Origin of the sequence: Paenibacillus sepulcri (assembly GCF_042647105.1) — a bacterium.
Taxonomy (GTDB): domain Bacteria; phylum Bacillota; class Bacilli; order Paenibacillales; family Paenibacillaceae; genus Paenibacillus_Z; species Paenibacillus_Z sepulcri.
Genome location: NZ_JBHRUP010000001.1, coordinates 5,402,401 through 5,633,086 on the forward strand (window position 1 = coordinate 5,402,401; position 230,686 = coordinate 5,633,086).

The 230,686-nt window shown below is 50.0% G+C and carries 183 protein-coding genes, 4 pseudogenes and 8 riboswitches (2 of these 195 running past the window's edge); of the genes and pseudogenes, 140 read left to right on the top strand and 47 right to left on the bottom strand.

Annotated features, from left to right (window positions below; genetic code table 11):
• Both ACFOLF_RS23740 and ACFOLF_RS23745 read left to right on the top strand, forming a co-directional pair.
• Positions 1-1,208: the 3' portion of a beta-galactosidase gene (locus tag ACFOLF_RS23740; protein ID WP_210038874.1), read on the top strand. The gene continues 811 nt to the left of window position 1, outside the view; the window shows 1,208 of its 2,019 coding nt (coding positions 812-2,019); its start codon lies off the left edge, out of view; the stop codon is at positions 1,206-1,208.
• Positions 1,209-1,396: 188 nt separating this feature from the next.
• Positions 1,397-2,434 carry a zinc-binding alcohol dehydrogenase family protein gene (locus tag ACFOLF_RS23745; protein WP_210038947.1) on the top strand — a complete coding sequence of 346 codons (1,038 nt, stop codon included), beginning with the start codon at positions 1,397-1,399 and terminating at the stop codon, positions 2,432-2,434.
• 203 nt (positions 2,435-2,637) lie between these two features.
• Here the strand turns inward: ACFOLF_RS23745 and ACFOLF_RS23750 are convergent, their stop codons facing one another.
• The 4 genes from ACFOLF_RS23750 to ACFOLF_RS23765 form a co-directional block, all read right to left on the bottom strand.
• Positions 2,638-2,967 carry a hypothetical protein gene (locus ACFOLF_RS23750; protein ID WP_210038875.1) on the bottom strand — a complete coding sequence of 110 codons (330 nt, stop codon included), beginning with the start codon at positions 2,965-2,967 and terminating at the stop codon, positions 2,638-2,640.
• Between the two features lie 104 nt (positions 2,968-3,071).
• Positions 3,072-3,187: riboswitch (guanidine-I (ykkC/yxkD leader) on the bottom strand.
• 81 nt (positions 3,188-3,268) lie between these two features.
• Positions 3,269-3,430, bottom strand: a complete 162-nt coding sequence (locus ACFOLF_RS23755) for a hypothetical protein (protein ID WP_210038876.1) — start codon at positions 3,428-3,430, stop codon at positions 3,269-3,271.
• Positions 3,431-3,560: 130 nt separating this feature from the next.
• On the bottom strand, positions 3,561-4,340 hold the full coding sequence (locus tag ACFOLF_RS23760; RefSeq protein WP_210038877.1) for a pirin family protein: 780 nt from the start codon (positions 4,338-4,340) through the stop codon (positions 3,561-3,563).
• Positions 4,341-4,570: 230 nt separating this feature from the next.
• A complete protein-coding gene (locus ACFOLF_RS23765; protein WP_210038878.1) occupies positions 4,571-5,014 on the bottom strand; it encodes a MarR family winged helix-turn-helix transcriptional regulator in 444 nt (147 codons plus the stop codon).
• Positions 5,015-5,192: 178 nt separating this feature from the next.
• Positions 5,193-5,332: riboswitch (ZMP/ZTP riboswitch) on the top strand.
• Between the two features lie 82 nt (positions 5,333-5,414).
• Here ACFOLF_RS23765 and ACFOLF_RS23770 point away from each other — a divergent pair.
• The gene (locus ACFOLF_RS23770) at positions 5,415-6,281 is read left to right on the top strand and encodes a bifunctional 5,10-methylenetetrahydrofolate dehydrogenase/5,10-methenyltetrahydrofolate cyclohydrolase (protein ID WP_210038879.1); all 867 of its coding nucleotides are present in this window, start codon (positions 5,415-5,417) and stop codon (positions 6,279-6,281) included.
• On the top strand, positions 6,278-6,904 hold the full coding sequence (locus ACFOLF_RS23775) for a cyclodeaminase/cyclohydrolase family protein (protein WP_210038880.1): 627 nt from the start codon (positions 6,278-6,280) through the stop codon (positions 6,902-6,904). The genes ACFOLF_RS23770 and ACFOLF_RS23775 overlap by 4 nt, the downstream gene beginning before the upstream one ends.
• A gap of 215 nt (positions 6,905-7,119) precedes the next feature.
• Here ACFOLF_RS23775 and ACFOLF_RS23780 read toward each other — a convergent pair whose 3' ends face one another.
• From ACFOLF_RS23780 to ACFOLF_RS23795, 4 genes are all read right to left on the bottom strand, one after another.
• Positions 7,120-8,142 (bottom strand): ABC transporter ATP-binding protein, encoded by a 1,023-nt coding sequence (locus ACFOLF_RS23780; RefSeq protein ID WP_210038881.1) that lies wholly within the window; start codon positions 8,140-8,142, stop codon positions 7,120-7,122.
• 48 nt (positions 8,143-8,190) lie between these two features.
• Positions 8,191-8,982 (bottom strand): ABC transporter permease, encoded by a 792-nt coding sequence (locus ACFOLF_RS23785; RefSeq protein WP_210038882.1) that lies wholly within the window; start codon positions 8,980-8,982, stop codon positions 8,191-8,193.
• A complete protein-coding gene (locus ACFOLF_RS23790) occupies positions 8,979-9,755 on the bottom strand; it encodes an ABC transporter permease (RefSeq protein WP_210038883.1) in 777 nt (258 codons plus the stop codon). Before ACFOLF_RS23790 ends, ACFOLF_RS23785 begins: the two co-directional genes overlap by 4 nt.
• A 124-nt stretch (positions 9,756-9,879) precedes the next feature.
• Positions 9,880-10,734, bottom strand: a complete 855-nt coding sequence (locus ACFOLF_RS23795) for a helix-turn-helix domain-containing protein (protein ID WP_210038884.1) — start codon at positions 10,732-10,734, stop codon at positions 9,880-9,882.
• 162 nt (positions 10,735-10,896) lie between these two features.
• Between ACFOLF_RS23795 and ACFOLF_RS23800 the strand changes: the two genes are divergently transcribed.
• A complete protein-coding gene (locus ACFOLF_RS23800) occupies positions 10,897-11,634 on the top strand; it encodes a phytanoyl-CoA dioxygenase family protein (RefSeq protein WP_210038885.1) in 738 nt (245 codons plus the stop codon).
• Between the two features lie 139 nt (positions 11,635-11,773).
• Here the strand turns inward: ACFOLF_RS23800 and ACFOLF_RS23805 are convergent, their stop codons facing one another.
• A complete protein-coding gene (locus tag ACFOLF_RS23805) occupies positions 11,774-12,502 on the bottom strand; it encodes a hypothetical protein (RefSeq protein WP_379113531.1) in 729 nt (242 codons plus the stop codon).
• Positions 12,503-12,863: 361 nt separating this feature from the next.
• On the opposite strand from ACFOLF_RS23805, the gene coxB reads away from it, so the two are divergent.
• The 12 genes from coxB to ACFOLF_RS23865 all read left to right on the top strand — a co-directional run bounded on the left by coxB (position 12,864) and on the right by ACFOLF_RS23865 (position 26,209).
• A complete protein-coding gene (coxB, locus tag ACFOLF_RS23810; protein WP_210038886.1) occupies positions 12,864-13,904 on the top strand; it encodes a cytochrome c oxidase subunit II in 1,041 nt (346 codons plus the stop codon).
• A 67-nt stretch (positions 13,905-13,971) separates the two neighbouring features.
• Positions 13,972-15,780 (top strand): cytochrome c oxidase subunit I, encoded by a 1,809-nt coding sequence (ctaD, locus tag ACFOLF_RS23815; protein WP_379113552.1) that lies wholly within the window; start codon positions 13,972-13,974, stop codon positions 15,778-15,780.
• Positions 15,777-16,397: a cytochrome (ubi)quinol oxidase subunit III gene (locus ACFOLF_RS23820; RefSeq protein WP_210038888.1), complete on the top strand. Its 621-nt coding sequence runs from the start codon at positions 15,777-15,779 to the stop codon at positions 16,395-16,397. Before ctaD ends, ACFOLF_RS23820 begins: the two co-directional genes overlap by 4 nt.
• Positions 16,398-16,401: 4 nt before the next feature.
• Positions 16,402-16,719, top strand: a complete 318-nt coding sequence (locus tag ACFOLF_RS23825) for a cytochrome C oxidase subunit IV family protein (RefSeq protein ID WP_210038889.1) — start codon at positions 16,402-16,404, stop codon at positions 16,717-16,719.
• Between the two features lie 87 nt (positions 16,720-16,806).
• Positions 16,807-17,724, top strand: a complete 918-nt coding sequence (gene ctaG, locus ACFOLF_RS23830; RefSeq protein WP_210038890.1) for a cytochrome c oxidase assembly factor CtaG — start codon at positions 16,807-16,809, stop codon at positions 17,722-17,724.
• A 79-nt stretch (positions 17,725-17,803) separates the two neighbouring features.
• The gene (locus ACFOLF_RS23835) at positions 17,804-18,259 is read left to right on the top strand and encodes a DUF420 domain-containing protein (RefSeq protein WP_379113533.1); all 456 of its coding nucleotides are present in this window, start codon (positions 17,804-17,806) and stop codon (positions 18,257-18,259) included.
• A gap of 173 nt (positions 18,260-18,432) precedes the next feature.
• Entirely contained in the window at positions 18,433-21,468 is a 3,036-nt protein-coding gene (locus tag ACFOLF_RS23840; protein ID WP_210038892.1) for a PAS domain S-box protein, read from the top strand.
• A 370-nt stretch (positions 21,469-21,838) separates the two neighbouring features.
• Positions 21,839-22,564, top strand: a complete 726-nt coding sequence (locus tag ACFOLF_RS23845; RefSeq protein ID WP_210038893.1) for a hypothetical protein — start codon at positions 21,839-21,841, stop codon at positions 22,562-22,564.
• 39 nt (positions 22,565-22,603) lie between these two features.
• Entirely contained in the window at positions 22,604-23,008 is a 405-nt protein-coding gene (locus tag ACFOLF_RS23850) for a GntR family transcriptional regulator (RefSeq protein ID WP_210038894.1), read from the top strand.
• Positions 23,009-23,021: 13 nt separating this feature from the next.
• Positions 23,022-23,939, top strand: coding sequence for an ABC transporter ATP-binding protein (locus ACFOLF_RS23855; RefSeq protein WP_379113535.1), 918 nt, complete (start codon positions 23,022-23,024; stop codon positions 23,937-23,939).
• A gap of 40 nt (positions 23,940-23,979) precedes the next feature.
• The gene (locus ACFOLF_RS23860) at positions 23,980-24,882 is read left to right on the top strand and encodes an ABC transporter ATP-binding protein (RefSeq protein ID WP_210038896.1); all 903 of its coding nucleotides are present in this window, start codon (positions 23,980-23,982) and stop codon (positions 24,880-24,882) included.
• Positions 24,875-26,209, top strand: a complete 1,335-nt coding sequence (locus ACFOLF_RS23865) for an ABC transporter permease (RefSeq protein WP_210038897.1) — start codon at positions 24,875-24,877, stop codon at positions 26,207-26,209. Before ACFOLF_RS23860 ends, ACFOLF_RS23865 begins: the two co-directional genes overlap by 8 nt.
• A 143-nt stretch (positions 26,210-26,352) precedes the next feature.
• Here the strand turns inward: ACFOLF_RS23865 and ACFOLF_RS23870 are convergent, their stop codons facing one another.
• Positions 26,353-27,216, bottom strand: a complete 864-nt coding sequence (locus ACFOLF_RS23870) for an RCC1 domain-containing protein (protein ID WP_210038898.1) — start codon at positions 27,214-27,216, stop codon at positions 26,353-26,355.
• Between the two features lie 637 nt (positions 27,217-27,853).
• Between ACFOLF_RS23870 and ACFOLF_RS23875 the strand changes: the two genes are divergently transcribed.
• The 12 genes from ACFOLF_RS23875 to ACFOLF_RS23930 all read left to right on the top strand — a co-directional run bounded on the left by ACFOLF_RS23875 (position 27,854) and on the right by ACFOLF_RS23930 (position 40,605).
• On the top strand, positions 27,854-28,324 hold the full coding sequence (locus ACFOLF_RS23875) for a pentapeptide repeat-containing protein (protein WP_210038899.1): 471 nt from the start codon (positions 27,854-27,856) through the stop codon (positions 28,322-28,324).
• A 211-nt stretch (positions 28,325-28,535) separates the two neighbouring features.
• A complete protein-coding gene (locus ACFOLF_RS23880; protein WP_210038900.1) occupies positions 28,536-29,228 on the top strand; it encodes a response regulator transcription factor in 693 nt (230 codons plus the stop codon).
• Positions 29,206-31,437, top strand: coding sequence for a HAMP domain-containing sensor histidine kinase (locus tag ACFOLF_RS23885; RefSeq protein WP_210038901.1), 2,232 nt, complete (start codon positions 29,206-29,208; stop codon positions 31,435-31,437). Before ACFOLF_RS23880 ends, ACFOLF_RS23885 begins: the two co-directional genes overlap by 23 nt.
• Positions 31,438-31,798: 361 nt before the next feature.
• Positions 31,799-32,362 carry an RNA polymerase sigma factor gene (locus ACFOLF_RS23890; protein ID WP_379113538.1) on the top strand — a complete coding sequence of 188 codons (564 nt, stop codon included), beginning with the start codon at positions 31,799-31,801 and terminating at the stop codon, positions 32,360-32,362.
• Positions 32,352-33,758, top strand: a complete 1,407-nt coding sequence (lepB, locus tag ACFOLF_RS23895; RefSeq protein ID WP_210038902.1) for a signal peptidase I — start codon at positions 32,352-32,354, stop codon at positions 33,756-33,758. The genes ACFOLF_RS23890 and lepB overlap by 11 nt, the downstream gene beginning before the upstream one ends.
• Positions 33,755-36,184, top strand: coding sequence for a copper amine oxidase N-terminal domain-containing protein (locus tag ACFOLF_RS23900; protein WP_210038903.1), 2,430 nt, complete (start codon positions 33,755-33,757; stop codon positions 36,182-36,184). Before lepB ends, ACFOLF_RS23900 begins: the two co-directional genes overlap by 4 nt.
• 369 nt (positions 36,185-36,553) lie before the next feature.
• Positions 36,554-36,676 (top strand): hypothetical protein, encoded by a 123-nt coding sequence (locus tag ACFOLF_RS23905; protein WP_379113540.1) that lies wholly within the window; start codon positions 36,554-36,556, stop codon positions 36,674-36,676.
• A gap of 68 nt (positions 36,677-36,744) precedes the next feature.
• Positions 36,745-37,128, top strand: coding sequence for a hypothetical protein (locus ACFOLF_RS23910; RefSeq protein ID WP_210038904.1), 384 nt, complete (start codon positions 36,745-36,747; stop codon positions 37,126-37,128).
• 148 nt (positions 37,129-37,276) lie between these two features.
• Complete coding sequence (locus tag ACFOLF_RS23915; protein ID WP_210038905.1) at positions 37,277-37,714, top strand: NUDIX hydrolase; 438 nt, start codon at positions 37,277-37,279, stop codon at positions 37,712-37,714.
• A 289-nt stretch (positions 37,715-38,003) separates the two neighbouring features.
• On the top strand, positions 38,004-39,131 hold the full coding sequence (locus ACFOLF_RS23920) for a low temperature requirement protein A (protein ID WP_210038906.1): 1,128 nt from the start codon (positions 38,004-38,006) through the stop codon (positions 39,129-39,131).
• A 384-nt stretch (positions 39,132-39,515) separates the two neighbouring features.
• Entirely contained in the window at positions 39,516-39,929 is a 414-nt protein-coding gene (locus ACFOLF_RS23925) for an organic hydroperoxide resistance protein (RefSeq protein WP_210038907.1), read from the top strand.
• A gap of 250 nt (positions 39,930-40,179) precedes the next feature.
• Positions 40,180-40,605 (top strand): ester cyclase, encoded by a 426-nt coding sequence (locus ACFOLF_RS23930; RefSeq protein WP_210038908.1) that lies wholly within the window; start codon positions 40,180-40,182, stop codon positions 40,603-40,605.
• 472 nt (positions 40,606-41,077) lie between these two features.
• Here ACFOLF_RS23930 and ACFOLF_RS23935 read toward each other — a convergent pair whose 3' ends face one another.
• Complete coding sequence (locus tag ACFOLF_RS23935) at positions 41,078-41,635, bottom strand: TetR/AcrR family transcriptional regulator (RefSeq protein ID WP_210038909.1); 558 nt, start codon at positions 41,633-41,635, stop codon at positions 41,078-41,080.
• A gap of 316 nt (positions 41,636-41,951) precedes the next feature.
• On the opposite strand from ACFOLF_RS23935, the gene ACFOLF_RS23940 reads away from it, so the two are divergent.
• The 4 genes and pseudogenes from ACFOLF_RS23940 to ACFOLF_RS23955 all read left to right on the top strand — a co-directional run.
• Positions 41,952-42,959: an oxidoreductase gene (locus ACFOLF_RS23940; protein ID WP_210038910.1), complete on the top strand. Its 1,008-nt coding sequence runs from the start codon at positions 41,952-41,954 to the stop codon at positions 42,957-42,959.
• Between the two features lie 258 nt (positions 42,960-43,217).
• Positions 43,218-43,691 (top strand): cupin domain-containing protein, encoded by a 474-nt coding sequence (locus ACFOLF_RS23945; RefSeq protein ID WP_210038911.1) that lies wholly within the window; start codon positions 43,218-43,220, stop codon positions 43,689-43,691.
• A gap of 734 nt (positions 43,692-44,425) precedes the next feature.
• A complete protein-coding gene (locus ACFOLF_RS23950; protein WP_210038912.1) occupies positions 44,426-44,746 on the top strand; it encodes a Ku protein in 321 nt (106 codons plus the stop codon).
• Positions 44,721-44,936, top strand: a pseudogene (locus ACFOLF_RS23955) (Ku protein); the annotation flags it as partial. The gene ACFOLF_RS23950 and the pseudogene ACFOLF_RS23955, both read left to right, overlap by 26 nt.
• A gap of 221 nt (positions 44,937-45,157) precedes the next feature.
• On the opposite strand, the gene ACFOLF_RS23960 reads toward ACFOLF_RS23955, so the two are convergent.
• Positions 45,158-45,301 (bottom strand): hypothetical protein, encoded by a 144-nt coding sequence (locus tag ACFOLF_RS23960; protein WP_379113542.1) that lies wholly within the window; start codon positions 45,299-45,301, stop codon positions 45,158-45,160.
• A 549-nt stretch (positions 45,302-45,850) separates the two neighbouring features.
• Here ACFOLF_RS23960 and ACFOLF_RS23965 point away from each other — a divergent pair.
• On the top strand, positions 45,851-46,147 hold the full coding sequence (locus tag ACFOLF_RS23965) for an ArsR/SmtB family transcription factor (RefSeq protein WP_210038913.1): 297 nt from the start codon (positions 45,851-45,853) through the stop codon (positions 46,145-46,147).
• 475 nt (positions 46,148-46,622) lie between these two features.
• Here ACFOLF_RS23965 and ACFOLF_RS23970 read toward each other — a convergent pair whose 3' ends face one another.
• On the bottom strand, positions 46,623-46,937 hold the full coding sequence (locus ACFOLF_RS23970) for a metal-sulfur cluster assembly factor (RefSeq protein ID WP_210038914.1): 315 nt from the start codon (positions 46,935-46,937) through the stop codon (positions 46,623-46,625).
• 522 nt (positions 46,938-47,459) lie between these two features.
• Here ACFOLF_RS23970 and ACFOLF_RS23975 point away from each other — a divergent pair.
• Positions 47,460-47,894: pseudogene (locus ACFOLF_RS23975) on the top strand (L,D-transpeptidase); the annotation flags it as partial.
• A 16-nt stretch (positions 47,895-47,910) separates the two neighbouring features.
• Here the strand turns inward: ACFOLF_RS23975 and ACFOLF_RS23980 are convergent.
• A protein-coding gene (locus tag ACFOLF_RS23980; protein WP_379114518.1) for an IS3 family transposase occupies positions 47,911-49,061 on the bottom strand; the annotation gives its coding sequence in 2 pieces (ribosomal slippage) (positions 47,911-48,809 and positions 48,809-49,061; 1,152 coding nt in all).
• 66 nt (positions 49,062-49,127) lie between these two features.
• Between ACFOLF_RS23980 and ACFOLF_RS23985 the strand changes: the two are divergent.
• The 3 genes and pseudogenes from ACFOLF_RS23985 to ACFOLF_RS23995 form a co-directional block, all read left to right on the top strand.
• A pseudogene (locus ACFOLF_RS23985) lies at positions 49,128-49,421 on the top strand (peptidoglycan-binding domain-containing protein); the annotation flags it as partial.
• Between the two features lie 463 nt (positions 49,422-49,884).
• A complete protein-coding gene (locus ACFOLF_RS23990) occupies positions 49,885-50,466 on the top strand; it encodes a dienelactone hydrolase family protein (RefSeq protein WP_210047211.1) in 582 nt (193 codons plus the stop codon).
• Between the two features lie 238 nt (positions 50,467-50,704).
• On the top strand, positions 50,705-51,265 hold the full coding sequence (locus tag ACFOLF_RS23995) for an HAD-IA family hydrolase (RefSeq protein ID WP_210047212.1): 561 nt from the start codon (positions 50,705-50,707) through the stop codon (positions 51,263-51,265).
• A gap of 148 nt (positions 51,266-51,413) precedes the next feature.
• Here ACFOLF_RS23995 and ACFOLF_RS24000 read toward each other — a convergent pair whose 3' ends face one another.
• On the bottom strand, positions 51,414-52,637 hold the full coding sequence (locus ACFOLF_RS24000) for an IS110 family transposase (protein ID WP_379219529.1): 1,224 nt from the start codon (positions 52,635-52,637) through the stop codon (positions 51,414-51,416).
• Positions 52,638-52,879: 242 nt separating this feature from the next.
• Between ACFOLF_RS24000 and ACFOLF_RS24005 the strand changes: the two genes are divergently transcribed.
• The 3 genes from ACFOLF_RS24005 to ACFOLF_RS24015 all read left to right on the top strand — a co-directional run bounded on the left by ACFOLF_RS24005 (position 52,880) and on the right by ACFOLF_RS24015 (position 55,463).
• Positions 52,880-53,599: an HAD family hydrolase gene (locus tag ACFOLF_RS24005; protein WP_210044792.1), complete on the top strand. Its 720-nt coding sequence runs from the start codon at positions 52,880-52,882 to the stop codon at positions 53,597-53,599.
• Between the two features lie 171 nt (positions 53,600-53,770).
• Positions 53,771-54,502 carry a class I SAM-dependent methyltransferase gene (locus ACFOLF_RS24010; RefSeq protein ID WP_210044793.1) on the top strand — a complete coding sequence of 244 codons (732 nt, stop codon included), beginning with the start codon at positions 53,771-53,773 and terminating at the stop codon, positions 54,500-54,502.
• A 454-nt stretch (positions 54,503-54,956) separates the two neighbouring features.
• Positions 54,957-55,463 carry a GNAT family N-acetyltransferase gene (locus ACFOLF_RS24015; protein ID WP_210044794.1) on the top strand — a complete coding sequence of 169 codons (507 nt, stop codon included), beginning with the start codon at positions 54,957-54,959 and terminating at the stop codon, positions 55,461-55,463.
• Between the two features lie 169 nt (positions 55,464-55,632).
• Here the strand turns inward: ACFOLF_RS24015 and ACFOLF_RS24020 are convergent, their stop codons facing one another.
• Genes ACFOLF_RS24020 through ACFOLF_RS24030 form a run of 3 tightly spaced genes read right to left on the bottom strand, consistent with a single transcriptional unit; the run spans position 55,633 to position 59,281 of the window.
• The gene (locus ACFOLF_RS24020; RefSeq protein ID WP_210044795.1) at positions 55,633-56,724 is read right to left on the bottom strand and encodes a GerAB/ArcD/ProY family transporter; all 1,092 of its coding nucleotides are present in this window, start codon (positions 56,722-56,724) and stop codon (positions 55,633-55,635) included.
• Complete coding sequence (locus ACFOLF_RS24025; protein ID WP_210044796.1) at positions 56,724-57,782, bottom strand: Ger(x)C family spore germination protein; 1,059 nt, start codon at positions 57,780-57,782, stop codon at positions 56,724-56,726. The genes ACFOLF_RS24020 and ACFOLF_RS24025 overlap by 1 nt, the downstream gene beginning before the upstream one ends.
• 26 nt (positions 57,783-57,808) lie before the next feature.
• On the bottom strand, positions 57,809-59,281 hold the full coding sequence (locus ACFOLF_RS24030) for a spore germination protein (RefSeq protein WP_210044797.1): 1,473 nt from the start codon (positions 59,279-59,281) through the stop codon (positions 57,809-57,811).
• A gap of 212 nt (positions 59,282-59,493) precedes the next feature.
• Here ACFOLF_RS24030 and ACFOLF_RS24035 point away from each other — a divergent pair, with 212 nt between their 5' ends.
• The 3 genes from ACFOLF_RS24035 to ACFOLF_RS24045 all read left to right on the top strand — a co-directional run bounded on the left by ACFOLF_RS24035 (position 59,494) and on the right by ACFOLF_RS24045 (position 64,495).
• Positions 59,494-60,273 (top strand): alpha/beta fold hydrolase, encoded by a 780-nt coding sequence (locus ACFOLF_RS24035; RefSeq protein WP_210044798.1) that lies wholly within the window; start codon positions 59,494-59,496, stop codon positions 60,271-60,273.
• Between the two features lie 995 nt (positions 60,274-61,268).
• On the top strand, positions 61,269-63,338 hold the full coding sequence (locus tag ACFOLF_RS24040) for a serine hydrolase domain-containing protein (RefSeq protein ID WP_210044799.1): 2,070 nt from the start codon (positions 61,269-61,271) through the stop codon (positions 63,336-63,338).
• Between the two features lie 200 nt (positions 63,339-63,538).
• Positions 63,539-64,495, top strand: a complete 957-nt coding sequence (locus ACFOLF_RS24045; RefSeq protein WP_210044800.1) for a phytanoyl-CoA dioxygenase family protein — start codon at positions 63,539-63,541, stop codon at positions 64,493-64,495.
• Positions 64,496-64,813: 318 nt separating this feature from the next.
• Here the strand turns inward: ACFOLF_RS24045 and gcvPB are convergent, their stop codons facing one another.
• The 3 genes from gcvPB to gcvT are packed head-to-tail and all read right to left on the bottom strand — an operon-like array spanning position 64,814 to position 68,805.
• On the bottom strand, positions 64,814-66,277 hold the full coding sequence (gene gcvPB / locus ACFOLF_RS24050; protein WP_210044939.1) for an aminomethyl-transferring glycine dehydrogenase subunit GcvPB: 1,464 nt from the start codon (positions 66,275-66,277) through the stop codon (positions 64,814-64,816).
• Between the two features lie 50 nt (positions 66,278-66,327).
• Positions 66,328-67,686, bottom strand: coding sequence for an aminomethyl-transferring glycine dehydrogenase subunit GcvPA (gcvPA, locus tag ACFOLF_RS24055; protein ID WP_210044801.1), 1,359 nt, complete (start codon positions 67,684-67,686; stop codon positions 66,328-66,330).
• 6 nt (positions 67,687-67,692) lie between these two features.
• Positions 67,693-68,805 (bottom strand): glycine cleavage system aminomethyltransferase GcvT, encoded by a 1,113-nt coding sequence (gene gcvT / locus ACFOLF_RS24060; RefSeq protein WP_210044802.1) that lies wholly within the window; start codon positions 68,803-68,805, stop codon positions 67,693-67,695.
• 106 nt (positions 68,806-68,911) lie between these two features.
• Positions 68,912-69,014: riboswitch (glycine riboswitch) on the bottom strand.
• Between the two features lie 3 nt (positions 69,015-69,017).
• A riboswitch (glycine riboswitch) is annotated at positions 69,018-69,122 on the bottom strand.
• A gap of 135 nt (positions 69,123-69,257) precedes the next feature.
• A riboswitch (glycine riboswitch) is annotated at positions 69,258-69,376 on the top strand.
• Between the two features lie 296 nt (positions 69,377-69,672).
• Between gcvT and gcvH the strand changes: the two genes are divergently transcribed.
• The 4 genes from gcvH (at position 69,673) to ACFOLF_RS24080 (ending at position 74,167) form a co-directional block, all read left to right on the top strand.
• Positions 69,673-70,065: a glycine cleavage system protein GcvH gene (gene gcvH, locus ACFOLF_RS24065; RefSeq protein WP_210044803.1), complete on the top strand. Its 393-nt coding sequence runs from the start codon at positions 69,673-69,675 to the stop codon at positions 70,063-70,065.
• Between the two features lie 248 nt (positions 70,066-70,313).
• On the top strand, positions 70,314-71,339 hold the full coding sequence (locus ACFOLF_RS24070; RefSeq protein ID WP_210044804.1) for a dienelactone hydrolase family protein: 1,026 nt from the start codon (positions 70,314-70,316) through the stop codon (positions 71,337-71,339).
• 438 nt (positions 71,340-71,777) lie between these two features.
• Entirely contained in the window at positions 71,778-72,773 is a 996-nt protein-coding gene (locus ACFOLF_RS24075) for a copper amine oxidase N-terminal domain-containing protein (RefSeq protein WP_210044805.1), read from the top strand.
• A 380-nt stretch (positions 72,774-73,153) separates the two neighbouring features.
• Positions 73,154-74,167: an aldo/keto reductase gene (locus ACFOLF_RS24080; RefSeq protein WP_210044806.1), complete on the top strand. Its 1,014-nt coding sequence runs from the start codon at positions 73,154-73,156 to the stop codon at positions 74,165-74,167.
• A 110-nt stretch (positions 74,168-74,277) separates the two neighbouring features.
• Here ACFOLF_RS24080 and ACFOLF_RS24085 read toward each other — a convergent pair whose 3' ends face one another.
• The gene (locus ACFOLF_RS24085) at positions 74,278-75,390 is read right to left on the bottom strand and encodes an AbrB family transcriptional regulator (RefSeq protein WP_379114307.1); all 1,113 of its coding nucleotides are present in this window, start codon (positions 75,388-75,390) and stop codon (positions 74,278-74,280) included.
• A gap of 233 nt (positions 75,391-75,623) precedes the next feature.
• Here ACFOLF_RS24085 and ACFOLF_RS24090 point away from each other — a divergent pair, with 233 nt between their 5' ends.
• Positions 75,624-76,511 carry a TetR/AcrR family transcriptional regulator gene (locus tag ACFOLF_RS24090; RefSeq protein ID WP_210044807.1) on the top strand — a complete coding sequence of 296 codons (888 nt, stop codon included), beginning with the start codon at positions 75,624-75,626 and terminating at the stop codon, positions 76,509-76,511.
• Between the two features lie 54 nt (positions 76,512-76,565).
• Here ACFOLF_RS24090 and ACFOLF_RS24095 read toward each other — a convergent pair whose 3' ends face one another.
• A complete protein-coding gene (locus tag ACFOLF_RS24095) occupies positions 76,566-77,444 on the bottom strand; it encodes a helix-turn-helix transcriptional regulator (protein WP_210044808.1) in 879 nt (292 codons plus the stop codon).
• Between the two features lie 112 nt (positions 77,445-77,556).
• On the opposite strand from ACFOLF_RS24095, the gene ACFOLF_RS24100 reads away from it, so the two are divergent.
• The 7 genes from ACFOLF_RS24100 to ACFOLF_RS24130 all read left to right on the top strand — a co-directional run bounded on the left by ACFOLF_RS24100 (position 77,557) and on the right by ACFOLF_RS24130 (position 88,274).
• Entirely contained in the window at positions 77,557-78,687 is a 1,131-nt protein-coding gene (locus ACFOLF_RS24100) for a glycoside hydrolase family 88 protein (protein WP_210044809.1), read from the top strand.
• A 523-nt stretch (positions 78,688-79,210) separates the two neighbouring features.
• Positions 79,211-79,978, top strand: coding sequence for an ABC transporter permease (locus ACFOLF_RS24105; protein WP_210044810.1), 768 nt, complete (start codon positions 79,211-79,213; stop codon positions 79,976-79,978).
• Positions 79,979-80,005: 27 nt separating this feature from the next.
• On the top strand, positions 80,006-80,893 hold the full coding sequence (locus ACFOLF_RS24110; protein WP_210044811.1) for a carbohydrate ABC transporter permease: 888 nt from the start codon (positions 80,006-80,008) through the stop codon (positions 80,891-80,893).
• Between the two features lie 56 nt (positions 80,894-80,949).
• On the top strand, positions 80,950-82,578 hold the full coding sequence (locus tag ACFOLF_RS24115; protein ID WP_210044812.1) for an extracellular solute-binding protein: 1,629 nt from the start codon (positions 80,950-80,952) through the stop codon (positions 82,576-82,578).
• Between the two features lie 352 nt (positions 82,579-82,930).
• On the top strand, positions 82,931-86,026 hold the full coding sequence (locus ACFOLF_RS24120) for an alpha-mannosidase (RefSeq protein WP_210044813.1): 3,096 nt from the start codon (positions 82,931-82,933) through the stop codon (positions 86,024-86,026).
• A gap of 39 nt (positions 86,027-86,065) precedes the next feature.
• Positions 86,066-86,683 carry a hypothetical protein gene (locus ACFOLF_RS24125; protein WP_379219531.1) on the top strand — a complete coding sequence of 206 codons (618 nt, stop codon included), beginning with the start codon at positions 86,066-86,068 and terminating at the stop codon, positions 86,681-86,683.
• A gap of 19 nt (positions 86,684-86,702) precedes the next feature.
• On the top strand, positions 86,703-88,274 hold the full coding sequence (locus tag ACFOLF_RS24130) for a heparinase II/III domain-containing protein (protein WP_379219533.1): 1,572 nt from the start codon (positions 86,703-86,705) through the stop codon (positions 88,272-88,274).
• A 79-nt stretch (positions 88,275-88,353) separates the two neighbouring features.
• Here the strand turns inward: ACFOLF_RS24130 and ACFOLF_RS24135 are convergent, their stop codons facing one another.
• A complete protein-coding gene (locus ACFOLF_RS24135) occupies positions 88,354-89,937 on the bottom strand; it encodes a response regulator transcription factor (protein ID WP_379114303.1) in 1,584 nt (527 codons plus the stop codon).
• A gap of 37 nt (positions 89,938-89,974) precedes the next feature.
• A complete protein-coding gene (locus ACFOLF_RS24140) occupies positions 89,975-91,735 on the bottom strand; it encodes a sensor histidine kinase (RefSeq protein WP_379114301.1) in 1,761 nt (586 codons plus the stop codon).
• Between the two features lie 171 nt (positions 91,736-91,906).
• Here ACFOLF_RS24140 and ACFOLF_RS24145 point away from each other — a divergent pair, with 171 nt between their 5' ends.
• On the top strand, positions 91,907-92,218 hold the full coding sequence (locus tag ACFOLF_RS24145) for a DUF1806 family protein (RefSeq protein ID WP_210044941.1): 312 nt from the start codon (positions 91,907-91,909) through the stop codon (positions 92,216-92,218).
• Positions 92,215-92,931, top strand: a complete 717-nt coding sequence (locus tag ACFOLF_RS24150; protein WP_210044817.1) for a PIG-L family deacetylase — start codon at positions 92,215-92,217, stop codon at positions 92,929-92,931. The genes ACFOLF_RS24145 and ACFOLF_RS24150 overlap by 4 nt, the downstream gene beginning before the upstream one ends.
• Before the next feature lie 88 nt (positions 92,932-93,019).
• Here ACFOLF_RS24150 and ACFOLF_RS24155 read toward each other — a convergent pair whose 3' ends face one another.
• Positions 93,020-94,180 (bottom strand): acyl-CoA dehydrogenase family protein, encoded by a 1,161-nt coding sequence (locus tag ACFOLF_RS24155; protein ID WP_210044818.1) that lies wholly within the window; start codon positions 94,178-94,180, stop codon positions 93,020-93,022.
• Between the two features lie 317 nt (positions 94,181-94,497).
• Here ACFOLF_RS24155 and ACFOLF_RS24160 point away from each other — a divergent pair, with 317 nt between their 5' ends.
• The 3 genes from ACFOLF_RS24160 (at position 94,498) to ACFOLF_RS24170 (ending at position 100,030) form a co-directional block, all read left to right on the top strand.
• Entirely contained in the window at positions 94,498-95,505 is a 1,008-nt protein-coding gene (locus ACFOLF_RS24160) for a zinc-dependent alcohol dehydrogenase (RefSeq protein WP_210044819.1), read from the top strand.
• A 126-nt stretch (positions 95,506-95,631) separates the two neighbouring features.
• Positions 95,632-96,510, top strand: a complete 879-nt coding sequence (locus ACFOLF_RS24165) for an AraC family transcriptional regulator (protein WP_210044820.1) — start codon at positions 95,632-95,634, stop codon at positions 96,508-96,510.
• Positions 96,511-96,802: 292 nt separating this feature from the next.
• Positions 96,803-100,030 carry a CheR family methyltransferase gene (locus ACFOLF_RS24170; RefSeq protein ID WP_210044821.1) on the top strand — a complete coding sequence of 1,076 codons (3,228 nt, stop codon included), beginning with the start codon at positions 96,803-96,805 and terminating at the stop codon, positions 100,028-100,030.
• Positions 100,031-100,165: 135 nt separating this feature from the next.
• On the opposite strand, the gene ACFOLF_RS24175 is transcribed toward ACFOLF_RS24170, so the two are convergent.
• A complete protein-coding gene (locus tag ACFOLF_RS24175) occupies positions 100,166-101,053 on the bottom strand; it encodes a hypothetical protein (protein WP_210044822.1) in 888 nt (295 codons plus the stop codon).
• A 471-nt stretch (positions 101,054-101,524) separates the two neighbouring features.
• On the opposite strand from ACFOLF_RS24175, the gene ACFOLF_RS24180 reads away from it, so the two are divergent.
• The 7 genes from ACFOLF_RS24180 (at position 101,525) to ACFOLF_RS24210 (ending at position 110,125) form a co-directional block, all read left to right on the top strand.
• Positions 101,525-101,839, top strand: a complete 315-nt coding sequence (locus ACFOLF_RS24180) for an antibiotic biosynthesis monooxygenase family protein (RefSeq protein WP_379114299.1) — start codon at positions 101,525-101,527, stop codon at positions 101,837-101,839.
• 135 nt (positions 101,840-101,974) lie between these two features.
• Positions 101,975-102,424, top strand: a complete 450-nt coding sequence (locus tag ACFOLF_RS24185) for a hypothetical protein (RefSeq protein ID WP_210044824.1) — start codon at positions 101,975-101,977, stop codon at positions 102,422-102,424.
• 247 nt (positions 102,425-102,671) lie between these two features.
• Positions 102,672-103,580 (top strand): ABC transporter permease, encoded by a 909-nt coding sequence (locus tag ACFOLF_RS24190; RefSeq protein WP_379114297.1) that lies wholly within the window; start codon positions 102,672-102,674, stop codon positions 103,578-103,580.
• Complete coding sequence (locus tag ACFOLF_RS24195) at positions 103,581-104,453, top strand: carbohydrate ABC transporter permease (RefSeq protein ID WP_210044825.1); 873 nt, start codon at positions 103,581-103,583, stop codon at positions 104,451-104,453.
• A 38-nt stretch (positions 104,454-104,491) separates the two neighbouring features.
• Positions 104,492-106,015 carry an extracellular solute-binding protein gene (locus ACFOLF_RS24200; protein WP_379114295.1) on the top strand — a complete coding sequence of 508 codons (1,524 nt, stop codon included), beginning with the start codon at positions 104,492-104,494 and terminating at the stop codon, positions 106,013-106,015.
• A gap of 160 nt (positions 106,016-106,175) precedes the next feature.
• Positions 106,176-108,551, top strand: a complete 2,376-nt coding sequence (locus ACFOLF_RS24205; RefSeq protein WP_210044826.1) for a helix-turn-helix domain-containing protein — start codon at positions 106,176-106,178, stop codon at positions 108,549-108,551.
• A 29-nt stretch (positions 108,552-108,580) separates the two neighbouring features.
• The gene (locus tag ACFOLF_RS24210) at positions 108,581-110,125 is read left to right on the top strand and encodes a sulfatase (RefSeq protein WP_210044827.1); all 1,545 of its coding nucleotides are present in this window, start codon (positions 108,581-108,583) and stop codon (positions 110,123-110,125) included.
• A 141-nt stretch (positions 110,126-110,266) separates the two neighbouring features.
• Here ACFOLF_RS24210 and ACFOLF_RS24215 read toward each other — a convergent pair whose 3' ends face one another.
• Complete coding sequence (locus ACFOLF_RS24215; protein WP_210044828.1) at positions 110,267-111,469, bottom strand: ROK family protein; 1,203 nt, start codon at positions 111,467-111,469, stop codon at positions 110,267-110,269.
• Between the two features lie 289 nt (positions 111,470-111,758).
• On the opposite strand from ACFOLF_RS24215, the gene ACFOLF_RS24220 reads away from it, so the two are divergent.
• The 9 genes from ACFOLF_RS24220 (at position 111,759) to ACFOLF_RS24260 (ending at position 126,073) form a co-directional block, all read left to right on the top strand.
• Positions 111,759-112,394 (top strand): chromate transporter, encoded by a 636-nt coding sequence (locus ACFOLF_RS24220; protein WP_210044829.1) that lies wholly within the window; start codon positions 111,759-111,761, stop codon positions 112,392-112,394.
• Between the two features lie 33 nt (positions 112,395-112,427).
• Positions 112,428-112,958, top strand: coding sequence for a chromate transporter (locus ACFOLF_RS24225; RefSeq protein WP_210044830.1), 531 nt, complete (start codon positions 112,428-112,430; stop codon positions 112,956-112,958).
• A gap of 449 nt (positions 112,959-113,407) precedes the next feature.
• Positions 113,408-114,109, top strand: a complete 702-nt coding sequence (locus ACFOLF_RS24230) for an S-layer homology domain-containing protein (RefSeq protein WP_210044831.1) — start codon at positions 113,408-113,410, stop codon at positions 114,107-114,109.
• A gap of 89 nt (positions 114,110-114,198) precedes the next feature.
• Positions 114,199-117,138 carry a glycosyltransferase gene (locus tag ACFOLF_RS24235; protein WP_210044832.1) on the top strand — a complete coding sequence of 980 codons (2,940 nt, stop codon included), beginning with the start codon at positions 114,199-114,201 and terminating at the stop codon, positions 117,136-117,138.
• Between the two features lie 19 nt (positions 117,139-117,157).
• Complete coding sequence (locus ACFOLF_RS24240; RefSeq protein ID WP_210044833.1) at positions 117,158-118,042, top strand: hypothetical protein; 885 nt, start codon at positions 117,158-117,160, stop codon at positions 118,040-118,042.
• Complete coding sequence (locus tag ACFOLF_RS24245) at positions 118,017-120,758, top strand: glycosyltransferase (RefSeq protein WP_210044834.1); 2,742 nt, start codon at positions 118,017-118,019, stop codon at positions 120,756-120,758. Before ACFOLF_RS24240 ends, ACFOLF_RS24245 begins: the two co-directional genes overlap by 26 nt.
• Before the next feature lie 20 nt (positions 120,759-120,778).
• Complete coding sequence (locus ACFOLF_RS24250) at positions 120,779-123,445, top strand: sulfatase-like hydrolase/transferase (protein WP_210044835.1); 2,667 nt, start codon at positions 120,779-120,781, stop codon at positions 123,443-123,445.
• Positions 123,442-124,392, top strand: a complete 951-nt coding sequence (locus ACFOLF_RS24255) for an interleukin-like EMT inducer domain-containing protein (protein ID WP_210044836.1) — start codon at positions 123,442-123,444, stop codon at positions 124,390-124,392. The genes ACFOLF_RS24250 and ACFOLF_RS24255 overlap by 4 nt, the downstream gene beginning before the upstream one ends.
• A complete protein-coding gene (locus tag ACFOLF_RS24260) occupies positions 124,382-126,073 on the top strand; it encodes an interleukin-like EMT inducer domain-containing protein (protein ID WP_210044837.1) in 1,692 nt (563 codons plus the stop codon). The genes ACFOLF_RS24255 and ACFOLF_RS24260 overlap by 11 nt, the downstream gene beginning before the upstream one ends.
• Before the next feature lie 164 nt (positions 126,074-126,237).
• Here the strand turns inward: ACFOLF_RS24260 and ACFOLF_RS24265 are convergent, their stop codons facing one another.
• The 3 genes and pseudogenes from ACFOLF_RS24265 to ACFOLF_RS24275 form a co-directional block, all read right to left on the bottom strand.
• Positions 126,238-126,681, bottom strand: a complete 444-nt coding sequence (locus ACFOLF_RS24265) for a PAS domain S-box protein (protein WP_210044944.1) — start codon at positions 126,679-126,681, stop codon at positions 126,238-126,240.
• 264 nt (positions 126,682-126,945) lie between these two features.
• Positions 126,946-127,652, bottom strand: a pseudogene (locus ACFOLF_RS24270) (YitT family protein).
• Positions 127,653-127,763: 111 nt separating this feature from the next.
• Entirely contained in the window at positions 127,764-128,192 is a 429-nt protein-coding gene (locus tag ACFOLF_RS24275) for a hypothetical protein (RefSeq protein WP_210044838.1), read from the bottom strand.
• Between the two features lie 7 nt (positions 128,193-128,199).
• Positions 128,200-128,364, bottom strand: a riboswitch (cyclic di-AMP (ydaO/yuaA leader).
• Positions 128,365-128,762: 398 nt separating this feature from the next.
• Positions 128,763-128,960, top strand: a riboswitch (cyclic di-AMP (ydaO/yuaA leader).
• 92 nt (positions 128,961-129,052) lie between these two features.
• Positions 129,053-129,237, top strand: a riboswitch (cyclic di-AMP (ydaO/yuaA leader).
• A gap of 116 nt (positions 129,238-129,353) precedes the next feature.
• On the opposite strand from ACFOLF_RS24275, the gene ACFOLF_RS24280 reads away from it, so the two are divergent.
• The 20 genes from ACFOLF_RS24280 to ACFOLF_RS24375 all read left to right on the top strand — a co-directional run bounded on the left by ACFOLF_RS24280 (position 129,354) and on the right by ACFOLF_RS24375 (position 159,015).
• The gene (locus ACFOLF_RS24280) at positions 129,354-129,764 is read left to right on the top strand and encodes a hypothetical protein (RefSeq protein WP_210044839.1); all 411 of its coding nucleotides are present in this window, start codon (positions 129,354-129,356) and stop codon (positions 129,762-129,764) included.
• A gap of 120 nt (positions 129,765-129,884) precedes the next feature.
• A complete protein-coding gene (kdpF, locus tag ACFOLF_RS24285; RefSeq protein ID WP_379114309.1) occupies positions 129,885-129,962 on the top strand; it encodes a K(+)-transporting ATPase subunit F in 78 nt (25 codons plus the stop codon).
• Positions 129,963-130,002: 40 nt separating this feature from the next.
• Positions 130,003-131,682, top strand: coding sequence for a potassium-transporting ATPase subunit KdpA (kdpA, locus tag ACFOLF_RS24290; protein WP_210044841.1), 1,680 nt, complete (start codon positions 130,003-130,005; stop codon positions 131,680-131,682).
• Positions 131,683-131,703: 21 nt separating this feature from the next.
• Positions 131,704-133,737 (top strand): potassium-transporting ATPase subunit KdpB, encoded by a 2,034-nt coding sequence (gene kdpB / locus ACFOLF_RS24295; protein ID WP_210044842.1) that lies wholly within the window; start codon positions 131,704-131,706, stop codon positions 133,735-133,737.
• Positions 133,738-133,784: 47 nt separating this feature from the next.
• A complete protein-coding gene (gene kdpC, locus ACFOLF_RS24300) occupies positions 133,785-134,399 on the top strand; it encodes a potassium-transporting ATPase subunit KdpC (protein ID WP_210044843.1) in 615 nt (204 codons plus the stop codon).
• Positions 134,400-134,519: 120 nt separating this feature from the next.
• Positions 134,520-136,844 carry a histidine kinase gene (locus tag ACFOLF_RS24305; RefSeq protein WP_210044844.1) on the top strand — a complete coding sequence of 775 codons (2,325 nt, stop codon included), beginning with the start codon at positions 134,520-134,522 and terminating at the stop codon, positions 136,842-136,844.
• Positions 136,845-136,920: 76 nt separating this feature from the next.
• On the top strand, positions 136,921-137,871 hold the full coding sequence (gene corA / locus ACFOLF_RS24310; RefSeq protein WP_379114293.1) for a magnesium/cobalt transporter CorA: 951 nt from the start codon (positions 136,921-136,923) through the stop codon (positions 137,869-137,871).
• A 310-nt stretch (positions 137,872-138,181) separates the two neighbouring features.
• The gene (locus ACFOLF_RS24315) at positions 138,182-139,939 is read left to right on the top strand and encodes a sensor histidine kinase (protein WP_210044845.1); all 1,758 of its coding nucleotides are present in this window, start codon (positions 138,182-138,184) and stop codon (positions 139,937-139,939) included.
• On the top strand, positions 139,936-141,369 hold the full coding sequence (locus ACFOLF_RS24320; protein WP_210044846.1) for a helix-turn-helix domain-containing protein: 1,434 nt from the start codon (positions 139,936-139,938) through the stop codon (positions 141,367-141,369). Before ACFOLF_RS24315 ends, ACFOLF_RS24320 begins: the two co-directional genes overlap by 4 nt.
• Positions 141,370-141,547: 178 nt before the next feature.
• Complete coding sequence (locus ACFOLF_RS24325; protein ID WP_210044847.1) at positions 141,548-143,308, top strand: extracellular solute-binding protein; 1,761 nt, start codon at positions 141,548-141,550, stop codon at positions 143,306-143,308.
• 95 nt (positions 143,309-143,403) lie between these two features.
• Positions 143,404-144,303: an ABC transporter permease gene (locus tag ACFOLF_RS24330; RefSeq protein WP_210044848.1), complete on the top strand. Its 900-nt coding sequence runs from the start codon at positions 143,404-143,406 to the stop codon at positions 144,301-144,303.
• 17 nt (positions 144,304-144,320) lie between these two features.
• Entirely contained in the window at positions 144,321-145,208 is an 888-nt protein-coding gene (locus ACFOLF_RS24335; protein ID WP_210044849.1) for a carbohydrate ABC transporter permease, read from the top strand.
• Positions 145,209-145,460: 252 nt separating this feature from the next.
• On the top strand, positions 145,461-146,507 hold the full coding sequence (locus tag ACFOLF_RS24340) for a zinc-dependent alcohol dehydrogenase (RefSeq protein WP_210044850.1): 1,047 nt from the start codon (positions 145,461-145,463) through the stop codon (positions 146,505-146,507).
• Between the two features lie 540 nt (positions 146,508-147,047).
• Positions 147,048-148,757 carry a peptide ABC transporter substrate-binding protein gene (locus tag ACFOLF_RS24345; RefSeq protein WP_210044851.1) on the top strand — a complete coding sequence of 570 codons (1,710 nt, stop codon included), beginning with the start codon at positions 147,048-147,050 and terminating at the stop codon, positions 148,755-148,757.
• Between the two features lie 134 nt (positions 148,758-148,891).
• Positions 148,892-149,818: an ABC transporter permease gene (locus ACFOLF_RS24350; protein WP_210044852.1), complete on the top strand. Its 927-nt coding sequence runs from the start codon at positions 148,892-148,894 to the stop codon at positions 149,816-149,818.
• Between the two features lie 6 nt (positions 149,819-149,824).
• Positions 149,825-150,739 (top strand): ABC transporter permease, encoded by a 915-nt coding sequence (locus ACFOLF_RS24355; RefSeq protein WP_210044853.1) that lies wholly within the window; start codon positions 149,825-149,827, stop codon positions 150,737-150,739.
• A gap of 13 nt (positions 150,740-150,752) precedes the next feature.
• Positions 150,753-151,781 (top strand): ABC transporter ATP-binding protein, encoded by a 1,029-nt coding sequence (locus tag ACFOLF_RS24360; RefSeq protein ID WP_210044854.1) that lies wholly within the window; start codon positions 150,753-150,755, stop codon positions 151,779-151,781.
• Positions 151,774-152,730, top strand: coding sequence for an ABC transporter ATP-binding protein (locus ACFOLF_RS24365; RefSeq protein ID WP_210044855.1), 957 nt, complete (start codon positions 151,774-151,776; stop codon positions 152,728-152,730). The genes ACFOLF_RS24360 and ACFOLF_RS24365 overlap by 8 nt, the downstream gene beginning before the upstream one ends.
• 481 nt (positions 152,731-153,211) lie before the next feature.
• The gene (locus tag ACFOLF_RS24370) at positions 153,212-158,206 is read left to right on the top strand and encodes a CehA/McbA family metallohydrolase (protein WP_210044856.1); all 4,995 of its coding nucleotides are present in this window, start codon (positions 153,212-153,214) and stop codon (positions 158,204-158,206) included.
• Positions 158,207-158,301: 95 nt separating this feature from the next.
• Complete coding sequence (locus tag ACFOLF_RS24375; RefSeq protein ID WP_210044857.1) at positions 158,302-159,015, top strand: hypothetical protein; 714 nt, start codon at positions 158,302-158,304, stop codon at positions 159,013-159,015.
• An 88-nt stretch (positions 159,016-159,103) separates the two neighbouring features.
• Here ACFOLF_RS24375 and ACFOLF_RS24380 read toward each other — a convergent pair whose 3' ends face one another.
• On the bottom strand, positions 159,104-159,868 hold the full coding sequence (locus ACFOLF_RS24380; RefSeq protein WP_210044858.1) for an SDR family NAD(P)-dependent oxidoreductase: 765 nt from the start codon (positions 159,866-159,868) through the stop codon (positions 159,104-159,106).
• A gap of 361 nt (positions 159,869-160,229) precedes the next feature.
• Between ACFOLF_RS24380 and ACFOLF_RS24385 the strand changes: the two genes are divergently transcribed.
• The 8 genes from ACFOLF_RS24385 (at position 160,230) to ACFOLF_RS24420 (ending at position 170,092) form a co-directional block, all read left to right on the top strand.
• On the top strand, positions 160,230-161,045 hold the full coding sequence (locus tag ACFOLF_RS24385) for an ArsR/SmtB family transcription factor (RefSeq protein ID WP_379114291.1): 816 nt from the start codon (positions 160,230-160,232) through the stop codon (positions 161,043-161,045).
• A 350-nt stretch (positions 161,046-161,395) separates the two neighbouring features.
• A complete protein-coding gene (locus tag ACFOLF_RS24390; RefSeq protein WP_210044860.1) occupies positions 161,396-163,156 on the top strand; it encodes an ABC transporter substrate-binding protein in 1,761 nt (586 codons plus the stop codon).
• Positions 163,157-163,215: 59 nt separating this feature from the next.
• Entirely contained in the window at positions 163,216-164,169 is a 954-nt protein-coding gene (locus ACFOLF_RS24395; protein WP_210044861.1) for an ABC transporter permease, read from the top strand.
• Positions 164,170-164,185: 16 nt separating this feature from the next.
• The gene (gene opp4C / locus ACFOLF_RS24400; RefSeq protein WP_210044862.1) at positions 164,186-165,112 is read left to right on the top strand and encodes an oligopeptide ABC transporter permease; all 927 of its coding nucleotides are present in this window, start codon (positions 164,186-164,188) and stop codon (positions 165,110-165,112) included.
• A 12-nt stretch (positions 165,113-165,124) separates the two neighbouring features.
• Positions 165,125-166,108, top strand: coding sequence for an ABC transporter ATP-binding protein (locus ACFOLF_RS24405; RefSeq protein WP_210044863.1), 984 nt, complete (start codon positions 165,125-165,127; stop codon positions 166,106-166,108).
• On the top strand, positions 166,101-167,066 hold the full coding sequence (locus ACFOLF_RS24410) for an ABC transporter ATP-binding protein (protein WP_210044864.1): 966 nt from the start codon (positions 166,101-166,103) through the stop codon (positions 167,064-167,066). Before ACFOLF_RS24405 ends, ACFOLF_RS24410 begins: the two co-directional genes overlap by 8 nt.
• A 341-nt stretch (positions 167,067-167,407) precedes the next feature.
• Complete coding sequence (locus ACFOLF_RS24415) at positions 167,408-168,778, top strand: allantoinase (protein WP_210044865.1); 1,371 nt, start codon at positions 167,408-167,410, stop codon at positions 168,776-168,778.
• Between the two features lie 30 nt (positions 168,779-168,808).
• The gene (locus ACFOLF_RS24420) at positions 168,809-170,092 is read left to right on the top strand and encodes a M20 family metallo-hydrolase (protein ID WP_210044866.1); all 1,284 of its coding nucleotides are present in this window, start codon (positions 168,809-168,811) and stop codon (positions 170,090-170,092) included.
• A gap of 457 nt (positions 170,093-170,549) precedes the next feature.
• Here ACFOLF_RS24420 and ACFOLF_RS24425 read toward each other — a convergent pair whose 3' ends face one another.
• The gene (locus tag ACFOLF_RS24425; protein ID WP_210044867.1) at positions 170,550-171,491 is read right to left on the bottom strand and encodes a helix-turn-helix transcriptional regulator; all 942 of its coding nucleotides are present in this window, start codon (positions 171,489-171,491) and stop codon (positions 170,550-170,552) included.
• A gap of 112 nt (positions 171,492-171,603) precedes the next feature.
• On the opposite strand from ACFOLF_RS24425, the gene ACFOLF_RS24430 reads away from it, so the two are divergent.
• Positions 171,604-172,338, top strand: a complete 735-nt coding sequence (locus ACFOLF_RS24430; RefSeq protein WP_210044868.1) for an alpha/beta fold hydrolase — start codon at positions 171,604-171,606, stop codon at positions 172,336-172,338.
• Positions 172,339-172,753: 415 nt separating this feature from the next.
• Positions 172,754-173,479, top strand: a complete 726-nt coding sequence (locus tag ACFOLF_RS24435) for a BclA C-terminal domain-containing protein (protein ID WP_379114289.1) — start codon at positions 172,754-172,756, stop codon at positions 173,477-173,479.
• Positions 173,480-173,695: 216 nt separating this feature from the next.
• On the opposite strand, the gene ACFOLF_RS24440 is transcribed toward ACFOLF_RS24435, so the two are convergent.
• A complete protein-coding gene (locus ACFOLF_RS24440) occupies positions 173,696-174,727 on the bottom strand; it encodes a YheC/YheD family endospore coat-associated protein (protein WP_210044870.1) in 1,032 nt (343 codons plus the stop codon).
• 250 nt (positions 174,728-174,977) lie between these two features.
• Between ACFOLF_RS24440 and ACFOLF_RS24445 the strand changes: the two genes are divergently transcribed.
• Complete coding sequence (locus tag ACFOLF_RS24445) at positions 174,978-175,697, top strand: exosporium glycoprotein BclB-related protein (RefSeq protein ID WP_379114287.1); 720 nt, start codon at positions 174,978-174,980, stop codon at positions 175,695-175,697.
• A 173-nt stretch (positions 175,698-175,870) separates the two neighbouring features.
• Here the strand turns inward: ACFOLF_RS24445 and ACFOLF_RS24450 are convergent, their stop codons facing one another.
• The 3 genes from ACFOLF_RS24450 to ACFOLF_RS24460 are packed head-to-tail and all read right to left on the bottom strand — an operon-like array spanning position 175,871 to position 180,102.
• The gene (locus ACFOLF_RS24450) at positions 175,871-176,977 is read right to left on the bottom strand and encodes a glycoside hydrolase family 88 protein (protein WP_210044871.1); all 1,107 of its coding nucleotides are present in this window, start codon (positions 176,975-176,977) and stop codon (positions 175,871-175,873) included.
• Positions 176,978-177,028: 51 nt separating this feature from the next.
• Positions 177,029-178,816 carry a cache domain-containing sensor histidine kinase gene (locus ACFOLF_RS24455; protein ID WP_210044872.1) on the bottom strand — a complete coding sequence of 596 codons (1,788 nt, stop codon included), beginning with the start codon at positions 178,814-178,816 and terminating at the stop codon, positions 177,029-177,031.
• Positions 178,817-178,842: 26 nt separating this feature from the next.
• On the bottom strand, positions 178,843-180,102 hold the full coding sequence (locus ACFOLF_RS24460) for a response regulator (protein WP_210044873.1): 1,260 nt from the start codon (positions 180,100-180,102) through the stop codon (positions 178,843-178,845).
• 120 nt (positions 180,103-180,222) lie between these two features.
• Between ACFOLF_RS24460 and ACFOLF_RS24465 the strand changes: the two genes are divergently transcribed.
• The 7 genes from ACFOLF_RS24465 to ACFOLF_RS24495 all read left to right on the top strand — a co-directional run bounded on the left by ACFOLF_RS24465 (position 180,223) and on the right by ACFOLF_RS24495 (position 187,918).
• Positions 180,223-181,176, top strand: coding sequence for a carbohydrate ABC transporter permease (locus ACFOLF_RS24465; protein WP_210044874.1), 954 nt, complete (start codon positions 180,223-180,225; stop codon positions 181,174-181,176).
• A complete protein-coding gene (locus ACFOLF_RS24470) occupies positions 181,173-182,015 on the top strand; it encodes a carbohydrate ABC transporter permease (RefSeq protein WP_210044875.1) in 843 nt (280 codons plus the stop codon). Before ACFOLF_RS24465 ends, ACFOLF_RS24470 begins: the two co-directional genes overlap by 4 nt.
• A gap of 161 nt (positions 182,016-182,176) precedes the next feature.
• Positions 182,177-183,478: an ABC transporter substrate-binding protein gene (locus ACFOLF_RS24475; RefSeq protein ID WP_210044876.1), complete on the top strand. Its 1,302-nt coding sequence runs from the start codon at positions 182,177-182,179 to the stop codon at positions 183,476-183,478.
• Positions 183,479-183,489: 11 nt separating this feature from the next.
• Complete coding sequence (locus ACFOLF_RS24480; protein ID WP_379219536.1) at positions 183,490-184,320, top strand: sugar phosphate isomerase/epimerase family protein; 831 nt, start codon at positions 183,490-183,492, stop codon at positions 184,318-184,320.
• A gap of 32 nt (positions 184,321-184,352) precedes the next feature.
• Positions 184,353-185,537: a Gfo/Idh/MocA family protein gene (locus tag ACFOLF_RS24485; RefSeq protein WP_210044878.1), complete on the top strand. Its 1,185-nt coding sequence runs from the start codon at positions 184,353-184,355 to the stop codon at positions 185,535-185,537.
• Between the two features lie 519 nt (positions 185,538-186,056).
• A complete protein-coding gene (locus ACFOLF_RS24490; RefSeq protein ID WP_210044879.1) occupies positions 186,057-187,049 on the top strand; it encodes a Gfo/Idh/MocA family protein in 993 nt (330 codons plus the stop codon).
• A complete protein-coding gene (locus ACFOLF_RS24495; protein ID WP_210044880.1) occupies positions 187,049-187,918 on the top strand; it encodes a sugar phosphate isomerase/epimerase family protein in 870 nt (289 codons plus the stop codon). The genes ACFOLF_RS24490 and ACFOLF_RS24495 overlap by 1 nt, the downstream gene beginning before the upstream one ends.
• A 46-nt stretch (positions 187,919-187,964) precedes the next feature.
• Here the strand turns inward: ACFOLF_RS24495 and ACFOLF_RS24500 are convergent, their stop codons facing one another.
• Positions 187,965-188,609, bottom strand: coding sequence for a PadR family transcriptional regulator (locus ACFOLF_RS24500; protein WP_210044881.1), 645 nt, complete (start codon positions 188,607-188,609; stop codon positions 187,965-187,967).
• A gap of 5 nt (positions 188,610-188,614) precedes the next feature.
• Positions 188,615-190,192: an MDR family MFS transporter gene (locus tag ACFOLF_RS24505; RefSeq protein ID WP_210044882.1), complete on the bottom strand. Its 1,578-nt coding sequence runs from the start codon at positions 190,190-190,192 to the stop codon at positions 188,615-188,617.
• 317 nt (positions 190,193-190,509) lie between these two features.
• Between ACFOLF_RS24505 and ACFOLF_RS24510 the strand changes: the two genes are divergently transcribed.
• Positions 190,510-191,175 carry an HAD family hydrolase gene (locus ACFOLF_RS24510; protein WP_210044883.1) on the top strand — a complete coding sequence of 222 codons (666 nt, stop codon included), beginning with the start codon at positions 190,510-190,512 and terminating at the stop codon, positions 191,173-191,175.
• Positions 191,176-191,199: 24 nt separating this feature from the next.
• Here ACFOLF_RS24510 and ACFOLF_RS24515 read toward each other — a convergent pair whose 3' ends face one another.
• Entirely contained in the window at positions 191,200-191,628 is a 429-nt protein-coding gene (locus tag ACFOLF_RS24515; RefSeq protein ID WP_379219538.1) for a hypothetical protein, read from the bottom strand.
• Between the two features lie 21 nt (positions 191,629-191,649).
• Complete coding sequence (locus ACFOLF_RS24520; protein WP_210044885.1) at positions 191,650-192,420, bottom strand: helix-turn-helix domain-containing protein; 771 nt, start codon at positions 192,418-192,420, stop codon at positions 191,650-191,652.
• A 117-nt stretch (positions 192,421-192,537) separates the two neighbouring features.
• On the opposite strand from ACFOLF_RS24520, the gene ACFOLF_RS24525 reads away from it, so the two are divergent.
• From ACFOLF_RS24525 to ACFOLF_RS24575, 11 genes are all read left to right on the top strand, one after another.
• A complete protein-coding gene (locus ACFOLF_RS24525) occupies positions 192,538-193,419 on the top strand; it encodes an AraC family transcriptional regulator (RefSeq protein WP_210044886.1) in 882 nt (293 codons plus the stop codon).
• 110 nt (positions 193,420-193,529) lie between these two features.
• Positions 193,530-194,387 (top strand): phytanoyl-CoA dioxygenase family protein, encoded by an 858-nt coding sequence (locus tag ACFOLF_RS24530; RefSeq protein ID WP_210044887.1) that lies wholly within the window; start codon positions 193,530-193,532, stop codon positions 194,385-194,387.
• A gap of 294 nt (positions 194,388-194,681) precedes the next feature.
• Complete coding sequence (locus ACFOLF_RS24535) at positions 194,682-196,439, top strand: sensor histidine kinase (RefSeq protein WP_210044888.1); 1,758 nt, start codon at positions 194,682-194,684, stop codon at positions 196,437-196,439.
• Between the two features lie 31 nt (positions 196,440-196,470).
• A complete protein-coding gene (locus ACFOLF_RS24540; RefSeq protein WP_210044889.1) occupies positions 196,471-198,108 on the top strand; it encodes a response regulator in 1,638 nt (545 codons plus the stop codon).
• A gap of 130 nt (positions 198,109-198,238) precedes the next feature.
• Positions 198,239-199,723, top strand: a complete 1,485-nt coding sequence (locus tag ACFOLF_RS24545) for an ABC transporter substrate-binding protein (RefSeq protein ID WP_210044890.1) — start codon at positions 198,239-198,241, stop codon at positions 199,721-199,723.
• A gap of 33 nt (positions 199,724-199,756) precedes the next feature.
• Positions 199,757-200,665, top strand: coding sequence for a carbohydrate ABC transporter permease (locus ACFOLF_RS24550; RefSeq protein ID WP_210044891.1), 909 nt, complete (start codon positions 199,757-199,759; stop codon positions 200,663-200,665).
• A gap of 15 nt (positions 200,666-200,680) precedes the next feature.
• Positions 200,681-201,502 carry a carbohydrate ABC transporter permease gene (locus ACFOLF_RS24555; RefSeq protein WP_210044892.1) on the top strand — a complete coding sequence of 274 codons (822 nt, stop codon included), beginning with the start codon at positions 200,681-200,683 and terminating at the stop codon, positions 201,500-201,502.
• A gap of 18 nt (positions 201,503-201,520) precedes the next feature.
• Positions 201,521-202,582, top strand: coding sequence for a Gfo/Idh/MocA family protein (locus ACFOLF_RS24560; protein ID WP_210044893.1), 1,062 nt, complete (start codon positions 201,521-201,523; stop codon positions 202,580-202,582).
• A 260-nt stretch (positions 202,583-202,842) separates the two neighbouring features.
• On the top strand, positions 202,843-203,355 hold the full coding sequence (locus tag ACFOLF_RS24565) for a sugar phosphate isomerase/epimerase family protein (RefSeq protein WP_379114225.1): 513 nt from the start codon (positions 202,843-202,845) through the stop codon (positions 203,353-203,355).
• 10 nt (positions 203,356-203,365) lie between these two features.
• Positions 203,366-205,030, top strand: coding sequence for a hypothetical protein (locus tag ACFOLF_RS24570; protein ID WP_210044894.1), 1,665 nt, complete (start codon positions 203,366-203,368; stop codon positions 205,028-205,030).
• A gap of 208 nt (positions 205,031-205,238) precedes the next feature.
• Entirely contained in the window at positions 205,239-206,897 is a 1,659-nt protein-coding gene (locus ACFOLF_RS24575; protein ID WP_210044895.1) for an SGNH/GDSL hydrolase family protein, read from the top strand.
• Positions 206,898-207,032: 135 nt separating this feature from the next.
• On the opposite strand, the gene ACFOLF_RS24580 is transcribed toward ACFOLF_RS24575, so the two are convergent.
• Together ACFOLF_RS24580 and tlp are read right to left on the bottom strand one after the other, a co-directional pair.
• Positions 207,033-207,824 (bottom strand): hypothetical protein, encoded by a 792-nt coding sequence (locus ACFOLF_RS24580; RefSeq protein WP_210044896.1) that lies wholly within the window; start codon positions 207,822-207,824, stop codon positions 207,033-207,035.
• Positions 207,825-208,177: 353 nt separating this feature from the next.
• Positions 208,178-208,387 carry a small acid-soluble spore protein Tlp gene (gene tlp / locus ACFOLF_RS24585; protein ID WP_210044897.1) on the bottom strand — a complete coding sequence of 70 codons (210 nt, stop codon included), beginning with the start codon at positions 208,385-208,387 and terminating at the stop codon, positions 208,178-208,180.
• A gap of 204 nt (positions 208,388-208,591) precedes the next feature.
• Between tlp and ACFOLF_RS24590 the strand changes: the two genes are divergently transcribed.
• The 7 genes from ACFOLF_RS24590 to ACFOLF_RS24620 all read left to right on the top strand — a co-directional run bounded on the left by ACFOLF_RS24590 (position 208,592) and on the right by ACFOLF_RS24620 (position 218,498).
• On the top strand, positions 208,592-209,881 hold the full coding sequence (locus ACFOLF_RS24590; RefSeq protein ID WP_210044898.1) for a DEAD/DEAH box helicase: 1,290 nt from the start codon (positions 208,592-208,594) through the stop codon (positions 209,879-209,881).
• 204 nt (positions 209,882-210,085) lie between these two features.
• Positions 210,086-211,702 carry a response regulator gene (locus ACFOLF_RS24595; RefSeq protein ID WP_210044899.1) on the top strand — a complete coding sequence of 539 codons (1,617 nt, stop codon included), beginning with the start codon at positions 210,086-210,088 and terminating at the stop codon, positions 211,700-211,702.
• Positions 211,703-211,721: 19 nt separating this feature from the next.
• The gene (locus ACFOLF_RS24600; RefSeq protein WP_210044900.1) at positions 211,722-213,587 is read left to right on the top strand and encodes a sensor histidine kinase; all 1,866 of its coding nucleotides are present in this window, start codon (positions 211,722-211,724) and stop codon (positions 213,585-213,587) included.
• Between the two features lie 99 nt (positions 213,588-213,686).
• Positions 213,687-215,108 (top strand): ABC transporter substrate-binding protein, encoded by a 1,422-nt coding sequence (locus tag ACFOLF_RS24605; RefSeq protein ID WP_379114223.1) that lies wholly within the window; start codon positions 213,687-213,689, stop codon positions 215,106-215,108.
• 78 nt (positions 215,109-215,186) lie between these two features.
• Positions 215,187-216,089, top strand: a complete 903-nt coding sequence (locus ACFOLF_RS24610) for a carbohydrate ABC transporter permease (RefSeq protein WP_210044949.1) — start codon at positions 215,187-215,189, stop codon at positions 216,087-216,089.
• Between the two features lie 6 nt (positions 216,090-216,095).
• On the top strand, positions 216,096-216,929 hold the full coding sequence (locus tag ACFOLF_RS24615) for a carbohydrate ABC transporter permease (protein ID WP_210044901.1): 834 nt from the start codon (positions 216,096-216,098) through the stop codon (positions 216,927-216,929).
• A gap of 102 nt (positions 216,930-217,031) precedes the next feature.
• On the top strand, positions 217,032-218,498 hold the full coding sequence (locus ACFOLF_RS24620; protein WP_210044902.1) for an alpha-amylase: 1,467 nt from the start codon (positions 217,032-217,034) through the stop codon (positions 218,496-218,498).
• A 100-nt stretch (positions 218,499-218,598) separates the two neighbouring features.
• On the opposite strand, the gene ACFOLF_RS24625 is transcribed toward ACFOLF_RS24620, so the two are convergent.
• Entirely contained in the window at positions 218,599-218,994 is a 396-nt protein-coding gene (locus ACFOLF_RS24625) for a winged helix-turn-helix transcriptional regulator (protein ID WP_210044903.1), read from the bottom strand.
• A gap of 179 nt (positions 218,995-219,173) precedes the next feature.
• Here ACFOLF_RS24625 and ACFOLF_RS24630 point away from each other — a divergent pair, with 179 nt between their 5' ends.
• From ACFOLF_RS24630 to ACFOLF_RS24645, 4 genes are all read left to right on the top strand, one after another.
• Positions 219,174-219,947, top strand: a complete 774-nt coding sequence (locus ACFOLF_RS24630; RefSeq protein ID WP_210044904.1) for a DODA-type extradiol aromatic ring-opening family dioxygenase — start codon at positions 219,174-219,176, stop codon at positions 219,945-219,947.
• 237 nt (positions 219,948-220,184) lie between these two features.
• Positions 220,185-221,822 carry a response regulator gene (locus ACFOLF_RS24635; protein WP_210044905.1) on the top strand — a complete coding sequence of 546 codons (1,638 nt, stop codon included), beginning with the start codon at positions 220,185-220,187 and terminating at the stop codon, positions 221,820-221,822.
• Positions 221,815-223,614 (top strand): sensor histidine kinase, encoded by a 1,800-nt coding sequence (locus ACFOLF_RS24640; protein WP_210044906.1) that lies wholly within the window; start codon positions 221,815-221,817, stop codon positions 223,612-223,614. Before ACFOLF_RS24635 ends, ACFOLF_RS24640 begins: the two co-directional genes overlap by 8 nt.
• Positions 223,611-225,125, top strand: coding sequence for a DUF3502 domain-containing protein (locus ACFOLF_RS24645; RefSeq protein WP_210044907.1), 1,515 nt, complete (start codon positions 223,611-223,613; stop codon positions 225,123-225,125). Before ACFOLF_RS24640 ends, ACFOLF_RS24645 begins: the two co-directional genes overlap by 4 nt.
• A gap of 469 nt (positions 225,126-225,594) precedes the next feature.
• Here ACFOLF_RS24645 and ACFOLF_RS24650 read toward each other — a convergent pair whose 3' ends face one another.
• Positions 225,595-227,217 carry an MDR family MFS transporter gene (locus tag ACFOLF_RS24650; protein WP_210044908.1) on the bottom strand — a complete coding sequence of 541 codons (1,623 nt, stop codon included), beginning with the start codon at positions 227,215-227,217 and terminating at the stop codon, positions 225,595-225,597.
• Between the two features lie 8 nt (positions 227,218-227,225).
• Positions 227,226-227,669 (bottom strand): MarR family winged helix-turn-helix transcriptional regulator, encoded by a 444-nt coding sequence (locus tag ACFOLF_RS24655; protein ID WP_210044909.1) that lies wholly within the window; start codon positions 227,667-227,669, stop codon positions 227,226-227,228.
• A 329-nt stretch (positions 227,670-227,998) separates the two neighbouring features.
• Between ACFOLF_RS24655 and ACFOLF_RS24660 the strand changes: the two genes are divergently transcribed.
• Entirely contained in the window at positions 227,999-230,023 is a 2,025-nt protein-coding gene (locus ACFOLF_RS24660; protein ID WP_210044910.1) for a Na+/H+ antiporter, read from the top strand.
• A gap of 41 nt (positions 230,024-230,064) precedes the next feature.
• Positions 230,065-230,520 (top strand): MarR family winged helix-turn-helix transcriptional regulator, encoded by a 456-nt coding sequence (locus tag ACFOLF_RS24665; protein WP_210044911.1) that lies wholly within the window; start codon positions 230,065-230,067, stop codon positions 230,518-230,520.
• An 88-nt stretch (positions 230,521-230,608) separates the two neighbouring features.
• Here ACFOLF_RS24665 and ACFOLF_RS24670 read toward each other — a convergent pair whose 3' ends face one another.
• On the bottom strand, positions 230,609-230,686 hold the end of the coding sequence (locus ACFOLF_RS24670; RefSeq protein WP_379114221.1) for an ABC transporter ATP-binding protein. It continues 2,004 nt past the right edge of the window; the window shows 78 of its 2,082 coding nt (coding positions 2,005-2,082); its start codon lies beyond the right edge, outside the window; its stop codon occupies positions 230,609-230,611.

Genomic DNA, 230,686 nt, shown 5'->3' on the forward strand with positions numbered 1-230,686 from the left:
TCCTGGAGGAGCGCATCAAGCGCAGCTCGCCGGCGCATCTGGGAATGGCGCTTGATCTGATGAGGGGAACCAAGGAACAGTCGTTCTGGATTATGGAGCAGCTGGCAGGTCCGACAGGCACGGAAATTCTCGGCTCCACGCCCCGGCCCGGACAAATCCGGCTGTGGACCTACCAATCCATTGCGCATGGAGCGGATACAATCGTCTATTTCCGCTGGGATACGGCGCTTGTGGGCAGCGAGCAGTACTGGCACGGCATACTGCCCCACAGCCGGATTCCGGGGCGGCGCCACGCGGAGATCAAGCAGACGATTCAGGAGCTGGCCCCCCATATGGACGCGTTCAAGGGCGGTCTTCCGGGGTCCGAAGTGGGCATCGTGTTCAGCTACGATCAGGAATGGGCCATGCAGATTCAGCCCCATCATCCGGATTTGCACTACGTGAAGCATTTGTACAGCTATTATCAGGCATTCTTCGATAAGAATGTGCCGGTCAATCTGGTGTCCGACAAGGCGGATTTCTCCGCATACAAGGTGCTTATCGCCCCGCTGATGTTCCTATCCAATCCGGGGCTCAGCTGCAAGCTTCGCGAATATGCTGCAGCCGGCGGCCATCTGGTGCTTGATATCCGGGCTGGCGTGAAGGATTGGGACAATGCGGTTCATGCCGCGACGCTGCCCGGCGATTATGCGGAGCTCGCCGGTGTGAAGATTGAGGATTACGATTGCCTGCGTCAATTCGGCCAGGGCATACGCTGGATCGGAAACGGGGAAGTCACGGAGAGCGCCAATCTATGGTGTGATATCATCACGCTTGACGGAGCTGAGACGCTTGCCGAGTATACGGAGGAGTTCTATGCGAATACGCCGGCGATTACCCGAAATTCATATGGCGGCGGATTTGCCTATTATGTGGGTACACAGCTTGGTCCTCTGACGATGGAAACGCTCGTCGCAGAGCTGGTCCGGGCGTCGGGAATTCGCGGCATTGCCGAATCCGTGGATGGAGTGGAGATCACGCGGCGCAAAGGGGAAGCCGGTGAATATCTGTTCGTCCTGAATCATAACGCCTCAGCAGCGGAAATAGAAATCCCGGCTGGCTGGCAGGCTCTCGTGTGCGGCGCAGGACAGCTGCAGGATGGCGCATTGAAGCTCCCGGCCTACGGAGCTGCTTTGTTTCATTCCGATAGCATAGAAGAGACGGCATAATTCTATCATCAGGGCAGGGTTATCTCCCCTGGGGGCAGTCATTCAGGCTGCCCTCCAGGGAATAATCCTGTCCTTTTGCCTTGCTACGATTTGCTTTCACCTCGCACGAATGCGTATATTTACTATTTTGGATTGGAGCGGGTAAAATAAGATATGGAAGCAATCTTGGATTATAAGGAGTTGGCATGATGACAAACAAGGAAACAATGAAAGCGGTAGGTCTTTATAAATATTTGAATATTGAGCATCCAGACAGCCTGATCGATATGGAGCTTGAGAAGCCGGTTCCAACCGGGAGGGATATATTGGTCCGGGTTAAGGCCATTTCTGTCAATCCGGTCGATACCAAGGTGCGCGCTCCGAAAGACAAGACGGAAGACTCGCCAAAAATTCTGGGTTGGGACGTGGCGGGAGTCGTAGAGCAGACAGGGCCGGAATGTACGTTGTTCCAACCTGGCGACGAGGTCTATTATGCCGGCAGCATTACCCGGCCAGGCGGCAACAGCGAGTTTCATCTCGTCGATGAACGGATTGCCGGTTCCAAGCCGGCATCGCTGGATTTTGCCCAGGCGGCTGCGCTGCCCTTAACGGCGATCACGGCCTGGGAAGGGCTGTTTGACCGGATGGGGGTGTCCCGGAATAAGGACGCTAATGCAGGCAAGTCAATCCTTATTATCGGAGCTGCGGGGGGTGTGGGGTCCATCGCCGTGCAGCTGGCCAAATATGCGGGGCTGACGGTTATTGGAACAGCTTCACGTCCGGAATCGGCGGAATGGGTCAAGGAGCTTGGGGCTGATTATATCATCGATCATTTCCAGCCATTCACCGCCCAATTGAAGGACATCGGCTTGCCGGAGGCCGATTATATTTTCTGCTTGAACAGCACGGAGCAGCACTGGGAGAACATGGGCGAAGCGGTAGCGCCGCAGGGCAAAATTTGTTCTATTGTGGAGACGAAGGAGTCATTGAACCTGAATGTGCTTAAAAATAAAAGCGCAGCGTTCATGTGGGAATTCATGTTCACCCGTGCGATGTTCCAGACGGCGGATATGATTGAACAGCATAAGCTGCTGAACGAGTTGGCCCAGCTCATTGATGCCGGCATCATCCGCACAACCTTGACCGAAAGAATGGAACCGATTAATGCCGCCAACCTGAAAAAGGCCCATGCCACGATTGAAGCCGGCCGGACCGTTGGCAAGGTTGTTCTCGAGCATTTCCAATAGTCTTTGTTTCTTTAAAGGCAATAAAGGTTAAAATTCCATCAGACTTTGCTTATGCCCTGAAGGGAAGAAGCTTGGCTGTGGGTCCTAGGACTGCGACAGTCAAGCTTCTTCTTGAGCCTTTCCAGCTGTGCTTCTGAAGGCTGGATGACGGGGCGGTTAGTTTGCTGCAATGATTTTGCTTGCCGCATGCCGGCCAGCGCCGTTCAGATCTGCGGGCCAGCTTTGGAAAACTTGCGTTTGGCCCAGTCGTCCAGCTGCTTGATTTTCTTGCGCCCCAGCGTGGAGCCATAGAGAATCAGGAGCACAATAACGAAGGTAAAGAGGTCCAGCTTCTTTTCTACAATAAAATTCACAATGCCGAGCGTAACCTGAGGCAGCACGCCTGTGAGGACGGTCAGTATGGCTCCGATCCGGAACAGAGGCTTGGAGCCCAGCCGGTATCTGGCAAACACCATAAAGAAGGTGGATGCCCAGGCGAGCACCTCGAGCATAAGCAAGATAAACCACTTATTATCCAAAATAAAATTCATCATAAACCTCACTTTCTCTCCCGCAATCGTGGTGGAAGTCTCCCTTTAGTATGGAAAGAAATCACCTGAACAAAACAAAAAAGCCTGGAAATATCGATCATAACGATATCTCCCGGGCTTTTATCCCTCCGTGTCGTCACGCGTGCCGATGAACCGGCTTACGTGGGTTTCCCTCGGTCCAGTCCGGCTGAAACGAAGCTGCGGAACCCTAGAAACCTTACATATAAAGTTATATTGTTTTTAATATAAACGATCAGGACTGAAAAATCAACCTGGAATCTTCAGCCGGCATGCAGACTCTCCCTCAGGAGCGTCGGAACAGGTTTATGAATTTCATATTGCGGATCCCGAAGGAGAAGATAAGCAGGCTGATAAGAAACAGCTGAGTATGTTGGATTGACAAATAAATAACCGGAAGCAGCAAAACAACCAGTAAAGCCAGCCGCATGACATTCATATCATCCATCGTCCTCTCCAGCACTCATATGTTAGTTAATATAACATGTTAAAGGGCTTTAGTAAATCGGAGAGGAGATGGAAAGGATACATATAAGGCTATAGCCCTGATCTGATGACAGTTAATATTACTTCTATACTCAGCGTTTGGGGTGCAGCGGATAGTCTACGATCGTCGGAACCTCAATCAGAATGAGCCGCAGCGGCTCGGTGCCCTCACTTGCCGTTATGAGGACGTTCAGCTCCTCATCAGCACGCACTACGACATAATCCTTGTGCTGGAAGTCCGTGTTTTTTGCTGCATCCTCTGCATAGGACCAGCTGCCTCCGCCCCGAATCGCAAGCGCCGATAAAGTACGTTCGGCAGGGACCTGATGGCGGTAGGATTGTCCGGCCGGTACGGTAACATCCCACATCCGGGCATCGGCAACGATGGAGATGGGCGATCCTTCGCCGATGACGGTTTTTCTGATAACGCCGCCCGTCTCCACAATCGGAAAAGCCTCATGATCATACTGATTATAGGTTGGCGCGGCTTTGTAGGCCGTCTCCAGGCTTGGCTCGAACCAGATCTGGAAAGCTTCCATATCCGGGCCTACAAAACGTTCCTGGTGGCTGACGCCGGAGCCGGTCTGCATGATTTGGACGCCGCCGGGACCTACAGTGCTTTTGGTGCCCAGAGTATCGCCATGCTGGGCTTGGCCGTTGACTACATAGGTCATAATTTCAAAGGCTTGATGGGGATGCAGCGGAATGTGCCCGCCTTCGGCCGAATGCGCCCATGCCCAGTAGAACAAAGGGCCGAGTCTGCGCAGCACCGAGCCGTCCCCGGTAAAGCCGATTGGTTTCTGCTCTGTAATTTTGCCGCCGTCAAATGCGCCTCTGCCTTGTAATGTTGGACCGTATATTAAGGTTTGCATAGAAATGACCTCCATTAGTGGTTTTTATATAAATAGGGTATAGCCTCAATATGACAATTGAATCGTCTCAAAAAGCCGGTTATCATACCGCGTATCAGGCGGAAACAGTCTGCAACGGATTTTTAGACAAGTGACAAGCGGTGAACACGCTCATCCCCCTCGAATATCTGAAGACGGTTCCGCGTGCGCAGCCGCTCTTCTTCATTGAAGCTCTGAATGCAAGCAGCTAACTAGATGAAGCTTGCCTGGGCTGCAAGGCCCAGCTTCTTAAGCAGTTGAATGGCCTGTGTCTGCTCTTCAGCCGTGAGACCGGCTACCGCCTTCTGAATCGCCACGGTATGCTCTGGAAAAATCCGCTCAAGCAGCTCGGTCCCCTGCTCCGTAAGCTCTGCGAAAATTACTCTCCTGTCCGTAGGACATGCCTTGCGCCGCGCTAATCCTTTGGCCGTCAGCTTGTCGATGACGTAGGTTATATTGCCGCTTGTCATCAATATTTTCTCGCCAATCTGCTGCAGAGGCTGCTCTCCCTTATGATACAGCAGCTCCAGCACACCAAATTCAGTGGGGTTCAACCCGTATTTGCGAATATCCTGCTGTATATGCGCGCTAACCCATTGATTCGCCCGTGATAAAGTAACGAATAGCTGTAAAGAAGTATCCGGAGGTTGACTCACGCTGCTCACCTCAATTTCCTTTATATTAAATATCTTAATTTAAAGATAAATCAATTCGACGACGTTGTCAAGCGGCTGTATTCCGTTACAGGCGGGGGAATGCCAATATATCCTCCAGAGGACGTCAATAGCCGTTTCTTCTGGACCTTGTTTCTGCTATAATGACAGCATTGGAATAAGGGTCGCGTGCAACTGGCGCAGCGTGGATTAACCACGAGGAAGCAAGCGACTGAATGAGCGTATCCATGCTGACCTCCGCTATCAGTTAATTGGGGTGCAGCTGCCGCTCTGTCATAGCCGTACGCCTGGGCAAAGTATTTGAAGGAAGATGTGCTTAAGAGCACGGGTCCTTTCAGATGCTTTTTTTTGTTTACCTATTGCATGAGGGAGGCATTCGATCATGGCCAAGCTGTTGAAGGCAAAACCGCTCGCTGATGAGGCAGGCGGGCTCATCAAGACACAGGTTCAGGAATGGAAAGAAGTAGGGATTGCACCGGCAATTGCGGTCCTGATGGTAAATGGAGACCCGGCCTCGGCAGCCTATGCCAACGCCAAGGGGCGGCTTGCCGGGAAGCTGGGGATTGGCTTCGAGCTTCTGACTTTCGAGCAGAACGTCACGGAGGCTGAATTGCTCCGGGAGATTCAGCGGTTGAATGGGGATGACAGCATTCATGGCATTCTGATCGAGCTTCCGCTGCCAGCGGGATTGGATTCCAGCCGGCTTGCGGCTGCGCTGGATCCGCTGAAGGATATTGACGGTATTACCCCGGCCAATAAGCTTGCCTGCATGATGAATGAACCCGGTCTGCGGCCGGCTACCCCGCAGTCCTGCATCCGATTGATTGAGGCTGCGGGAATCCCGCTAAGCGGCAAGCATGTTGTCGTTGTCGGCAGGGGAGAGACGGTAGGCCGGCCTCTGATGCAAATGCTGCTGCACCTGAACGCAACTGTGACCGTGTGCCATTCCCGTACGGCTGATCTGGCTCGAATGATCAAGGCTGCGGACGTGCTGGTCACGGCTGCGGGCCGATTGAACCTGATTACCCCGGAGATGGTTCATACCGGGCTGACTCTCATTGACGCAGGCATCAATGTCAATCAAGATGGCAGTGGAATTGCCGGTGATGCCGCTCCGGAAACGGCCGATCATGTAGCGGCTTCTTCACCGGTCCCTGGGGGTGTGGGCACATTGACCACGACGATATTATTCGAGAATGTCCTGCATGCATTAAAGCTGCAGCAGGATGCGGGGAGGCTGCAGATATGAGCGATTCATGGAAGCAATCGATCCATGCTTTTTTGGAGAAAGCGGGCTCCGCTTCTCCTACTCCAGGAGGAGGAAGCGTGGCTGCCCTCGCCGCAGCGCTTGGCGCATCCATGGGCTCGATGGTCACCCGGCTGACGACAGGAAACAAGTATGAAGATGTGCAGGTGGATATGAGTTTCATCACCGGACAAATGGCAGGGGCTGTATCGGCATGCGAGGCGGTCATGCTGGAGGATATAGAGAGCTTCGGGGAATTTATGCGCGTTCTGGCTCTGCCAAGGACAACTGAAGAAGAGCGGGAGCTGCGCAAAAAGGCCCTCAGCGGAGCTGCTGTCCGCGCGGCCGAGGTGCCATTAGGCTTAATGGTGCTGTGCCATGAGCTGCTGCTGCTGCTGCATGATGCGGTTATGAAAGTGAACCGCAATGTCATCTCCGATTGGGGAATCGCCGCCCTGATGCTCGAAGCGGCGATCCAATCGGCTTGGCTCACAGTGGAAATTAATTTGAGCTCCATTCAAGATCTGGCTGCCGCAGCGCGCATTCGTGAACAGGGCGAAGCGTTTGAGCTTGCGGGTGCCAAGCTGAAGGCAGAGATCCTGACGGCAGTCAGATCCCGATTGTAAGCTGCTCCTTTTCATTTGAGACAAGATAAACTTAGGCCCATACTCCAAGTGGCGTACGGACTGGCCGATACAACTGATTGGCCAGCGCCAACTAGCTGGCTAATGCCAACGGACTGGCCAATACCAACTGACTCTGACGGGCTGCGCGCATGGAGTGGGGCGTTTGTAAATAAAGACCTGATTTATCCTGATCAGGTCTTTAACACAATCAGGTCTTAGTAGACCCGGTGAACGATTTCTTCAAAGTCGGGCTCCTCCATATGAACATCTTCGATCTCGCCCAGCTGCTCCAGCATCCGCAGCGCCTCCATGGCGCTGAGCTGATCGCGGTTGCACTCCACGGTAAGCGTATGACCGTCGCTGCCCGTAAGCCGCAGAGGCCAACGGCGGTCCTGCGGTTCCTCAGCGGCGCTTCCCGGCCAGTCGGCCGGATTAAACTGGCCGTCTATCAATGGAGAAGCCATGCTGAGATAGGTTACCCGAATGATGGTCGGCAAGCCGATCCTCCGCCTCAGCCCGTCGGTTGTCCCGTCAAATCCGAGACGGCCGTCATTGATCACAATGACGCGGCTGCACAGCTGTTCAATATCGTCCATATCATGAGTCGTGAGCAGGATCGTCTTGCCCAGCTCGCGGTTGATGGAATGCAAAAATTCACGGATGCTTCGTTTGGCGATCACATCAAGTCCAATGGTCGGTTCATCGAGAAACAGAATGTCCGGATCGTGGAGCAGCGCCGCCGCGATGTCGGCGCGCATTCTTTGTCCGAGTGACAGCTTGCGCACTGGCGTCTCCATGAACGGGGCAAGAGCCAGCAGTTCGCTCAGCTCGCCAAGGCGCCGCGATTTCACTTCATCGGGCACACCGTACATGGCGGCCAAAATGTCGAAGGAATCCCGCACCGGCAAGTCCCACCACAACTGTGTCCGTTGACCGAACAGCACGCCAAGTCTGCGCGCGACGGTGCGCCGCTCGCGGTGGGGGCTCATGCCGGCAATCCGCACTTCGCCCGCTGACGGATGAAGAATGCCGGATAGCATCTTGATCGTTGTTGATTTTCCCGCTCCGTTAGGCCCGATATACCCGACGAATTCCCCCTGATTAATCGTAAAGCTGATATCACGGACGGCTTCCTTTACCTTATAATCCCTTGAGAACATGGTGCGCAGCCCGCTGAACCGCCCCTCCTTGGGGACGGCTGATTTGAATTCCTTGGATAAGTGCTCGACCGTTATCATATGAGCGCTGGTCCTCCTATTTGAGAATATACGAATAGAGATGCTTGTTTAGCTGCCTGTACTCTGATAACGGGATAAACCGACCCGCCACATAAACAGTCCTGCGGCAAACACCAGTACAGCCGCCGCGAATGCGGACAACAGCAGCCAGACTCCGCCTTCCCCGCGCAGAATATACAATGAGGGGACATAATTGGCGAATGCGACCGGAATAACGCTGAGCAGCATGACCTCCATCCACTTGGGATAAATCGAAACCGGATACTGGACGGCTGTCCGCGCTGCGTCCTCCGTAATATTCTGCAGCTCTTCAATCCTCGTAATCCAGAAGCCGGCTGTAGCCGTAAGCAGTCCGATTCCGAATAATAGCAAAGCGCCTGAGAGGATAACCAGCAGCGTCAGCGGGATAGAGGCCCAGGAGATTTGCCCGGCGGCAAATAAAGCCTGCATGCTGACAGCAAGCACGGCGGCGCCTTGAATGATCTCCCCGATCCGGAAGGATACATTGAACGACATCAGTCCGAGCAGCACGGGGACCGGCCGCAGCAGCAGACTGTCCAGGTCGCCGCTGAGCAAATATTTTTCCAGATGATGCACATCAGAGGCTACCGTCCGGTATATCGCTTTGGACAGAGTCAGGATGGCATACAGATAGCCGGCTTCTGCCAGTGACCAGCCTTTAATATGGCCGAATTTCAGCAGAATAATAGCCAGCATGGCGAATTCCACGACATTGATCAGGGCAGCCATCAGGGAAGAGAACCAGAAATTGAATTTGTACTGCATTCGGCTGCGAAGGCTGGCGACTACCAGCAGATGGTACATGCGAAGCCATTTCATCCGCCCTGCACCTCCACTTTGCGCCGCATAGTCCGGGCAATCATCAGGCAGATGCCGGTGAGCCCTGCGCCCCAGCCAAGAGAGCCGAGCAGCGGGCCGGGACCGTCCATGCCCAGATAAATCCGGGTCGGCACATAATGCAGGAACGGGTAGAACGAAGCCCGGCTGATCAGCTCGAGCCAGCCCGGCAGCCACTCAATGGGAATGAGAAATCCGGACAGCAGCATACTGAAGGCATAATTGACCCAGTACAGCCAGCGTGATTCGGTCGTCCAGAGCGCCAGGGCTCCAATCAGGAAATTGATGCAGATGGAAATATAGGCGGCGAGCATCAAAGCGACAGCGGTCCAGATGAATGTAAGCAGGGATGAAGGGACATGAAGCGGAAGGACGAAGAGGTACAGCGTGTAAATCGGGAGAAACTTGTAGACAAACTGGTAGGCGATCTGCCCCCATTCCTTGCACATCAGCTGATAGAACAGGTGAACCGGACGCATGAGCTCAATGGCGATTTGACCGGTTCGGACGGATTGCTCCAGGCCCAGGCCGTTGTTCAGAAAAGCGGCGACCCACAAGCTGACCTGATTGAAGGCGACATAGCTGATCATGCCGCTCATTCCGTAGGCGCCAAGCGATTGGCTTACGCCAATGCCGGTCCAGATGGAAATGTAGATGAAGCCGAACAGGGCGCTGGCGATATTATGTACCATATGTGCGCCGCGGTACTGCAGATTCCGTAAGTATGTCTTACGGGCCAAAACGAGGAAAAGCAAAATAGCACCTCCATCATGATAAGCTGCGGCGAAGAGCCGGACTGCCTGGATGCAAAGGTGAAATGCTCGTAGAGAGAGCGAGAGACCATCATATCCTAAATGGTGGAGGAAATGCAATGTTTTTTTATTCAGCCATGGTACGGAAGCTCCTTGGAGCATCTCCAAACTTCCGTTTGAACATTTTCTCAAAATGGGTCAGCGTGTTGAAGCCGGAAATATAGCTGATCTCCGAGATCGGGAGGGAGGAGGACTGGATGAGCGATTTGGCAAAATTAAGCCTGAGGCTCTGCAAATATTGCTGAAAGGCAGTGCCGGTCGTTTTGCGGAAGCAATCGCTGAAATAATTGGGGGAAAGCCTTGCCTGTCTGGCGGCGGCTTCCAGAGAGAGCGGTTCGCGAAAATGATGGTGGATATACACGAGGCTATCCTGGATGCCGGCTGAATGGGCATGGGGCATTGGCTTCTGCTTCCTCTCCGCTTCCCCGGCTTCAGCCTCGCATGCGCGCAGCAATTCGATCAGTATGCGGTTCAGAGCGCTTCCCACCATGAGACGCCTGCCGGACAATTGACTGGCTGATTCCTTCATAATAAGGGAGAAGCATGCAATCAGATCCGGCGTCATGCTCTCTGTCATTACAGCAGAAAGTTCAACGGGATTATGAAACAGCAGCTCGCGCATCTGAGGCTCCATCCACTCATCGGAAAATATGAGATTGTAAATCTCAAGAGAGTTCCCTCGCGAAGGGCCGATTATATGAAAATCCGCCGGCGTCAGCAGGAAGAGATTGCCTCTTGCGATCGTCATCGGAACTCCGTTGACAATATTATAGCCTTCACCTGACACGACGAAGGAAATCTCATAAAACTCATGCCAATGAAGATCCACCTGTTCCTCAATATGCTGATGAAAGATACGGAAGGTCGAGGAGGAGAAATACTCGTCATTGGTCAGTCTTGTCGGCAGCGGGGGATAGACCATTTGTTTCCTTCATCTCCTTTCATTTAAGTAGATTATATAGGAATTCATCATCAATCTGAAGATATGCGTATTATATCTGAACATAAAAGGAGAATTCGCTGGCCGAAACATTATAAAATGAGGACAACAGGCAAGGAAACACCAACGAAGGAGGCATTTTTAATGCAATTGTCTACGCTTTCAAAGGAGCAGGTTGACTATTATCAGGAGAATGGCTATTTGCTCCACAATAAACAGCTTTTCAGCCCGGAAAAAATGCGTACTCTCACGGAAATCTTCGAGGAGCAGCTGGCCCAAAAAGGCAGCAAGCTGTCCGATGAGCTGGATACGCCGCATTTTCGCGATGAACGGCTGTTGGATTATCTGCTGAGCGATGAGGTGCTGGATCTGGTTGAGCCCATAATCGGGCCGAATATCGGACTCTGGTCGAGTCACTTTATATGTAAGGATCCTGTAGTTGGCCGCCCGACTCCCTGGCATGAGGATTCTACGTATTGGAAGGGACGTCTGAGCTCCTTCGATAAAATCATCACGGTCTGGCTTGCCATCGACCGCAGCTGGAAAGAGAATGGATGCATGCGCGTGATTCCCGGCACTCATCGGAACGGGTTCTCCGAGTACGAGGATATCGACGCGGCCAAGAATCTGTTTGCCACCCAAATCAAGAACGTTGACGAGTCTGAAGCCGTTTATTTCGAGCTGGAGCAAGGAGAATGCTCGCTGCATGATTCCCGTATCATTCATGGTGCAGAAGCGAACAAGAGCCCTTACCGACGCTGCGGCTACACAATGAGGTATTTCTCCACGGAAGCCAAGGTCGTGCCGGAGAAGAATCCCGGATTCAAGGTGTGGCTGGCCAGGGGCAAGAATATTGCGGGCAGCAAATTCGTGAACGAATAAACTGCCCGGGCCGGGTGTATCAGGCGGGGCAGCGTAATCTTATTGCATATATTATAGAAGAAATAAATTACAATCAGCATTTTATGCTTGCAGATCAAGACGGGGAAATGTGCGTCAGCGCATTCCTCAGTCTTGATCTTTATTTTGTTTGTGCGCGGCGGATCTGTACATCCAGCGGCTCGGGAACATCATCGCCGCCAACAAACTGATGCTTGACCAATTTATTGAAGGAGTCTGTCCAAGGGGTGAGAGGGTGTCCTGCCCATGCTTCCTGGGCATACTGGACAAGGTGGTTCACGAACTGCTGGTTGGCCGATATATGAACTTCCTGAACAGCAGGCGCCAGTCTGCGTATATGAACGGCAATGGTCTGCTTGAGCTCGCCTGAAATTTCATTATGATCATTGACGGACAACTGGGAATTATAAGGACCGACGATCCGCTGGTTGTTCCAGTACGGACTGCCGTTATCCGAATTATAAACGCCGGAGTTCGACCCGGTATTGTTCTGCTCCCGGGTGCCTCTGCCGCCGGTTTTACGGGTGTGGGTTGCCGTCCAGTCCAGCGTCATGCCTACATATGCGTTCTTGTCCGTCAGAAATACGAGCGCGGCAGCAACGCCGTTGATGTTGGACACTTCGGTCGAGAGCATGTTGCTGTACTCGAGCCACTGATTGTCATGCTGACCCGGCAAGCCGCTCATCGTCCCGTACATGCGGCTGCCGAGCATTTTCGGATCGTTCTTCTGCTTGGTGCCGTAATCGTAGGTGCTGTTCTCGGTTTGTCGTCTGTAATTGCAGCCGCTTGAGACGGTTAGAATGACGGCAATTGCGGTGAATGACATAAGAAGCTTGCGCAGCTTTTCCACGGTGGTTCGCCCCTTCCTTTAATCTGTTCTTAGCATGGGCGTCGAAACTTGAAATATGCATCACAATTTCATACATAAAGAACCATGGTTTAAGCAAACAATGAAGGATAGACATGGAGCTTCAAGAGGGTCATGGAGCAGGCTGTTGGCAAGCAAAAAAAGCGCTAAAATCGAGGTTTTTTCAGCTTTGAGAACAATTTGTGAACTCTCTTGGGAACATTGACAAATAGCACCTCCAACTTTATATTTAATAAAGTGATTAGATTGCGGAAGTTTGTCTATACACCTAGGAAAATCACGCAGCAGGCCGTATTTCCGCCATCCAAGGCTGCTGCGAAAAAGTCAAAAGTGGGGTTGATTGATGATGAATCGGTGGCACGTTCTAAAACGGCTTATGCCGCTTCTTGCGGGGATGGTATTGCTCCTGTCAGCATGCGGACGAGCTGACCTGTCGACTCTTAGACCGCAAGGACCGGTAGCCGAGGAACAATTCGGACTAATGAAGTTGACTATTATTATCATGGTAATTGTAGTCGTGGTCATCTTCGCAATTGCGTTCTATGTTATTATTCGCTTTCGCCGTCGTCCAGGCGACAAAATTCCGGTTCAGGTTGAAGGTAACCACAAGCTGGAAATTATTTGGACCGTTATTCCGATCATTCTTTTGATCATTCTCGGTGTTCCGACAATCAAGACGGTTTTTGGACTCGCACAGGATTATTCCAAAGATCCCAACGCGATTCAGATCAAGGTTACCTCTCATCAATACTGGTGGGAATTTGAATACCCGAAATACGGATTGAAGACGGCTCAGGAGCTTTTGATTCCTAATGATGCCGTTATCTCCATCGAAGCCAAGACGGCCGATGTGCTTCATTCCTTCTGGATTCCTTCACTTGCGGGTAAGATCGATACGAACCCGGGCGGCAACGTCAACAGAATGTATTTTGAAGCGCCGAAGACAGGCGTGTACTTAGGGAAATGCGCCGAGCTTTGCGGACCTTCCCACTCACTGATGGATTTCAAGGTTAAAGTAGTCGACCGCGCTTCTTTTGATCGCTGGGTTGCACAGATGAAAGAGCCTGTTGCGCTGCCTGCCGATCAGGCAACTGCGGATCTCATAACGAACCAGTGCTTGTCGTGTCATGCGATTGGCGCCAATGGCGGACAAACCTATCCGAACCTGACAGGAATCGGAAGCCGCGATGCGGTTGCGGGCATATTAGTCAACAGAGACGAGCCTAAATACAAGAATGAAGGATCGGTTGAGGATAACCTTAAGAAATGGATATCGGATCCTCAAGCCGTTAAGCCTGGATCACTAATGCCGAAAGTAGAGCTCAACGATCAACAGATTGATGCCATTGCCAAGTACTTGGCTGACTTGAAGCTTAATTATTAATACTCGCGGATTGAAGGAGGTACCAACTTTGGCTCACGCACATGCGGTTAAACGGTATAGCGGCTTAATGGATTGGCTGACAACCGTTGACCATAAGAAAATTGGCATTCTGTATTTGATTTCAGGTGGCTTCTTCTTCCTTGTTGGCGGTTTGGAAGCTATTATGATTCGGATTCAGTTATGGCAGCCGCAAAATGATTTTGTCAGCGCTGATACATATAACCAGCTGTTGACCATGCACGGTACAACTATGATTTTCCTCGCCGCGATGCCGATGATTTTCGCGATGATGAATGCGGTTATACCGCTGCAGATTGGCGCGCGCGACGTTGCCTTTCCTTTTGTAAACGCACTTGGATTTTGGACATTCTTCGCAGGCGGAGTGCTGCTGAATGTCAGCTGGTTCACAGGTGGAGCGCCGGACGCGGGCTGGACATCGTATGTACCGCTTGCAACCTCGACCTATAGTGCGGATCATGGCGTTGATTATTATGTCATCGGTTTGCAGATCGCCGGTATCGGAACGCTGATCGGCGGTATCAACTTCCTGGCGACGATTATTAATATGCGCGCTCCGGGCATGAGCTTCATGCGTATGCCGATGTTCACCTGGACCGCATTCATTACCTCGGCGCTCATTCTGTTCGCTTTCCCGGCACTGACAGTTGGTCTGGTGGCGCTGATGTTTGACCGCTTGTTCAGCGGTAATTTCTTCGAGGTCAATAATGGCGGTAACGCCGTTCTATGGGAGCATATCTTCTGGATCTTCGGACATCCTGAGGTATATATCCTCATCCTGCCGGCTTTCGGGGTTATATCCGAAGTCATCAGTACGTTCTCGCGCAAACGGCTGTTTGGATACAGCTCCATGGTTTTCGCAACGGTTCTGATCGGCTTCCTCGGCTTCATGGTTTGGGCGCATCACATGTTTACAACCGGTCTTGGACCAGTTGCCAACGCCTTGTTCTCAATCGCGACGATGCTGATCGCTGTACCTACCGGTATCAAAATCTTCAACTGGCTGTTCACGATGTGGGGCGGTTCCATCAAGTTTACAACAGCCAATTTGTTTGCCATCGGATTTGTGCCTACATTCGTAATGGGTGGAGTAACCGGCGTTATGCTGGCTGCCGCTCCGGCCGATTACCAGTACCATGACACCTATTTCGTTGTCGCTCACTTTCACTACGTTATTGTCGGCGGTTTGATCTTCGGTATTTTCTCAGGTCTTCATTACTGGTGGCCAAAAATGTTCGGCCGCATGCTGAATGAAAATCTCGGCCGCTTAACGTTCTGGACCTTCTTCATCGGCTTCCACTTGACGTTCTTCCTGCAGCATTTCCTTGGACTGATGGGGATGCCTCGTCGGGTCTGGACATATCTGGATGGCATGGGCTTCAATAATTTGAATATGATTAGTACAGTCGGAGCCATGTTGATGGGTCTTGGCACAATATTCTTCCTGGTCAATATCGTTGTCACAGCAATGAAACCGCGCAATGCCCTTGGCGATGCGTGGGAAGACGGCCGTACGCTGGAATGGTCGATTCCATCGCCTCCGCCGGAGTATAACTTCTTGCAGACGCCTCTTGTGCGCAGCTACGATCCTTTCTGGAAAGAAAAAATGGACGGCAATACCGGCATGACTCCGGCTGAACCGGTTGGACCGATTCATATGCCTTCACCATCTATTCTGCCGTTAATTATGTCGATCGGCTTGTTTATCGCAGGTCTTGGATTTATGTATCACCAAACGATTGTGGGTATCGTGGGCTTGGTTATCACGTTCGGCTGTATGTTCCTCCGCTCGGTCTTCGATGATCATGGCTTCCATATTGAACCGGAAGAACTGCATGACAAGGGGGTAAAAGCATGAGCGCACACTCGCATGTAGACGGAAAGCTGCCGCACGAGCCGGAGAAGGCAACTCTTGAGGGCCGCAATAAAGTGACCGGCTTCTGGCTCTTCCTAGGCGGGGAGACGGTCTTGTTCGGAACCTTGTTCTCCATGTTCCTGGCGCTTCGTCACCAGGTGGGAGACGGAAATCCGACATCGCAAGAGCTGTTCCAACTTCCGACGGTTGCCGCGGCAACCTTCATCCTGCTGGTGTCCAGTTTGACAAGCGTGTTCGCGATTCAAGCGATGCACACCAATAAAGTTAAAGCGATGATCAATTGGCTCATCATTACGATTGTTCTGGGTCTTGGCTTCCTTGGACTTGAGATTTATGAGTTTACCGAATATGTCCATGAAGGACATAAATTCTCAACGAGCGCGTTCAGTACATCGTTCTATACACTGGTAGGCTTTCACGGTGCTCACGTAGCTTTCGGGGTATTGTGGATCGGATTGCTTATCGCGCAAATTTTCAAAAAAGGGTTAACTGTTGTAACTGCGCCGAAGATTTATGTTGCTGGTATGTACTGGCATTTTATCGACGTCGTGTGGGTTTTCATCTTCACTGTCGTTTATCTGATGGGAAAGGTGGGCTAACCAAATGTCAAGCCAAGACACAACTGTTGAAGAGCATGGCAAACGCCATAAGCATGAAGGACCACAGAAGCATATCGTCGCTTTTATTTTCTCTATCCTGCTTACGGTAATTGCCTTCTCCATGGTAGCCGCCGGTGAAATAAACGGAACGTTTATTTATATCATGCTGGTGTTTATGGCCATTCTGCAAGTTATTATCCAAATGTCATTTTGGATGCACATGAAGGATCGCGGACATATTTTTCCGATAGTTGGTATTCTCATGGGAGTGTTCGTTGTGTTCACCATTGTTATCATGGCTGAGTATTGGGCATGGTGGTAGTACACGGATAAATTGAAAAGAGGGTGGTCCTTGCTGGCCCCCTCTTTTGTTGTAAATATGGGTAATGCTGGGAAGGGGGATCAAGGCATGCTAGGTTTGCAGTACTTCACCTTTGAAGAGCTATGGAGCCCAATCTTTTTCTTTTTTATTGCTGCGATTGTTATTCTGTATTTCTATATGGTGGGACCGTGGAAGCTGAAGCACGCGCCGCAGGAGCCGCCAGCGACTTGGCTCCAGAAAAGTTTATTTGTTTTCGGTGCTGTTTTGTATTATTTGGCACAAGGCGGGCCATTTGAGATGCTTGGACATATGATGTTTACATTTCACATGATGAATATGTCCATCTCTTATTTGATCGTTCCACCGCTGATTTTGCTGGCTGTACCTGGGTTTGTATGGCGGAAGATGTTTAGCGGGGCATTCTGGAAGAAGTTGAATCCGCTGATGCACCCGATTCTGTCATTGGTTCTGTTTAATATGCTGTTCTCGCTGTATCATGTTCCTCACGTGCATGATTTTGTCATGACGCATTATACGGTTCATCGTATCTATTACTTGGTTATGCTGCTGGCAGCCTTTATGATGTGGTGGCAAATTGTCTGCCCTGTTCCGGAGTGGAACCGTTTGACGGATCTGCGCAAAATGGCCTATGTATTTGCCAACGGGATCTTGCTCACGCCGGCTTGTGCACTGATTATCTTTGCCTCCACACCCTTGTATGCAACTTATAATGATCCTGAGGTATGGGCACAGGCAATGGGATACTGTGTATCCGGCGATCCTACCCGTCTGCTTACGATGTTCGACGGCCCTTCCTTCTTTAATCTGATGAAGCCCGTTGAAGATCAGCAGCTTGGCGGAATCGTGATGAAGCTGGTTCAGGAGCTGATGTACGGCAGTATTCTCGCTTATGTCTTTTTTCATTGGTATAAGAGAGAGCAAGGCGATACAGAGGATGAGCTGCCAAGAACAGGTAGCGCAGGCCCTGCAGGCGCAGGGGTTTAACCTGCAGGAACCGCAGCTTATGGCAGTGTAAATCGGTAATGGGTTTGAATTGAAAGAATTGGTGGGATGTTCCTTGTCAATGTATGATTTATTGCCTGCAATCAGCACGTCGTTCATCTTTATAAGCGGAATATTGGTAGCTATCGGTTGGCGTCTGGCGATTAAGCGAAGACTTGAGACGCATAAGAAAGTCATGATCGCGGGCTCCATAGCGGCGCTTCTCTTCTTTATTATTTATGTGTCCCGCACCATCTTCGTAGGAAATACGGAGTGGGGCGGACCGGATGATCTGAAGACCTATTATATGGTGTTCCTGTTTTTCCATATTACGCTTGCCACAGTAGCGGCTGTGTTTGGCATCACGACGCTTACGCTTGCTTTTCGAAACAGCTTCGTCAAGCATCGCAAAGTAGGCAGGATTACATCGGTGATCTGGCTTGTCACCGTTGTTACGGGTGTTATCGTTTATGTGCTGTTATATTTAATGTATCCGGGCGGTCATACCAAACCGGTGCTTGATGTTTTGTTTGGCTAACCCGTATTAACCGGGACAATGGAATTAGATTAGTTCAAAAAGAAAGAATCGGAGCCTGCTTCGGTTCTTTTTCTATTTTATGCGGATATACACTAGACCCGCCGCCTCATGTTTATGACTGCCTGTTTAATAGTATAATGAAGATATATCTAAAGAACCAAGGAGGGATCCGGATGACTCTACCTCCGTTAAACCAGGATCCGCATTTTGGGCATATTTATCACCATGCGATGAATGGTGTTGCCATATTAGCTGCAGAGGATTTAGCGGTGCTGTATGCCAACCCTGCTTATAGAGATTTGACAGGATTCTCCGAGAGCGAGCTGCTTCATAGAACGTTCCCTGAGCTGATTGAACGGATAAATGGTGAATCACCTCTCCCCGAGAAGGAGCTTGACCGTCTGCTGGCCTCAAGCGACGCCTTTTATGATACCGATCAGATCGTTCGGCATAAGCTGGGCTATGGCATCCGTACCCATCAACGATGGACGCGCTGCGCGGCAGAAAAAGATGTGGAGCAGCCGGCAAAATTGGTAGTTGAACTGTCTGCGAAAGTACCGGATGTGGCTCTTGAGGCGATGGTTCCATCGATGCCCGACTATCAGGACTTATACTCGTTGATCACTCGCAATGCACAGGATCTGATCTCGATCAGTACGCCGGATGGCGTCTTGATCTATCTTTCTCCATCCTCCTGGAGCCTGCTCGGCTACAAGCCGGAGGAGTTTGTCGGCAGAAAACGCATGGATTATTATCATCCGGAGGATGCCGCCCAGATGGAGCAGCCCGGCATGCTTTATTCCGATAAAGAGCGTTTTATCCGCAGGCTGCAGCATAGGGATGGGCGTTATTTGTGGTTTGAGATATGGTCGCATGTCGTAAGAGACAAGAATGGAATCCCGGAGAAAATCTTATCCGTCGGCAGAAATGTAACGGAACGGAAGAAGTATGAGGATAGGCTGACCAAAGCCAAGCGAATTGCCAATATGGGCAGCTGGGAATGGGATTTGATCAAAGGGGAGCTGTCATTCTCGGAGGAAACACGCCGTATTTTCGGCTATGCGTTCCAAGCGTTTTCCAGCAGTATTGAGGTTGTCTTGGAACGAATTCATCCTGATGACCGTCAGCAGGCGAGGAATGTCGTGGAGCAATCTCTTCTTGATGGGCTCCCGGCTGCTTATAAATGCCGGATTGTGCTTCCTGACGGGGGAATCAGGACGCTCCGCAACCAGTGGGAAACGGTAGTGATTAAAGACGGGAAGCCCCTGCAGATGATCGGCATGGTGCAGGATATAACCGGTCAGACCCGGATGGAGGATCGTCTGCGCGAAAGCGAGCGCAATTACCGCATTATTTCCGAGCATTCGCTGGACTTTATCTCGCGCCATGCCGTGGACGACGCCTTGACGATCCTGTACGCTTCACCGATCTGCTACCATATGCTGGGCTATGAGCAGAAGGAGATGATTGGTGCAAGCTATATCGATTATATTCATCCTGATGACAGAGTCCAGGTAAAGGCGGCTTTGGAAAACAATAAAAATGGGCGCTATCTAGAAACCTATGTATTCCGGTTCCGCAAGAAGGACGGGACATATGTCTGGTTTGAGACAAGCAGCCGATACACGTATGATGAAGATGATCAAATAAGTGAGCTCATTTCCATTTCCCGTAATATTACGGACCGTAAAATGTTCGAATCGAAGCTGAGCGAAAGCGAAAGCCGCTACAAATCGCTGTTCGATTATAATCCGTCGGGGATCAGTTCCTTTGATCTGGATTTTAAGTTTACTTCGCTTAATCCCAGTATGGAGAAGCTCACTGGCTACTCCAGACAGGAGCTGCTGGCGAAGCCGTTCAATGAGCTGTCACATCCGGATGATGCTGCGGAAACCGTCCGCCGCATAAAGCTTGTGATGCAGGGTCAGCCGCAGTCCTATGAAGCCCGAATGATCGGGAAGGACGGCCATGTACGGGATCTCAGCATTCATAATGTGCCGATCATGGTAAACGGACAGATCGTCGGTGTATATGGGATTGCATCGGATATTACGGAACGCAAGCAGTATATCAATCAAATCGAAAAGCTCAGCTATGAGCATGCGCTTATTCTGAATGCGGTATCTGAAGGGATTTTTGGCCTGGATATTACGGGCAGGCCGACCTTCATTAATCCGGCCGGAGCGCAGCTGCTGGGCTTCAGCTCCAGTGAATTGCTGGAATCGCTGGATCTGACCATGATTGAACAGTATGGCCCGCAGGGCTTGTCATCGGCGGATACCCCCATCTACCAGGCGATTCATAGCGGCCGTTCCCATCAGGAGAAGGAGGCTGTGCTGTGGAAGAAGGATGGTACCAGCTTTCTGGCGGAATATCAGGTGACTCCGCTCTTTGATAAGGGTGAACGCAAGGGGGCGGTCGTGGTATTCCGGGATATTACCGGCGAGAAGGAAATCCTCAAGGCCAAGGAGTCGGCGGAACGCGCGGACCGGGCCAAATCAGAATTTCTGTCGGTGATGAGCCATGAGCTGCGGACGCCGATGAACGGCATTATCGGCATGACGGATTTGCTGCTGCAAACCTCATTGGATGAAGAACAGCGCGGATATGCGGGAATTATCAGCCAGAGCAGCGAAGCGCTGCTTCTGATTCTCAATGATATACTCGATATCAGTAAAATCGAAGCCGGCAAAATGGTGCTGAACCGGGAGCCTTTTCCGATTCATGAGACCATGTCCAATCTATTGGATCTCTTTCTCCATCGCGCGGTGGAGAAAGAGATCCAGCTGACCTGTGAAATAGCGGATGACTTTCCGGCGATCATTGTCGGGGATCCCGTCAGGCTGCGCCAGGTGCTCGTTAATCTGGTGGGCAATGCGATCAAGTTTACCGATTCGGGAAGCATATCCCTGACGGTTGATGTGAAGAGCAGAGCTTTATCCCAAGGGATACTGCTGGAATTCAAGGTGACCGATACAGGGATCGGGATTCCGCTGAATAAACAGAATCAGCTTTTCCAGTCCTTCTCCCAGCTGCACACAGCTATTAACCGCAAATATGGGGGTACGGGACTGGGCCTGGCTATTTCTAAAAATTTGGTGGAACTGATGGGCGGCATAATCGGGGTCGAAAGTGCGGAGTCAGAGGGAGCTACGTTTTATTTTACAATCGCGGTTGGGCTTGTGGAGGATGAAGGAGAGCCTGTCTAGAGGTGAGCATACGCTGCAGAAACGAATATTGATACAAGAGTTAGATTAAGCCGGTCCGGTGAGGGCCGGTTTTTTTTTGACCTTATCGAATTTATAAGTTTCACGCTTGTACATTTCGAAAAACGTCTAAGGGGAAAAACGAACGGAGCAGCAAAAGGATGGCAACAGTCGTTTCTTCATGACCGTACAGAATTATTTACGAGTTTTGCTATTAGATGTGTAAAGCTTTGTGGGGAAACTAACTCTGCAGCGGCCGACGGAATGTATGAGCCTTGAAATTTTATACAAAACAGGGATTGACAGAACTGGCCCTCTGTCATTATACTGTGTATAAAGATATATACAGTATAATGAGTGAAGGAGGAAGAGCATGACCAGCTGGCGGGGAGCACTTGTTTTATTCCAGCATGAAATGCGCCGATCCTGGGTTGGATTAATTGTTTCGATTTTATTGTTTCTATATGTCAGCTTATTTACATTCCCCTTGCTGCCTGTTTATGAGGAACCGAATCCTGCCTTCTCGTTCGATGCGTGGCTGGGTGATTTCTTCTACCTGAGTCTGATTCCCTGCCTGGGTTTTCTGATGGGTCAACATTCCTTTAAATTTTGGAAGAGGGATTACCTGAAAGAAAAGATCGCCTATTGGCGGACGATGCCGATTCAGATGAGCTCGATTGTTATCTTTAGAATCATTCAGATGCTCGTGGTCTTTCTGATAGTAGGACTGGTATTCTTTGCTTCACAGTATCTTGTCTCCGGCGGGCTTCGTCAGGCGCTCAGCCTTAGTGAGTACTTGGGATTCTTGCTGATCTGGCTGGGATATGGACTTGTGGTCGCCTCAACCTATATTTATTTCGAAATGGCGATCGGCGGGAGGATTTATCTGATTGTATGCTTCCTCTATATATTTATCTATGCCTTCGCCGTCCTGCTGCTGTGGTTAAATCACTTCTCGGTTCTCGAATATACGCTGAATGCGGCCAGACAGCATAAGCTGCTGCTGACCATCTGCATGCCGGTTGCCGGCATCCTGTCCATCCTTGTCATCGGATGGCTGGTCAAGAAGCGGCTGGATGTCAGTAATCTGGCGCAATAAGCAGTTCAAGCTGAAGTAAGAATAAAGAAGGTGTGCAAGGTGTGGATTCCCATTCAAATTAATGAACAAAGCGCAGAGCCCTTGTACCACCAAATCGAAGTGCAGCTGCGGGCTTTGATTGTAAGCGGACAGTTGGCTGAAAATACGCTTCTGCCTTCCATTCGGGAGCTCGCTCAGCATCTCAAATGCAGTGTGATTACGATCCGCCGCGTGTATCAGGATCTGGAGAACGAGGGTATTCTGCGGACACGGCAGGGTACAGGAACATTTGTGGCCAAGGTGGAGGAAGAGCAGCGCGATCTGCAGCGCCGCAGTGCGGTGATGGAGGCCCTCGAAGCCGCAGTCGATGCGGGTCTGCGGGTGCAATGCTCGGATGAGGAGATGCTGGATATGCTGCGGGACATATTGAAGCGCAAGCGGCAGCCCGGCGGCACTGACGAATGAAAGGAGGTGAATCGTGTTGGAGCAATCGGTAATACGGTTTAAAAAGCTCGTTCAGAAGAGAAAGCATTTTGAGCTGGGACCTGTCAATCTGGATATTCCCAGAGGGTATGTAACCGCTATAGTGGGTCCCAATGGCTCGGGAAAAAGCTCGCTGCTGCGCCTGCTGCTGGATATTTCCAAACCGGATTCGGGGCAGATCGAGGTGCTTGGCGAGAGAGTCGGCTCCGGCAACGATCAGCTGCTGAAGGAGAGAATCGGTTATGTGCCGGAGCAAAGCAATGAGATCGACGATCATATGACAGCGGACCGGAAAGCGGAATTCATCCGGAAATGGTACCCGCAGTGGGATATTACCCTGTATCGCGAGCTGCTTCGCCGCTTCGATGTGGAGACGGACCTGAAGCTGGGCAAAATGTCCAAAGGGATGCGGCGGAAGTTCGATCTCGCCATCGCCATGGCGCATCAACCGCAGCTGCTGCTGCTGGATGAACCCTCATCCGGACTTGATCCCATTGCCTGGAAGACGATGATCGATGTCCTGCATCGATATATGGAGAGGGGAGAGCGGACGATTCTCATGGCTTCGCATATCGTTGATGAGGTCAGGCGGCTTGCAGACTATATCGTGTTCATGGTTCATGGGCGTATGCTTGGCCTATACGAGAAGGATACGCTGCTGGAATCCTGGTATGTGCTGTATCTGGATGGCGGCAGTCAGGAGCGTCATGGAGTCAACTGGAAGTCGGTCCCGGGCTTTTGCAGCATGGAGCATACCGGTGGAACCACCGTTAAGATTACGACAAGCGAAGCAAGGGAAGCGGAAGAGTGGTGTGCAGCACAGCAGGTGCATATTGTCGGAAGGCAGAAGCTGGAGCTGGATGATATTCTGGTTCTGCTGACGGAGAGAGAACGGCTGCGCATGCAGACTTGAGGCAGATCAACCCGAAATAGGAGAGGGGCTGGAAGGATCAATGAAAGCATTGAAAGTAAATCAGTTGATGAAGCAGTATGGGGACAAAACGGCGGTTAACGGGATCAATTTTGAAGTGGAGCAGGGGGAGATTTACGGTCTGCTGGGTGCCAATGGCGCCGGCAAAACGACAACGATGCGCATGGTGCTGGGACTTATCTACCCGGATGGAGGCAGCATCCACTACAGCGATAAGCCATACGATCTGGAGCAGCTGCGCAATCTGGGTTATTTGCCGGAGGAGCGCGGATTGTATCCCAAGGTAAGGGTCAATGATCAGATCATCTATCTGGCCCAGCTCCGCGGCATGTCCCGCAAGGATGCCGACCGCAATCTAAGAAGATGGCTGGACCGGTTCAGCGTACCGGAGTATTACGGCAAGAAGGTGGAGGAGCTCTCCAAAGGGAATCAGCAGAAAATCCAGTTCATTGCGGCGGTTATCCATGAGCCGAAGATTGTCATTATGGATGAAGCGTTCAGCGGCCTTGACCCTGTCAATGTGGAGCTGCTCAAGTCGACAGTCAAGGAGCTGCGCGATGCGGGCACCAGCATCCTGTTCTCTACACACCGGATGGAGCATGTCGAGGAGCTGTGCCGCAATATTACGATTTTGCATAAAGGCAATCAGGTGCTGCAGGGCAATTTGAAGAGCATCAAGAATCAATTCCCGCGCGAGCGCATTATTCTTTCGACAACCGGCGAGGTGTCGGGACTGGAAACGCTTGAAGGCGTACAGAAGGTGAATCGTCATGAATATGGTTATGAATTGCTGATATCGGGCGAAGCGGCAGGCAGACCGGTTCTGGAGCTGGCGATGGGGCAGACGGATGTCACGCGTTTTGAAGTCATGGAACCAACGCTTAACGAAATCTTTATAAAGACGGTAGGTGATAATCATGAGTAACGGATTCTGGACAGTTGTCGGATTTACGGTCAAGAACAAATTCAGAGGAAAAGCTTTTCTGATTACAACCGTTATTATTGCCATCATTCTTAGTGTGGTCATTAATCTTCCTTATCTCTTCGCCAAATTCAGCGGTGAGGACCAGCCGACGGCGGTTGGTTATCTGGACAGCACGCAGGATCAATTGAGCTCACAGATGTTTACCCCCGGCCATATCGCGGCGCAGCTGGGCGATTATTATAAAGCCCAGGAGAAGCCGGATATCGAAATGGTATCCATTCCCGATGCGGGGTCGGAAGAAGCCAATGAAAAAGCTCTCAAACAAGCGGTCGCCGATGGGAAGATTGACGGCTATCTCGAATTTGAACCAGGTGCAGAAGGCGCGTTCCCGAATGTCGTGTACAAGTCGGAAGCGCTGCTCGATACAAGCTCGACGCAATCGCTTCAGGTTGCGCTGCTGTCGATCAAGAATGATGCCATATTAAGCGGTGTGGGTCTAAGCGATGAGCTGAAGCAGGTGCTGCAGGCTCCGGTGGTCATCGATTCCGTCCAAATCTCCACATCCGAAGGCGCGGGCTCGGTGGGGCAGGGGAAAACGGCCTCGGAGCAAGCGATAGATATCGGTCTTGTCTATGTCATTATCTTCATGCTGTTCATGGCTATTATGATTACGGGGCAGATGATTGCAAGTGAAATAACCGCCGAGAAAAGCTCGCGTGTCATGGAGATTCTCATTACGAGCGTATCGCCGCTTAAGGGGATGTTCGGTAAAATATTCGGCATGTTCCTGGTCGGGATGACTCAAATCTCGGTATATGTTATCGTCATTGTTGTTAATATGACGCTGCCGCATAATCTGGAGACTCTGAAGGACATGAATATCTCGCTTAGTGAAATCGATCCGGTGCTTCTGGTCTATTCGATCCTTTTCTATCTGCTCGGTTACTTCCTGTTTGCTACCATGTTCGCGGCGGTTGGTTCCATCGTCAGCCGTACCGAGGATCTCGGGCAGGCGGTACTGCCGATTACGATGCTTTCACTGGCAGGCTTCTATATCTGCATATTCGGGGGATTGAACAACCCCAACACGATGCTGGTCAAAGTGACGTCGTTCATTCCGTTCTTCTCGCCTTATGTCATGGTCACCCGCCTGGGGCTGTCCGATCCGCCTGTATGGCAGCTCTGGATCTCGATCGCGGTGCTGATCGTGTCGATACTTATCGTCGGCTGGCTGGCTGCGAGGATTTACCGCGCCGGGGTTCTGATGTACGGCAAGCGTCCGAGCATTCGTGAGCTGCGGAAGGCTATGAGGGCGTACAAAGGATAAGGGATTGCGAGGATGTAATGTGAACTTCATGGTAAAATGACGCTGATTATATAGAATGATGCCGGTAATTATATATTAACAATGGCGGTCCAATGACGACAAATGCTTGTCGTTATTGGACTTTTTTTAATTAATATTGAAGACTATTTGCCGGGCAGTTGGATGCCGCGCCAGCCGCCTACATCGCATTGGCCATATTCATTATCACCTACAGCAACCACTGTGCCGTCCGATTTAAGACCGACGGAATGAGCGCAGCCCGCCGCAACCGCCACAATATCGCGCCAGCCGCTTACATTGCATTGGCCATGCTCATTCCAGCCCACAGCCGCCACCGTGCCGTCCGATTTAAGGCCGATGGTATGATAACTACCCGCCGCTATTGCCACAATACCGCGCCAGCCGCTTACATCGCATTGGTCACGCTTATTCCAACCCACAGCCGCCACTGTACCGTCCGATTTAAGCCCGACGGTATGAAGGTAACCCGCCGCTGCCGCCACTATGCCGCGCCAGCCGCTTACATTGCATTGGCCATATCGATTATTACCCACAGCCGCCACCGTGCCGTCCCATTTAAGCCCGATGGTATGCCAGTCACCCGCCGCTATCGCCACCATATCATGCCAGCCGCTTACATTGCATTGGCCTTCATTATTTCGACCCACAGCCACCACCGTGCCATCCGATTTCAGCCCGACGCTAAGACGCCAACCCGCGGCAACCGCTACAATATCGCGCCAGTCGTTTACATCGCATTGGTCATGCTTATTCCAACCCACAGCCGCCACCGTACTGTCAGATTTAAGACCGATTGTATGAGCATTACCCGTGTTCGTCGCCATATGAACATTACCAGCCGCGACCGCCGCCATATCGCGCCAGCCGCTTACATCACATTGGCCATATTTATTATCACCCACAGCCGTCACCGTGCCGTCAGATTTAAGCCCAACGGTATGACGACGACCCGCCGCTATGGTATCTTTAGGCCGCCTTTTCACCATGTCGTTCCTCCTCGTATTCTTTTCTTTCCATCCGCTCATATTTGATCATACAACATTCATGCAAGATTTCGTTTCATATTCCTTGAACCCTTGCGCAGAAACCCAATAGTTCGTTTAATATTGTTGTAAAAGTTTAAGGTTTAACTTAAAGGAAAGGTGATCAACAATGGAAATCAGTTATTTAAATTAATTCGTTTAACCCTGAGAAGGATAGGATAAATTTTACAATTGGGCTTAATTTAGCATGATAGGCACGAAAGGGAATAAATGGAAGGAGTTCATGGGCATAGTTATTATCGTTGCGTGTGTAGTAATCATTTTAGGCGTACTCAGAGTAATTTTTGATTGAACGAAAACCAGCCAACCTCGTTGGTACAAATAAGGCTCTTAATGTACAGCGAAGCAAACGCCGATTATCATGCTAACGGCCAGGGATATGGTAAGGGACCGGCCCTGGGACAAGGCACCAAAGTGACGTTGCGGTATATCAAGGGTTAAAGGGATTTCACTGCTTGACCATGCACACAGCCCTTCGCACTAACGGACAGATTAGTTAAGTGGATAATAAAGGAAAATGATAAACGCATGTTGAATATACAAATGCGGATCAATTTATAATCCGAAGGGGGATAGGAGAATGAGCTTGAAGGCGGAACCATTGAATTTGCAAAAAGCAGATATATCAGGGTCTAAGTGGCAGGAAGTCAGAGCTGAGGAGCTTGATATTGATAATGTCAGCCTGGCAAAGACGAAAGTTAATAACGTGAACATGAGTGAAATGTCTTTGAATGATGTTAATATGGGTGGAATTAAAATCTCGAACGCAAACATGTCGGGTTTAGGTATTCAGCATGCTAACTTTAGCCACGCTGTTATTGACCATGTCCATCTATTTGGAACGGAATTTCATAATGTGGTTCTTCCTATGGAGGGAGACGGAAACTTCAATCCTGAAGGAACATATAAACCAGTTCTTTTTCATAACTGTAACCTGTCTAATGGGCAATTAAGAAATTGTGATTTATCAAATGTTGAGATAACGGATTGCGACATTACTGGATTGAAAATAAACGGTATCTTGATTGCAGATTTAATCAAGAACAAATAGTATAGGTAGAAATTGTTCGGCTAACTGGGTAGCGCAGTCTGGGACAGATCATTCAATTAACCGCCTCGTGATGAGGCGGTTTTTCTTGTTGCATTCGGGGGCAAACCACAAAAATATTAAGAAGTTCTTCATAATTATCGTAAATGGATGTTAAGATTTTTCGTTTACTATTAAGATAATGAAAGATGGCTGCTGGAAAGTAGGGTGAAAAATGGATAATTATTTTGTGCTCGTTGTTGATGATGAAAAGGAAATACGGGACGTAATCGAAATTTATTTGAAGAATGAAGGCGTTACCGTGTTAAAAGCAAAGGATGGAATTGAAGCGTTAGAGATCATAAATGATCACCAAATTCATCTCATTATTATGGATATTATGATGCCCAGGCTTGACGGAATTGCCGCTACATCCCAAATTCGCGAGAAGAAAAACATTCCAATCCTTATTTTGAGCGCAAAAAGCGAGGATAGCGATAAAATATTAGGCCTCCATGTGGGTGCGGATGACTATGTCACAAAACCGTTCAATCCAATGGAGCTCGTTGCCCGCGTAAAATCCCAGTTGCGAAGGTATGTTGCTCTGGGTACTTATGAAGGCATTAAAAAAGTGATTGATCTTAAGGGGCTTACATTAGACAAATCTGCCAAAGAAGTATCGGTCCTCGGAGAACCGGTGAAGCTTACGCCTATAGAATATAAAATCGTTGAATTATTGATGACGAACGCCGGCCGGGTGTTCTCGATCAATGAAATCTATGAGCGGGTATGGAAGGAACCTGGCTATAACGCGGAAAATACGGTAGCCGTCCACATCAGAAAAATTCGCGAGAAAATAGAAATCAATCCGAAGAATCCAACTTATTTAAAGGTGGTATGGGGAATTGGTTATAAAATTGAAAAATAGATTAAGCTTTGGCTTCTGGGCTATTATGTTTACATTTGGCCTAAGCGGACTCTTAGTGGTATTTACTTTCGGCAGCAATTATGTTCATCGCGACTATTTTCACACGCCTGAATTTCGAAGCGAGCTCGATCTATTTGCTCAGTATTTAAACATGTTCGAGCTAAACAGCATTACTTTTGAGGAAGCGAAGCAATCCATAACGGTTTCTGAAGATGAAATCAATGATTATCGGAATGGATTGGGAAATATAACGAATCTAATTAACTCCCTCAAAGGCGATTATCAATTGCGGATTGATGAAGCATCATTAGGAGATAATCAAGAGGCTGTGGACATCTACATAGCAGAAAGAGATAAACAGATCGAAGATATAACCGAAATATTCAAAAGCAATGAATATGCCCGAGCAAAGGTTATAAACCAAAAAGAAGAGGAACTGAAAGAGTATTACAAGGAGAGAGAGCAATACCGTACGGATTTTTTAAGATACATAAATCAATTTCAATATTACTTTAAGAGCAGCCTTACCGATAAAGTCTATACAAATTCGAGTATTGTCGATGATGAATCGGTTACAGACAAGATGAACTCCAAAAACATGCTATTTATGACCAGCTATTCTATTCCAACAGAACAATCGATTTTTAATTCGAACCCAGTACATAATCAACTGGTAGAAAAATTTATTCCGTTCAAAGGGGAGTTTGCGGTAACTAGAGACTTATCCTCAACGAGCTCCGTTATGATCGATTACAATAGATACAATCAGGAAAAAATAACGTTATGGGTATATACTTTCGCAAGTTTAGCCGCTCTTATTCTATGTGTCGTCTTCGGAAAGAAGGCGATAGCTATTCCTTCAATAGTTGAAAGATGGACTACCTATTACAATAAGTTGCCAATTGATGTTCGGGCATTATTTATTATCCTAACAAGTGTTGGTACCGTATGTTTACTTTTTTTTATCAGAGATCAATTTATTTATGTATATGAGAATCCATTTGATTACGGCTGGAATATGTTTATCGGTATAACTTTTGCCTCGTTATTTTTGGTTATTACCATTATTCAGAGTAAAATTTTTGCAGTACATTTTAAGGATTGGCCCTATATAAAGAAAGAATGGGAAAAGGGTCTCTTGAATAAAGCGTGGCAGAGCGTAAAGTCGCTTTATAATCAGGCAAAACGCAGCCTAACAGATGCTTTTCTGAATAAGAGCACAGGCGCGCAGATGTTTATTTTATTGATGATCGTATTTGGTCTGGGTTTAGCGGGAATGATGATGGGCTTGCATCCTGGTTTTATTCTCTTATATGTCATACTGTTTGCAGTAATAGGTCTTCCAATTGTGTTGCTCTTGATTATCAGAATCGGGTATTTTAACCGGATCGTAATAAAGACGAATGAGCTGGCTGTAGGAAATCTGGGTCAGGATCTGCCGATATCAGGAAAATCTGTTCTGGCAACGCTCGCTGAAAATATCAATGTGTTAAAACAAGGAGTAAGAACGCTGCAGAACGAACAAGCAAAGAGCGAACGCCTTAAAACTGAACTGATTACAAATGTAAGCCATGACCTTCGGACACCGCTAACCTCCATCATTACGTATACCGAGCTATTAAAAAAGGAAGATCTATCAAGTGGGGATCGGATAGCCTACGTTGAGATTATTGACAGAAAATCAAAGCGGTTAAAGGTGCTGATTGATGATCTGTTTGAAGTTTCGAAAATGGCCAGCGGAAATGTTGAATTAACCAAGGAAAAGGTCGATCTCGCCCAGCTTTTACAACAGGCGCTAGCGGAATATGATAACATGATTAACGATTCCAGTCTTCGATTCCGGATTACGAACTCTGAAGAGCCGGTATATGCCTTTGTTGATGGACAAAAGCTATGGCGTGTCTTTGATAATTTAATTGGAAATGTCCTAAAATATTCACTGGAAAACTCACGCGTTTATATTACTGTACGAACGTTGAATAATCATGCGATTATTGCGTTTAAGAATGTATCAAAATATGAGATCAGCGAAAATATGGATGAGCTGTTTGAACGGTTCAAACGCGGAGATTCGTCACGTCATACAGAAGGCTCTGGCCTTGGGCTGGCCATAGCGAAATCAATCGTGGATCTTCATGAAGGCAATCTTGATATTGAAATTGATGGTGATTTATTTAAAGTACGTATTTCCCTACCTTTAGAGAAATAGTACGGTTAACGGGTACGATAGCAGCCATCCAACAAGATGGCCTTTTTTTATATAGAGATGTTTATAGACGGTGCTTTTCTTCTTCGCCCAGAACTTGCCGGTCACTGGGATTACGTCTTCTGTCTCGAAAGAGAATGAGGTTGTTCGCCACAGGGTCGCCAACATCAAAGATCCACTTAGCGGAATTTTGAAGAGATCAGCAGTTTGGCCTTCGCTCTCTCCGCATGTTTCCCCCATTGTCTCCGCAACGTATTCCCGCCGCGTTCTGCCGTTTTTCCTTTATACCCGGCATGATTCGGAAAATGGTAACTTTCATCGTCCTGCGCAGTCTATTAGGTAGAGGAAGAGGGAGGGGGACGTTTTGCCGGAAGACAGCGATACGCTGAAGTATGTGTCTTCGCTCTGCTCCGCCGATTTCCGGCGGGTGATGGAGGAATACGGAGACGATGTGTGGAGCTACGCCTACTTTTTGACCGGGAACAAGGATACCGCCGACGAGCTTGCTCAAGAGACGTTCGTTAAAGCATTCAGGCGGCTTGCCTCCTATCGCGGCGAAAGCTCGGTGAAAACGTGGCTGCTGGTTATCGCCCGAAACAGCTGGTATACGTGGCGCAGATCGGCCTTTATGCGCAAAATCGCGCTTGTCGGTCTGCAGCCCGCCGGCGGCAGGACGGAATCCGCGGAGGAGGCGTTCATGCGGAGCCTGATGACGGACGATATATGGAATACGGTGCTGCGTCTTCCCGTCAAATACCGCGAAGTGCTGGTGCTGCGGGCCCATTACGGGCTGTCGATGGAAGAGATCGGGCAAACGCTCGGGCTGTCCGTATCGGCCGTCAAGTCCAGATTGTACAAGGCAAGGCGGAAAATGTCGCAGCTGATGAAGAGCGGCGGCCATGAAGGGAGCGAGCGGTATGAGCATTGAGCCGGATTGGGAGAAAAGGCTGAAGGAAAAACCGTTTCGCAAGCCAATGTTTACGGCCGACATGTGGGAGCGGTGGGAAAACAGAGTCGCCTCGGAGCCGCAACGGTCGGAAAAACGCGTCCTCCACCGACCGGCCGTCGTTCTGGTCTTGCTGGCTGCTTTGCTTGCCGGTTCGTTGGCGGCGATTCGGTTCGAGCCGGGACTTCTGCGCTCCGCCGGGGAGAAAATCGCTGGACTGTTCGAATCGAGGGCTCCCGTAACGGATACAGTGACGCTAGAGGAGCTGCCGGCTGTTTCTTCGATCGGTGCGCTGCAGCTGGTCCATACGATTGCCAATGACGCGATGGCATGGAGCGCCCATTTCGGCTTCGGCGAGCCGGTTGTCGTCGATCGCGATTATTACAGGACCCGCTCCGAATCCTCCGACCGTCCGGTCGCTCGCGGCGATATCGTGTATTACGAGACGGCCGCGGAAGATGCGGAAACGGCGGCGCGGGAGCCTCATGATATCGCGCGGGTCATCGGTTTGCCGGGAGAAACGGTTCGCATCGCGAAAGGGCGAATCTACATTGACGGCCATCCGCTGGAAGCTTTCTACGGCACGGAGAACAGAGGCCGCGAAGACGTGAAGAGGCTTGCCGGGACGGATCAGGAGGTTAAGCTGGGGCCGGAGCAGTATTATTTGCTTGGAGACGTATGGTGGAGAAGCTACAACGACAGCCAACTGCGCGGGGCTTTTGCCATGGAGTCGATACTGGGCAAAGTGATTGGCTACTACAGCCCGCCGGACGTGCGGAATACCGACTGGACCGAGCTGTATCGGGAAGGAAGTCTGACGATAAAAGCGGCCCGTTCGGACAGCGGTATCTATCAGCGTTACTTGGTGGAATGGGGCGGCGAGAGCAAGGAGTTCTATTGGACGGGATCGACAGATCCGAGCTATCCTCCGGCAGTGACGATGAATGATCTGGATGGCGACGGGGAGGAGGAAGCGGCCGTTGCGCTTGTTATCGGCACCGGAACCGGGTCCGTGCAATCGGAGGTACACGCTCTCCGGCGGCATATGACCGAAATTCCAGTGGCCGATCCGGTGGCGGCGGCAAGAGTTGCGGCGCAAGCGGCGGAAATAAAACGGAGCAGTGACAGAGTGGATGTTAAACTGGATATCGGCGGAACGACCATTGAGAAGACGTACAACGCCGACGATGCCGGCTTGTGGTTCGACAAACTCGGAATCGGAGCGGTCGTCTACTATCGGATCGAGGATGGCCACCTCGTGTCCGACATGTCCGTATTTGCCTCTCCCGGTACCTATGTGGCGACGATTACAGCCGAGTACCGGATGAAAGACGGGGTGCTCGTTCCTTCTGCGTTCTCGGCGGGGGAAGGCGAATGACGGAGCGACGAAGGACTCCCGCGCTTCATTTTATAAATCCCAGATTTAGGGAATTTCGCAACCTTTCCCGTTTCGTATCGTCTAATGATTCGTTGAGTGCTCATTACGGACAGGGGGATGTATCCATGCTTCGCAAATCGCATCTGTTTTTCTTCCTCATCGGCATCGCCGTTGGGTTGATGGCGCTTATAGCGTCGGGGTTCCCGAAGTTCGTCTCGGCGGCCGCCGTCGAGACGAGCGGCTCCACCTCGGCGAAAGGTATCAAAGTGGTAATGAACGGCAAAGTCTTTCAGCCAAATTCTCCGCCTTTCATCGATGTGGGCACCGTCTACTTGCCTGTACGCGATATCGGGGGGCTGCTCGGAACTTCGGTGTCCTGGAACGCCTCGGCCAAGACTGTGGCGATGTATTACCCTGAGCTTACGGTCAAACTCGTTTACGGTGCGTCGAACGCGGCCGTGAACGGGAAGCCGGTCGCCTTGATCGCGCCGCTGCGCATCGTCGACGGGCGGATTTACGCCCCGCTCCGATTTTTCTCGGAAGCGACCGGTGCCGACGTTAAATGGGAGGCGTCGACCCGAACGGCAAACATCGCGCGCTCGGTTGATTTTGTCCGATCTTACGCGTCGGGTATTCTGTGGCTGAACCGGGAAACCGGCGACCTGTACTCGGCGAAGGACGACTCGTCCCCGGCTGTTGGCATCGGCCGGCTGGATGCGATGCTGCAGGGCGAGGTGACGCTGCACGGCGGTTGGGGTCAAGGCGGCAATACGGTTCTGACCGTCGTCGACCATTACGGGGAGCCCGCTGACCGATACGATGCGTACGGCATTCTCTTGCATGGCGGCCGCGTCGTCGCGCAGACGAAGGCGAGTTACGAGGGACGTTACGAATCGACCGCGACCGGCTTTCAAGTATACGATCCGGACGGCTGGATTCAGTATGCGGTGCTGACGGACGGCAAAATCGTCACGGTATACGATGACCAAGGGAAAGCGGTCAAGACGTACGATGTGCCGAAGCTTACTGGGGCGGACGATGTCTACTTCGTGCAGGGAATCGGCGACGATTATTTGGTCGTCCGGCCGAACCGGACCGGCCTGCTGACGCTGGTCGACCTGAAGGATGATTCCGTCGTCACGCTGGCGGATAAACTTCTGACCGGCAAGGATCTTGCAAACGCCCGCGGCGGCGAGACGCCTGCCCGCGGCGACGGGCTTCTTTATGCCGGCAACGATGAGAACGGCCAGTTGTATTTCTATTACGCAGATCCGGCCGAAAACGGAAACGGCGACTCGATGCGGTTGACCTACGAGCGGCCGTCTTACCAGGAAGAGCGGGACGCGCTGCCCAAACCGCGAACGTTAAGCGAAATGGCCGCCGGCTGCTCGGCGGATACCGTCGCAGCGGTCAATTTTCAGGAAGGCGATCAGCTTTATGTTCCGTACGTCGGCGCCGACAAGGAAGACCGGGACGGCATCGCCCTCGCCTGCGGCATCTTGAAGAAATTCGCGTCCAAGGGCGTCGAAGAAACGTTGCCGGCCTACTTTCTCGATCGGTTTTTCCATGGCATGTCCATCGACTTCAAGCAAGGCGACGGCGTTCAAATCTATGAAATCGGCGGGGGGAAGATGGCTATCGGTGCGGGCGAAGGCGGCAAAACCGTCGTGTTGAAGGACGACGACGCGGTCCGGGATTACGGGCGGCTGGAGGTGCTGCCGACGGAACTCGCCGTCACGCCCAATCCGGCGTATTTCGGAGAGAAGCTGCATTTCGAAGGGGATAACGGGGATTCGCAGGCATCCACCCCGTTCGTCGTCACCTGGCTGCCGATTCTGGATCATTACTCCAGCACGGATCCCGATCCCTCTCTCGTCATCTACACGGGAACGACGACGTTCGGCCGATACGATGTAACGTTCGCCATACCGGCTTACGGCAAGGCGGCGGACGGCACGTTGAAGCCGATTCGGCCGGGCAAAGGCGCAATCCGTATCCCGAGCCTGAACGGCGGGCCATTTTCCACAACCAACATCGACCTGCTTCCGGCGGGCAAGCCGTTCCTGTCGGTCGACGGCGTGCCGGCGGCCGATCCGTCGCTTGCGCCGATCACGGTATCGGGCCATGTGCTCGTCCCGGTGCGCGGCGTCGCGAAGCTGGCGGGCCAACCCGTCGTCTGGGACGCCGCAAGCGGAAGCGTGCTGATTCGCACGAAGCCGTCGGAAGCGGCGGCTGGGGGTGCGACCAAGGGCGCAGCGACGCTGTGGATCAACGGAAAGAAGGCGGCCGCCGATCTGCAGCCGGTCGTCCGCGGCGGAATCGCCTACATGCCGATCCGCGCGGTGACGGCCGCCTTCGGTCTGCCGGTCGTTTGGGACGGCGGCAGCCGGAGCGTCAACGTGACGACGACTAACGGGGAACGTTAGTTCAACACAAGTAGGGGGATGAACGGTATAGCTCTCGGGATCCCAGTCCCTACGGGCACGAACGTTCAATCCCCGGCTACTGCAATCTTACGACCATATAGAAATGAGGTCGACCAGTAAGTTCTGGTGACCTCATAATACGAACTGGCACGATAGCCTAATCATAGCAACGGCAATCTAGGACCTTTTTTCATGTCCAAGTCTGCTGCTGCTTTTTTTTATGCATATCTTGTTGTTTTATACCAGGGGGAGCCGGTGGTAGTCGACGATCATCTGTGACAGTTCGGTACACCACCGAAGCAGGCAAAGCTGAGCGATAAGCCAGCTCCATGGGCGAAGAGGGGGTCCACTGCGTGGTAGCCACCAGTTATGTACGGACCGGAAACAGTTACCGATACTGTCGGTGCAATCGATTACGATTCGGAGAAACCGATGCTTCGGCAGGAGGCCGCTGCGCTGCTCGCTAAAGACGTCTACTGGGGGTTGAGATAACAGGTGTTTAGTTAAGTGGTATAACTTGTTGTGATTTCATATAGATATCAACATAAGGAGGTGGGGATATGTACATATTGGTGTCAGCAATCGCATTCTCTACTTTAATCGGAATTGTAATTCTTTTTCAACTTGCATTAGCTGCAGGAATGCCTTGGGGAAGTTATGCAATGGGCGGGAAGTTTCCTGGAAAATATCCACCAGCAATGCGTTTCACCGCTTTATTTCAGGTCATCATGCTGGCATTACTAGCGTCAATCGTGCTAAGTAAGTCAGGCTTCATGTTTACTGACTGGTACCACTTTGCAAATGCGGCTATCTGGTTTGTTGTGATTTTTTCGGTGATTGCTACTGTATTGAACATTATTACGAGGAGCAAATGGGAAAGAAGAATTTGGACACCTGTATCTTTGTTGCTGCTTATTACAAGTATGACTGTAGCCTTCGGATAGGATAGTTGATTGTTCAACGATCTGGGCGCGATAGCACAATGTGAAGGGCTGCCGCGCGGCAGCCCTTCGCTACGCTAACTGGCAGGATAATAAAGTCATTAGACGAATATTTATATGGAAATTAATACGTCAAAGGGGTTAGGATTATATGAAAAGAGTACATGTTGCATATGTACTTCTCTACGATGAGATTGGCGAGAATATATTGATGGTAAAAAATAAAGGAGATAAAGCTTCATACTACACACTCCCTGGAGGAGCGGTGGAACAGGGCGAAACATTACAACAGGCTGCTATTCGGGAAGTTAAAGAAGAAACCGGATTAGACGTTGAATTAGATGGTATCTTAACAGTGAGTGAAGCGTTTTTTGAGGAAAGTGGACATCACGTTATCTTCTTTACTTTTAGAGGAAGGATAGTGGATGGGGAAATAAAAATTTTATTTCCAGAGGAAATTGAGGAAATTACTTGGCTGAAACCCCAAATAGCAGAAACGCACATGCATATCCCCAGTGAATTAAAGGGGGAGATTAAAGAATGGTCAGCCCCATATATCTTTAGGGGAACTGTTGTTCATAAATCTTAATATTTATTTCTTTGACTGACTGGGTTTTTGACACGCCAGAGGCTTTTATACAATTCGCGCAAGATTATTTCGAATTAACACCATCATTAGATATAATTACGAAAATTTATGATGGCGCCCCTATATCTGCAGAGATGATTAAAATGTTAAATCCTGATTGTGATGTAAAAGGATGTTCTTCATGAGTTAGAGTCATTAATGAAATAAAATGATTACGCTCCCTCGGTAAGATTCCTTTCTCAGCTTCAAGTATTCTCTCTCCACACATCCAAACCAAAGGAGCAAAACGATGAATAAAAACACATCGGGATATAAACAAAATAAAGCATCTGCCGAGAAGAAAGTGACCTGGCTGGAGCTATTTTATGATCTACTGTTTGTTGCAGCAGTTTCAAAAGCGAGTCATGTCCTGTTACATGTCGAATTGGGTTCAATTCCAATTGAATACTTAACCAAATTCTTCCTCATATTTGTTCCGATCTGGTGGGCGTGGGTCGGGCAATCTCTCTTTGTAAATCGATTTGGAAAAGATAACTTATCACACCGAATATTTCTGATTGTACAACTATTTTTTGTGTTAATAATGACAGCCAGTCTATCAGTTAATTTTGATCAATACTATGTTCCTTTCTTAATAGGCTATGTTGGTTTAAGAGCTATGACAGCCATTCAATATATGTCGGTACATAAAAAAGAAGAAGCACATAGAAAAATCACTGCCCGTTATTTGGGGAGCCGCTTTTGGATTGGATTGGTGATATCTTCCTGCTCCCTTTTTTTTGACTCGTGGATTCGTTATGTCGTTTTGTATGCAGGAATCACAGTAGACATTTTACTCCCATTAATCGGTCGAAAATACTTGGTGAAAAGCCCAATTAATACCCATCATTTATTAGAACGCTTCTCTCTATTTACACTCATTCTTCTTGGTGAATCAGTAATCAGTATACTTGCAGTATTGCAGTCCAGCTACTGGACTTGGCAATCTATTTTATTTGCGTCTCTCACTTTTTTATTAATTATTGCTATGTGGTGGCAATATTTTGACAATGTCGAAAAGAAAGTGAACAAGACAATAGAGACTGCCGGGCAAATCATCATTTATGGCCATTTGTTCATTTATTTATCCATGTGTATGATTGCAGCCTCGATCCAATTGTTATTTTTGGAGCAATTAAAGTATTCATTTATGTTAAGTTTTATTTTCGGATCTGTACTGCTTTACTTTTTTTCAACCACGTTGGTCTTCCATAAATACAGACATTTTCATCAAAGATTGGGGATATATCATTTAGCGTTATTATTGGGGCTACTTGGCGTTTTTTTTACGGTGGATTTGTTTTGCCTGATGCCAAATTATATGATCATTGGAGAATTGATGCTGTTCTTTGTTGTATATGCTAAATTAACGACTTGAAATCGAAACAGAGAAAAGGCAGATCCTCGGAGGGTCTGCCTTTTGATTCCGGCCGACCTGAGCAAATAATGTCTCGCGATTCAGGTCCCTGAATGACTGAATTGTATGGTTTAAGGCTTAAAGCCACATGCTGCCCCCTTTGTACTGTCTACTTGACGGGGTGCAGTTCAGACTTTATTTTTCTGGTCCAAGGCTGCGGCTGGTTTTATTTAAGAGGCCGTGAAACATTTTTAGTCGCTGATCCTGCATTCATCCATCAACGAACTGTTTTAAACTTTATTTTCACTGGACACCTGGAATGCGCCGCTTTATTTTATTTTGAAGAAGATATGGGTAACATGTAGGAATGCAACGTGATCGCAATTACAGGAGGAATTTAGAACAATGAAGGAGCTTTATTCGACAAGCGTCAAAGCGATTGGAGGCCGGGACGGCAGGCTGGAGTCAAGCGACGGCATGCTGATCCTTAATGTGGTACATCCGAAGGAGCTGGGAGGACCGGGAGGGGCAACCAATCCAGAGCAGTTGTTTGCGGGCGGATACGCGGCATGCTTCGAGAGCGCGCTCAATGTAGTGTGCCGGGAAAGGAAAATCAAACTGGACAGTACGGAAGTGACGGCGCACGTGACTCTTGGTAAAGATGAAGCAGACCATTTTAAGCTTGCAGTCAAGCTCGACATCGCCTTGGCTGGCGTGGAACGGGACGCGGCTCGGGAGCTCATCGAAGCGGCGCATGACGTGTGTCCGTACTCGAGGGCGACTCGCGGCAATATAGACGTCCAATTAAACGTGATGTAAAAAAATCCGCCATCAAACTGCTTAAAGCGCTGGGGTACAGCAGCTGTTTTAAACGGTTTGTTTGCGTTTTGATACCGCTGCTCTAAGGTTAGCTTGCAAACCAAGATCTCTGGACTAGTCCGCTACCGAAAGGAACTATAGACTAAAGGATACGATAGTTCAGCCGCTGACCAGCGTATTACGGTGGTTTTCTATATAAAGTAACGAGAGTTTAGTTAAACCAAATATATGCATGAGGTGATTATGACAGATGGCTTTATTCGGCAGTCACGGCGAAGAACTTCTCACGGAGTTCTGGGCCAAAGTCTACAACCTTCCGCAGGACCTCGATGCGATCGACCGTCTCTGCACCGATGACTTCATCCTCTCGAACCCAGATGGTGAAGTCGTGGGTCGCGCTGCTTTCAAGGAGTGGGCACGCAACTTCACCTCGAAGATCCGCGACATAAGGCTGAAGAGCCTCGACATGTTCAGCGGCGCCGACGGCACGCGCGTTGTTTCGCGCTGGGTAGTCACGGGGTACAACCAAGGTGTACTCGGTTCCCCGCCCGACGATCGCCCGATTCAGATCTCCGGCATCGCGGTATGGGAGGTTCGCGATGGTAAGCTCGCCCACAACTGGGTAGAGCGAAGCGCATATGAGCTCTCGCAGCAGCTCGCGAAGCCCGTGAAGTAGCAAGGCTGCGGACGCGGCCATATTGTAGGTTGTTCCGCTCACATTAGATAAATCAGCCGATGATATTGCGGAGGAATGGGTACAACGGTTCCGCAGCGAGCGGCATAGAAGCTCTTGAGTAACAATTGTAGTGCATCCCCGCCGCCCGACATTCGATCTTCAGCCTCGTCGTCAATCATCTCCGCAGCAGCGCTACGTTGGTCCGGTAAAGCTTTCCTGGGTCCCCGAAGGGTCGGTTCGTTCGTCGACTCTTCGATGGCCCGGGATAACCATTCCCTCCGCGTAAATAAAACCAAGAACAAAGGTCGCCCGCCAATACACCACACAGTCAATAGGTTACTTCAGTTTAGTGCATCTCTGGAGGTGCACACTTCAATTTGCTTAAATTATTTTATTGATTAAGGGAATAAAAAAGCGCAAAAAAGCCCCCCTATAGTTGGCTTTTCCGATAGCAGAGATGAACCATTCCTCTCTAAGAGGTAAGAATAATTAGGAGCAAGTCTTCAATCATTTGGCGAAGCTCCGACGAGTTTCTGGCGACAATTTTAAACCCGCGCAATGCGCTTGTTAAAAGATGCGCCAATTTCTCTGGAGAAAGGCTGTTTGGGCTGCCGGCGGATTTCGATCGCGATTCCAAAATAGAGGTCAGAACGACTTCAAGTTTATTGTAGCTCGCATCGAGTGCCTCCTGGGCGAATACGTAAGAGCTGTCGGTCATTTCTTTTACTTCCGGCGAGTTCAACGATTGATCGAAATTGTTTATAGACCACACTTCCAACGCATATAAAATTTTGTCTTCAGGCGTTTTCTTGGAAGAAAGTCCTTCCACTATTTCTTCAATGAGAGTGTCGCCATAATGTAGAATCGTTGCGTTAAAAACTTCCTCCTTGTTCTTGAAGTGCAAATAGAGACCCGCACGCGAAATACCGGCGGCCTCTGCTATTTCATTCATTGACACTCGCTTATAGCCATACTTGAAGAACACGTCCAACGCAACGGATAGAATATGCAGCTTCTTTTTGTCGTCCATGAATTTAATTATTATACACTTTACAAACTTTGTCTAGTCGTATAATATAGACGAATAGACAAATAACGTTTAATGTCTAAATTTCAAACAAGGGAGACCTGTTATGATGACAACAATCTAAAAACCTTACATTCGGGAACCACCGCCCAATTGGCACTTGCGGGGTCGCGACCTCCTAGGACTAGAAACGACGCGAGTTCTTTCCAACGCGGGAGCAATTGTTATAATCGCTATCCCGACATTAGGAAGGCACAAGTCAGCTATATAAAAATTCAAGTCATATTTTTCATAAAACATTCTAAAGGAGATCTTTTATATGACAACTAAGCAAACACCCATCAGCTCCGGCTTTGGAGCTTCCTCGACAGCCGAAGACGTTATCAAGGGTATCGATCTGTCCGGCAAAATTGCAATCGTCACCGGCGGCTATTCCGGACTCGGTCTTGAGACCGCGCGTGTGCTGCGTTCTGCTGGCGCCAAGGTCATAGTCCCGACGCGTGATCGCAACAAAGCCGCTGCCGCGCTTGCGGACATCGATGGCATCGAAATTGAAGTGATGGACTTACTGGACCCTGCCTCGATCGATGCCTTTGCAGAGAAGTTTCTTGCCTCCGGCCAGCCACTGCACATCCTGGTAAACAGCGCAGGCATTATGGCATCTCCCCTGACACGCGATTCGCGAGGATATGAATCGCAATTCGCGACGAACCATCTGGGCCATTTCCAGCTTGTAGCGCGGCTTTGGCCCGCGCTGCGCAAGGCGAACGGCGCACGGGTGGTCTCAGTTTCGTCCTGGGGGCATCACTTTTCCCCTGTCGTGTTCGATGATCCCAATTTCGAGCAACGCGAATATGACCGCTGGGGGGCCTACGGTCAGTCGAAGACGGCCAACATTCTTTTCTCGGTCGCGCTTGACAAGCGTGGCCAGGCCGACGGCGTGCGCTCCTTTTCCCTTCATCCGGGCAGCATCGTCGGCACCGGTCTCGAAAAACATCTTTCGAATGAGGATCTGCTCGCGGCGGGCGTCATCGACGAAAACGGACAGCCGGTTCTCGACCCGACGAAAAATCTCAAGACGGTTGGGCAAGGGGCTGCTACCAGCGTATGGTGTGCGACGAGCCCACAGCTTGACAATATGGGCGGCGTCTATTGCGAGAACTGCGATATCACCGCTCTGGGGCAGGACGCTGAGTCCGAATTTCAATTGGACAACAATTCGACATTAACGGACTCCGGCGTGATGCCATATGCGATCGATCCCAAGGCGGCCGATCGACTCTGGAGCCTTAGTGAACAGCTGATAGGTTTAACGTTTGCAATATAGAAGAAAAGTGCTAAGGAAGCAGAACGCCTTTACTCGCTGAAGGCTTTCTGCCGCCTTATATTCTCACGGTAAAAGTTCGTTTGACGTTTGAGTCCGATAAAAAGAAAGCGGATATGCAATCTTAAAATCCGAAGTTATATAACCAGTATAGGTGTCGTCTTGATCAGAATTAGAGAAGCTTATGAAAAAATTCGGAAGCCCATTAATAGATTATCTCGGTTGTAGAAAAAGACCGGATAGAGTAAAGGAGAATGAAAGATGGAACAGACAAATAAAGCCGTAACCGGAGCAGCCGTTACTTTCGCCAAGGATCTCGAATGGTTCGACACGATGCCGGGTGAACAAATGGCCATTCGCATCCACAGCCATCAAGTTGGAGGAGCGATAACCGTCGTCGAAGCGCGTGTACCGGCTTTGATTGGTCCCCCGAAGCATATTCATAAGGAACGGGAAGAGGTATTCGAGATTCTTGAAGGAACGTTCCGTTTCCAATGCGGAGAGGATGAATTTGAAGCTGCTCCAGGAACGAGCGTCGTGGTTCCCCGCGGCGTACCTCACGCGTGGGCTAACGTCGGATCCGAAATGGGACGTATCCTTTTCACCTTCGCACCTGGCGGGATTGACGATTTCTTCCCTGCAATCGGCCGACATTCACTCGAGGAAATTGGGCGACTGGCCGAGCAGAATGACACTCTGATTGTTGGGCCTCCAATGCTTCAGCAATCCCGTTAACATTTGGAACCTGACTATTGGACTTCATATAATTAATCAAACAAAGAGAAACGGGACAGCCAGAACTAACTAAATCTGCGCTGTCCCGTTATTTATTGTGAAGACTTCCGGATTGGAATAGAAATGTTTCATCTGCGTTACCATAAAATGTTTGCCTATTTCATACTGCCTTTTATCTTTCTGCTCGCCATGCTGCCGCAAAGATTGCTCCAAATGTATGCGATCATGGGACTTGTCGGAAAAATGCCATGACAAGACAAGTCAGTCCAGAGCCAGGCAATGAAGATATGGACGTTTCAGCGAGGATGAAGAGTTTAGAAATATGAAAGAACAAACTAAGGAATACGGGGCTTCTTGGACCCAGGATCTACGACAAGAAATAAGTCCTGGCTGCCTGGATATTGCAGGCGGGTTGAAGCCATTCGACCATCGAACTCTCGACAAAACCATGTCCCCGAGGTACGTTTTTTTGCCATTCAAATCAGTCTGTCGAGTTCGTTTTCCTAAAAAAGAATAATTGGTAATTCATGCGTACACAATACGGAAGGACATATGGTCCAACCAATGGAGGCGTTCATAAATGGCAATGAAAGTACGCTACAGCTTATCGGATATGACACTTAAAGTTAACGACAACATCGCCGTGTCATATACAGTGCATGGCGAGGAAAGAACGAGCGATCAGCCTCCGAACTAATGAAGGAAAGACGGAGAAAGTGAAAAGGAGCCATTTTATGCGTTCAATGTGGAAAGGCACGATCAGCTTTGGTTTGGTGAACATTCCAGTGAGTATGTATAAAGCAACGGAAGAACATAAGACTCATTTCCGAAGTTTACATGTAACTTGCCAGCAGCCTATCCAGTATCGAAAATGGTGTCCCGCATGCCAGCGCGAGATCGGGCAAGGCGAGATCATTCGAGGCTACGAGTATGCGCAAGGAAGCTTTGTCACATTGACCGAAGAGGAGATGGACAAGCTGCCGCTTCCCACGCTGAGGACCATCGGGATTCTTCACTTTACGAAGCAAGATAACATCGACCCGATCTCATTTTGAAAATGCTTATTATTTAGGGCCGGGAGAGTTCGGCGACAGAGCTTACAGGCTTCTGCATGCTGCCATGAACCAAACAGGAATGGTCGCTGTGGCCAAAATCGCCTTTCGAACCAGCGAGCATTTAGCCGTCCTTCGACTGCATCAGAACTGTCTCCTTCTCAACTTCATTTACTACCCCTCAGAAATATGGCCCGTGAGGGAAGTGCCGGGACTTCAAAGTGGAACGCCTTTTAACGAGTCCGAACTTCAAATGGCCGTACAATTAATTGACCAAATCAGCGCGGTTTTCCGAAACGACTACAGAAGTGACTATGAAGCTGCACTGCAAGAACTCCTAAATGCAAAGATACAAAACAGACCGGTCCAGCAACAACCGCAAATGACGCCGATTGTAGACCTCATGGAAGCACTTCAGCAAAGCCTCGCCGCAACGGGCCAGCCAGCTGCGGTGACTCCGGACAGATCTGCCTCCCCGGTCCAAACCTCTATGGCAACCGGGACATCGCCCGTGTCGGTGTCGGCAGATTTCATTAGCCCGGCAGGATCGCCTGCCACTATTTCGGCTCCAAGGACTAGACGGCGGAGGTAGCCGTAATCGCGTATTCAACTTGATGAGCGGAGGAGCTTTTTGGAGTGTGTACTATTAATAGGGATACATGTAACGTAACAAAAACATATCTCATTACAGGTCGCGGAAATCGCGGCCTTTTTATGTACGGGATCAAGTTCTTGGTCAAAATTGAATGACAAGAACTTTGTCTCATTCCCGACGTTATTTAACTTTTTGGTCTGAAAAATTTCGCTTGGACCGTCGACTCTGGTGACAGCGATGGTTCTTCTTGTCCGCATGCATTGCGACCGCTGAAGTTGACATCAAAGCGTCTGCGTTATTGGCGTATTTTGGAGCAAAGATTCGAGGTCAAAGAAGCCGCCGGCCAATCTGTTGGCATAAAAAAAGGGCTCATCATTGGCTAAGATGGAGTTTTTCAATTCGTATGTTCCGCAATTGAAGAAGACTTGACAGCATACAATATGATGAGTATATAATTATATAAAGATTGTATCATTACTGTACTGAACTTATTGTAAAAAGGAGAGGTGTCGATGACAGTCTTAAACGATCAACAATTTGCCAGAATTTCTCGAGCGCTTGCTGAACCAAGACGCTATGAAATGTTAAAAGAAATCAGTGCATCCAATGATCCGTTGCCCTGCAGTGTACTGCAAGAAACGCATAATGTAAGTCCTGCAACCATCTCTCATCATCTCAAAGAGCTTGAAATTGCAGGATTAATTCAGAACATCCGTGAAGGTAAATATATGAGTCTCGTGTTTCAGCCTGACATTTTACGTGCTTATTTAGATAAACTTTCGGAACTCTCCGGTAAAGAACTTTCGTAACCTTAGAAAGTTCTTTCTTATTCCCGCGAATTTTTTAATGAGTCCAAGGTCTTTTTTACTCCTTGCCATCGTTGTGCTGAGGCAAGATCCGCTTGAAGTATTTCAAAAACAGGTTTTCAGAATCATCCGCGGAATATCATCGCAATACCCTCCCATAGTTTAAATTCCAATGTATACGTCGAAAGGCTCTCATTTGCGTAGAATCTTGTGCATACACGGTTGCCGTAATGCAAATTAGTTGGCCGTAACTCCTTTTTGATAGAAAATAGCCACCGCCTAGGAAAACTCCAGTTCGACCGGAGGGTTCAACTTAGATGAGATGATTCTCAGTTTTTTGCATTACTTTACGGAACAGCGGCTTATTTGCCTTCTATAGATGCCCCACAAACACCAATCGCCCTCTATGGTCAAGTAGAGGGCGCTCCTTTGGATTCTGCACGTTGGCATCACAGGGCTAGCTCCAGTACAATTACAATCATAAATGAGTGGTGTGCGATCGGATTTCTTCCCGGGCATTGTCATTCATTCTTGCTGGAGTCCATTTTGGTTCCCATACAAGTAAAACCTCGACCTTGCTAACACCAGATACGGATGCCGCAGCTTCTTCTACTTCCTTTACGATTTCATCGGCTAGTGGACATTCAGGAATTGTAAGTGTCATTCTTATTCTCACTAACCCATTCTCTTCTAGAGTAATTCCATATACAAGTCCAAGATCGACGATATTAGCTCCTACCTCAGGATCGTGTACTTCCTCCAAAGCTGTCCAAATGGCACTTTCTTTATCCATAACGGAAGAGCATCTCCTTTCCTTCTGAACAAACCTGGCAAGGGGGAACCTCAAAGGTCAAGCCCGGCAAATATGAACTGACTGGTTTGGTGCTTAGAGTACATTCACGGCTTCCGCCGCCCAATCCGATTAATCCGAGAAAACTAAGCCAGCCCATATCTTTGTTGTTATCGGTTATGTCATAGAATGACCCGTTTCAAGTTTCTTATTCAACATCGGTGACCAGCTTTTTTCATGTTGAACTAGTCGATAACGGAACAGGCCAGGTCCACATGTATATGCTGCCGCGCAGCATAATATTTTAGAAGAAGGTGAGTAAATGATCCACCAGCAGCAAGCTTTAGCCGCTCACGAATCTCTTGACAAGGCTGTGTATGCCAAAGCTCCCTTCTATGCCCCTTTTTTCAGAATCCTACAGTCATCTGCATTATGTCCTTGTATTCAACTCCGCTCACATGGATGAAAATCAAGCAAAAGGATAAATTAGATACAACTTAATTTTTTGCAGGTGTGGTGATATAGATGAACCGAATAATCCTATTCCTTCCACTACGCATAGCTGCAATTGTGTTATTAAGTTGCAGCATGATTGGAAATACCGGAGATGCCCTTTCTGCAGATCCATCGCTACCGATAGTAAACGAACAAGGGATTTATTCGATCGAAGTATTTCCGTTAAAACATCAACTTGTTGTGAGCATGCAAGGACAGAAATTCAGGACATATTCCGTTGCTGTTGGAAATCCAACTACCCCAACCCCTGTTGGGGAATACCAGGTCATGTATAAAGGAAAGAACTGGGGAGCTTCGTATGGACCTCGTTGGCTGGGATTAAACGTCCCTTGGGGGTATTACGGCATACATGGCACGAACAAGCCCTATTCCATCGGACAACATCAAAGTCACGGTTGCATCCGTATGCACAACCGCGATGTCTGGACCTCTGTCAAGATAGTAGACACAGATTTTTTTCTTACGCTGCCTGACCGGGGTACATACGTTCGTAGTCAGAAGGCGTGTTATACCCTATCGTAGAATGGATACGTTGGTTGTTGTAAAAAACTTCGATGTATTCAAAGATACTCTTTTTCGCTTCTTCGCGCGTTTGGTATTTATTGAGATAAATCAGTTCTTTCTTTAGAACGCTGTGAAATGACTCGATGCAGGCGTTATCGTAACAGTTTCCCTTGCGACTCATGCTACCGGTCATTTCATATGTGTTGAGTTGCTTCTGGTAATCATGGGATGCGTACTGACTTCCGCGATCCGAGTGGTGCAACAATCCTGTACTTGGCTGTTGACGACCGTGGGCCTGTCTCAATGCCTGTAGTACAAGCTCTTTCGTCATCCGTTCACTCATGTGCCAGCCGACAATCTTACGTGAGTATAGATCGAGTACGCTCGCCAAATAAAGCCAACCCTCATCAGTGGGGATATATGTAATATCTGTAACCCACTTCTCATTCGGTTTACTTGCAGTAAACTCTTGGTTCATTACATTTTCTTGAACCGGTAGGGAGTGCTTAGAATTGGTTGTCGCTTTGTATTTCTTTACGGTCTTGGACCGTATTCCATTCTCCTTCATGATACGAGTAACGGTACGACGAGAGATTTTGACACCCTGTTGATGCAACCGTTCGGTGATTTTCGGGCTTCCATAAAGTTGCCTATTCTCATCGTATACTTCCTTGATTTGTTCCGTCCATTCCTTGTGCTGACGCTTACGTTCACTCTCAGGGCGCCCTAGCCATTTGTAATAGCCGCTACGAGAGACTTTCATTATGCAGCACATCTTCTCCAATCGGTACTCGGAGCGGTGTTCGTGGATGAACGTATATCTTACCGACGGTCTTTCGCAAAGAAGTGCATCGCCTTTTTTAAGATTTCGTTCTCCTCTTGAAGATCACGAATGTATTTTTGCATCTCTTTTATTCTCTGATCTTCTGGGACTAGGGCTTGTACAGCAACGATTTCCGGCTCACTGCCATACCTTTTCTCCCAGCCATATAATGTATTTGCATTAATCTTCAACTCGCGACCGATCTCTGCTACCGACTTCCCACTCTCCTTTATATATTTAACTGTTTGCTTCTTGTACGCTTCATCATACTTGATCTGTTTCATAGACACAGTGTCCTCCGCTCATCTATTTGAATCTAGTATAATCTGTGTCTACTACTCAGTCTAACTTCAGTTATTGAATTATTCGAGATGATTCCACTTGGAACAAAAGTAACCATTTACGGACATGTACTGGGAGACCCGGGTCATGAACCGAGGAAGCTTGCGGAGAATGACGTCGGCGGAGATGTCCAGTTAATTCAGTCCCGTTTGAAAAGTGCCGGATACTACAAAGGGATATGTAATGGAAAATTTCGCTCGGATACAGCCAGGGCCGTAAAAAGATTTCAACAAGACCACCATATGGCACAGGATGGCGTGGTGTCGATAAAGATTTATAATAAGCTCGGATTGCTAGAATAAGGGGAAAATCAAAGAATAGCGCCGCATGTCGGGATGTTGTTTTAGATAAATCAAGGTAGATAGTAAAGGGGAAGAAAGCGGATGGTTTGGTCAAGCTTCGAGGTAATTATAAAAAGACAACCAATCGTTGTAAAGGTTGTATCTGGGGAAGTTGGGACGGATATCGACAATATTGCCCAAAACGACGGAAGCCTGACTATCAATAATGATAACATGTACCTTACAAAGAGATGCTGCCCTGATCGAGGCCGCTGAAAAGGTCCTTATCATGAAAGAGGCACAACTTCCTCAAGCTTTTGAGAAAGTTGTGCCTCTTCTCTGTATAATAAAGGCAACAAATCAAGCCTTTTCGAATAGGTTGTCTTTGTTCAATTAGCGGGCAGGTTAACGACAATAAAAGGTCGAAATCTATGAAGAGTAAGAGGCGCAATTTCATAATAATCCACATGGGAGGAGAAAAGAAATGGCTGAGGTTCTTCTATTTCACCACGCAATGGGACTGACAAAGGGTATTCACACCTTCGCGGACGAGCTTAGAGGGGGTGGGCACACTGTACACGTGCCTGACCTTTTCGAGGGGCACTCGTTTACCACTATCGAGGACGGCATGGCCTATGTCAAGGAGATTGGGTTCGAAGAGATTATGGAGCGCGGTGCGCGTGTGGCCAGTGAGTTACCGCGTGAGATTGTCTATGCGGGGTTTTCACTCGGTGTATTGGCAGCCCAGAAGCTCGCCCAGACCCGTGAAGATGCCCGTGGCGCGTTATTCTTTTACTCCTGCGTTCCGACCTCTATGTTCGGCTCCCCCTGGCCAGCGGATCTGCCGGTACAAATTCACGGCATGGACGCTGATCCCTATTTCGTAGACGAGGGCGACATTGAGGCGGCACATGAGCTCGTGGCGTCAGCCAATCATGCCGAGCTCTTTTTGTACCCGGGCGATCAACACTACTTCGCCGACAGTAGTTTGTCGTCGTATGACGCTGAAGCGACGGCGCTGCTGTTGCAGCGTGTACTCGAATTCCTCCGGCAACTGGATAACTGAGCTGCTTGCGCACAGAAGGCGTTAGACCTTGGCCATTCCGGCACGAGGACGCGAGTTTCCGGTTTCCAGTTAGAGAAGGGAACAGACTCCTGCATACGGTTAGTCAGTTAAGCTAAACGGGGAACGCTAGTTCAATCGGACATGAAGGCAGCCACCCAGAACAGTCGGCCACCTTCATGTCAGCTAACGGGCAGGCTGGTTTAAACCCGATATATGTCTGGAAGAAAGGATCATCATTATGAATATACTATGGGATTTTGATGGAACATTGTTTGATACCTATCCAGCCTATTCAGACATATTTTACGAAGCATTGCGTGGTTCGGTTACCAGGCAAGAAATTTTATCACAATTAAAGGTTTCATTTAGTCATGCCGCAAGTCATTTTAATCTCTCAGACCAACAGGTGAAAGAAATGTTTATTATGGAATCAAGCCTTCATCCAAAGAAAACCCCGCCATTTCCAAATGTAGAGAATATCCTGAAATCCGCCAATGCAAATGTAATCATGACCCATAAACCACGATTAGAAGTAATGAATATATTGAACTATTACAATATGGCGGGATATTTTAAAGAACTAGTAGCAGGTGACGATGGGTTTTCAAGGAAGCCGGATCCCGAGTCCTATATATACTTACATAATAAATACAATATAGACCTGGTTATTGGAGACCGTGAAATAGATATTCTACCAGCTAAAACTCTTGGCATAAAGACATGTTCATTTCAAAATAAAACGGGTGGTGCTGATTTTTATTTAGAAAATTATGAAGATTATTTTCTTATAAACCTTTGATCTCATCAAGTAGAAATTGAAGATCGGCAGCTGCGCTACCCCGAAAATTACTCTTAGCATAAACCCAAAAATGGCAGCATGAAGCTAAGCCCAGCTTTGATGGTTTTTAAAAGCTGTGCTTCTTAGGAATGTATGAAACAATAGGAAGTTAAGAGGCCTCCGAATTAGAAAGAGCGACTTGAAAACCAAGATTCTCGAGCTTTCGTACGGCTTGTCTAACAATCGCATCTTGCTGTCGCTGTTCAAAGTAATGACTGCCTAAATCTTTGTAATCCTCTTTGCGCGCAAGGAGATGGTAAGCAATGATCATGATCGAGTGCGCAACAGCTACGGCTGCTCGGTGTCTCCCTTTTCGGGCGGCGATGCGCCGGTACTGGGCTCCCAGGTAGTTGTCAGATCTGCATACGGAGTGGGCGACTTCGATCAGTGCCGCTCGGAGATATTTGTTGCCTTTGCGAGTTTTCGAGGATTTACGTTTTCCGGCACTTTCATTTTGCCCTGGAACGAGGCCAGCCCACGAACAGAGATGAGCGGCAGATGGGAAGCGTGAAGCGACGTCAGTCCCAACTTCGGCTAAGATTTGTTCGGCGGTACGCCGGCCGATCCCTGGAATCGTATCCAGCCGTTCAATGTCTTGCTGAAAAGGGTCGAGCCGTTTGGCTACCTCCGTATCCAGTTCGAGAATCTGCTCATTCAAAAAATCGACGTGAGTGAGCATGGTTTTCAGCATGATCCGCTGGTGGGCACTCATGTTGCCGCGTAAGGCCAATTCCAACTCTTCCTTCTTTTTCTTCAGTGTTCGTCGCGCGAAAGCTGCCAGCTTTTCGGGATCTTCTTCTCCCTCGATCATGGCACCCATCCTATCGCGGCTGCTCACGCCCATCATGTCGGAGACAACAGCAGCGAGCTTCATATTGGCGCCTTCCAAGACCTTTTGGACCCGGTTATGTTCGCGGGAGCGTTCCTGAATGAGGCTGCGACGGTAACGGACTAATTCGCGAAGTTCGCGTTGGTTACGGTCAGGAATATAACTAGGCTTCAGCAGACCATGTCGCAGCAGATTGCAAATCCACTCCGCATCTTTCACGTCCGTCTTCCTGCCGGGGACTGCCTTGATGTGTTGGGCGTTAACGACGAGAAACGGAATCTCCTCGGCTTCAAGCAGGTTGACGACGGGTTTCCAGAAAACGCCGGTACTCTCCATGGCCACGTGTGTACAGCGATACTGCTTGATCCAGTCGATCAAGTCGAGCAGGAAAACCGTATGTGTACGAAACGTCTTAATCTCCTTTCCTTCGGGCGTCAAAACACAAGCAGTGATGGACTTCTTGTGAACATCCAAACCACAAGCGCGTTCGATCAGGACATCCATAACATTCACCTTTCTACGGCAATGAAAGTTGAGGACTGGTGCAACAACCAGAAAAGGATTACTCTACCCCGCGTGCTTCCCAAAAGGAGCGACATACCGTGGTGCACCGTGATCGTCGTAGTCAGACTAACGGATGGGTTCGTGACACCATAGCGTAACGACCTTCCTCACCAGCCGTAAATATAGTATAAAACGCCGCACCAAAATTTTCATTACTCTGTGGTGCCCCGAGAGGGGCATGGGTGGCTAACGGGCAGCATCCAAATAAAAAAGCGGTATGGGGTGATATTGTTATAAATAAAATTGATACAGTCATCTTTGACTTAGACCAAACATTGCTTGATAAAGACCAATCACTATTAAACTTTGCAGATTACCAATATGAACAGTTCTCTCTATTCAGATTTATTCCGGACAAACCGAAATTTATGGGAAAATTCTCGGAACTAAACAATATTATAATGCCTAAAGAGGAAGTTTATAAAAAGTTAATAGACATTTTTAATATCGAAAAGAGTCTGCACGCTGAATTGCTTGATGATTTGAATCATAATTTTCATGTGTACAGTGTTGGATTCCCTGGACTGCATGAGATGCTTGAAACATTAAAGGAGCGAGGATATAAATTAGGAATAATCACAAATGGAAGGGACTTTTACCAACGGAACAAAATTACCGCTTTAGGATTGTCAGATTATTTCACTGACATCATTACATCAGGTGCGGTCAATATTAAAAAACCTGACCTTGCAATATTTCAAATGGCCTTAAAAAACTTAAAGTCATCGAGTAAGCGCACAGTATTTATTGGGGATAGTCTCAAGGCTGATATCATTCCTGCTAAGGAGCTTGGGATGTTCACAATTCTAAAAGGCAAGGATTATTCTTTTACACAACCTGATGCAATTTGTGATAACTTAATGGAGATACCGGATATTATAAATCGTTTATCTGTATTGTGAATTGAACTAACGCAGCACGTTAGTGAGAAGCTTGCCGCGCGGCGGCTCCTTTTTCGTTTTGTTGAAGTAACGGGCAGGATAACGGCGAAGGCACCACGAAATATTGAAATTGGAAAATCCTAAGCTTCTAGATAACGGAGTAGAACTAACGAGAACCTAGGAGGTACAGTGATGGCCGATAAGATATTTGAAGAACCGAGGCTTGCAGATGTTTATGATTTGTTTGATTCGCCAGAACGTCCGGATCTTGACCTTTATGTTGCACTAACAGAAGAGTTCGATGCTCAATCAGTGATTGACTTTGGCTGTGGAACGGGGAACCTTGCCTGTCGCCTTGCAGCCCTTGGTAAGGAGGTTGTTGGAGTCGATCCAGCCCTTGCTTCGCTCAATATTGCAAGCTGTAAGGCGTATGCGGATCGAGTAAAATGGTTTCATGGAACAACGGAAATGCTTTCTGGATTGCAAGTGGATCTAATCACGATGACCGGCAACGTCGCCCAAGTCTTTGTAACTGACAAAGAGTGGATATCAACTCTCCGTGCTTGCCGAGAGGCTATACGACCAGGTGGACGGCTTGTCTTCGAGGTCCGGGACCCTGCAATGGAAGCATGGAAGAACTGGAATCGTGAGCAGTCCCATCAGGTGACTGAAGCACCTGAAATCGGAAGGGTCGAGACGTGGACTGATCTCGTTAGTGTGCAATTACCGCTAGTTACGTTCCGGCACACGTTCATTTTTCATAGTGACGGGACGGAACTGACCTCGGACTCGACACTGAGGTTCCGGAGTCAGTCCGAGATTATTGATTCTTTGGCTGCTGCGGACTTACCAGTCGAAGATATTCGAGATGCACCGGATCGTCCTGGGTTGGAATTCGTTTTCATCGCTCGATGCCCGGACTGAAATTTTGAACGCTTTGAACTAGTATGATAGGTTTAGCGGCTAGAGGTATCCGTTCTTATGGCCAAGTGAACGGGGGGTGTTTAACTAACAGATCACGATAGCGCGGCGAACCAGTCCTGTGAAGGGGCTGGTTTTTTCGAAACAATAGCTAACTGGGCACGTTAATGAGGAGCTAGCCACGCGGCAGCTCCTTTTTCGTTTATTGAAGTAAGGGCAGTTAACGTTAACGAAAAAATAAAACCGGCACAATTATGTGCCGGTTTAACCAATAATGCCAAATAAAGGATGATCCCTAAAAAAGCCATAGATACATACTAGTATATAAAAAAATTCAACATAAGTCTATTACTTTTTTTGCATAAATTGTATGTTAATTAAGCGACCGCGGCGCAAAAACGATAAGGGAGATTAAACATAGAGCCATATGACATTTTACCAGAGAAGGAGAAGCTGTATGATTACACTCAGAAAAATCACGCTGGAAAATCGACGTTCCATATTCAACCTGGAAGTCTCAGAAGATCAACGCCGCTTCGTTGCGTCCAATCTGTCAAGCGTGGCTTCGTGTTATGTCCTTGCAACCAATGGGGGACATCCATTTCCGTTTGCCATTTACGCGGATGAACAGCCGGTCGGTTTTGTTATGATTACTTATAGAATCACCGGGTATGAACGCCCGACAATCGCAGATGACAGCTATTGCATCCTGCGACTGATGATTGACAAGCAATACCAGAACAGGGGCTATGGTCGGGAAGCCATGAAAAAAATTTTGGAATTTATCCGCACCTTTCCGGCAGGGCCTGCGCATTACTGCTGGATTTCTTATAAGGCTGATAACGTGGCCGCCAAAAAGCTTTATGAAAGCTTTGGCTTCCGTGACAACGGCGAAATCTTCGAAGATGAGCTAATAACCGCATTGCGATTCTCCAATGCACCATTTGGAGTATGCACCCCATGAAAGCTAAATTGTATCCATTTCTAAGTTCTTAGGGCTCAACTAACGGGTACAAGAACTCAATAAACCACCAGAATGAGGCTGCCGGATAAAACAGCAGCCTCATTGCGTTAAGCGGGCAGGATAATGAAATATAACCTTTTGGCAGCGGCACAATAAATCAGTTTCTGAATTATTTGACAACATCGGATTTGGAGTTTGATGCAACGCGACTGATTATAAATAGTAACGGGATATAGGCAAAGATGAAATAAAATCCTAACTCATTTATGATTTTTTCTAATGCCCCGATCTGCGTTTGTTCTTTGAATGTAAGCGCGGCGATGAGAAGGGTTGCCAGTATAACGGGTAGAGTCAGCCGGGGTTTAAGCGTAGCAACTCTTTTCATAATTCTTGTACAGCACCATATAGGGATACAAACCGTCGGGATGATAACAAAAAGCCACAAAAAAATAAAAAGATTTTCGAACCTTGCAATAAAGGATAACTCAGCGATTTTTGTCATCGCCAAGGTTGGCCATATCGTATGTTTCAGCAGTCCTTGACTAAAAAACATCAGGGTTGCAATGATTATAGCCGTATGTTTGAAGGTAGTGAAAAGCAAGGCGAAATGAGCCCATTTTACGTTTTTTTCGGGTGATTTCAAGAAAGGGAAGTAAATAAGCAAAGTTTCAAGTCCGAAGAAAATGAAACTGGAGGATTTAGATCCTTTAAGCAAATCAAGAAAAGAATGATTGAGTAAAGGCAATAAATTATGGAGATTGCCTTGTCGCATCGGGAAGTAAAGCAAAAAGAGTAAGGGGATCAAAGCCCCGAAAAAGCTAAACCCGGCAACAACCCTGAACCCGCCGGATACGACATAATAAATGATGCAAATTAAGAGCCCGGCCAAAGCCCATGTTCTAACGGTTGGAAATACCCACACTTGAATGATTTCAATGTAAGATCGGAAGTAAAATAGAGCCATTATGAAATAGTATCCGACTAATAGCAGAGAAACGGCATTGCCCATGAAGCTGCCGAGGATCTTTCGATGCAAGTCAATTACATCTTTAGCCGGATTGCCGAGCATCTTATAAACCATCCAGATGATTAGATGCAGGCTCAAACCCATGAGGATAATCGATATCCAGGCATCTTGACCGGCATCATCAAGGACAAGACTTTGAAAATTTAGAATGTTAGCGGCAGTTTGGGAAACGCCGATTAAGAAAAATACAAAGTATCCGGAAATCGTGTAATTTTCCTTTACCCGATTCTGCACTAATGACCAACCCCTGAGTGTAAAATAATAATCTTCGTCTTCACTTCAAAATCCAGATTAGGGTAGATTGTTTCATTAAATCCGTTCTCGCTGTACGTTCTATGCTGCCTCCTGTATTGCTCTCCGAAGCCGATAGGATCGACGTTGTTCTTTTGTAAATGGATTAGCATCGTTTTAATTTCCGAAGCGAATTTTTCTTCGATTTGCGTCTTTACTTCATGAAAATCGTCCTTTTTCTGAATGTTTATTTTTTTCGGAAATTGTCTGGGCACTATGGTTAATTTAAGGGATATCGTTGCCTTTCCGTTTTGCGCGATGGCTATTTTTCTCTTTCCGTGCAGAATGATAAAGGAATACATCTCTTTTGGACCGGTCTTGAAATCATATTCGCCTCTCAGGGCTTTGTCTTTAAGAAGCTTTAAATATAATCCTTCTTCGTTGGTTAACCAAAGCTTCAATTCTTCTCCTTTAAAGACACCGACACCATCCATATGCAGTAAGCCCTTATCTATATTGATGACAGGTAAATAAATATCCTGGCCTTCTCCATAATACTGATTAACGAATGAATGATAATTTGTCATCGGCGTATTCCCATGGTACATGTTTTGTTCGATCAGCTCTGACAAGAAAAAGGGTGGTTTCTTTAAGCTTTCGGATATTATCGAGCTTGCCTTTTGTTTTGTGATAACAATGGTAGCATTGCTGCTTTTAATGGATTCCCGATTGATGATGTCGGCAAGCTCAGCGATGGCTCCTCTTGCGAATTTTTCGCTAATGACCAATGTGCGCATTTGACCGATTTCGATAGGCTGTGAAGACTTGGCAGCTATAGCTGTGAAAATCCCGTAAATGATTTTCGACTCCGCGGTTAACGGCGATACGAATTGTTTCCGGGAAGCTTTTATATACGTAGGATAAGAAGCGCTCATCTTATACGTCTCTCCTTCGATGTCTACTCCCATGCTTTGGATGATATTAATCCGGTCGATTATCCTCACTTGAGCGCAGCCGGATAACAGGCAGCAGCAGAAGAGAGCCAGGATATGCCCTTTCATGATTTCATCCTCCTATCCGCACAACACTATTCATTATTATAGTCGTCGCCGACATCTTGATTTTTTTGTACGGAATATCTTTTTGCCGAGAGCGGACGCGTAAATAAAAATCGTTTAGAAGTAAGAGTGAAGGAAGAGCGGATGATACTGTCGCTGAAGCCTTTGTGGCGAAAAGGGAACAGGGGCACGATATACGGCGTACCCAACGATTTCAATCGCAATAAATGGCCTAAAATAAACATTAACCCAATCATTATGCCTAAACCGCCCCACAAGGATGCTAAGACAATCAAGGGAAAACGCAAAAACCGTATCGTGTTGGACATTTTAAAGGCAGGCGTGGTAAAGGAAGCCAATGCCGAAAGAGCAACGATGATGAGCAAAATATTACTGGTTAAACCAGCTTGCACCGCTGCTTGCCCAAGTACGATACCCCCTACAATGCCCAACGTTTGACTGACTTTTGTAGGCAATCTGGACCCGGCTTCGCGCAGCAACTCGATGACTATTTCCAATAATAGGACTTCCAGTAAAGGAGGGAAGGGAACGTTTGTTCTGGATTCGATAATCGGGCCTAAAAGATCCCTGGGAATGATTGTGTAGTGAAAAGTAAGAATCGCAACATAAAAGGAAGTAGCCAGCATTGAAAACAAAATCCCAAAATAACGAATGAGACGAAAGAATGAACCCAAAATCCACGGCAAATAGTAATCTTCGCCAGAAGCTATAAAGCTAAATAAGTTGACGGGTCCCGAAAGTACAGCAGGAGAACCGTCACATAGAAGGGATACTTCCCCGTTTATCAAACAATACATGATTCTGTCCAGTCGTTCAGTGGACAAAAATAACGGGAAGGGAGAATTCGAATTGTCTGTGATAAGTTGTTCCAGAAGAGAACTGTCAAAAACCACGTCAAAATCAAGGTCCAAGAGCCTCTGCCTTGCCGTATTTACATGTTGTGGATTGGTAATACCCTCCAAATAAACGATAACGATTCTCGTTTTTGAAATCGAACCAACGATGAGTTCCTCAAATATAAGTTTTTCGGTTACAAGCGCTCTTCGAAGTAAAGTCATATTGATATCTATATTTTCGACAAATCCGATCTTTGGACCGATTACGCTGTATTCATTTTCGGTATCATTATAACCACGATGGCCCCGTTTTAAATCCGCGATGTCCACTATTAGACCTTCATTCAGATGGGGTTCCATTTGAAGAAAGATTGAACCGCGAGCCAACCTTTGTAAAATTTCTTCGAGGTCTGAAGAAGCCTTGATTCCTTCAATGGGAATCAAGGCTTTTAGATCATGCAAATTATTGATTTCACAACTCGATATTTGAAAGAAAGAGAGTAAATCATGGTGAAATTGTTCATGGTTTATAAGCGTTTTATAGTACGAAAAATGAAGAAGCTTATCTTTTATGCTTATGGTTATCTGTAGAAAATCATCCGATTTTGAGAGCTCTCTTAAAGCCTTATGTATATTGGGGAGCATAAGACGTACCACCTGTCCAGGAAAAGTAATTCGTCTTATTATGAGGTTCTGAAGTTGAAGTTATACCCGTTATTTTACAATAGAGCAATCGATAATAAATTTCCCCGCTTATCTCCTGATAGAATAGATGATGATATCTGATACCATATTCAGGAAGATACGTTTCAGAAACTGATCGCTAATTAAAAACGCAGGCGTAAAAAGGAGATATCATGAAAACAACACAATCAAAAGACGGCACAACCTTAGCGTACGATATCTACGGTAGTGGACCAGTGCTCGTATACATTACAGGAGCGAGCTGCTTTCGCTCATTTAAGCCGATAGTGCAGGATGCCAAAGTATTTGCCGCTGAATTCACAGTTTACAGCTACGACCGTCGTGGACGCGGCGATAGTGGCAATACGCTGCCATATTCTATGGAACGTGAAATCGAAGATATCGAAGCCATCATTGATGCAGCTGGCGGGACGGCGTATTTGTATGGACATTCCTCAGGTGCCGTGCTGGCACTTGAGGCTGCACTGCGACTGGGCAGCAAAGTACAAAAGGTAGTTATGTATGATGCGCCATATGTGCACGACGAGAAAGAAAAGGCCGAATACAAACAATTAAGTCAAACCATACACAAACTACTCGATAACGGCAAGAGAGCGCAAGCAATGAGCACCTTTTTGAAAGGTATTGGGATGCCAAAAGTATTTGTTTTGTTATTGCCGTTATTTCCTGGCTGGCGAACTATGAAAGCACTTGCTCCAACCCTCGCTTATGATATTGCTCTAACTGAGGATATGCCACCCGTTGAACGAGCCACTCGAGTTACTGTACCAGCACAAATCATCGTTGGCGAAAAAAGCCCCGCCAGCATACAAGATGTCGGCCGCCAACTAACGAAGGCAATTCCAGAAGCAAAGTTCGTACAACTTGCAGGCCAAGACCACATGGTTAATGCAAAAACCTTGCTGCCATTGCTTTCGGGCTTCCTTAAGTAATATTGTGGTATTTATTCGCGGATAATTAAACGGCGGAAGTTTAGGGGGAAGCAAGATAGCTAAATAAAGACATTTGACGAAGGAACTGCTGCCACCTGGATCGTTGTGATTTGACGCATCTCCAAGTTGATTTTCTCCTTCCTAGAAACAAGTCATGATACAGGTAAGCTTCCATTTTTTTCATCCAAATAAGTATCGCAGCCTTTGTTAATGGCGATTGAATACAAAAATTTGGGCACAATATATAAAACATTTCTGTCGAAGAGGGATCAAGTTGAAAAGAATCATGAACCGTGAGAATTACAAAAAATCTGTTGATGCTCTATATAAGCTTTCCTCCTGGCTGCACTTTGGGATCTACATCCTTATTCTCATTGCGTTGTGCCTTGGTATAGTCGGATTCATTACCAAATGGTTTACATTATTAAACCAACCGTCTGATGTTCTGAATGATTTTCACCAAGTAGCAGAGGATATTTTTTCGTTGATCCTGGTCTTCGAAATAATGGAATTGCTGCGGCTGCGGAACCCCATGCGTCTCACAGATATTTTCTTGACGGTATTGGCACGTAAAATGCTTCTATCGCCAGAGGAAAACAACCTCATTCTTTTGCAATCCATTTCGTTTTGCCTTGTTCTTGTGTGCAGGATAGTATGCACCCGGTTTATGAGGGAATAAATACGCATTGACAAATTTGCCCATTAAAAAGGACGATTTAAGCCAAGCAGCTTTCGTAGTATCAGGTCAGCCAGAGATTTCTGGCTGGCCTTTCTTAATGATCGGATGGGGAGAGGACCAGTCTGATAGGGTGATTTTGAATCGAACCTTATCGGAAGCAACATTAATATTTTTACAGAGACTTCAAATAATGGACTCTTTTAGGACGCTCTTGCGTATTAAATATAGATTCTACCCCAAGCGTATGCTTTCGAAGGAGGATGGTCGATACGGTAAGCATCGCAAAAAAACTATTTTACTATTTTAGGAGGTTCTAATGCGAAAAAGAGGATTGTGGATGACCGCCACGGCACTTGTGGTGTCGCTGCTGATACCGACGGGAGCTATGGCAGCCGGTCAAAGCGATACGCCCGACTATGAGGCCACGCGGAAGGCTGCTGCCGAGAAAGCCGAGCTGCTAACTGGAACTTACAATACGACAAGCGTTCAGTATGCCCTTATCGATCAAGGCAGCATTGTCATCTCAGGCGAGTCCGGCCGCAACGACGAGCAAGGAAAAAAGCCGCTGACGGAGGACACGATGTACGGCATCGGTTCGACAAGCAAAATGTTCATAACGGCGGCCGTGATGAAGCTGGTAGACGAAGGGAAAATCGATTTGGACATGCCTGTCGTTCAGTATATCCCGGACTTTACGATGCAAGATGAGCGTTACAAGCAAATTACGCCGCGCATGCTGCTTAATCATTCATCCGGACTTTACGGTTCGACGCTAACCAACGCTTTTTTATTTGAAGACGACGATACCTACGCGCACGATATGCTGCTGAAGAAATTGGCGGATCAGAAGCTGAAGGCCGATCCCGGCGCGTATTCGGTTTACAGCAACGACGGGTTTACATTAGCTGAGCTCTTGGTAGAGCAGGTCAGCGGCATGGACTTCACCTCGTATATTCATCAATATTTTACGCAGCCGCTGGGAATGTCCAATACCAAGACCCCACTGGATCAGCCCGACACATCCCGGATGGCGGGACTCTACTTCCCTACATATAAGGGACAGCTGCCGAACGAGACAGTCAATGTTATCGGAACCGGCGGCATCTACTCTACGGCGGAGGATTTGGTCCGTTTCTCGCAAATCTTCACCGGACAAGCCGAAGGCATACTCTCAGAAGATTCGGTAACCGCTATGGAACAGGAAGAGTATATGAGAGGAATGTGGCCCGAGGATGCGGATACGTCTGTCAATTACGGGCTTGGATGGGACAGCGTCAACCTGTTCCCGTTCGGCAATTACGGCATTAAAGCGCTGACGAAGGGCGGAGACACGATTCTCTATCATGCCTCGCTCGTCGTGCTTCCCGAGCATAACATGGCGGCTGCAGTTCTCTCTTCCGGTGGCGCCAGCACGATAGACCAGCTGCTGGCGAATGAAATTCTGCTGGGAGCGCTGCAGGAAAAAGGCATCATTGCCGAAATCAAGCCTGAGAAGTCGTTCGGCGCTCCAGTCAAAGCGGCCATGCCGGCGGAAATGATGAATGAAGCGGGAATATACGGAGCGACGAATCAAGTGATCAAGGCAGACATCAGCAAGGAAGGCGAACTGTCCGTATCGTCGGTGCAAATGCCGGAGGCTCCGGCAGAGAAATATGTGTATACAGCGGATGGATCGTTCATGAGTGCGGATGGAAACACGAAGCTCAGCTTCATGAAGGAGGAGAACGGACATACGTATCTGTGGATTCGGGCATATGTCTCGTTGCCGGGTCTTGGCCAGACGGCCTTGTCGCACTATTCCGCCGAGAAGCTTGAAGCCAACAGCATAACGGAAGAATCCGCTGCAGCATGGAAGGAGCGCAGCGGCAAGAAATATTACCTGGTCGATGAGAAGTATACGTCGCTTGCGTATTTGCTGCTGCCGACCCTCAAGTTGGACTTGTTCCAAGAAACGCCCGGTTATGTGCTGGACCAAAAAATAACTGGTCCGAACACATCGGCCGGCGACTTGCAGATTCCGACGATGGCGGGCAGAGATACCCAGGTCTTTACCTTCTATAAAGAGGATGGAATCGAGTACCTCGAATCCGGAGGAAGCCTCTATGCGAGTGAAGCCGCCGTAAAGCCGATCTACCCGGGCAAAAAATCGACAGCGACGATCCCGGCGAGCGGTCTTGCCAAGTGGTATACGGTATCCGGCAAAGCCGCCGGCAAGACCATACAGGTGAAGATGCCTGCGCACGGCTCGTTTGCCATATATGACGAACAGGGTACATGCGTGAACTACAGCGTAATCAGCGGCAATCATAAATTCGTACTGCCTGAGAACGGCTCTATTGTTTTTGCCGGCGAAGCCGGATCGAAAATAGATATTTCCATTAAATAATACCTAAAACCAAAAGAGGGGGATTGTCTGCTGTCCAGACATCTCCCTCTTTCGTTATGCCGGCATATTGTTGATAAAATTATAATTAGATATAACAAGTCATAAAACCGTTAATCCAATCCTTTTATTGCGTAGTGAATGCGGGTAGGACGTTTTATAGTATAAGTACGAGGTCAGCATTCATGATAGGATGTGGGATAATGAAAACTAAAGTGTTAACAAAATCGCAAATCGAGCAATTCATCGAACTCGGATATGTTCATCTGGAAGAGGCGTTTCCGCGCAAATCGGCGCTTGCCGCGCAAGACTTTCTATGGACAGAGATAGAAAAGCAGGGTGTGAAGAAGAATGACCGCTCTTCCTGGAATCAGCCGATGGTGCACATCAAGGAACAGTTTGACGCAGAGGAATTTCAAGTATGCAACACCATGAGGCTGGCCAACGCCATTGAGGATGTGGTCGGAGAAGGCCGTTGGAAGGAACGCTCAATATATGGGCAGGACGGTGACAAGACGCAGTGGGGCTGGTGGCCGATCAACTTCGCATCAGGAGCGGACCTCCCTTGGGATGTGCCGACTAAGGGGTGGCACTGGGACGGAATGATGCGTCCGCATTACGTTGACAGTCCGGAGCAGGGCTTATTGCTGCTGTGCGTATTCTCGGAGATCGGCACACACAGCGGAAGCACACTGATTGCCGAAGGTTCTCATAAAGTCGTCGCCAATATACTGGCAGAACATAACTACGGTCCTATGGCAGGTGAAGCGATCCAGATAGCCAACCGCTCTCACCCCTGGTTAAGGGAGCTGACGGATACAAAAGAAAGTGATGCGGCGGTATCTGATATTTATGCGAACGACACGGCTGCAGCGGCTGTGCCCGGAAGTAGTGACCGTATTAAAAGGTTCATGGAGCAAACGCATGTGGACAGCAACGGGTTTCATCTGCGGGTGGTTGAGACGCCTGCATCTCCTGGCGATGTGCTGCTCTGCCATCCGTTCCTTTATCATAGCGCGTCGCAGAATCATTCCGGGGTACCCCGATTCATGTGCAACCGTGCCACTCCTCTGGACAGACGGATGAATTTGAACAGAGCGAATGCTGAAGATTATTCTCCGCTTGAGATCAGCGTCCTGCGTTCAATAGAGCGGACTTGAACCGCCTCATACACTCCAGGCTTTAATCAATAAGCCGCCGTTTCCTTCGGGAGATGAGCGGCTGTTTACTTGTTTATTGCCAATGGATTCCGCAGAAGTCCCCCATACAAAATGCCCCGCGTACAGCATTCATCGCCAAGGGCTGAAGTTCACTCATTCCTTGAGGACACCGCTGAGGGCGGGGCATTGTTTTAACTATCAGGAAGTATAAATTTTACCTACTTTTCTGATATTTTTGTGGAAGAAACCAACTTTGCCGCCAAAAGACGTCTTCAGCCGTTTCTTCTTGGTGTTATGAGTATATGCTCCTCTAATTTGTCAGCTGCATGAACAGTTCAAAACAGGCTTGCGTGCCGCCGTTGTCTCGTCCAGTCTGCGGACAACCGTGTTATAGGGCGCGTTGATGACGAGCTCCGGGTTTGTCCTGGCTTCTTCAGCAATCCGGATCATGGTATCAATGAAACCATCGAGCGTCTCTTTACTCTCGGTTTCGGTAGGCTCAATCATAATACACTCCTCCACATTAAGCGGGAAGTATATGGTCGGCGGGTGGTATCCGAAGTCAAGCAGCCGTTTGGCAACGTCCAGCGTCCGAACGCCGAAGGCTTTCAGGCCGCTCCCCGACATAACGAACTCGTGCTTGCACAGGCCTGGATAGGGAATCTCGTAATGCGAAGCAAGGCGGTGCATCATATAGTTGGCATTAAGAACCGCGCATTCGGATACACGCCGCAGCCCTTCCGGACCGTATGTCCGGATATAGGTATACGCGCGGACTAGAATGCCGAAGTTGCCGTAAAAGGCTTTGACGCGGCCAATCGACTCGGGACGTTCGTAATCAAAGAAGTATGATCCGTCTTCTCTGCGGCTAACGAGCGGCTTCGGCAAGAAGGGGATAAGAATGCTCTTCACGCCGACGGGACCCGAACCGGGGCCGCCGCCGCCATGCGGCGTGCTCATCGTCTTATGCAGGTTAAGATGCACGACGTCAAAGCCCATATCGCCCGGACGGGTAATTCCCATAATGGCGTTAGAATTTGCACCATCGTAATAGAGCAGGCCGCCCGCCTGGTGAACGATCTCCGCGATCTCCACAATCTGCTCCTCAAACAGGCCGAGCGTGTTTGGATTGGTAAGCATCAGGGCTGCAGTATCACTGCCCACTTCCGCGCGAAGAGCATCCAAATCGACCATGCCGCGTTCATTTGATTTGATCGTAACTGTCTCGAAACCTGCTACGGTCGCACTTGCCGGATTTGTTCCGTGCGACGAGTCGGGAACGATCACCTTTGTCCGTTTATCGCCTCTGCTCTCGTGGTATGCGCGGATCATCATCAGGCCGGTCCATTCGCCGTGGGCGCCAGCCGCAGGCTGCAGCGTCACCTGGTCCATGCCGGTCAGTACAGCGAGATCATTTTGCAGCGTGTACATAATCTCGAGCGCCCCCTGGATGCTTTCCTCCGGCTGATACGGATGTATCTTGGCGAAGCCGGCAAAGCGCGCTGTATCCTCGTTGATTTTGGGATTGTACTTCATCGTACAGGAGCCAAGCGGATAAAAGCCGTTGTCTACGCCGAAGTTGCGGCGGGACAGCTCGGTGTAATGACGGATGACGTCCACCTCATACACTTCGGGAAGCTGCGCGGGGACCGCCCTTAGCATCGAGGACGGAATATATTCAATATGATCCGCTTCCGGCACATCGCAAGGCGGGAGAGAATAGGCTGCGCGGCCCGGCTTGCTCAGCTCGAAAATAAGTGATTTTTCATGTTTCGCAGACATCTGGCTCGCCTCGTTCCTGTTCGTATCGCCGGTGCCCGACGTTGTCGTTGTCATATCGATTCCCCCAGTCGGCTTACAAAGCTGTCGATTTCGGTGCGAGTGCGTTTTTCAGTGACGGCGACCAGCATATGCCCTTCAAGCTCCGGATAGGCGAGACCCAAATCGTAGCCGCCGAGAAAGCCGGATTCGAGGAGCTTCAGATTTATATTTTTCACTGACGCCCCGTCCGGAAGCTTTACAACGAACTCGTTGAAGAATGGAGTGGAGAACGGAAGCTTGTATCCGGGTTGCTGCTTAAATTGTTGGGCGGCATAGTGTGCCTTCTGCAGGTTCAGGTTGGCCGCTTCCCGTAAGCCCTCCTTGCCCATTGTCGATAAGTAAATGGAAGCGCACAGGGCGAGCAGCGCCTGGTTCGAGCAGATGTTGGAGGTTGCCTTCTCGCGGCGGATATGCTGCTCCCGTGCCTGAAGCGTCAGCACAAAGCCGCGTTTGCCGTCGATGTCGGTCGTCTGACCGACGATCCTGCCTGGCATACGGCGCATGAGCGGCTCCGCGACAGCGAAAAAGCCGCAGGTAGGACCGCCGAGCGATTGCGGGATACCTAGCGGCTGCGCATCGCCGACGACGATGTCTGCGCCAACCTTGCCAGGCGCCTCGAGCAGACCAAGTGACATCGGATTGGCGCTGACGATGAATAGCCCTTTAACTCCATGGATAATCGGCTTAATGGCGGCGAGGTCTTCGACAGAACCGAAAAAATTTGGCGACTGGATGAGCACCGCCGCCGTCTTTGAGCTGACGGCTGCCTGAAGGGCGTCGAGGTCAGTAACGCCATTTGCATAGCCGATCTCCAGGATCTCCAAATTCAGGCCCTTGGCCATGGTTTGCACCATTTGCCGCGCTTCAGGGTGGACGGTGCGTGAGATGACGAGCTGTTTTCTTTTCGTCGCCCCGGCCGCCAGCGCACCGGCTTCGGACAGGGCAGTAACCCCGTCGTACATGCTCGCGTTGGCGACAGCCATACCGGTCAGTTCACAAATATACGATTGAAATTCGAAGATAGCCTGAAGCTCGCCCTGGCTTATCTCTGGCTGGTAAGGCGTGTACGCGGTATAAAATTCGGAGCGTGAGATCATATGGTTGATGACAACCGGAATATGGTGATCATATATGCCGGCTCCGAGGAAGCTCTTATAGCGATCCGTGTCGGCGCTCCTTCCGGCCAGCTCCTTCATATGCTCAAGCAGCGAAAATTCGTCGAGTGCGGAGGACATAGGCAGCACTCCACGGTATCGGATTGATTCGGGAATATCGCGGAACAATTCCTCCGTCGTTGAGGCGCCGACCGTCTTCAGCATGTCGGTCTGGTCCTGATCGGTCATCGGAATATAGCGGTGAATATTGGTCATCTTCGATCACTCCTTTGGATGCCTTTTATAAAATGGCGTCTTGACGACCTCAGCCCTCAGCCGCTTGAAGCGAATTTCTACCCACAGCACAGTTCCGGGATAGGCATAGTCACTATCGATCAAGGCAAGACCCAGATTGCGTTTCAATGTCGGGGACTGGGTTCCCGATGTGACTTCGCCAATCAGAGAGTCATTCATGTAGATGGGGTAATGAGAGCGGGGAATTCCCCGGTCGATCATTTCAATGCCGACCAGTTTGCGGCGGAGACCTTCGTTTTTTTGCCTGAGCAACGCATCGCGTCCAATGAACATTTCCTTGTCAAGCTTGACGAAATATCCGGCGCCCGCCTCAAGCGGCGTAATCGTCTTCGAAAGTTCCTGTCCGTACAGCGGCAAGCGGGCCTCAAAGCGAAGGGTATCGCGCGCTCCTAACCCGGCAGGAACAAGTCCGTGCATCTCGCCTGCAGCCATCAAAGCATGCCAGACATCGCCTGCCCGCTCCGCTGCCACATAGATTTCGAAGCCGTCTTCGCCGGTGTAGCCTGTTCGGGATACAAGCGTGCTTGCGCCGGCAATAGTTACCTCATTCCTGAAGTGGAAGGGGGCCAGCTCGAGCACCGCCGCTCCAATTCCTGCGGATGCAAGGACAGCGGTCGCATTAGGCCCCTGCAGGGAAAGCAAAGCCATCTTGTTGGAAATATTATCCAGAATGACGTCTCCGATCAAATGTTCCCTCAGCCACTCGAAATCCTTGTCGATATTGGATGCATTCACGACAAGCATATATTGATCCGCTGTTAGCCTGTAGATAAGCAAATCATCGACCACGCCTCCATCCGGATAGCACATCAGCGTGTATTGCGCCTGTCCGTCTGCCAGCCTCGACACGTCATTCGTCGTCATTTTCTGCAGAAAGTCCTCCGCGAATTGACCGATTATCATAAATTCACCCATGTGCGAGACGTCAAATAACCCGGCTTGCCGCCGCACGGCGTCATGTTCTGCCTGAATGCCGGAGAACTGTACCGGAAGCTCCCATCCGCTGAAGTCGATGCAGCGGATACCCGGATAGCCGGCATAAACCGGGTATAGCGGGGTTTTTCTTATTAATTCGGTCATCCTCATTCACTCCTCTTTGGTTCGTGATTGCAGGCCAATGCAAATAAGGACAGAAGCAAAAAGAATGGCGCACAAAGTAGAAGTTACTTTCCTGCGTTTCTTTTTGCTCTGTCCTTTGTACCTGAGAGTTACCCCGAATAATAGATCCGGCTTTCCCCTTGGGTGACGCCGGCCTTTCCTTTACAGGATGCCGTGCGTTCTCTCCAGAGTCGCGTCCGATAAATGTCCTTTTGCCTGAGAGATTCACCTCATGTGAGGTTTACTCCTTCGGCGCCGCCTCCATCCTGCCGATGGGCGGTCTCTCCCTTTATCATCATCCGCTTATTTGGTTGTCATAGTATATTCTTACAGATTTTAAGAGTGTGAGTCAACAAAATATTTTTTTATAAAAAATATTCGTCAGATTTATTGACATGGTGATGTACCTGCATTAATCTATAAACGATTAGCGGATGACGATGGCAGGGAGAGACCAGGCGGGTGTAACGACCCTCCGGCACCGAAGGGGCAAGTCGACAAGGCCAGCCAGCCGGTCGATTAATCTCTCAGGTAAAAGTACCTTCATCCGACGCAACTCTGGAGAGTGCAAACTTGAGGGAGCGCAAGCGGTTATGACGCTTAAACTCTCAGGTACCCGGGACAGAGAACACGGCATAAAGCCTGTTCTCTGTCCTTTTTTTGAAAATTAAGAAAATATAAACTACCTCCACACTTGCTTCCATTACTGAGGGAAGAAACTTGCTGCCGCTGCCAGCAGGACGGCGAAGCCGTTTCAACATGTGCATGAAAACGACTTACGTCAGATGCCTGGTTCCGGCAGGATCAGTCTCACGGCTTTGGACAAATAATCAAAAAGAGGGTGCAAATATGAGCGATGTAAAAGCAGGGCTGCGGTATTCGGAGGAGCATGAGTGGGCTGAGGCTCATGGAGCCACGGTACGAATTGGAATAACGGACTTCGCGCAAAATCAGCTCGGAGATATCGTGTTCGTGGAGCTGCCCGAGGTCGATGCCCTGCTGGAAGCCAATCAGCCAATGGGAACGATCGAATCGGTCAAAACCGTTTCCGATCTATTCAGCCCCGTAAACGGTAAGGTAACGAAAGTGAACGAGAGTCTGCTGGACTCACCGGAAAAAGTGAATGAAGATCCTTACGGCGAAGGCTGGATTATTGAGGTTGAGGTGGATGGTGATGCCACGGAAATGGTAGCCGGACTTCTGAGCGCGGAGAGCTACGAAAAGTTCATTGCTTCCAACTGAGGAGTAATGGAAGTATTGTAAGGGTCTGAGGATTGCCCATTCGCCTGGGGGCGGATGGCTTCCTCGAAGAACATAAGGAATGATCCGGCACCATTATTTTGTAAACGATTTCAATCCCGGTCTCTCGTCCCTGATTCCTCCGGACAGCTGTCCCAAATAAATGCTTCCTGACTTGAAGGGATTGGTCTATCAATCTCGAATGAGTTTCGAAGGATGAATTTGAGTACTAGAATGCAGGAGGGATTTTTATGTGGAACCCGGATTTGTATCTGAAGCAATTATATGACAGTATCCAACCCGTTGAAGGCTTTCGCGCGGATTCGCAGCAGGAATGGGAGGAGTGGAGGAGTCGTCTGCGGAAACGATTGGTTCAATTGCTGGGCGGATTCCCCGAAGAGGTGCCAAGTCTTTCGCCGGTGCTGCTGGAATCGGAGGATTGCGGAACCTATATTCGTCAACGCGTTCAAATTCAGACCTATCCACAGCTGTTTATGCCAATCTATGTCCTTATCCCGAAAGAAAGCAATGGCCGACCTGGAGCGGTAATCGCCTGTCACGGGCATGGATATGGCAGCAAGGATATAGTGGGTCTCAATCCCGACGGCACGAAAAAAACGGGCCATCCAGGATACCAGAAGGATTTTGCCATCGAGCTCGTCAATCAGGGTTTTCTCACCATAGCGCCTGAGCTGCTGGGATTTGGGGACCGTAAACTAAAGGAGGATGAGGATGCCCAGGCTTCGAACTCCTGCCATAAGCTATCAACCTTTCTTCTGGCAGTCGGCCAAACGATGGCGGGTTACCGGGTATTTGAGACGCTGCGATGCGTGGATTATCTGTTCACCCGTCAAGATGTTGATCTGGAGCGTATTGGATGCATGGGCATCTCCGGGGGAGGTCTCGTATGCTCGTATGCGGCCGCCATCGATGACAGAATCTCTGCTGCGGTAGTAAGCGGATTTACCAATACCTTCAAAGACAGCATTTTATCGATCCATCATTGTGTCGACAATTATGTCCCGGGATTGTCTCTAACTGCAGAAATGCCTGATCTGCTCAGTCTCATCGCCCCCAGACCGCTGCTGATTGAAGCTGGGACGCAGGACCCGATTTTTCCTGTTCAAGCCACCAGGGAAGCGTATGGGAAGCTTCAAAGCGTGTATGAATTATTGGGAGCTGCAGACCGCCTGGAACTGGACCTCTTTGAGGGAGAACATGAAATATCGGGCAGATTAGCCTACAACTGGTTTCACCGTCAGGAGCATAATTTGTGAAGGTTTTAATTGCGAATTATTTCTATTGAACCTTCTAGGCAAAAAGGAAACTAATTTAGAAACTTAGCTTGCTTGGGCATATCGGTAGGGGACCAACCGAACGACGAACCCTAATTTAACCAATAAACGGAAAACAGACCGATTTGAAATAGATATCGGTCTGTTTTTCCATGGAAATGGAAGAAATCACGCGGTTATATTTTAGCTTAGCAGCGCTCACGAACGAATTTGGCCAAATTCCGAGCTTGATTTTCTGTTCGCTGTTCAGTGAAAATAAACTACTAGACTGCCGATAAGCGTTAAGCCAACTGGCAGATTAATTGAGTAACCTCCTTTCCAGAAAGGCTGTTTTTTGGAACCTTTAACTGGTTAGCTGCGTCTAAAATGCATGGTGAACGGCTGTTGCAATAATCACAACTTAAAAGGAGAATCACAGTGATGAAGATGGTTCGAAAAAGAATTACTGTTGCGTTCGCCACGGTCTTACTTGCGGGCGTACCGTTCATGACGTGGCTGGGAATGACGACGCAGGCCGAAGCCGCCTCAGCCGGCGTTCAAATTACGGTAATGGGAAAGGCGGTACAATCGGATTCGCCGTTGATTATCGACCGGGGACGGGTGCTTATACCGCTGCGCGTGGTTGCTGAAGCATTCGGAGCTGCGGTGCAGTGGGATGCCAAAACAAGTACGGCGACGGTTCGCAGGTGGTCCGATACGGCCCAGTTCAAATCGAACAGTCAGGTCGCTGTTATCGACCGTGAGATGTCCGGCGGCACAAGTCACAGCACCGTGCAGCTTGATGCTCCAATGAAGATGTACAATAACCGGGCGTATGTGCCGCTGCGGTTTCTTGGTGCCCAGTTCGGCTATAAAGTAACCTGGCACGACCATATCGCCGCCCTTGACTCGAAATTGAGTGCGAAGGATCAACGTACATTGCTCGAGGGTGACCTTAAGGATGCGCGAAAGATTGCGAATGGCCTTGGCGGCGATCTGTATTATACGCATGATCCGCTCACGCCGCGCAGCTATGTTGGAGATAGGGACGGCGTTACGACGCTGTTTCCGGAAGGCGAAGCGCTCCGTTTCTATAGGTTCGAGGACGATATTGTGTCGCAGGTCGAAATCAAGGACGATTTCGCCTTGGTAACCTGGCAGGGGCGCCTAAACTGCACGGCATGCACCAAAGAAAATGCGTTTCAAAGCTTCATGAATCAGCAATGGACCGACGGTCAAGGTATCGCTCCGAAGCCGAGTGGCGATTACGTATATTCCCATTTCCGAATTTTCGGACCAGAAGGCTGGTCGGAATACGGCTATGTAGATGCGGACGGGAAATTGACGCAGACGGGCTACAATCACGGGGAAACAAAAACCGGAACGCTGGAAATCATGAAGACCGGCGAGCAACGTACCGATTCCGTCATTAAGTGACGGACTAAGTAAATGGTACAATAGATGCTGTGGTAACCAGTCCTTTGAGGGGCTGGTTTTATTTCTTAAAACCGAGGAACGGGTACGGCCGGGCACACCACGGACGGCCGGACAGGACCGGGATTTTCGCTTTATTCCCCTTTATGAGATCAAGGATGAGATCTATACGGTTTATTTTCCAATCGGGAAATCTGAGCGGATAGACAAGTAGATAGGAAATAATTCTTGACATGGAGCATACTCCATCAGATAACATTCGTAAATGAAAGCAAGCAAGCTAAACCGGATCATCAAGGAGCCGGGAGAAGAACGAGGGATGGAGCCTGCATTCCCTTGGGAATAATGTACGGCAAGATCGTAAAAATAAGGAGGAGAAGCCTATGAAGCATAGAATTCTCGGCGGAACCGGCATATCGGTTAGTGAGTTCACGCTTGGAACGATGATGTTCGGAGCAATGGGCAATCCTGATCATGACGAGTCGGTGCGCGTTATCCATACGGCTTTGGACGCAGGAGTCAACTTCATCGACACGGCTGACGTCTATTCCAGAGGTGAGTCGGAGGAGATCGTCGGCAAAGCGCTCAAGGGACGCCGGCATGACGTGGTTCTCGCAACGAAGTTCGGTCTGCCCATGGGCGAGGACCTCAACCAGCGCGGGGGTTCGGCCCGGTGGATCAAACGCGAAGTAGAAGACAGTCTCAGGCGGCTCGGCACGGATTATATCGATCTCTACCAAATCCACCGTCCGGACCCGAATACCGACATCAGCGAGACGCTGTCAGCGCTCACGGATCTGGTCCGGGCCGGAAAAGTGAGAGCGATTGGCTCATCCACCTTCCCTGCCGAGCTGATCGTTGAGGCGCAATGGGCGGCACAACGCGGCGGCTGCCAACGCTTTCTAACGGAGCAGCCGATGTATTCCATTTTTACACGGAAACTCGAAGCCGCGGTGCTGCCAACCGCGCAGCGCTACGGAATGGGTGTGCTCACGTACAGTCCGCTGAACGGCGGTTGGCTATCCGGGCGTGCTGATCAAATGGCGAGTCACCGGGCGTCAGGAAGACCGACGCTTTACGATCTGGCGATACCGGCCAACCAGGCCAAAGCGGAAGCTCTGCGGAAACTTACCGCTCTTGCCAATGAGGCGGGGCTGCCGCTGCCGCATCTTGCACTGGCGTTCGTGCTCTCGCATCCGGCAATCACCTCGGTGATCATCGGCCCCCGCACGCAGGAGCAGCTTGAGAGTCTTCTGGCTGGCGCGGACCTGGAATTAAACGGGGAGATGCTCGACCGCATCGATGAGATTGTCCCTCCGGGCACGGACCTCAATCCGTCGGACAACTACGCCGCTGAACCGCCTGCTCTTACAGATAAGCGCCTGCGGCGCAGGTGATTTCTTCAAATTGATGGCAATAAGTACAGCTCCCAGCTTGCTGACAAGCGGGGGGCTGTTTTGAATTTTACTTATGAAAAGCATGCTTTTCCCGAAAGGCCGATGATCCGTCAGGACGCCATTTCCGCTGCCCTGCGCCGAAGCATCCCTTTGAAAATAACCTTTAGCACCGGCGGCACGACCAGAAAAATAAATAAGGTCCGGAATAGCTGGTAACAGGTTACGAATGAGAGATCGGCATCCAGCTCTTTCGCAATAATTCCCATCTGATCCATCGCCCCCGGCGAAAGGCTTAAAAAGCTGGTCGACAGCGGTATCGTATGCAGCCCGGTCAATATGAGGCTCAGAACAACCGAGCAGACCAGCAGTGCAATTCCGCTCATTAAGGCAAGCACAATGATTTTAAATTTATTCTTCAATTTCTCGGGCTGCAGGATAAGACCGAGATATCCGCCGATCAACAGCTGAGAAATGCTCACCAGCGATGGGGGAAGGGCAGGTCCTGAAAAACCGGATAGATGCAGGACAATCGTTGCAAACATCGGCCCCAGTAAAAATGCGGTTGGAAATTTGATTTTTTTCCAGAGCAGCGCACAGCCTGTACACACCACGGCATATACCAAAATGTGGGGAAATAGTCCTCCCCAGCTCGCAGCTGCGGCAGATTCTGCACCAGGAGGCGAATGCTGGAGCGAAGTTCCGAATAACGGACTAAAAATCAGCAAAGGGACAAAGAATATGATCATAATAATCCTGGAGATTTGCATAAAAGTGATAACCGTCAAATCAACGCCTTTTATCTCCTCAGCCAAGGCGATCATTTGATTCAGTCCCCCCGGGATACTTCCCATCAATATGGTTGGAAAATCCAGACCCGAGAATTTCGCCACCAGCCAGGCAATCAGATACGAGCAAATCAACAGCAGGACGGTAAGCAGGATCATCGAAGGCAGCTGCTTTCCAATTAGCCTGAACGTATCAAGCGTGAATGACAGCCCAAGCAAATAGGCTACGATAATCATTCCGGTATCGCGCATTGGCCCCGGCCAATAGGGCTTTACGGCTGTAAACAGCCGCGAACCGGCAAAAACAACAATCATGGGGCCGAGAAGCCAGGGAATGGGACAATGAATCCATTGAAACAGGAAACCGCCAATAACGGCAAGCACGACGGACAACAGAATTTGCACCCATTTCATATGAAACCAGTGCTGGTCTTTCATGATTGATCACTTCTTTTCGTTTGTTTCTGGCTCCTTCAGGCCTGAAGTCAGTGTCGATTTTAAAGACTTTCAATTTGTTTTATTGAGCGTATTGCCTCATCCATATCGGGCGATATTCTCCGGTTCCGTTCCTTAGAACTCATGAGTTCATTATATGACTATAGAGTTTTATGTGTCAATTCCTTTATTGACCCTGCCATCGAGGCATGTCAGAATAATAAGGGGTGAATGTTATGGAAGAGTTTGAAGAATTGAAGAGACAACAAATTTTACATACGGCCAAAGCCGTTTTTATAGAAAAAGGCTATTTCTCCGCCTCGATGAAAGATATAGCGGAAGCGTGCGGCATGGCCAAAGGCAGCATCTATAAAATTTTCGATTCCAAAGAAGATTTATTTACGGCGGTTTTCGAGACTTGTCATCAAACCATGTTTGAACAAGCCAGGGAATTGGACCGTCTCCAGGATAATGACGTGCCGCCCAAGGAGATATTACGGCGCAAGATCGAATTCCAGCTCCAATATACGTTTGAAAACTTCTTTTTCATGAGCGAGTTCAGAGAACTGCCTATTACCAATAACGAGAAGTTCATTGTAGCCTGGAAGAACAAACGGGCCGCACTGCTTACCTGGCACCGCGATTGTTTTCATGAAGCTTACGGGGATCGTATTGAAGATTATATCTGGGATATCGTGGCTATATTTAGAGGACTGCAGAAGGAGTATATTGCCTATGCGCATCAGAAGGTGATTGCGCTGCCGATGTCAGAGCTGGCTCTTTTCTTCGTTGAACGAATGGACGCTGTTGTCAGCGATATGTTGCGGAGTAAAACCAAGTCTGTACTGAACGGGATCAATATTTACTTTAACCATATCAATCCTGCAGATCCGCACACGCAAAAGGAAACGGTTCACGATTTTCTGAACGCCTTCGCCGCCAGGATTCAGGAGCTGCAAAAGCCGGAAAATGCCCGCCAGGAGCTGCAGGAAGTGATCGGTTTGCTGCAGCAGGAGCTTAAGCAGGAAGCTCCCAATCGGACCCTGGTTCATGTATATACAACCTTTCTTGAAACGGCTGTGGAACTGAGGCCGTATGTCAGGCAGCTTAACCTGCTGATTTAGAGGCGGGTTGTTCCTGCTTATTGATGGATAAGAAGGGCAATGCAGCGTCAATCCTTACATCTTTACCTGTAAATCGTGAATGGTTCTCCGGTAATTTTCGGGAGTGATCCCTTTATTCTTCTTGAACATCTGGCAGAAGTAGGATGAACTCAGGCCGCCCACCTCAAACGCAACTTCCCGGATCGTTTTGGAGGTGTTTGCCAGAAGCGAGCAAGCCTCCCTGATCCGGCGGAACGTAATATGATCCGAGAGGGTAATGCCTGTGGACGCTTTGAACAAATGCGACAGATGATACGGAGACAGGAACAGATCATCGGCCATTTCTTCCAGGCGGAAGGGGCGGTGATAATTTTTTTCCACCCACTCCGTTATGTTCTCCACATGTCTTAAAGCGCGCGGACTTGCATGGGCACCGGCACCGGAAAGACTTTCCGCAAATACGTTTTGCTGCAGAAAACGAAGCAATCTCAGCATGACAAGACCAAAGCTTTCTTCATGCTCTGCAGACGGGGCATGACGAATCTGCTGCACTTCTTCCAAAATGCCGGTCAGAGGATATCCTTCCTGAAGAGAAAACACCTGTTTAGGCAAATTGCCCTTCCACAGTCTTTCATAAAACCGCAGCAGACCGGGAAAGGGAGCCAGATAAGCGGACAGCGAATGAGGATCAAAGGTCAGATTGGTACGCACATATAGAGAATTGGAGCTGGAAGGCACATCGACAAGATGCAGCTGATAGGGCTGAATCCAGATCACGGTTCCCCTGCCAAGCGGATAATATTTGCCCTCCAGCATAACCTCGCCTTCGCCTTCGTAAATATACAGCATTTCAATTCCCCGGTGGGCATGGTACCAGCGGGATTTTTCCGTTTTTTGCTTATAGCTGTAGGAGAATGACCCTAATTCAAACTCGATCCGCTGCAAGAAGGACATCAGGCAGGTTTCCTTTCAAATTCGCAATTTACCTATATAATAGCACAACAAATCAACGGTAGACTGATCCTATAATAGGTGCTGAAAGCAAAAAAGCACATAGGAGGCATTCATGAGCTGGAAAACCGCAATCGAACAAACCATCCTTTCAACAACCGCCAATATGAACCGTTTCAAGGACAAATTTCCGCATGTAAGCAATGGGGACGGCAAGTATGAGCTAGTGAACAATACAGGCTGGACGGAAGGCTTCTGGTCGGGAATCTTATGGCTGAGCTATGAATACAACCAGGATCAGGCAATCCGTGAGGCCGCTGTTCAAAGCGTTGCTTCCTTCAAAAGAAGAATGGAGCAGGGGAGTCATCTGGATCATCACGATATCGGATTTCTGTATTCCCTGTCCGCCAAGGCGCAGTGGATTGTGGAGCAGGATGAATCCGCCAGGGAACTGGCCCTGCAGGCAGCGGATGTTCTTATGAAACGGTGGAGGCCGGAATCGCAGCTTTTCCAGGCATGGGGACAGGTAGGAGATCCGGAGAACGGCGGCCGGATCATAATCGATTGCTTGATGAACCTCCCGCTGCTGTGCTGGGCCACCGAACAGACGGGAGACCGGAAATATGCGGAGGCAGCCTATATCCATGCCGAGAAGAGCAGGCGCTTTCTTGTACGTGGGGATGACTCCTCCTACCATACGTTTTATTTTAATCCGGAGACAGGCGATTCCATCCGCGGTGGAACACATCAGGGCTTCAAAGACGGTTCGACCTGGACCCGCGGCCAAGCCTGGGGGATTTATGGCTTCGCGTTGGCTTACCGCTATTTCAAGGAGCCGCAGTTTCTGGAAGCGTCCAAACGGCTCGCGCGGTATTTCATCGCCCATCTGCCCGAGGACCATGTGGCCTACTGGGATTTCGACGCTCCTCAGACCGCTGGCACTCCAAGGGACAGCTCGGCTTCCGCGATTACCGCATGCGGCCTGCTCGAGCTTATCGAGCACCTGCCGGACGATGATACGGAGCGGGAATTCTTTCTGACGTCGGTCCAGCAGTCCATGACTTCCCTTATTAATCATTACTTTACAGCCGGAGACAGGGACGAGCAAGGCTTCCTGAGACATGGCTCGTATTCCGTGAGAAGCGGCGCATCGCCCGATGATTTCGTGATCTGGGGCGATTATTTCTTCCTTGAAGCGCTGCTGCGGCTCGACAAAGGGATTCCCGGTTACTGGTACGGACGCTAATCCAGGCGAATTGTGGCCCGCAAGAAGACGCTTTGCAAAAAGCGGCTCTCTTGCGGGCCATTTTTGCATGACCCGGCCCACGCCGATTTTGTCGACGGATGCGGAAGGGCGGAGCAGGGTGAAATAGTCTGGAGTAGCGCAAGGAGTAAAAATACATCAAGTTTTGTAAAGAAAAATCATTCCTTTAAAATATGAAAGCGTTACAATAAATACAGGCAATGAAGTGAAGGGAAAGGAACGAAAGCGATTCCATTGCTGTGCGGACAGATTCATGGGGCATGAAGGATAAGCGCTTTCTCAAGATGTTAACAAACAAGAGAGGCAGGAGATGAGCGTGAGTGCAGTAAATGGGGAAATTGGATTAAATATCCATAATCCTAAAAAAAGAACAGGCATACTTCCAACTTTAATGAAGCAGAGATTTCTATTCTTGCTGCTGCTGCCCGGTCTCATTTATTTCTTACTGTTTAGATACGGTCCGATGTATGGCATTCTTCTTGCTTTTAAGGAGTATGACCCGCAGGTGGGCATATTCGGAAGTCCGTGGGTAGGCTTCAAGTATTTCCACCAGATGTTTGAAATGAAATATTTTTGGACCGTCACGGGAAATACGGTGAAAATTAGTCTGTTGAAGATTCTCGTAGGTTTTCCTACACCGATCATTTTTGCCCTGCTGTTGAATGAACTGGTTTCCAACAAATTCAAGCGCATTGTGCAAACGATTTCATATCTTCCGCATTTTCTTTCCTGGATCATTGTAGCGGGCCTGATATTTCAACTGGTATCGCCAAGCTACGGTTTATATGGATTATTGGCGGATACCTTTAGCTGGAAGCCTCAAGTGCTGCTCGGCGACAGCAAATCTTTTCTGCAAATCCTGCTGGTTTCCAATGTATGGAAGGAAATCGGGTACAGCAGCATCATCTATTTAGCCGCCATTGCCGGGATAAACACGGATATGTATGAATCTGCCACCATCGATGGCGCAGGACGGTTTAAACAATGTCTATACATTACGATCCCCAGTATATTGCCTACCATAGCCATGCTTTTTGTCCTTGGACTCGGCGGGATTCTGGATGGCGGCTTCGATCAGATCTTTAACCTTTACAATTCCATGGTCATGCCAACGGCTGATATCATCGATACATTTGTATACCGGGTCGGCCTTGTGGAAATGCAATACAGCTTCTCCACAGCAGTCGGCATAGCGAAAAGCGTTATTGCGCTCATACTTGTATTGGCTGCCAACTGGATCGTAGGCAAGCTTTCTAATTATACGGTCTTCTAGCTTTTAACGGAATAAAGGAGTGTACACATGAAAAAAAGCATAGGGGCAAGAGCATTTGATATCTTTAATATCTCCCTAATGGTGTTCATATGTCTGACTGTTGTATTTCCATTCGTCCAGCAAATCGTGATTTCGCTTAGTCCGTCCAATGAATCGGGCGAAATCGGCCTTCACCTGTTTACCAGCAACCCTACCTTTGACTCCTATACGCAGATTTTTGCAACGGGCTCCATATTGGAAGCCTATTACTGGACCATCCTGCGCACCGTGCTGGGAACCGTTCTTACGGTTGTGGTTTCGGCCATGCTTGCCTATCCGCTGTCGAAAAGATATCTGCTCGGAAGAAAAATGTGGATGGGCTTGATTATTTTCACGATGTTTTTTGGAGGCGGACTGATTCCGACCTATTTGCTTGTGAAAGAGCTGCATATGCTCAACTCAATATGGTCACTGGTACTTCCCGGGCTTTGCAGTGCGTATACCATCGTAATCATCCGCAATTTCTTCACTTCTTTGCCTGTTGAGGTTGAAGAGAGCGCTTATATGGATGGGGCCAATGATTTTACCATTTTCTTCAAAATTGTTTTGCCGCTGTCAACGCCTATTATCGCAACCATAACCTTGTGGTCCCTGGTAGGCCAATGGAATGCCTGGTTCGACGCGATGATTTATATATCGAATGGCGAAATCAAGGTATTGCAAATCCTCTTGAGAGATGTGCTTAATAATGCCCAGGATGCTGCGATGGCGAGTGTAAGAGGAGGAGAGATCGTAGACAGCTCCGGGCAAAATTACACCGCGGAATCGGTAAAAGCGGCCATACTGCTCGTTACTACCCTCCCGATCATAATGGTTTATCCTTTCCTGCAAAAATATTTTGTCAAAGGAATTATGATCGGCGCCGTAAAAGGTTGATAGGGCTTCAATGTATTCACATATAAATCATATCCAAGAAGAGGGGAAAATCATCGATGAAAAATGTCAAATGGCTTTCAGCATCACTTTCTATGGTCATTGCCGGCACGATTGTTATTTCGGGTTGCACGTCATCCAACAATAACAAGAATCAGGCTGCAGAACCGGCAGGGCAGGCGGCGGACACACAATCAAGCCAGACCAAGAACGATTACACCGTCAATGTATTTACCACAAGAATTCAGCCTGATCCAAATTCTGAAGTCATGAAGCAGGTGAATGAAAAGCTTGGTCTCAATCTGAAAATAACCGCCGTTCCCGATGCCGATTACGATACCAAGCTCAATCTCTTCGTGGCATCGGGCGATATGCCTGATGTGTACAGCGGCTATACATCCAGCAGCGACGCTCTCTTTAACACAGCCGCAAATTTGACGGAAGACGAAGTCAAGCAGTATGCCCCCAATATCTATGCGTCATTTGTCAGCAGAGCGGGCGCTCAAAAAGACCACGTCCTGGATTTATGGTCCAAGGACGGGCAGCTTAAAGGCTTCAGTAATGGCGCTCTGGGCAACTCCTTGCCGTATGGCGTTGCGGTCCGTTCGGATATATTGGCGGAGCTTGGGGTCGGTATGCCCAAAACGATTGCGGATTGGGATAATGTGTTGAAAAAGTATAAGGAGAAATATCCCGACAATTACCCGATCACCGTTCAAAACGGCGGAGAAGGCCAGGCAATGTATTACTTCCTGTCCGCATATGGCGTAAGGCGCGACGCGTGGGTCTACAAGGATAACACGATTCAGTATGCGCCATTTATGCCTGGAATGAGAGATGCGCTTATTCAGCTTAACAAATGGTATGAAGCCGGTTACATCAACCCTGAATATTATACGATGTATCAAAACACATCGGCGCCGGTGAATGAGTTTGTAAAGGGAAATGCGCTCTTTTACCAATACTACAACACCACTTTCCAGATAAGCCCGCCTTTCGATGAAGGCAGCATCGGCGCCCAGTTAACGGCCAATTTCCCGAATGCCAAGCTCGAATGGGCGCCATTCCCAACCCTGGGAGACGGAAGCAAGGCGCTTGTTGCCAATGCACCGATGTTCACGAATATAACCTTCTTCAGCAAAAAATTAGAGCAGGACAGAGACAAGCTGCATGCCATCCTGACAGCATGGGATAAAATATTCAGCGATCCGCAGATGTATACGCTTGTCAAATATGGCTTGAAGGATACTCACTATACGACGGTTAACGGCGCTATGGTTACGAAGCAGGAGTTTTCAACCAATGACGCCAAAGCCAAAGAAGGCTTCGGATGGCCCTTCAACAGCGGGTTCGATGCGACAGATGAAGTGAACAAGGTCGTTCTTCCTCCTTTTGTTCAAGAAAACAGACAGAAGCTGCTCTTTGACGATAACGGATTATACAGCCAGAAGAATGTCGACTATCTGGTTACAACGGACAAACCGACAGTAGAAGGCCCGATTACGTCGGAAGCCGGCGAAAATCTGGATGTCCGCAACCAAACGTATCTGACCCAATGGAACACCATGTTCACCTCCGTCATCGTGGGCGAGAAGAAAATCGAGGATTTTGACAGCTTTATTGCGGATTGGAAAAAACAAATCGGCGATGAACTGGTCTCAAGCGCCAACAGATTGTATAACAAGTAAGTCCGGTGATTAACCGGCGGAGCAGCATGGTTTTAAAGGTTTTAGGTCGTTTTTAATCAAAAAAAGGTAGTATGAGATCAGCTTTCTACCGATCTCATACTACCTTTATATTTCTCGCAAACCGGTGAATAACAGGCGGAGCAGGCGGAAACAGTCTGGAGAAGCGCAAGCTGAAAGCTTTCGCAAGAAAGCTGCTTCGGAAGCATCCACTTACGACCTTTGTACCCCGAACAGCTCCTCGACAAGTGACAAGCGGCTAACCCGCTTGTAACACTTGCGAGTATCGGAAGACGTTTCCGCATGCGGAGCCCGTCCTTTTCACCGTATCAGTAAACGAAATGAGGAGATAGATATGCTGAACGAAAAACAGACCGAACGAATGCTGGGCAAGCTGAAACGATTTGAGCACACGATTGAACCCTACATCTTCACCAAGGTGGATACCTTCGAGGTTGAAATGTACCGGACGCCGGAAAGACTCCATCAAATACCGCAAAGCCATCTGTTCAGCAGGGCCGATTCAGGCGAGAGCTGGGGCGGCGAGGGGAACTATTGCTGGTTTAAGGGCGAGTACCGGGTTAAGGACGGATTGGAGCATCAAGCCCTCTTTCTTAAACCGCATGTCGGAGGACATGAATCGCTTCTGTGGGTCAATGGATCGCCTTTCGGGATATTTACGGCAAGCCATGGCAATCACTACTGCGATCTGCTCAAATCAGATGCAGAGCGCGGAGAAATCATCGACATTGCATTGGAATCCTATGCGGGTCATTTCTCCATTGCGAGCCAGCCCCTGGCCGCAACACCGCGCTCCGACTATATGCACAAATACATATCGATGGAAATCTGCGTGAAAAACGATAAAATGGCGGATTTTTACTTCGATCTGAAAACCTTCAATCAAATGGCCGGCGCATTGGACAAGAACAGCTTTGTCAGGGCCAATATCATCAAAACATTAACGCAGATCCATGAGATTCTTTATTATTCTCCCGACAATATCGAGCAGGAAATATTCAATGATGCCGTCGGGCAGGCCAGCGAATTAATCAAAACCTTATATCAATACAAGAATACCTCACTCGCCCCCGTAGCGGCCGTTATCGGCCATTCCCATATGGATACGGCATGGCGCTGGACCATCGAGGAAACGATCAAAAAATGCACCCGCACCTATTCCAATCAAATCAGCTTGATGGAGCAGTATCCGGAGTACAAATTTGTACAGAGCTCCGCTTATCACGGAAAGATGATCAAGGACCATTATCCCGAGTTGTTCGAAAAAATAAAAGCTGCGGTAAAAGCGGGCAGATATGAACCGAATGGAGCGGTCTGGATTGAGTGCGACGGCAATCTGGTAGGCGGGGAAATGATGCTGCGGCAGTTTCTGTGGGGGCAGCGGTTTACCCGGGAGCATTTTGGCTACACGTCCAACTGCTTTTGGCTGCCGGATACGTTCGGATACAGTCCTTCCATTCCGCAAATTATGAAGGGGTGCGGGGTCGATTATTTCCTTACGACCAAAATGGCATGGAACGATACGAATAAATTCCCTTACGATACCTTTTACTGGCAGGGACTGGATGGTACGAGAGTGTTGACGCACTTGAACAAAACCCATTTGTGGCCGGATCCGGAAACCTGCATTGACTCCGTATTTGACGGCCATAAATCCAGAGACGCGATAACCGACAAGACGGTATCGAATATGCGGCTGCTGGCGTACGGTTACGGCGACGGCGGAGGAGGGCCGCAATTTGAAATGATTGAGATGGCCCGGAGATCGGCCGATCTGGAAGGTTGTCCGAAGGTGGAGACGATGTTCGTGGGCGAATTTATGCAAAGGCTGGAGCAGTCGCTGACAAACCCTTCCGTATATGCGGGCGAGCTCTATCTGGAGCTTCACCGGGGAACGCTCACGAACCAGCATACGATCAAACGCAATAACAGATTGTCGGAAATACGGCTGCATGATCTGGAATATCTCACCGTCCGGAACGCCGTCCATCATGATGCCATATGCATCGATACGCATATCAAGCCTCTAGTAGAGACGCTTCTTGTCAATCAATTTCATGATATATTGCCAGGAACGTCCATTCCGGCGGTCCATGACCGGAGCATCGCGGAAACAACGCATATCATTCAAGCCGCCGATGAATTAATCAGACAGGCCGTTCCGGCCAAAGCTGCGGAGAACAGCATTTCGGTCCTCAACACCTTATCCTTCGACCGCAGCGATGTCATCTATCTGGATGATGTGGAGGGGTATGTTGTAAAAGGAGGCTACAAACAGCAAATTGTAACGGATATTTCGGGCCATCGCAAGCTGGCTGTTTCGGACGTAAAGCTGGAAGCTCTATCCTCCGTAGTGCTTGAACGGGTGGAAGGCTATCCCGCTGAAGGCTCCTGCTTTACCTATGACGGCACTGTCCTGGAAACGCCATTATACAAAGTGGTTCTCGATGAGCGAAAATACATGGCGTCCATTATCGACAAGAGTCTGAACAGGGAGCTGAGAGGCCAGGGCTATGCCTTGAATACGCTGCTTATCGCCGAGGATGTGCCCACAGCCTGGGACAGCTGGGACATCGACGCCGATATTGAGCTTAAGTTCAAGGATAGCGCTGTTCTTCTGGGTAGCGAAGTCATATCGGACGGACACGTCGAGTTCAGAATCCGCAACCGCTATAAGCTGACCGCCAAATCAAGCCTGATTCAGGACATGATTTTTTACAGCGGCAGCAGGCAGGTGAAATTCGAAACCTTGATGGATTGGCAGGACGATCACAGACTGCTGAAGACCGTATTCGATACGAATGTGTTTGCGGATTTTGCGAGACAGGAGCTGCAATTCGGGTACATCAAGCGTCCGACAACACGGAATACGGATATGGAGAAAGCAAAGTTCGAGGTTTGCAACCACAAATATACCGATCTCTCGGAAAACAGATACGGCGTCAGTATCTTGAATGACTGCAAATACGGCATATCCGTCCATCATTCACAGGTTGCCCTGACCTTGCATAAAGGCGGCTGCCGTCCGGATTACCGCGGAGACAAGGGGGAGCATATGTGCTCCTATGCTTTTCTGCCGCATAACAGCGGATTTGATGCGGATTCCGTAATCAAGCCCGCCTACGAATTCAATTACAAGCCGCTTATTATTCCGGGCGAATGCAGCTTTGAAAAGTTTATCAGCGTCAGCGCGCCCAATATCATCATTGAGGCGATCAAGCCATGCGAAGATAATGATAAAGCCTATGTAATCAGACTGTATGAAGCGGAAGGCACGTATACGAATTCATCTTTGGTCTTCGGTCAAGCTGTCAGGCGGGCCGCAGTGACCAACATGCTGGAGGAAGAAATTCAGGAGCTGGAGGATAAGAATGATATGCAGCTGAGCTTTAAGCCGTTTGAGATCAAAACGATCAGGATCAGCTATTAAAGCCTGGAAACGGCTTTGGACGAAAGAGGGAGGATGAATATGTTATTTGATCATCATTCGATCGCGCGGATTCGGGACGCTATCCGTAAGGATCCCTATGCGGCCAATAGTTTTGAGCTGCTGAAAAAAGACATCCTGTCCGTTGATTATACATTTGTCCAGGAGAAGCATAAGCTTCTTCTGGAATTAAACCATCGGGCGGCTGACGAGGAGAAAGCGTATTATGAACGTACTGCCTTGACAAGAGAGCTGTCGGAATTAAGCGTCAACGCCTCTTTTCTTTATCTTCTCGAACCTGACAGCAGCCTTCTGCCAATTGTGAAAGGATTGATTTCCGCAGTATGCAGCGCTGACAGCTGGTCCAATCTGGGGCCAAACTTCAAGGTGTGGAAGTCGGATCTGACTACGGCTGATATAGGCGTGCATATTGCGATTGCATTAGAGAATATAAAAGCTCAAATGCCAGAGGAGTATATTCAGGAAGTAACCTCTACATTGCTCCATAATAGCTTTTATCCCTTGTACGAGGAATGGCTGTCGCCGGAAAACCATGTGAATGCTCTGGATACGATGGGGCATAACTGGTGGAATGTCTGTATAAGCGGAATGGGCGTAGTTTTACTTACAGCCGGTAAAAGCAGAGTCCCCCCAATTTGACTCCTGCCTGGATCAAATTATGGATTCGTTAAGAGAATGGATGAATTACCCCGGGAATACCCTGCAAAATAAAAAGGCCAACTTCGGAAGTGACGGGGACTACATAGAGTATGTCGGGTATTTTATGTATGCCTTCTCCAATTACTGTATATTCAATGAAATGTTGAAAAAAGATGATCGACTGGATGCCTTGGATTTCAGCGAGTCGGAGGAAAAGACGGCGGATTTCTATTCATCCTTTTTTCATAGACTGTGGGATGGACCGAGGCTTGCCGATTTTGGAGACATCTCTCTTCAAGTTGAGAAGCACAGCCAGTATATTTTTTATTTATGCGGCAAATTCAACAAATCGTGGACGCAGGAGAACTTCAAACAACTGAACGCCCGGCTTGCTTTGCCCTATGAATTCTATTTTTATAATCCCGATATAGCCTCGAGCGGTTGGCTGCCGCCCAGAGAAAAGATCTTTCATGATTCGGGATATGCCATCATACGCAGCGGTTTTACGGCGGACGACACTTCTTTTATGATGAAAACGGGAGAAAGCTGGAATCACAATCATGATGATGCCGGAACGTTCGAGCTTGCCTGCAGAGGACAGCTGTTTATAACGGATTCGGGCAACTGCAGCTATGGCGATCCGAATTATGTGCAGTACTATATTAAGCCCCAGGCGCATAATGTGATCCATTTCAACGGCGGTCAGGAGCCGGACGATATCAGGTACCATGGCACCAAGTATATGGGCAATTTCCCGGCCTTTCTGTCGACGGAAACGTATAAATATCTTCTCGCGGATTGCGCTGGCCCCTTCATTAACCAGTTCCAGCGATATTACCGCCATGTCATCTTTATCAAAGATATGATTGTCATGATCGACGATCTGTTTACCTATGAAGAGGGAAATCTGCATTATAATCTTCATGTGAACGGGAAAGTGGAACTGGATGCGAACCTCGCTGTTCTGACCAGCCATGGCGTGCAGCTTGAAATACACAGCTTGTTCCCGCGAAATAAAGAGTGGCAGCTGCAGTCCGGATACGCTCATGAAATCAAGAATGGAGGCTCCGCTGCGCCGGTCCAGCCGGAGGTTGAATATTTGCAAATATCAACGCCTACGGAGAAACGGAGGGAGAAGTTCATTCATTGCTTCAAGCTGCCTTCGGGCAGCGCCAGCGAGGTTCGAGTCACGGCTGACGAGGGCGAATGGGCCAAGGAAGTCGTTATTGAAAGAGAAGACGGCACGGAACGCATCATTTGCAATATGCGCGCAGACGGAAGAGTCATGCATCAGAATTCCTCCCTTACGTACAAAAATATAGAGACCGATGCGTTTATCATTTACATCAAGAGCAGCCATGACGGTAAAATCCTTCAAGTCGCGCAGCATAACGGCAGCCTGTTGAAAATTGACGGCATTTGTTACATCTCTTCCATGCTGAAAAATGACAGTCTGTTGAATCTGGAGGACGGCAGCATTACGGTACACAACACCTCCGATGCCAGCTGTTATTTTAAGACCTCGCCGGATAACCAGGCGCAGCCCGGAAAATTCAAACTCAAGGCTGGCACAAGCACTTTAAAAATCTAGCACGCCGGAGATTACAAGCTGCCCGCCTAAACCGCAATACAAAAAATCTGCCGAATTTGACTTCGGCAGATTTTTTTTGTTATTCCCGCCCATCCATGAACTGCTTCGGGCTTTTTCCCGTAATTTTTTTGAAGGTTCTGCTGAAATGCTCTGGTGAAGTATAGCCTACTTTTTCACAGATTTCATATATCTTCAGATTCGATGTTTTGATGAATTCGATCGCTTTGGTAATTCGGATATGCGCTAAATAATCGATGAAATTGGTATTCTCTGTTTCCGAGAAAAGGCGGCTGAGATAACTGCTGTTGATATTAAACTTAAGGGCGACGGACTGCAGGCTGATATCGCAGGTATAATTCTCTTCGACAAAGTGCTTTACCTGGTTGATGACCGAATTCTCGCCCTTGCGGGCCTGAACCCGCGACATGACGGAAGCAAGCCACTTGTTCAACGAGTTCAGGTCGCCGTAAAATTTCAAATGCTTTTCATACTCATGGCTTAAAGCGCGAATTTCGCCATGCAGTCCATTTTGCAGCGCAAAGTCGATCAGGATAAAATGATATTTCATATAAAGGTCCATAATGGCATGAATATGGCTGGCGTTCACAGATCCGGGAACGACCATAATTTTGCTTATATCCGCTTTGCCGTTATCAAAAAGGATGGAATTGAGCAGCTTCTTCAGCATGGAAATTTGCTTCATAACATCGATTTCCAAAGGAGGCGTTTCGTCCAATTGTGCCGTATACCGGATGATCGACCCGTTGCCTGCAACAAAACAGTAATCGGTGGAAATCCGCGCCTCATGAATGAGCTCGGGAAGCCGGGCGAAATCAGAAGCGATACGGCTCAAGCCCAGATTAATATTGAAGCCTGGGGGACGAAAGCTGTCATATACATGTTTTAAATGTTTCATGATCGAAGAGTCTGATTCCTTTCTGGAATAGAGCAGAAGGATTAAATACTCATAGGGTGAAGTCTGAACAATTTCATAACGCACTTCACTCCCGGGGGCCAGCAGCTCTTCGGTATGGGATAGATATTCTGAAATTTCATGCTTGAAGGATGCTTCGGGAAGGGCGGCATGAATATCCATTTTATTCAGTTTCAATATCGTCAGCGCTAGTCGTTTCGGTTCATTTTTGCATAGTAATTCCTGGAGAGTACCGATATCGCTAGCCTTTATATTTCCCGCAGCCAGCCGGCTGAGCAGGTTTTCCTTCATCAGTTCTCCGCTGGAATAGGGCTCCGCTTCCCGGCTGGAAGTGTCCGGCTTGAATTCAAGTCCGGCTGCAGAGGTTTTGCTGTCGTGCAATCGCAGATTGGACAAGGTATTATAAATATGATCCTCAGTCATCTCGGACTTCAATAAATAATCTTTGGCGCCAAGCATGAACGCTTCCTTGACTAAATGAAAATCGTCATAGGCGCTGATGACCATAAAGTTTAATTCGCTCCGGATGGCTAAAGCTTCTTTGATCAGAACCAGTCCATCCATGACCGGCATCCTCAAATCAGTAATAACCAGCTCTATGCTGCCGTCCTCAATGATCCGCTTATAGGCGTCCTCGCCATTGAAGAACTCGCCCACCAGCTCCAGCGATAACTCCTTCCAATTAATCATGCTTTTGATCATCTGTCTGACATAGGGCTCATCATCCACAATAATAACGTTAACCGTAATCCTTCACCCGTTTCTATTAGGAATAGTTTTCGATGTGTTCAAACGAAATGGGAAGCTCATCCTCGATATTCTTTAGTACAGGCAAAATGATTTTCACGTTGGAATATTCGCCTGCTGCGCTTTCCAGCTCGATTCCATAGGGCTCTCCGTATTGGAGTCTGATTCGTTTATGAATATTGACTAAACCGATCTGCAGGGAATCCGAAACAATCGTTGAATTATGCTCCAATATATTCTCCATGATAGAGTCCGCAATACCGACCCCGTTATCGTAAACAGAAATGATATGGATATGATTATCTTTTAAATAGGAAGAGATGATGACGCTTGCAAAATCCCCCGAGTTTAATTTCTGATTTAAACCATGCATGATGGAATTCTCGACGATAGGCTGCAAAATCATATGGGGCACAAACAAATATTGTGTGTTTTCCCCTATATTATACGCTACATTTAATTGGTTATCATACCGAAGCTGCTGCAAAATAATATAGTCCTTGATGTTTTGGATTTCTTCCCCCCATTGAATAACATGGCTTGTATGGCTCAGGGTATTCCGAAGCAGACGGCTCAAGGTTACCAGCATCGTGGCCGTTATTTCATCCTTGTGATTCATGGCAGAGAAGCGGATGGAATTGATGGTGTTATATAAGAAATGAGGATTGATCTGATATTTGAGCATGTCAATCTCGGACTTTCGCTTCTTGCCTTCGATTTCAATCGTAAGTGTAAACAGATTGTCTATTCTTTTTACCATCTGATTAAATCCGCTGATGATTTCTCCGATTTCATTTTTTGAATGCTGTACGATTTCAATTTTAATATTCTTCTCGCCAACCTTTTTCATGGCATGGGCCAGACGCTTGATGGGAAGTATTATCTCTTTGGAAATAAAGAAAGAAAACAGGAACATGATGATCAGCAGGCCCGCTATCAGAAAAATGGTAAAGAAAATAATGGATGAGGATGCTTTTGTTACATGCTTGGCTGGAGACAGCTGAACGATATGCCAATTGGAAGTGGCTGAAAAGCTCTGTAAAACGAGATAGTTATCGATATATTTCGTATGAGTTGAATTTTGATCGGAAGGCATCTGTTGGATAATTTTATTAAAATGCTCTTCGCTTGTTTGGGGAACACTGTCATTGCCGGCAATCATGTTACCGTTTTCATCTATAACTCGAATGATGCTGTCCGCAAATCGAAGATGATCGTTTAATAGATCGGTAATCTTTTGCTGATTAATCAGGATGACAAATTGACAGATGCTCTCCGTCGGGTTGTTTCCAATGATGTCATAGATGTTTTTAGTAATGATCGTATAATTCCCGTCGAACAAACCGAATGGGCTGGACTGATTGCTGAACCAGTGCATGTTGGGCGTATTTTTTGTATTTACAATAATTGGGTTATCTTTGAAATTATTCATAATGGATACAAAATCCTTATAGCTGTATACAACCCGCCCGTCAATAACGACCATTGCGGCAGAGATCACATCGTCCGTTGCAAACAAGCTTTTGATTTGCGGATCAAGATTAATCGCACCGCTGTATTTGGCCTGCTGGATCTTCCCATTCTTCATATCATTGGATGTGGAGATCACCGCATTGTAAAACGTGGTGGAGTTGGACAGGATATCGGTATATTTTTGGAACCTTGTATACAAATTATCGAGGGAAGACTGGCTTTGCCGCATATCAAATGAAATCGTATTGACCAAATCCTGCTGCGTGTTTGTCTTGATATTATAGTAGGAATAATAGGAAAGCGCCAAAAGCGGTATTACGGAAAGAAAAAGATAATATAAAAAAAATTGGGTTTGAATTTTGGTTTTGATCGCAATCAGCTCCATCCTTTGTATGAATATGAAACAGATTTCATATGAATATTGTGATATTATTATGTTGCAATCAAAAATTCTTTTAAGAAAAGAGAACCAAACGTGATGATCAAAATAATCAAGCCTCAGGTGGAGGCCGAGCTTCGAACCTTCGTCGGGGCTGACGCCTATATTCACAGCGAGGCGACTTCATTTGTTTTCGTCCGCAATTTCAAGGTCAAGGTTACCCATGCCTATGTGGCTGGGGATGGTCCATTTCGCGCCGCTCTTCGCTTCGACGGGCATGGATGGCTGCGTATGGAAGCCCTCACCCATTATGAGGTAGACGGGAATGGCCGTCTTCTGCTTGCCGGCTATGACGACAGAGGGCGGATGAATGTCGCCCTGCACCTGGGAAAGGAGCCATTTCCGGAATGAACAGCATCGAAAAAGCACCATTGCGCAAGCTCCTCGCGGTTTTTGCGCATCCTGACGACGAGTCGTTTATTTGCGGCGGCACCTTAGCGAAATATGCCGGCGAAGGAGTCGACATTACGCTGGTGAGCGCCACCCGTGGCGAAATGGGGCGCCGAATGGGCAATCCGCCGTATCTCAACCGGGAAACCATGGCAGCTGCCCGCGAAATCGAGCTGCAGCAAGCATGCGCAAGCCTGGGCATCGGGCGTCTCATCTTCTTCGATATCCGCGACAAGACGGTTGAGTTTGCCGATGAGGCCGAGCTGACAGCGCGAATTGCCGGCTTGATCCAAGAAGTCGATCCGGACGTCGTTCTTACTTTTCATGAAAAGCTGGGCGGACACCCGGATCATTGCGCGATCGGAAAAGCGACGACAGCCGCTTTTCAACAAACCGGGCATAGGGGAAATCTGTACTTCATTACGTTTGGCGATGCGATGGAGCGTCCGGAGCGGTACGGTTATACCCGCAAAGACGTCGTCAAAATCGACGTGCATGCCCATCTGGAGGCGAAGCTTGCGGCATTCCGCGCCCACCGCTGCCAGACCGAAATCGACGAATGGGTATGGCAGCCGGATCAAGAGGCGCTTGCCAGATTCGGCGCACATGAATATTTTCTCAAGGGAAACACTGGGGAACGGGCGCAAGCTCTCCATGATTTGTTCAACGCATAGCACTTGAATTTCTATAAGCTCAGAGAGAAGAAACTTGCATCGTCCAAAGGATGAAGCAAGTTTCTTTTTGCAGCGTTTATCCCCGGTATCACAGGGGCTTCTCCCCTAAAGCGGCAGCGGCCAAGCTGTTAAGGACCATATTATCCATCGGCGGATTATGCAGGCCTGCGCGAACGTCCCGGTAGTACCGTTCCAGGGGCTGCTTGCGGGACAAGCTTGAAGCACCGACAATCCGCATCGCGAGGTCTACGACTTTGATGGCGTTATTGGTGACTGCATACTTGGCCAAGCCGAGCTCCGGTTTCAGGGAGGGCCGATTCTCCTTCTCCCGGTCCCAGCGGTCCGCCGCTGCATACAGGAGCGAACGGGCGGTTCGCAGTTCGACTTCCATCTCCCCGATCAAGTGCTGGACCGAGGGGATAGAGGCGATTGGTTCAGCCAGACTATTGGGACGGTAGGAGCGGGCAAATTCAAGGGCGTAATCCCGTGCAGCCAGGGCAATGCCCATATAGCATGCCGGAATATGCAGCAGCCAGCCGCCCCCGTCGTCCATGCCTTTTCCGGAAAGCCGCATATCCGTGCCTGCAAAAACCTCGTCCAACACCACATCATGGCTCCCGGTTGCGCGCATCCCGAGCGTGTCCCAGGTTTCCACAACGGTCACCCGGTCTGTCCGATGAACAAGAAAGTCGCCCGTACAATCTTCATCCGGGATATAAGCCGATACGACAAAACGGTCGAGAATCGGCGAAAGCGTGCTGAACGTTTTGCGCCCCGTAATCCGCCATCCACCCTCTATGGCGACTGCCGTTGTCTCGGGCCGTCCTCCCCGGCTGGGACTGCCGGTTGCCGCTTCACTGGCAAAGGTATTGATCATGGTCCCATCCTTCACGATAGAGCGGCACAAATCGGCAAAAATGTTCTGCGGCCATTTTCGGGTTGTCCGGAGATGAAGAACCTGCCCGATATGCCATCCGACGGCCAATGCGGTCGAACCATCCCCATACGCGAGCCGTTCCTGCAGCATCACGAGGTCGTACAGCGAGAGCCCGTCCCCGCCGAATTCCTGAGGGACTGTCAGCTTTAAATATCCGGCCTCCCGCAGGTCGGCAAAATTCTCAAACGGGAAAGATCCTTCATGGTCATGCCGCGCGGCCCTTTCCGCGAAACGGGCAGCCAGCTCCTCTACTTTGCCGGCCCGCATCCGCTCTTCCTCACTGCGAATATATTGATCAATATATCGAATCATCCGTCACACGCTCCTTCCCTCTTATTATACCAATTGGCACAGGGTCATGTACAAATTGAAAGAGTGCTCCAAGCGCGGTTCAAAAGAAAAAGGCAGCATCCCGAGAAACGAAGCGGTGGTCGTTTTCAATAAACTGCTGGACCCCTGGACGGAGTAGAGCTCAAGTTTTAAAGGAATAGCCCAAGTCCGAATCCCCTGCTGAATCCCTTTTGCCGGATCAATCGGTTTTTTCGATAAAAAATCAGATTTCTCCTCAAAGACTTCCCTTCAAAAAACAATTATATTGTAAGGAGACCAAAAATAAGGGAGCGTTTACAATGGAGAATAAAAAAGTTGTTTTCGTCAAACCGTGGCAGGTTGAAGTGGTGGAGGAGGCATTTGATCCGCCTCCCATTCCGGCTGAAGAGGCAGTCGTGAGGAAGCTGTTTACGCTGATCAGTCCAGGAACGGAACTGGCCTGCTTGTCCGGGGACGAGAGCTGGTTTCAGATGCCGGGAACGCCGGGCTACGCCTCGGTCAGCGAAATTGTCGAGATGGGAGAAGGGGAGTCTGCCCTGCGGAAAGGGGACATCGTTTTTCATTACGGGGATCACTCGAAGTATCAGGCCGTTTCGACCCGCGGAACGTTCCTGAAGGTCCCGGAAAGTCTGGACTTGCGGTGGGTGCCTTTTACGCGTATGGCTACGGTGGCCGCTACCGCCGTTCGGGTGTCCAATATCGAGCTTGGCGATTATGTGAGTGTTACGGGGCTCGGACTGGTTGGAAATATGGCGGCCCAGCTGGCCGGACTGCAGGGGGCTAATGTAATTGGAATTGACCTGTCCCGCAAAAGGCTTGAAATTGCCGAACGCTGCGGATTATTCGATACGTACAACAGCGCCGAAGGGGGAGCCAAGCGGAGGGTGGAGGAAAGGACGGACGGAATCGGCGTCTCCACGCATATTGAAGCCACGGGCATTGCCCAGGTTGCCGCTCAGAGTCTGGACTGGATCGCCAGATTAGGAGAGATCGTGTTCCTGGGCAGCCCAAGGGGGGAATTTAACACCGATTTGACCGATGTGCTGAACTATTGCCATCTTTATAACCGTGGATGCATTACATTCAAAGGGGCTCACGAGTGGCGTTATCCCGTTGAGCCGAATGAATTTCTCAAGCATTCCCTGGTGCGCAACTCGCAAATTGTATTCGAGCTGATGAAACGCGGCAAGCTGCAGATTGAGCCGCTGATCAGCCATGTGCTGAAACCGGAGGAAGCGGCATCCGCATATGAAGGATTGCGGAATGACAAGGATCAGTACCACGGGGTTTTATTTGATTGGACCTGATTCCGCCGGCTTGGCAGAACAGGCTCCCTTTTCTTTTATAATCGTGATATGAGACAATCGATGGAGAAGTCTGCCGCGCGGGGGCGGATCAGTATCGCAGGTGAAGCGGGTTCGGAGGGATGAACGATGGAAGCATGGATGAATACGATTTCTCCCTTTGTGAGAAAGGTCAAAATTCTGAAATCCTCCTCCCTGTCGGGAGAATGGGTGGATTATGATCATGTGTTTACGTACATCGAGCAGGGCGAAGCGGATTTTATATTGAACGGGGTGAAGTATCTCGTCCAAGAGGGCGATGTTCTCCTGATGAGTCCATTCATGTCACATATCATCCGTACGACATCGGCTGCTCCTGTTATTCAATACATCTTTCATTTCGATCTCTACTATGACGGCGAGCGAAGCGCCTGGACGGAAACCGGAATCACGATGGACAAGCAGAGACAAATCCCGGAACGTGAGATGCGGCTGGCTAGCCTTCTGCCCATCTCCCACCTGCGTCCGGCAGACCGTATAGAACTGAAAAGAAGCTTCCTCATGATGCACAAAGCATCCCTTGATGAGCGCGGGAATAACGCGCTGCTCATGAAGGCGGTTTGCATCGAGCTGCTGTTCCTGTTCTTAAAAGGCCAGATTAACAGCGGCTCTCATGAGGGCAAGATGACCAAAGGCTGGGTATTCATTGAGAGAACCATCAGCTTCATTAACGGGCATTATTGGGATCCGCAGTTGGACAATGCCTCCATTAGCAAGCATGCCGGCATCTCGACCAATCATTTATCTTTTTTGTTTAAGGAGCAGCTGAATATTACGATTCACAAATATTTGATGCATGTCAGAATCGAACAGGCCAAGCAGCGAATTCTTGAGGGCGGGAAAACGCTGACCGTTATTGCCAGGGAAGTAGGATTCTCGGGCATTCACCTGTTCAGCCGCGCCTTCAAGGCAATGGTCGGTGTTACACCCAGTCATTTTCAAGCTTCGAACTCTAAATTATGGAAATGAATAAAGATTGACTGGCGGAGCAGGCGGAATATGCGCTGTTGTCTTCACGAATGGTGCATACAGTTCAGTACTTTATTTTCAGTTCCGGACTGTCAATTATCGACAAAAAACTATAGTCATGGTAAACTGATTAAGCGACAAGAAATTATGGTCAATCGGATCGTATTCTATTCAACTGCATACTATGATGTTCCTGAAATAAAGTACTGCTGCTTTATTTCTTTTTTTATTTTGAGAGTGATGATAATCAAGCGTAAGGAAGTGTCAACGGAAAGGAAAATGATCATGCCTAATGGAAACAACCGTAAACCATGAGAGTGACTCTGCAAATGATCGGATAAAAGAATTTAGCGTAGTCGGCATCGCCGCTTCACCGGGGAAGCTGGAGGGTTTGGTCCAATTTTTGCAGCATGTGGATCTCATCCGCGGTCTTTCCTATATTATTGCGCATCACGATGGGGCACAATCGAAAGACTTTCCGCTGGCACAGCTCTCCAAGCATACAAAGAAGCAAATTTTTTATGCGGAAGACAATATGGAAATCCGGCCGGATTGTATTTATTTACTGCCCCCTCAGCAGGATTTCAAATTCCGCTCATGGAAAATATTCCTAAACACCTATCCTTCCGTTGAAGCTGAAAATCAGCTCTTGCCTGCCGACCGCTTTATGCTGTCGCTTGCCGAAAGCTTTGGAAGCAATACGATCTGTATCCTCTTGTCCCGGGAAGGTGTCGACGGAGCAGTGGGAATTGATGCGATCACAAGAGCCAACGGGCTGGTGATGGTGGAGGAAAAAAACACAGTCAGCTCCATCCGTTCCGCGGGTAAAGAGCTGGAAGTCTGGAATGATTATTTTCTCGCTCCCGGGGATATGCCTCAGCACATTCTGGAGTATATCGGATTTTATACGAATCAGACCAAAGACTCCATTGCCGAAGAGCTCAGAACCTTGTTTGCGATTCTGAAGCAAGCTTCGGGCGTTGATTTCTCCATATACAAGCAGGCCAGCATCATGCGGCGTCTGCAGAGGCGGATGGGGATTCAGGAGCTCGATAATCTCAAGGCATACAACTATTTTTTATATCATCATTCGGATGAGGTCCTCGCGCTGCAAAAGGATTTATTGATTGGGGTGACGCAATTTTTTCGGGACCCGGGCGCCTATACGGCTCTATATGAAAAGGTGCTTCCTGCGATCTTCGAGCAGCAGGGGGTTGAGAAACAAATCCGGGTCTGGGTAGCGGGCTGCTCTACCGGTGAAGAGGTATATTCGCTCGCGATCCTCTTCTCCAAATATATGGAGGAAATTGAAGAAACCTTTGAAGTCAAAATATTCGCGACGGATGTGGATCAGGATTCCATCCGCTTCGCAGGCAAAGGCATTTACCCCGAATTCATCTCCAAAAATGTACCGCCGGAGTATTTGCAGGCTTATTTCACCAGCCAGGGAAATGAATATAAAATAAATAAAGAAATCCGGCAGATGGTGATTTTTGCCCAGCATAATTTACTTCATGATCCCCCTTTTACTCAGCTGGATTTGGTCTCTTGCCGCAATCTGTTAATTTATTTGCAGCCCGAAATCCAGCAAAAAGTGATAGCCCAGTTTAATTTTTCCTTGAAGCCGGAGGCCTACTTATTTCTGGGGCCTAGCGAGACATTGGGGAAATTAACGAAATTATTTAAATCCCTGGATAACAAATGGAATCTTTATCAACATAAATCTTCTATATCCACACCTGGCGAATACGGGCAGGAGAATACAGAGAATGGGAAGAGGCTTATTCACAAAAATAAAGTAATCTCCAGATTAAGGGAAAATGAACGAATTCATAAATTGGATACAATTTCTGCGAGGTTGATCGAAGAATATGTGGGCGCATGCATTATCATCGATCAGAACAACGACATTATCCATATCAACGGCAATGCCAATCAACTCCTTATCATCCCGAAGGGGAAGCCAACCCATAATCTATTGAAAATGGTGCCGGAATATTTGGCGGTGATCATTGAAACCGTACTGCATAAAGTAAGAAAAGAACTGAAGGAAGTCGTGTACCGGGATATTGCGATCAAAGACAGCTTCAAGGGGCACTCCATACATATAAGGGCGAAGTCGTTTGACGTCGATACGATCAACGATAAATTGATGATCCTTTTTTTCGAAGAAGCGGGAATGCAGCAGGAAGAAGCTCCTGTTCACGTCAAGATGGAGATTCAAGCTCCAATTAATCTTCAATCGGAAACGGAGATCGAGCAGTACATCCATGAATTGGACAAGGAACTGGTCAATGCCAAGCGATCTCTGCAGGCTGCCAACGCCAAATTACAAATTTCCAATGAAGAGCTGGAAACCTCCAATGAAGAGCTCGGTATGACAAACGAGGAATTGATCGTTTCCAACGAGGAATTGCAAAGCACCAATGAAGAGCTGCAATCGGGAAACGAAGAATTGCTGGCGGTGAATCACGAGTACCAATTCAAGATTCAGGAATTGACCGATTTGAACCTGGACATGTCCAACTTTTTCAACAGCACCAATGTAGCGACTGTTTTTGTGGATGCCAAATTGATTGTCCGCAAAATTACACCTGCCATGACCAAAGAGATTCATTTGGGAGAATTGGTTATAGGACAGTCCATCGCCGAGATCTCGCCGCATCTCAAATATGACCAATTGGTGGCAGATGCGAATAAAGTTCTTCTCGCGGGCGTGACGATAGAGAAAGAGATCCAGAGCAGCCTGGACGGCAAGTGGTTTCGTTTGAAAATACTGCCTTTTCTTACGTTTGATTCTGTCAATCAAGGAGTTGTTATCACATTTATTGACATTACGGAGCTCAAGAATGCGAGAATGCCCGATTTGCACACCTCTGAGGTGCTTACGACCGTGAGCCTTCTGGCAGCGAGAATTGCACAGGAGATACGCAATCCGTTAACGACGCTTAAGGGGTTTACGAAAATGCTTGTGCCGGGTTCAGCCAAAATACAGCATATAGAAATCATGTCCACCGAACTGGAACAAATTGAAGCGATTACCGATGAATTGCTCATTCTTGCCCGCCCTCAAAATCTGCATTTTGAGAAAACGGATCTCATTCTCATTTTACAGGATGTGATCCTACGCTATGAACTGGAGGCCGCTGCAAAAGGCGTGGACATCATTACGAAATTTGCGAATCAGATCCCCCTGGTCCGGTGTGTACCCAATCAAATCAAACTCGTGTTCAGCAATATTCTTAAGAACGGTATCGAAGCTATGACGGAAAGCGGAAATTTGTTCATCAAAGTGAAAGTCGATGCGAATGAATCGGTCATTGTCAGCTTCAGCGATACGGGCATCGGTATTCGCGAGGAGGAGATGGCCAAGCTAGGGGATATCTTCTACACGACGAAAGAAGAGGGCTTAGGGTTAGGCTTGTTGATATGTTATAAAATTGTTGAGAATCATCACGGCAGTATATCGATTAAAAGCACATCGAACAAAGGGACTCTTGTAGAGGTTAGTCTGCGCTAAATTTCTTCGAAAACACGACTGGCGGAAGGCGGAATTCGTGCTTCGCGACAAATGCATAGCGGGCAATTAAAGAGGGACGCCGGATTATTCGGCGTCCCTTTCTTTTCATGAGGCCAGTGGGGAAGAGCAAATTGTTTAGTAGCGGTCCAGAATCATTTGGGTTTTCAATTCATCGCCGGCCAGGAACCAGCCCTGCTGCGTCAGCTCGTTTTGGAGCTGCGTTTTCAGCGAAGCGGCATCCGTGCGGCTGTCGGTCTTGAAGGAAGCTTCGGCAATATAATCATAGCCGCTTCCGTCTGCTTGAAGGATTTCATACACTTCGATGTCGATGTCGTCACCGCTCCATGTGCCGGTCCAGCGTTTGCCGTCAACCGGCCCGTACAGATGGGCATCCTCGAGCAGATCAGTGCCCCAATTGCTCGAGCTCCAGTCTTCGAATTTGCCGGGAGCTTCATCAATCGCAATGTCGATCGCATCGTCCTTGGAGAGGTTGTCCATTCCATCATACCCGTCTTGATCGACCGACTTCTTGTTGCTGAAGCTAAGTGTCTGCTTTTGATAGCCCCAATCAACCTGTGCATCGTAGTCATCCTCGTCGGCATCGAAGCCGTCAAGTGCTGCGGCTGCCAGTGCGGCATCGATATTGCCATTCGTAATCGGATAGCGCTTCTTGTAGGTTAATTCGAATTCCTTGTCGTCGAAATCTTCCATTTTACGCACCCGGACGTTCCAGCCTTCAGCGTTCAGATCCTGATCGTCCGAATCCAGAAACTCCGTGCTCATCTTGGTCTTTGTACTCGGCATACCGAAATGGCTTCTCACACTGCTGCTCAGATCGTGGTTCGAGTCGAGCACAGCGCCTGGATTAAGCAGCAATTTGACTTCATAATCGGGAACGGCCGGTGAAGGAGCGGCTGACGCCTGATGGCTGTTGAAGGACAGAGTAAGCGTGCTGAGCAGAGCGGCAGCGAGGATTGCAGATTTGGCAGTTTTGAGCAGGCGGAATTGACCTTGTGCGAACATTATAAATGCCTCCTTGGATTGTGGGCGGGCTTCCCGTCCCATTATTGTTACTGCTGTAAGGCTTGGCCGGATCGGTCGGCAGGAATGCTTACTGTCCGGTCGGCTCTCCATGAATCAGGCGAAGACGTTGTTGACGCCGGTACCAATGCCGGATCGGCCGGTGCCATGCCATAAATTCAAGCGGTTTCATTCAAAAATGGACATCTGCCGGTTTGGCGGCGGGCATTCCCTCCTTCAGGACAGGCTGTAATCGGTACTGTCTTAGCATAAGGGAGCAGTGTTAGCCAAAGGTTAACGCTATGAGAAGGTTTTATTAAGTAAAATCTAACAATATATATATTAGTATAGATATTGTCTATATTAATTTCCTTTTAAATGGTAATCAATAGATATCTAAGGATCCCCGATCTGTTTCTTGTAGTATAATCTGACGTATACAACTGACATCTATAATAGAAGGAGATGATAGCAATGGTTCCAGAAACGAACGGATCGTATTATGCCGTCATATTCTCAAGTGAGCGTACAGAGGGGGATAACGGATACAGCATCATGGCTGATAAAATGGAGCAGATGGCTGGCTGGCAGCCTGGTTTCATCGGGGTGGAAAGTGTCCGGGATTCCTCGGGAGCCGGGATCACGATCTCCTATTGGGAGAGTCTGGAGGCGATAAGGAACTGGAAGCAAAATCCGGCTCATCTTGCCGCCCAGGAGAAGGGCAAGCAAGAATGGTATCAAAATTACAAGGTTAAGATTTGTAAAGTTGAAAGGGAGTATTCCTTTTAACGGGGCAGCAGTCCTGGAGGACTTGGATGAAAGGGCCTCGCGATTATTTCTGCATGAATAATAAGTTCTCTGACCATACTTGAAATTAATGAGACAGCCGCGTTAATGGAGATGAGGTGCAGAATTTTGCTGTTTATGACAATCGCAACAATCCTGGCCATTCTTGTTGTCTGGTTTATGCCCAAACGGCTGACCCGGCAAGAAATGTACTGCACATGGTTGTTCATGGTGGTTGCAACACGTACCGCTGACCAATTGCTGGACCTCTACTTCAAACTTTATAATCAGCTTGGCCCTGGCGTAGAATGGCAGGCCGTTGTGCTCCAGTCTATTTTTCCAGGGGCGGTAGGAATACTGATCCTGAATTTTATGCCAGAGAGCAGCCGGCATTTTTTCTACTATCTGATCGGATGGACGCTTCTATCCGTTGCGTTTGAATGGTTAACCTTGCGGGTCGGTTATTTGACCTATATCCACTGGCTGCTTTGGTATTCAGCCGGCGTGTATATTATCGGGATTATTCTGCTGCGGCTGCATCTTTCTTTTTTACGAAGAAACAGAAAAGCCGTCATTTATAATGATTGACTTCTGCGGGAAGAATCGCTGATGCTTGCCTGGCCGGATGGATTCCGGTCGGGCTTTTTTGGTATGGATTGAAGCGGATTTCCGGGGAATGAAGGGAACAAACCAATCGCAGAATTCCAGGCATGGGAGAAAAGTCCAATGCGATAAAAAGTGCAAGACATGGCTTGCAGGCCGGGAGAAATGTATGATTGCCGGCAAGAACCGCTCTCTCCTATGATTGCGCTATAACGTGATGAGGAGGAGCACCATGACCAGCAGCTGGCTGTATTCGTTGAAACGCGATAAGTATTTATATATTTTGGCGCTGCCCGGGGTCTTATTTTTTCTGATGTTCAAATACGTGCCCTTATGGGGACTCAGCATTGCCTTTAAGGATTATTCTCCCTATCAAGGCATCCTGCAAAGCCCGTGGGTGGGCCTTGAGCATTTTCAGCGTTTCTTCTCCAATCCCGATTTTCTGAATCTGTTCAGAAATACATTGGCCATCAGCTTCATGAATCTGTTTCTGTTTTTTCCCCTGCCGATCGTGCTGGCGATTCTGCTGAACGAGCTGCGGAATCAACGGTTCAAGAAAACGATCCAGACCATCGTGTATATGCCCCACTTTTTGTCGTGGGTCATTATTGTCGGCATCACCTTTCTGCTGCTTTCCCAATCGGAGGGTGTGATCAACGAATTGCTGGCCGCGGCGGGATTTGCGAAAATCGACTTTTTGACCAATCCGCGTTTGTTCTGGATCATCCTTACGATTCAAAACATCTGGAAGGACGCCGGCTGGGGGACGATCCTGTTCCTGGCGGCAATTGCGGGTACCGATCCGCAATTATATGAAGCGGCGAAGATGGACGGGGCCGGCCGGTTCCGCCAAATGTGGCATATTACGCTTCCATCCATCCGCAACGTCATCGTCATTCTGCTGATCCTCCGGATTGGGCATACAATGGATGTCGGCTTCGAGCAGGTCTTTCTGATGATGAATGGCGCTGTTTCCGATGTGTCGGATGTCTTCGATACGTACGTCTATCGTGCCGGTATCCAGCAGGGTGAATTCAGCTACAGTACGGCGATCGGATTCTTCAAATCGGTCACGGGCCTTATTCTGGTAATTGCCGCTAACCGGTTTGCGAAGAGGATGGGCGAGGAAGGGGTGTATTAGATGAAGCCAACCATGGGAGACCGCTTGTTCATTACGGCCAATGCCGGCATTTTGTCGATTATCGGGCTGGTTACCCTGTTCCCGCTTTACTATGTATTTGTCGTGTCGTTCACGGACCCGCAGGAGTATATCGACAGAGGTTTTGTGCTGTTTCCACAAGCCTGGAGCACGCTTTCGTATCAATACATTTTCTCCACAAAAGCATTCGTCAATGCGATCGGCGTCAGCGGTATTCTGGCGACTGCCGGCACGGCGGTTTCGCTGCTGCTGACATCCAGCTTCGCTTATACGCTGTCGCGCAAGAGACTGAAGGGCCGCAGGATCCTGATGCTGCTGGTGCTGCTGACCACGCTTTTCCAAGCGGGCATTATCCCTGACTATCTGCTTGTCAAGGAGCTTGGCATGATCAACAGCATCTGGTCCCTGATCATTCCGGTTATGACCAGCGGCTGGTTCGTATTGCTGATGAAGGGCTTTTACGACAGTATCCCGGACGCGCTGCAGGAGGCTGCGACGATCGACGGGTGCAATGAAATCGGCGTATGGATGAGAATTATTCTGCCGCTGTCCATACCGTCCATGGTGGCCTTTGGCCTGTTCTTCGCGGTGGGGTATTGGAACACTTTTTTTAACGCGATGCTGTATATCAACGACTATACGAAGTGGCCCTTGCAAATGCTGCTGCGCAATATGATCGTCGATTCATCGACCTCGATGGGAGGTTCTATGGCGCTGGGCAACGATTTGCAGCTGCCGAGCGAGACGATCAAGATGGCGGCGGTCGTCGTGGCCACTGTCCCCATTCTTATGGTATATCCATTCCTGCAGAAGCATTTTGCAAAAGGAGCCATGATCGGCTCTGTGAAGGAATGAGATCCTATACAATAGAAACAATAGAGGAGGAGTCATCCATGGCAGGAAAGAGCAGGATCACAATGCTCTCATGTGTAATCATCATGGCATTATTACTGGCTGCTTGCGGCCAGAACGGAAATCAGGAGAACCAGGCAGCAAACGGGGAAAGCAGCAGCAAACCGGTCGAAATCAGCATCATGTCGGACTATTTCAGTCCGGAGCCGCCAAGCGACCAGGATCCGATCCGTCAGGAAATCGAGAAGAAAACGAATACGAAGCTGAACATTACATGGGTATCGTCCAACAACTTTACCGACAAGACGAATGTGACGCTGGCATCGGGCGACATGCCGGAATTGATGCTGCTCCGCAGTCCCTATCAGGCACAGGTCAGGAAAATGGCCGAGCAGGGCGCTTTCTGGGATCTTACGCCTTACTTGAAGGACTACAAGAATTTGAGCGCCTTCCCGGAGGACAGCTGGAAGAACACGAGCCTGAACGGCAACTATTACGGAATCCCGTTCGTCCGTCCGCTCTTCGGCACGGAGGGAATGCCGATTGTCCGCAAGGACTGGCTCGATAAGCTGGGCCTCCAGCCGCCCAAAACCTTGGATGACATGTACAATGTCATGAAAGCGATCACGGAGAAGGATCCTGACGGCAACGGGAAGAACGATACGGTAGGACTGGCCGCCAACGTGACGCAGACGGATATGGGCAGCCTGTCATGGATAGAGAATGTCATGAACGGAAACTACGGCAAGTGGAAGGATCAAGGCGGCAAGCTGATCGATACGACGTTCGAGCAGGGAACGAGAGATGCTCTCCTGTGGCTGAACAAAGTGTACAAGGAGGGCCTGCTGGCTGCTGACTTCCCGACGCTGAAGAATACACAGGTAAGGGAAAGCATCACGACCAATAAAGCGGGAATATTCGCCGATGCGATCAAGCCGACCTGGCTGCTTACCGGTCAAATGCGCGCGGCCAATCCGCAAGCGGATTTATTGTACCTGCCTTATCTGGAAGGTCCCAAGGGGAAATTCGCTCCGAAGGGCAGCGGCGCATATGGCTTCTGGGTCATTCCGAAGACCGTGCCGGAAGCGAAGATGAAGCAGATTCTGGCTTTCATGGATTACGGAGCTACAGAGGAAGGCAGCGTCATGGCGAACTTCGGGATTGAAGGCGAGCATTATAATGTCAAGGACGGCATGTACCTGTTTACGGAGAAAGCAAAAGAATACACCGGCGTCATTTTCCCGATTTTCCAAAGCATCGACAAGTACGCCTTCGCATACCAGACCGGTATTCCGGAAGATTTCCTGAAGCGCAACATGTCCATCATCGACGAGCAGGCCAAGGATGGCATGGCCAACCCGTCCGTCGGCCTGAACTCCGATACGTACAACAAGGTCGGAGCCGATTACGACAAGCGCACGCAGGATATGAAAGTAAAAGTCATCCTGGGCCGCGAATCCATTGAAGCTTGGGACAAATATGCAGCCGATCTGAAGGCAGATCCCCAGTATCAGCAAATCATCAGCGAATTTAATGAAGATTATCAGAAGAGACAAGGCAGCTAGGCACTAATTTTGCGAAACAGCTTTACGGAATGGGACAGGACAATTTTCAGCCTTGGAGACACCAAAGGACATCGCAGTTTCTTCTTGGCGGTCATGGTGGGTTCAGAGATTTGGTGATAGAATGGCGTTAGCTTGAGCCGACAAAATGGAGAGATCGCACTTGAAAAATTGGAAGGCCGCCTTTCATTCGTTCCGTATATCATCGCTGTTTCGCAAACGGTTTTACCGGAGAAGCCTCGTCCTTGTTCTACTGGCAATATGCCTTCCCACCATCGCTGTGGGCAGCGGCGTGAAGTGGATCGGCACCCGGCAGATGGAGAAAATAGTGCTCTCCTCCCGTCAGCACCAGGTAGCCCAGACTGCGGTGCGCCTGGACGATTCACTGTCGTTTCTGGAGAAAGCCGCCACGCAGTGGGCGTTCAATCCGGAGTTCGGACTGAAGCTGAAGAACCTGGAGACGCAATACGATTACGAGTTCATCCGCAGTATCTATACGAATCTGTTGCTCCTGAAGGAGTCCAATCCGTTAATCGAGCAGGCGGATATTTATTTGGATCGTCCAGGCGTCGTCTACTCGGACAGCAGTGGAACCTTGGCCCTGGGGGATGACGACAAGCTGCGGTTCCATGAATTATTGAATAATCCGCAAACAGCCTTCTGGCTTCCGCGGTTTCTCCCGGCAGCGAATACCGGCGCGGGAAAAGAGACGCTTACGCTTATCTATCAATTGCCGGCGAGCAGCGACGTCGAACCGTTCGGCGCCCTGCTTGTGCAGGTGAACCGGGGCCAGGTTTCCCGGATGCTAAGCGGCTCGACATTGGACGAGAACAGCGCCGCATTCCTGTTCGACGATTCGGGGCAGCCGATTGGCAGCTCCACGGAGAAGGCGCAATCGCTGCAGCTGCAAAGCGGGTTGATAGAGCGTATCGGCAGCAGCGGGAAGGCCGGCGGCTCTCTGATTTATGAAGCGGACCGGAGCATGTATTCCGTCACTTACACAGTCTTCAAGCGGCTGGGCAAATATTGGACTTATGCGAGCGTCGATTCGCTTGAAAAAATCAATTCTCCCGTTGTGGCAGCCTCCAATTTCGTTTATTTATTCGGCGGGGCGGGGCTGCTTCTGGCTATTGCGGTTGCTTTCCTGGTGTCCCGCAAGCTGTATCAGCCCATTCATACCTTAAACAAAATGTTCGGGATTCATCTCTCGCCTGGAAGCGAATCGGCGGATGAGGTTGAGTTTATTACGGAGCAGTGGAAGCATTTGAACTTCCAGAGCCGCGCGCTGGAGGATCGTCTTCAGAAGCAGCTTCCGGTGATGAAGGAAGGCTTCCTGCTTCAGCTGCTGCAGGGCCATTTTCAATTATCCAGGCCTGATGAGCTGAAGGAGAGGATGCAGCTTTTCGGCTGGAACACAGAGCGGCCAGGGTATGCCGTTCTTGGTATTCAGATGACAGGATCGCCGCAGTCCAAGGAGCGGTTTCATAAAGGGGATCAGGAGCTTATCTCGTTCGCAGCCGTGAACATGGTGGAGGAAGTGCTCAAGGATCGCGAACTGCGGAGCGAGATTATCAATCTTCATGATCTCTCCATTGGCGTCATTCTGGAATATCCGCCGGATGAATCTCCCGATGGCAGAAGAAACGATTTGCAGCTTCTTGCCGAGAGGCTGGTGGATATCATTTACCAATTTCTGCAGATGCCCACTACGTTATGCATCAGCCGTCCGATAGAGACCGTGACCGAAATCCCGCAGGCATGGGAGGAAGTGAACCGGCTTGTCCGCTATCGGAATTTATACGATTCCAAGCAGGTCATTCAAGCGGAGGATTTTATGCCGCAGCTAAACGATGGGATACGCTACCCTTTTGCAGCAGAATCTGAGCTGATGCAGGCCATCCGCAATTTGGACGAGAAGCTGGCCGCCCAGGTTCTGGAGACGTTCTGCAGTGAGCTGGAGGCCAATACGACGAAGGAATATCTGTTTCAGCAAGGGCTTCTGCAGCTGCTGGGCAACCTTAGATTCGGCATGCTGAAGGCGGGCTACAACCCTTTTGAAACAGAGCCCTTCAGTCTCCAGGAGGAGCTGGACAGAGGCATTGAAACCTCAGAGATCGCAGCTCTGCTCAGAGAGCGCGTCATCAGCCCGTACATCCGGAAAATCAGACAGGAATCCGAGGATCAGGACAGCCGGTTGAAGCTGACGATTGAGCGGATTGTGGAGACGATCCACAGCCGGTATGGCAATGCGGATCTCTCGCTCGACATGCTGGCGGATGAGCATGAGCTGACTCCGCTTACGCTGAGCAAAGCCTTCAAGAAGATAACCGGCATCAACTTTGTGACCTATGTAACCGACGTCCGTCTTAACAAGTCGAAGCAGCTGCTCCTCGAAACAGACTGCAAAATCAACGATATCGCGGAGATGGTAGGCTATCAGCCGACCTACTTCAACCGCATTTTCAAGAAGAGCGAGGGCATTACCCCTAGCCGGTACAGGGAAATGATGCAGGTTGAGGGGCAGAGGCCCGAGCTGTAACCGCTTGATCAAAAGGAGGCATTTCTGATATGAAAGCCGTCATGTTGATGTTTGACTCATTGAACCGGCATATGCTGGCCCCGTATGGATGCGATTGGGTTCATACGCCGAATTTCCAAAGACTGGCCGAGCGCTCCGTTACGTTCGACCGGTGCTACTCGGGAAGTCTTCCTTGTATGCCGGCAAGAAGGGATTTGCAGACAGGCCGCTGCAGCTTCCTGCACAGAAGCTGGGGGCCGCTTGAGCCTTTCGACGATTCGATGATCGAGTGCTTGAGGAAGAGCGGGGTATATACCCATCTCACAACCGACCATACGCATTATTTCGAGGATGGAGGCGCCACCTACCATACCCGTTATAACACCTGGGAGTATGCGCGGGGGCAGGAGGGAGACCCCTGGAAAGGGCATGTGAAGAATCCGGAAATACCGGAGAGCCTGAGCGGGCGGACCGGCGATTTATGGCGGCAGGACTGGGTCAACCGCCAGTATCTGGATGCCGAAGAGAAGCAGCCGCTCGCGGTTACGGTCGACCGGGGCATCGAATTCATGGAGCGGAATCACGATCAGGACCGCTGGTTCCTGCAAATCGAAGCGTTCGATCCGCATGAGCCTTATTTTACGCAGCAGAAGTACAAGGATTTGTATCCCCACTCCCCGATCGGCAAGCATTTTGACTGGCCGGATTATGGGAGGGTCAAGGAGCAGCCGGAAGAGGTGCAGCACGCTATCTTCGAGTATGCCGCGCTGGTCAGCATGTGCGATGCGCATCTGGGCAGGGTGCTGGATACGTTCGACCGTCTCAATCTATGGGAAGATACGCTGCTGATCGTCAATACGGACCATGGCTTCCTGCTCGGGGAGCATCAGTGGTGGGGGAAAAATATTCAACCGTTCTATAACGAAATCGTGAATATTCCGCTGTTCTTGTGGGACCCCAGAAGCGGACAACATAACCGGCGTTCCGATGCGCTGGTGCAGACGATCGATCTGCCTGCGACACTGCTTGACTTCTTCGGCGCCGACCTGCCGGCGGACATGCAGGGGAGGCCGATCAATGAGGCAGTCGTTCAGGGCAGTGCAATCCGGGAAGCGGCACTGTTCGGGATCCATGGCGGCCATGTCAATTGCACGGACGGGCGGTATGTATATATGAGAGGGCCGAAGGATGCCGGCAACCGGCCGCTGTACGAGTATACGCTGATGCCGACCCATATGAACCGGATGTTTGCTCCCGGGGAATTCGAAGGTCTGGAGCTTCACGCGCCGTTCTCCTTTACCAAGCAGTGTAAAGTGATGAAAAGTCCGGGCCATACATTCGTCAATCCTTACCAATATGGAGATCTATTGTTTGATCTGAGTCAAGACCCGAAGCAGGAGACGGTTATGGACGATCCGGAGGTCGAAGCGCGAATGGTTGGATTGCTGGCCGGACTGATGAGGGACAATGACGCACCACTTGAACAGTTCGAACGGTTAGGGATACCGGTGGACGGAATCGTTACAGCAGAGGAAGTAATCCGGGAGAAGGAACGGAGAAGACGGCAGGACGCAGAAACTGGAGGAACAACGTAAAGAAGCTGGGCTTGCGGTCGGGGAAAGTGCCCAAAAGCCATCATGGAACAGAATTTGCCGGACTAACCGGACAGCCCATCTAAAAAAACCTGAAAGGCCCGGGGAACTATTCTTGGGGCCTTTCGTTTTGCTTGCTGCTCCTTACAGCTCCATACTGTTTCTTACGATCAGGGCGGCCCCGGTAACAACCGCATCCTCCTTCAGCTGGCCTTTCGAGAACCGGGGCTCATAGGCTGGATAATTATACGTGTTTTGCCTGGCAATCTCCGTCGCGGTCTGATAATACATGGGGTTGGAATTAATCAGAGCGCCGCCCAGGATGACCTGCTCCGGAAGAAAAATATTAATCAGATTGGCAAGTCCCACGCCAAAATAGACGGCGGATTGATGGAACATTTCCCGGACGGAAGGGTTGTCGGATGACAAGGCCTGCACCAGGATATCGAAGTTTAGCTGTTCAGGTGTGATCCGGTATTGCTGGAGGAGCGCATCATCGCCCATTTTCGCCCGGGCTCTGGCTTGCTTCTCCAGAGCCTGCACCGAGGCCAATGCTTCAAGAGCCCCATAATTTCCGGAAGGATGAAGCCTGGGCCCGTCCGTTTGAATAATCATTTGCCCGATCGATCCTTCCATATCGACTGTTCCATGGACGATCCGGCCATAAGACATCATAGCCGAACGCAGGCTCACGCCGGCGTGGATATAAAGAGCATGCTGGACATTCTCATGGCGCATCGACCACTGCTCGCCAACCAGGGCCATATTCGCCCCGTTCTCAAGCGTGCTCCTGATCCCGGCTGCCTGCTCGAACATCCGGCAGATCGGAACCTGGGTCCAGCCTCTGGCCGGAAAATAAAGCGGGCTTAGAATCATGCCGTTAGTCCGGTCCAGGGGCCCGACAGCCCCGATGCCCATGCCTAGGATTTGATTGGGCCCGATCTGGTGATCCCTCAAGATATCCTGCATGAGACGGGCCACGTATTCGACCGTTCTCTCCGGTGTCATGGCCTCATCCATGCGCCAGCGGACGAGCGACTTCGGGTTCATCTGCATGTCGAATAAGCCGAGCGTCGAGGAGATCCTGGAAATATCCAGCCCGAAAATATAGCCGTAATCCGCTCTGATCTGATAAAGAATGGGCCGCCTTCCGCCATTGGAAGGACCCCGTCCGGTTTCCTGAATCAGCTCTTCCGCCACCATATCATCCAATAAACGTGTTAACGTGCTGCTTGTAAGCTTGCTCGACGTTAATAAATCCGCCTTGGAAACGGTCCCCCGCTCGGCCACCTCGGTGTAAATAAGCTTTTTATGCGAAGGAACAGCTCTCTCGGGTTTGTTCTTCATCGTTAATCCCTACTTACACAAGTATTATAATCGTAAATATATAATTCTGATTATACCCGAATAGAATGCCTTCCGCTATCGCAGTCAAATTCGCCTGCCTAACTTTAACCCATAATGAATTAAATGAAGGTGAATAATCGGAATTTGGCAAATTGAAGCTAAGGGACACCTATTAAATAAACCTTTAATTAGCTATAAAATGAATTTATAACCCATTTATCGATTAGATAAATCCAAAATGAAATAAATGTGATAAAATAAAGAAAAGCGATTGAAAGAGGGTAAAACAATGGCGCAGGCTTGGAAAGAACGACTGGGAATCCTCCTACAGCTGTTTTGGGTATTTTTTCGGATTGGACCATCGACTTTCGGTGGCGGTTATGCCATGATGCCGGTCATTGAGCGTGAGATTGTCGGGAGGAAGAAGTGGATCGACAAGGCGGACATGACCGATATGATATCCCTTGCCGGTTCTGCTCCGGGCGGGGTCGGCGTCAACGCGGCGGCTTTCGTGGGCTTTCGGAAGGCCAGCTTCCCGGGAGCGGTTGCGGCGGTTATGGGCGTGACGTTCCCTACTTTTCTGATCGTTATTGTACTCAGCCTATTCTATTTATATTTTAACGATAATCCGAAGGTCGAGGCGGCTTTGAAGGGAATACATGGCGCCGTCGTCGCGCTCATCCTCATGGCCGCCTACAGAATGCTCAAAACGTCCGTTTTTGACGCTGCGACGGCATTCGTATCGATTGCTGCACTTATGTTTCTGTTCGCGAATATCAATCCCTTGTATATCATTGTTTGCGGACTGCTGGGAGGGATTGTGCTTATACAGATGAAGAGATTGATGGGACTTAAGACGAATACGGAGAAAACGTCCTCGGAAGCTCAGAAGCCGGAGCCGGTTTACCTTGAATATTACATCTAAGAGTGACTTGGGTTAGAAGGGAGGGATGAAGGAATGATTTGGGGGCTGTTTATCACATTTTTGAAAATAGGTCTGGTTTCCTTCGGCGGCGGTTACGCGGTGATCCCCATGATTCAATTCGAGGTATCGGCTCATCAGTGGATGACGGGCGGCGATTTTCAGCAAGCCGTGTCGCTGGCAGGCATGGCGCCCGGTCCGATTGCTACCAACACGGCCACCTTGATCGGCTACAAATCAGCCGGCATCCTGGGAGCCGCCGCCTCCACTTTGGGGATGGTGCTTCCGTCTCTCACCGTGGTTGTGCTGATGGCGGCTTTTTTCTTCCGGCTGCAGCATAATCAGTGGGTAAAATCCTCATTTTACGGATTACGGCCCGTTATTACGGGATTGATAGTATTCGCTGCCATCCATTTCGGGTTTCCGGACGGCGAGACGGGCTTCACCTGGGTGACGGTCTGCACGCTCCTGATCTGCGCCGGGTGCTTATATCTCCTGCTGAAATACAAACTCCATCCCATTATGGTCATCATGGCCGCCGGTGCTGCCGGAATTATATTGTTTTAATCCAATAAGTATCGCTGCCGGTTAGGGCGGACGATGCTTTTTTTTATTCAGGTTGAGAAGGGTTTTGGCATAAAGAAAGAATTATAAATTGTGCTTGGAATTTTTGCTACAACGGCTTTAACCTCCGGAATGATATGTTTTTACATATAGAGTTGACATTAATTGTCGCAAGGTAATAAATAATTGTAAATGAATGTATTGTTAAAATTTGTCGAACGATGTAAAATTAAGATCATGTGAACTATTAAAATAGCCCCACTCTTAATTTTGGTTGGGGATAAAAGGAGCAATGTCCGCATAGAAAACAGGATTGCATTCTGTAAAAGCAGATGATGAAACTATTTTCCCATCACAAATGGATAGACTACTGGACTATTCCAATAGAACTGCTTAGTCATTTCTATCTCGGGATTTACCGGGATGCTATTGTATCTTGAGGAGGCATAAGAGTGGACATTAATAAAACCCGCAAAATTACGAAGTATGCTCTATCATCCGCTTTACTATTTAATCCATTGGTTGCAACTGGATCGGCATTTGCTGCAGACGCGAAGATCGATACATCTTTGATCCAATCAGCAGTTAATGAACTCTTAAAGCAAGGGATCTTAGAAGGCAACGAAAAAGGCGACCTTAACCTTGAAGGGAAATTGACACGTATTCAAGTTGCTGCCTTGATGGCGCGGGCTCTTCAGTTAGATGTTTCCTCAACCCCTAAAGGCATTTCATTTTCTGACGTCAGCGCAGATAGCTGGGGAGCCAAGTACATTAATGCGTTGTCTAAAATCGGAGTTTTCATCGGTTCTGACGGAAAATTCCGTCCGAATGATTATTTAACAAAAGAAGAGTTTGCTGTCATATTGGTTCGCATCACTCAGACTAGTATTGAAGGAAAAGGAAATAATATCCCAGTTAGCGATGCCGACCAGATTAGCAATTGGGCTAAACCATACGTTCAAGCCGCAATTGAAAATGGTTTTATTTTTGCGGTAAATGGTAAATTTACGCCAAAAGAGCATGTTGTTCGCCAAGAGGTTGTTGTGGAAGCCAATAACTTGATCAAGAGCGATAATTTTGAGCAGTATAAGGAGTCTATTGGTGAACTTCTGAAAGATGGAAAGAAGATTTCCAACAGTGACCCTACAATCTAATTCTAGTTAATAGTGCCACAGGCCATTATCACGCTGATAAACAGTGGGATAACGGCCTTTAATTTATCAATAGAAGGAATAATAGACTTGTGAAAATATCTTCTTGTATTTTAGTTAAAAATAATGAGACGACATTAGCGAGAGCTATACAAAGTGTAAAGCCTCATGTCGATGAAGTATTCATCCTGGATACTGGTTCATGCGATCAGTCTGTGCGAATTGCCAAAGAGCTTGGAGCCCAGATTTACAATTGTGAGTGGAAAGATAATTTTGCAGAATCCAGAAATAAGCTCCTGCAATATGCGATTGATTTCGACTGGGTATTGATGATTGATTCGGATGAGGAGTTTGTATGGTCGGGAAGCGGTAGTTTTAGAGACTGGATCGAAGAGCAGGACGTGGAAGCTGTATTTGCCTTTGATGTCAATCATTACGAAATCAGCAGTTCAAAACTGTTATCTATTACCCACGCCGAGCGTTTGTTCTCACCTTCATTATTTAATTATGAAGGAATCATCCATGAAAAATTGGTTCCTCAGGATTCGTCGAAAAATAAAGAGGTACGTTTGTGCCAACATGCGTTTTATCGGCATTATGGGTATTCCTCGGAGTATCACGAGTCCAAAAGTCAGAGAAATATCTCACTACTTCGAAGGGCTATAGAGTTGAATCCTTCAGAAGGGCTATATTACCGCTACTTAGCTAACGAAGTATATAATTTGGGTATATATACGGATTGTATTATTTATGCTAATACTGCGCTTCGTATTCTCCCTCTTATAGAACAATACAGCAGGGCACAAGCGCATTACTATAAAATTATGGCTCTTCTCAACATAAGAAAAAGCATTGAAGCAGAAGCAGCGGCTAAAGCTTGTATGAAGGATATCCCCGCTTATGCAGATCCTTATGGCATACTAGCTGAAATCTGTTTTGGTCAAAATCGTTGGGACGAGGCTAGTTACTGGTTCAAGCAATGGGGTTATTTGATGAAAGAGTCGCCCCGTCTATTACCAAATCACTGTATTTCTTTAATAGAGACATTTCGGAAGCATGAAGCGATTGCTGAGTCAAAGAAAGCTAGCCTTAATAGATTGCAAGGGGGATGTGTTCAACAGATGAAGATAGGAGTATTAATCATTCATCCTCAGCTTGAAAATGACGGAATAGATTTGTTCACACATATTCAATCGAAATTTAAAGGGATTTCCATTGTAATTGGAGTTTGGACGGACCTAAAAACAAATGACCTATCTCAGAATGATGATTATTGGGCCGGCCGAAATAACATCCATTTTGTTAAAGCTAATGAGATATTTGCCGCTATGAAACGATTTGCTATAGACAGCAACGTCGATTTCATTTGGATATGGAAGGCCAATGAACGAGTGGCGTCGGACTTGAACGAAGATAAGCTGATGTCAGCGTATTCCCACAATGGGGTAATATCGATTCAAGCCTGCTCGGAGAGGATAAGCTTTAAGTCATTAGAAAAACGGCTCTTTCCCGGTAATCTCTCCGCCATATTCCTAGGTGACAGTAAGTGGGAGACAACTGATGCTTTAGATTCAAATGATATTTCAAGTGAAAAATATTCCATAGTGGTAAATAAGCCATTCATTATTCAACTGGAGAAACAGTCTGCTTATATGGAGTTGGCGAGAAGAGAAACTCCTCTTCAACAAATGATAACCGCGTTTGCGTGCCAAAATTACGAGAGAGTTCTGGAAATAAAGATGCCTCCGGATAACGATGCAAGCTGGGCAACTTTTGCATTTTTTAGAATTCTTTCTCTCATTAATATGGGAGAAATTGAACAGGCATCTGAATTAGTATACACTGCCATCGATTCTGACCTTGACGGAGGCCAATTGGCCGATTTTATTTATTTGTATGGAAAACTGTCTCAGAATATTCAAATTTCTGATATGAAAGCAGAGGCGATAGAGCTTCTTGAAAGTACCTTACAGTCAAATCCGTTGCTCAAAACCAAACATGTGACAACAACCGAATCGGACTGGCTGGCGTTGATTGGAGAGCTTCAATGGCAAATAGGTGACTGGAAACAGGCAGTGAGATCATGGCGTCATAGTCTGGAGTGTTCCGCTTACAAGAATGAAGAGTGTGCTTATCGTCTTTCCGAAGCGGTCTATGAACAACATAAAACGGAGGGTCTTGACAAAGTAGCCCGTATCATGCTGGAAATATTCAACATTGATATGCCGTCGGCACAATCTCTGCTCTATCCTCTATTCATTTATTTGAACATGCCGGAGTGGGCACTGCTGTTTCAACGTCAGAACAAAATTAGCCCGGTAGACACTCAGGAACAAGAGTTTGACCAGGTGAGCATTATATTACCTGTTTACAACGACATCAGGTATCTTCGGGAAAGCATTCTTAGTATTCTTTCGCAAACTTATTTAAACCTGGAGCTTATCGTAGTCGATGACGGGTCTGATCAAGAAGTATCGGGCATTATTGATAAATTCAAATACGACAGTCGACTGTCCTATTATAGACTTAAGGAGAACAGGGGACTGCCTGCAGCTCTGAATTATGGTTTTGTCAGAGCAAAAGGGGCGATTATGGGATGGACCTCATCCGATAACCGGGCACATTCACGCTGGCTTGAGCGGATGGTTCAGGGGCTTTCTGCTCACTCCAATGCAATTGCTATTCATTCTGATTATTACCATATGGATGAAAATGGACTGGTTCTGGAAACTAAACGGCTGCCTAAGTATAAATTGAATGGTCTTCAGAACGGCGGTTCGTCCCTGTTATGGAAAACAGCTGCTTTCCGCCAAACGGGAGGCTTTGACGAATCTTTATTTGGTATAGAGGATAGAGATTTTACTATCAGACTTGCTTTGACTGGCAGAATCGTTTGCTTGCCTGAAGCCCTTTATTATTATCGCATTCATGATGGAAGCTTGTCTTCCGGTATAGATTCAGGGCTCCTCGGCGGATGGAATGATTTGCATCATAAATTGAAGAAAAAATGGCTGTACTTAAGCTTTTTATAATAGTTCTGGGGGATGAACTGTGGGGCATAAGCGGGTATCTTATACTGACAACTTCTATATGAAGGAGCAGGAGCATCAGGAACAACAGTTGGATGCTTTGACGGAAGTATACAGGAAACGGCTGGAGGAATTGCACGAACTAATGGCAGCAAAGCCTGAAGCAGAGAGCAAGCTGAGGTTGCTTCACAATGCCAAAGAGGAATTACAGCGGAATATTGAGGCTGAACAACTGCATCAAAGTCAAATGGCACACAGCATACAAAATGCATTAATTCGAGTTTCCTACGATGTGGAATATAAGCAAAGGCAGCAGTATTACCAGAGCTTTTCTCTATCCGTCGACTCGGAAACGAGCCTTATAAGCACATTAACTAATAAAGGGCGAAATTATAAAGGTATCATTGTTTCGCCTGATGGTCTGATATTTAAGAATAACCGTCAAAAGACATTGTTGAAAAGCCTCGCGGAAATGGGCTTTCTTTGTTTTTGTTTTAATCATGCACTGGATAGCTCTATCGAACACAGAGAAGGAAGCTTATATGAATACAAGGACGAGCTTGTGCTGCTGGAGTGGTTGAAGTCGGAACGCATTAAGCCGGTAGTGTTATGTACCTGGGTGCTTCAATCCGCTTGGTTTGATTTGCTGGAGTACAAGACGATCTGGTACGATATTTGTGATCATGAGGATGTGTTATGGGGGACGAACGCTCTTTCAAGATTAAAACATTACGATTTGGTCATAACAGCGGATCTTGTCACATTCTCAGATAGAAGGTGGAAAAAATATACGGCTGCGAGAAATGACTCCGTACTGCTGGACCCAGCTGAGAAGAAGGAGAATTTTTCAACGTACATGGAATTATTTGGAGGTCATAATCGTGTACCGCAAAGACGCAACCTTTAATTCGAATGCCATATTCCAACGTGAAACCAATGCGCTCAACATCGCCATGGAGCAAATCGACCTCTTGAAGGAGGAACAGTTAGACGCTTTAGCACGGATGCAAAAGGAAATTTCGGATTTGGAGCATGAGATCCCTCAATATACGGATACCCTCCAGCAGCTTAAAACGGATAGTCTTCTGCAGCAAAAGGAACTAGCCAGATACGATCTTCTCTATAGACCGGAATATAATGCCCGATTAGAATATTATAATGAACTGGTTAAGCTTCCTATGACACCGGAGGCAAGACAAATCGTTCAGTTGATAACGAGTCATAATTATAAGGGAATTGTTGTTTATCCGAATGCTGTTCGTTGGGAGCCGTTGCAGCGGCCGCAGCATTTTCTGCTGGAATTTGCGAGAAAAGGGTATTTATGCTTCTTCTGTGATGGTGATGATTCGTTCAGCATAAGAGAAGTAGAGGATCGTATGTTCGTCATACAAAACCAGGCCCATTTACTGCAAGCCCTGCAATCCTTTCATGTATTAATTATAAACTCTTTTTTATTGCAAAATCCTTGGATAGAGAACCTTCCTCATCGAACACTTTGGTATGATGTATTGGATCGTGTTGATTTTTTTAGCTTCTATGACAGGAATATGCTGGCCAAGCATTATCAGGTGCTGCATGAAGCAGATATAGTAACCTATTCAGCTCAAGGATTATTGGAGTATGTTGAGAATAGAAAAGACGCAGTGTATTTGCCGAATGCATCAAGGTATGAAGATTTTGAATTGGTAATAGGCAAGAAACCGCAGGTCCCGGATGATTTGATGCCGATTGTTAAGAAAAACAAAAAGATAATTGGCTATTATGGTGCGATTGAAGAGTGGTTTGATACCGAGCTAGTCATCTCTACAGCTAAACATTCCAATGTTGAAATTGTATTAATTGGGTACTGTGGAATTCCGAAGGATTCTTTCCCGGATAATGTACACTTTTTGGGGCAAAAGCCATACCTCCGGTTGAAGGATTACGCTGCCTATTTCGATGCGCTTATAATACCTTTTATCGTTAATGACCTCACAAATTCGGTATCGCCAGTAAAGTTCTTTGAGTACTGTGCAATCGGTAAACCTATTATCTCTACTCCAATTGCGGAGATTCTCCCCTATCAGGGGCCGGGGATCACGATAGTTCAGGCTAGGGATTCCGTGAAACTTAATTCCTCTGTATGGGAGATCACTCCTATGGCTCAAAAACATTTGCGCTCTATCGCTGAGCATAACCAATGGCTGAACAGAGTGGACTTGATCGAAAGCGAACTTATATCCCGTCCGTCCTGCCTCAAAGTGTTGGCGAATAGAGTACATGATATTCATGTCAGCGTATTTACCGCTACTTTCCTGGATTTTGAAGGAGAAAACTACTATTCAGGCGGTGCCGAGCGGTACTTGGTAGATCTGCATGAGGTTTGTGCGGAGATGGGCTTGAAGCTGGATATTTATCAGTACGGGCACTTTTCCTGGTATCGTAAATACCACGATATAGATGTATACAGCTTAGGTCATGAAGCTCTGGATATCAGAGAGCACAGCTATGAGAATATAATAGCTTTTAACCGAAGATACTTATATGCTGCTGATGAAAAAGCGAGGTTGAATTTCTATTCGGCTTTTTTCCAAGCGTATCCTCATGCGGCGCATCCGAGTATCGGCATTAGTCATGGAGTAGCCTGGGACAGTCCAAGTAGCAATTTCACGAATGGCAATCAGTTATGGAGTGTTAACGAAAGATTCATTCAGAGCGCAGGACAGGTTCAAAAGATGGTTTCCGTTGATACGAATACACCTAACTGGTTCCAAACGATATCCTATGAAATCGGTCAGGACATGGAAACCATACCGAATTATGTGGATCCTGATGTATTTTTTCCTGTGCCTAAAAGCAATGACGGGAAAATAAAAATTGTCTATCCCCGTAGACTATATAGCGCCAGAGGTCTATATATTACGCTGGATGTAATAGATGCGATTCTGGATAAATATTCTCACGTTGAATTTCATTTTGTGGGAAAAGGTTTTGAGGAAGATATGGAGCAAATAGAGAAAACAATAGAACGCTGGCAGGGACGTATATACTGCTATCATCGGGAGCCGGACGATATGCATCTCGTTTATAAAACAGCGGATATCGTATTAATTCCTACTCTTTACAGCGAAGGTACGAGTTTGTCATGCCTGGAAGCATGTGCTACGGGAAATACAATTATTGCTACAAGAATTGGTGGCTTAACCGATATTATTATTGATGGATTTAATGGACTTTTGATTAATCCGGACAATAAATCGTTGGAGAATGCAATTGTTAAATGCCTTGAAAATCCGGTTTTGATGGAAAGACTGGGTAAAAATGCTTTGGAGGTTTCTAAAGCGTTTAACAAAAAGAATTGGAAAGAGCGTTGGAAGTCGATTATTCGTGAAATACTCGGCTCTGAGGCGCTCCCCGGTGAAGGGCTTGCCGCCGCGGACACAAAAGCCATTGAATTTCAATTGGGGCCTCAAGCCAACAGAGAAAAATGGTTTCCGGAAGTATTGTATTGTTTGCAGCAAGGTCTAGCCGTATTCGTGCGCGGCAATCATGGGGAGGAGCCGGAATCAAGCTTCGGCAGGCTCCAGTGGATTACTGAAGAAACGGATCTGTATTTTCAACCCCTGATAAAAAAGTATAGCTAGAAGGAGGTGGATGTGCCAGCATGTCCACAGTAATGGTTTGGATTATTCTATTCATTTGGCATTTATCCTGGAATACGGCTCTCAACAAAGGCCAAGGGAATAAATTAATTTCTGTGGAGCAAGTTGTCATGTCTGTAATAGTTGGAATTATCCTTCAAACATTATCTCAATGGAATCTGGCGACCTCGGTTATATGGGTTCTTGCAGCCAGCTTGTTCTATTATATTAATCTAATTCATATCAGGTTTTTTGGTCTTATCATTTCAGGTTCTCAGATAAAGCAATTTTTATTTTCAAGGGATATGGCCAAGGTTAACGGAGCGATGCTTTTTCAAGCGGCGGGCCGTCTCGTTAAGACAAGAGACCTTTTATATATGGCTGCAGCAGCTGGAATGGTCACGGTCTTGACTGTCGATATGAGGGAAAGTTACGCGGCCGTTTCCTGGTGGAAATGGAGTATATTGAACTGCTTATTGGTCATCTTGATTTTTCTGACGCTTCGGGACTATATGAAACTAAAAAAAGGAATGATAGATGCCCACAAGTATGGTGTGGTTCTCTCTTATTTTTTCTCATGGGTCCAGGAGCGATTAAGAAGAACAGAACAGGAACGGCTGCTTCAGGATTATTTGATGGACGAGCAAGAATCGAATCAGGAATCCGAGGCGGACACTGAGAAAGATGAGATGTTCGGCAGGTTTAAAGGAAAGAACGTGATCCTTATTCAGATGGAATCATTTCAGCAATTTCTGATCCATCACAAGGTTGAGGAGCAGGAGATCACACCATTTCTAAACCGATTGGCCAGGGAGAATATAGAGTTCACCGATATCTTCAGTCAATTCTCGATTGGACATACGGCCGATGCAGAGCTTGCAGTCCTGCATTCTCTGTACCCGTTAAAAAAAGAGGTAGTCAATTATAAACATTATGACAAGAAGTTTCGCGGTTTGCCTCAAATATTTAGGGAACATGGCTATCAGGCGAAGGCGTATCACGGCTACAAAGGAGATTTTTACAATCGTCGGACGATGATGAACACGCATGGCTTTGAGGCCTTTTATTCGGAGGAGGATTATTTAATCACGGAACTTGCGTCCTACTGGATGTCGGACTTTTCGTTCTTTGAACAATCGGTTGAGAAAATAAAGAAAATGAAACAGCCCTTTTTTTCCTTTATGATAAGCTTAACCTCCCATTTCCCTTTTAAGCTGGAGGAAAAGCATTGGGGACTTCAATTAAGCTCAGATATTCCTGAATTCCTGGCACTCTATTATCAGAGCGTCAATTATACGGACCGTGCCCTGCAGTATTTTTATGAATGCTTGGAGCGTGAAGGCCTCCTTGAAAATACGGTGTTTGCGTTTTATGGTGATCATGAGGGTGTTACTTTGGAAAATCTGCCGGATTTATATGAGCATCTGGGGATGCAGCAGTCAAATTTCCTTAAATCCAGCAATCAACAGCGCGTTGCCAAGGTGCCCTTCATCATTGCAAGCTCCGATCCGGATACAAAAATAAGCTATAGCTCAAATAAAACAGGGAGTACATTGGATGTTGGTCAGACTTTGCTGCATCTATTGGGGCTGCCGCAAATATCATACGGGTTTGGAACTAATATGTTTACTGCTCCCGACGACCGGGTCATTCCTTTAAGTGCATATCCGATAGGTTCGTTTGCCACAAAAGACATCTTATGCTATGCGCCCACATCCGGAGATTATTATAAAAGTGTCATTTTGGACCGCAATACTGAGAAGATTATCATTCCTATTTCAGAAAATCGAGAGAGGTTTGAAACCAGTATAAAGCAGCTCATGAAGTCGGAATATGTTATTGTCAACAATCTGCATGGGGATGAAAGTCAACAGTATGAAGTGAAAAGCGCAAAAGAAATCGTCTCTTTTTCGCCAAATGTAGAACGATTAATGGATGCGCTTGATGAACAGGCAATCGTGATACCGATCTCGAGACAGCAGGACGGGGGCTATTTAAACGATCCAAATTTTGATTTGGACAGTATGATAGATTTAGAGAGCTATTACAGAAAAGTTAGAAATAGAAACATTCGCTTTTTTTCCACATTTGATTTTGAAGGTAATGAGAAGCCCGTTTATTTCGAGGATTTTAACTATAGGGATTCGTTTGCTGCAAAAGGTTATAAAGTGAATTTCGTGCAGCCTGTGTCACTTCCCGAATATTTGGATAGCCTGCCGGATCATGTGCTTATTGTTTTCTCGGCAAAAGACGAAGCAGCAAGTCAATTTATCCCTGATTTTGTATCGGAGATGATTGATTACGGATTTCATAAGCTGAAAAATGTGCATTACCGTCATAGTTATCTGAATATCGTCTATAAAAATAAAGGCTTTATTTCCCTCTGTGAAGAAGTGTCAGCAAATCCGCTTGAGATTTACTGGGAGAACCGAACCTTAGTTAAAGGAATAATGCTGCCTTTTGATCTTAAGGTAACAAGCAAAGGCGCTTTAGTTGGGAATTCATCTGAAATTATGATTAATCAGTTATCGTACAGCCGCAATCAGAGGGGGCTGAATATGGCAGTGGTGGACATGACAAATGGTAAGGTTCTGGAAATACTTAGAACGGATACATGCATAATGACAAATATCGATAATCATATGTACGTCGCCACCAAAGAAGGCCTTTCGCAGGAGGTAGCCCCTTGAGTATCCTTTGGCTTCAATGTCTGGCTGTCATTTTGCTTATTGGTTGGATTAATATTCTTTTTCTCATGAAAGATTTTGGGGGAATTATCCGATCCCAGGATATGAATCCCGTTCATGAGGAGGCTGACATTGAAGACAGTTTCAATTCGGAGAGAAGCAGAGAATCTCAAACTCCGGTCCAGACAGACCCATTCTCGAGATGGGAAGAGCTGCTGTTGAATAACAACGACCCATGCAAAATTATTATTGAGAGCCCGTTATGGGATAAATTTCGCTCTGAATACCAAGCCTTCGCGAAGCTATGCGAAGAAAAAAATGCTTTGGTTAAAAAAATAGATACGTTATGGAAGGAAGCTGTCCTTCCGCCGGCTGTCTATTTTGATGATCCTGCATTCATGTCTGATTTGTGGGACAAGAATTATAACATTGAACTCGTTAAGGGCAGAAGTTTAATAGAATTGTTGAAAGAGGTGCAGCCGTTCTCGCTGATAATCCTCTCTGTCAAAGACGATGGAACTCAGTCTTTGAACCACAAGTGGCAGGAGCAGCTCTCCGAACTTGGCGTGCATGCATTGACCAGAGAACACTTAAGGTACGGCTATGTGAACATAATTTGGAAAACTGTGGATCATATGTATACCAGTCTGTACGAGGAGCTTTCATTGAACCGTTTGGCTATACAGTTAAAAAAAGGAGACAAAATAAAGGATCATATTATATCAGCTGATTTGGATATCGTAAGTGCTGGTTTTGACAGCGGCAATTTCTCGAGCATCAAAATAGATGGGCAAGAGTTTTCACCCAATCTTCGGGGGATTAATATCGTCGTTTATGACGCCATTGATTCCAGTGTCGAAGCTGTCCATAGAGCAGATACATTTGTCACCATATTCGACGACAAAACAATCTATCGCGCATATACGGAGGTGAAAATAAATGCTCTATAAACTGGATGATTTAGCATTGCTGAACAAAGGGAGCATTTATGTTCCTTTCTCAGGAATCCAGGCTGAGAACCGATTGAGCCAAATTGAAAAAAATATACATATAGCGTATTCGGCATTGATACACCGGCAGCATGGTATTTGGATGAAACTATTTTCCAATATTGATCTGGATAAAAATGATGCGTGCATTTATTTTCATGCGAGTTCTTACATCCCCAATCTTAGAAAGCATGGCTACAGAGTGGATGCAATAAGCGGGCTATATTTATTGGATTTCTTGAAAAATGTTGAAGAAGACGCTTTTGTGGTCATTTCAGTCAAAGATGAAGGCAGCCAACAAATGACCGGAACGGTAACCGAAGAACTGCGGAAGCTTGGCATTACATCGTGGGATGCATCAAACCTCAGGCAAAGTTTTATTTGGGCCGCCCGGAAAAAGGACTCGTTCACATATGAAGTGCTGCATGAAGAATGCTCAGCTGGTGATCTAAACTGGGAGTCATTTTTTGAAGATACACCAGTATCGGTTATGAGCGGCGGAGCTTTATCAAGCAATTTAAGCAGCATCCGGCTGAATGATCAGGAATGGAGCATAAACGAACGTGGGTTTAATATTGTTGTTTATCATTCTTCCTCAGGAATTGAAGCCATTAATTTTGATACCTTCACCACGCTCCATGCCCAAGGCAGTCTATTTAAGGCGCAGCCGTCGATAGAGAAGACAGCGTCCAATATATTTGTGGCAGTCAGCCATGCAGGCGGACGAATTGACGGCGTGAATTATACGAATTGTAAAGAAGCGTTGGAGCAAAGCTACAGTATGAGAGGACACAGGGTTTTTGAGATCGATTTGGAGCTGACGTCGGATGGGGAATTGGTGGCCAGGCATGATTGGAATTCTTTATTGTATCAGGTATTGCGGCAGCAGCCCCCGGAAGATATGAAGGAAGGCGAGCCGCTAAGCTTAAATCAATTTACAAGTCTAAAGATTCTTAACCAATATACCCCTTTAACCATAGCGGATATTTTTCAATTCCTAACTGATCATCCGGATGCCTATGTCATTACAGACTCCAAATACACAAACCCGGAGATTGTTGAGAAGCAGTTCATTAGACTAGTGAATGCCGCGGCGTCTTATGGCTATGGATTATTACTGCGCGTTATCCCCCAACTGTATACGGAAGAAATGTATTCTATATGCGAGAAAATTTTTCCTTTCCCGCAGTACGTGTATACTTTATATCAAACCTTGGCAAGTGATGAAGAAATTATTACCTTCTTGCTAGAAAAGAATATCCGGTTTGTCACGATGTCACAGGAGCGTTTCAAACCATCATTTGTCTCGAAGCTGAAAAAACTTGGCTCTTCGGTGCTTATTCATACGATTAATGATCTCTCAGCGGTCAGTGAGTACGTTCGGATGAACGTGGATGGTTTCTATACGGATAATCTGACTGCTTCAGAAATTGATAAAGAAGTATTCAGCTACCGGATAGAATTGGATACCAGACGTCAAGTATTGGCTGAGTTTCTTAAAGATAAATATAAAATACCAGAGGAAGAAAGCAGGAAACGATTGGATTTGGTGGATGCTGAGAACTTGACCAAGGTTACAGAACGTTTATTCCAGTCTCAAACTGTAGATGATGTTCATGATATCTGGCACACCTACGGTTAATCGACCGCCAGACAACATGAATGAAATAACCGGCAAGAGGTCGCCGCTGCGGCCTCCTGCTGTTCCACCGGTTTACCTTATCCCCTGGATCAGGTTTTGCGAAAGCAGGGAATTGATCGAGTCTCTTCCAGCATTCGCTCGGAATCTTTGCTCCATGATGTCCCTTATAATTCCGCGATAGCCCACAGGGCTCCCGTCCGCCGCTTCTCGTATAAGTACGATCGAGCCTTCAACGGACCTGCGGGTACCATCCTTGAGAATAACATCCCATTCGACGCAGTGGACCGCGGTTCCTGTATGATGCACCCATTGGTACGTTTGCTTGTCTTCCGGGCATCTTCCTTGCTCATAAAATCGGTGAAGCGCTTCTCATGCAATTCAACTTCGGAAACTCCCAGAATTTTGACCAGCGCGTGATTGAAAAAGGAAAAATGGCCGGACTCGTTCATCTCGTAGTAGCCGTCTTGAATGCTTTCCAGCGTGGAGCGGATTTTGATCTCTTCATGCGCCCATTGTGCCGCGTCTGACCGTCGGACAGCCTCCAGATTGCGCTGAATCAGCAGATAGAGGGAGCAAGCCGTTATGATAATGGCTGCTGCGCCAAACAGTCAGGGAGGCCTAATTGAAGCAAGCAGGCGAGGAGCAGATAAACGACCGCGATTTTAAGTGAAATTAGTTTTCCCGCTGTGTTATTTTGTATGTGTTCGGTTTTATGCATGCGTAAGTTCTCCAGTTCTATATGTTGTCTACAGGATATTCAAGAGGAGATCAATGACTTTAATGCCGATGAAAGGCAGGATGACGCCTCCCCGCTCCATAAATCATCAGGTTGCGGAACAAGAGCTGGTTGGCTATTTACGCTATTTATGCTGCTATTCCCGCTCGAAGCCTTGTCCCAAAACATCATGCACATTGCTGATGATAATAAACGCGTGGGGATCGGCCTCTTTCACAGCATCCTTCAAACGCCCGATTTCCTGCCTGGAAACAATGCAGTGCACGAGCTCTTTATGTTCAAAAGAAAAACCGCCTCTAGCGGGAATGAGAGTCGAACCCCGCTCCAACTCCCGGGTAATCGCTTCGCAAACGGCTTGCCCTTTATGGGTAATATTCGAAAAGGCTCTGGCTTCATAGGCCCCTTCCGAAAGCAATGATATCGATACCGCCGGTCGTTTCGCAAATCTGAATACGATGCCAAGCCCGAATCCGATCATAGCCGGCATATAAGGTAACGAGAAAATAATACTCCGGATTGACAAACGGCACAATCCAGCCACGGTCAATCACAAACTCCATCAACCATAAGAACAACGATAAGGAAAGCGTGCCGTATATCGTAAAGATCATTCGCCGATGCCTCATATTTCTCCAGCCGAGCAGCAGCAGCGGGATATTTATGAGCAACGTAGTGACCGAAGGGGGCAGCGAAAAAGCATACAGCAGCAGGAGGGAGATCCCGGTAAGCCCCCCTCCATCAGCTTGTTGGGAATGATAAATAATGCAGGCCGAATGCGAAAATAGCCGCGCCCAGCATAATAGCGGCAAGCTGTCTGAGGGGAAACACCTGTTTGTTGATCATCACGATCTTAGTACCTCCGGAAGAATCCTCTGACTATAGGGCATAGAAAATAAGCCCGAAGAGCACAGAAACTCTCCGGGCTTCCCTACAATATAAAAAGAGGTTTGAATGCTAGAACAAACTAATATAAGAAGATGCACGGTCAAACAATACGGTTTTTGTCGCTGACTGATTATGACCGGGATTGCTTTTCAACTGCTCCAGAGCTGAGGAGACCAGTACACTTTGAATGGTATCTTCATGGTAATGCTGCAATAACCAAGCGAGATTATGAGGCTCCCTGGAATCCATGATGTCTCGGAAACGGTTGGACCATGTAATCCAGTCCGCGGGCTTTTGCCAATTTTCCAGCACCATATCGCTCCATGCTTGTCCGGCGTTTGTGGTCAGAAACAGGATGACCTGATAACGGGTCATTTTGTTTTCATTGAGGGCCACAATAAACAGCTCCATCCTTTTGACTTGAACGATCTGCAGGCGGAGTTCCGGTTCAGGCAGCGGGTCAGCTTTGGGCAGTGGGTCAACGGTTTGAACAGACATCTTTAAATTCTCTCCCTTTTTTCGCTTACGAGGTTAGCTGTCGGATTCGGACGAGAGAGCCGCCCTGCCAGAGCCGTCAGGCATCCGGATTCACCCCTTGAACGCCAGAAGTGTCAGACGCTCACATGGTTCCCCCGCTGCTTCCTTTGGAAGCACTCAGCGAATAAATGATAGCCGTAACAGGCTTGCCATTTATCATATTCCGTTCCTTTTCTTCTGTAAAATGATCCGCAGCCTGTTAAACACTTCATAACGCCATATTTTTCATTTAAAGTGAAAATAAGCGGCTAAAACCAGTCATTTTGCGCAATTACTCGTTCCCTCTTCATGTTGCTAATACGCTGCCCCAATCTTCATATAAGCTCCCGAAGGGCCTGGTTTCATTTTAAGCGGAGATAAAGAAAAACGGCGAAATACCGCGATATACAGAGCATAAAGAAGCATTGATCCTCTGAAAGCGCTTGAAAATATGTCCAGCGGCGTTATTTGTGCCCATAGCTGTTCTGGACATGCTTTACACGCCGTACGGCTGGGAGTATGATTCATATCGTGCTTAACAGCATATATCCATTTTTTTGATCGCTGAGTTTCCGCCTTCGGGTGGAAAGCGGGGGAACCATAGAGGCGTTGTTGGTATCCGATGTGAGAGTCGGATCGTACAGCGCAGGGGTGAATCGTTGCAGGAGTGTCATGAAACTCATGCAGCGTAGGGCGACTCTCACCGCCCGAATCCGACAGCTAACCTCGTAAGCGCAGGTGGAGAGAGGAATGGTGAACGAAGTGATCGATTAAATTCGACCGCAGAGCGTCACGTGCCTCTGCGGTTTTTTGTTGTATAGATTTTTGTATAAATCTTGAATTTGTTTCATTCGCTGAATATTGCGCAGCAGCTGCAGTAACGGGGGAACCAACGACCGTCCTCGTCCATCGGGACGAAGGCGACGGTCACGGGGTGAATCATCCGGCATTCCAAAATGCCGGGCGTAGGGCTACTCTCATGCCCGAATCCGACAGCTAACCTCGTAAGCGTACCGGGAGAGGCAACACTTATCGCGAGCGATCAGGACGTTTGTCATGGTCAAAGAAGCCGCAGGTAAAGGTTACTCTTTTCCTAAGGCTTCTTTTTTGTTGCCTTCTTCCCTGAATTTGGAGGAGAAAAGTATGGAACAACGGCCCATATTGGTGGCTGCATCGACTGAGGCAGGGAGAAAATTCGTACGGCTGCTGCTCTACAAACAGCAGCCTGTGGTCGCCCTCACGAATAATAGGAGGGAAGAAAAGCTGCTGCGGGAACTGGGCGTTAATGAAATTATACGAGTGAACACGACCCGCAGCAAAGCGGGAGCGGCTCCCCAATTTTCGATCGGACGCGTTTATATTTTTGAGTCGAGCCTGCCGCTCAGCTGTCAGTATCTGCAGCTCATGGCCAACTGGTCCTGCCAGGAGATTACCGTTATTACGACGGTATGGCATCCCGAGGTTATTTATAAAAAGCTCGGGGCTGCCTATATTGTGCGCACGCAATCCGGAGATGTCGGGTTCTTGCTCAGCCGCCTGAATGATCAACCATAAAGGGAGTGCTGTTATGTTGGATGTATGGATGATTTTGACTTTGATCGCCTCTTTCCTTGTTATCGCCGGATTCTTGGTCTGGTGCGACAAATCGATCGACGAGACGGAGGGAGAACGCTTATGACGCTGGTATTGATTTTTACAGGCGCGTTGCTGATCTACCTGGTGTATGCCCTGCTTCATCCCGAGAAATTTTAAATGAGCTTGAGAGTCGATTAAGCCCCAAGGAGGAACGGCTATGGACATATTGCAAATTATTATTGTGATCGGCGTTCTGATGCTGATCGCCAAACCGCTCGGGAATTATTTGTATCATGTATTCTCGAACGAACCTAACCGCACAGACAAGGTGTTCGGTCCGGTGGAGAAAGTGATTTATATGATCATGGGGCTGAAGAACAGGGCGGGGATGAGCTGGAAGAAGTACGCCATCAGCTTCGTTACCATCAACTTCATATTCGTAGCCATCAGCTATGTGCTGCTTCGGGTGCAGAGCGGGCTGCCGCTAAATCCGAACGGAATCGGCGATATGGAGCCCACGCTCATTATGAATACGATAATCAGCTTTATGACCAATACGAACCTGCAGCATTACAGCGGTGAAAGCGGGCTGTCGTATTTCACGCAAATGGCGGTCATCATGATGATGATGTTCACGTCGGCGGCGACCGGCTTCTCGGTTGCAGTCGCATTCGTGAGAGGAATCACAAGCAAAGGAAAAACGGTAGGTAACTTCTTCGAGGACTTCGTCAAAGCGCACACACGGGTCTTTTTCCCGCTGGCGATCATCGTCACCCTGGTGCTGGTCGCCCTGCAGGTGCCGCAGACGCTTGATCCTACCTTGTCCGTAACCACTCTGGAAGGCGCGACCCAGCAGATCGCAATCGGACCTGTAGCTTCATTGGAATCGATCAAGCATCTGGGCACCAACGGAGGCGGGTTCTTCGGCGTCAACTCGGCGCATCCGTTCGAGAACCCGAGACCACTTACGAATGTCATCGAGATTTTGTCGATGTGGGTGCTGGCTGCGGCGCTGCCTTTCATGTACGGCAGATTCGCAAAAAGCCACAAGCAGGGCTGGGTTATTTTCTCGGCCATGATGATCCTGTTCCTTGTATTCCTCTCTGTCGTCTATTCGGCTGAGAAAAGCGGGAACCCTGTCATGAACGGGCTTGGCATTGATGCTTCACAGGGCAGCATGGAAGGTAAAGAAGTACGCTTCGGGATTGCCCAGTCGTCCCTGTTCACAGCGGTTACGACGGCGGCGACAACGGGATCGGTCAATAACATGCACGATACGCTCACACCGATAGGCGGTCTTGTACCGCTTGCAGAGATGATGCTTAACGTCGTATTCGGCGGTAAAGGCGTGGGGCTGGTCAATATGCTGATGTATGCCATTCTTGCCGTATTCATCTGCGGTCTGATGGTCGGGCGAACGCCGGAGTTTCTCGGCAGGAAGATTGAACCGCGGGAGATGAAGCTGATCGCGATCGCTATTCTGGCGCATCCGTTTATCATTCTTGCACCGACGGCCATTGCCTTCCTGACCGATCTTGGAAAAGGGGCCATTACGAATCCTGGCTTCCACGGCATCTCGCAGGTGCTGTATGAATACACCTCATCCGCGGCTAACAACGGCTCCGGATTTGAGGGACTCGCAGATAATACGCCGTTCTGGAATATTACCACGGGCCTTGTCATGTTCTTCGGAAGGTATATTTCGATGATTGCGCTGCTGGCCGTTGCCGGGTCGCTGACCCGCAAGCAATGGGTGCCGGAGACGATCGGAACGTTCCGCACGGACAATGCGCTGTTCACATTCTTATTGATCGGGACTGTCATTCTGATTGGCGCGCTGACCTTCCTGCCAGTTATCGTTATGGGCCCGATCGCCGAGTATTTGACAATTCGTTAAAGGAAATGGGGTGAGCCGAGAATGAATGGAAATCGTAAAAAAAGCATGTTTTCTGGCGATCTTGTCGCCCAGGCGCTGAAAGCCAGCGTAATCAAGCTGAATCCCGCAGCCATGATCAAGAATCCTGTCATGTTTGTCGTTGAAGTCGGCACCGTCATCGTGCTGCTGATGACGATATTCCCGGGATATTTCGACTCAAGGGACCGCATCGGCTTCAATTTGACCGTGTTTGTAATCCTGCTGTTCACGGTGCTGTTCGCCAACTTCGCAGAGGCTTTGGCTGAGGGCCGGGGCAAGGCGCAGGCTGATTCACTCAAGAAAACGAAGCAGGAAATTATGGCCAACAAGGTCGTAGGCGGCGGCATCAAAGTCGTGCCTTCCACCGAGCTTCGCAAAGGGGATGTCGTCATTGTCTCGCAGGGGGAGATGATTCCCGGTGACGGCGAAGTCATCGAGGGTCTCGCATCTGTCGATGAATCGGCGATTACAGGCGAATCCGCACCCGTCATCAAGGAGGCCGGCGGCGACTTCAACTCCGTCACCGGCGGAACAAGGGTTGTCAGTGACCGCATCAAGGCACGGATCACAAGCGATCCCGGCGAAACGTTCATCGACCGGATGATCGCGCTCGTCGAAGGGGCGAAGCGGCAGAAAACGCCGAATGAAATTGCCTTGAATACGCTGCTGATCAGCTTGACGCTTATTTTTCTGATTGTAGTCGTAACGCTTGGACCGATTGCTTCCTACGTGGATGTCGATCTGGAAATTCCGGTTCTCATCGCTTTGCTCGTCTGTCTCATACCGACGACAATCGGGGGACTGCTGTCGGCGATCGGCATCGCCGGCATGGACCGGGTCACGCAGTTTAATGTACTGGCGATGTCCGGTAAGGCGGTGGAAGCCGCAGGGGACATCAATACGATGATTTTGGATAAAACAGGGACGATCACCTTCGGAAACCGGATGGCCAGCGAAATCGTCCCGGTGGGCAAGGCGAATGTGAACGAGACGGCTGCCTGGGCGGCGATCACCTCTGTACAGGATGAAACGCCGGAAGGGCGCTCCGTACTGGAATGGATGAAGAAGAACGGCAAAACGTATGATGCCGCGCTTGGCGAAGGCGGAAGCTTTGTGGAATTCAAAGCGGAAACCCGGATGAGCGGTATTGATCTGAAGGATGGCCGCATCGTGCGCAAAGGCGCAGTCGACGCGATCCGTAAATGGGTGCTGGCCCAGGGAGGCGCTATTCCGGCGGATCTGGGTACGCAGGCGGACCGGATCTCTTCCGAGGGCGGTACGCCGCTGGCCGTAGCGGTAGACAAAGAGATCTTCGGATTGATTTATTTGAAGGATACCGTGAAGCCCGGTATGCGGGAACGCTTCGACCAGCTTCGGGCAATGGGCATCAGGACGATCATGTGTACGGGGGATAACCCTTTGACGGCGGCTACGATTGCCAGAGAAGCGGGCGTCGACGATTTCATCGCCGAGAGCACGCCTGAAGACAAGATTGCCGTTATCCGCCGCGAGCAGGCCGAAGGCAAGCTGGTTGCCATGACAGGCGACGGCACGAATGACGCTCCCGCACTTGCGCAGGCGGATGTCGGACTTGCGATGAACAGCGGCACGACAGCCGCCAAGGAAGCGGCAAATATGGTCGATCTCGACTCCGACCCTTCGAAGATTATCGAAGTGGTGGCAATCGGGAAGCAGCTGCTGATGACCCGCGGAGCATTGACTACGTTCAGTATTGCCAATGACGTTGCCAAATATTTCGCTATTATTCCAGCAATGTTCATGCTGGCCATTCCGGAGATGGATGCTTTGAACGTGATGCGGCTGGGTTCGCCGCTGTCGGCGGTATTGTCGGCCTTGATCTTCAATGCGATCATCATCCCGCTGCTCATCCCGCTGGCCATGAAAGGTGTCGCTTACCGTCCGATGAGCGCTTCGCGTCTGCTCAGCCGCAACCTGTTCATTTATGGATTGGGCGGAATAATTGCTCCGTTTATCGGTATTAAATTGATTGATTTGATCGTTCATGTATGGATCTGACGAACGGCGCAAGGCTATAAATTCAAATGGAAAGAAGGAATCGTACCATGAGTACACCACTTACGGATAGCGGGAATGACAAGCAGTCCGGAGGATCGGTTTTCGGGATTGCCCTGCGGGCCGGCGTGCTGTTCATCGTACTGTGCGGAATCGCTTATCCGCTTGTCAGCACGGGACTTGCGCAGCTGCTGTTTCCCTCCCAGGCGAACGGGAGTCTGCTGAAGGATAAAGGCGGTAATGTAGTCGGCTCCGAATTGATCGGGCAGAACTTTACGAATCTGAGCTATTTTCAGGGACGCGTATCCAGCATCGAATATAAAGCGGAGGCTTCCGGCACCAACAACTATGCGCCATCCAATCCGGATCTGCTGGCGCGGACGAAGGCTTCGATCGAGCAGTGGCAAAAAGATAATCCTGACGTGCCGCTTGCGCAGCTGCCGCTTGCCCTGGTGACCAATTCGGGATCGGGTCTCGACCCGGATATTACCCCGCAATCGGCCCTGGTGCAGATTCCCAGAATCAGCAAGCTGACCGGCATTTCCGCTCAGGAGCTGGAGGCATTGGTCGATGAGCATACGCAAAACCGGGACTTGGGCGTATTCGGCGACAAGCGGATCAACGTGCTGAAGCTCAATCTGGCTTTGTCGGAGCTGAAGAAATAAGAGTAACCGTACCCTGTCCGCACGGCATTCCGCGGACGGGGCGGTTTCTTTTTCGGCAGAATCAACGGCATAATAGGCATATAAGCAAATCGATGATTGGCTGCGGGAGGGGGAGGGAACGTGACTCAGTTCAGACGCAAGACACCGGAAGAAATCCTGCATTCTATCTCCAGGCTGCACCGGGGACGCTTGAAGATCATTATCGGCGCGGTCAGCGGATCCGGCAAAACCTATCATATGCTTCGGGAAGGCAAGCTTCTGAAGCAGCAGGGGATCGATGTGGTCATTTGTGCGGTATCGACGATGCAGCGGTCGGAAACCGTCCAGCAGGCGCTGGAGCTGGAACGCGTGCCAAGCATCCATTGGCAGCGGGCTGGCAAGGAGCAGAAGGACCTGCCGCTGGATGTGTTGCTTGCCCGGAATCCGGAGGTTCTGCTCGTCGACGGTCTTGCCCACCGCAACCGTGAAGACGCCCGCTTCAAGAGCCGGCTCGAGGATATTCAATTTCTGATGGACCACGGGATCAGCATTATTACCACGATTAATGTGTATGAGCTTGCCGGTGAAGATGAATTTGTCTTCAAGATGACAGGCATCAAGGCCGAAGATACTGTGCCCTCGAATACCCTTGAATTGGCGGACGAAGTCCGGCTGATCGATGTTTCGCCGGAGACGATACTGAAGCGGATTGACGAGGGGGTATTGGGAGACAGTACGCATCCCGCCTTGTCCCGCCGCGGGAATCTCGGCGTGCTCCGCGAGATTTCGCTCCGGCTGATGGCCGAGGGCGTCAACGATTCGCTGGAGAAGCATCGGGAGGAGCAGGGGCTTATTGGTCCCTCCGGCGCGGCGGAACGGATTCTTGTCTCCGCTCAGTATCACTGGAACGGGTCGCTATACGTACGCAGGGGACAGCAGGTAGCCAAGCGATTGAACGGGGACCTGGTTGTGGTCACGTTTGTTCTGCCCCGGCAGAAGCTAAGCCGCAACCAGCAGGCGTTCAAGCTTTCGATCCAGAAGCTGGTGGAGAAGGTCGGGGCCAAATTCGAGGAGCTGCCTCTGCCGCATCTGCGCAAGCTTCCTACCGAGCTTGTGCGTTACGCCACACAGCACAATGTGACCCGGATCGTCATGGGCCATTCCAAGAAGAACCGCTGGCAGGAGCGCTGGCAGGGCTCGATTGTAAACAGAGTGCTGAGACGGACGAGGAACATCGATGTATTTCTCATGGCGGACCGGGCGGAGCACGAGGGCGAGCGCATTCTGCCCGTCAAGCCCAATCCGGCTGGAGGAGAGGACTCGTTCCGCCGGCTCAGCTCGAGGGAAATCGAGGAGAAAATCGAGACGATCCGGCGCGGTACCTTTAAGGTGTACATCGGGGCTGCCCCGGGTGTCGGCAAGACCTATAAAATGCTGCAGGAGGGCAATATTCTCCGCAGCAAGGGCATCGATGCCGTCATCGGCCTGCTCGAGACCCACGGACGCAAGGATACGGCTGACCAGGTGGGCGGGCTGCCGGTTATTCCACGCACGAAGACCAGCTATCAGGCAGCGCAGCTGGAGGAGATGGACACGGAGACGATCATCTCGCTTTGTCCAGAAGTGGTGCTGGTCGACGAGCTGGCGCATACGAATGTACCCGGCAGTCCATTCAAGAAAAGATACGAGGATGTCATCCGGCTGCTGGAAAGCGGGATTTCCGTTATTTCCACTGTGAATGTTCAGCATCTGGAAAGCTTGAACGATGCCGTTCTGCAGCTGACCGGCGTGCGTGTCAGGGAGACTGTGCCGGACGCCATTCTGAAGATGGCGGACGAGGTCGAGCTCATCGACGTCACGCCGCAGATGCTGCAGAGCCGCATGCGGGACGGGAAAATCTATGCGCTGGAGAAGGTGGATCAGGCGCTGGGATCGTTTTTTAAAATCGGCAATCTGATCGCCCTGCGCGAGCTCGCTCTGCGTGAAATCGCCGACGATGTGGACGAGCGGCTGGAGGCGTGGGACCGCAATACCTCGCTGCGGGGGCATTGGCGCAGACGCGAGGTGATCTTCGTCTGTGTGGACACGGGCAGCCGCTCCGAGCGTCTGATCCGGCGCGGATTCCGGATTGCCCACCGGCTGAAGGCGGAATGGCATGTGCATTATGTGCATCATGGCGCGGTGAAGACGGAGGAGGAGCAGAAGCGGCTCGATACGCTGCGCCAACTATGCGAGCGGCTGGGCGGGAACATGCAGGTAGCCGAGGCGGACAGCCGCAAGAGCATACGCAGGGCCTTGCTGCAAAGAATGAATGAAGTGCACGCCACGCAGCTGATAATCGGACAATCCCGCAGGCCGCTCTGGTACACGCTGTTTAAGGAAACGGTGGTTCATTATCTGCTCCGCACCGCCCGCCATATGGATATGCTGATCGTTGCGGATTTTGATCCGTCAATTAAGGAGTGAACGTATTGTACGCAGAAATCCCTCCTTAATCCGGATGGGATTTTTGTTTTTTGCCTGGCTAAGGGGGAGATGCACTGTGATCAGGATAATGGCTGTTAACGACGAACATGAGATTCTCCATCAACCGTCATTAGATGATCTGAATCATGCCGATATACGATGGTACTGGGTGGATTTCAATGCGCCATCAGAGGAAGAAGCGCAGCTCCTGCAGCAGCACTTTCATTTTCATCCGCTGGCTATTGAGGATTGCCATCACTGGCTGCAGCGGCCTAAGCTGGATCATTACGATGACATTCATTTTTTTGTGCTGCATGCCATGAATCCGGACACGCTGGCCGCGGAAGAGATCGATATGTTCTGGGGCAGCAATTTCATCGTGACCTTTCATTCCAGGCCGTTGAAGGAAATGGACGAGGTGTGGCAGCGGATGGCTGAACATCAGAGGCTCCGTGAGAAAGGCAATGTGTACCTGGCCTATTTCATTATAGATAAACTGGTGGACGAATATTTCCCGAGTCTTTACCGGATCGAAGATCAATTGAACGAGATCGAAATAAGAGGGAAGAATGTTCCCCTTCATATGCTAATGAACGAAATTTTCGAAATCAGAGCCAAGCTTCTGAAAATTCGAAAAACGATCGTTCCGATGACAGAGCTGCTCTACCGGGTCATCAATTCGGAAAGAATCGAAGGCCTGAAGGAGCGGATCGTCTATTTCACCGACATCTACGATCATCTTCTCAAGCTCTCTGAAACGATTGAAGCCAATCGGGAACTGACGGCTGATATACGGGACAGCTATGTTTCGATAAATTCTTACCGTATGAATACCATTATGAAAACTTTAACGGTCATTACGACGATATTCATGCCTTTGACCTTTATTGCGGGGGTTTACGGGATGAATTTTCAGAGAATGCCCGAGCTTGCCTGGCATTGGGGCTATTATATGGTTCTTCTTATTATGCTCGCCATTGGCGTTGGTATGTATCTGTGGTTCCGGTATAAGAGATGGTTTGATTAGCGGCGTTCTATTTGACAGAAATCCGACAAGGGCTGCCAGCGATTGGCAGCCCTTGCTGCATGACGGAACGGCCGCAAGAGCTGTTGCAGCTCCTTCGGAGCTCTTGCAGCGAGGCCGTGATACAGGATAGCCGACAGAAGACAAGGAATGTCAAAAAGGGCTGATGGAGGCTTCTGCAATGGCTTGATCCAATGCCCGCATGGGCGTTTAAAAGCGTTTTCATTTTTATCCCTGAATAATCCTCTCCTGTGTTACAATTGGTTTAGTTTTGCTGCTTCGTTCTTCCGCATTCAAAAGGAGGAGCTTACCCATGAACCCAATCCGCACCGGAATACCGCTCCCGCATTCTCTCAAATCCCGATTGATTATTGTTTTGCTGCTCGCTTCTTTTATCCCCGTTTCGCTCATCGGCGGCATTTCCTATTATACAATATACAACCTTCTGGCCAACAAGCTGGAGAAGGGCGTGCAGAGCAATCTGGAGCAGGAGAAGCAAAACCTCGACATTACCCTGAGCAATCTCGACTATGCCTCGCAGCAGCTGGCGCTGTTCGGGGATATCCGGAACCATTACAACGCATTTATCAGCCAGTCGGATCCTCTTGAACGGGGAGCGATCGAGAAGGATGTATATAAATTCACCACGATCGTCAATTATACCAATCCCGATCTCGGACTGATGACGTATTTCCTCCCGGACGACGATACCTTTCTTTTTTCCAATATGAATGTAAACCCTGACCTGCATATCCGTCAGTTTCCCCATATCGCAACGCCCTATGCAGGCCTTGAATTTCTGGGGCCGCACCGCACGCTGTATCCGTACAGCGACAACCGGGTGCTCTCCGTGCTGCGTACGGTCGGAGGCGGCACTGCCGGGGAGAAGCGGATTGCCGTCTATATCGAGACCAATTTCAAGGTATTTCAGGACCGGTTGAGCAGCCTGCCATACGGACTGCCGATCAAGCATATCCTGCTCAACCGGGACGGGAAGACTGTTTACAGCGAGGAGGAGAAAGCATTTCCGCTGCAGGCATCGGTCCAGCCCCGCAAGGTCGACGGCCGTTCGTATTACAAGCAGGGCGATTATGTGCTGTTCACCTCGCAGGGCGCACATGGCTGGACGCTCATTACGGCGGTCGCGAAGAACGAGTTCTTCCGTGAGACGAACGAATGGATCATCCGGTTTGTGGCGGTCGGCATACTATCCATCGGCGCCAGTCTATTTCTCGCATGGCTCATCTGGCGGACCATCTACCGTCCGCTTATCCGGCTCAACCGGTATTTGCAGCATACGGCGGCAACCCGTTTCAACGAGCCGGTCCGCTATACGGGAGTTTTGGAGTTCGACGAGCTGCTTGGCACTTTCGGCTATATGAAAAGCGAAATTGTCATTCTGTTGACAGAGATCGGGGAGAGAGAGCGCAACAAGCGGAAGCTGGAGGTTGAGAAGCTGATGTACCAGATCAATCCTCATTTTATACATAACACGCTTAACACCGTACAGTGGATGGCCAAAATGAACAATCAGCGCGACATTTTCGAGCTGGTCTCCTATTTCATTGAAGTGCTGGATTACAATCTGGGCAAGGAAGGGAAGATCGTCACCATCCGGCAGGAGCTCAAGGCGCTGGGCGATTATGTCCGTCTGCAGCAAATCCGCTATCAGCATTCATTTTGCGTGGAATACGAGGTCGACGACGATGTGCTGGAGCTTCCGTTCCCCCGCTTTCTGCTCCAGCCCCTGGTTGAGAACTCGCTTTATCACGGATTCCGCAACAAGGACGGCTTCGTGGTGGTGCGGATCAGACGCGAAGGCAGCGGCATCTTCTGCGTGCAGATCCGGGACAACGGCGAAGGGATGTCACCCGAACAGCTGAATCAGCTGTTCGGCAAGCCGGACGATGTGACCCGAAAAGTGGGTCTGGGCATCGGCCTGCAATTCGTCCAGAATACGATTCACACCTATTATGGCGAGCCGTATCGACTGGAGGTCGTCAGCGAAGCGGGCTCCGGGACAACGATGACCATTCGGCTGCCGCTGGAAATCGGAGGGGATAACGAATGATCAGGACGCTTTTTGTCGAAGATGAGTATTTTGTCCGCCAGGGCTTTGTATACTCGCTGCCATGGGAGAAATTCGGCATACAGATTATCGGGGAGGCGGACAATGGGGAATCGGCGCTTGAGTTCCTGCGCGATCATGAGGTGGATCTGCTCATTACCGATCTGACGATGCCCGTCAAGTCGGGTCTGGAGCTGCTGCATGAAGCCAAGCTGCTCTATCCGTCGCTATCCTCCGTCGTATTGACCTGCCACCGCGATTTTGAATTCGTCCAGGAAGCGCTCCGGCTGGGGGCGCTGGATTACATTGTGAAGACGCGCCTAGATACGGCGGAGCTTGAACAGTCGCTCCACCGCATCAATGAACGAATGTCCGAGCGCAAGCAGGAGCCGCGCCATCCTGCCCCCGGCCTGCTCCTGATCCGGATAGCGGAGACGGCCGTGAACTTGCCCGAGCGTATGCGGCTGGAGAGCGGACCCGGCTTGACCAGGCTTGAAGCGGACACCTGGTTCATGCCTGAGACGGGCGATTTATTGCTCGGGAAAATAACCGCGGAAGCGGCGGCGGCAGGCTGGGCAGCCGTGCATGTAACCGACCATTGGAATGAAGACAGCCGGATTGTCGATGAATTGCTGAGCGGCTACAGGCGGCATTCGTTCCCGTACCGGTGGTCTCCGGACGCCGGAACCATTACCGTATCGCTTCTGGAATTAAAGCGCCTGCATTCCGGCAGGCAGCCGGCTGCCGCCGTCATGGCCGAGATCCGAAAAAGCTGGCACAGCTGCGGGTGGATTTTCGGGGAGGAGCTCTTCGGGGAGTGGCTGGAGCTTGTTGCGCAGTGCGAGCCGCCTGTCAGGGAGCTGACTGCCATGACGGATGCCTCTTTGCTCGGCTGGCGGCTGAGCGACAGCCTGCAGGCTTCGGGCATGCCCGCGCACGGAGCCTTGCAGACGAATGGGTTGCCGGCATACGAGCCCGCAGCCTTTTCCTGGGACCGGTGGACCCGGGAGCTGCGGCTCGCCCGGGAGTGTCTGCAGAGGCGGTATCATGCGCTGCGTTATTCCAAAGAGGTATATACGAGCGCGCTGAAGTCGCTGGAGATGATCCGCCTGCATTTGAAGGAGGGGCTGTCCCAAGGCGAGGTCGCCCGGCTTGTGGGCTTAAGCCGAAGCTATTTCAGCCAGGTATTCAAGGATATCTTCGGCATGTCGTTTAACGAGTATGTGAAGGCGCTCAGTATATGCACGGCGCAGAGAATGCTTGCCACCACGGAGCATCCGATCTATTGGATCGCGGAGCAATCGGGTTTCCAGGATGAGAGGTACTTCAGCCGGGTTTTCAGGGAGCATGCCGGTCTTCTGCCATCGGAATACCGTTTCCGCTGCCTCGCTCTTCGAAATGCGGCCGTAGAATCCTGTTCGGAGCCGGTGTGAAAATCGTCTGGCGCAGTCATCAGCTCGCAACGGTTTTCGCTATACCTGAAAACGGTCTTCCCTGATTGTTGAGAGCGTTTCCATTGTACACTTTCTATGGACGATAAAACCGTGGCCGAAAGAGTCAGGTCTTACTTTCTGAAGCGATCGTCAATATTTGGTGAAAGAAGGGGTAGGCATGAATAAGCTTCGCATGGGTCTTGCGGTCATGATGTCCGCCGTATTCATCCTGTCCGCATGCTCCAATTCAAACAGCGGAAGCGGCGGAAACAACAGCAGCAGCACGCCGGAGCCGGACAACAGCAGCCCGTCGGCGGCAACCGCCGATCCGGCGTCCGCGCCGGAAGAGAAGGCCGATCCGTTCGGCAAATACCCGGAAACGCTTGAAATCAGCGTCATCTATGACCGCAACCCGGAGACCGAGAAGTCCTTTATCCCCGGCAGCTCTTATGAGACGAACTGGAACAGCGATTTTTGGCTGGAGAAGCTGAACATCAAGCCGGTCGTCAAGTGGAGCGCGCCCGCAGGCGACCAGTATAACCAGAAATACAATCTGATGTTCGCGAGCAATGATCTCCCCGATATCTTCCTGCTGCGGTCCACCGACAACAAGCAATCCGCCCGCAGCATGCTCAAGAAGCTGGTGGATGCGGACATGGTCGAGGATTTGACCGCGGTGTACAGCCAATACGCGTCTGACGAAGTGAAGGACTACTATCAGACCTTTGACAACAAAGCGCTGGATTACGCCACCTTCGATGGCAAAATGTACGGCCTGCCTTCGCAGGGCGACACCTATGCCAACGTCCAGATCCTGTGGGTCCGCCAGGACTGGCTGGATAAGCTGAGCCTGCAGGCGCCCCGGACCATTGATGACCTGGTCACGGTCGCCAGGGCGTTCAAGGAGAAGGATCCCGACGGCAACGGCAAAGCCGATACGATCGGGCTTTCCATGCAGAATCAGTTCATGGACCCGGGCTTCACAGTGGCCATCCCTATATTCAACGCGTACAGCGCCTATCCCAAGAGCTGGGTGAAGGACAGCAGCGGACAGCTCGTATGGGGCGGCATTCAAGAGCAGAACAAGCAGGCGCTGCAGGTATTGGCCGATATGTACAAGGAAGGGATGATCGATCCTGAATTCGCGCTGAGCGACGGCAACAAAGCCGCCGAATTCATTACATCGGGCAGGTCGGGCATGCAGCTGGGATCCTGGTGGAACGGCAGCTTCCCGCTCACCTTCAACATCGACAACGATCCCAAAGCCGACTGGAAAGCCTATACGCTCACGACCGACAATAAAATCCACGCCGTCATGAATTTCCCGACCGACCAGTTTCTGGTCGTCAAGAAAGGCTTCAAGAATCCGGAGGCGGCTGTCAAAATCCTGAATTTCTCGACAGCCCTCAGCCACTCGAAATATCCGGAGACGACCGACCGGCGCAATGAGCTTAACACGCAGTTCGGTACCGATAAGGTCGATGCGCCGACGATCATTCCGAACTTCGGAATCTCCTATCTCGATACGACGCTGCGAAGCGTAAAGCTGTTCGAGGATATTTTCGCCGGGAAAGCGACCGTGGATGACTTATCGGTCGGAGAGCGGCAAATTTTTGAAAATTCGCTCAAGCCCAATCACGATAACCCGCGGAAGGACCCCGGCAAATACAAGGACTATATCAACTGGATGTCGGCGCTGTCGGCTATCGCGCACTCGGACCTGGATATCCAATGGAACGGCTTCAGCGGCACGACGCCGACCTACGACGCCAAGATGGGCTCGCTGATCGACAAGCAGCTCACCGCGTATACGAAGATCATCATGAATAAAGAGCCCATCGCCTACTTCGATACCTTCGTCAAGGAGTGGAAATCGCAGGGCGGCGACCAGATTACCCAAGAGGTGAATGAATCGGCTGCCCAGGAAAGCGGCAGCTAACGAATATAGGGCGATCCGGATTTTGGGGGTGCCAGGCTGGGAGGCTGGCTTGGCGCCGTCGGAGCCCGATTCGCCGCAGGCGGAGCGTGAAAAGAATGACCAAACTCTTCAAGAATGATCAGTTCCATTATCACATCATGCTGCTTCCGGTATTTGCGGTATTCATCCTGTTCAACGTGCTGCCTATCTATGGCATCGTGCTGGCATTCAAGCACTTCATCCCGACCAAGGGCGTGCTGGGCTCGCCATGGGCGGGACTGGAGCATTACAAGTTTCTGGTGCAAAATCCGGAAATCTGGCGTGTGCTCCGAAACACGCTGCTGATCTCGGTCGGCAAGCTGGTCACACTGCTGGTGCTGCCCATTATGCTGGCGCTTATGCTGAACGAGCTGCGGGTGAAATGGTTCAAGCGTTCCGTGCAGACGATCACCTATCTGCCTCATTTCCTGTCCTGGGTCATTCTGGCGGGCATCTTCCGCGATATTTTCTCCACGCACGGCATCATCAACTATATGCTGGAGACGGTGTTTCATATCGAGCCCATCATGTACCTGGGCAGCAACTTCTGGTTCCGTCCGATCATTATCCTGTCCAATATGTGGAAGGAGCTGGGCTTCTCCACAATCATTTATTTGGCCGCTTTAACGAGCATCAACCCGGCCTTGTACGAGGCTGCGGAAATGGACGGCGCCGGCCGTTTTCAGAAGATTTGGCATATCTCCATCCCGGGGATCGCCATCATCATCGCCTTGCTGGCGACATTAAGCTTGAACGGCATCCTGTATGCCGGTTTCGATCAAATTTACAACCTGTACAATGTCATCGTATACGATACCGCCGACGTGATTGAAACCTGGGTATTCCGCAACGGCCTGGTTGGTGCGCAGTACGAGATCGGCACGGCGGTTGGCCTGGTCAACAGCCTGATGGGGCTTTCCCTGATCGCCCTGACGTATACGCTCGCCTACCGGTTCGCCAATTACCGGATCTTTTAGCCCAAGGAGGACAGCGCATGATTCATTCCAAAACGCTCGGTTCACGGCTGTTTGACGGGTTCAACATCACGATCCTTGTCCTGATCTCGCTTCTCACGCTGTTCCCGATTCTGCATACCGTCGCCGTGTCCTTCAGCAATCCGGCGGTAGCCGGGAGCGGCACGATTACCGTGCTGCCCAAAGGGCTGTCGTTCAATGCGTATGCCAGAGTGCTGGATGACAAGCAGTTCTTCATCTCGCTGTGGGTGTCGCTGGAGCGGATTGCATTGACGCTTATCCTGGGAACGGCAGTGACGTATCTGGCCGCCTTTCCGTTCTCCCGGGAGACGAGAGATTTTCGCATGCGGAATATATATCTGTGGATTTTGCTCATTGTCAGCAGCTTTAACGGAGGCATTATTCCGGGGTATATGAACGCCAAGAACCTTGGTCTGCTCGATAATTTCTGGATTTTGATCCTGCCATACCTGTTTAACTTCGGCAACATTCTCCTGGTGTTCAACTTCTGGCGGAATCTGCCCAGGGAGCTCGACGACTGCTCGAATATCGACGGTGCGGGCCCTTGGGTGAAGCTGACGCATATTTATTTTCCCTTGTCGCTGCCGGTGCTGGCAACGATATCGCTGTTCACGATCGTCAACACCTGGAACGAGTATTTTCAGGCGATCGTCTTCATCAACGATCCCCATCTGATGCCGCTGCAGACCTATCTGCAGCAGATCGTCGTCACGATTGATCCGACAAGACCGCAGGATATTGGAGAGGGCGGAGTGCTCTCGGAGGTCTCGAACCAGACGCTGAATGCAGCGAAGATCTCGCTGACGATGCTGCCGATTCTGTTTATATATCCCTTTCTGCAGCGGTTCTTTATTCATGGGATCACATTGGGCTCGGTGAAGGAATAGCGCGGATTGTATAGTTTTTGACAAGGAATCTTTGAATCCGAACTGCTCATTTGTTATACAAAGCTAAAATTTAGTTCGAATATATTTCGGGTTTTGTCATTATTTCTTCCATGACGAGTCGGCAGTATGGCCTGCTTTGCAAAAAAAGATGACAAGGCAACAGCTTTTCCACACAAAAAATCTCCAATTCTTCATAAAGATGAAACTGAGCCGTTAGTTTTGCGCCGTCAATCAGCGAAGGAGGCTGCAGCAGTGGGAAAGGTACTGGTATTCGACCGGGAACGCTCCGTCAGCATCGAGGAGTATGAGGAGAGGCCGCTTGGGCCGGGAGAGCTCAGACTGCGGACGCTATACTCTGGAATCAGCGCAGGCACACAGCTGACCGCCTATCGGGGGACGAACCCGATGGTCGGCGGCATTTGGAACAGGGAACTGCAGCTGTTCGAGAAAAGGCAGCCGGGCAGCACGTTCTATCCTGTTGTCGGCGGCTGGGCCTACGAGGAAATCGGCGAGGTCGCCGAAGCATCGCCCGATGTTCAGGAGGTAAGGGCCGGCGATCTCATTTATGGTGCCTGGGGACACCGCAGCTCGCATATTGTCACGGAGTCGTTTGCCCGCGCGCATCGCCTTGCTCCGGGTCTCAAGCCGATCGTTGGCATATTTTCGCAGATGGGCTGCATTGCATTGAATGCCGTACTGGATGCCCATCTTCATGTCGGTGAGACGGTGGCGGTATTCGGCCAGGGCGTTCCCGGACAATTGGCCGCCCAGCTGGCCAGAAGAAACGGTGCGGCAGTTATCGCGGTCGATCTGGATGATTATCGTCTGGCCAAATCAAAGGATCTGGGCGCCGACCATACGATCAACAGCGGGACCTGTGATGCCGCAAAGGAAATCAGGGCGCTCACAGGGGGCCGCGGCGCCGATGCCGTTATCGAAATATCCGGCTCCCCGCATGCGCTGCATCAGGCTGTCCGTTCTGTGGTATATAATGGACGCGTTGTGGCGGCGGGCTTCTATCAGGGGCAGGCGGAAGGGTTGTACCTCGGTGAGGAGTTCCATCACAACCGCATCCAGATCGTGTGCTCGCAAATTAATGCGGTAGCTCCCGAGCTTGGCAACCGCTGGAACCGTACTCGGATGGAGCAGACTATTTTCCGGCTGGCCGGTCAAGGCGATCTGGAGCTGGAGACGCTCATCACCCGGATCATGCCGTTCAGCGAAGCTTCGGACGCTTATGCCATGCTGGACAGGCAGACGGAGACGAATCTTCAAGTCGTGCTGAGTTTCGAGGAATAGGCGGCAATTCGAGGCTCACGCAGACTTCAATAGAGGTTATATTTCCCGTTGTTTCGAAATAATAACAACCACAACAGCACGAAGTGTCGAAAAAAATAAACAAAATATTGCCATTTTTGGGATTATGAAAATTGTAATGGTAAAAAGGGATCATAAAAATCTGGTTCCTTTTTTTGTGTTGGTGGTAAGTTTTAATTGCTGATAGCGCTTTCCCAATCCCTTAATTTCCACATAAATAGATATAGGAGATTAATATATAACATCCAAATAACCCGATTATGTAATATTCATGTTATAAATAGACGGCATTAAAAACGAGAACATTTACTGTGCAAATGCTACAAATTCTTTTATAATATCCTTATCGTAAAACGCTTACAATTTTTGGTGAATGGGATAGCTGCGTTTAATAATCAAAAATAATGATAGATATCGTCAAAATGATAGGTTATAATACTGACGTTGGGATGAGGTTCTCCAAAATAAATGGAAATTACCGCGGTTAATCCTTAACAAATCATCAATGGGGAGGTTTTATTTATGAAGGTAAAAGGTTTTTTGTCAGGAATGATTACATTAGTTCTACTCGGTACCATTTTGGCGGCATGCGGCAACAATAGTAACAATGGGGGCAATGCAGGCAACGCGGCATCCGATCCCGGCACCACTACGAACACCAATGCCAATAGTCCCAGTGACAGCAGTACAGGTAAAAAAGATCTGGTCATGAACTACCGGGCCGATCCTCCCGCACTGGACGTTTCGATAGCAGAAGCTGCTGCTACGTTCACGATCCTTGGAGCCATCAGCGAAGGTTTGTACCGTCTGGATAAAGACATGCAGCCGCAGCCGGCACTGGCAGAATCGATGCCGGAAATCTCGGCTGACGGATTGACATATACCATTAAGCTGCGTTCCGGCCTTGTCTGGGCAGACGGAAGCCCGCTGACCGCGAATGACTTCGTATATTCTTACCGCAGAACGCTTGACCCGAACACGAAAGCGACTTACGCCTTCATGCTCGCATGGATCAAAGGCGGCAACGATGTCCTGAATTCGAAAACTCCGGAAGATATTGAAGCCAATAAGCAAAAGCTCGGCGTCCAAGCGAAGGATGACACCACTCTCGTTATAACGCTGGATCACCCGATTCCGTTCTTCACGGCCCAGCTTGCATTTCTGAACTTCTACCCGCAGAATGAGAAGTTCGTAGAAGCCCAAGGAGACAAGAGCGGCGCTGATGCCGATAAAGTCCTTGGCGCAGGTCCGTTCAAGCTGACTTCATGGAATCACGAGCAATCGCTGGTTCTCGAAAAGAACGACAAGTATTGGGATGCCGCTAATGTCAAACTCGACAAAGTTACCCTGAACATCGTGAAGGATACGAATACCGGTCTGAATTTGTACGAAACCGGCGAGACTGACTACGCGGATGTTAAAGGCGATCAAATGAAAGCCTATGACGGCAAACCGGATCTGCAAATGAAGAAAGAGCTTGTTACCGGCTACCTCAATTTTCAACAAACCAAGGTTCCTGCTTTTGCCAATCTTAAAGTCCGTCAAGCATTCAGCATGGCTGTCGATCTTAAAGGCGTAACGGATCTCGTACTGATCAATGGTTCCGTACCGGCAACCGGCTTTGTACCTGCAGGAAATCAGGATGGCAACGGTAAAGAATTCCGTGGTGTTGTCGGCGACACGCGCGATGCGTTTGATGCGGCCAAGGCTAAAACCCTGCTTCAAGAAGGTTTGGCGGAGTCCGGCACGACGCTGCCGAAGCTGTCCATTATCGGTGACGATACAGAAACCGGCAAGAAGCTTCTTGAATACATTGTTCAACAATGGAAAACGAATCTTGGCGTTGACGTAGTGGCTGAACCGCTGCCGCATGCGAATCGTCTGGATCGCGAATTGAGCAAGAACTACACGATCGTCTCCACATTATGGGGCGCTGACTATAACGACCCGATGACATGGCTTGATATGTTCCTGACCGGCGGTTCGCTCAATACACAGGACTGGTCGAATGCCGATTACGACAAGCTGATCAAAGACGCTCAGATCCAAACCGATCTGGCCAAGCGTGCTGATGAAATGGTGCAGGCAGAGAAAATTCTGATGAGCGAAGCAGCCGTCATGCCGCTTTACTTCCGTTCGTCGCCGTTTGTTATCAATCCAAAATTGAAAGATCTGATTCTGCCTCCTTACGGTCCGGATTTCGAATTGAAATGGGCCCATTTTGAAGGTTAAACAAGCAGAAGTTATTTAACGCATCCAGGAAACAAACATCATACTTCATAACATGGGGAGCCGTTCACGGTTAACGACTTGAACGGCTTCCTTCATGTTGCTTGCAAACTTTCAAATGCGGGAGGGAGGCCATCATGCTTAAGTATGTGCTGCGCAGATTCTTTTATATGATTGTGACGCTGTGGGTTATTGTCACCATCACTTTTTTCCTGATGAAGCTGCTGCCGGGTAATCCCTTTGGCGAGGCTACGGCGAAGCTTACTCCGGAAAACTTGCAAATTTTGATTGAACAATACGGTTTGGATAAACCGATATGGCAGCAATATCTGAAATATATAGGACAAGTGGTACAAGGTGATCTTGGGATTTCCTATCAATTCCCGACACGCTCGGTTGTGAGCGTAATCAAGTCAGCTTATCCGGCCTCTTTTGAGCTTGGTCTGGAGTCTCTGATATTTGCTGTTATTGTCGGTCTGCTGCTCGGGATTATTGCCGCGCTCAGACATAACAAGCTAGGCGATTACTCCGCAATGTTCATCGCCATCATCGGGGTGTCCATTCCATCATTTGTTATTGGACCGCTGCTCTCCTACTTCGTAGGGGTTAAATTGCAATGGCTTCCGCCCGGCTTGTGGACGACTCCGGAGCACCGGATTTTACCGGCTCTGGCCCTGTCGCTCGGAACGATTGCCATACTGGCGCGGATGATGCGGGCTTCCATGCTCGAAGTTGCCGGCCAGGATTATATCAAGACAGCGAAGGCAAAAGGAATACCGACGGTTTCCGTTGTGGGGACGCATATGATCCGTAATGCGATATTACCGGTTATCACCATTCTGGGACCGATAACCGTCAATGTATTAACCGGGACACTGGTCGTGGAGAAGATATTTTCCGTTCCGGGGATAGGCTATCAGTTTGTGAGCGCCATCCTGACGAACGATTACACGATGATTACAGGATTGACCATATTCTATGCGGCTATTCTTGTTGTGGCTATGTTTATTACTGATATTGCATATGGCTTCGTCGATCCGCGTATTCGGTTAGGGAAAGGGTGATAAGGGATGGAAGTCATCGTTAAAGATCAATTTCAACCGGCTCCGCAGACTAGCAGCAAAGAAGCGATTCTGCGTCCTTCCCTGAATTATTGGCAGGATGCGTGGAGGCGGCTGAAGAAAAATAAATTGGCTATGGCCGGACTGGTAGTCCTTGTGATCATCGCCGCTTTTGCTATTATTGTTCCGCTTGTCAGCGGTTATGATTACGAGACGCAGAATCCTTCAGCCGTCAATCTGCGTCCGTCAGCCGACCATTATTTCGGCACCGACGATTTTGGGCGGGATCTCTGGACCCGCGTATGGTGGGGAGCGCGCATTTCCTTGACGATCGGGATTACAGCGGCGCTGCTCGATCTGGTGATCGGGGTTCTTTACGGCGGAATTTCCGCTTATTTTGGCGGCAAAGTCGATACGATCATGCAGCGTTTTATCGAAGTGGTATACTCTATTCCTTATCTGCTGATGGCCATTCTTCTCTTGATGGTTTTGGGTCCGGGGATGAAATCGATTATTTTTGCCTATGTCATTACCGGTTGGGTGTCGATGGCGCGGCTGGTCCGCGGGCAGCTGCTCGTTCTCAAAGAGCAGGAATTCGTCCTGGCGGCACGCACATTGGGTGCAAAACCATTTCGTATTATCCTGAAGCATTTGATTCCGAACGCCCTTGGCGTGATTGTCGTTCAAATTACGTTTGTTGTACCGACGGCTATTTTTGCCGAAGCGTTTCTCAGCTTTATCGGACTTGGCATACGGCCGCCTCTGGCTTCACTGGGGAATCTGCTTAGCGATGGCGCCGGAGTAATGAGATATCATCCGCACCGTCTGCTGTTCCCGACTGTTATCTTCAGTTTGATATTGCTCAGCTTCAACCTGTTGGGAGACGGTCTGCGCGACGCTCTCGACCCGAAAATGAGAAAATAAGGAGGAGAGTCGAATGAGCGCACCTTTACTGGAAGTCAACAACCTGCAAGTTTCGTTCAAAATGTTCTCCGGCGAAGTCCAGGCGGTTCGCGGCGTCTCCTTTAAGTTAAATAAAGGCGAAGTGCTCGCAATCGTCGGTGAATCCGGCTGCGGCAAGTCAGTGACGGCCCAGACCCTTATGCGTCTTACGCCGTCTCCGCCGAGCTATATCAAAGCAGGCTCGATTATGTTCAATGGCAAAACGGATATTACCAAGCTGTCCGAGAAACAAATGAAAAAAGTGCGCGGAGAGGAAATGGGGATGATCTTCCAGGACCCGATGACTTCCCTCAATCCGACGATGACGGTCGGCGCGCAAATTGCCGAAGGGATCCGCAAGCATGAAGGCGCCAGCAAATCCGTGGCGCTGCTTCGCGCGGTTGAACTGCTGAAATTAGTCGGCATGTCCAATCCGGAGGAGCGGATTAACCAGTATCCGCATGAGCTGTCAGGCGGGATGCGCCAGCGGGTGATGATTGCAATTTCGCTGGCCTGCAATCCAAAACTGCTGATTGCGGATGAACCGACAACAGCTCTTGACGTGACGATCCAGGCGCAGATTATGGATCTGCTGCGGGATATTCAGAAAAAGACGGATACGGCGATTATTCTGATTACCCATGATCTAGGCGTGGTTGCCGAAATGGCGCAGCGGGTCATCGTTATGTATGCGGGCAAGGTGGTGGAACAGGGCGAATTGAACGATATCTTCTATCGTTCGCGGCACCCTTACACATGGGGCTTGCTCAGCTCCGTACCCCGTCTGGACAGCGACGGCCATACCGAGCTGTCTTCTATACCCGGTACACCGCCCGATCTGTACGCTCCGCCGAAGGGCTGCGCTTTCGCGGCCCGCTGCCCGCATGCCATGCGGATATGCAGGGAGACGGATCCCGATCATTTCAAAATATCCGATACGCACAGCGCTGCCTGCTGGCTGAATCATCCCGACGCGCCGAAGGTGGAGCAGTCGGAGGAGACAGGAGGTAAAGTATATGCCTGAAGCGCCTATTCTGGAAGTGAAAAACTTGCGGAAGCATTTTCAACTGAAAGACAACCGGACGCTGAAAGCGGTCGACGGTTTGAACTTTTCGATCAATCGCGGGGAAACCTTCGGTCTGGTGGGGGAATCCGGCTGCGGCAAGTCAACGGCTGGCCGCACGATTATCCGGCTTTACGAGGCTTCGGAGGGGCAGGTTATTTTCAACGGCAAGGATGTCGGGAAGCTGAAGGGTGACGATCGCCTGAAATTCAACCGCGAGATGCAGATGGTGTTCCAGGACCCGTACGCTTCGCTTAATCCGCGGATGACTGTAGGCAAAATTATCGCCGAGGGAATCGACATTCATAAACTGTACACGGGTAAAAAGCGGACAGATCGCGTGCATCAGCTGCTCCACGCCGTCGGTCTGAACGAAGAGCATGCGGGGCGTTTTCCCCATGAATTCTCAGGCGGCCAACGCCAGCGGATAGGCATCGCGCGGGCACTTGCGATCGAACCGCAGTTCATTATCGCCGATGAGCCGATCTCGGCGCTTGATGTGTCCGTTCAGGCGCAGGTCGTGAATTTGTTCAAGAACCTGCAGCGCGAGCATGGGTTGACCTATCTGTTCATTGCCCATGACCTGGCGATGATCAAGCATATTTCCGACCGGATTGGAGTCATGTATCTGGGTAAGCTTGTTGAAGTGGCGGCGGCCAGTACGCTGAACGCGAAGCCTCTGCATCCTTACACGCAATCGCTGCTCTCGGCGATTCCGATTCCCGATCCGGAAATTCAGAAATCGCGGGAGAGGGTTATTTTGCAGGGAGAAATCCCGAGCCCGGTCAATCCGCCGAGCGGCTGCCCATTCCGCACCCGCTGTCCAAAAGCGATGCCGGAATGCGCGGCTTCGATGCCGGCCTTCAAAGAGATCGAGCCGGGTCATTTTGCGGCTTGTCATCTGTATTAATACTGCGGAGCAGGTATTCCGTTATCCATGCTGCCGCCAGCTGTTCCGTTGATTTATGATAATAAAATAAATAGGTGAACCACATGCGAGCCGATGCTTCATGTGGTTTTTTGCTTTGGCCGGCTCGGCTTGCAGCAGTTAAGGAGCAGCCGGAAAGCCCGATTCTTGAATAAACAGCAAGAAGCAAGAATTGAAAACTGTATTTATTTTACTTTTATGACATGTGAAACAGATTTTGCAGGATCATCAGCCGTCAGGTGGATGGTCTATTTTATATGAAATTTTCGAAATTTTCAGATCATATATAAATTCTTAATAATTTATTATTATTTTGAGAACACAACGGTAACAGTCCAGACTTATTATTAGCGCTGTGCAAAAATTTACCGGCAAAGTAGAGGGGATTGTTGGAAATCACGAGTAATTATTTGCGTCAAAACCGTAACAATTATAAAAAACCGAAAGGAAGCTAAACAATCTCATGTGGAAAAAATGGATAAATATTACAATTGTATCGACGATTGTGTTCAGCATGCTGCCAATCGGGAAGACTTATGCTTCCCTGGATGCGCAAGCGGGTCAATCGACCGAGGATCCGGGCTTCACTTATGATGGAACAGCGAATACCGGCAAAGACGTAGCGGAAGGCGATACATACTATTATCTGCAGAATGACGAGGCTATCGCGATCATTTCGAACAAAGTCGGAGGAAATAACAAGCAGGGCAGCTTCAAAAAGGGCTGGCCTGTTGATTTCGTCTCCAAAGACCCGAAAGCGAATATGAAGGAAACGCTGGATTGGTCGGAGCTTGTTCTGAGCCCTACCATGAACGGCGACTACAACCAGAAGGGTGTTCAGCTGTCCCTTGATAATATTCAAGTCGTGGACAACGATAAGATCGTTGCCTCTGGCCAGTGGGATCAGAATGCCAAGATCAAAGGCTCCGTTACCTACCAAATGCTGCCGGACCAGCCGGTCATGAAGATGACCCTGACGTTGAATAATCAGGATACAAGCGACTTCGCCGGTTATTTCCTGTATTCTATGGATCCGGATGTTCCGGGAGCTCAATCGTCCTATGCGCCTGGTATTGGCTGGCTGCCCGGTCTCAGAACGTCAGGCTGGTCGGAGAACTATCTCTATGACGGCACCTCGGGTTCGTCAGGCGAACCGGCTCACTCCATCGCCTGGCTCGATGATCAGCCGACCGGGATATACGGCAGCGATCTCTATTTCGGCGCATGGTTTGACGCCAGCGTAAAAGCCGGAGAGAGCAAACAAATTTCCTGGTATCATGTCACGGAAATTCCGTCGGAGCGAGGCAATCCATATGATAATTTCTCGACTTATGCGAAGCAGCTGTCCGTAATGGATCCTGAGGTTCCCGATTACAGCAAAGTAACCGGGCAGATGACGGACCCGACTACGGACGCCGGCATTCCGGGCGTCACTCTCGTTGCCAAGAACATCAATTCCGAGGTCGCGGGCACGGCTGTAACGGATGCCGAAGGCAAATACGAGCTGTATCTGCCGGCAAATACCTACACGCTGACAGCCTCCAGACCCGGCTACGAGATGGATTCAAACTCTGTAGAGATTACAACGGATTCAACGATCGTCTACCCGATCGACTTTGAAATGAATCCGATTTCGGTCTCGGCGGGAACTGGCGTCCGGCTCCCCGGTACGCTTGCCGAGGGCACGGTGGATGATGTCGTCATTCAGAACTCCAAGCTCGCCATGACAATTGCCAAGACCTACGTCGATTCCCAGCTGACGAATTCGGTAGGACGGCCGATCGATTTCGCGGTTCAGGGGCTGGATGATGATCTGGACTGGATCAATCTTCCATATTTGCGAATTGCTCCTCTTCCCGCGAAAGAACAGTGGAAAGTATTAACGGTTAACAACTCCAGTGTGGATGTCACGGAGAACACAGCCGAGCAGGCAACCGTCAAAGTAACCGGGACCTACTCAGAGGTGCCAGGCGTCAATGTGGAGACGACTTATTCCCTGCAAGCCACCCAGACGTGGATCGACACGGAAACGGTGTTCAAGAACACGACGGCAAGCGATGTCGTTGCCTATGCCGGTGACGTGATGGACCATGACGGGGAGGGACAAACCTCCTTCGTGCCGGGTGTTGGAACGATTCCCGATGTGGCAACGTATACGCCGAACGCGCCGTGGTTCTCTCAATACGGCAGCTCGCAGCAGGCGTACGGCATTATCTACGAAGGTGATTTTGCCAGCGGCTTCACGCTTAACGGCAACAATACGAATGTTTTGAGCGAAAAACAGATCACAATCCCTGCCGGCGGAGAATACCGGCTTACACGCCATCTTGTGGCAGCCAGCACAGAAGGGCTGACTGACAAAAGCCAGGCGATCAACAACGTTTATGACGAGATCATCAGCCACCAAACCGGTATCAGCATGGAACTGGCCGTCGACAAGGAGACTTTGTCCATCAATGAGCCGTTCAAGGTATCGCTTACGGTCAAGAATGATTCGGACGATATCGTGTCCGGGCTGCAGGCCAATCTCAACCTGCCGGCCAATGTAACCTCAAGCGATATGGCAGCGAAAGATATTCCGGAACTTGCTGCTCACAGTTCTACAACCGTCACATGGAATGCTGCGGCGGCAGGCGGGGGTCACGGAGATATCCAGCTTGAAATCAAGAAATCCGGCAATCCTTATATCACTAAGAACAAGCAAATTTTCGTGAACGGACCGGGCTGGTATGCCGGCGACAACCATACGCACAGCCGTTACAGCGACGGCAGCGGTTCGATTAACGACAACGCTACGGTTGCACGCAACAAGGGACTGGATTTCCTTACGGCAACCGACCACAACTCCATCAAGCAAAAAGATGACGTGGCCAAAGAGAACCGCGCCGATTTCGTGGAGCTGCTGGGCGAGGAAGTCACAACCGGCACCGGCCACTCGCTGGCCTACGATATTTCAAGTCTGATCAACTGGGCGCAGCCGACCCAGGATTACATCAACGAGACCCGTGCCAACAATGACGGGCAGGGGATGCATTTTATCGCCCATCCGTATTATCCCGGCCTGGAGTGGGAGGACTGGAGCGTCAAGAATTATAACGGGATCGAAGTGTGGAACGGCTTCTACCCGCCCAAGCATACGGTTAACGCCCAGGCGTTCGCCAAATGGGATGAATTGAACAAAGCGGGCCGGCATATTATTGGTCTTGCCAACTCCGATGCCCATAACCCGGGCAAAGTGGGCGATCCGCACATTAAAGCCTATATGGACAACCTGTCCAAGGAAGAGATTTACCAAGCCATCCGTGGCGGTATGCTATACGGTACGAACGGTGATATCGACCTGGAGCTCAACATTAACGGAAAAATGATTGGCTCCGATGTTGCAGTGGACCGACAAGGCGGACAGGCAAACATCGTATTGAACGGTTCTGCGCCTGGAGGACTGACGACCGCCCGGGTAATCAAGAACGGAGTCCTTCTGAAAGAGTGGACCGGTCTAACAGGTACAACCTTTAATCAGAACCTGCAGGATAATGCAGTGCCTGGTGATTTCTACAGGATGGAGCTGGAGGGAGCCAACGGAAAATTCGCTTTCTCCAATCCGATCTGGATCACAGACGGAATCAGCGTTCCGCAAAGTATGAGCTTTGATGATGAGAATGTTACGCTGCGGGTAAACAAATCGGATGTGCTGTCCGTAACAGGCACCTATCTTGACGCCAGCAAGCTGGAGCTTTCGGAGACCGGGAAGCTTGCCTTCATCAGCAGCGACTCCTCGGTTGTCTCAATCGACAGCTACGGCCATATGACGGGATTGAAGACGGGCAAAGCGGATATTACCGCTTCAATCGGAAACCTTGAAATCATCACAACCGTCACCGTTGTACCAAACAAAGCGCCTGCCGCCTCGACATCCGAATACAATACGGCTGCCGGCACACCGATCAACGGCGTAATGGTCGCTTCGGATGAGGATCGCGATCAGCTTGCTTTCCGAATCGTGAAGCAAGGGACGCTTGGTCAGGCAGCCGTAACGGATGCGGTATACGGCGGATTTACTTACACACCGAACCCGGGTATCACGGGAACGGATACGTTCACCTTTATAGCAAGTGATGGCGAAGCGGATTCCCAGGAGACAGCTGTCACCGTCAACATCAAGGAAGTTCCGGTATCCAACCAGGCACCGGTTGCCGAAGGTGGAACCTGGAGCGTTGCGCAGGGCGGATCTTTGCTGGAGAAGCTGAAGGCAACGGATCCGGATAACGATAAACTGACCTATTCAATCGTGGCTAATGGTACTATGGGCACGGCAACCGTCATAGACGCGGTATACGGCGGGTTCAGCTATACGCCGAACATTGGCGCGGCGACGGGAACCGATATGTTCAGCTTTAAAGTAAATGATGGCTCTGTCGATTCGAATACGGCTACTATCACTGTCCATATTACACCAGGCAATCATCTGCCGAAGGCCGAGAATCTCTCCTTCAACACGACAATAGGCATCGCGATCGATGTCAGTCTGAAAGGAACGGATTCAGACGGCGATCCGCTTACGTATACCATTGTGCAGAACGGTACGAGAGGGAGTGCCGTCATCAAGGATAGTCATACCGGCAGCGTAACGTATACGCCGAATGATGAGCAGCCCGGCGAGGATACATTTGTGTACATGGTGAACGACGGCAAAGGAAATTCAAATCCGGGTATCGTATCGATATCCATTAAGCTGCCGGGACCGGGTCATCCAGATGACGATGACAACACACCTCCGGCGGACGGATCTGATAATCCTTCATACCCTCCGGCTGCACCGCCTGCACCTCCTGCAGAGAAGCCTCCAGTTGAGGAGCCGGAAGCTCCTGAAGCTCCGGCGTCAGGCGGAGGAGAGAATCAGCAGCCAACGAAGCCTGTCGATCAGCTGTTTACTGACGTGTCGAATAACTGGGCAAAAAGCTATATCCAGGAAGCCGTTGACAGCGGTCTGATTAGCGGATACCCGGATGGCACGTTCAAACCTAATGAGACGATCAACCGGGCCGAATTCCTGGTTATTCTCACCAAAGCGATGGGATATTACGATTCCGACGCAGCATTAAGCTTTGCAGATCAAAGCAGCATTCCTGCCTGGTCCGCCGATGCGATCAAGAAGGCAATCAAAGCCGGCATCATCAAAGGCTATGATGACAACACCTTCCGTCCGGGTCAGATCGTGAGCCGTTCGGAAATGGTCGTTCTGCTGGCCAGAGCGCTGGGCCTTCCTGACAATGCCGGATTGAAATCGACATTCGGCGATGCGCCTGATATCCCGGTATGGGCACAAGGCATGGCGGAGCAGTTGAAGCAGCTCGGTATTATCCAGGGCCGCGGCAATGGGGAATTCGCTCCGAAAGCCGGAACTACACGCGCTGAAGCGATTAAAGTTATTTTGACAGCCATGCATCTGATGAAATAAACAAGGATACATCAGTTCGGGAATATGGGCGCTTGCCTGTATTCCCGGCTATTTGTTTGGTGAGTGAAATCCATACCTGAGAGGAGAGTATTGCTGTGGCTGCCAAGAAGATAAGTGCATATGTGAAAATCGCGATTCTCCTGCTTGGCCTGCTGCCGGTTCTGCCCCAGATTTCGTCCGCTCATTTTGAGCCTATCGGCTACTCGGAGATCGTCGTCGGAACAGATTCCATCGAATATTCGCTCTATATGGACCCCTACCAGCTTCAGGAGTTCGTCGAACTGGACCTGAACACGGATGGTTATGTCGACGCGGAGGAAGTGAAGGAACAGGAAGCGGCACTGAATGCGTTCATGGGTTCCAATCTTCAGGTATTGAGCGGAGGCGTGGCCAGCGAGCCGTTGATCAAGCAAACAGTAATGACGGAGAAAGGCAAGCTGCCGATGATCATGGCCCAAATCGAATATAAATTCGCGAAGCCGGTTGAAGATTTTGAGATTAATTACCGTTTTTTTCAGGTAGAGGGGTTCGTCCATCATATTAATATGGCCCATATTCAGTTTGCGGACCGGGAGCAGGAAGTTGTCTTTAATCAGACCAGCACCCAGTTCAGCTGGAGCAGGGATGGGGAGAATAATTCCTCCGGTCATGTTTCGGCAATCGCCAAACCAACGCTGATCAGGTGGGGGATCATTCTTGGCTGCTTGCTTTTGTTCTCCCTCGGCGTACTGATATGGAGACGGCGGAATTCTGCCAAATCCGTGAATTTGCAAACCGGCAATAAGGCTGTACGCAAACCGGCCAACTGAATAATCCGCAGGCTTTGGAATGAATACAGACCTAAACTGTATAATGATTGCCGCCGCTTATCGCCGTCATACCTATGCGGCTTACTCGTTAGTGAATGGTCTTGACCAATCCACCATCGATAATATAATCCACCCCTGTAATCATGGACGCGTGACCGGAAACAAGGAATACGACAAGACTGGCAACTTCATCGGATTCGGCAAAACGCCCCAAGGAGATGCCCAGATCAAGAGCCATTTTCCTGGAATCCTCATCGCTATCCGGTATTCTTCCCGCCCACATCTCCGTACGGGTCGGTCCCGGTGCGACGGTATTGACGCGAATGCCTCTTGATGCGAACTCGCCGGCTAAATTTTTGGACAAATTCGTGACAGCGGCTTTGGCTGAGCTGTAAGCGATGATCCGCGGATTAGGCATGACGGCGTTCATCGAGGAAATATTCACGATTGCCCCTCCTGGCGACGTCAGATGGGGAAGTGCAGCACGAGCTGTCCTCACGACGCTCATCAGATTAACGTCCATCATCTCCGCCCAGTCGGCATCGGACAACTGAAGGAAGCCTTCCCCGGAACGGGTATCCGTTGCGCCGATATTGTTAACGAGGATGTCCAGCCGTCCATAGCGATTTAGCGCCTCCTTCACGACCTGCTCCGCTCCTTCCGCCTTTGCTGCATTCGCTATAACCGTAAGCACCTTGCCGGTATCCTCAAGCTCCTTTAACTCTGCCGTTATCTGACGCGAAGCCGCTATGACGTCCGCTCCGGATTCAGCCAGCGCTCTGACGGTTGCAAGTCCGATTCCGCGCCCTGCGCCGGTGACAATGGCGACTTTGCCCTCCAAAGAAATGTTCATTGTATTCATCCTCCCGCAGCTTTGTTTGCCGTATGTTCTTACAGCCTCATTATTGGCGATAATCGCGGATTTGCAAAGTACGCCGTTTATTCATACCAGGTATGGTTAACAGGACTAATGCGGCCATGCCGGTACCTTTGAACGGCATACGGACAGGGAGTTTGCATGGGTCTGTAACGCCGATGGTTACACATTCCTCTTGCGTTTTTCGTGAAGTCTGCTGTAGAATACGCCTAACAGAAAGCGAAAGAAAGGAGCGTGAGAGATGGACTATCAGATAGACGTGAAGTTTGGGCCCATATATGAACTTCTCAATAGTCTGCATACGTACATATGTCGAAAATCATATAAGAAGATTGATTTGGCCCCCCAATGGGCCAAAGATACCCGTCAGCGGTTGACGCCAGAATTTGCTTCCTTTCTCGATCAAACGGAGATCGACGGGGATTGGAAATTAACCTCTCTGCTCGTTCATCTGTGCCCCGGCTGTGGAAGCACCGAGGATTTCCTGGCTTGGCTGGAAGGATTGTCGTCCGGCGACCTTTACGAGCTTATATCGGAGTACAGCAACCAGTTTCCCGACAACAAAGGAAAATTCCGCTCCCGCACCTTGTCGATGCTGTCGCAGTGGGAAGAGCAGTATTTCCGGCATATCGATCCGGCTATCATTGAATCGTTAAGGGATGAGACTCTTGACCGCAAGAAAGCGTTATTGGGGCTTGAGCCGGAGGAGTTTATCGATCAAACGACCAACGGGCTGCATTTTAAACCGGCGAACGGGCTGGAACAATTGATCCTCATCCCGCAGCATCATTTTCAGCCGTTGAATGTGATCTGCAATTTCGGCAAATTAACGCTCTGCCATTATTCCGCAAGAATCTATTTTGCCGATGACGATTATTTTCCCGCGCCGGAATACCGGATGATCCGAAGTCTTGGAGAGAAGAACCGGCTGAAAATATTACGCTATCTTCACCAGGGTCCCCGCAGCTTTATAGAAATCGTGAGACATTTGAATTTATCCAAGGGGATTACGCATGATCATATTGCGAAGCTGCGAAGCGCAGGGATGATCCGGGCTTATTTTGAGGGCGAGACACTGGTTGAATACACCCTGAGGCCTGGCGCATTGGAGCATATGCAGCGCAGACTGATCGCATATATTGAGCAAAGCTAGTCGGTAAAAATAGCCTCTCCGCCCTTCAACACCGGGCTTCGGGAGACAAATAAGAATGCCAGCAAACCATTTCCGGAAGGAGTGGTTTTTTTGTTTTTAAAATATTTTCTCTTTTTCAGGAAATGTTTTTCAGTTCTCTATTTACAGAACCGCAATTGGTTTCTATAATATAAATAATTGAAGTTAATTCATACTTATATTATCGGAATTATCGAGAAGAACGGTTGACGCCTTCTTTACGGGGTGCAGCCAAGACTTTTCACCTTGGAAATATAAGAAACCGTTAGACCAAATTTAACTTTCTTATATTTTGAGAAAAAGAAAATTTAATTGAAATGGGAGAGGTTGTTATGAAGAAGGGCGTTGCTTTATTATCCACCGTATTGATTATCGGCAGTTTATTGTTATCCGCATGCTCGGATAAGAGCGGCAGCACACCGGCTGGCAATGCACCTGCTGACAATGCACCGGCAGCTCCGGCGGCAGCGAACGGCAGCAATGCAAGCACAGAAGAACCTGCCGATGCGGCGCAAGGTACAGCCTCGACGATTCAGGCCAGCGACATGTCCAAGCTTCCCGCTGCGGCCCAGCAGCGTACAGATACGATCATTGTAGGCCTGACGGATCCAAGCGGCGCGTTCACGCCTTATTTTCAACAGAGCGGTTATGACGGCAATGTGTCTTCCCTGCTTTATACGCCGCTGGTTACGGTTGACGATCAAGGAGTCCCGCAGCCTGCTCTTGCGGAAGGCTGGGATGTTTCTCCCGATAATCTCACGTACACCTTCCATCTTCGCAAAGACTTGAAGTTCAGCGACGGGACGCCGATTACCTCTGATGATGTAGCGTTCACCTGGACGATTCTGCATGACAAAGCCTATGACGGCGATTCCCAATTACCAACGCTGCTTGTCAAAGGCGGCCAGGCTTACAAAGAAGGCAAAGCGGAAAGCATTGAGGGCATCAAGGTGATTGACCCCCTGACGATTTCCGTCACGCTGGAAAAACCGAATGCGGCAGCGCTGCTGACGCTTGGCTCCGATGTGCTGTCCAAAGCCTACTACGGCAAGGAATATAAATTCGGCCAGCTGGATTACATCAAGAAGATGCATGAACAACCGGTCGGCAGCGGCCCGTACAAGCTGGAGAAGTTCATTCCCGGCCAGGAAGTCCGGCTTGTAGCCAATGAGAATTACTACAAAGGGAAACCGGCAACGGAGCATTTTATCTATAAAACGTCGGAAGGCGATGTATGGCAGTTTATTGAAACCGGTGAAGTCGATTATGCCTCGTTCACAGCAACGCAGGAAAATATTGATAAGCTGAAAAGTCTCGGGTTCGTTAATATTCTCTCTTACACGCCGAGCACCTACGGATATCTGCAGGTCAATCTGGAGCATGAAGCGTTGAAGGATAAAAAAGTGCGGCAGGCGATCACCTATGGACTGGACCGCCAAAGCATTTATGTTGACGCCAACCAGGGGGCCGCTTCCATCGCCAATATTCCATCGTCACCGATTGCTTGGTCCTATACCGAGGACGGAATCAATCCGTACAAATACGATCCGGATCAGGCGAACAAGCTGCTGGACGAAGCGGGCTGGGTTCCGGGCGCGGACGGCATCCGCGAGAAGGACGGCAAGAAGCTGTCCATTCATTACCTCGGCTCCAAAAGTAAAAACACCGATATCTTTATCGCTGTCGCCAAAGAAAACTTTCAGGCGATTGGCGTCGACTTCCAGCCGGAAGTGTTCGCGGACTTTAACGCCTTGTCGTCCAAGGTGGAAGGCGGAGACTACGATCTCGTATCCTTCTCGACGCCGCTGTTGACCGATCCGTCCGATGGTTTGCTGATGTTCGTGGACGGAGAAATCAAGGGCTACGACAATCCGAAATTCAAGGAATTGTATGACAAAGGGCTGGCAACGCTCGATATCGAGCAGCGCAAAGCCATTTACAAAGAAATTTACCAGCTTCTGAACGATGAGCTTCCGGTAATTTTCACCAACTACAAGAAATCGGTGTATGCCTACAACGGCAGGATTCAGAACCTGTCCGTAAGTCCCTTCAACGGACTTGCCGCCAGCCTGCCGAATTGGACTCTGAAATAAATAAACCGTCCCCTGCCTTATATGCTTAAGGGCGGGGGACGTCAATTAAGGAGCCGGTCATGAGCGCTTATCTAACGAAAAGATTGACATACATGGTCGTCATACTGCTCGCCGCTACATTCCTGATCTTCAGCCTGTATGCGTTGACTCCAGGGGATTTCATCACCGGCAACATCAAGCTGACGCCGGAGCGCAAGGCGGAGCTGCGGGAGATTTACGGCCTCAACAAGCCGCTTCTGGAGCGTTACGGGACATGGATGAAGCATGCTTTTCACGGGGATTTCGGTTATTCGCTGGCGCAGCAGAAGCCGGTTCTTACGCTGTTTAACCAATATGTCTGGAATTCCTTCCTGCTGGCGGTTGTATCAACGTTCCTGACCTGGCTGATCGCCGTGATCGTCGGGGTGGTCGCGGCTTACCGGCAGTACTCCTGGTTCGATACGCTGGTGATGGTCGGGATATTCGCCGCCATGTCGATCCCATCCTTCTTCATCGGCTTGTTCCTGATCAAAATCATGGCGGTCGACTGGAAATGGCTGCCCCCCGGCGGAATGCTGACGACGGGAAGCAACGCGGTCGGAATGGCTTATGTGAAGGAAGTCATCCATCATATGGCGCTTCCGGTAATCGTCATGACGCTATTGGGACTCGGCTCGCTGACCCGGTATTTCCGCAGCAGCATGATCGACGTCCTCAAGCAGGATTATATCCGTACGGCGCGGGCCAAGGGACTGAAAGAAAGAAAAGTGCTGTTTACGCATGCGCTGCGAAACGCGCTTCTGCCGGCCATTACTTTGGTCGGCTTCGAGCTCCCGGCGCTGTTCGGCGGATCGCTCATCATAGAGAAAATATTCAACTGGCCGGGAATCGGACAGCTGTATATGCAGTCCTTCTCGCTGCGGGATTATCCGCTGCTTATGGGCTTCACTGTATTTATTGCGATTCTGACGGTCATCGGCACGCTGTTATCGGACATTTTATACCGTGTTGCCGATCCGCGCGTCCGGTTGTAGAAGGGGGCTGTCATGGATGTCAACCATTAGCAGCGGTTTGAGCAAGGTCAATCAGGCTAAGCCGGTTCCGGTAAAATCATCGCTTTGGAAGCAGTCGCTGCGCCGCCTGCTCAAGAATAAGCTGGCGGTCTCCGGCTTTGTCGTCGTCGTCCTCATGTTTGCGGCGTGCTTCATCGGACCGCTGTTCTCGCCTTATACCGACAACAAAATCAATATGGCCATGATGAACAAGGCTCCTGGCCTCAAGCACTGGCTTGGCACGGATGCGCTTGGCCGGGATGTATTGACCCGGGTGCTTCAGGCCGGGCGGATTTCACTGACGGTCGGACTCGCATCCATGGTGCTTTCGGTCTTTATCGGAGCGCTTCTGGGTACGATTGCCGGCTATTATAGGGGAATTGCGGATCAAATTATTATGCGGATCGCGGATCTGATGCTTACGATTCCGAGTCTTCCGTTATTGTTCATATTCGGCGCGATGCTCTCGGAGTGGAAGGTGCCGACCGATTACCGGATGTATATTGTCATGGTGATGCTCAGCTTTGTCGGCTGGCCGGGACTTGCGCGGATGGTGCGGGGGCAGATGCTCAGCCTCCGCGAACGCGAATTTATGCAGGCCGCGATCGTGCTCGGCTTGCGCGACCGGCGCAAATTGTTCAACCATCTGCTGCCGAATCTGGTTCCGCTGCTCATTGTTATCGCGACGCTCAATATCGGCGGCGCCATCCTAAGCGAGTCGGTTCTGAGCTTCTTCGGTCTCGGCGTCATGCCGCCGACGCCGACATGGGGCAATATGATCGATTCGGCCAACAACATGATTGATTTTCAGGAGCGCCCATGGCTCTGGATACCGCCGGGTTTCTCGATATTCGCGACGGTCATCGCAATTAACATATTTGGCGATGGGCTCCGGGACGTACTGGACCCCAAACAAAAGAGGTAGGTGACAGACTTCATGAAAGAGCTGCTTGAGATCAATCACCTCAGCACATATTTTGATACCGAAGCGGGTACGGTCAAAGCGGTTGACGATGTGAGCCTGCGGGTCAAACGTGGAGAGACCGTGTGCATTGTCGGGGAGTCCGGCTGCGGAAAAAGCATTACGGCGATGTCGGTGATGGGACTGGTAGAGGGACCGGCTGGCAAAGTCGTGGGCGGAGAGATCGGGTTCGACGGCCGTGACCTGCTCAAATTGGACAAGAATGAGCTGCGTACCATACGCGGTCATGATATTGCGATGATTTTCCAGGAACCGATGTCGTCGCTCAATCCGGTTCTGACGATCGGCGAGCAGCTGATTGAACCGCTGGTCGAGCATTTGAAGATGAGCAAGAAAGCAGCCCGGAAGCGCGCGATTGAGCTCATTACGGAGGTCGGCATCTCCAGGGCCGAGCAGATTGCGGGCAGCTATCCGCATGAGCTCAGCGGCGGTATGCTGCAGCGGATCATGATTGCCATTGCGGTATCCTGCAGTCCCAAGCTGCTGATTGCCGACGAGCCGACGACCGCGCTCGATGTGACCATTCAAGCGCAGATTCTGGATCTGCTCCGCAAGTTCAAAGAAGAGTCGAACATGTCCATTCTGCTCATTACGCATGATCTTGGCGTGGTGGCGGAAATGGCCGATTATGTAATCGTTATGTATTCCGGCAAAATCGTTGAAGAGGGCGAGGTTGTCGAGCTGTTCGAGAATCCCAAGCATCCGTATACGCGGGGGCTGCTGAAATCCAAGCCGGTGCTGGGCCGTCGGCAGGATGACTTATATTCGATCCCGGGACAGGTTCCCAATCCGCTCGACCTGACGCCGTCCTGTTATTTTCATGACCGGTGCGAGAGCTGTATGGCGGTCTGCCAGACGAAGGAGCCACAGCTCAAAGCTGTAGCGGATAAGCAAAAAGTCGCCTGCTGGCTCTATGAGGAGGCGGTCGTTCATGTCTGAGGCGCTGCTTGAAATCAACCATCTGAAAAAATACTTTCCGATCAAATCCGGCCTGCTCAATCGGACGGTAGGACAGGTCAAGGCGGTAGACGATATCAGCATTACCCTGCAGCCCGGCGAGACCTTCGGTCTTGTCGGTGAATCCGGCAGCGGGAAAAGCACGGTCGGGCGGACGGTTCTGCGGCTGACGGAGAAAACGGCTGGAGAAGTGAAGTATAAAGGAATCGATCTGTACAGCCTCTCTGCGCAGGAGCTTCGCAAGCTGCGTCCGAAAATGCAGCTGATCTTCCAGGATCCGTACAGCTCGCTGAATCCGCGTGTTCGCGTAGGCGACGCCATCGGTGAAGCGCTGCTGGACCACGGTCTGGTTCCGGGCGGGGAAGTGCGGGAGCGCGTGGAGGAGGTGCTGGCTTCCTGCGGATTGTCATCCTATCATATCGACCGCTTCCCCCATGAATTCTCAGGCGGGCAGCGTCAACGGATCGGCATCGCCCGGGCGCTCGTGCTGAATCCCGATCTGATTATCGCCGATGAGCCCGTATCCGCTCTGGATGTATCGATACAGGCCCAGATCATCAACCTTTTCCGCAAGCTGCAGGAGACTCGGGGATTGACCTATCTGTTCATCTCCCATGACTTGAGCGTGGTCGAGCATCTGTGCTCCCGGATCGGCGTCATGTATTTGGGTTCCATGATGGAAACAGCATCCCGGGATGAATTATTCCGCAATCCGCTGCATCCTTATACCAAAGCGCTGCTGTCGGCGGTTCCGGTCCCGATTCCGAAGCTGAAGCGGGAGAGAATCGTGCTGAAAGGCGACATTCCAAGTCCGGCCAATCCGCCGTCGGGCTGCAAGTTTCATACAAGATGCCCTTACGCCACGGATATCTGCAAAGAAGAGGTGCCGGAATTCCGCGACGCAGGCGGCAATCACTATGTAGCCTGCCATCTGGTTTAGCGGGACATCCTGCGGCGGGAGATCACTCCTGTGGAGCCGAATAACAGTCGAAACCGCTTCGCGAATGGCACAGACGCCAGAGAACGCGTTAATAATGCCAGTCAGGTCAAATCCATGACCTGACTGGTTTTTTTTGCGCTTCTGGAAGAACGGCGGAGAAACACCAGAGCAGGTGAGGCGTTACGCTTACGTTGCGGCTTGGCAAGCATGAAGGCCATGACAAAATGGGCAAATATAGATAATGACTTTGGAAGACTTAATCTTTAATATGTAAGTATATATAACATATGTGGTAAATGGGATTCCGTGAAACGGCAGGAAGAAGAGGGAGCGGATGAAGCATGCAGCGTTTTGATTTGATTGTCAGGGGCGGAATGGCGGTTCTTGCGGATGAGGTAAAACGGCTCGACATCGGGATTATCGGTGGTCGGATTGCAGAGCTGTCGGAACGGATCGATGGCGAAAGCGACCGCCTGATAGATGCCTCGCAGCTGCATATTATGCCGGGGATGATCGATGTGCATGTACACTTCAACGAGCCGGGGCTGGGGGAATGGGAGGGATTCTATCATGGCTCCTCCTCCATGGCCGCAGGTGGATGCACTACCTACTTTGATATGCCGCTCAATGGCGTTCCTCCGACCATCCGAATCTCCGCGCTTCAGCAAAAGCTGGAAGCGGCCAAAGGCCAATCCTTCGTCGATTATGCCTTATGGGGAGGACTGGTTCCCCGAAACAGGGATGATCTCGCGGCGCTCGCGCAAAGCGGCATCATCGGCTTTAAGGCATTTATGTCATCCCCGTCGCCATCGGAGGAGGATGAATTCAGAGAAGCGGATGATCTTACGCTTTATGAAGGCATGCAGGAGATTGCGAAGCAGCACAAAATTTTGGCCCTGCATGCGGAAAGCGAAGCGATAACGGGCAGGCTGGCTGAGCGCTGTAAGAGGTTGGGCTTGCATTCGGCGGCCGATTATATCGCTTCGCGCCCGGTCATTGCCGAGATGGAAGCTGTGCAGCGCGCATTATTCTTTGCGGAGCAAACCGGCTGCGCGTTGCATTTTGTCCATATCAGCAGCGCCCGTTCCGTTGAATTGATCGATGCCGCCAAGCAGCGCGGAATCGATGTAACGCTGGAGACCTGTCCGCATTATCTGGCTCTGACGGCGGATGACCTGGATACGCTTGGCGGTCTTGCCAAATGCTCGCCTCCTTTAAGAACCCGGCAGGAGCAGGAGCAGCTGTGGGAAGCGCTCCGCGAAGGCAAAATCGATATGATTTCTTCGGACCACTCCCCTTGTCCGCGATCGATGAAGGAAAATGCCGACGGCAATTTCTTCGCCTTGTGGGGCGGAATTTCCGGCGGACAGAGCAGCATGGAAATTATCATCGACGAAGCGCATATCAAAAGAGGAATTCCGCTGCAGCGGGTGGCGCAGTGGCTGTCTGCAAACCCCGCCAAACGATTCGGGCTTCACCCGCAGAAAGGCGGGATCGCCCTTCATGCCGATGCCGATCTTGCGCTGGTCGCGCTGGATCGGACCTATGTTTTACGCGAATCCGATCTGTACTACAGACATCCGCACAGTCCCTATGTCGGGAGGAGGATGGGCTGCCGGATCGAAGCGACGATCAGCCGGGGGCGCCTTGTATATGAGAACGGCCGGGGGCTGCAGGGAGATCCTGACGGACATTGGGTGAGTGTGCAGTGAGTCGAAGCAGGAAGAAGGGGGAGGCGGACGATGGGAGAAGGAGCGGATACCCCGGTTTCAATCGGAGAGAAGCAGCTGGCGCAGTTCGCGGCGGAAGCGGAAACGATCATTAATGAGCTGGCTTCGTTCGGAGCTGAAGCGGACGGGGGAGTTACCCGTCTGCTCTACTCTGAAGCCTGGCGCGGCGGGCAGGAGGCGCTTGCCGGGCGGATGAGGCGTATGGGCCTTGAAGTGCGGCAGGATCAGGCGGGCAATGTCTTCGGCCGGTTAACCGGAATGAATGCGGCAGCGCCCTCTATTCTGACTGGATCGCATGTGGATACCGTGCGCTGCGGCGGCAGCTATGACGGTATCTACGGGATTGCCGCCGGACTGATCGCGCTGCGTTATTTGAAACTAACCTGCGGGCAGCCGCAGCGCAGTCTCGAGGCGGTTTCGTTCTGCGAGGAGGAAGGGAGCCGGTTTCCCATTGCATTCTGGGGGTCCGGGAGCATTACCGGCTTTCGCGGGGAGGAGCATATCCGGGGGATATACGACGATAACGGCATTGCTTTTCGCGAAGCCATGGAGGCGGCAGGATTCGGAAATCCGCAGCAGCCTGCCAGCCGGCGGGACGATATTGCGGCTTTTATCGAGCTGCATGTCGAGCAGGGCGTGATCCTGGAGCGCATGGAGCAGACGATCGGAATCGTTGATGCGATTGTCGGGCAGAAGCGTTATGTCATTGAACTGAGTGGCGAGGCCAATCACGCCGGAACGACGCCGATGCGGATGCGCAAGGATGCGCTCAGCGGCGCTGCGGAGATGATTGTTTATTTGGAGCAGGAGGCGCTCCGCCTCGGAGAGCCGCTTGTCGCTACTGTCGGAAAAATCGAAGCGGTGCCCAATACATCGAATGTCATCGCTGGAAAAGTGACCTTCACGCTGGATATCCGGCATCCCGGGGAAGCGGAGCTGGGAAGCTTTTGCGGGGCTGTATTGACCCGTTTTGACGAGATAGCACATATCCGGGGATTATCAATGGACTGCCGGAAAAGCCTGGATGTTGCGCCTGCCAGGATGGATCACGGTTTATCGCATAGACTGGAGCAGATTTGCCAGGCCAAGTCGCTCTCCTATCGCAGAATGGTCAGCGGCGCCGGACATGACGCACAGGTTTTTCAGCGGTATTGTCCGACAGCTCTGCTATTCGTTCCAAGCTGCCGGGGCATCAGCCACTCGCCTGAGGAATATACGCTGCCTCAGGATATGGCGGCGGGGATTGCCGTCCTGATCGAGCTGCTCTATCAGCTTGGGTACGCGCAAGGAGGATAACAACCTGTTGGGATCGGCCATGTGCTTTGCCAATCAGGCTTTGCCAAAGGCGTTCAGTGAGCGCCTCAATCCCAAGCAATGTACAAGACGCCTCAAAACCACTCTGACAGTGGCGATGGAGGCGTCTTTTTCATGAAATTGAGTTATTTACCAATAATCTACAGTTAATAAGAACATCAACATCCTTACGAGACTAAACAGCATCCAGAAACGGATGCTGTGAGGTTATTCCTTGTTAGAGATGAAGAAATCCGAAATGAGAGCATGTAAGCAGGAATATGCTTATAAGAGCACCACTACGAGACTGAACAGTATCCAGCAGCGGGTACAGTGAGGTTATTCCTTGCTAGAGGTCCAAAAGATACCGAATAAGAGCATGAATTTTCTTATTGGAGGATATCCTTGGGATCAGGGGGATCAATGAGATATCCGTCTGACATTGGCTGCTGTCTAGCAATCAGAGATATTGCGAATTCATGGCCTTGAGCTTTTGTTTTGTATACGCAATGGCCTGAGCGGGATACAGAATCCTGGCGTCTCCCCCCAGCTTCCAGATCAGATCTACATAAAACTTCAGATTTTCCGCAGGGACCAGAATAGTTGCCGTGCCGCTGCCGTCTTCGCGGCGTTCAATGGCAGTTCCGAACCAGATATCGGCTTCGAGCGCCCACACACCATTGGGAGTGAGCTCGATGGTCAGAGAAGTTTGCTCCGACCGGCTTTTTTCAGGTGTATTCTGCAGATTCCATTGCTCCACATCATCCGACCACGGTATGGCATCGTTCAGGGTGGCAGAGAGAATCCGGTCTGCACGGAACAATCGCTGCTCGCTGCGCAGTATGCAGTAAGCGGGACAATACCAGTAGCCATCGCTCGAATAGAGGCCGATCGGCTGAATATTCCGCTCTGTCGTGCCGCTGCGCGAGCTGTATTCGATCGTCACCACTTTACGGATCATGATGGCCTTCAGCAGTGTTCGCAGACAGTCCGGAGACATTCTGCGGTGAGGGCTCCAGATGGCCACTTTGTTTTGCAATCGGTCTATTTGTTCCTTGACGTCAGCAGGCAGGTAATGATAAAACTTGTGAAGCGCGGAGCTTGCTCCCTCGTCAAAAGGCAATGAGCCGAAATACTGCAGGGACTGGCAGGCGAAAAACAGAGCCACCGCTTCGCTTTCCGTGAATGCGATCGGCGGCAGTATCCGGTCCTGCAGCAGCTTATAGCCGCCTCCCCTCCCCTGGACGGAATAGATGGGAACGCCAAGCTCACTAAGCTCCAGCAAATCGCGGGTTATCGTCCGGTAGGACAGTCCGAATTCATCGGCCAGCTCCTGAACGGTAAAGGATTTTTTGGCGTTAATTATCATAATAAGCCGGATAAGCCGCTGCGCCTTTAACAAATACCATCCCCTCCTCCGTTTTTTTTTATTTTACCATAATAATAGGACAGAAATTGACCGGTTTATACGCTAAGATCTCTATGAAGAGATATCAACTGGAGGGGGAATCAGGATGAACGTTAAACAACAATCCGGAGACAGGATCGGTTTGGTCTTTATTTATGGTGCGGGCCTGAATCGCGGAATTTGGGAGCAGGTCGTTGAAGGATTGGAAAATCCCTGTTTATTGGTTGACTTCCCGCTGCGCGGCGGCAATAACGAAACGGCGCAAGGACTTTCACTGGATCATTATACGGCCTATATCCGGGAACAAATAGAGGAATGGGAAGTAAAAAAATTCATTATTGTGGCCCATTCGCTCGGGGGAATTCCCGCTCTGAAGGCTGCCGCGGGGTTGTCCGGGCGTCTGGCCGGATTCGCGGCCGTCGGAGCGGCAATCCCCGGGAATGGCGGGTCCTTTCTTTCCATTTTGCCATTCCCCAAACGTCTTCTCATGTCCATCCTGCTGCGGAAGCTGGGCACACGGCCCCCCGAATCTGCCATCCGTTCGGGTTTATGCAATGATTTGTCGCCGGAACAGGCGGCAGAGGTTGTGCGGGAGTTTGTCCCGGAATCGGTCCGCGTCTACACGGACCGATCAAATGCGGATATTCCTCCGGTGCCGAAGCTGTATATTAAACTGCTGAACGATAGAGAGCTCAGTAAGGCTCAGCAGGACAAAATGATTGCAAACTTTACCCCTGAGCACATTGCCAGCTTGAACACCGGCCACCTGCCAATGCTCAGCGATCCGGACGGATTGCGCCTTGCGCTGCAGACCTTTTTGGCGAAGCTGCCCCTCCAATAAAAGGGGAGCACGCCGCAACCGGATGCCGCCTGGACAAAAAAGAACCCTCACTTATGTTTATAAAGGAGGGTTTGTTGTGATGCTTTATTGAGTTGTCCCGTTGGTAGTATATGATTCTATTAATATAGTCGTACCGGGATAGATAAACACTTTTATGCATTTTACGGATGAATGTACCTTGTACAAAGGCCTGTTTTCAGCAGAAATAGATAAGAGTCTATGAGCTGTAAGACAAATGTCCATGCCTTCGATAGATCGATGGAGTACTATACATCAAATCTAACTGGAGGTGTGTGAATTGGGTTGTCCTGTAATTAAACCAAAAAAAGACTGTAAAAAGAAAACAGTCAAGCGAAAAATCCATCGCCCGAAGAAAAGTTGCTGCTGCAAGAAAATCGTCGTCAAAAAGCAAGTGGTGGTTGTCAATCTTCCTCAAGGAGCTGAAATAGGTGCTGCCGGAGCGGTAGGGGCCGCAGGCAGTGTAGGATCTGCAGGCAGTGTAGGATCTGCAGGCAGTATAGGATCTGCCGGATCAGTAGGCACAGTAGGTACTGCCGGATCTGTTGGTACGGCAGGCAATGTAGGCAGCGCAGGTGCGGTTGGCCCCGCAGGCACAGTAGGTTCGGCGGGCAGTGTAGGCGCAGCGGGCACTGTAGGCGCAGCAGGCAGTGTAGGAGCTGCGGGAAGCGTGGGTGCTGTTGGAGCAACAGGAGCTACAGGCCCTGCAGGAGGGATTTCCCAGTTCGGGTATGTTTATAACCTGGCATCCCGCGTGGTTCCTATAGAGGCGGATGTTATTTTTGATACGAATGGTCTTCTGACGCCTGGAATTACGCATGCCCCCGGAACAACTCAGATCGCAGTTACCGATGCGGGTACCTATGAGGTTACTTTTTCCGTGTCGGGTGTGGAGCCTAACCAGTTCGCACTATTCCTGAATGGGGCTCTGGTTGCCGGAACTATATACGGCTCCGGTGCCGGTACGCAGCAAAACAACGGGCAGGCTATAATCGCTTTGGCTTCCGGCGATGTGCTCACGCTGCGCAATCATAGCTCATCTGCAGCTGTTACCCTTCAGACGCTGGCAGGAGGCACGCAAGCCAACGTTAACGCCTCTGTTGTTATCAAGAGATTGGCTTAACCCGCGAATAGATCGGGAACAACCAGACGCAGCTCTTTTTCCCGGAGCTGCTTCTTTGCTGTTTTGTCTTGGAGGTGCGGTTTTGGGGTGAAGCTTGTCCATTTTTTACAAAGTCCTGTCGGTCTTCTCTTAAGACGGAAGAGGTGCCAAGAAACAAGGAAACGAAAGTCCGTTTCGGGCATATTGACACCACGCATAAACTTTGCAGCATGGGGATCAGCGATTCTGCAGAAAATGTGCATATTCCAATGGCCTCTTATAGACGGTGCTTTTATTGCGGAAAGCTTGATATAAACTCTTCTGCGGTTTGCCGTTTACTTCAATAATCCAGGGATGACAATCGTTGTCCAGCGCCAAATCGACGCTAAGCTCCCCTAAATGCAGGCCGCTGCCTGTCTCGATGGTTTTTGCGGCCTGCAAGCTGATCTCATGAATCCTGTTTAAAATGGCGCCGGCTTGTTCTTGCGGATATAAATAATTGAACGCCTCTATAGACGAGCACATCTTCTCAAATATGCTGGTGTTAAAGCATCCTTTATAGGCCACTCTGCTGATTACACTGGTTACAGACCATATGCCCGTCTTATTTTTTTGCACAAGCACGCGAATGTCGAAGATTCTCCCGGCTAATCGCTGTGTAGGGACTCCCCTTTGTATGATGTACGTTTCGGAGCCGAGAAGAGTTTGAACGCTCTCCAGAAACTGCGGAATATTGCTGGCTATGATACTGGGTTGAATATAATGCTCGCCGATGTGGATTTCACCGGAATCTTTCAGTTCTATTCGATATACCCCTTTGCCCTTATTGCCGTAACAAGGCTTGAGATAGAGAAGTTTATGAGCAGCAAGCATTTCGACCGCGTTCTTCCGGTCAAAAGGAAGGGTCTCGGGCAGATAAGGGACAAGCGACTTGGTTAGATGATTGTGAGTTTCATATTTATTGAGATGATTGATATGGTTGAAGCATTTGTTTCGTCCGATTATGGCTTCCAGTTGTTCAATCATCTCTTGTTTCAGCTCATAACAGCGGTTGTAGATCACCTTCGGAAAAGGAAATATGCTAATCGCCCATTTGCCTCTGGAGCGGTGAAGTCCGGTGATCCTGTTTCGCTGCCAGTCGATATCGGCCGGTGTAAAACAGAAAAGGTTCAAATGGGTTGTGTTGTGCCGAAGATAGTTGATAAGCGAAGATTTTCTTATTTTGCGGGTAGCGACCATAATGCCGAGTAAAGCGCCGTTTCTGTACATTCTTTATCTCTCCTATTCCCGAAAAGCCTGTCAAGAACAGGGTATGTCTCAAATAAGGAAACGCATGGACAACAATACACTTGAACAAAAATATGTGTTTGCACCCTTTGCCGCGATTGGGAATAAATTGATTCGAGGTAGAGTCTTTATGCTTGCTTGCAGATGCGTTTTATTGTGGAGACTGTTTATGCAGTTGAAATTGTGCAAGTATGTGATTTGGTTCATTCCATGAAGAGGAGCGTGCGTCATATTGGGTAGATTATCAGGCCCTCCCGGCCCTCCGGGACCACAAGGACCGCAAGGTGTTCAAGGCTTGATCGGGAACACAGGTCCGACCGGACCAGCGGGAGCACAAGGATTGGTTGGAGCCACAGGTCTCCAAGGTGTAACAGGGGCAACCGGAGCTGCGGGCACAACCGGAGCTACAGGAGCTACAGGAGTGCCGGGCGGCGGGGCTATCATTCCATTCGCATCGGGAATTCCGATTGTTATGAGCACCATCGTAGAAGGGGTGGCAGGGACTGCAGGTCTGCTTGGATTTGGAAGCTCCGCCTCCACTGTCACCCTTCTTGACGGGACGATCGACCTCACGGGTACAGCTCTGGGGCCCCTTCTCGACTTTGCTTTCTCCATGCCCCGCGACGGAACGATATCAGCCATCTCCGCATTTTTCAGCAATACGGTAGCACTGGCACTTGGTGCTACAGTTGCTACCATAACCGCGCAATTATACAGCGCTCCGGCAACAAGCAACGTCTTCACTCCCATTCCGGGCGCTGCTGTGACATTGGCTCCGCCACTCACGGGTGCTGTTGCGCTTGGCGGGATCAGCAGCGGTACGACTACAGGGCTTGCAATACCTGTCACGACAGGTACCCGTCTGTTGCTGGCGTACACTGTGGCAGCACCAGGGGTGACTGTTGCTCTGGTTGTGACCGGTTATGCAAGCGCGGGCGTATCCATCATTTAGTTTCCTGGGCTGGCTGGAGCATAGCTGCTTTCACAGAAAAAAGGGCTGAGCAGCGGTAGAAGTCTCCTACTCAACCCTTTGGTTATAGATATTGCGGCTGGATGGCCTGCAGCCCAAGGACTGCTGCTGCAGGCATCGGCCAGCCCCTGCTGTGTGCCGTCATCTTAAGCCGATTAATAAATCCGATGCTTCCAGCCGCTTAATTTGGCGACTGCTTCCACATAGTAATAGTCTCCATATATGAGAGAGACATCAATGAAAGAGGTGCCGCTTCCAGTACCGTGGAGCAGAATAGCTTCATGCTCCGGCAGTTCCCATGTGGCGTAATTCTCGGTTAGAGAACGAAGGATCCGCCCGGCTGCTCCGAGGTACAGCTGTTTCTCCCCTGCAGGCACGACTTCTGCGATTTCCAGCAGGCCGGAAGCTGCAATAGCTGCGGCCGAGCTGTCTCTTGACTGGCCTTCCAGCGACTCCAGCCGGAAATCCCAGTACGGGACATGATCCTCCGGCAAAGCTGCGATAAAATAATGCGCGATCCGTTTGGCCGTGTTGAGGAAACGTACATCGCCTGTGTTCCGATAGGTATTGATAAAGCCGTACAGCCCCCAGGAAGCGCCGCGGCTCCAGCAGGATTCCACTGAATGGCCCTGCCCCCCGAAGGATTCGATGAATCCGCCGTTCTCCGGATCGAAGGACAAAATATGCTTTGTGGACCCGTCTTCGCGGATGCCATATTCCATGGTCGTCTCGGCATGCGCAATGGCAATATGCTTGTACCGGGGGTCTCCGCTTACTTTGCTTGCCCAGAAGAGAAGCGAGATATTAATCATGCAATCGATAATGGCCCAGCCATGCCTGTCGGCATTCCACGCGCGGATGAAGCGTCCGACGGGGTTATACCGGCCGGCAAGAAAATTGGCGGCTTCGATGCCCCTCCGGAAGCCGTCCGCATCCCCCGTCATTTTATGCTTGATAACCGCAGTCGACAGGAACTGAAAGCCGACATCATGGTGCAGCTCCTCGGTCGGTTTGACGAACCATTCCTCCAATACCTGATCATAATTCCATGCCGCTTCCCTGTAGCGTTCCTTGCCTGTCATGTCGTACATAATCCAGAGCATTCCCGGATAGAAGCCGGTTGTCCACCAGTCCGAGCCGATGTTATCGAATTTTCCATCCTCTCCGGCAAAATGGGGATAGGTTCCCGCAAGCTTGCCGATCGAATTGCCGATCTTGGCATCAAGACGGCTTATTACTTCCTGCCAGTAGGGCTGGGTCATTCTCTCTACCTCCATAGGTTGGTTTATATGATAAGTGTAGCGCTTTCAGAGTTAAAAAAGTGGCGGTAGATTGTGAGAAAACGTTCCTATATTGTCATGTTGATTGCTCAGCAAGGGAATCCGGATGAATACCACAACCCCGCCGACGGGCTCCTTGTTTCTGATTTCAATCCCATAGGCCGCCCCGAAGAAGGCCTCGAATCTTTCTTTCACATTGCGGATTCCGTACCCGCCGGTCTTGCCGTTCTTGTCGGAATTCCAGTTCGCTTTGAGCCCGACTCCATCATCCGCTATCGTAATCATAATGGCTTCCGCATAGGGCTCTCTGGCCGCGTGGATCCTGATGCTCCCGGCTGCTCTTCCGTCGAAGCCATGCATAATGGCATTCTCGATAAAGGGCTGCAAAGTCATTTTCGGAATATAAAAGGCTTCCAGATGCTCCGGCACCTCGACCTGCACGGTTAAACCTTCCTCCCAGCGCAGCTGCTGAATCTGCATATAGCAGCTTGCATGCATAAGCTCCTCGCGGATCGTTATCAGGCTTTCGCCGTTGGACAAGCCGATCCGGAACATTTTGCCCATCAGCTCCAGTATTTCGCTCATCTTATCGTGACCGGCCCCAAGGGCCATCCAATTCAGCTGGTCCAGGGTGTTGTAGAGAAAATGCGGATTGATCATCGCCTGCAGCGCCTTGATCTCCGCTTTCTTTTGCCTTTTGTACTGATTTTCCAGGGATTGATACAGCTCCTGAATGCGGTCCATCAGCTTTCTGTAGCCCGAGAACAATACGCCGTATTCATTCGTATAATCCTCCGGGAGCTTCACTTTATTGGCATTCGTCGTGTATCGGCCCATCTCGTGCAGCAGCAGCCGGATCGGCTTGATAAACTGGTTGGAGAACAATAAAGTGAAGAATAACGCCAGAAAGATGGTCAGTATCCCGACAAGGGACAAAATAAACGCATTATGAACGCTGCTCGAAGTAATCTGCTTCCAGGGCGTGAATTCCACGATCGTCCAATCCGAATTAAAGTGCTTGGACCACACCATCAGATGGCTGTTGGCGTTGGCCAGCGTATAGCCTTCCGTCTTCACTCTTAAATATCCGGATTCGTCGTTCATGGAAGGAAGAAAATCACCTAAATTATCCCGGAGCTCCGGGTCTCCTATAGAGGTAATAGCCCTCCCCCCGGAATCCAGCAGAATGCGGTTGGCATCGGCCGTCTCCCCTTGGACCAGAGCCTGAATGGCTGCGGCTTTAATGTTCAACAGCAGTAATCCGCTGTATTCGCCGGAGGGGGAATAGACCTTCCGGGCAAAGCTGATAACGGCAAATTCGCCGTTGAACAGCGTGATCATCCGCTCGCCGATCCAGGTGAAATCCGCCTTCTGGACCCAGTCGTACCAGATCTCTTTCCTGGCTTTCTCTTCTTCGATAAATACGACCGGAGTCTGCGATTGGCTGGGAATGGCATTCTTCGTGTAGAACTGGATGGAGGATATCATCGGCGTAGCATAAGTGATATTGGCGAGAAATTCTTCAATCTCCGCGCTCCTGGTATGATCGGAATAATTGTCCTTGGACTGGGAGTAGTCTGATAATAGAGGGTTTCTTGAGGCCGCGAGGGAGGTCTGCTCGAACGAACGCATTTGAATGCCGATTTTGCTGTTCAGCTCGTTCAGCACATTTTGCTGATAATAAGACGTGTTCTTCACCATTTCCTGCGCGGACAGCGAATAAGCAAGTCCGATCACCACAACCAGAAGGATGACCATAAAGCCGGAAAATCCGCCGTACAGCAAATAATAAATCGGATATTTTTTGAATATATGCTTCATTTATTCTCACACCCTCAAAAGTGACTTTATCTGCTCAGTTCCGCCGGGGTGACACCAAAATGCTTTTTGAACGTCGTACTGAAATAAGGAATATTCTTGTACCCGACACTCTCCGCAATCTCGTAAATTTTCAGCGTCCCCATCAACAGCAGGCTTTTGGCCTTCTCCATCCGCACCCGGATAATGTAGTTGTTGATCGTTTCCCCGGTAGCATTTTTAAAAATCAAGCTTAAGTAATTCCGCGAGATAAACACCTTATCGGCGAGCTCGGCCAATGTGATTTCCCGCGTGTAGTTCTCGTGAATATACTGCTTCATAAAATCGACAGCCTGTTTGTGGGAGCGCTTGCCCGAATCGTGATATTCGTACAAGCTGGAGGCGGGAATGACGGAAGCCTCCTGGGTCAGAAAGTGGAATGCTTCCTCCAATGAATCGGACAGCTTGGACCAATGCTTCTTGAGGCCGCCGATACCGATACGGAGCGAAACGTACAGATACTTTTGCACGCATTCGATAATTCTCCCGGCGATTGCCGTAATGCCGTCCTTAAGCTCCTCGTATGTGGCGTCCTGATCAACATGTATAATCAATGCCGCATGATAGCCATGCAGTTCGACGAAGTCGAACGAAAGATTTTCTTCGCCCAGAATTTCCTGAATGATGTTCTGAATGGCAAAACGGAACAGAAAACGGTCGGAAGTGCCAACCTCGGCAATGCGCGTTGTCCTCATGATTTCAATTCCGAGAACCAGATGGCTTCGGTCAATGCCGCTGCTGAACAGCGGATGCTCTTTGTTCCAGTGATCCATGCTGCCCGTAACCGCGGTTTTCAGCCACTCCTTATGGGCTAACGGCTCGTACAGGCCGACCTTTTCCTTGAGCTCGTTTTGCTCCTTCCGGAGCCGGTTCTCCTGCTCGACCGCCTGGATAACGCGCTGAAGCGCTTCGCGGAGCGTGTGTCTGGACACGGGCTTGGATAAATAGTCTTCCACGTTCAGCCTCAATGCCTTGCGGGCAAATTCGAAATCGGAATAGCCGCTGTGAATGAGAAACTTGCCCCCATAGCGTTCTTCCCGCAGCTGCTCGATCATTTTGAGCCCGTCCATGACAGGCATATAAACATCCGTAATGACGATATCCGGTTTCGTTTGGCGGATCAGCTCAAGCCCCTTGGCTCCGTTCGTGCTTTCTCCCGCCCATTCGGCGCCGATCTCCTTCCAGGGAATCACCTGCTTCATTCCTTTAAGTACCTGCCGGTCATCATCGATGATTGCGATTTTCCACATGGATATCCCTCCCGCTGAGAATGTAGGACTAATTTGAAAGAAATAGTGATATACCCTCATAGGTTTGCAGCCTGGTGAAAACTATAATTAGAGAAAATCACAGTAAATGAGGTGGACTTCATGAAAGACGGTTCGACATCGACAATACCCCTGCCATCGGCCAAGCGCCACAAACCCAGGATCAAGCGCTGGGAGTCGCCGATTGCCGGCTATTTATTCATTTCGCCGTGGCTGGTCGGCCTGCTCGGCCTGACCTTGTATCCCATTGTGCAGTCTCTCTATTATTCCTTTACCGATTTCTCCCTCCTTGAAAAGCCTAATTGGGTAGGGCTTAGCAATTACAACAAAATATTAACATCAGATGATAGCTTTATACAAGCGGTCAAGGTGACATTCCTTTATGTTGCGGCTTCAACCCCGTTAAGACTGATTGCTGCCTTGTTCGTGGCCATATTGCTTGCAAAAAATGTAAAAGGCATGTCAGCTTACAGAACGGCGATTTATTTTCCTTCCTTGATTGGAGGCAGCATCGCCGTATCGATTCTATGGAAGAACATTTTCGGGAAAGAAGGCTTCATTAACAATATACTGGCCGAATTCGGCATACAAGGGGCCGGATGGGTGACCAATCCCGATACGGCGTTATGGACGCTGGTGCTGCTCGTGGGCTGGCAGTTCGGTTCTGCCATGGTTGTTTTTCTTGCCGGGTTGAAGCAGATACCTGGTGATCTGTACGAAGCATCGTCTGTTGATGGAGCGGGCAAGGTGAGGCAGTTTTTTAGGATTACACTGCCTATGCTTTCGCCTACGATCTATTTCAATACCGTGATGGGAATTATTGGAGCCTTCCAAATGTTCACCCCGGCGATGATCATTACGAACGGCGGACCCGCCAACTCGACTTACGTCTACTCGCTTTATCTATATGAACGCGCTTTCAGCAGGCTTCAAATGGGATATGCCTCGGGCCTTGCCTGGATCATGCTCCTGATTATAGTGGCTTCAACAGCACTTATATTCCTGACCTCGAAGTATTGGGTGTTTTATGAAGATGAAGGGAGGAAAAGACGATGAACGTGAGACGGAATATCCTGTTCAGGCATTTGGGACTCATTTTGCTCAGCTTGATTATGATTTATCCCGTCATCTGGTGGGTCGGCGCTTCCCTGAAATCGAATCAGGAGATGAGCCTGCCCGGTTTGTTTCCGGCAAGTCCGCTGTGGAGCAATTTCAAGGATGGCTGGTATGCCATACCCGGCCACTCCTTTACCGATTTCTATCTCAATAACCTGCAGCTGGAGCTGGGCATTCTGATAACGACCGTTCTATCCTGCAGTCTTGTCGCTTTTGGTTTTGCCCGGCTGGATTTTCCGCTTCGCAATTTCTGGTTTTCCATTTTGATGCTAACGCTCATGCTTCCCGGACAGGTGACGATTATCCCGCAATATACGCTGTTTCACAGCCTTGGTTGGGTAAATACTTACTTGCCCTTCATTGTTCCCCATTCTCTTGCAGGCGGGTCGGGGGGCGCATTCTTCGTATTCCTGCTTGTGCAATTTATTAGAGGGATTCCCAGAGAACTGGATGAATCAGCCAAAATTGACGGCTGCAGCTGGTTTGGGATTTATTGGAGAATTGTCATTCCTTTAACAAAACCCGCGCTTGTTACCGTGTTCATCTACTGCTTCCTGTGGAATTGGGACGACTTCTTCGGCCATCTGCTGTATATTAATTCAGTTGATAAATATACGGTTGGCCTGGCGCTGCGCATGTTCAATGATTCGCAGTCGGTCCAGGAATGGGGACAGCTGTTGGCCATGGGTCTGGTGTCCGTAATCCCTTCGGCGATTATTTTCTTCCTCGCCCAAAAACATTTTGTTGAAGGGATCGCCACTTCAGGCATCAAGGGTTAGATCTATATTCTGACAATATTGAAACAAATTGTGTTTTAGTATTATATTAATGGGCTTGTCATGTTGCTATGATGGGGCTGTAAGCGTTTAACTTTCCGGAAAAGTCAAACAGGAAGTTGTGCCAGGCAAGTAGAATACTAATCAAAGGGGACATGCCGTTTATGTTGAAAATGCGGAAAAAAATCATTCTCACGGTACTGACAGCTGTAATGGGAATATCGCTGACCGCCTGCGGGGGCGCATCGCCGGGAGCGGAAACGACGGGAAACAATCAACCGGCGGAGACTGGCAGCAAGCCGGTGAAGCTTCGCATCAATTGGTGGGGATCCCAGCCCCGGCATGACGCCACCCTCAAGATTCTCGATTTGTACACGAAGGAAAATCCGAATGTCACGTTTGAACCGGAATATTCGGGATTCGACGGGTATATTGATAAACTGACCACGCAAGCCGCAGCCAAAAACACGCCGGATATTATCCAGATGGACGCGGCCTGGCTGGCGGACTGGAATGCAAGAAACCAATTGGCCGACCTTAGCAGTATCAATATCGCGGATATCGATCCGAAGCTCGCGGAAACGGGGCAGTTCAATGGCAAGCAAACCGCCATACCGCTCGGCAATAATGCGTGGGGCATCATTTATGATAAGGCATCGCTGGAAAAGCTCGGCTTTGAGCTCAAGGACGGCATCACCTGGGATGAATATTTCCAGCTGGCCCGTGACATCAAGGCGAAGCTTGGCAAAGATCAATACGTCATGCAGGATGGAACATCCAGTAAAGAGGCTTATTATTCCTATCAATTGAGCAAAGGAAAAGGCCTCCCGATTACGATGGATGGCAAATTCAATTTCGACAGGGATACTTGGCTGGAATGGGTTAATATTTTCAGTGACTTTAGAAAAGAAGGCATTGTCCCCCCGCCGGATGTGCAGGTTGGCGATAAAGAGCTGGATCCCAAGCTTGATCTTATGATCAACGGAAGAATTATTTTCAGAAATGCTCATGCAGCCCAAGCCTCCTCGTGGGAGAGCTTGAAGCCCGGCAGTATAGGCGTTTCCGCCATGCCCAAAAGCGAGCAAGCGGGCAGCTGGCTCAAGGCGACCTTCTTCTTCAGTGTAAGCCAGGACTCCAAGAACAAAGAGGAGGCGATGAAGTTTATCGACTGGTTTATCAATGACCCCGAAGTCGGGGAGATTTCCGGAACCACACGCGGCGTACCGGCATCCAGTAAAATCGTAGCCGAATTGGAGCCCAAGTTTACTCCAGCAGATAAACTGACGGTCGAAATGATCGAGAAAGCCACTCCGGGAGCGCAGCCGTTCAACCCTGGAGCCAAGGGATGGATCAATTTTGAATCCAAAGAGTACACTTCAATCACCGAGTCCTTGATGTTCGGCAAAACAACGCCGGAGCAGGCCTTTGACGATTTGAAGAGTAAAGCGTCCGAATACGAAAATTAAGGATAGAGGAGATGTCCGCCTTGCTGACGATTACCGGTTTTGCCGATGAAATTTCACCGGACCTGGAAGAACAGATGGATGTAATGGAAGCCGAAGGAATATCCCATATTGAATTCCGGGGCGTGGACGGGAAGAATGTGCTCAAGCTGTCGGATACGGAATTAAGCGAGGTTAAGGAACGGCTGAATGCACGCGGCTTCAAAATTTCCTCCATCGGCTCGCCCGTGGGCAAATACGGAATTCGCGATGATTTTTCCGTCGAACTGGCGAGCATCAGGAGGGCTTGCGAGATTGCCAATTACCTGGAAGCTCCATATATCCGGATTTTCTCCTACTTCATTCCCGAAGGGGAGGAGCCGTCTTCCTTTAAGGAGGAAGTGATTTCCCGGATGAAACAGCTCATTGAAGTTGCCGCACAGAGTAAGGTGACACTGCTTCTGGAAAATGAAAGCCATGTGTATGGAGATATCGACGAGCGGTGCCTGGATTTGCTGGATGCATGCGGCAGCCCAAGACTGCGGATGGCTTTTGATCCCGGCAATTTTGTCATGAATGGTGTCAAGCCGGTTTCGGAGGCCTGGCCTAAATTGCAGTCTTACCTCGAATATGTTCATATTAAAGATGCCATGGCGGAAAAGCGGATTTTCGTGCCGGCAGGTGAGGGAGACGGAGAATTCATTGCTTTTATCCGTAATCTGAAAGAGACGGGGTTCTCCGGTTTTCTCTCGATCGAGCCGCATTTGCACAAATATTTGCCGGAGCAGGACGGACCAGGGCGATTTGTCCATGCCGTCAAAGCGTTGAAGAAGCTGCTTGAAGCAGAATCCATGGCTTGGAATTAATCCGTATATCAGGACTGGAGGAGATGGGAAGCATGAGTACGAACAAGAAGGTTAAGGTTGGGTTAATAGGACTCGGCAACATTGGGCGCACCCATATCGGCTATTTGCAAACGATGGATAATGTTGAGCTTGTCGGCGTATGCGACGTTAAGAAGGAAGTGGCGGACAGGTTTGCCGCTGAAGCGAATACGGCCGCCTATTACAGCCATAAGGAGCTGTTTGAACAATCCGGGCTTGAAGCCGTCATTATCGCGGTTCCTCATTATGATCATACCCCGATCGCGATTGAAGCTTTCGAGCGCGGGCTTCATGTGCTGTGCGAGAAGCCGATCGCCGTCCATGTCAATGATGCCAACAAGATGATCGCCGCTTATCAGAAGGCTAAGACAAGTAACCCGGATCAGTTATTCGGAATCATGTTTCAAGAGCGCACTCTGCCATTCTACAAGAAGTTGAAGGATATCGTGGACGGCGGAGAACTCGGGCAGCTGACCCGGGTGACCTGGATTAACACGGCATGGTTCAGATCGCAAATCTACTACGACAGCGGGGATTGGCGGGCAACCTGGGCCGGAGAGGGCGGAGGCATTCTGACGAATCAGTGTCCGCATAATCTGGATATGTACCAGTGGCTGTTCGGCCTTCCGGCCCGGATAAGCGCCCATGCCCATATCGGCAAATATCATAATATTGAAGTCGAGGATGAAGTGACCGCCTATTTCGAGCATGACAACGGCATGATTGGCCACTTTATCGTGACCACGGCGGAGTCCCCGGGAACCAACCGCTTCGAAATCGTGGGGGAGAATGGCAAGCTGATTTATGAGAACGAGAAGCTCGTATTATATAAAAATCGTATTTCCATGCTCCAGCATCTGCGGGAGTCCCAGAGCGGCTTCGGCAATGTGGAAAGCTGGTATACGGAAATTCCGGTCAAAACCAATGTGCCAACCGGACACCGCGTTGTCGCCGACAAGTTCTTCAATGCCATTCTAAGCGGAGGCGGAGACCTGATTGCCCACGGCGAGGAGGGGGTCAAGGGGTTGACCCTCGGCAACGGCATCATGCTTTCTTCCTTTAAGAAAGCGATGATTGAGCTTCCGTTCGATGCGGATGAATATGAAAGCAAGCTGCAGGAGCTGATCAAGTCCTCCAAGTTCACCAAGCAGGTGAAGGAAAATGTAGAAGCGGATATATCGAAGTCTTTCTCCGTCTAGACGGGCTGCGCATGCGGAAACGTCTTCCGATACTCGCAAGTGTGACAAGCGAGTTAGCCGCTTGCCACTTGTCGAGGAGCTGTTGTACCCCGAATTTTTATTTTGGATACCTCTGGTGCAAAGCAATCCACAATAAACACCGTGGATCGCTTTGCCACCCTGGTTCAAAACCAATCGCGGTATAAATGTGATTGGTTTTGAACCCTATTGTTAAATTCGGGGTACAAAGGTCGTAAGTGGATGCTTGCGAAGCAGCTTTCTAGCGAAAGCTTTCAGCTTACGCTTCTCCAGACTATTTCCGCCTGCTCCGCCAGTTAATCACCGGACTTGTAGAGACGCACCCGTTCAATAAAACTATGATAAACCGCCAGCGGGATTGAAAAAGCTGGCGGTTTTTTGGATTGCTAGAAGGCGCTTACAATTCTATAATGAGAGTGTTGTGAATAATCCGGCAATTCTGGTGGAGATGGCCTGATAACATGATTATGCATTGCATTTCATTATGGGAGGTACTTAGTTATGAGCAAAGTTCGCGTGGGAATCATCGGCACGGGAGGCATAGCCGGATGGCATGCCAGACAGCTGCTGCAGCTGCCGGAAGTCCAGATAACGGCTCTTGCGGATACGAGCGAGGTGAACCGGAATGCTTTTGTGGAGAAATACGGCTTGCAGGATGCGGGCCTGTTCTCCGATTATGAGGAAATGCTGGAGCAGGCGGAGCTGGATGCGGTCGTGATCTGCTCCCCGCATACGCTGCATTTTCAACAGGCCAATGACGTTCTGAACAAAGGTCTGCATGTGCTGATCGAGAAACCGATGACCTGCTCATCCGCGGAGGCAGAGCTGCTCATCCGCACGGCCGAGCAGGCGGGCAAAATTATGCAGGTCTCCTATCAGCGCCATTTTCAGCCTGAATTTCTATACATCCGGGATGCCATCGCAAGCGGGGAAATCGGCAAGCTGACCTCCGTCACCGCCTCGCTCTATCAGGAATGGCGCCAGGGGACACCTGGCTCGTGGAGGCAGGACCCGGCGTTATCCGGCGGCGGCTTCCTGATGGATTCCGGCAGCCATATTATTGATGTGCTGCTCTGGACCACCGGTCTTACCCCTGTGGATGTCAAGCCGCAGCTGCATATGCATGGCGCGCCGGTGGAGATCGATACATTCACTTCCATCCGGTTTGCGGAGGGTGCTGTGGCGGGTCTGAATCTGGTCGGCTTTGCCCCCTGCTGGCATGAGACCTTCGTCTTCTGCGGGGAGGACGGCGGGATATTCTACGACAACGGCAAGATCACCCTGCGCCGCTTGAAGCAGGAAGCGATTGTTCCGGATCTGCCGCAGCCAACCACCAATCAGGACAAAAGCTTCATCGATGCGATTCTGGGCCGTCATGAAGTGCTCGTTCCCGGCGAGTTCGCCCTCAAGGTTGTCAAGCTGTCGGAAATGATCTATCAGGCAGCCGGTTATGTGCCGGATGCAGCGCTTATACAAGAGGAGGAAACCGCCTGATGAGCTATCAAATCGGCATGCGTATCCCGCCCAGGATCGGTGCGGAAGGAATCAGCCAGACCGCCAGGTGGGCTGCAGAGGCTGGACTGGATATTCTGGATGTTCCGCAGCTGACTCCGGAGATTAAGCAGGCATGCGAGCAGGCCGGTATTGGCATCGGCTCAGTCGATGCCCAGCAGACGTCGAAGCTGTTAAGCCGGGATGAAGCCGTGCGGGGAGATGCGGTGGAATCGGTCAAGCAGCAGATGAGCGCCATTTCGGAGCTGGCCGGAAGCGTAATGTTCATGTGTCTGGTGCCCGAGGATCTTGCGCTTCCGCGCAAGGAAGGGTTTGCGATATGGAAGGATACCTTCCCGGAGCTGGTCCGCCACGCGGAGCAGACCGGCATCTATATGGCAATCGAAGGATGGCCGGGACCCGCGCCGCATTATCCGACGCTTGGCTGTACGCCGGAAATGTGGAGGGCGATGTTCGAAGCCATTCCTTCCAGGCATTTCGGACTGAATTATGACCCTTCGCATCTGGTGCGGCTGGGGATTGATTATCTCCGCGCGCTTACGGAATTCGGGGACCGCATTGTTCACTGCCACGGCAAGGATACGGAAATTCTGCATGACGAGCTGTATGAATGCGGAGTTCTTCCTGCAACCTTTGGTCCGAAATACGCATTCTCGGAAGGCTCATGGCGGTACACTATACCGGGGCATGGCGAGGTGGAATGGAGTAAAGTCGCCGTCCGTCTCGATCGTATCGGGTATAAGGGAGCGGTCAGCATCGAGCTGGAGGACCACCGCTACTGGGGCTCGCTTGAAGCGGAGCGGCTGGGTATCGTGAAAGCCGCCGAGCATCTGTCGAAGTATTTCCGATAAAATCAAAACGCCGCTTCCCGGATCAATACCGGAAAGCGGTCGTTTTTTATTTTTCTCTGTACTCAGGTGAGAATGGCGGTTCCATGTCCCCGTTTTCCGCAAGCGACTCAAGATAGGCTTGAATCTCTTCCAGAGACATTTTTACTCCGGTGAAGAGCGTCCCTCCGCGGGCATCATTCAGCATCTCGCCCAGCCATTTTTTCTCGGTTTCACTAAATTGGATAAAGCCTTGAATCATAAGCTCGGAGCCTCTGGGAAGGAAAGTCTGCTTCAGCTTCAGCACCACCTGCATCCTCTGGATTCTGGCCTCACAGTGGGCTATTTGCTTCTCAATCAAGGCTTCGACCTTCTGCGGATTCCCGTAACGGACGAATGGCAGCGTCAGAAACAGCGGATGCTGCGGATACGAAATTTGATTGAACTGCGCGTACAGAAGCTCTTCGAACGACGATTTGCCGGATTCTGTAATCCGGTATATCGTCTTGTCCGGTCTGTTGTCGCCAGGTACGGAGACAATCTCGGCGGCTTCGATAAGACCATCCCCGCGCAGCTGATCCACTGCGTAATACAGTGAACCGTCCCGAAGCTTGAAGCTTTCGTTCCAATTCCGTTGCTTGATCGTCTGGCGGATTTCGTAAGGATGCCGGTCGCGCTCCATCAGCAGTCCCAGGATGAGCAGCTTCATCGACATCGCAATTATCCTCTTTTTAAGGAAGGATTCGGTTTCACAGCCGTTTCACCCTGCTGCCCGGAGGGGCTTGGCTTGGCGCTCTTGGTGGTTTCCAGCCGCGCACGGCCCATCAGGAAAACGAATACCAGGGCTAGTATCGGCAGAATAACGGACCACTGGAAGATAAAGATGATGGAATCCGCAAGCTTGCCCAGAAGCGTGTTGACAAGCTCCGGGGACAACCCCATTTGGGCCTGGACGGTTGGATCCAGAAGCGCCTGCCCTCCCTTGATCTGAGCGGCCATTCCGGGATCAAGATCCGGAATTTCCGTAACCCCGGTTTGAAAGGCATGCTTTTGCAGCGCTCCTAATACTGTTACACCAAGTGCGGAGCCGATCGTCCGGAAGAATGTGATCAAAGATGAAGCGGAGCCCTTGTATTGGGGCGGCACCGCATTAAGCGTCGAGATATTGAGCAGCGAGAAGGATACGCCCATGCCAAGTCCGACAATGATCATGAACAACGTAATGACGAGGCGGCTGGTGGAGGTATCCATCGCGAATCCGAGCAAGGATGTGCCCACCAGCAGGAACAGGGCCGAGACGATCATGACATCGCGGTACCGGAATCGGTTGACGATCCGCCCGCCGATCTGGCTGCTGGCGACAACGCCCAGCATCATCGGGGTAAGCACGGAGCTTGTTTCCGTAGCCGTCTTGTGGAACACGCCTTGAATAAAGATCGGGATATACGTCGCAGCGGCGATCATGACGCCGCCATACAGCAGGCTGATCATCATGCTGCTCGTAAACAACCGTTTCTTGAACAGGCTGAGCTGGATGATGGGATCCTTGGCGATTCTCTCTACCAGCAGGAAGATAACGAGGAGCACGCCTGAGGCCACGAATAACGAGACCGTATTCCACGATCCCCATGCCCAGCCTTCAGATCCGCCAAGCTCTAGTCCGAACATGAGGCACAGAATAGTTCCTGTCAGAAGAATAGCGCCGACCCAGTCCACGCTTTGCTTGCGGTGATTCTTGGACTCGTGATAAGCCTGGAAAATAAACAGAAAAGCAAGAATGCCGATTGGCACATTGATGTAGAATATCCAGCGCCAGCTGATATTATCCGTGATCAGTCCGCCCATGATAGGGCCGAATACGCTGGATACGCCAAACACCGCGCCGAAAAGTCCCATCATTTTGCCGCGCTTCTCCTGCGGGAATAAATCATAAATGATGGTGAATACGATCGGCATCAAGGCTCCGCCGCCAATCCCCTGAATGGCACGGTAAATAATGAGCTGATCCATATTGGTAGCCGTACCGCATAGAATCGAGCCCACCATGAATAACAACAAACCGGATAAGAAAAACCGTTTCCGGCCGTACATGTCGGACAGCTTGCCGAAAATCGGTGTTGAAACAACCATCGCGATCATATAGGCGGAGTAGACCCAGACGAATTTATCCAGCCCTCCAAGCTTCTGAATGATTTTTGTCATGGCTGTGGAAACGATCGTCTGATCGAGTGCGGCCATAAACAGACCAAGCAGCAAACCGGCAATAACCAGTTTCGTATTGCTTTTTTTGGCGTCCATTAATAACTTCCTTCCCCTGCTGAGTCCCATATGTACTCAAATTTGAATTGCCATCACCTATTTTACTCAAATTTGAGTAAAAATCAATGCCTGGAATCGATTTACAAAAAAAATTATTCCGTTTCTCTGACCGCGAGCTGCGGAGTATTGCGCGGTTCGTGATTACTTTTCTATAATGAAGAAACGGACAAGGCCGTCCTCTCCGGCACTGAAGCAATTTTCTTTACTTATACCCCGTTGACATTGGGGCGTAACGGCTATAAGGCGAACACAATGACTTTTGAGTATAGAAAGACACAGAATGGGGAGTTAGCCATATGGGTGATATCAAACACATCATATTTGACTTTGACGGTACGTTGGCAAATACATGGCCTGTTATGTTTCAAGCCTCTGTATCCGTTTTTGACAAATACGACAACCGGAAATTGATCATTGAGGATCTGTATGAAATGACGGGTCCGACCGAATTGCGCATTATCCATCAGTATCTGGGCAATCGGGATATGGTGGATGCTGCGGTAGAGGATTTTGTCGCTCATTATGAGCAGCAGCATGAAGAGCTGGTTGAGCGCAATGAAGCCATCACGGATCTGCTCGCGGATCTGCAGCAGTCGGGCGTAGGACTGGCCCTGTTTACGGGCAAATCCCGCCGGACGCTGGATATTTCTCTTGCCAAGCTGGGCTGGAATATTTCCTTCAGCCACATCGTGACTGGGGATGATGTGGAGAATTCCAAGCCTTCGCCGGAAGGCATCCACCGTATTATGGATAAACTGGGCTGGAGCCGAGAGCATACGGTTGTTGTCGGCGACAGCAATGACGATATGCAGGCGGGCCGGGATGCGGGCGTGCGCACCTTCGCGGCCAGGTGGATGTCCATGGTTCAGGATAAGGATTACAGGGTTCCGCCTGAACGGGCATTTGAGAACCTGGAGGAATTCCGCTCTTATCTGGCGCAGCATGGGGTTCAATTCAATTAGTGGACCGTCAGTAGAACCGGCTGACTATACGTCATCGGAATGCGCGCCAATAAACCTTGCTGAAGCGCCGATTCGCCGCTCATCGGGCGCAAACGGTTCTCCACCAAGGAAAAACCGGCTTACAGGCGCCGCGGCAATGGGTATTGGCGCTGCAAGCCGGGGAAACCTTGCTGCAGCGCCGATTCGCCGCTCATCGGGCGCAAACGGTTCTCCACCAAGGAAAAACCGGCTTACAGGCGCCGCGGCGAAGGGTATGAGCGTTGTAAGCGGGGGAAACCTTGTTGGAGCGATTCGCCGCTCATCGGGAGCAAACGAAATGGTGTCTCCACCAAGGAAAAACCGGCTTACAGGCGCCGCGTCAATGGGTATTGGCGTTGCAAGCCGGGGAAACCTTGCTGGAGCGCAGATTCGCAGCTCCAGACCGCGATGCATGTTCCGGAAGAATTCCTCCACCTTCAATTCACCCAGGTCTGCTTAATCTTCAGCAGCAGGCCATGCGAGCAGACGGCGCACATCGCCGGGTGAAAGGCCGCTCATGCCGCGAATATGCTTGATCAGATGCGACTGATCGAAGTAGCCTGCATCGTGGGCGAGATTCGTCAGCGTTTCCGCTGTCCCCATTGATTGCAGCACATGCTGGAATTTCACAATCTGCGCGAATGATTTGGGCGGGACGCCAACCCGTTCCACGAAGCGCCGTTCAAACTGCCGTCTGCTGACCGTGGATTCCTCGGCTATTTCCTCGATTCGGATCAAGCCATGGGATGCGCGGATCCGCTCCACCGCCCAATTGGCCCATGTATCGATCTCCAGCACCCTGCACCACTCCCAGACCATGGCTTCCACAGAGCAGAGCAGCTCACGCGGCTCCATCGGCGCCTGCATCAGCCGCTCCCAGTCCGACATGCTTCCTCCAAGATCGGTCAATCCAACGCTCTGGTTCGCGATCTCCCGAGAGCTGTAGTTCCGCATGCGGAAGAGCGCCTCGGGCTTGAAATATACGAGCACGGAGGATAGATGCGCCGTAGTCTGGAATATTCGCGTCTCCTTATGGAGACCAGTAAGTCCGGCCGGCGCAAGCGGCCGGGTATGCCCGCCGCTCACAAGCATGACACGGCCGACAGTCTGGAAACCCATCACATGATAAATATCGGGGTATACCGTAAAAGGCTCGCCCGTTCCTCCGCCCTGCCATACGATTTTGTCGACATACGGCTTAAGCCGCTCAGGACGTATCGTAATCACAGCCGCACCGCCTCTCGATGTTTGGCAGCAATAAATGATAAAATAAAGATAGCCTACAAACATTAAATCATACAGCCATCAAGAAGGAAATTGTGAACGAAGGAAGTTGAAGCCTGCATGAAGAAGCTGGAGCAGATTACGCCGTCCATCCGCATCGCGCATCACTATCGGTTCAGCGAGAATCGATTCTCGGAGATGAACAGGGTGGGATACTGCTATGCCCTGCACTTGTTTGATTCCGGCCGGGGCAAGGTGCAGATTGACGGAACGATGCATAACGCTGCGAAGGGCACGTTGATCTTCCTGCGGCCGGATCAGCCGCATTCCTTCTTCCCGGATCCGGTAAATCCGTTCAGCTCCTTCAATATCTATTATGAGCCGTGGCGCAGGCCGGCTTTGAACACCAGCATGCATTTGGTGCGGGACAAGTCGGAGTACGACAAGGCGATGCTAACACCGGTGATGGATTGTCCGGAACTGGAACATATGCCAAATGTATTGCAACTGGAGAACCAGCCTGCCGTTTTCGAGATGATGGCGCTTATTGTGGAATCTCATCAAAATACCGGGGAGCCGTATGCGGAGGCAATGGAGAACAGTCTGCTCTATGCTCTGCTCCTGCAGCTGTTTATGTGGCGTGCCCATCAAGCTGCCTACGATTCCCGCATCCAACGCATCAAGGAGCGGCTGGATATGGACTCTTCGTTGAACTACCTGGACCTGATGGAGCAGGAGGGGCTGAAGAAGTCGCAGTTTCACCGTTTGTTCCTGGAGGTGACGGGACTTCCCCCAAGAGCCTACTGCCTGCGCAATCAGATGAAGCAGGCAGTGACCGAGCTGCTGGAGAGCCGGAAATCCATATCCGAGATTGCCGATTCGCTTGGCTTTCCCTCTATCCATTATTTTTCCAAACGGTTCAAATCCTATTACGGCGTTTCGCCCAAGGCTTACCGTGAGGGCAAGCAGATCCGCTGGGATGGACCATCGGAATCGCAATAATAACCGGAAAATATGACAAATTTGCAAGCTTTGTTTAAATACGCTTTTCCTCTCCTTCTTTATAATAGACCTATCAGCTATTACAAAGTATAGAGAGGCAGGCGGATGTAATGAAAACGAATCAGGGAAGTCTGACCAAGGAGCAAGTGGACTTTTATGATACCGAAGGGTATCTCGTTATTCCGGAGCTGTTGAATGCGGAAGATATGGCAGCGCCGAAGCAGGCGATGGAAACGAAGGTTTCACAAATCGCCGACGAGCTTTTTGATGCCGGCCTTATCAGCGACAAGCTGGTGCATCTGCCTTTTCCCAACCGGCTCGCGGAGCTGTTCAAGGGCTTAACGGATGAACACTTCAATAAACACGGCCGCAGCTGGCGCGACCGTATTCCGGGTTATTTCACGTTGATGAGCAACCCCAAAATCCTGGATGCGGTGGAGTCGCTGATCGGCGGGGAGTTGTTCTCCAACCCCGTATATAATGTCAGGCCGAAGGTGCCGCTTGTCGCTTCAGGAGCCGTTCCCTGGCATCAGGACAAATCGTATTGGCCGGACGCGAATGCCAATCCCGTTATTACGGTCTGGATTCCTCTGGTAGACGCCACTCTGGAGAACGGCTGCCTGCATATCAAGCCGCGTACCCATAAGAAGCGGGTGCTCAAATGGCATCAGGAATCCTACACCGGCACCGGTTATACGGCGCTGAAGGAAAATCAGCTCGGCAAAACGGAAACGGTCGTGCTGCCGGTGAAGGCGGGCTCAGCGATCCTCTTCAATGACCGTTGCCTGCATATGTCGACGCCGAATCTGTCGGACAGCGTGCGTTGGAGCGTTGACCTGCGTTACCAGCCGACGGATCAGGATCCCATGCCGCAGCATGGAGCGGGCTTCCTGGCGCGCAGCTACAAGCATCCGGAGCGTGTTGCCACGCTGGAGGATTGGCTGAACAACCAGCCGGAGCATCAATAAGCTCATATTGGGTTATAACCGGAGACCGGAGCTGAAGCTCCGGTCTTTTTTTGTAAATTTCACAAATAATAATAATCATTTTCTGAAATTTTTTGCGGAAGAAACCGGCTTTGCCGCCACAGGACGGCGAAGCCATTTTCTTTCTCAGCATGTTCCAGATCATGCAGCGGGCTCAGCCAGCTGGGTTAAATAAATCAATGTTCGATCAACAGAGAAGTGATATAATTTTTGTTGCTGACTTCGGACAAGAATGATAGCGCTTACGAATAAAGGGGCAAGAGGAGAGACCAGCGGATGTTAAAAACGGTAAGAAGCGTTCGTACACAAATTCTGATTTTACTGCTCGCATTTATCATTGCGCCGACTACCATTATTTCCATATTCACCATCAGCAAGTCCACGGACATGATCGAACAAAATGCCATGGATCTTATGGAAACGGCTCTTGGCCACTCCAAGGAGAATATGAGCAATTTTATGAACGACGCAGCCGATGCCACGCTTACGATTATGACGAATGACGCCATTATTGGTCCTATCCTGAAAATGGACAAGCCCAGAAGCGTCCAGCAAAGCATCGCAGTGGCCAATCTGCTGGAAAAATATTTGTACGAGCTCAAGGTTCATGGCGTCATTGCCAAAGAAATCGCGGTCATCAATCTTTCCAACGAAATCATATACTCGGGCGCGAGCACCTTCCGGCCAGATGCGGACTTGAATTGGTACGGGCAGGTGGACCGGTTAAACGGCAAGCCGTATTGGGGAAGCTACGAGAACAATGGAAAGTATATTTACGTAGCAAGGAAAGTCCAGACCTATATCAAATCCGCGGACCGCTTCGAGCCTCTTGGCGCCGTGCTGATCAGCTTTGACGAGAATGATTTCTCATCCATCAATTCCTCGGTGAAGCTGGCCCATAATTCCGAGATTCTGATTGCGAACGGGGACGGCCAGATGATCTCCAGCTCCGATCCGACGCTTGTGGGAAGCAGTCTGCCGGCCGAAATGTTTCCGCTTGCCAGGCAAGGAAACCGGATTGATCTCTCCCCGGTCTTCGCCCAAAACGAAGCAAGCCGTCTGACGGTATATGACACGATACCAAACAGCGATTGGAGCATCATCGTCTCCTCTCCTGTTGATGACGTTCTGCATACGCAGCGCAGCATTTCCCGCATTATCCTTTTATCCACGGGTTTGTGCGTGATTGTTGCCTTTATCCTTGCCGCTTTTCTGGCGCATCGCATGACGCTGCCGCTGAAGCAGTTGTCCAAAGAGGTGAAAAGGCAGATCAAGAGCGGCGACTTCTCGTTCTGGCCCTTGCCGGCCTCCAGAAGGCAGGATGAGATTGCCGATTTGGGACAAGGCTTTTACAGGCTGGTCGCGGATTTGAACGAAACCAAGAATATGATGCACCAGGCGGAGATGATGAAGCGGGAAGCGGAGTTCGAGGCAATGAAAAGCAAAATCAAGCCGCATTTCCTGTACAACTCCCTGGAATCCATACGTATGCTTGCAGTCATTAATAAAGATCCGGTTACGGCGGATATGATCAAATCATTGGGCCATCTGTTCCGATATATAATCACAAATCAGAAGAATAACATTACGCTGGCGGACGAACTGGAATATTTGCACAGCTATATTAATTTGCAGAGACTCCGGTATGAAGACAGATTGAAAGTGGAAATTGACATATCCGGGGAGTGGATGAACGCCCGAATCCAGAAGCTTGTGCTGCAGCCTTTGGTCGAAAATTCAATCGAGCATGGAATCAACCGCAAAAGGGGAGCGGAGCTGATCAGGATTACGGCTTCCCGGTCCGAGCACGGCGTGCTTCTGCAGGTTTGGGATGACGGAGCGGGAATTGATCCGGACACACTCGCGAGCATCCGGGCCAGTCTGGAAGATCCGCAAAGCAATAAGGATCATATCGGTCTGCTCAATGTCCACCGGAGATTGAGACTCCATTTTGGAGAGCCTTACGGTTTGACGATAGACAGCGAGCCGGGCGTGTATACCAGCGTATTTGTGCTGATTCCCGAAAGAGAATAACGATAATGAATGGACTGGGGGAAGAAGATAAATGTACACCGTGATGATTGCCGACGATGACGCTATGATTCTTAAGGGGTTGAAGGAAATCGTCAACTGGAACCAGCTTGGCTTCGAAATTGCGGGAGCCGTGCGGGATGGGGAAGAGGGTCTGCAGCTGGCGCAGCAGATCAGGCCGGACGTTGTGCTGACCGATATCAAAATGCCGCATCTGAGCGGCCTGGAAATGATCGAGAAATGCATCGCCAGCGGGGTACAGTCCCGTTTTGTCGTTCTTACCGGCTTTGATGAATTCGAATTTGCCAGAAGAGCGCTCAAAAATCAGGTAACCGACTATCTGCTCAAGCCGATTGAGGAAACGGAATTAATTGCGGTATTGACCGACATCCGCCTGAAGCTGGATGAAGGGGAGAAACGGAAAGACGATTTGCGCGAGCTGGAGCGGCGATTGCACGAAAATCATCTTTTTCTGCGGGAGAAGTTCATCGGCAATATGATCAAGGGCACGCTGATGGCAGATCAAATGAGCGAAGAGAACCTCAGGTTCTATAATATCAGCCTGGTGGGGAAATATTATAAAGTTGCTCTTATGGATTTGGGTGGAGGTCCGGGGCGGGCAGCGGGCGACGTCGACAGAAATGGAGATGGAGATGGTGCGCATCGGGATGCCGGCAGACAGGGAATCCGTCTTATGGAGATCGCTCAGGAGGCAATGGATAAAAGGGGGCTGCATGCGCTTGTCTCCACAATGGAAGACAGGCTTCTTGTCATGCTGAATTCGCATAGGGACGAATTCCCGGGACTGCAGGAAGGACTCAAGGAGATGATGCAGGCCGCATTTCGTCTGCTGGGCTGCCAGGCAACCGTCGGGGTCTCGACGACTTCGGGCTTCAATGAGCTGCCGGTTCTTTACCGGGAATCGGCAAGGGCCGTGCAAAATCGGATGTATGCCGGCAAAGGCAGCATTATTGAATACAGCGGGCTGGATATCCCTGCGGAATCCGGATACTCCTATCCGGACAAGCAGGTGAGGGAGCTCATTACCGCGATCAGCGAAAACAGCCAGGGGAAGGTCCATGCGGCGATTGATCTTATTTTCAGCGGCATCCGGCAGCTCGGGACTCTGCCTCCGGACCAGGTTTACCGGATGTGCACGGAGATCATGTTTGAAGTCCGAAAGGCGTTGGAGGCCATCGGCATCCATTTGAATGTCATGAATGATGGGGATACAGGGTATCCGGAACAGCTCTTCGCCTGTGAGACTTTGGAGGATCTGAAGAAGTGGTTTTACCAAACCTTTATCAAGATCATGAATGCTGTGAATGGACGGCAGGACCGATTAAGCGGGGATAATATTGAACCTATTATTCTGTATATCAATACGAATTACGACAAGGAGATTGACCTTGACCTCATCTCCAGAACGTTTTATATCGAGCCCAGCTATTTTTGCAAAGTATTCAAAAAACGCACAGGGGAAACGTACCTTGGCTATTTGACGAGAATACGGATTGCCAAAGCGTGCGAGCTTCTGAAAAATCCGGACGTCAAAGTCTATGAGATCGCCTCCCGTGTCGGTTATGAAGACCAAAGGTATTTCAGCCAGCTGTTCCGGAAGCATGTGGGGATGGCACCAAGCGATTATCAAAAAAATCAGACCAAAAATTGAACATTGATGACTATTTTACCGCATTTCCCTCTTCCGGCAAAAGGATTACATTCTTATTAAGCGTTCGAAGCCAGGCACTGCGCAGGCTTGAGCGGGAAGCGTCATGCATATCAAAAAAGGGGGAAGTCAAATGAAAGCGTCATCACAGAAACTGGCTGTTATGGCATCCGTTATCCTTATCGTATCCATGCTCTTAAGCGGCTGCGGATCGTCAGCGGATACCAAGAATGAAAGCGCTTCTGAAAGCGCTTCGGGTCAAAATGGGAAAAGCGGCGGCGACAAGCCGGTATCGTTCAAAATCGTCTCATGGGCCGGACCGGGCAAAAAAGAAGGTATGGACATGGTTATCAACGAGTACAAGAAAATAAAGCCAAACGTTGATATCACCTTTGAAGAGGTGGCTCAGACCAATGCCGATTTCGATGTCTGGATGGCCGCTCAGCTGGCGGGAAACCAGGAGCCTGAAGTCGCAATGGATTTCAGCTATGATTCCGCCTACACCAAATACGTCGATAAAGGCTACAAAGTGCTGGAGATGGATCCGTATCTGGACAAAGTAAGCCCGTATACGAGCAAGGCGTGGAAAGACAGCTTCCGGGATGTCGATCTTAATCTGATGCGCTCCACGGAGAACGGGAAGCTGAATAATATCGCCACCTCCATGGTTACGCTGAAGATTGCCTACAACAAGGACATTTACGACCAGCTCGGTCTTAAAGTGCCGACCACCTATTCGGAGATGATCGCAAACTTCAAGAAAATCCGTGAAGCGGATATCGGCGTGGAGCCGTTCTCCGGATTCCTGAAAGTAACCTCCGCCTGGGACTGGTTCGCCCGGTTCACGGCCCAGCAGACGGAAGAGCAGTCCGTGCCCCTGATCGACACATTGCTTAAAAACAATAAATATGAGCAGGACGAGTATGTGAAGGCGATTGACAACGGCACGATCGACATGAACAAGCCGGAGATCAAAAACCTGTTCGAGCTGTTCAAGGATTTCACCAGCTACTGGGCTCCGGGAGCGATCGCGATGACCAATACGGAAGCGAGGGATATGTGGCTGCAAGGCAAAGCGGCGAGCACGTTCACCATCAACATCGACGCCAAGCCGTTCGCCAGCGATATGAAGCCTACGTTCAACTGGGATACGTTCGAGTTTCCTGTCATGACCAAAGACGTGGCTCCTTCATCCAATGAGAATCCTGCGGAATTTGGCGATCTGGCTGACGCTTTCGTCGTTATGCCGTCGGCAATCAAAGAAAATGTCCAGGATGCGGTAATGGACTTTATCATGTTCTATACGTCGCCCGAAATTGCTACGAAGCTGGCGGATATGAACTGGATTATCCCTACTGCGGGCGGCGCAACACCCAATGCGAATCTGGAAAGATATTTGCCAAAAAACAGACCGCAAAATCAAATCGATTTGAATTCCCAGGCGCCTTTGGGCACTGCCGCCAGACAGTACGTGCTGCAGCAGATCCAGCGCTATGTGCTGGACGATATTACAATCGATCAGCTCGTCGATCTGATAGACAAGAATATGAAGGAAGAGGTCGCCAAGATCAAGAAGGAAAAAGGCTGGTCCGCAGACAACGACTATGGTCATAAATAAAGGTATGGCAGAAAAGGCGGGAGATGCTTGGAGATGCGGAATATAGAGCCGCGAGTGAGTTTGCTGAAATCCATGTACCAAAACAAACATGCATATGCGTTTCTGCTGCCGTTAATTGTCCTTCTTGGCGTATTCAGCTACTATCCGATCGTGATGGCGCTGAAGATGTCCTTTTATCAATGGAAGGGCGGCAACGAAGCGATCTTTAACGGACTGGACAATTTCGTGACTCTGTTCACCGATCGGACCTTTTATAAATCATTGGGAAATGCATTCTGGTTTATATTGTTCGACTGCACCGTAGGCGTGCTGATGCCCTTGTTTATTGCCGAATTGCTGTTTCACTTAAAAAGCGCCAGGCTGCAGTATGTGTTCCGCACGCTGTTCGTCGCGACGATTACCGTTCCGTCGGTCATCATCATTCTGATCTGGATGTTCCTGTACAACCCGGTCATTGGCGGCATGAATACGATTGTTTCCTGGTTCGGCATTTCTCCCCAGCTGTGGCTGGGCGGAACGGGAACGGCCCTCTGGTCCATTATTTTATCGGGCTTTCCGTTTATCAATCCGATTTTCCTGCTGATTATTTTCGCAGCCCTGCAATCGATACCGAAATCTCTTATGGAGGCTTGCGTCATGGAAGGCTGCGGGGTATGGAGACGGATACGGTCCATCGATATCCCGCTCATTGCCGGACAATTGAAGCTGATATTCGTTCTGGGGATTTTACATGGCATGCAGATGTTCTACAAGCAGCTGATCATGACCAACGGCGGTCCAGGAGATGCGACGCTGGTACCAGGCTTGTTTATGTTTAAAGCCGGATTTACGGAAAATGAATTCGGTTATGCTTCCACAATCGGGTTTGTCCTCTTGATCCTGATGCTGGCGCTGACGTTTGCATCCAACAAATTGATCAAAACCGATGACGGAAATGATTGATGGAGGGGAACGTACTTGAGAAAAAATAAAACGGCTTCCGCCATTATCATCCTGCTGGTGTCCTTATTCGTGCTGTTCAGTTTTTTTCCGCTGCTGATGATGGTGCTGACATCCTTCAAGTCCAAGATGGATGTGAGTCTGGGCGTCTTCAGACTGCCTTCGGAGATGCAATGGGAAAATTACAGCCGGGCTTTTCATACTGTTCTTCCGTATACCTTTAATTCGTTGCTGATCGCTGTCGCCGTGGTGGCGGGAGTGATTACGGCCTCTTCGCTGGCGGCTTATTCATTGGCCCGCTATCAGTTCCCGGGGCGGGAACTGATCTATTATCTGATCATTGCGCTTATGATGATTCCTTCGGTGCTGGTGCTGATCCCGATGTTCAAGCTCGTGGTGTCGCTCAATATGCTGAACACCTATTGGGTCGTCATCCTGCCGCAGATCGCCAGCGGCTGCGTGATCGCCGTGTTTTTGCTCAGAAGCTTCTTTGCGGGACTTCCGAAGGACCTCTTCGAAAGCTTCCGGATCGACGGCGCGAAGGAGCTGAGAATATTGTGGAACCTGGTGCTCCCTCTCTCAAAGCCCATACTCGGCACGGTCGCCGTCCTGAATTTCAATTCGTCCTGGAATGATTATATATGGCCGCTGGTCACGATTAACAAGGAAGGACTCAAGCCGATCGTCACGGGGATCATGACATTCACCAATGATTATTCCACCGATTACGGGCCGATGATGGCGGCTTATGTGCTGGCGTCGCTTCCCCTGATGATCGTCATCAGCTTTTCTATGAAATATTTTGTCGATGGTCTGACTGCAGGCGCAGTGAAAGCCTGACAACACCGGAGGGATAAGATGGCTCGCATCATGCGTTTTGGCATTATCGGCTGCGGAGCGGTCGCCGCTGTTCATGCACAAGCGATTCGGACTGTCGAAGGGGCGGAATTGGTCGCTGTGGCCGGACGCTCGCGCGACCGGGTGGCTGCTTTCGCAGCGGGCAACGCCATCCAGGGATATGAGAATTACCGGCAGATGCTGGCGCGCAGCGACATCGATGCCGTCAGCATCTGCACGCCCAGCGGACTTCATGGGGAAATTGCCCTCCACGCCGCCGCAGCGGGCAAGCATGCTCTGGTGGAGAAGCCGATGGAGATATCGTTGTCCAGGGCGGACGCGATGATTGCCGCGTTTCGCAGCAGAGGGCTCACATTGTCAGTGATATCCCAGCACCGCTTCGATCCGGATGCGGTCCGCTTGAAGGAGGCGATCGACACCGGTAGCATGGGCCGCCCGGTAATGGCGGCCGCATCGGTTCATTGGTACCGCGGTCAGAGCTATTATGACAGCGCCGGGTGGAGAGGAACCTGGCAGCTGGACGGCGGCGGCGTGCTGATCAATCAAGCCATTCATACCCTCGATCTGCTGCAGTTTTTCATGGGTCCCGTCAAGCATGTCACAGCTCATAAGGCAACCTTGTCGCATGAACGGATTGAAGTCGAGGATACGGCAGCCGCGGCAATACGGTTCGAGAGCGGCGCGTTGGGTTCATTCTCCTGCACGACATCGGCCTATCCGGGTTACTCCAACCGGCTGGAATTATTCTGGACCGGCGGATCTGCCGTCATGGAATCCGACAGGCTGACCCATTTCTATCGGCGCGGAGACCATAACGGGAATGAGCCGTTCAACGAGGCGTACGGGCAGGCGGGCCACCAGGCTGACGGAGCGTCGGACCCGATGGGGATCAGAAGCGATGCCCATGCGATGCAGCTTCGGGATTTCATCGCTTCGATATGGGATAAGCGGAGGCCTGCTGTCGATGGAGAAGAAGGAAGAAAGGCGCTGGCCTTCATACTGGCCTCATACAAGTCGTCCGAAACAGGAAGCACTGTCTGTATACAAAACCAAGGAGAGTGAATCATGACTTCATTCGGATGGTGCGCCGGGATTGAGCGCGCTGATCGTCTTCATCAATCCGGCTACGATTACATCGAGTGCCCCCTGATTGCGCTGAAGCTTGAGAGCCCGGCGGAATCCGGGGAGCTGATCGCCAGATACAAGGAAAGCGTTTTGCCGGTCAATGTGGTCAACCTGTTCTTCCCCGGGGATTTGAAGATTACGGGACCCGATGTCGACCGCAATCGTCTGCGCAGCATATTGTCTCCGCGTCTGAAGCGATGCAGAAGATCGGAGCGGGCAAGGCCGTTCTGGGCAGCGGCAATTCCCGTTACGTGCCGGAGGGATGGGATCGCAACCGCGCCAGGGAGCAGCTGCTGGAGTTGTTTGTATGGATCGGCGACGAGTTCGCCAGCAGCGGCCTGACGCTTGCCATCGAGCCGCTGAACCGGGGGGAAACCAATATTATCAACAGTGTGGCCGAGGCATCCTGGTATACGGAGGAAATCAATCGGGACTGCATCCGGATTACAGCCGATCTCTATCATATGGAGCTGGAGAATGAACCCTTCAGCACCTTGATCGACAACCAGCAATGGCTCGCCCATGTTCATATTTCCGATACGGACAGACTCCCGCCTGGCGCCGGTCATTACCGCTGCCAAGCATTTTTCGACGCGCTGAGGAGCGCGGGGTACGGGGGCACGATCTCGGCAGAATGCAATGAACCTGTATCAGAGCTGGCAATCGCGGAGACTCTGCCCTTTATCAAGCAGAAATGGACGAACGGATGAGTGAGGGGACATGACAAAATTAAAGCAAGGAGCACCGCATAGACCCAAGCTGGGGCTGCAGGGACCGGTCATTGCCTGGCAGGACCCATGGGCGGGGGACATATCCGATACGATGATGCGAACCGGCACGGGCAGCATCTATCCTTCGCAGGATCCGACGCCTGAGCCGGGAGCATTCATAAGGGCGCTGCAGGATTTGGGCGCGGTATTTTATGTGCACCATGTGCTTCCGAATCTCGCGGGACAGTCGGATATGATCCGGGATGCGGCTGCACACGGGCTGGATATCTGTCTGGGCAATGAATACGGCAATATCAACGGTCCATATGCGGAAGGGACGAATCGGTACGATGTGCCCGACCTGACCGTTCTTGAAGCTGCCTTGAGCGGACGCTTGATAGGGCTTCTGTACGATGAGCCCGAGCATCTTCAAATCAATGCGGGGCAGTACCGCAAGGACGGCTTTTACCCGCATTGGGGCATAACGGACGGACTTTCTCCAGCGCAGGCCAGGCTTAAGGTGACGGAAGCGGCTGCGGCAAGAGCGGCTCATGTCCGCGGCCTGCTGGAACAAACAGGGATCGACCCCGAGCGGGTTCCGCTCGTCTCCGAGAATGTGTTTCCGGTTCAGTTTCACGCGATGGCCAGGGCAGGCATGGCGGTATGTCCGAAAATCATGAAGGAATCGTTCCAATCCCTTCAGCTGTCAACGGCTTTGGGCGCGGCCAGACAGTATGGGCGGGATATGTGGATATGTGCCGATCTGTGGGGGCCAGATGTAGGGCCATGGTTCATTCGGACCCCCGGTTTTCCCGGTCATTCGCCGGAGGAATATGCGTCCGCATTGCGAATGGGTTATTTGATGGGGCCTTCCCATCTGTTCACCGAGAATATCGACGCGCTTATGACCTATAATAAATATCGGCAGTTCCGCAAAACGGAATTTGGCGAGATCTGGGATGAATTTGCGCGCCGCTTCGTACCGGATCAACCGTTGAATTGGCGCCACTCTGAGGCGGATCCCGATATTGCGTTCATTCATGCCGATGACAGCAATTACGGCCAGAATGAAAGATTGTTCGGCAACCGCCGGCAGCCCGCGCCGGAAACGACGCAGAGCGTTTTTCATGTATGGCATCTGCTCAGCCATGGGACGATTCCGGCTCATGGGAGCTGCATGCATATCCCGGGATATGTCTTCCCGAGACATGAATTGAAAGCGCAGGTTCCGGCCGACCGGTTTCCGCTTCCGGGGGGAAGGATGATGCCGGCGGGAGCGCAGGTTCATCCGTTATTTTATCCCCTTCATAATGTGATCGTATTCGATGAGACCGTTCGGGAAGAGCAGCTTGGCCGGCCGAGACTGATTGTCGTCGCAGGCAGCTCCATCTCGGAGTCCACACTGCTCGCTGTGCGCAAGCGGGCTGAGAGCGGGGCTGTCGTTATCATCGCGGACTGGCTCGTTCCCCGGCACTGGACGGGCAGCGGACCGGCGGGTTCTGGAACCTGGCTGGTGACGGACAGCTTTCTGACGGATGAGAGGGTTCAGGAAACGATGCGCCCTTTCCTCGGCAGCAAGGACTGCTGGATGCAGCGTTTCGGACATACAGAAGTGAGATTTTACAAACGCGATCCGCAGGGATTTACCCTTGATTATGAGCTGTTCGAGAGATAAGGAATCATTCCGCATGACCGCCCACGGCAAAAGCCCCATATCCGACCCGGATATGGGGCTTTTGCCCGTATATAAGTCTGGAAAAGTTCGAATAGATCAGCTATTCTCATAGTAGCAGGATTTGGCGTCTGCGGTTCACCGGACAACCGGACCGCGGCGGCCGGCATCGGGCATTTCCTATTCAAACACAGTGATAAGGAGCGAAGCAATGAAGCCGCTATTCGAGCAGGATTCACGGGTACCCCTAAGCAAAAGGATTGTTTTTCTTGGAGACAGCATAACCGACGAAGGCACATATATCGCCTACATGGATGCTTATTTCCGCCAGCATATGCCAGAGCATGATATGACCCTGATCAATCTAGGCGTTAATAGTGAAACCGCTTCCGGCTTAAGTGAGCCGGATCATCCGTTTCCGCGCCCCTGCATTCATGATCGTCTGGGCCGGGCGCTGCAGGAGAGCAGGCCGGACTGGGTCGTCTTATGCTATGGAATGAATGATGGCATTTATTATCCCTTTTCCGAAGAAAGATTTCAGGCATACCGGCAGGGCGTGCAGGAAGTCATTCGACGTGTCCGCCAAGCCGGAGCTCTGGCGATTGTGATGACACCGCCGCCATTTGATCCAAAGTCGCTGCAGGGGGCAAATCTGCTTCCTGCAGGGCATGAGAAATACAGCTATATGACGCCTTATGCCGAGTATAACGGCGTATTGAGACGGTATGCGTACTGGATGCTCACACTGACAGCCGAAGCAGATGGAATTATTAATATCCATGATCCCCTGACTACGTATATTGAGAGCAGGCGCAGCGCCGATCCCGCTTATATTTCCGGCGATGGCATTCATCCCAACAAGCAGGGGCATTGGATCATCGCGAAGACACTGCTGGCCGGATTATTCAATATTACCCTGGAGCGGGAGCCTTCCTATGTGGAGCATCCGGAGCAATCGGAGCTGTATCGGCTGGCATGGGAGCGTCATCTGCTGCTGAGCGCGGCGTGGAAGGAGCATGTCGGACATACCCATATCAACAAGGTCGAGGCATTGCCGCTGAAGACGGCTCTGGAACAAAGTGAGCGCCTGGCCGGCCGGATCCAGGAGTCAGCCGAAGCCCGGCCGGAGAACAGGCATTCGACAGCACGGTCATTGTGGAAGGGTTATGAGCGGATCGATTTCTATGTAGGCGGCAGGGAAGGCTTCATCATTGTTCCCACTACGCCAGCAGCAGGAAAACCGTGGATATGGCGGACCGAATTCTTTGATGCTTTTCCATCCGTGGATATGGCGATGCTGGAGCAGGGCTGGTGTATTGCCTATTATCGGCTGAGCAATATGTACGGGTGCCCGTATGCGGTCCAGCTGATGCACAGGTTCCAGAGCTACCTCGTCAGCGTCTGCCAATTGGCGGAGAAGACGGTGCTGTTCGGCTTTAGCCGGGGAGGGTTGTACGCAATAAACTACAGTGCGGCATATCCTCAGAGCGTGGCTGCCCTGTATCTGGATGCTCCCGTGACGGACATCCGCAGCTGGCCGGGGGGAGTGGGATCCGGCACACGCTCTCCCCGGGAATGGGAGGAATGCCTGACGATTTACGGAATGACGGAGGAGAGCTCCGCGGCCTATCTGCAGAATTCTCTGGAGGGAGCTGCCACGCTTGCCGCTGCTGGCATCCCGATTATCATTGTGGCGGGAGACGCCGATACGGCAGTCCCTCTGGATGAGAATGCCGCCATACTGGAGAGGCATTACCGGCAGCTGAACGGAACCGTGAAGATGATCGTGAAACCGGGAGTCGGCCATCATCCGCACAGCCTGGAAGATCCGGGGCCTGTTGTCGACTTTATTGTTGGGGCGGTTGGTTAGGTCGCCATAGCCCATTGCCAGATTTTATCCAGGCAGGATTTACATATATAATTTGACGATGTGTTATAGGCGCTGGTACAGAGCATGACCATTCTCTCACCGGCGCATTTTCTCTTTCGATTGAGAATAGGCAGCTCAATTGGTATTAATTATCAAAGCTGTGAATCCCCGACTATTAATTGAACCTTCAGATATTCCAAACGGAGCTAAAGCAATAATTGTAAACGAATAATTATAAGTTCCTGGTCCAGGGGTATCCACCCAAGTGAGGCTGGTCGTAACCGTTACTTGTTCAAAATTCGGCTGACCTGCACTTTGAAATACCGCGTCATTATCAACAGTGACAATGTCCCCGGGATTTCTGGATATAAAGCTATTCACCGAATAACTTTGAACACTGAGAAAATCAATATTGGAAAATGCGTCTAATTTCACGACTTGATTCGATTCCAGAATAATAGGTGGTAGTGTTAGTTCAATCATTGCAAATGGTATTTCATCCGGGTTACTCACAAAAGGAACAGGGTCATTGCTTCCTGTAAATCTAACGTCAACAATTCCTGCAGGACCAGCTGGTCCTATAGGGCCGACAGCTCCAACTACCCCTGCGGTGCCAACAGCCCCGGCTGCTCCAACTACCCCTGCGGTGCCAACTGTGCCGGCTGCTCCAACGCTGCCTCCTGACCCTACGGCCCCTGCGGTTCCTACTGAGCCTGCTTGACCTATGGCACCGACGCTGCCCGCCGAGCCAACAGAACCTACCGAATCTATGGGGCCTAAGGCCCTTTCCGGAATAATTACCTTTAAAAATTGTTTTTTTACGACAATTTGCCTTTTACTCCTCGGACGTTTTATTCTTTTTGAAGGGCAGGCTTTAGCTTTTTTTTCTTTACAGATCTTTTGTTGATTAACATGAGGACGACCCAATGCTACCGCCTCCTATAATTTTTCTGTATACTATTCCTTTTGTCTAATAGGGGGCACGGACGTTTGTCTTGCGATTAATAGACGACTATCTATTTCTTATGAAAACTTGATTGTTGACAGGGGCCGATTCGTTTTATATAATTTCCGGCTAGTTGTGTGTGAAATCAAAACAAGCATGAGGCGGCCGGTTAGATTTTTCAAGTTGTGATTACTGATTGTTGACTGCCAGGAGCAAGTAAATGAGTTTTCGTATGCCTTCGTCGGTTCGAAACTTGTCTCATCAAACTGATCAAAAAACAAAATGCAGCCCCTTTTCCAGGGCTGCATTTTCATTGCTTGATGTTTTTTTACGGTTAGGCTTCGTCTTTCTTTTCCTCTATAAAGCCTTCGATACTGTTTTTACGACGTTCGTTTTTAGCTTCAATTTGCTGCTTCTCTTCAGAAGTAATCTCTTCTGCGTGCTCGTCAAGGTAATCCTCGGCTTCTTGCAAATTAGCCTCAGTGTGATCGATATGTTTCTGCAGGTGAACTTCATTATCCTCACGATTATCCGGTTTGGCCAAAGTAATTCCTCCAATGCTTCATAAATTCCATTTTATGATGTCCTGAATTGCGGATGTTATGCATACATAAATGCTGCTTATGCGCTTTAGGAAGTATTGTAATTAAAATCCCGCTTCTTTTTATACACACATTTGTGTTATCCTTATATGTCACAACGTAAAGAATGAATGAAGAATATATCGTTGTTGAACTAAGGAGATAAAATGACATTTAATGAATTGAATCTTATACCTGCGATTCTGAAAGCATTAACCAAAGAGAACTATACGACGCCCACGCCGATACAGGAGCAATCGATTCCGGCGGTGCTCGCCGGCAGAGATTTACTGGGCTGCGCCCAAACCGGAACGGGGAAGACGGCCGCATTTTCTCTGCCGATTATCCAGCTATTAAGCCAACAGCAAAGTAAAACCCATACGCAGCGCCGCATTCGCTCCTTGATCCTGACTCCGACAAGAGAGCTTGCTCTTCAGATTGCGGAGAATATCGGGGCGTACAGCCAATACACCACTTTGCGCTGCTCGGCTATTGTGGGAGGCGTTTCGCAAAAAGCCCAGGAGCGGGCGCTGCATCAAGGCGCGGATATTATTATTGCCACTCCCGGCCGGCTCATCGACCTGATGAATCAGAAGCGTATTGATCTGCAGCATGTCCAGATTTTGGTTCTGGATGAAGCCGACAGAATGCTGGACATGGGCTTTATTCATGATGTGAAGAAAATCATCGCCAAAATTCCCGCCAAACGGCAAACGCTGTTCTTCTCGGCTACAATGCCGCCGGAAATCACCAAAATGGTCAAAGCGCTGCTGGTGAATCCTGTGAAGGTGGAGATCATTCCGGAGTCCAATACGGTCGACAGGATCCGGCAATCGATCTATATGGTGGACAAGGCTAACAAGCAGAATCAGCTGATTCACATTTTGCAGGATAAATCCATCGCTTCGGCACTGGTATTTACCCGCACCAAACACGGCGCTGACCGTGTCGTGCGCGACCTGATGAGAGTGAACATTTCGGCTCAGGCTATCCACGGGAACAAATCCCAGAACTCGCGCCAGCTGGCCTTGAGCAATTTCAAGAGCGGCGCAACCCGGGTGCTGGTCGCGACCGATATCGCCGCAAGGGGAATCGACATCGATGAGCTGTCTCATGTAATCAACTTCAATCTCCCGAATATCCCGGAAACCTATGTCCACCGGATCGGCCGAACCGGCAGAGCGGGACACAGCGGCGTCGCGATCTCCTTTTGCGAAATGGATGAAATTCCGTTTCTCAAGGATATTGAGAAATTGATCGGGAAGACCATTCCCGAAGTAAAGGATCATCCTTATCCGATGCAGATGACGGCTCAGCCTGCCAAAATGCAAGGATCAACGGCATCAGCTGTCGCGACGAAACCGGCAAGACCGGCAAGACCCGCCAAGCCGAAGGCAAATCCGCCGCTCAAGCCCCGCTCGGAATGGTTTAGAAAAGGAAGCAAGACAAGCAGATAAGATTAAATTTCATCGTTACACCTAAGCCACACTTCGCTGAAGTGTGGTTTTTTCTGCATATAGACAGCCATGACCCAATTAGATTACTCCTTTCTCATGATTTTCCCCGCTTGCGTCCGTTTCCCGTGTGCCGGAATTCATTTAAGATGGAAGTTAACGACAAGGAAGCAACTTGGAAGCTAAGGCTGAAGGAGGGAATAACGAATGAATGAAGCGGCCATGAATGTGCTTGTTGTGGACGATGAACCCAAGCAGCGCCGGGGGCTGGCGGCTATGATCCGTTCGCTGAGGCCGGACTACCGGATATGGGAAGCCAGGAACGGCCGGGAAGCCTTGGAGTTCTGTGAGGCGCGGACCTTCCAAATCGTCTTCACAGATATCCAGATGCCGCTCCTGGACGGATTCCGGTTCGCGGAGCTAGTGAAGAAGGAGGGCTGCCTGCAGCCAAAGCTTGTGTTTGTTAGTGTTTTTCACGAGTTCGGCTATGCGCAGCAGGCCATTCGTCTGGAAGCAGCGGACTATCTGGTTAAGCCGCTTGATCCCACACAGCTGATCCAGCTGCTCGGGAAGCTGGAGAGCGTGATTGCCGATGAATTCTCCGCGAGGCTTGAGAAGCAGCAGTTGACCACACAGCTGGCGCAAACCCTGCCTGTTTATCTGGAGCGTCTCTTGTATCTATGGATTACGAACCGGCTGCAGCCCGCAGATTGGCAAGAGCTCCAGCGGCATTTTGCCTTGAGGGGACGAGCAACCGCGCTCATTGCCGAAATATCTGTAAACGCAAGCAGCGATCATACCGAGGAATTGAAATATGTTTTCGGACGAATGCTCGCGAAGAACGTGGAGCACAGTTGTGACCCTATCGTGTTCACTCCTCCTGAAGAGAAGCGCCAGCTGATTATCATTCTGAAATGGAAGCAGGATGCCGACCCGGCTGAAGCTCTGAAGCGCATTCGTACCATGCTGCCGCAGCTGCAGGCTTTATACGGGGAAACGATCCGGATAGGAGAAGGATCCGCATGCGATCAAGTGGAGGCCGAAGGCAGCCGCTCTTATGAGAAAGCCAAGTCCATGCTGGAAAACCGCTTTTACCTCCATGAGGAGATTTGGTTCAATGAAGAGCTCCTGCAGACGAAACTTATGAAAGCGGTTGCTAAAAACAATAATACCTCTGTGCGAAAAGAAGCCCAGGCGCTGGCTGAAGCGGTCATGGAGGCTGATCCGTTGAAGGCGGCTGATGCGCTGGATATGCTTCTGGACAAACTGTCTGCGGCATTCCCGGGGCCCTTTCATTTGAAATGCGTTGTGATTCAGAGGCTTCTCTCATGCCTGCAACCGGCTGAGACCGTTATGGAGGAGGCTACCTACCGAAGCTTAATCTCGCGTTTGGAGGAGGGAATCATGCGTGCGGAATTGTATGCGGATGTAAGAAGAATCGCCCATGAGCTGTTGAATGTCGCGCTCCGGGGAATGAAGACGGACAGAGAATCGCGCAAGGACATCATTATGCAGAAATGCAAGGTCTTCCTGGAGGAAAATCTTCACGAAGATCTGGGCCTGGATATCGTCGCGCAGCGGTTTTTCTACAACCCGTCCTATTTCAGCTTTCTGTTCAAGCATCATTTCGGGATGTCCTTCACCGATTATCTGGTCAAATCGCGTATGCAAAAGGCGAGAAGCCTGCTGCTGCAATCCGAAGATAAAATTAACGAGATCGCGCGCAAGGTGGGCTATAAGGATATCAAATATTTCAACAAGGTGTTTAAAAAATCGTTCCTGTGCGCGCCGGAGGAATTCCGCAGAATGTTTAATCAACCATAATAGAAAGAGGCTGACAGCTATGTCCTTGCCGCGCAAGTTGGCCGAATGGATCGTCAATTCCAGGTTTCGCATCAAATTAATGCTGTCCTATTTCTTCCTGGTAAGCTTCATCATTCTGATTCTCGGGTTCGCCTATTATCAAATCAGTGCCCGCAATATGCTGGATAATGTCAAGGAGAGCGTCAGCAATGTCGTGATGAACAATAATCTGCTGCTGGAGGGTAAGCTGCAGGCCATTCGGGATAATACCGACGTGCTGCCGATCGATAATGAGCTCTACGAAGTCCTTGCCGGGGTCGATCCGAAGAACACGGAATCATTGCTGAAAACAGACCGCCGCATCACGCAAATCCTGTACAAGTATTTCGGACGGAGCCCGGAAGTGTATTCCTCGTTTGTCATGACCCGTTTCTACAGCTTCGGCAATAATGCCCAAATGTACGTGCCTGCGGACGCATTTTATGGAACGGATTTGGTCCGGCAAGCCCGGAGCGGGCAGGGCAACCTGATCTGGATCCCCACCTACTCCTTCGCCGACATCTATAAGCAAAACGATATGAGAACGCTCAGCTTCGATTACAATGAGCTGTTTTCCGCAGTCAAAGAGCTTTACCAGACTTATATCGACAATGATGGCGCTTTTCTCACGCTGCCGGCAGGTGTAGAGAAGCCTATTCTGTTGTTGAATTTCAAGCCGGAATTTATCCGGCAGGTATTCGAGGATTATGCCCGCAAGAATGAATATGCCAATGTTTCCTTCGGCGTGATCAGCAGGGAAGGCTCCGTTGTGACCGATTCCAATGAAGAAGGCATTCCGCGAGCGGGCAATTCCGCCCCTTCCTGGTTGAGCGAGGCCCGTTCCATGCGGGAGGGCAGCTTTATCAAAACCGTCGATGGCAGGAAGACGCTGATCTGCTTCGATTTGATGGAAAGCACGGACTGGCTTTCCTATATTCAAATCCCCGTCGATGACGCGCTGCATGATCTGAATGCTCTAAAGCTGTATTCGATCGTTTTTCTGGTGCTGATGCTGCTCGTATCCGCCCTATTCGCGTATCTGCTCTCGATCTTCATCACGAGGCCGATTATCCGCATCAAGAAAGGAATCAAGCTGATGGAAAGGGGCAATTTCCAGGTATTTATTCCAGGCGAAGGCCGGGATGAATTCGGCCATCTGATCCAGAAATTCAATCAAATGAATGAGCGGATCCACGAGCTTATCGAACAAAATTACGCCTCCCGGATCAGGGAAAAGGATGCCGAGCTGATGGCGCTTAATTTGCAGCTGAACCCGCATTTTTTGTATAACACCTTAACGACCATTTACTGGATTGCGGTTGAGAACAAGCAGGATGAGATCAGCCGGATCATGCTCAGTCTGGCGGAGATGCTGAAGAGCACGACCCGGAACAAGAACGAAACCTGGCCCTTGCGTACGGATTTGGACTGGTTGAACAGATATATCTACATTATGGGAAGCCGCTTTGAGGACAAGTTTACGGTAACGATCAAGATGGAGGAAGACATGCTTGAGGCTGAGGTTCCCAAGCTGTTTCTCCAGCCTTTTGTGGAGAATGCCATCATCCATGGCTTCGAGGAGATAGAGAGCGGCGGATCTATTCATATCAGCGGATGGCTGGAGGGGAATTCGCTCCTGTTCTCGGTCGAAGACAATGGAAAAGGGTTCGACCAGCCAAGCCTGGAAGGCTTTCGAAATGGGCAAAGCCGCTTAACGGGCATGCAGAATGTGGACAAAAGGATCAGACTGCTTTATGGACCGGAGTTTGGCGTCGAAGTCATTTCACCTCCAGGCGGGGGAGCCACCATTCTTGTCCGTATCAGCGGCCATAACCGTAAATCCAATGAAAAGCTCCAAATCCAATGATTTTCGAATTGAGCATGATGAAAACGCTTGCTAACATGGAGAGGCCAAAGGCTGCAGCGATGGCAATGTACGTTGACGATGGAGGGGGAGCGAAAGCGGATGCGAATGCAACGAATATGGAAAATGAACAGGTGGGTTCTCGCGTTAAGCATAGTGCTGTTATTGGCGGCATGTGGAACATCCAATTCAACCGATCCAAGCAGTGAAAGCGCTGCATCCACGAATGGAGAGAATGCCGATGCGCCGGCGAATGCCGGCAAGCAGGAAGAGGTTACCCTGACCTATGCAACCTGGGGATCTCCGAACGAGAAGAAGGTTCAGGAGGAGATGGCCAAGAAATTCACGGAGCTCCACCCCCATATCAAAATTAAATACATGCACATCCCCGGCGATTATGTCACCAAGCTGACGACGATGTTTGCAGGCAATAACGCGCCGGATGTATTCCCGCTGTACAAAACCCAAACCCTGCAGTGGGCAGAGCAGGGAAAGCTGTATAACCTGAATGATTTTCTGGCGAGCGATCCTGACCTGAACAAGGATTCTCTCATTCCCAATGCCATCATGTACTGGGACCAGGATAAGGTAGCAGGCATTAAGGTGGCGGAGGAAGCCTTTGCTCTATTCTACAATGCGGATATGTTCACGGAAGCGGGAGTGGAGCTTCCGCCAACCTCGGCCGAGCAGGCCTGGACATGGGATGAGTTCCTGGATACAGCCAAGAAGCTGACGATTGACAATAAAGGGAATAATGCGCTTAGCGCGGAATTCGATCCGGCCAATATCCAACAGTATGGCGTCCGTTTCAACACATGGATGTGGCATTTGATGGTTCCCTCCAATAATACCAGCGTTATTGCCCCTGGCGGTGACAAGCTGAATCTGGAGGATCCTGCCGTTATCGAGGCCGTGCAGAAGCTTGCCGATCTGGTGCATGTGCATCATGTAGCGCCTTCGACGACCCAGGAGAAGAATATGCCTTCACCGGCCATTGCGCTGCAAAGCAAGAAAGTGGCCATGGATCTGGACGGCCAGTGGGTGCAGCTTGATCTGGGCGCGGCCAAGGTCAATTACGGGGTAGGCGTGCTGCCAAAGCTGAAGGAAAGCAAAACGATTCTGTTCGGCGAGCCCGAGGTCATGTCGGCGACAACCAAACACCCGGAAGAAGCATGGATGTTCTACAAATTCCTGCTTAATGCCGAGAGCGGTCTCGAGATGCATTCGAGCGGCTTATGGATGCCGGTCATGCGGGATTGGTACACGCAGCCGGATCTGATTGCCAAGTGGGCTGAGGTGAAGCCGGGCCATCAGGATGGCTTCAAGGATGCCGTCATGCGGCAGACGCTGGAGAACGGCGAGAATTCATTCGACTATTATCTGAAAAACTCGGATAAAATCAATGCCATTCTTACGCCGGCGCTCGACCAGGTATGGCTCGGCAAGAAAAGCGTCGAGCAGGCTTTCAAGGAAGTTTCAGCCAAGGCCAATGCGGAATTTAAAGGAACTTACCCCAAGGGATAAGGACGCCAGGCATTCGCCCGCAGCGGGCGGGTGCCTGGCTGTTACATGAATTCATTCAATAGAAAGCGGGGGATGAGGGTGCAATCTCTATCGGCGCTAAGGAGAAAAGAAAACCGTCTTGGCTGGCTGTATGCTTCGCCTGCCATTCTGGGCTTTGCCATTTTTGTGCTCGGCCCCATGGCTGCCAGTCTCTGGTTAAGTCTGACCGACTATCAGGTGGCCAGCAGCCCCCATTTTGTCGGCTTCGATAATTACGCCAGTCTTTTCAATGGCACAGACACCTTCTTCTACAAGTCGATCGGCGTTACCTTCTATTATGTCATGCTGAGCGTGCCGCTCCAGATTATCACGGCTTTCTTCCTGGCTGTTCTGCTCAATCAGAAGGTAAAGGGACTCGCCGCGTTCCGGGTAATCTTCTATCTGCCGACCATTGTTCCGCTTGTGGCCTCATCAATGGTATGGCTGTGGCTGCTGGACCCTGACCTGGGATTCCTCAATACGATACTGCGCTCCTTTCATTTGCCGGAGAGCCAGTGGATTTACAGTGAGACAACGGTCATTCCTACACTGGTAATGATGAGCTTATGGACCGTCGGCGGCACGATGATCATATTCCTGGCTGCCCTTCAGGATATCCCGAAGCATTATTATGAAGCGATCGAAATTGACGGAGGCAGCTCTTTTCACAGACTCGTGTATATCACCATTCCGCTTGCGACTCCCAGCATTTTCTTCAATGCCATTATGGGCCTTGTAGGCGGCTTCCAGGTGTTTGTGCAGCCGTATACGATGACCGGAGGCGGCCCGAACGATTCGAGTCTCTTTTATATTTTCTACTTGTTCCGGGAAGCGTTCACCTTCTCGAATATGGGCTATGCCTGCGCCATCGCCTGGGTGTTGTTTATCATCATCATGCTCTTTACCGTCCTGCTCTTCAAATCGTCGAAGAAATGGGTTTATTACGAGAATGGGGGGGCATAGCGGGACATGGCACTCAGACGCGGTTTATACCGGACATTGCTGTATGGGGTTCTGGTTATCGGTTCCCTGATCTGTTTGTTTCCCTTCTACTGGCTTCTGCGCAGCTCGCTGATGGATTTGAGCCAGATTTTCGTGGTCCCGCCCAAATGGATTCCGTCGCCGTTCAACTTTGATAATTTCAGACAGCCTTTCGAGGTGCTGTCGTTTGAGCGTTATTTTCTGAACACCTTTATCGTGGTGGGCGGCGTTCTGGCCGGGGTACTGCTCTCAAGCACCATCTCCGCCTACAGCTTTGCACGGATGAAATGGACGGGGAGGGACAAGATGTTCGCTCTTCTGCTGAGCAGCATGATGCTGCCCTTTGCGGTGACGCTGATTCCGTCCTTCATTGGCTGGCAGGCTCTGGGTCTTGTAAATTCGTATGCACCGCTCATTGTGCCGGCTTTTTTTGGCGGCGGGGCGTTCAATATCTTTCTGCTGCGCCAGTTTTATATGTCGATCCCCAAGGAACTGGATGAAGCCGTATTCGTCGACGGGGGTTCGCATTTCACAATCTTCAGCAGGATTATTCTGCCGCTTTCCCGTTCTGCCGTGCTTGTAATCGGTCTATTTTCCTTCCTGGGGACATGGAACGATTTTCTGGGGCCGCTCGTCTACCTGAATGATGAAGTGAAGTTTACGCTTGCTCTTGGGCTTCAGCAGTTCCGGGGCATGTACAATGCGGAATGGGGAGTTCTGATGGCGGCCTCGCTGCTGGTGCTGCTCCCTGCATTGATTGTATTTGCGATTGGTCAGCGTTATTTTATGGAAGGAATCGCATTGACCGGGATTAAAGGATAATGGATGCAACACAGCTTGTGATGGCCGCTGTTTGGGGGAAATTAGGACTGGGTATAATTTCTTATAAATAGATGATCAATTTATGAGGGAGCCGAAGCCACGATGGATAGAAATCATACGATGATGCAATTTTTCGAGTGGCATGTCGAGTCCGACGGCAAGCATTGGAACCGGCTCAAGGAGCTTGCCCCCAAGCTGAAGGAGCGGGGGATCGATTCGGTATGGATCCCTCCTGTAACCAAAGGAACCTCCGTCAACGATACGGGGTACGCGGTATATGATTTGTACGATCTGGGAGAGTTTGACCAGAAAGGGACGGTCCGCACGAAATATGGTACGAAGCAGGAGCTGCTGGAAGCTATTTCGGTCTGCAGGGACCACGGCATCGCCATCTATCTGGATTTGGTGATGAATCATAAAGCGGGCGCCGATGAGAAGGAAGTGTTCCAGGTGATTGAGGTCGATCCCAACGACCGGTTGAAGGAAATCTCGAAGCCCTTCGACATCGAAGGCTGGACGAAATTCACCTTCCCGGGACGGGGGGACAAATACTCCTCCTTCAAGTGGAGCTTCGAGCACTTCAACGGGACGGACTATGATGCCAAGGCCAACCGGTCAGGCATATTCCGGATCACCGGCGAGAATAAGGTATGGAATCATAACGTCGACGATGCCTTCGGCAATTATGATTATTTGATGTTTGCCAACATTGATTACAACCATCAGGCAGTCAGGAACGAGATGATTTCCTGGGGCAGGTGGCTGGCCAATGAGCTGAAGTGCAGCGGGTACCGGCTTGATGCGATCAAGCATATTGACCGCAATTTCGTGAAGGAATTCGTAGAGCAAATGAAACAGGAGCATGGGGAGTCTTTTTACGTGGTAGGCGAGTTCTGGAACTCCGATCCCGGGGCCTGCCAGGAATTTCTTGAAGAGGTGAACCATGGGCTTGACTTGTTTGACGTCTGTCTGCACTACAAGCTGTTTGAAGCCTCGCGGGCCAAGGGCGAATTTGATTTGACCAAAATCTTCGAGAATTCGCTGGTGGCCACTCATCCGCTTAACGCGGTGACGTTCGTCGATAATCATGATTCCCAGCCCAATGAAGCGCTTGAATCATGGGTCGAGGACTGGTTCAAGCAGATCGCCTACTCCCTGGTGCTGCTGCGGAAGGATGGCTATCCATGCGTGTTCTATGGCGATTATTTCAAAATCGGCGGGGATGAGACGATCGAAGGGAAGAAGGAGGCGATCGATCCTCTTCTGTATGCCCGTTACCATAAAGCGTACGGGGAACAAAAGGATTATTTTGACGATCCCCATGTTGTGGGCTGGGTGCGGATGGGCGTGAGTGAATTTGCCGGCTCCGGCTGCGCCGTCGTCATCTCCAATAAAGCGGAAGCATTCAAACGGATGTTTGTCGGTGAGCGCCGCGCCGGTGAGATATGGGTAGATCTGACCAATACGCGGAAGGATCATATTGCCATTGAGCAGGATGGAAATGCGAATTTTCCGGTGAATGGGGAAAGCGTGTCGGTGTGGGGACTTCCGGAAGTGCCGGTTAAATAAAGCTGAAGATTACACAGGCAGCGGCCTTCTCCATGTGGAGAGGGCCGCTGTTTGCGTGCGATTGGATTATGTCGGGGACCTGCCTGATATTAATCGCTAATCAATGCGGAGACGTTTCGCTGCATGGGCAGTCTGCTTCTGAAGCGGCAGCGCAGGAGTCTTTCAAGTCCTGCTTATCATCCGGGAGTTCGACCCACCGGGAAGCCCAGGTGGATATTACGTTGAAGAGCGGCGCAAGGGCATAACCTTTATCCGTTAATTTATATTCAATCCGAACGGGTGTTTCAGGATAAACATCACGACGTATAATGCCTTCAGCTTCAAGCTCCTTCAACCGGTCCGAGAGGACCTTCCCGCTCAAATTCGTGACCGAGTTCTCAAGATTGACAAAGCGGTGCGGGCCGGAAAGCAGCTGGTAGACGATCATGGCATTCCAACGTTTGCTTAACAGCTCAATGGCCTTTGCGAACCGGGGACAATCCTGCTGATCTATCATCTTCATCACCTCATCTGACTTTCATTATACCTCTTTGAACCCTGAAATAAATAAACCTGCGTATTTTAAATCAAAAATTTGACGAACTACACTTATTTAAATATACTTAATTACATAAAGTAAGTAAATAGCAGGTTAGTAAGAAAAAATCTTCTGATAAAAATGGAGGGCTTCCAAGAATGATACCGTCCCTGTTTATTAACCATGGTTCGCCCCTTATGGCACTGCAGGAATCGGATTATACCCGTTTTCTTGAAGAAACGGGAAGAAGATTCACGCCCAAGGCAATCGTTGTATTCAGTGCCCATTGGGAGGAGCGGGTTACGACCATCTCCTTTGCGGAAGGACCGCTTGCGACCATTTATGATTTTGGCGGATTTCCCGATGAGCTGTACCGCCTGACCTATCCGGCCCCCGGGGACCCTAAGCTGGCTGCGAGGATTGAGCAGATGTACAGCGGGCATGGCATTCAGACCAGAAGAGATGATAAGCGCGGGCTGGATCATGGCTCATGGATTATGCTCCGCTATATGTATCCGGAAGCCAATATTCCGGTTGTGACGATATCGGTTAATCCTTTTCAAACGGCTGCCGAGCAGTACCGGATCGGCGAAGCGCTGAGGGGTCTTGGCGAAGAGGATATTCTGGTTATTGGCAGCGGCACGACGGTGCATAATTTTAATTATATTAAATTCGGGCAAACGGATGCCGAGCCCTGGGCGGAGCAGTTTGATGACTGGCTGATTGATAAAGTTGAGCGGCGCGACCTTGAATCGCTGTTCCACTATGCGGAGCTTGCGCCTTATGCTTCGCGCGCGGTTCCAAGGGCCGAGCATTTTATTCCCCTTCTTCAGGCGATGGGCAGCTCGGACAGCTCGGACGCGGTCCAGCCTGTTCTGCTGTACCGGGGCTATCAGTTCGGCACATTCAGTTATACCTGTTTCGAGTTTTAATGAAGGAGCAGACGGTTTGAAAATGGGACCAGTCACCCAGGAGGCGTTAACTGCCGCCTTGGGACGACTGGTCTTTTGCGCGCCAGTGATTAATGGCAGACCATAAACTTTAGGATTGCCCCAGTGTAATCCCAAACAAGGTAGGCTAGTATGAATGAAAGGGCATTTCCCAATTAATTCCCTGTGATAAAATAGCCTTGTACAAGTTGGAGGACACTCATAAAGGGAAGGTGAATTATGCTGCGTGTACTGATTGTCGATGACGAGTTTGAAATCCGTGAAGGTTTGCGTAAGCGCTTTCCTTGGAACAGCTTTGGTATTGATGAGGTGTATGCCGCCGATGATGGAGATACGGCTCTGGCCCTTGCTCTGGAGAAGCGGCCGGAGCTGATTGTGACCGATATTAAGATGAACCGGTTATCCGGTCTCGATTTTCTCCGCTCTCTCTCCGAAAAAGGCGAATATGCCTGGAAGGCGATTGTCGTCAGCGGATACGATGATTTTGAACTGGTCAAGCAGGCTATGCAGATCGGGGCCATGGACTATATTCTGAAGCCGATTAATACCGAAGAGCTGGGTCAGCTTACGCGCAAGGCTATCGATCTGATCCACAAGGAACAGCTCGACCGGCATAATCAGCTGCTGCTGCGGAATCAGGTGCAGTACGCCGTACCCAAGATGCGCGAGGAGCTGTTCCGGGAATTGATCGGCCATGATTATGATCCTTACCGCGAAACGCGTATGCAGCACCGTCTGCAGACTCTGCAGCTGGAATGGGCGGCGCAGCATCCGCTGCAGCTGATGCTGCTGGAGGCGGATGATCTGAAGGCCATCGGCAACCGCAAAGGATACCGGAGCGAGAAGGAGCTTGTCGTCTTCGGGATCGGCAATGTTGTAAACCAGACGCTGGAGGAGGATTTTCCGTATCCATTCGCGCTGTTCACCGATACGCAAAGCCGCTGGGTTGTGCTGCTCAGCTGCGCCGATGCAGAGCAGACGCAAAGAGGCAGGGAACTGGCCCTGACCTGCATCAAGCGGATTAACGAATTCGTCAAGGTGAAGGCCAGCGTCAGCATATGCGCATCCCCAAAAACATTGAAGCATGTTCATGAGATGTTTGTGGAAGCCTCTGATATGCTGGAGCAGAAGGCGGTTTACGGCGGCAACCGCCTGTTCACGGAGCAGGGCTTCTGTATGGAATCCGAACGGGAGGACCTTTCGCTCAGGGAGCTCGATGAAGTGCTTGATTTGGTCAAATACGGCACGGATGCGGAGATTTCGGCGGCCATGGACCGCTTTGTGGAGATGGTGCAGGCCTGGGGGCTGATACAGGTAAGGGATATCCAGCAGCGGATCTTCGAATGGCTGTTCGAGGTATTCAAGCGTGCGGCCGCTGCCGGCTGGCAGAATAAAAGCTGGGGCAAAAACCCGATCACCCTGTGGGAGCAGCTGGAGCAGTACGATACCCTGCACTCGCTGCGTGTGCAGACGGAGACCTTCCTGCTTGAGATTGCCGGGGATTTCCGCAAGCTCTCGTCCAATCCCTGCCAAATTGTAAGCGAGGCCGAGAAGATTCTCCACAAGCAGTTTGCCGATGGCCCCACGCTGCAGAGCGTGGCTTCAGAGGTGCATGTCACGCCGGTCTGGCTGAGCAAGCTGTTCCGGAAAGAAAAGCAGAAGACGTTCCTTGAATATTTGACGGATATCCGGATGGAGCAGGCCAAAGAGATGCTGAGCGACGTGAGGTTTAAGGTGTACCAGATTTCCTATCAGGTCGGCTACAAGGACCCGGTGCATTTCTCCAAGCTGTTCAAGAAGCAGGTGGGCTGTACGCCCAAGGAATACCGCAGGCAGAAGGGAATAGCCGATGAGTAAGACTTATATGCGTTTGGCCTACTCCTTCCGGAACCGGATGATTATTATTTTTTTCGCGATTATTATCGTTCCGTTCCTGCTGTTTGCCTACTACGCGCATATCAAGTCAATCGAGGGTATTTCCAATGCGAATTCGACCTTCTCCATGAGCTATTTGCAGCAGGCCAAGACGAATTTTGAAGCCTATCTCCATGAACTGAATGATCAGATCAATGCTCTGATCGGCAACAAGGACCTACAGCAGGCGCTGGAGCAGCTGCCGGGTACCACGGTTCATGAAGAGGATTTTACCGTTAGCATGGTCTCTACGTTATACAAGAACACGCCGCTGATCGACGCGCTTCGTGTGCGCGTATATCCGCTGGATCCTTCCCGGTACCCCACTTATATGAGTACGATTGGGGAATCCGATCAATTGGGCAGGGAGGACTGGTTCATCCAGTCTAAAATGGAAACGCTGCCAAGATGGCATCTGTTTATGCCTCAGAAGGGACGCTATGCAAGGCCGCTGCTCTCCTATATCAAGCGGTTCTCCGGCTTGTACGACCAGAAGGCGCGGGGCATCATTGTGGCTGATTTGTCAGAGAACCAGCTGCAGCGCTTCTTCACCCCTTCAGAGAAGATGAAGGGGCAGAAATTTCTCGTTCTGGATGACAAGGGGGAGGTGCTGTATGATTCCTCCAACAATGCCTGGACAGGCAGTCCCATTCCATCCGACAGTTTTCCGGCATGGACGGGGCAGGCAGCGGAAGGCTCGAAGACAATCGACATCGGCGGGGATGCCCATCTGGTCACCTATGTCAGGATGGACAGCGAGCCTTGGCTCATCGTCAGCCTGACGCCCCTGCACACCCTCATCGGTCCGATTAATGAGCTGAACCGGCTGCTTGTCCTGTTTCTGGTTGTTTATCTTTTATGCTGCCTGGGGGTTGTCATGTACATTACGCTGTATTTCACACAGCCTATCGCCAAGCTGGTGCGTCATATGCGCAGGCTGGAGACAGGCGATTTCCGTTTTCTCTTCCCCTGGTCTGTCAGACGGGACGAGATCGGCTGGCTGTACCGCGGCTTCGGCAGCATGAGCCGCAAGATCGAAGGGCTCATCGAACAGGCATCCCGGTCGGAGCGGAATAAGAAGGAGCTTGAATTTCAGGTGCTCAGCCACCAGATCAATCCCCATTTTCTGTACAACACGCTGGAGTCGATCAGATGGAAGGCCGAGAATCATGGACGAAGCGATATCAGCGAGATGGTCTCGGCCCTTGGCAACCTGCTGCGCCTGAGCTTGAATGGGGGCAAGGACATTACAACGGTCGCCCGCGAGCTTGAGCAGGTGAAGGCTTATGTGCAGATTGAACAGGCCCGTATGGGGAAGCCGGTGCGTATGCTGGTTGCTTTTGACGAGGATATACTTGATCTGCCGTTCCTGCGTCTCCTGCTGCAGCCGCTCGTGGAGAATGCGATCCAGCACAGCATCCGCGAGAATTTCGAGAAAGGCAAAATATTCATCTCCGGCTATCGGGAAGAGGAGAATCTGGTGATTGAGATTTCCGATAACGGCAGGGGAATTCCGCAGGAGGTGCTGGACCGTCTGGACAAGGATTCCGTTTCCGGAGACAGGCGCGAAGGAGGGCATCGGGGTGTGGGACTGCGAAACGTCAATGACCGGCTCAAGCTGTACTTTGGCGACGCCTGCAAGCTGATCATTGAGACAGGGCCAGGCATGGGCACGAAGATTGTGATCCGGCATCCCATCCTGAGCAGCGAGTCCGGGCAGGGAGGTGCAGCATGATGAAGCCGCTGCTTGTCTGCCTGCTGCTGGCAATGATGTTAATCTCATGCCAGATGAGCGATAAGTCGGCGCTGCAAACCCGTTCAAACGTGCAGCTTCCTCCTGCCGAGGAGGAGGAGACCCTCAAGCTTTATTTCAGCGGAGACAAGAAGTCCGCGACCGACGAGGTTTGGTCAGCCATTAGCGACTATGTCAGGGGCAAGGGGCTGAATGTGAAGTTCAACGTTTATTTTATTCCCGTCGGCGATTACCGCGATAAGATGCTCGTGATGTCCGCTGCTGGCGACCGGTGGGATATGAATTTTGACGCGGACTGGCTGTCCTACAAGCAGATGGCGGCGAAGGGGGCCTACATGCCGCTGAACGATCTGCTTCCTAAGTATGCTCCTCATCTATACAAGAAATATCAGGAGCTGGGCACGCTCTCGGCTGCCACCGTGGATGGCAGCATTGTAGGTCTCCCATGGACAATGAAGATGAACCAGCGGCCTTATGCGCAGTGGCGTTCAGACAAGACGAAGGAAGCCGGGCTTAACCCGGAGCCCCATTCCATTCAAACGATCGAAGAGGTGGATGCGTTCCTGCATGCGCTCAAAGAAGCCTATCCCAATGAAAAGCTGACCCGCACCCTGCCAATGCCGCTTTTTCAGCTGCGCGACGAATGGGTGGATCTGGGCTTTCATGGCATGGGCTTTTATCTGAATGATCCGCTGGTTCAGATCAAGCCGCTTGAGCAGCAGCCTTTCTTCATGGAAGCGGCCATCATGGCCAGAGAGTGGTATACCGCCGGAATTATCAATAAGGATATCATGTTCGACAAGGAAGACGGAGCGGCGGTTTGGCGCAGCGGCCATATGTATTTCACCCTGCAGTCGCATGAATGGGTCCTCGCGAACCAGGGTTTTGCCGACAGCTCATTCACCCAGGAGAGCTCCCTGCTGTACCCGGACAGGAAATTCGTTAACCGGACGCCGCTTGCCAACGTCATTGCCATCAACAGGAATTCCGCTCATGCCGATCGTGTGCTGAGATTTCTGGATATGCTGGAGACGGATCAGACGCTGTACGATCTGGTGCAATACGGCATAGAAGGAAAAACCTATGTACGGGATGGCCATTCGGCACTTTACCCGGAGGGACTTGATACGACGACAAGCAATTATATGGAGTGGGGAGGTCAATGGGCGCTGTGGAAGCCCGGGTTCATGCGCGAGAATCCCACCTACGGCAAGGATTTCTGGACGAATGAGGCTGAATTTGCCAATGCGCCCAACAATGTAGATTCACCGGTTGACGGGCTGTTTATCTCGGAGGACAGAATCAAGAGCGAGCTTGAGCGGCGAGACCGGACTATAGAGGAGCTGGATGGGAATATTGAGTCCGGGATGAACCCGAATCCTGAAGAAGCGGTGAAGGAATATATCCGGATTCAAAAAAATAACGGTTTGGATGCCATTCTTAAGGAAGCGCAAAGGCAAATCGATGCCTATTTAGAAAATAAGAAAGGTTAAAAGCTGACCTGACCTTTTCTGATATCTTTGGGGAGCGATTCTCGGCGGGATAGGAGCTGTGGAGCTGCGTGGCCGGTATAGCAAGGTATTTCCTTGCTGGAGCGTTGGGATAGCGGCAAAGGCGCGATGGAAGCAGGAAAAACCGGCTTGGAGAGTGTTTCGATCGGCGGTAGGAGCTGTGGTGAGCTGCGTGGCCGCTATAGCAAGGTATTTCCTTGCTGGAGCGTCGGAATAGCGGTAAAGGCGCGATGGAAGCAGGAAAAACCGGCTTGGAGAGAGTTTCGATCTGCAGGATAGGAGTTGCTTAGCTGCGCCTAGTTTACTTGAACCGACGTGGGCAGGAGGTTTCGGTAAAGATAATCGCCCTGTCTTTTTGGAAAAGGACAGGGCGAAGTATTAAATAGCAAAAATCTTCCCGGCCGGCTGATGAGGTCGGCATCGGGAAGATTCGTTTGCTTTATTTGCGGTATCAGGAGGGTTTCGGCACGGCAGAGTGTGGCTTTGGCTCCACTGTTTCCGTATCAGCTGCCGCTGGCTTGGGCGCCGAGCTGCGGAGCGGCAATTCCTTCATGAATATGACGAGCACCAGGGCGATCCCGACCAGAACGGTGCCGGATATAAAGACCGTCGTCAGCGAGCTTCGCAGCGCATGGCGGAGCATATCAATCAGCTGGGTAACCAGCGGCTGCAGGTCCTGAGGAAGACTTGCCTGAAGCTGCTCCAGCTGGGGCTTATCGAGCAGGATTTGCGGATTTTGCAGAGGCGCCAATCTACTGAGCACCGCCGGATCCACATTTGACAAGTCCGGTCCCTGCGGGGCGGCGGCTTTAATATTGCTCGCAAGTCGGGACGTCATAATCGAACCCATAACGGCAATACCGATGGTGCCGCCCATGTTGCGGAAGAGCTGTGAAGCAGCTGTAACAACACCGATTTCCGTCGGCTTCACGGCATTTTGGGCGGCCAATGTGAAGACTGGCATACCGAACCCGAGACCCATACCGAAGAACACCATAATGGCAACCGCCACAGGCACGCTGTTCATGAAGGCCATCATTAGCATGCCCGCAGACATGATAGCCATCCCGATAAGGGCGAACCTTTTGTATTTTCCGGATTTCGTAATCCATCTGCCCGTCAGGGTACTGAGAATAATCATGCTGATGGACATAGGCATGGTCACATAACCCGAATACGTTGGGGATATGCCTTCAACGCCCTGCACGAAGAACGGAAGATAAATCAAGGCTCCGAGCATGCCGGCATTCATCATGAATCCGGCTACGCTGGCTATCGTTACAACGCTGTTGCGGAACAGGGACAACGGCAGAACCGGATTTTTCACTTTTCGTTCAATAAGAATGAAGATGATCAGACTCACCAGGGTAGCGGCGAACAATCCAATCGTCTGTTCCGAGCCCCAGGCATATTTGGTGCCGGCCCATGAGAAGCCCAGCAGCAGCGGCACGATGGTCAGGGTCAGAAATAAGGAACCCCAATAGTCAATGGTCTGATTGAATTTGCGAACAGGTTTCGGGAATAAAATCATGATCAGGACCAAGGCAATAATGCCGATAGGAAGGAAGATCCAGAAGATCCATTCCCAATCCATATGGTCGACCATCCAACCGCCAAGCGACGGTCCGATAACACTGGAGAAGCCGAAAATCGACATCAGCAGTCCCGTCCATTTGGCCCGTTCCCGCGGAGCGAACAAGTCGCCCACAGCGGAGATGGCGCTTGCCATAATAATACCGCTGCCCACCCCTTGAAGCCCGCGATACGTGATCATCTGCGAAATGTTGGCAGAGGTTCCGCACAGAAACGCCCCGATCATAAACAAAATGATACCGACGATTAGGAACGGCTTGCGCCCGTAAATATCGGACAACTTCCCGACCAGAGCCGTCGATATGGTGGAGGTCAGCATATAGATGGTGACGACCCATGTGTAGCTGTTCAAGCCGTTCAATAGAGCGGCGATGCGCGGCATTGCCGTGCTGACAATCGTCTGGTTAATCGCTGCGAAGAACATTGCGGCCATAATGGCGATCATAATCGTAACTTTTTGTTTACCGGTCAAGTGTTCCATTACTTTGCTCACAACCCCTTTTCTGTCGTATTTAAAGTCTCAATCATTTGCGTAAAGATCCGCTTCAAATGTGCGACATCCTCGGAATCAAGCTGGTCAACCAGTCTGCTGTACAGCAGCACCTGTTTTTCCGATAGTGTTTCCATTAACGCTTTGCCGCTATCCGTAATATTCAGATAGACGACCCGGCGGTCATCCAGATCCCGGTTACGGTCTATATATCCCCGCTCAATCAACTTGTCGGCGATCCCCGTAATGGCTCCGGATGTCACATGCAGACATTCTGCGAGGTCGGCCATTTTCTGGGGGCCCCTTAAATTCAGCATATATAACATCCGAAAATGGGATAAGGAAACAAGGCTCTCCGTCTGTTTATTCCATTCCTCGGTTACTTTCTTCGCTAATGTTTTGAACAGACCATGGATTTCCATCGCGTGTTCATTCAGCGGCATTCTCGACACCTCCTGAAATCTCCCACTATCGGTATACTAGTAAAAGATATAATAGAATATAATTTAGATATATATTGTTTATCAGTAAACTAATAGTACTCCCCTTGAAAAGCTCTGTCAATCCTTAGTTTCGCAATATTTGATCAGCTCGGTTTTAGAAATTGACGCACTAATTATAGAAGGAACCATACATCAAGAAGTACGGCATGGTGACAATAAGCATATAGATAGGTTGCCAACCTATTTAATTTATGTTTTAATTCATTCATGGTCAAACTAACAAGGGAATAGGGTTTTGTGCCTTTTTAATGAAAGGAGAGCACGCAAGGATGGAATTATTTTATACGGTTCTGATTCTTCTCGCACTTATCGCAGTTTCCCATGTGCTGAACCGCCGTATCCCGGCTGTTCCCGTCCCGCTGATCCAGATTGCCTTGGGAGCTGCCGTAACCCTGATTCCATCCGGGATACATATGCCCCTTGAGCCCGAGCTTTTTTTCCTGCTGTTCATTGCGCCGCTCCTCTATAATGATGGCAAACATACGCCGCGCAGCGAGCTGTGGCGTCTGCGGGCGCCTATTCTGCTGCTGGCAGTCGGTCTTGTTTTCGCAACGGTTTTCGTTATCGGATATGCCATTCATTGGATGATTCCGACGATCCCGCTTCCGGTCGCATTTGGACTTGCGGCTATTCTGTCGCCCACGGATGCCGTAGCTGTCAGCGCGCTTGCGGGGAGAATCCATTTGCCCAAACAACTGATGCATCTGCTCGAAGGGGAAGCTCTGATGAACGATGCTTCAGGATTAGTGGCCTTTAAATTCGCTATTGCAGCCGCCGTGACCGGCGTCTTTTCACTACCCAAGGCAAGCGTAAGCTTCCTGATCATCGCCATCGGCGGATTGGTGGCAGGGGCTGTTTTGGCATCCATGATTACCGGGTTCCGGTACCTGCTGCGCCGGTCCGGGCTTGAAGATGAGACGATGCATATGCTCATCCATATTCTGACACCGTTCGCCCTGTATCTTGCTGCGGAGGAACTGGGCGTGTCGGGCATTCTGGCGGCAGTTGCGGGAGGGGTTATGCATGCGGTTGAACGTGACCGATCGAATAAAGTAAGGCCGCAGACCAACGAAGTATCCGACAATACATGGTCGGTCATACTGTTTCTGTTGAACGGGCTCGTGTTTGTCATTTTAGGCTTGCAGATTCCCGATGTTTTCAGGACTATATTCGAGAGTCCGGTCTATAACAACTATGAGGCAATCGGGTATGCCTTGGTTATTTTCGTTCTGCTGATTGTCCTTCGATTCTTGTGGACCTTCGCGTTCTCTCAAGGCCGAATATTCGGACCCGACAAAGGGAAAGTAAAGCTTTCATTTAAAATATTGGCCATGACCTCGTTATCCGGCGTTCGCGGCGCTGTCACGCTCGCAGGCGCTTTCTCGATTCCGCTGTTTATTGATAATGGCGCGCCTTTTCCGGAGCGAAGCCTGGTTATTTTTCTGGCGACAGTCGTCATCCTCCTGTCTTTGCTGGCGGCAAGCATTCTGCTTCCCCTATTGGCCAAAAACGACGGAGTCCGCGATGAAGAGGAACTGGCAAACAAGAAATACCGGGGCGAGATGAAGATGATGGGCGCCGCCATCCAGGCACTCCATCATGCGACGAACGAAGAAAATGAAGCGGAGACCGCAGCTGTCCTGGCTGACTACGGGCGGTGGATGCGGCAAATCCGTCAGCCGGACGTACGAAGATCAGGGAATCTGCGTCTCTCCGGGAGAGAAACGGAGCTGCGTATCGAAGCTCTTGGAATTGAGCGTGAAGAAATACAGCGTTTGCTTGCGGAAGGGGAAATAAGCCGTGAACACGCCGCTCTGTTCCTCAAAAGCCTTGAACAGCTGGAACTCGTATTATCACAGCGGAGTCTGTTCTTGCTCGTTATTCTGAGAAAATTGGCAAGAGGGCTGAAGGGAATCCTGTTGAACAAGATGCGCCTGCCCAAGCTCTCCATGTCAGATCGCCAAGCGCTCAGGCAGATTAAACAGCGGACCAGCGCCGCGGTCATCGAAGCTTTTGAAAGCCGGCGTTTTGATCCGGGCCGTCAGGAAGGGAGAGACATCATTAATCATTACCATTTCCTGAAAGAACGGTTATCGAAGCCTTATCCGGGAATGGAGCAGACAGATCATGAGGGCAATGAGGATGTCCGGCTGGAGCTGCACTGGATTGCGGTCCAGGCGGAGCGGGACGAGGTACAGGCCCTATACGAGCGCGGAGAAATTACCCGGGACATTGCCAATGGCCTCAGGCGGATCATCCGCGACCGCGAGGCATCCATATTGGAGCAGGAATAAGAAGCTGGTTTTTCTGCTTCTGCGAAATCGAGGTGATGGTTATGGAGCAAGAGCATTTATCCCCTCTGGTGAAGGAAATGAGAGAAACCTTCGAGAGATTCGCCAGAGCGGAATGGCGCAAGCAGACGTCCTTTGGCATCAAATCGAGCGAAATTCGGGTTCTGCTCTGCATCAAGGTTTTGGCAGCCGAAAATGGACATGGCGTCAATATTTCCGATATCAGCAGGAAGCTGGACGTAACCTCTCCCACTGTCACTCAAATGGTCAAACATTTGATTCACGAAGGTTATGTGGAGCGGGCTGCGGATCCCAGGGATAAGCGGATCTCGCTGCTGGGGCTGACAGATAAAGGGGATGCGGCCGCACAGAAGGCATACGAGCGGTTTACAACCATATTCTCCGGTCTCATCGAGACACTGGGAGAGGAACAGAGCAAGACGCTGGTCAGTTTGCTCAATCAGGTTTATCAGTATCTGCATCACCTTGATATAGACTAAGCTTGGACAAGAAGGGCCCATTCCGATTCAAACATAAATAAGAAGCTTCCAGAGCCACGGATAAAGTGGAACTGGAAGCTTCTTTATTTCATCCTGCTGCGGCACCGGCTTTCTCGCCCTGCTGCAGCTGATACATCTGATAATATTTGCCCTGGAGCCGCATCAA

What these genes read in the sequence shown, in the direction of transcription:
- ACFOLF_RS23745 (WP_210038947.1), top strand. Translation starts at nt 1,397, where the DNA reads ATGACAAACAAGGAAACAATGAAAGCGGTAGGTCTTTATAAATATTTG.
- ACFOLF_RS23750 (WP_210038875.1), bottom strand. Translation starts at nt 2,967, where the DNA reads ATGATGAATTTTATTTTGGATAATAAGTGGTTTATCTTGCTTATGCTC.
- ACFOLF_RS23755 (WP_210038876.1), bottom strand. Translation starts at nt 3,430, where the DNA reads ATGGATGATATGAATGTCATGCGGCTGGCTTTACTGGTTGTTTTGCTG.
- ACFOLF_RS23760 (WP_210038877.1), bottom strand. Translation starts at nt 4,340, where the DNA reads ATGCAAACCTTAATATACGGTCCAACATTACAAGGCAGAGGCGCATTT.
- ACFOLF_RS23770 (WP_210038879.1), top strand. Translation starts at nt 5,415, where the DNA reads ATGGCCAAGCTGTTGAAGGCAAAACCGCTCGCTGATGAGGCAGGCGGG.
- ACFOLF_RS23775 (WP_210038880.1), top strand. Translation starts at nt 6,278, where the DNA reads ATGAGCGATTCATGGAAGCAATCGATCCATGCTTTTTTGGAGAAAGCG.
- ACFOLF_RS23780 (WP_210038881.1), bottom strand. Translation starts at nt 8,142, where the DNA reads ATGATAACGGTCGAGCACTTATCCAAGGAATTCAAATCAGCCGTCCCC.
- ACFOLF_RS23785 (WP_210038882.1), bottom strand. Translation starts at nt 8,982, where the DNA reads ATGAAATGGCTTCGCATGTACCATCTGCTGGTAGTCGCCAGCCTTCGC.
- ACFOLF_RS23795 (WP_210038884.1), bottom strand. Translation starts at nt 10,734, where the DNA reads ATGGTCTATCCCCCGCTGCCGACAAGACTGACCAATGACGAGTATTTC.
- ACFOLF_RS23800 (WP_210038885.1), top strand. Translation starts at nt 10,897, where the DNA reads ATGCAATTGTCTACGCTTTCAAAGGAGCAGGTTGACTATTATCAGGAG.
- coxB (WP_210038886.1), top strand. Translation starts at nt 12,864, where the DNA reads ATGATGAATCGGTGGCACGTTCTAAAACGGCTTATGCCGCTTCTTGCG.
- ctaD (WP_379113552.1), top strand. Translation starts at nt 13,972, where the DNA reads ATGGATTGGCTGACAACCGTTGACCATAAGAAAATTGGCATTCTGTAT.
- ACFOLF_RS23820 (WP_210038888.1), top strand. Translation starts at nt 15,777, where the DNA reads ATGAGCGCACACTCGCATGTAGACGGAAAGCTGCCGCACGAGCCGGAG.
- ACFOLF_RS23825 (WP_210038889.1), top strand. Translation starts at nt 16,402, where the DNA reads ATGTCAAGCCAAGACACAACTGTTGAAGAGCATGGCAAACGCCATAAG.
- ctaG (WP_210038890.1), top strand. Translation starts at nt 16,807, where the DNA reads ATGCTAGGTTTGCAGTACTTCACCTTTGAAGAGCTATGGAGCCCAATC.
- ACFOLF_RS23835 (WP_379113533.1), top strand. Translation starts at nt 17,804, where the DNA reads ATGTATGATTTATTGCCTGCAATCAGCACGTCGTTCATCTTTATAAGC.
- ACFOLF_RS23840 (WP_210038892.1), top strand. Translation starts at nt 18,433, where the DNA reads ATGACTCTACCTCCGTTAAACCAGGATCCGCATTTTGGGCATATTTAT.
- ACFOLF_RS23845 (WP_210038893.1), top strand. Translation starts at nt 21,839, where the DNA reads ATGACCAGCTGGCGGGGAGCACTTGTTTTATTCCAGCATGAAATGCGC.
- ACFOLF_RS23860 (WP_210038896.1), top strand. Translation starts at nt 23,980, where the DNA reads ATGAAAGCATTGAAAGTAAATCAGTTGATGAAGCAGTATGGGGACAAA.
- ACFOLF_RS23865 (WP_210038897.1), top strand. Translation starts at nt 24,875, where the DNA reads ATGAGTAACGGATTCTGGACAGTTGTCGGATTTACGGTCAAGAACAAA.
- ACFOLF_RS23870 (WP_210038898.1), bottom strand. Translation starts at nt 27,216, where the DNA reads ATGGTGAAAAGGCGGCCTAAAGATACCATAGCGGCGGGTCGTCGTCAT.
- ACFOLF_RS23875 (WP_210038899.1), top strand. Translation starts at nt 27,854, where the DNA reads ATGAGCTTGAAGGCGGAACCATTGAATTTGCAAAAAGCAGATATATCA.
- ACFOLF_RS23880 (WP_210038900.1), top strand. Translation starts at nt 28,536, where the DNA reads ATGGATAATTATTTTGTGCTCGTTGTTGATGATGAAAAGGAAATACGG.
- lepB (WP_210038902.1), top strand. Translation starts at nt 32,352, where the DNA reads ATGAGCATTGAGCCGGATTGGGAGAAAAGGCTGAAGGAAAAACCGTTT.
- ACFOLF_RS23900 (WP_210038903.1), top strand. Translation starts at nt 33,755, where the DNA reads ATGACGGAGCGACGAAGGACTCCCGCGCTTCATTTTATAAATCCCAGA.
- ACFOLF_RS23905 (WP_379113540.1), top strand. Translation starts at nt 36,554, where the DNA reads ATGTACGGACCGGAAACAGTTACCGATACTGTCGGTGCAATCGATTAC.
- ACFOLF_RS23910 (WP_210038904.1), top strand. Translation starts at nt 36,745, where the DNA reads ATGTACATATTGGTGTCAGCAATCGCATTCTCTACTTTAATCGGAATT.
- ACFOLF_RS23915 (WP_210038905.1), top strand. Translation starts at nt 37,277, where the DNA reads ATGAAAAGAGTACATGTTGCATATGTACTTCTCTACGATGAGATTGGC.
- ACFOLF_RS23920 (WP_210038906.1), top strand. Translation starts at nt 38,004, where the DNA reads ATGAATAAAAACACATCGGGATATAAACAAAATAAAGCATCTGCCGAG.
- ACFOLF_RS23925 (WP_210038907.1), top strand. Translation starts at nt 39,516, where the DNA reads ATGAAGGAGCTTTATTCGACAAGCGTCAAAGCGATTGGAGGCCGGGAC.
- ACFOLF_RS23930 (WP_210038908.1), top strand. Translation starts at nt 40,180, where the DNA reads ATGGCTTTATTCGGCAGTCACGGCGAAGAACTTCTCACGGAGTTCTGG.
- ACFOLF_RS23935 (WP_210038909.1), bottom strand. Translation starts at nt 41,635, where the DNA reads ATGGACGACAAAAAGAAGCTGCATATTCTATCCGTTGCGTTGGACGTG.
- ACFOLF_RS23940 (WP_210038910.1), top strand. Translation starts at nt 41,952, where the DNA reads ATGACAACTAAGCAAACACCCATCAGCTCCGGCTTTGGAGCTTCCTCG.
- ACFOLF_RS23945 (WP_210038911.1), top strand. Translation starts at nt 43,218, where the DNA reads ATGGAACAGACAAATAAAGCCGTAACCGGAGCAGCCGTTACTTTCGCC.
- ACFOLF_RS23950 (WP_210038912.1), top strand. Translation starts at nt 44,426, where the DNA reads ATGCGTTCAATGTGGAAAGGCACGATCAGCTTTGGTTTGGTGAACATT.
- ACFOLF_RS23965 (WP_210038913.1), top strand. Translation starts at nt 45,851, where the DNA reads ATGACAGTCTTAAACGATCAACAATTTGCCAGAATTTCTCGAGCGCTT.
- ACFOLF_RS23970 (WP_210038914.1), bottom strand. Translation starts at nt 46,937, where the DNA reads ATGGATAAAGAAAGTGCCATTTGGACAGCTTTGGAGGAAGTACACGAT.
- ACFOLF_RS23990 (WP_210047211.1), top strand. Translation starts at nt 49,885, where the DNA reads ATGGCTGAGGTTCTTCTATTTCACCACGCAATGGGACTGACAAAGGGT.
- ACFOLF_RS23995 (WP_210047212.1), top strand. Translation starts at nt 50,705, where the DNA reads ATGAATATACTATGGGATTTTGATGGAACATTGTTTGATACCTATCCA.
- ACFOLF_RS24000 (WP_379219529.1), bottom strand. Translation starts at nt 52,637, where the DNA reads ATGGATGTCCTGATCGAACGCGCTTGTGGTTTGGATGTTCACAAGAAG.
- ACFOLF_RS24010 (WP_210044793.1), top strand. Translation starts at nt 53,771, where the DNA reads ATGGCCGATAAGATATTTGAAGAACCGAGGCTTGCAGATGTTTATGAT.
- ACFOLF_RS24015 (WP_210044794.1), top strand. Translation starts at nt 54,957, where the DNA reads ATGATTACACTCAGAAAAATCACGCTGGAAAATCGACGTTCCATATTC.
- ACFOLF_RS24025 (WP_210044796.1), bottom strand. Translation starts at nt 57,782, where the DNA reads ATGAAAGGGCATATCCTGGCTCTCTTCTGCTGCTGCCTGTTATCCGGC.
- ACFOLF_RS24030 (WP_210044797.1), bottom strand. Translation starts at nt 59,281, where the DNA reads ATGCTCCCCAATATACATAAGGCTTTAAGAGAGCTCTCAAAATCGGAT.
- ACFOLF_RS24035 (WP_210044798.1), top strand. Translation starts at nt 59,494, where the DNA reads ATGAAAACAACACAATCAAAAGACGGCACAACCTTAGCGTACGATATC.
- ACFOLF_RS24040 (WP_210044799.1), top strand. Translation starts at nt 61,269, where the DNA reads ATGCGAAAAAGAGGATTGTGGATGACCGCCACGGCACTTGTGGTGTCG.
- ACFOLF_RS24045 (WP_210044800.1), top strand. Translation starts at nt 63,539, where the DNA reads ATGAAAACTAAAGTGTTAACAAAATCGCAAATCGAGCAATTCATCGAA.
- gcvPB (WP_210044939.1), bottom strand. Translation starts at nt 66,277, where the DNA reads ATGTCTGCGAAACATGAAAAATCACTTATTTTCGAGCTGAGCAAGCCG.
- gcvPA (WP_210044801.1), bottom strand. Translation starts at nt 67,686, where the DNA reads ATGACCAATATTCACCGCTATATTCCGATGACCGATCAGGACCAGACC.
- gcvT (WP_210044802.1), bottom strand. Translation starts at nt 68,805, where the DNA reads ATGACCGAATTAATAAGAAAAACCCCGCTATACCCGGTTTATGCCGGC.
- gcvH (WP_210044803.1), top strand. Translation starts at nt 69,673, where the DNA reads ATGAGCGATGTAAAAGCAGGGCTGCGGTATTCGGAGGAGCATGAGTGG.
- ACFOLF_RS24070 (WP_210044804.1), top strand. Translation starts at nt 70,314, where the DNA reads ATGTGGAACCCGGATTTGTATCTGAAGCAATTATATGACAGTATCCAA.
- ACFOLF_RS24075 (WP_210044805.1), top strand. Translation starts at nt 71,778, where the DNA reads ATGAAGATGGTTCGAAAAAGAATTACTGTTGCGTTCGCCACGGTCTTA.
- ACFOLF_RS24080 (WP_210044806.1), top strand. Translation starts at nt 73,154, where the DNA reads ATGAAGCATAGAATTCTCGGCGGAACCGGCATATCGGTTAGTGAGTTC.
- ACFOLF_RS24085 (WP_379114307.1), bottom strand. Translation starts at nt 75,390, where the DNA reads ATGAAAGACCAGCACTGGTTTCATATGAAATGGGTGCAAATTCTGTTG.
- ACFOLF_RS24090 (WP_210044807.1), top strand. Translation starts at nt 75,624, where the DNA reads ATGGAAGAGTTTGAAGAATTGAAGAGACAACAAATTTTACATACGGCC.
- ACFOLF_RS24095 (WP_210044808.1), bottom strand. Translation starts at nt 77,444, where the DNA reads ATGTCCTTCTTGCAGCGGATCGAGTTTGAATTAGGGTCATTCTCCTAC.
- ACFOLF_RS24100 (WP_210044809.1), top strand. Translation starts at nt 77,557, where the DNA reads ATGAGCTGGAAAACCGCAATCGAACAAACCATCCTTTCAACAACCGCC.
- ACFOLF_RS24110 (WP_210044811.1), top strand. Translation starts at nt 80,006, where the DNA reads ATGAAAAAAAGCATAGGGGCAAGAGCATTTGATATCTTTAATATCTCC.
- ACFOLF_RS24115 (WP_210044812.1), top strand. Translation starts at nt 80,950, where the DNA reads ATGAAAAATGTCAAATGGCTTTCAGCATCACTTTCTATGGTCATTGCC.
- ACFOLF_RS24120 (WP_210044813.1), top strand. Translation starts at nt 82,931, where the DNA reads ATGCTGAACGAAAAACAGACCGAACGAATGCTGGGCAAGCTGAAACGA.
- ACFOLF_RS24125 (WP_379219531.1), top strand. Translation starts at nt 86,066, where the DNA reads ATGTTATTTGATCATCATTCGATCGCGCGGATTCGGGACGCTATCCGT.
- ACFOLF_RS24130 (WP_379219533.1), top strand. Translation starts at nt 86,703, where the DNA reads ATGGATTCGTTAAGAGAATGGATGAATTACCCCGGGAATACCCTGCAA.
- ACFOLF_RS24145 (WP_210044941.1), top strand. Translation starts at nt 91,907, where the DNA reads ATGATCAAAATAATCAAGCCTCAGGTGGAGGCCGAGCTTCGAACCTTC.
- ACFOLF_RS24150 (WP_210044817.1), top strand. Translation starts at nt 92,215, where the DNA reads ATGAACAGCATCGAAAAAGCACCATTGCGCAAGCTCCTCGCGGTTTTT.
- ACFOLF_RS24155 (WP_210044818.1), bottom strand. Translation starts at nt 94,180, where the DNA reads ATGATTCGATATATTGATCAATATATTCGCAGTGAGGAAGAGCGGATG.
- ACFOLF_RS24160 (WP_210044819.1), top strand. Translation starts at nt 94,498, where the DNA reads ATGGAGAATAAAAAAGTTGTTTTCGTCAAACCGTGGCAGGTTGAAGTG.
- ACFOLF_RS24165 (WP_210044820.1), top strand. Translation starts at nt 95,632, where the DNA reads ATGGAAGCATGGATGAATACGATTTCTCCCTTTGTGAGAAAGGTCAAA.
- ACFOLF_RS24170 (WP_210044821.1), top strand. Translation starts at nt 96,803, where the DNA reads ATGGAAACAACCGTAAACCATGAGAGTGACTCTGCAAATGATCGGATA.
- ACFOLF_RS24175 (WP_210044822.1), bottom strand. Translation starts at nt 101,053, where the DNA reads ATGTTCGCACAAGGTCAATTCCGCCTGCTCAAAACTGCCAAATCTGCA.
- ACFOLF_RS24180 (WP_379114299.1), top strand. Translation starts at nt 101,525, where the DNA reads ATGGTTCCAGAAACGAACGGATCGTATTATGCCGTCATATTCTCAAGT.
- ACFOLF_RS24185 (WP_210044824.1), top strand. Translation starts at nt 101,975, where the DNA reads ATGACAATCGCAACAATCCTGGCCATTCTTGTTGTCTGGTTTATGCCC.
- ACFOLF_RS24190 (WP_379114297.1), top strand. Translation starts at nt 102,672, where the DNA reads ATGACCAGCAGCTGGCTGTATTCGTTGAAACGCGATAAGTATTTATAT.
- ACFOLF_RS24195 (WP_210044825.1), top strand. Translation starts at nt 103,581, where the DNA reads ATGAAGCCAACCATGGGAGACCGCTTGTTCATTACGGCCAATGCCGGC.
- ACFOLF_RS24200 (WP_379114295.1), top strand. Translation starts at nt 104,492, where the DNA reads ATGGCAGGAAAGAGCAGGATCACAATGCTCTCATGTGTAATCATCATG.
- ACFOLF_RS24210 (WP_210044827.1), top strand. Translation starts at nt 108,581, where the DNA reads ATGAAAGCCGTCATGTTGATGTTTGACTCATTGAACCGGCATATGCTG.
- ACFOLF_RS24215 (WP_210044828.1), bottom strand. Translation starts at nt 111,469, where the DNA reads ATGAAGAACAAACCCGAGAGAGCTGTTCCTTCGCATAAAAAGCTTATT.
- ACFOLF_RS24220 (WP_210044829.1), top strand. Translation starts at nt 111,759, where the DNA reads ATGGCGCAGGCTTGGAAAGAACGACTGGGAATCCTCCTACAGCTGTTT.
- ACFOLF_RS24225 (WP_210044830.1), top strand. Translation starts at nt 112,428, where the DNA reads ATGATTTGGGGGCTGTTTATCACATTTTTGAAAATAGGTCTGGTTTCC.
- ACFOLF_RS24250 (WP_210044835.1), top strand. Translation starts at nt 120,779, where the DNA reads ATGTCCACAGTAATGGTTTGGATTATTCTATTCATTTGGCATTTATCC.
- ACFOLF_RS24260 (WP_210044837.1), top strand. Translation starts at nt 124,382, where the DNA reads ATGCTCTATAAACTGGATGATTTAGCATTGCTGAACAAAGGGAGCATT.
- ACFOLF_RS24275 (WP_210044838.1), bottom strand. Translation starts at nt 128,192, where the DNA reads ATGTCTGTTCAAACCGTTGACCCACTGCCCAAAGCTGACCCGCTGCCT.
- ACFOLF_RS24280 (WP_210044839.1), top strand. Translation starts at nt 129,354, where the DNA reads ATGGAACAACGGCCCATATTGGTGGCTGCATCGACTGAGGCAGGGAGA.
- kdpF (WP_379114309.1), top strand. Translation starts at nt 129,885, where the DNA reads ATGACGCTGGTATTGATTTTTACAGGCGCGTTGCTGATCTACCTGGTG.
- kdpA (WP_210044841.1), top strand. Translation starts at nt 130,003, where the DNA reads ATGGACATATTGCAAATTATTATTGTGATCGGCGTTCTGATGCTGATC.
- kdpB (WP_210044842.1), top strand. Translation starts at nt 131,704, where the DNA reads ATGAATGGAAATCGTAAAAAAAGCATGTTTTCTGGCGATCTTGTCGCC.
- kdpC (WP_210044843.1), top strand. Translation starts at nt 133,785, where the DNA reads ATGAGTACACCACTTACGGATAGCGGGAATGACAAGCAGTCCGGAGGA.
- ACFOLF_RS24315 (WP_210044845.1), top strand. Translation starts at nt 138,182, where the DNA reads ATGAACCCAATCCGCACCGGAATACCGCTCCCGCATTCTCTCAAATCC.
- ACFOLF_RS24320 (WP_210044846.1), top strand. Translation starts at nt 139,936, where the DNA reads ATGATCAGGACGCTTTTTGTCGAAGATGAGTATTTTGTCCGCCAGGGC.
- ACFOLF_RS24325 (WP_210044847.1), top strand. Translation starts at nt 141,548, where the DNA reads ATGAATAAGCTTCGCATGGGTCTTGCGGTCATGATGTCCGCCGTATTC.
- ACFOLF_RS24330 (WP_210044848.1), top strand. Translation starts at nt 143,404, where the DNA reads ATGACCAAACTCTTCAAGAATGATCAGTTCCATTATCACATCATGCTG.
- ACFOLF_RS24335 (WP_210044849.1), top strand. Translation starts at nt 144,321, where the DNA reads ATGATTCATTCCAAAACGCTCGGTTCACGGCTGTTTGACGGGTTCAAC.
- ACFOLF_RS24345 (WP_210044851.1), top strand. Translation starts at nt 147,048, where the DNA reads ATGAAGGTAAAAGGTTTTTTGTCAGGAATGATTACATTAGTTCTACTC.
- ACFOLF_RS24350 (WP_210044852.1), top strand. Translation starts at nt 148,892, where the DNA reads ATGCTTAAGTATGTGCTGCGCAGATTCTTTTATATGATTGTGACGCTG.
- ACFOLF_RS24355 (WP_210044853.1), top strand. Translation starts at nt 149,825, where the DNA reads ATGGAAGTCATCGTTAAAGATCAATTTCAACCGGCTCCGCAGACTAGC.
- ACFOLF_RS24360 (WP_210044854.1), top strand. Translation starts at nt 150,753, where the DNA reads ATGAGCGCACCTTTACTGGAAGTCAACAACCTGCAAGTTTCGTTCAAA.
- ACFOLF_RS24365 (WP_210044855.1), top strand. Translation starts at nt 151,774, where the DNA reads ATGCCTGAAGCGCCTATTCTGGAAGTGAAAAACTTGCGGAAGCATTTT.
- ACFOLF_RS24370 (WP_210044856.1), top strand. Translation starts at nt 153,212, where the DNA reads ATGTGGAAAAAATGGATAAATATTACAATTGTATCGACGATTGTGTTC.
- ACFOLF_RS24380 (WP_210044858.1), bottom strand. Translation starts at nt 159,868, where the DNA reads ATGAACATTTCTTTGGAGGGCAAAGTCGCCATTGTCACCGGCGCAGGG.
- ACFOLF_RS24390 (WP_210044860.1), top strand. Translation starts at nt 161,396, where the DNA reads ATGAAGAAGGGCGTTGCTTTATTATCCACCGTATTGATTATCGGCAGT.
- ACFOLF_RS24395 (WP_210044861.1), top strand. Translation starts at nt 163,216, where the DNA reads ATGAGCGCTTATCTAACGAAAAGATTGACATACATGGTCGTCATACTG.
- opp4C (WP_210044862.1), top strand. Translation starts at nt 164,186, where the DNA reads ATGTCAACCATTAGCAGCGGTTTGAGCAAGGTCAATCAGGCTAAGCCG.
- ACFOLF_RS24405 (WP_210044863.1), top strand. Translation starts at nt 165,125, where the DNA reads ATGAAAGAGCTGCTTGAGATCAATCACCTCAGCACATATTTTGATACC.
- ACFOLF_RS24410 (WP_210044864.1), top strand. Translation starts at nt 166,101, where the DNA reads ATGTCTGAGGCGCTGCTTGAAATCAACCATCTGAAAAAATACTTTCCG.
- ACFOLF_RS24415 (WP_210044865.1), top strand. Translation starts at nt 167,408, where the DNA reads ATGCAGCGTTTTGATTTGATTGTCAGGGGCGGAATGGCGGTTCTTGCG.
- ACFOLF_RS24420 (WP_210044866.1), top strand. Translation starts at nt 168,809, where the DNA reads ATGGGAGAAGGAGCGGATACCCCGGTTTCAATCGGAGAGAAGCAGCTG.
- ACFOLF_RS24430 (WP_210044868.1), top strand. Translation starts at nt 171,604, where the DNA reads ATGAACGTTAAACAACAATCCGGAGACAGGATCGGTTTGGTCTTTATT.
- ACFOLF_RS24440 (WP_210044870.1), bottom strand. Translation starts at nt 174,727, where the DNA reads ATGTACAGAAACGGCGCTTTACTCGGCATTATGGTCGCTACCCGCAAA.
- ACFOLF_RS24450 (WP_210044871.1), bottom strand. Translation starts at nt 176,977, where the DNA reads ATGACCCAGCCCTACTGGCAGGAAGTAATAAGCCGTCTTGATGCCAAG.
- ACFOLF_RS24455 (WP_210044872.1), bottom strand. Translation starts at nt 178,816, where the DNA reads ATGAAGCATATATTCAAAAAATATCCGATTTATTATTTGCTGTACGGC.
- ACFOLF_RS24460 (WP_210044873.1), bottom strand. Translation starts at nt 180,102, where the DNA reads ATGTGGAAAATCGCAATCATCGATGATGACCGGCAGGTACTTAAAGGA.
- ACFOLF_RS24465 (WP_210044874.1), top strand. Translation starts at nt 180,223, where the DNA reads ATGAAAGACGGTTCGACATCGACAATACCCCTGCCATCGGCCAAGCGC.
- ACFOLF_RS24470 (WP_210044875.1), top strand. Translation starts at nt 181,173, where the DNA reads ATGAACGTGAGACGGAATATCCTGTTCAGGCATTTGGGACTCATTTTG.
- ACFOLF_RS24475 (WP_210044876.1), top strand. Translation starts at nt 182,177, where the DNA reads ATGTTGAAAATGCGGAAAAAAATCATTCTCACGGTACTGACAGCTGTA.
- ACFOLF_RS24480 (WP_379219536.1), top strand. Translation starts at nt 183,490, where the DNA reads ATGTCCGCCTTGCTGACGATTACCGGTTTTGCCGATGAAATTTCACCG.
- ACFOLF_RS24485 (WP_210044878.1), top strand. Translation starts at nt 184,353, where the DNA reads ATGAGTACGAACAAGAAGGTTAAGGTTGGGTTAATAGGACTCGGCAAC.
- ACFOLF_RS24490 (WP_210044879.1), top strand. Translation starts at nt 186,057, where the DNA reads ATGAGCAAAGTTCGCGTGGGAATCATCGGCACGGGAGGCATAGCCGGA.
- ACFOLF_RS24495 (WP_210044880.1), top strand. Translation starts at nt 187,049, where the DNA reads ATGAGCTATCAAATCGGCATGCGTATCCCGCCCAGGATCGGTGCGGAA.
- ACFOLF_RS24500 (WP_210044881.1), bottom strand. Translation starts at nt 188,609, where the DNA reads ATGTCGATGAAGCTGCTCATCCTGGGACTGCTGATGGAGCGCGACCGG.
- ACFOLF_RS24505 (WP_210044882.1), bottom strand. Translation starts at nt 190,192, where the DNA reads ATGGACGCCAAAAAAAGCAATACGAAACTGGTTATTGCCGGTTTGCTG.
- ACFOLF_RS24510 (WP_210044883.1), top strand. Translation starts at nt 190,510, where the DNA reads ATGGGTGATATCAAACACATCATATTTGACTTTGACGGTACGTTGGCA.
- ACFOLF_RS24525 (WP_210044886.1), top strand. Translation starts at nt 192,538, where the DNA reads ATGAAGAAGCTGGAGCAGATTACGCCGTCCATCCGCATCGCGCATCAC.
- ACFOLF_RS24530 (WP_210044887.1), top strand. Translation starts at nt 193,530, where the DNA reads ATGAAAACGAATCAGGGAAGTCTGACCAAGGAGCAAGTGGACTTTTAT.
- ACFOLF_RS24535 (WP_210044888.1), top strand. Translation starts at nt 194,682, where the DNA reads ATGTTAAAAACGGTAAGAAGCGTTCGTACACAAATTCTGATTTTACTG.
- ACFOLF_RS24540 (WP_210044889.1), top strand. Translation starts at nt 196,471, where the DNA reads ATGTACACCGTGATGATTGCCGACGATGACGCTATGATTCTTAAGGGG.
- ACFOLF_RS24545 (WP_210044890.1), top strand. Translation starts at nt 198,239, where the DNA reads ATGAAAGCGTCATCACAGAAACTGGCTGTTATGGCATCCGTTATCCTT.
- ACFOLF_RS24550 (WP_210044891.1), top strand. Translation starts at nt 199,757, where the DNA reads ATGCGGAATATAGAGCCGCGAGTGAGTTTGCTGAAATCCATGTACCAA.
- ACFOLF_RS24560 (WP_210044893.1), top strand. Translation starts at nt 201,521, where the DNA reads ATGGCTCGCATCATGCGTTTTGGCATTATCGGCTGCGGAGCGGTCGCC.
- ACFOLF_RS24565 (WP_379114225.1), top strand. Translation starts at nt 202,843, where the DNA reads ATGCAGAAGATCGGAGCGGGCAAGGCCGTTCTGGGCAGCGGCAATTCC.
- ACFOLF_RS24570 (WP_210044894.1), top strand. Translation starts at nt 203,366, where the DNA reads ATGACAAAATTAAAGCAAGGAGCACCGCATAGACCCAAGCTGGGGCTG.
- ACFOLF_RS24575 (WP_210044895.1), top strand. Translation starts at nt 205,239, where the DNA reads ATGAAGCCGCTATTCGAGCAGGATTCACGGGTACCCCTAAGCAAAAGG.
- ACFOLF_RS24590 (WP_210044898.1), top strand. Translation starts at nt 208,592, where the DNA reads ATGACATTTAATGAATTGAATCTTATACCTGCGATTCTGAAAGCATTA.
- ACFOLF_RS24595 (WP_210044899.1), top strand. Translation starts at nt 210,086, where the DNA reads ATGAATGAAGCGGCCATGAATGTGCTTGTTGTGGACGATGAACCCAAG.
- ACFOLF_RS24600 (WP_210044900.1), top strand. Translation starts at nt 211,722, where the DNA reads ATGTCCTTGCCGCGCAAGTTGGCCGAATGGATCGTCAATTCCAGGTTT.
- ACFOLF_RS24605 (WP_379114223.1), top strand. Translation starts at nt 213,687, where the DNA reads ATGCGAATGCAACGAATATGGAAAATGAACAGGTGGGTTCTCGCGTTA.
- ACFOLF_RS24615 (WP_210044901.1), top strand. Translation starts at nt 216,096, where the DNA reads ATGGCACTCAGACGCGGTTTATACCGGACATTGCTGTATGGGGTTCTG.
- ACFOLF_RS24620 (WP_210044902.1), top strand. Translation starts at nt 217,032, where the DNA reads ATGGATAGAAATCATACGATGATGCAATTTTTCGAGTGGCATGTCGAG.
- ACFOLF_RS24625 (WP_210044903.1), bottom strand. Translation starts at nt 218,994, where the DNA reads ATGATAGATCAGCAGGATTGTCCCCGGTTCGCAAAGGCCATTGAGCTG.
- ACFOLF_RS24630 (WP_210044904.1), top strand. Translation starts at nt 219,174, where the DNA reads ATGATACCGTCCCTGTTTATTAACCATGGTTCGCCCCTTATGGCACTG.
- ACFOLF_RS24635 (WP_210044905.1), top strand. Translation starts at nt 220,185, where the DNA reads ATGCTGCGTGTACTGATTGTCGATGACGAGTTTGAAATCCGTGAAGGT.
- ACFOLF_RS24640 (WP_210044906.1), top strand. Translation starts at nt 221,815, where the DNA reads ATGAGTAAGACTTATATGCGTTTGGCCTACTCCTTCCGGAACCGGATG.
- ACFOLF_RS24645 (WP_210044907.1), top strand. Translation starts at nt 223,611, where the DNA reads ATGATGAAGCCGCTGCTTGTCTGCCTGCTGCTGGCAATGATGTTAATC.
- ACFOLF_RS24650 (WP_210044908.1), bottom strand. Translation starts at nt 227,217, where the DNA reads ATGGAACACTTGACCGGTAAACAAAAAGTTACGATTATGATCGCCATT.
- ACFOLF_RS24655 (WP_210044909.1), bottom strand. Translation starts at nt 227,669, where the DNA reads ATGCCGCTGAATGAACACGCGATGGAAATCCATGGTCTGTTCAAAACA.
- ACFOLF_RS24660 (WP_210044910.1), top strand. Translation starts at nt 227,999, where the DNA reads ATGGAATTATTTTATACGGTTCTGATTCTTCTCGCACTTATCGCAGTT.
- ACFOLF_RS24665 (WP_210044911.1), top strand. Translation starts at nt 230,065, where the DNA reads ATGGAGCAAGAGCATTTATCCCCTCTGGTGAAGGAAATGAGAGAAACC.